Origin of the sequence: Variovorax sp. YR566 (assembly GCF_051992195.1) — a bacterium.
Lineage (GTDB): Bacteria > Pseudomonadota > Gammaproteobacteria > Burkholderiales > Burkholderiaceae_C > Variovorax.
In genome coordinates this window covers 2,282,577-2,508,839 of sequence record NZ_CP197092.1, presented here as the reverse complement: position 1 = coordinate 2,508,839, position 226,263 = coordinate 2,282,577, and the positions used below count along the sequence as shown (strand labels likewise).

General features: G+C 66.8%; 212 protein-coding genes, 1 other RNA gene and 1 pseudogene (2 of these 214 running past the window's edge). 126 read left to right on the top strand and 88 right to left on the bottom strand.

The window, feature by feature from the left end; translation table 11 throughout:
* The 3 genes in view from pabB to ACTG4X_RS11645 are tightly spaced (at most 51 nt apart) and all read left to right on the top strand, a layout consistent with a single transcriptional unit that may run on beyond the window.
* Positions 1-364: the 3' end of an aminodeoxychorismate synthase component I gene (pabB, locus tag ACTG4X_RS11655; RefSeq protein ID WP_440533857.1), read on the top strand. The gene continues 1,424 nt to the left of window position 1, outside the view; only the last 364 of its 1,788 coding nucleotides appear in the window; its start codon lies off the left edge, out of view; it ends in the stop codon at positions 362-364.
* A gap of 51 nt (positions 365-415) precedes the next feature.
* The gene (locus tag ACTG4X_RS11650; RefSeq protein ID WP_093078810.1) at positions 416-913 is read left to right on the top strand and encodes a MerR family transcriptional regulator; all 498 of its coding nucleotides are present in this window, start codon (positions 416-418) and stop codon (positions 911-913) included.
* The gene (locus tag ACTG4X_RS11645) at positions 831-1,283 is read left to right on the top strand and encodes a carboxymuconolactone decarboxylase family protein (RefSeq protein ID WP_440533856.1); all 453 of its coding nucleotides are present in this window, start codon (positions 831-833) and stop codon (positions 1,281-1,283) included. Before ACTG4X_RS11650 ends, ACTG4X_RS11645 begins: the two co-directional genes overlap by 83 nt.
* Positions 1,284-1,373: 90 nt before the next feature.
* Here the strand turns inward: ACTG4X_RS11645 and ettA are convergent, their stop codons facing one another.
* Complete coding sequence (gene ettA / locus ACTG4X_RS11640) at positions 1,374-3,035, bottom strand: energy-dependent translational throttle protein EttA (RefSeq protein WP_093058280.1); 1,662 nt, start codon at positions 3,033-3,035, stop codon at positions 1,374-1,376.
* Positions 3,036-3,323: 288 nt separating this feature from the next.
* Here ettA and ACTG4X_RS11635 point away from each other — a divergent pair, with 288 nt between their 5' ends.
* Positions 3,324-5,138 (top strand): DEAD/DEAH box helicase, encoded by a 1,815-nt coding sequence (locus ACTG4X_RS11635; protein WP_440533855.1) that lies wholly within the window; start codon positions 3,324-3,326, stop codon positions 5,136-5,138.
* Between the two features lie 89 nt (positions 5,139-5,227).
* A complete protein-coding gene (locus ACTG4X_RS11630; RefSeq protein ID WP_440533854.1) occupies positions 5,228-6,268 on the top strand; it encodes an endonuclease/exonuclease/phosphatase family protein in 1,041 nt (346 codons plus the stop codon).
* Between the two features lie 10 nt (positions 6,269-6,278).
* Here the strand turns inward: ACTG4X_RS11630 and ACTG4X_RS11625 are convergent, their stop codons facing one another.
* The 5 genes from ACTG4X_RS11625 to ACTG4X_RS11605 all read right to left on the bottom strand — a co-directional run bounded on the left by ACTG4X_RS11625 (position 6,279) and on the right by ACTG4X_RS11605 (position 11,379).
* The gene (locus ACTG4X_RS11625) at positions 6,279-7,349 is read right to left on the bottom strand and encodes an ABC transporter ATP-binding protein (protein ID WP_093058277.1); all 1,071 of its coding nucleotides are present in this window, start codon (positions 7,347-7,349) and stop codon (positions 6,279-6,281) included.
* Positions 7,350-7,368: 19 nt separating this feature from the next.
* A complete protein-coding gene (locus ACTG4X_RS11620) occupies positions 7,369-8,220 on the bottom strand; it encodes a carbohydrate ABC transporter permease (protein ID WP_093058276.1) in 852 nt (283 codons plus the stop codon).
* Positions 8,217-9,098, bottom strand: coding sequence for a carbohydrate ABC transporter permease (locus ACTG4X_RS11615; RefSeq protein WP_093058275.1), 882 nt, complete (start codon positions 9,096-9,098; stop codon positions 8,217-8,219). Before ACTG4X_RS11615 ends, ACTG4X_RS11620 begins: the two co-directional genes overlap by 4 nt.
* Positions 9,099-9,141: 43 nt before the next feature.
* Complete coding sequence (locus tag ACTG4X_RS11610; protein ID WP_093078812.1) at positions 9,142-10,524, bottom strand: ABC transporter substrate-binding protein; 1,383 nt, start codon at positions 10,522-10,524, stop codon at positions 9,142-9,144.
* A gap of 111 nt (positions 10,525-10,635) precedes the next feature.
* Positions 10,636-11,379 (bottom strand): FadR/GntR family transcriptional regulator, encoded by a 744-nt coding sequence (locus tag ACTG4X_RS11605; protein WP_093058273.1) that lies wholly within the window; start codon positions 11,377-11,379, stop codon positions 10,636-10,638.
* 149 nt (positions 11,380-11,528) lie between these two features.
* Between ACTG4X_RS11605 and ACTG4X_RS11600 the strand changes: the two genes are divergently transcribed.
* The 5 genes from ACTG4X_RS11600 (at position 11,529) to ACTG4X_RS11580 (ending at position 16,111) form a co-directional block, all read left to right on the top strand.
* Entirely contained in the window at positions 11,529-13,265 is a 1,737-nt protein-coding gene (locus ACTG4X_RS11600) for an IlvD/Edd family dehydratase (protein WP_093058272.1), read from the top strand.
* A gap of 1 nt (position 13,266) precedes the next feature.
* Positions 13,267-14,175: a 2-dehydro-3-deoxygalactonokinase gene (locus ACTG4X_RS11595; protein WP_440533853.1), complete on the top strand. Its 909-nt coding sequence runs from the start codon at positions 13,267-13,269 to the stop codon at positions 14,173-14,175.
* Positions 14,172-14,819, top strand: coding sequence for a 2-dehydro-3-deoxy-6-phosphogalactonate aldolase (locus ACTG4X_RS11590; protein WP_093177894.1), 648 nt, complete (start codon positions 14,172-14,174; stop codon positions 14,817-14,819). The genes ACTG4X_RS11595 and ACTG4X_RS11590 overlap by 4 nt, the downstream gene beginning before the upstream one ends.
* A 43-nt stretch (positions 14,820-14,862) precedes the next feature.
* Positions 14,863-15,600 (top strand): aldolase, encoded by a 738-nt coding sequence (locus ACTG4X_RS11585; RefSeq protein WP_256330889.1) that lies wholly within the window; start codon positions 14,863-14,865, stop codon positions 15,598-15,600.
* A gap of 196 nt (positions 15,601-15,796) precedes the next feature.
* Positions 15,797-16,111: a hypothetical protein gene (locus ACTG4X_RS11580; RefSeq protein WP_093078816.1), complete on the top strand. Its 315-nt coding sequence runs from the start codon at positions 15,797-15,799 to the stop codon at positions 16,109-16,111.
* A 33-nt stretch (positions 16,112-16,144) separates the two neighbouring features.
* On the opposite strand, the gene ACTG4X_RS11575 is transcribed toward ACTG4X_RS11580, so the two are convergent.
* From ACTG4X_RS11575 to ACTG4X_RS11560, 4 genes are all read right to left on the bottom strand, one after another.
* Complete coding sequence (locus tag ACTG4X_RS11575; RefSeq protein WP_440533852.1) at positions 16,145-16,852, bottom strand: SDR family oxidoreductase; 708 nt, start codon at positions 16,850-16,852, stop codon at positions 16,145-16,147.
* A 39-nt stretch (positions 16,853-16,891) separates the two neighbouring features.
* Complete coding sequence (locus ACTG4X_RS11570) at positions 16,892-18,313, bottom strand: MATE family efflux transporter (protein ID WP_440533851.1); 1,422 nt, start codon at positions 18,311-18,313, stop codon at positions 16,892-16,894.
* Between the two features lie 19 nt (positions 18,314-18,332).
* The gene (locus ACTG4X_RS11565) at positions 18,333-19,649 is read right to left on the bottom strand and encodes an MFS transporter (RefSeq protein WP_440533850.1); all 1,317 of its coding nucleotides are present in this window, start codon (positions 19,647-19,649) and stop codon (positions 18,333-18,335) included.
* Positions 19,650-19,754: 105 nt separating this feature from the next.
* Positions 19,755-20,210, bottom strand: a complete 456-nt coding sequence (locus ACTG4X_RS11560) for a MarR family winged helix-turn-helix transcriptional regulator (protein ID WP_093058264.1) — start codon at positions 20,208-20,210, stop codon at positions 19,755-19,757.
* Between the two features lie 75 nt (positions 20,211-20,285).
* On the opposite strand from ACTG4X_RS11560, the gene ACTG4X_RS11555 reads away from it, so the two are divergent.
* From ACTG4X_RS11555 to ACTG4X_RS11525, 7 genes are all read left to right on the top strand, one after another.
* The gene (locus ACTG4X_RS11555; protein WP_426392077.1) at positions 20,286-20,834 is read left to right on the top strand and encodes a PaaI family thioesterase; all 549 of its coding nucleotides are present in this window, start codon (positions 20,286-20,288) and stop codon (positions 20,832-20,834) included.
* Positions 20,835-21,066: 232 nt separating this feature from the next.
* On the top strand, positions 21,067-22,131 hold the full coding sequence (locus ACTG4X_RS11550; protein WP_093078822.1) for a Fe(3+) ABC transporter substrate-binding protein: 1,065 nt from the start codon (positions 21,067-21,069) through the stop codon (positions 22,129-22,131).
* A 34-nt stretch (positions 22,132-22,165) separates the two neighbouring features.
* Positions 22,166-23,845 carry an ABC transporter permease gene (locus ACTG4X_RS11545; protein ID WP_440533849.1) on the top strand — a complete coding sequence of 560 codons (1,680 nt, stop codon included), beginning with the start codon at positions 22,166-22,168 and terminating at the stop codon, positions 23,843-23,845.
* The gene (locus ACTG4X_RS11540; protein WP_307617175.1) at positions 23,842-24,525 is read left to right on the top strand and encodes an ABC transporter ATP-binding protein; all 684 of its coding nucleotides are present in this window, start codon (positions 23,842-23,844) and stop codon (positions 24,523-24,525) included. Before ACTG4X_RS11545 ends, ACTG4X_RS11540 begins: the two co-directional genes overlap by 4 nt.
* A gap of 104 nt (positions 24,526-24,629) precedes the next feature.
* Positions 24,630-25,313, top strand: coding sequence for a glutathione S-transferase family protein (locus tag ACTG4X_RS11535; RefSeq protein WP_093058259.1), 684 nt, complete (start codon positions 24,630-24,632; stop codon positions 25,311-25,313).
* A gap of 71 nt (positions 25,314-25,384) precedes the next feature.
* Positions 25,385-25,798, top strand: a complete 414-nt coding sequence (gene gloA / locus ACTG4X_RS11530; RefSeq protein ID WP_081268016.1) for a lactoylglutathione lyase — start codon at positions 25,385-25,387, stop codon at positions 25,796-25,798.
* Positions 25,799-25,816: 18 nt separating this feature from the next.
* Positions 25,817-26,374: a DUF1697 domain-containing protein gene (locus ACTG4X_RS11525; protein ID WP_440533848.1), complete on the top strand. Its 558-nt coding sequence runs from the start codon at positions 25,817-25,819 to the stop codon at positions 26,372-26,374.
* Here ACTG4X_RS11525 and ACTG4X_RS11520 read toward each other — a convergent pair whose 3' ends face one another.
* From ACTG4X_RS11520 to ACTG4X_RS11505, 4 genes are all read right to left on the bottom strand, one after another.
* The gene (locus tag ACTG4X_RS11520; RefSeq protein WP_440533847.1) at positions 26,375-27,106 is read right to left on the bottom strand and encodes a haloacid dehalogenase type II; all 732 of its coding nucleotides are present in this window, start codon (positions 27,104-27,106) and stop codon (positions 26,375-26,377) included.
* Positions 27,107-27,114: 8 nt separating this feature from the next.
* The gene (gene eda, locus ACTG4X_RS11515) at positions 27,115-27,756 is read right to left on the bottom strand and encodes a bifunctional 4-hydroxy-2-oxoglutarate aldolase/2-dehydro-3-deoxy-phosphogluconate aldolase (protein ID WP_093058255.1); all 642 of its coding nucleotides are present in this window, start codon (positions 27,754-27,756) and stop codon (positions 27,115-27,117) included.
* Positions 27,747-29,588, bottom strand: a complete 1,842-nt coding sequence (gene edd, locus ACTG4X_RS11510) for a phosphogluconate dehydratase (RefSeq protein WP_440533846.1) — start codon at positions 29,586-29,588, stop codon at positions 27,747-27,749. Before edd ends, eda begins: the two co-directional genes overlap by 10 nt.
* 203 nt (positions 29,589-29,791) lie before the next feature.
* Positions 29,792-30,340 (bottom strand): OmpA family protein, encoded by a 549-nt coding sequence (locus ACTG4X_RS11505; RefSeq protein WP_093058253.1) that lies wholly within the window; start codon positions 30,338-30,340, stop codon positions 29,792-29,794.
* Positions 30,341-30,475: 135 nt separating this feature from the next.
* On the opposite strand from ACTG4X_RS11505, the gene ACTG4X_RS11500 reads away from it, so the two are divergent.
* Both ACTG4X_RS11500 and ACTG4X_RS11495 read left to right on the top strand, forming a co-directional pair.
* A complete protein-coding gene (locus ACTG4X_RS11500) occupies positions 30,476-31,183 on the top strand; it encodes a gamma-glutamylcyclotransferase (RefSeq protein WP_440533845.1) in 708 nt (235 codons plus the stop codon).
* Complete coding sequence (locus ACTG4X_RS11495) at positions 31,180-31,719, top strand: superoxide dismutase family protein (protein WP_093058251.1); 540 nt, start codon at positions 31,180-31,182, stop codon at positions 31,717-31,719. Before ACTG4X_RS11500 ends, ACTG4X_RS11495 begins: the two co-directional genes overlap by 4 nt.
* Before the next feature lie 16 nt (positions 31,720-31,735).
* Here ACTG4X_RS11495 and ACTG4X_RS11490 read toward each other — a convergent pair whose 3' ends face one another.
* Positions 31,736-32,305: a nucleotidyltransferase family protein gene (locus tag ACTG4X_RS11490; protein WP_093078836.1), complete on the bottom strand. Its 570-nt coding sequence runs from the start codon at positions 32,303-32,305 to the stop codon at positions 31,736-31,738.
* Between the two features lie 29 nt (positions 32,306-32,334).
* Here ACTG4X_RS11490 and pdxH point away from each other — a divergent pair, with 29 nt between their 5' ends.
* On the top strand, positions 32,335-32,988 hold the full coding sequence (gene pdxH, locus ACTG4X_RS11485; protein ID WP_440533844.1) for a pyridoxamine 5'-phosphate oxidase: 654 nt from the start codon (positions 32,335-32,337) through the stop codon (positions 32,986-32,988).
* A gap of 9 nt (positions 32,989-32,997) precedes the next feature.
* Here pdxH and ACTG4X_RS11480 read toward each other — a convergent pair whose 3' ends face one another.
* The 6 genes from ACTG4X_RS11480 to msrA all read right to left on the bottom strand — a co-directional run bounded on the left by ACTG4X_RS11480 (position 32,998) and on the right by msrA (position 38,872).
* A complete protein-coding gene (locus tag ACTG4X_RS11480; protein ID WP_093058249.1) occupies positions 32,998-34,209 on the bottom strand; it encodes an OmpA family protein in 1,212 nt (403 codons plus the stop codon).
* Positions 34,203-34,598 carry a hypothetical protein gene (locus ACTG4X_RS11475; protein ID WP_440533843.1) on the bottom strand — a complete coding sequence of 132 codons (396 nt, stop codon included), beginning with the start codon at positions 34,596-34,598 and terminating at the stop codon, positions 34,203-34,205. Before ACTG4X_RS11475 ends, ACTG4X_RS11480 begins: the two co-directional genes overlap by 7 nt.
* Before the next feature lie 134 nt (positions 34,599-34,732).
* Positions 34,733-35,686, bottom strand: a complete 954-nt coding sequence (locus ACTG4X_RS11470) for an AEC family transporter (protein WP_093058248.1) — start codon at positions 35,684-35,686, stop codon at positions 34,733-34,735.
* Positions 35,687-35,737: 51 nt separating this feature from the next.
* The gene (locus tag ACTG4X_RS11465) at positions 35,738-37,837 is read right to left on the bottom strand and encodes a TonB-dependent receptor (RefSeq protein WP_440533842.1); all 2,100 of its coding nucleotides are present in this window, start codon (positions 37,835-37,837) and stop codon (positions 35,738-35,740) included.
* 79 nt (positions 37,838-37,916) lie between these two features.
* Positions 37,917-38,297 carry a hypothetical protein gene (locus ACTG4X_RS11460; protein WP_097199630.1) on the bottom strand — a complete coding sequence of 127 codons (381 nt, stop codon included), beginning with the start codon at positions 38,295-38,297 and terminating at the stop codon, positions 37,917-37,919.
* A gap of 23 nt (positions 38,298-38,320) precedes the next feature.
* Positions 38,321-38,872, bottom strand: a complete 552-nt coding sequence (msrA, locus tag ACTG4X_RS11455; RefSeq protein ID WP_440533841.1) for a peptide-methionine (S)-S-oxide reductase MsrA — start codon at positions 38,870-38,872, stop codon at positions 38,321-38,323.
* 102 nt (positions 38,873-38,974) lie between these two features.
* Between msrA and ACTG4X_RS11450 the strand changes: the two genes are divergently transcribed.
* Genes ACTG4X_RS11450 through ACTG4X_RS11435 form a run of 4 tightly spaced genes read left to right on the top strand, consistent with a single transcriptional unit; the run spans position 38,975 to position 42,331 of the window.
* Positions 38,975-39,697, top strand: coding sequence for a TetR/AcrR family transcriptional regulator (locus ACTG4X_RS11450; protein WP_440533840.1), 723 nt, complete (start codon positions 38,975-38,977; stop codon positions 39,695-39,697).
* A 21-nt stretch (positions 39,698-39,718) separates the two neighbouring features.
* Positions 39,719-40,396 carry a protein-L-isoaspartate O-methyltransferase family protein gene (locus ACTG4X_RS11445; RefSeq protein WP_093058243.1) on the top strand — a complete coding sequence of 226 codons (678 nt, stop codon included), beginning with the start codon at positions 39,719-39,721 and terminating at the stop codon, positions 40,394-40,396.
* Positions 40,397-40,411: 15 nt separating this feature from the next.
* The gene (locus ACTG4X_RS11440) at positions 40,412-40,756 is read left to right on the top strand and encodes a rhodanese-like domain-containing protein (protein ID WP_093078848.1); all 345 of its coding nucleotides are present in this window, start codon (positions 40,412-40,414) and stop codon (positions 40,754-40,756) included.
* A gap of 21 nt (positions 40,757-40,777) precedes the next feature.
* Entirely contained in the window at positions 40,778-42,331 is a 1,554-nt protein-coding gene (locus tag ACTG4X_RS11435; protein WP_440533839.1) for a TolC family outer membrane protein, read from the top strand.
* 13 nt (positions 42,332-42,344) lie between these two features.
* Here ACTG4X_RS11435 and ACTG4X_RS11430 read toward each other — a convergent pair whose 3' ends face one another.
* Positions 42,345-43,727, bottom strand: coding sequence for a 3-deoxy-D-manno-octulosonic acid transferase (locus ACTG4X_RS11430; protein ID WP_093058240.1), 1,383 nt, complete (start codon positions 43,725-43,727; stop codon positions 42,345-42,347).
* A gap of 9 nt (positions 43,728-43,736) precedes the next feature.
* Entirely contained in the window at positions 43,737-45,119 is a 1,383-nt protein-coding gene (locus ACTG4X_RS11425) for a phosphomannomutase/phosphoglucomutase (RefSeq protein ID WP_440533838.1), read from the bottom strand.
* A 111-nt stretch (positions 45,120-45,230) separates the two neighbouring features.
* Here ACTG4X_RS11425 and ACTG4X_RS11420 point away from each other — a divergent pair, with 111 nt between their 5' ends.
* The 3 genes from ACTG4X_RS11420 to ACTG4X_RS11410 are packed head-to-tail and all read left to right on the top strand — an operon-like array spanning position 45,231 to position 48,322.
* Positions 45,231-46,838, top strand: coding sequence for a DNA-3-methyladenine glycosylase 2 family protein (locus ACTG4X_RS11420; RefSeq protein ID WP_097199634.1), 1,608 nt, complete (start codon positions 45,231-45,233; stop codon positions 46,836-46,838).
* 6 nt (positions 46,839-46,844) lie between these two features.
* The gene (locus ACTG4X_RS11415) at positions 46,845-47,342 is read left to right on the top strand and encodes a methylated-DNA--[protein]-cysteine S-methyltransferase (protein ID WP_097199635.1); all 498 of its coding nucleotides are present in this window, start codon (positions 46,845-46,847) and stop codon (positions 47,340-47,342) included.
* A gap of 38 nt (positions 47,343-47,380) precedes the next feature.
* Positions 47,381-48,322, top strand: coding sequence for a DMT family transporter (locus tag ACTG4X_RS11410; RefSeq protein WP_093058236.1), 942 nt, complete (start codon positions 47,381-47,383; stop codon positions 48,320-48,322).
* A gap of 19 nt (positions 48,323-48,341) precedes the next feature.
* Here ACTG4X_RS11410 and ACTG4X_RS11405 read toward each other — a convergent pair whose 3' ends face one another.
* Complete coding sequence (locus tag ACTG4X_RS11405; RefSeq protein ID WP_440533837.1) at positions 48,342-49,004, bottom strand: DUF1345 domain-containing protein; 663 nt, start codon at positions 49,002-49,004, stop codon at positions 48,342-48,344.
* Between the two features lie 157 nt (positions 49,005-49,161).
* Between ACTG4X_RS11405 and ACTG4X_RS11400 the strand changes: the two genes are divergently transcribed.
* Positions 49,162-49,971, top strand: coding sequence for a hypothetical protein (locus tag ACTG4X_RS11400; protein ID WP_097199637.1), 810 nt, complete (start codon positions 49,162-49,164; stop codon positions 49,969-49,971).
* Here ACTG4X_RS11400 and ACTG4X_RS11395 read toward each other — a convergent pair.
* Genes ACTG4X_RS11395 through ACTG4X_RS11385 form a run of 3 tightly spaced genes read right to left on the bottom strand, consistent with a single transcriptional unit; the run spans position 49,968 to position 53,489 of the window.
* Complete coding sequence (locus ACTG4X_RS11395) at positions 49,968-51,521, bottom strand: AMP-binding protein (RefSeq protein ID WP_440533836.1); 1,554 nt, start codon at positions 51,519-51,521, stop codon at positions 49,968-49,970. The genes ACTG4X_RS11400 and ACTG4X_RS11395 overlap by 4 nt on opposite strands.
* 5 nt (positions 51,522-51,526) lie before the next feature.
* Positions 51,527-52,663 (bottom strand): DUF5938 domain-containing protein, encoded by a 1,137-nt coding sequence (locus tag ACTG4X_RS11390; protein ID WP_093177936.1) that lies wholly within the window; start codon positions 52,661-52,663, stop codon positions 51,527-51,529.
* A gap of 22 nt (positions 52,664-52,685) precedes the next feature.
* Positions 52,686-53,489 (bottom strand): SDR family NAD(P)-dependent oxidoreductase, encoded by an 804-nt coding sequence (locus ACTG4X_RS11385; protein WP_435471060.1) that lies wholly within the window; start codon positions 53,487-53,489, stop codon positions 52,686-52,688.
* Positions 53,490-53,730: 241 nt separating this feature from the next.
* On the opposite strand from ACTG4X_RS11385, the gene ACTG4X_RS11380 reads away from it, so the two are divergent.
* Entirely contained in the window at positions 53,731-54,369 is a 639-nt protein-coding gene (locus tag ACTG4X_RS11380) for a TetR/AcrR family transcriptional regulator (protein ID WP_218840279.1), read from the top strand.
* A gap of 16 nt (positions 54,370-54,385) precedes the next feature.
* Here ACTG4X_RS11380 and ACTG4X_RS11375 read toward each other — a convergent pair whose 3' ends face one another.
* The 3 genes from ACTG4X_RS11375 to ACTG4X_RS11365 form a co-directional block, all read right to left on the bottom strand.
* Positions 54,386-55,348 (bottom strand): LysR substrate-binding domain-containing protein, encoded by a 963-nt coding sequence (locus tag ACTG4X_RS11375; protein WP_093058230.1) that lies wholly within the window; start codon positions 55,346-55,348, stop codon positions 54,386-54,388.
* A gap of 76 nt (positions 55,349-55,424) precedes the next feature.
* Positions 55,425-56,840: an FAD-binding oxidoreductase gene (locus tag ACTG4X_RS11370; RefSeq protein WP_440533835.1), complete on the bottom strand. Its 1,416-nt coding sequence runs from the start codon at positions 56,838-56,840 to the stop codon at positions 55,425-55,427.
* Positions 56,841-56,870: 30 nt separating this feature from the next.
* Positions 56,871-58,175, bottom strand: coding sequence for an MFS transporter (locus ACTG4X_RS11365; protein ID WP_440533834.1), 1,305 nt, complete (start codon positions 58,173-58,175; stop codon positions 56,871-56,873).
* Between the two features lie 256 nt (positions 58,176-58,431).
* On the opposite strand from ACTG4X_RS11365, the gene ACTG4X_RS11360 reads away from it, so the two are divergent.
* Positions 58,432-59,271: a phosphate/phosphite/phosphonate ABC transporter substrate-binding protein gene (locus ACTG4X_RS11360; RefSeq protein ID WP_093078866.1), complete on the top strand. Its 840-nt coding sequence runs from the start codon at positions 58,432-58,434 to the stop codon at positions 59,269-59,271.
* Between the two features lie 96 nt (positions 59,272-59,367).
* Entirely contained in the window at positions 59,368-60,072 is a 705-nt protein-coding gene (locus tag ACTG4X_RS11355) for a glutathione S-transferase N-terminal domain-containing protein (protein ID WP_440533833.1), read from the top strand.
* Between the two features lie 16 nt (positions 60,073-60,088).
* Here the strand turns inward: ACTG4X_RS11355 and ACTG4X_RS11350 are convergent, their stop codons facing one another.
* The 4 genes from ACTG4X_RS11350 to nthA all read right to left on the bottom strand — a co-directional run bounded on the left by ACTG4X_RS11350 (position 60,089) and on the right by nthA (position 63,145).
* Entirely contained in the window at positions 60,089-61,273 is a 1,185-nt protein-coding gene (locus tag ACTG4X_RS11350) for a glutamate carboxypeptidase (protein WP_440534384.1), read from the bottom strand.
* A 218-nt stretch (positions 61,274-61,491) separates the two neighbouring features.
* Positions 61,492-61,845 (bottom strand): nitrile hydratase accessory protein, encoded by a 354-nt coding sequence (locus tag ACTG4X_RS11345; RefSeq protein WP_440534383.1) that lies wholly within the window; start codon positions 61,843-61,845, stop codon positions 61,492-61,494.
* A 5-nt stretch (positions 61,846-61,850) separates the two neighbouring features.
* Positions 61,851-62,519 (bottom strand): nitrile hydratase subunit beta, encoded by a 669-nt coding sequence (nthB, locus tag ACTG4X_RS11340; protein WP_440533832.1) that lies wholly within the window; start codon positions 62,517-62,519, stop codon positions 61,851-61,853.
* A complete protein-coding gene (gene nthA, locus ACTG4X_RS11335) occupies positions 62,516-63,145 on the bottom strand; it encodes a nitrile hydratase subunit alpha (protein ID WP_097199644.1) in 630 nt (209 codons plus the stop codon). The genes nthB and nthA overlap by 4 nt, the downstream gene beginning before the upstream one ends.
* A gap of 36 nt (positions 63,146-63,181) precedes the next feature.
* On the opposite strand from nthA, the gene ACTG4X_RS11330 reads away from it, so the two are divergent.
* The 25 genes from ACTG4X_RS11330 to ACTG4X_RS11210 all read left to right on the top strand — a co-directional run bounded on the left by ACTG4X_RS11330 (position 63,182) and on the right by ACTG4X_RS11210 (position 92,638).
* A complete protein-coding gene (locus ACTG4X_RS11330) occupies positions 63,182-64,021 on the top strand; it encodes a thymidylate synthase (protein ID WP_440533831.1) in 840 nt (279 codons plus the stop codon).
* Between the two features lie 5 nt (positions 64,022-64,026).
* Entirely contained in the window at positions 64,027-64,554 is a 528-nt protein-coding gene (locus tag ACTG4X_RS11325) for a dihydrofolate reductase (RefSeq protein ID WP_097199645.1), read from the top strand.
* Positions 64,551-65,702, top strand: a complete 1,152-nt coding sequence (locus ACTG4X_RS11320) for a phosphatidate phosphatase App1 family protein (RefSeq protein ID WP_440533830.1) — start codon at positions 64,551-64,553, stop codon at positions 65,700-65,702. Before ACTG4X_RS11325 ends, ACTG4X_RS11320 begins: the two co-directional genes overlap by 4 nt.
* A gap of 163 nt (positions 65,703-65,865) precedes the next feature.
* Positions 65,866-66,105, top strand: coding sequence for a hypothetical protein (locus tag ACTG4X_RS11315; protein ID WP_007829428.1), 240 nt, complete (start codon positions 65,866-65,868; stop codon positions 66,103-66,105).
* A gap of 479 nt (positions 66,106-66,584) precedes the next feature.
* On the top strand, positions 66,585-67,178 hold the full coding sequence (gene tssB, locus ACTG4X_RS11310) for a type VI secretion system contractile sheath small subunit (RefSeq protein WP_307617204.1): 594 nt from the start codon (positions 66,585-66,587) through the stop codon (positions 67,176-67,178).
* 60 nt (positions 67,179-67,238) lie between these two features.
* Positions 67,239-68,738, top strand: coding sequence for a type VI secretion system contractile sheath large subunit (gene tssC / locus ACTG4X_RS11305; RefSeq protein ID WP_093058321.1), 1,500 nt, complete (start codon positions 67,239-67,241; stop codon positions 68,736-68,738).
* 62 nt (positions 68,739-68,800) lie between these two features.
* Positions 68,801-69,283, top strand: coding sequence for an Hcp family type VI secretion system effector (locus ACTG4X_RS11300; protein WP_093058217.1), 483 nt, complete (start codon positions 68,801-68,803; stop codon positions 69,281-69,283).
* A gap of 29 nt (positions 69,284-69,312) precedes the next feature.
* Entirely contained in the window at positions 69,313-69,774 is a 462-nt protein-coding gene (gene tssE, locus ACTG4X_RS11295) for a type VI secretion system baseplate subunit TssE (RefSeq protein WP_093078879.1), read from the top strand.
* A 1-nt stretch (position 69,775) separates the two neighbouring features.
* On the top strand, positions 69,776-71,557 hold the full coding sequence (tssF, locus tag ACTG4X_RS11290; protein WP_440533829.1) for a type VI secretion system baseplate subunit TssF: 1,782 nt from the start codon (positions 69,776-69,778) through the stop codon (positions 71,555-71,557).
* On the top strand, positions 71,554-72,558 hold the full coding sequence (gene tssG, locus ACTG4X_RS11285; protein ID WP_256329589.1) for a type VI secretion system baseplate subunit TssG: 1,005 nt from the start codon (positions 71,554-71,556) through the stop codon (positions 72,556-72,558). The genes tssF and tssG overlap by 4 nt, the downstream gene beginning before the upstream one ends.
* 14 nt (positions 72,559-72,572) lie before the next feature.
* Positions 72,573-75,305 (top strand): type VI secretion system ATPase TssH, encoded by a 2,733-nt coding sequence (gene tssH, locus ACTG4X_RS11280; RefSeq protein WP_093177958.1) that lies wholly within the window; start codon positions 72,573-72,575, stop codon positions 75,303-75,305.
* 3 nt (positions 75,306-75,308) lie between these two features.
* Positions 75,309-77,255: a type VI secretion system Vgr family protein gene (locus ACTG4X_RS11275; protein WP_440533828.1), complete on the top strand. Its 1,947-nt coding sequence runs from the start codon at positions 75,309-75,311 to the stop codon at positions 77,253-77,255.
* A gap of 13 nt (positions 77,256-77,268) precedes the next feature.
* Entirely contained in the window at positions 77,269-77,994 is a 726-nt protein-coding gene (locus tag ACTG4X_RS11270) for a toxin-antitoxin system YwqK family antitoxin (protein WP_440533827.1), read from the top strand.
* Positions 77,995-77,997: 3 nt separating this feature from the next.
* A complete protein-coding gene (locus tag ACTG4X_RS11265; RefSeq protein WP_093078883.1) occupies positions 77,998-78,387 on the top strand; it encodes a DUF4280 domain-containing protein in 390 nt (129 codons plus the stop codon).
* Positions 78,388-78,425: 38 nt separating this feature from the next.
* Positions 78,426-78,632, top strand: a complete 207-nt coding sequence (locus ACTG4X_RS11260; RefSeq protein WP_256330894.1) for a hypothetical protein — start codon at positions 78,426-78,428, stop codon at positions 78,630-78,632.
* Positions 78,629-79,663 carry an ABC transporter substrate-binding protein gene (locus tag ACTG4X_RS11255; RefSeq protein ID WP_440533826.1) on the top strand — a complete coding sequence of 345 codons (1,035 nt, stop codon included), beginning with the start codon at positions 78,629-78,631 and terminating at the stop codon, positions 79,661-79,663. Before ACTG4X_RS11260 ends, ACTG4X_RS11255 begins: the two co-directional genes overlap by 4 nt.
* A gap of 23 nt (positions 79,664-79,686) precedes the next feature.
* Complete coding sequence (locus tag ACTG4X_RS11250) at positions 79,687-80,961, top strand: dicarboxylate/amino acid:cation symporter (protein ID WP_093058209.1); 1,275 nt, start codon at positions 79,687-79,689, stop codon at positions 80,959-80,961.
* Between the two features lie 13 nt (positions 80,962-80,974).
* Complete coding sequence (locus tag ACTG4X_RS11245) at positions 80,975-81,709, top strand: aspartate/glutamate racemase family protein (protein ID WP_440533825.1); 735 nt, start codon at positions 80,975-80,977, stop codon at positions 81,707-81,709.
* Positions 81,682-83,163, top strand: coding sequence for a dicarboxylate/amino acid:cation symporter (locus ACTG4X_RS11240; protein ID WP_440533824.1), 1,482 nt, complete (start codon positions 81,682-81,684; stop codon positions 83,161-83,163). The genes ACTG4X_RS11245 and ACTG4X_RS11240 overlap by 28 nt, the downstream gene beginning before the upstream one ends.
* On the top strand, positions 83,160-83,636 hold the full coding sequence (locus ACTG4X_RS11235) for a hypothetical protein (RefSeq protein ID WP_093058207.1): 477 nt from the start codon (positions 83,160-83,162) through the stop codon (positions 83,634-83,636). Before ACTG4X_RS11240 ends, ACTG4X_RS11235 begins: the two co-directional genes overlap by 4 nt.
* Before the next feature lie 65 nt (positions 83,637-83,701).
* On the top strand, positions 83,702-85,042 hold the full coding sequence (tssK, locus tag ACTG4X_RS11230; protein ID WP_440533823.1) for a type VI secretion system baseplate subunit TssK: 1,341 nt from the start codon (positions 83,702-83,704) through the stop codon (positions 85,040-85,042).
* Between the two features lie 9 nt (positions 85,043-85,051).
* Positions 85,052-85,813 (top strand): DotU family type IV/VI secretion system protein, encoded by a 762-nt coding sequence (locus ACTG4X_RS11225; protein WP_093058205.1) that lies wholly within the window; start codon positions 85,052-85,054, stop codon positions 85,811-85,813.
* Positions 85,814-85,856: 43 nt separating this feature from the next.
* A complete protein-coding gene (locus ACTG4X_RS11220) occupies positions 85,857-89,939 on the top strand; it encodes a type VI secretion system protein (protein WP_440533822.1) in 4,083 nt (1,360 codons plus the stop codon).
* Positions 89,924-91,183, top strand: a complete 1,260-nt coding sequence (gene tssA / locus ACTG4X_RS11215) for a type VI secretion system protein TssA (RefSeq protein WP_440533821.1) — start codon at positions 89,924-89,926, stop codon at positions 91,181-91,183. Before ACTG4X_RS11220 ends, tssA begins: the two co-directional genes overlap by 16 nt.
* A gap of 63 nt (positions 91,184-91,246) precedes the next feature.
* On the top strand, positions 91,247-92,638 hold the full coding sequence (locus tag ACTG4X_RS11210; RefSeq protein WP_440533820.1) for a hypothetical protein: 1,392 nt from the start codon (positions 91,247-91,249) through the stop codon (positions 92,636-92,638).
* 75 nt (positions 92,639-92,713) lie between these two features.
* Here the strand turns inward: ACTG4X_RS11210 and ACTG4X_RS11205 are convergent, their stop codons facing one another.
* The 5 genes from ACTG4X_RS11205 to ACTG4X_RS11185 form a co-directional block, all read right to left on the bottom strand.
* Positions 92,714-93,151, bottom strand: coding sequence for a CBS domain-containing protein (locus ACTG4X_RS11205; RefSeq protein ID WP_258350472.1), 438 nt, complete (start codon positions 93,149-93,151; stop codon positions 92,714-92,716).
* Between the two features lie 48 nt (positions 93,152-93,199).
* Positions 93,200-94,255, bottom strand: a complete 1,056-nt coding sequence (locus ACTG4X_RS11200; RefSeq protein ID WP_093058201.1) for a 2-oxoacid:ferredoxin oxidoreductase subunit beta — start codon at positions 94,253-94,255, stop codon at positions 93,200-93,202.
* Positions 94,252-96,099, bottom strand: coding sequence for a 2-oxoacid:acceptor oxidoreductase subunit alpha (locus ACTG4X_RS11195; protein WP_093177974.1), 1,848 nt, complete (start codon positions 96,097-96,099; stop codon positions 94,252-94,254). Before ACTG4X_RS11195 ends, ACTG4X_RS11200 begins: the two co-directional genes overlap by 4 nt.
* Positions 96,096-97,907, bottom strand: a complete 1,812-nt coding sequence (locus ACTG4X_RS11190) for an FAD-dependent oxidoreductase (protein ID WP_440533819.1) — start codon at positions 97,905-97,907, stop codon at positions 96,096-96,098. Before ACTG4X_RS11190 ends, ACTG4X_RS11195 begins: the two co-directional genes overlap by 4 nt.
* Before the next feature lie 105 nt (positions 97,908-98,012).
* Positions 98,013-98,891 carry a LysR substrate-binding domain-containing protein gene (locus tag ACTG4X_RS11185; RefSeq protein WP_093058198.1) on the bottom strand — a complete coding sequence of 293 codons (879 nt, stop codon included), beginning with the start codon at positions 98,889-98,891 and terminating at the stop codon, positions 98,013-98,015.
* A gap of 210 nt (positions 98,892-99,101) precedes the next feature.
* On the opposite strand from ACTG4X_RS11185, the gene psrA reads away from it, so the two are divergent.
* The 8 genes from psrA to ACTG4X_RS11145 all read left to right on the top strand — a co-directional run bounded on the left by psrA (position 99,102) and on the right by ACTG4X_RS11145 (position 110,249).
* The gene (gene psrA, locus ACTG4X_RS11180; RefSeq protein ID WP_440533818.1) at positions 99,102-100,196 is read left to right on the top strand and encodes an iron-containing alcohol dehydrogenase PsrA; all 1,095 of its coding nucleotides are present in this window, start codon (positions 99,102-99,104) and stop codon (positions 100,194-100,196) included.
* A gap of 104 nt (positions 100,197-100,300) precedes the next feature.
* On the top strand, positions 100,301-101,611 hold the full coding sequence (locus ACTG4X_RS11175) for an MFS transporter (protein ID WP_093058196.1): 1,311 nt from the start codon (positions 100,301-100,303) through the stop codon (positions 101,609-101,611).
* 39 nt (positions 101,612-101,650) lie between these two features.
* Positions 101,651-102,877 (top strand): phosphonoacetate hydrolase, encoded by a 1,227-nt coding sequence (gene phnA, locus ACTG4X_RS11170; protein ID WP_097199662.1) that lies wholly within the window; start codon positions 101,651-101,653, stop codon positions 102,875-102,877.
* Positions 102,878-102,900: 23 nt separating this feature from the next.
* Entirely contained in the window at positions 102,901-104,349 is a 1,449-nt protein-coding gene (gene phnY / locus ACTG4X_RS11165; RefSeq protein WP_440533817.1) for a phosphonoacetaldehyde dehydrogenase, read from the top strand.
* A gap of 233 nt (positions 104,350-104,582) precedes the next feature.
* Positions 104,583-106,826 carry a hypothetical protein gene (locus tag ACTG4X_RS11160; protein ID WP_440533816.1) on the top strand — a complete coding sequence of 748 codons (2,244 nt, stop codon included), beginning with the start codon at positions 104,583-104,585 and terminating at the stop codon, positions 106,824-106,826.
* A 13-nt stretch (positions 106,827-106,839) separates the two neighbouring features.
* Positions 106,840-107,082, top strand: a complete 243-nt coding sequence (locus ACTG4X_RS11155) for a hypothetical protein (protein ID WP_440533815.1) — start codon at positions 106,840-106,842, stop codon at positions 107,080-107,082.
* Positions 107,083-107,104: 22 nt separating this feature from the next.
* Entirely contained in the window at positions 107,105-109,255 is a 2,151-nt protein-coding gene (locus ACTG4X_RS11150; protein WP_440533814.1) for a phosphocholine-specific phospholipase C, read from the top strand.
* An 82-nt stretch (positions 109,256-109,337) separates the two neighbouring features.
* Entirely contained in the window at positions 109,338-110,249 is a 912-nt protein-coding gene (locus ACTG4X_RS11145) for a LysR substrate-binding domain-containing protein (protein ID WP_440533813.1), read from the top strand.
* On the opposite strand, the gene ACTG4X_RS11140 is transcribed toward ACTG4X_RS11145, so the two are convergent.
* Entirely contained in the window at positions 110,242-111,129 is an 888-nt protein-coding gene (locus ACTG4X_RS11140; protein WP_093082744.1) for a LysR substrate-binding domain-containing protein, read from the bottom strand. The two genes, ACTG4X_RS11145 and ACTG4X_RS11140, sit on opposite strands and share 8 nt — an antisense overlap.
* A 116-nt stretch (positions 111,130-111,245) precedes the next feature.
* Between ACTG4X_RS11140 and phnD the strand changes: the two genes are divergently transcribed.
* The 4 genes from phnD (at position 111,246) to ACTG4X_RS11120 (ending at position 116,065) form a co-directional block, all read left to right on the top strand.
* Positions 111,246-112,115 (top strand): phosphonate ABC transporter substrate-binding protein, encoded by an 870-nt coding sequence (gene phnD / locus ACTG4X_RS11135; protein ID WP_440533812.1) that lies wholly within the window; start codon positions 111,246-111,248, stop codon positions 112,113-112,115.
* Positions 112,112-112,918: a phosphonate ABC transporter ATP-binding protein gene (gene phnC, locus ACTG4X_RS11130; RefSeq protein WP_440533811.1), complete on the top strand. Its 807-nt coding sequence runs from the start codon at positions 112,112-112,114 to the stop codon at positions 112,916-112,918. The genes phnD and phnC overlap by 4 nt, the downstream gene beginning before the upstream one ends.
* Positions 112,915-113,754 carry a phosphonate ABC transporter, permease protein PhnE gene (phnE, locus tag ACTG4X_RS11125; RefSeq protein WP_440533810.1) on the top strand — a complete coding sequence of 280 codons (840 nt, stop codon included), beginning with the start codon at positions 112,915-112,917 and terminating at the stop codon, positions 113,752-113,754. The genes phnC and phnE overlap by 4 nt, the downstream gene beginning before the upstream one ends.
* A gap of 244 nt (positions 113,755-113,998) precedes the next feature.
* Entirely contained in the window at positions 113,999-116,065 is a 2,067-nt protein-coding gene (locus ACTG4X_RS11120; protein WP_440533809.1) for a histidine-type phosphatase, read from the top strand.
* 26 nt (positions 116,066-116,091) lie between these two features.
* Here ACTG4X_RS11120 and ACTG4X_RS11115 read toward each other — a convergent pair whose 3' ends face one another.
* On the bottom strand, positions 116,092-117,096 hold the full coding sequence (locus tag ACTG4X_RS11115; protein ID WP_093050221.1) for a LysR family transcriptional regulator: 1,005 nt from the start codon (positions 117,094-117,096) through the stop codon (positions 116,092-116,094).
* A 102-nt stretch (positions 117,097-117,198) separates the two neighbouring features.
* On the opposite strand from ACTG4X_RS11115, the gene ACTG4X_RS11110 reads away from it, so the two are divergent.
* The 6 genes from ACTG4X_RS11110 (at position 117,199) to ACTG4X_RS11085 (ending at position 121,999) form a co-directional block, all read left to right on the top strand.
* Positions 117,199-118,428 carry a pyridoxal phosphate-dependent aminotransferase gene (locus ACTG4X_RS11110; RefSeq protein WP_440533808.1) on the top strand — a complete coding sequence of 410 codons (1,230 nt, stop codon included), beginning with the start codon at positions 117,199-117,201 and terminating at the stop codon, positions 118,426-118,428.
* Positions 118,425-119,411, top strand: coding sequence for a Bug family tripartite tricarboxylate transporter substrate binding protein (locus ACTG4X_RS11105; protein WP_440533807.1), 987 nt, complete (start codon positions 118,425-118,427; stop codon positions 119,409-119,411). Before ACTG4X_RS11110 ends, ACTG4X_RS11105 begins: the two co-directional genes overlap by 4 nt.
* A 22-nt stretch (positions 119,412-119,433) precedes the next feature.
* The gene (locus tag ACTG4X_RS11100) at positions 119,434-120,120 is read left to right on the top strand and encodes an RraA family protein (RefSeq protein ID WP_440533806.1); all 687 of its coding nucleotides are present in this window, start codon (positions 119,434-119,436) and stop codon (positions 120,118-120,120) included.
* Positions 120,121-120,270: 150 nt separating this feature from the next.
* Complete coding sequence (locus tag ACTG4X_RS11095) at positions 120,271-120,489, top strand: hypothetical protein (protein WP_440533805.1); 219 nt, start codon at positions 120,271-120,273, stop codon at positions 120,487-120,489.
* Positions 120,490-120,699: 210 nt separating this feature from the next.
* Entirely contained in the window at positions 120,700-121,485 is a 786-nt protein-coding gene (gene xth / locus ACTG4X_RS11090; RefSeq protein WP_093050428.1) for an exodeoxyribonuclease III, read from the top strand.
* Positions 121,486-121,489: 4 nt separating this feature from the next.
* Positions 121,490-121,999: a hypothetical protein gene (locus ACTG4X_RS11085; RefSeq protein ID WP_440533804.1), complete on the top strand. Its 510-nt coding sequence runs from the start codon at positions 121,490-121,492 to the stop codon at positions 121,997-121,999.
* Between the two features lie 27 nt (positions 122,000-122,026).
* Here ACTG4X_RS11085 and ACTG4X_RS11080 read toward each other — a convergent pair whose 3' ends face one another.
* The 13 genes and pseudogenes from ACTG4X_RS11080 to ACTG4X_RS11020 all read right to left on the bottom strand — a co-directional run bounded on the left by ACTG4X_RS11080 (position 122,027) and on the right by ACTG4X_RS11020 (position 136,913).
* Positions 122,027-123,046 carry a patatin-like phospholipase family protein gene (locus ACTG4X_RS11080; RefSeq protein WP_440533803.1) on the bottom strand — a complete coding sequence of 340 codons (1,020 nt, stop codon included), beginning with the start codon at positions 123,044-123,046 and terminating at the stop codon, positions 122,027-122,029.
* A 189-nt stretch (positions 123,047-123,235) separates the two neighbouring features.
* Positions 123,236-124,768 (bottom strand): nitrogen regulation protein NR(I), encoded by a 1,533-nt coding sequence (gene ntrC, locus ACTG4X_RS11075; RefSeq protein ID WP_093050201.1) that lies wholly within the window; start codon positions 124,766-124,768, stop codon positions 123,236-123,238.
* A 27-nt stretch (positions 124,769-124,795) separates the two neighbouring features.
* Complete coding sequence (gene glnL, locus ACTG4X_RS11070; RefSeq protein WP_093050198.1) at positions 124,796-125,875, bottom strand: nitrogen regulation protein NR(II); 1,080 nt, start codon at positions 125,873-125,875, stop codon at positions 124,796-124,798.
* 2 nt (positions 125,876-125,877) lie between these two features.
* Positions 125,878-126,387, bottom strand: a complete 510-nt coding sequence (locus ACTG4X_RS11065) for a hypothetical protein (protein ID WP_093050195.1) — start codon at positions 126,385-126,387, stop codon at positions 125,878-125,880.
* 153 nt (positions 126,388-126,540) lie between these two features.
* Positions 126,541-127,955: pseudogene (gene glnA / locus ACTG4X_RS11060) on the bottom strand (type I glutamate--ammonia ligase).
* 146 nt (positions 127,956-128,101) lie between these two features.
* Positions 128,102-128,902, bottom strand: coding sequence for a competence/damage-inducible protein A (locus tag ACTG4X_RS11055; protein ID WP_440533802.1), 801 nt, complete (start codon positions 128,900-128,902; stop codon positions 128,102-128,104).
* Positions 128,899-129,789: an EI24 domain-containing protein gene (locus tag ACTG4X_RS11050; protein ID WP_440533801.1), complete on the bottom strand. Its 891-nt coding sequence runs from the start codon at positions 129,787-129,789 to the stop codon at positions 128,899-128,901. The genes ACTG4X_RS11055 and ACTG4X_RS11050 overlap by 4 nt, the downstream gene beginning before the upstream one ends.
* Before the next feature lie 50 nt (positions 129,790-129,839).
* Entirely contained in the window at positions 129,840-130,814 is a 975-nt protein-coding gene (locus ACTG4X_RS11045; protein WP_093050184.1) for a sterol desaturase family protein, read from the bottom strand.
* 13 nt (positions 130,815-130,827) lie between these two features.
* Positions 130,828-131,640, bottom strand: a complete 813-nt coding sequence (locus tag ACTG4X_RS11040; RefSeq protein WP_440533800.1) for a polysaccharide deacetylase family protein — start codon at positions 131,638-131,640, stop codon at positions 130,828-130,830.
* Positions 131,624-132,634, bottom strand: coding sequence for a YncE family protein (locus ACTG4X_RS11035; protein WP_093082778.1), 1,011 nt, complete (start codon positions 132,632-132,634; stop codon positions 131,624-131,626). Before ACTG4X_RS11035 ends, ACTG4X_RS11040 begins: the two co-directional genes overlap by 17 nt.
* Before the next feature lie 82 nt (positions 132,635-132,716).
* On the bottom strand, positions 132,717-133,466 hold the full coding sequence (locus ACTG4X_RS11030) for a pseudouridine synthase (protein WP_440533799.1): 750 nt from the start codon (positions 133,464-133,466) through the stop codon (positions 132,717-132,719).
* A 61-nt stretch (positions 133,467-133,527) separates the two neighbouring features.
* Positions 133,528-135,264, bottom strand: coding sequence for a gamma-glutamyltransferase (ggt, locus tag ACTG4X_RS11025; protein ID WP_093050172.1), 1,737 nt, complete (start codon positions 135,262-135,264; stop codon positions 133,528-133,530).
* A 53-nt stretch (positions 135,265-135,317) separates the two neighbouring features.
* Positions 135,318-136,913: a methyltransferase regulatory domain-containing protein gene (locus ACTG4X_RS11020; protein WP_440533798.1), complete on the bottom strand. Its 1,596-nt coding sequence runs from the start codon at positions 136,911-136,913 to the stop codon at positions 135,318-135,320.
* A 320-nt stretch (positions 136,914-137,233) separates the two neighbouring features.
* Here ACTG4X_RS11020 and ACTG4X_RS11015 point away from each other — a divergent pair, with 320 nt between their 5' ends.
* From ACTG4X_RS11015 to ACTG4X_RS11000, 4 genes are all read left to right on the top strand, one after another.
* Positions 137,234-137,515 carry a hypothetical protein gene (locus tag ACTG4X_RS11015; protein WP_097199680.1) on the top strand — a complete coding sequence of 94 codons (282 nt, stop codon included), beginning with the start codon at positions 137,234-137,236 and terminating at the stop codon, positions 137,513-137,515.
* Positions 137,516-137,524: 9 nt separating this feature from the next.
* Positions 137,525-137,728, top strand: coding sequence for a hypothetical protein (locus tag ACTG4X_RS11010; protein ID WP_093050163.1), 204 nt, complete (start codon positions 137,525-137,527; stop codon positions 137,726-137,728).
* A gap of 494 nt (positions 137,729-138,222) precedes the next feature.
* Positions 138,223-138,588, top strand: a complete 366-nt coding sequence (locus tag ACTG4X_RS11005) for a helix-turn-helix domain-containing protein (protein ID WP_218137566.1) — start codon at positions 138,223-138,225, stop codon at positions 138,586-138,588.
* A 67-nt stretch (positions 138,589-138,655) separates the two neighbouring features.
* Positions 138,656-139,390 carry a hypothetical protein gene (locus ACTG4X_RS11000; RefSeq protein WP_440533797.1) on the top strand — a complete coding sequence of 245 codons (735 nt, stop codon included), beginning with the start codon at positions 138,656-138,658 and terminating at the stop codon, positions 139,388-139,390.
* Positions 139,391-139,542: 152 nt separating this feature from the next.
* Here ACTG4X_RS11000 and ACTG4X_RS10995 read toward each other — a convergent pair whose 3' ends face one another.
* On the bottom strand, positions 139,543-139,761 hold the full coding sequence (locus tag ACTG4X_RS10995; RefSeq protein ID WP_440533796.1) for a DUF7336 domain-containing protein: 219 nt from the start codon (positions 139,759-139,761) through the stop codon (positions 139,543-139,545).
* A gap of 385 nt (positions 139,762-140,146) precedes the next feature.
* Between ACTG4X_RS10995 and ACTG4X_RS10990 the strand changes: the two genes are divergently transcribed.
* Positions 140,147-140,626 (top strand): tyrosine-type recombinase/integrase, encoded by a 480-nt coding sequence (locus tag ACTG4X_RS10990; RefSeq protein WP_440533795.1) that lies wholly within the window; start codon positions 140,147-140,149, stop codon positions 140,624-140,626.
* 92 nt (positions 140,627-140,718) lie between these two features.
* Here ACTG4X_RS10990 and ssrA read toward each other — a convergent pair.
* The 4 genes from ssrA to ompA all read right to left on the bottom strand — a co-directional run bounded on the left by ssrA (position 140,719) and on the right by ompA (position 143,294).
* Positions 140,719-141,103: a transfer-messenger RNA gene (ssrA, locus tag ACTG4X_RS10985) on the bottom strand.
* 12 nt (positions 141,104-141,115) lie between these two features.
* Complete coding sequence (locus ACTG4X_RS10980) at positions 141,116-141,784, bottom strand: HAD family hydrolase (protein WP_179830464.1); 669 nt, start codon at positions 141,782-141,784, stop codon at positions 141,116-141,118.
* Entirely contained in the window at positions 141,781-142,515 is a 735-nt protein-coding gene (gene ubiG, locus ACTG4X_RS10975; protein WP_093050125.1) for a bifunctional 2-polyprenyl-6-hydroxyphenol methylase/3-demethylubiquinol 3-O-methyltransferase UbiG, read from the bottom strand. Before ubiG ends, ACTG4X_RS10980 begins: the two co-directional genes overlap by 4 nt.
* A gap of 128 nt (positions 142,516-142,643) precedes the next feature.
* Entirely contained in the window at positions 142,644-143,294 is a 651-nt protein-coding gene (ompA, locus tag ACTG4X_RS10970) for an outer membrane protein OmpA (protein ID WP_093050122.1), read from the bottom strand.
* A 224-nt stretch (positions 143,295-143,518) separates the two neighbouring features.
* On the opposite strand from ompA, the gene gyrA reads away from it, so the two are divergent.
* From gyrA to mnhG, 21 genes are all read left to right on the top strand, one after another.
* Positions 143,519-146,164 carry a DNA gyrase subunit A gene (gene gyrA / locus ACTG4X_RS10965; RefSeq protein WP_093050119.1) on the top strand — a complete coding sequence of 882 codons (2,646 nt, stop codon included), beginning with the start codon at positions 143,519-143,521 and terminating at the stop codon, positions 146,162-146,164.
* Positions 146,161-146,751, top strand: a complete 591-nt coding sequence (locus ACTG4X_RS10960; protein ID WP_093050116.1) for a DUF2059 domain-containing protein — start codon at positions 146,161-146,163, stop codon at positions 146,749-146,751. The genes gyrA and ACTG4X_RS10960 overlap by 4 nt, the downstream gene beginning before the upstream one ends.
* Positions 146,752-146,821: 70 nt before the next feature.
* Positions 146,822-147,889 carry a 3-phosphoserine/phosphohydroxythreonine transaminase gene (serC, locus tag ACTG4X_RS10955; RefSeq protein WP_440534382.1) on the top strand — a complete coding sequence of 356 codons (1,068 nt, stop codon included), beginning with the start codon at positions 146,822-146,824 and terminating at the stop codon, positions 147,887-147,889.
* Between the two features lie 24 nt (positions 147,890-147,913).
* On the top strand, positions 147,914-149,038 hold the full coding sequence (gene pheA, locus ACTG4X_RS10950) for a prephenate dehydratase (RefSeq protein WP_093050110.1): 1,125 nt from the start codon (positions 147,914-147,916) through the stop codon (positions 149,036-149,038).
* Between the two features lie 20 nt (positions 149,039-149,058).
* Positions 149,059-149,949: a prephenate dehydrogenase gene (locus tag ACTG4X_RS10945; protein ID WP_093050107.1), complete on the top strand. Its 891-nt coding sequence runs from the start codon at positions 149,059-149,061 to the stop codon at positions 149,947-149,949.
* A 1-nt stretch (position 149,950) separates the two neighbouring features.
* The gene (locus ACTG4X_RS10940) at positions 149,951-151,963 is read left to right on the top strand and encodes a bifunctional 3-phosphoshikimate 1-carboxyvinyltransferase/cytidylate kinase (protein ID WP_440533794.1); all 2,013 of its coding nucleotides are present in this window, start codon (positions 149,951-149,953) and stop codon (positions 151,961-151,963) included.
* A gap of 215 nt (positions 151,964-152,178) precedes the next feature.
* The gene (rpsA, locus tag ACTG4X_RS10935; protein ID WP_007829366.1) at positions 152,179-153,867 is read left to right on the top strand and encodes a 30S ribosomal protein S1; all 1,689 of its coding nucleotides are present in this window, start codon (positions 152,179-152,181) and stop codon (positions 153,865-153,867) included.
* 79 nt (positions 153,868-153,946) lie between these two features.
* Positions 153,947-154,276 (top strand): integration host factor subunit beta, encoded by a 330-nt coding sequence (locus tag ACTG4X_RS10930; RefSeq protein ID WP_093050102.1) that lies wholly within the window; start codon positions 153,947-153,949, stop codon positions 154,274-154,276.
* A gap of 46 nt (positions 154,277-154,322) precedes the next feature.
* The gene (locus ACTG4X_RS10925) at positions 154,323-154,658 is read left to right on the top strand and encodes a LapA family protein (protein WP_093050099.1); all 336 of its coding nucleotides are present in this window, start codon (positions 154,323-154,325) and stop codon (positions 154,656-154,658) included.
* Positions 154,648-155,817, top strand: a complete 1,170-nt coding sequence (gene lapB / locus ACTG4X_RS10920) for a lipopolysaccharide assembly protein LapB (RefSeq protein ID WP_093050096.1) — start codon at positions 154,648-154,650, stop codon at positions 155,815-155,817. The genes ACTG4X_RS10925 and lapB overlap by 11 nt, the downstream gene beginning before the upstream one ends.
* 137 nt (positions 155,818-155,954) lie before the next feature.
* The gene (locus ACTG4X_RS10915; protein WP_440533793.1) at positions 155,955-156,275 is read left to right on the top strand and encodes a ComEA family DNA-binding protein; all 321 of its coding nucleotides are present in this window, start codon (positions 155,955-155,957) and stop codon (positions 156,273-156,275) included.
* 143 nt (positions 156,276-156,418) lie between these two features.
* Positions 156,419-157,387, top strand: coding sequence for a TRAP transporter substrate-binding protein (locus ACTG4X_RS10910; protein ID WP_093050090.1), 969 nt, complete (start codon positions 156,419-156,421; stop codon positions 157,385-157,387).
* Between the two features lie 3 nt (positions 157,388-157,390).
* Complete coding sequence (locus tag ACTG4X_RS10905) at positions 157,391-157,924, top strand: TRAP transporter small permease (RefSeq protein WP_093075288.1); 534 nt, start codon at positions 157,391-157,393, stop codon at positions 157,922-157,924.
* 5 nt (positions 157,925-157,929) lie between these two features.
* The gene (locus ACTG4X_RS10900; protein ID WP_093050084.1) at positions 157,930-159,243 is read left to right on the top strand and encodes a TRAP transporter large permease; all 1,314 of its coding nucleotides are present in this window, start codon (positions 157,930-157,932) and stop codon (positions 159,241-159,243) included.
* Positions 159,244-159,284: 41 nt separating this feature from the next.
* Positions 159,285-159,662 (top strand): fluoride efflux transporter CrcB, encoded by a 378-nt coding sequence (crcB, locus tag ACTG4X_RS10895; RefSeq protein ID WP_093050081.1) that lies wholly within the window; start codon positions 159,285-159,287, stop codon positions 159,660-159,662.
* 77 nt (positions 159,663-159,739) lie between these two features.
* Entirely contained in the window at positions 159,740-162,688 is a 2,949-nt protein-coding gene (locus ACTG4X_RS10890) for a monovalent cation/H+ antiporter subunit A (RefSeq protein ID WP_440533792.1), read from the top strand.
* Positions 162,688-163,038: a Na+/H+ antiporter subunit C gene (locus tag ACTG4X_RS10885; protein ID WP_093050075.1), complete on the top strand. Its 351-nt coding sequence runs from the start codon at positions 162,688-162,690 to the stop codon at positions 163,036-163,038. Before ACTG4X_RS10890 ends, ACTG4X_RS10885 begins: the two co-directional genes overlap by 1 nt.
* A 41-nt stretch (positions 163,039-163,079) precedes the next feature.
* The gene (locus tag ACTG4X_RS10880; protein ID WP_440534381.1) at positions 163,080-164,747 is read left to right on the top strand and encodes a monovalent cation/H+ antiporter subunit D; all 1,668 of its coding nucleotides are present in this window, start codon (positions 163,080-163,082) and stop codon (positions 164,745-164,747) included.
* Positions 164,744-165,235 carry a Na+/H+ antiporter subunit E gene (locus tag ACTG4X_RS10875; protein ID WP_093075295.1) on the top strand — a complete coding sequence of 164 codons (492 nt, stop codon included), beginning with the start codon at positions 164,744-164,746 and terminating at the stop codon, positions 165,233-165,235. Before ACTG4X_RS10880 ends, ACTG4X_RS10875 begins: the two co-directional genes overlap by 4 nt.
* Complete coding sequence (locus ACTG4X_RS10870) at positions 165,232-165,510, top strand: K+/H+ antiporter subunit F (protein ID WP_093050069.1); 279 nt, start codon at positions 165,232-165,234, stop codon at positions 165,508-165,510. The genes ACTG4X_RS10875 and ACTG4X_RS10870 overlap by 4 nt, the downstream gene beginning before the upstream one ends.
* A complete protein-coding gene (gene mnhG, locus ACTG4X_RS10865) occupies positions 165,507-165,863 on the top strand; it encodes a monovalent cation/H(+) antiporter subunit G (RefSeq protein ID WP_093050066.1) in 357 nt (118 codons plus the stop codon). Before ACTG4X_RS10870 ends, mnhG begins: the two co-directional genes overlap by 4 nt.
* 10 nt (positions 165,864-165,873) lie before the next feature.
* On the opposite strand, the gene ACTG4X_RS10860 is transcribed toward mnhG, so the two are convergent.
* From ACTG4X_RS10860 to nadC, 4 genes are read right to left on the bottom strand one after another with little or no spacing between them, the layout of a single operon-like run.
* The gene (locus tag ACTG4X_RS10860; RefSeq protein WP_440533791.1) at positions 165,874-166,689 is read right to left on the bottom strand and encodes an FRG domain-containing protein; all 816 of its coding nucleotides are present in this window, start codon (positions 166,687-166,689) and stop codon (positions 165,874-165,876) included.
* On the bottom strand, positions 166,686-167,672 hold the full coding sequence (locus ACTG4X_RS10855; RefSeq protein ID WP_440533790.1) for a Bug family tripartite tricarboxylate transporter substrate binding protein: 987 nt from the start codon (positions 167,670-167,672) through the stop codon (positions 166,686-166,688). The genes ACTG4X_RS10860 and ACTG4X_RS10855 overlap by 4 nt, the downstream gene beginning before the upstream one ends.
* 15 nt (positions 167,673-167,687) lie before the next feature.
* On the bottom strand, positions 167,688-169,829 hold the full coding sequence (phnN, locus tag ACTG4X_RS10850; protein ID WP_440533789.1) for a phosphonate metabolism protein/1,5-bisphosphokinase (PRPP-forming) PhnN: 2,142 nt from the start codon (positions 169,827-169,829) through the stop codon (positions 167,688-167,690).
* 8 nt (positions 169,830-169,837) lie between these two features.
* Positions 169,838-170,671, bottom strand: a complete 834-nt coding sequence (gene nadC, locus ACTG4X_RS10845; protein WP_440533788.1) for a carboxylating nicotinate-nucleotide diphosphorylase — start codon at positions 170,669-170,671, stop codon at positions 169,838-169,840.
* Between the two features lie 152 nt (positions 170,672-170,823).
* On the opposite strand from nadC, the gene ACTG4X_RS10840 reads away from it, so the two are divergent.
* Positions 170,824-171,375 (top strand): MarR family winged helix-turn-helix transcriptional regulator, encoded by a 552-nt coding sequence (locus ACTG4X_RS10840; protein ID WP_093050054.1) that lies wholly within the window; start codon positions 170,824-170,826, stop codon positions 171,373-171,375.
* Positions 171,376-171,421: 46 nt separating this feature from the next.
* Here ACTG4X_RS10840 and ACTG4X_RS10835 read toward each other — a convergent pair whose 3' ends face one another.
* The 7 genes from ACTG4X_RS10835 to ACTG4X_RS10805 all read right to left on the bottom strand — a co-directional run bounded on the left by ACTG4X_RS10835 (position 171,422) and on the right by ACTG4X_RS10805 (position 179,046).
* Positions 171,422-172,444: an XdhC family protein gene (locus ACTG4X_RS10835; RefSeq protein ID WP_440533787.1), complete on the bottom strand. Its 1,023-nt coding sequence runs from the start codon at positions 172,442-172,444 to the stop codon at positions 171,422-171,424.
* Positions 172,445-172,458: 14 nt separating this feature from the next.
* Complete coding sequence (locus tag ACTG4X_RS10830; RefSeq protein ID WP_307615750.1) at positions 172,459-173,124, bottom strand: CoxG family protein; 666 nt, start codon at positions 173,122-173,124, stop codon at positions 172,459-172,461.
* 33 nt (positions 173,125-173,157) lie between these two features.
* The gene (locus tag ACTG4X_RS10825; RefSeq protein WP_440533786.1) at positions 173,158-174,384 is read right to left on the bottom strand and encodes a vWA domain-containing protein; all 1,227 of its coding nucleotides are present in this window, start codon (positions 174,382-174,384) and stop codon (positions 173,158-173,160) included.
* Entirely contained in the window at positions 174,381-175,271 is an 891-nt protein-coding gene (locus tag ACTG4X_RS10820) for an AAA family ATPase (RefSeq protein WP_440533785.1), read from the bottom strand. Before ACTG4X_RS10820 ends, ACTG4X_RS10825 begins: the two co-directional genes overlap by 4 nt.
* A gap of 67 nt (positions 175,272-175,338) precedes the next feature.
* Positions 175,339-176,130, bottom strand: coding sequence for an FAD binding domain-containing protein (locus ACTG4X_RS10815; RefSeq protein WP_093050039.1), 792 nt, complete (start codon positions 176,128-176,130; stop codon positions 175,339-175,341).
* 20 nt (positions 176,131-176,150) lie between these two features.
* A complete protein-coding gene (locus ACTG4X_RS10810) occupies positions 176,151-178,535 on the bottom strand; it encodes a xanthine dehydrogenase family protein molybdopterin-binding subunit (RefSeq protein WP_440533784.1) in 2,385 nt (794 codons plus the stop codon).
* 13 nt (positions 178,536-178,548) lie between these two features.
* A complete protein-coding gene (locus ACTG4X_RS10805) occupies positions 178,549-179,046 on the bottom strand; it encodes a (2Fe-2S)-binding protein (RefSeq protein WP_440533783.1) in 498 nt (165 codons plus the stop codon).
* A 178-nt stretch (positions 179,047-179,224) separates the two neighbouring features.
* On the opposite strand from ACTG4X_RS10805, the gene ACTG4X_RS10800 reads away from it, so the two are divergent.
* A complete protein-coding gene (locus ACTG4X_RS10800; protein WP_440533782.1) occupies positions 179,225-180,370 on the top strand; it encodes a helix-turn-helix domain-containing protein in 1,146 nt (381 codons plus the stop codon).
* A gap of 27 nt (positions 180,371-180,397) precedes the next feature.
* Here the strand turns inward: ACTG4X_RS10800 and ACTG4X_RS10795 are convergent, their stop codons facing one another.
* The 9 genes from ACTG4X_RS10795 to ACTG4X_RS10755 form a co-directional block, all read right to left on the bottom strand.
* Positions 180,398-180,775 (bottom strand): nuclear transport factor 2 family protein, encoded by a 378-nt coding sequence (locus tag ACTG4X_RS10795; protein WP_440533781.1) that lies wholly within the window; start codon positions 180,773-180,775, stop codon positions 180,398-180,400.
* A gap of 92 nt (positions 180,776-180,867) precedes the next feature.
* The gene (locus tag ACTG4X_RS10790) at positions 180,868-182,361 is read right to left on the bottom strand and encodes a M81 family metallopeptidase (RefSeq protein WP_440533780.1); all 1,494 of its coding nucleotides are present in this window, start codon (positions 182,359-182,361) and stop codon (positions 180,868-180,870) included.
* Positions 182,358-183,476 (bottom strand): ABC transporter substrate-binding protein, encoded by a 1,119-nt coding sequence (locus ACTG4X_RS10785; protein WP_440533779.1) that lies wholly within the window; start codon positions 183,474-183,476, stop codon positions 182,358-182,360. The genes ACTG4X_RS10790 and ACTG4X_RS10785 overlap by 4 nt, the downstream gene beginning before the upstream one ends.
* Complete coding sequence (locus tag ACTG4X_RS10780) at positions 183,473-184,726, bottom strand: Zn-dependent hydrolase (protein WP_440533778.1); 1,254 nt, start codon at positions 184,724-184,726, stop codon at positions 183,473-183,475. Before ACTG4X_RS10780 ends, ACTG4X_RS10785 begins: the two co-directional genes overlap by 4 nt.
* A gap of 34 nt (positions 184,727-184,760) precedes the next feature.
* Positions 184,761-185,474, bottom strand: a complete 714-nt coding sequence (locus ACTG4X_RS10775; RefSeq protein WP_097199701.1) for an ABC transporter ATP-binding protein — start codon at positions 185,472-185,474, stop codon at positions 184,761-184,763.
* On the bottom strand, positions 185,471-186,238 hold the full coding sequence (locus tag ACTG4X_RS10770) for an ABC transporter ATP-binding protein (protein WP_440533777.1): 768 nt from the start codon (positions 186,236-186,238) through the stop codon (positions 185,471-185,473). Before ACTG4X_RS10770 ends, ACTG4X_RS10775 begins: the two co-directional genes overlap by 4 nt.
* Positions 186,235-187,194 (bottom strand): branched-chain amino acid ABC transporter permease, encoded by a 960-nt coding sequence (locus tag ACTG4X_RS10765; RefSeq protein WP_440533776.1) that lies wholly within the window; start codon positions 187,192-187,194, stop codon positions 186,235-186,237. The genes ACTG4X_RS10770 and ACTG4X_RS10765 overlap by 4 nt, the downstream gene beginning before the upstream one ends.
* 8 nt (positions 187,195-187,202) lie before the next feature.
* The gene (locus ACTG4X_RS10760) at positions 187,203-188,063 is read right to left on the bottom strand and encodes a branched-chain amino acid ABC transporter permease (protein ID WP_093050009.1); all 861 of its coding nucleotides are present in this window, start codon (positions 188,061-188,063) and stop codon (positions 187,203-187,205) included.
* Positions 188,064-188,087: 24 nt separating this feature from the next.
* Complete coding sequence (locus ACTG4X_RS10755; protein ID WP_440533775.1) at positions 188,088-189,293, bottom strand: ABC transporter substrate-binding protein; 1,206 nt, start codon at positions 189,291-189,293, stop codon at positions 188,088-188,090.
* Positions 189,294-189,499: 206 nt separating this feature from the next.
* On the opposite strand from ACTG4X_RS10755, the gene ACTG4X_RS10750 reads away from it, so the two are divergent.
* The gene (locus tag ACTG4X_RS10750) at positions 189,500-190,264 is read left to right on the top strand and encodes a FadR/GntR family transcriptional regulator (protein WP_093075324.1); all 765 of its coding nucleotides are present in this window, start codon (positions 189,500-189,502) and stop codon (positions 190,262-190,264) included.
* A gap of 6 nt (positions 190,265-190,270) precedes the next feature.
* Here the strand turns inward: ACTG4X_RS10750 and ACTG4X_RS10745 are convergent, their stop codons facing one another.
* Positions 190,271-191,230 (bottom strand): LysR family transcriptional regulator, encoded by a 960-nt coding sequence (locus ACTG4X_RS10745; protein WP_093050000.1) that lies wholly within the window; start codon positions 191,228-191,230, stop codon positions 190,271-190,273.
* A gap of 106 nt (positions 191,231-191,336) precedes the next feature.
* On the opposite strand from ACTG4X_RS10745, the gene ACTG4X_RS10740 reads away from it, so the two are divergent.
* Together ACTG4X_RS10740 and ACTG4X_RS10735 are read left to right on the top strand one after the other, a co-directional pair.
* Positions 191,337-192,692, top strand: coding sequence for an aspartate aminotransferase family protein (locus ACTG4X_RS10740; RefSeq protein ID WP_093075329.1), 1,356 nt, complete (start codon positions 191,337-191,339; stop codon positions 192,690-192,692).
* Between the two features lie 77 nt (positions 192,693-192,769).
* The gene (locus tag ACTG4X_RS10735) at positions 192,770-194,212 is read left to right on the top strand and encodes an MFS transporter (protein WP_440533774.1); all 1,443 of its coding nucleotides are present in this window, start codon (positions 192,770-192,772) and stop codon (positions 194,210-194,212) included.
* Positions 194,213-194,218: 6 nt separating this feature from the next.
* Here ACTG4X_RS10735 and ACTG4X_RS10730 read toward each other — a convergent pair whose 3' ends face one another.
* Positions 194,219-195,520, bottom strand: a complete 1,302-nt coding sequence (locus ACTG4X_RS10730; RefSeq protein WP_440533773.1) for an SUMF1/EgtB/PvdO family nonheme iron enzyme — start codon at positions 195,518-195,520, stop codon at positions 194,219-194,221.
* 175 nt (positions 195,521-195,695) lie between these two features.
* On the opposite strand from ACTG4X_RS10730, the gene ACTG4X_RS10725 reads away from it, so the two are divergent.
* The 3 genes from ACTG4X_RS10725 (at position 195,696) to ACTG4X_RS10715 (ending at position 198,330) form a co-directional block, all read left to right on the top strand.
* Positions 195,696-196,235 carry a TRAP transporter small permease subunit gene (locus ACTG4X_RS10725; protein ID WP_093075336.1) on the top strand — a complete coding sequence of 180 codons (540 nt, stop codon included), beginning with the start codon at positions 195,696-195,698 and terminating at the stop codon, positions 196,233-196,235.
* Between the two features lie 68 nt (positions 196,236-196,303).
* Positions 196,304-197,845 (top strand): TRAP transporter large permease, encoded by a 1,542-nt coding sequence (locus tag ACTG4X_RS10720; protein WP_093075339.1) that lies wholly within the window; start codon positions 196,304-196,306, stop codon positions 197,843-197,845.
* Entirely contained in the window at positions 197,842-198,330 is a 489-nt protein-coding gene (locus ACTG4X_RS10715) for a hypothetical protein (protein ID WP_307615761.1), read from the top strand. Before ACTG4X_RS10720 ends, ACTG4X_RS10715 begins: the two co-directional genes overlap by 4 nt.
* 57 nt (positions 198,331-198,387) lie before the next feature.
* On the opposite strand, the gene ACTG4X_RS10710 is transcribed toward ACTG4X_RS10715, so the two are convergent.
* From ACTG4X_RS10710 to xseB, 4 genes are all read right to left on the bottom strand, one after another.
* Positions 198,388-199,467 (bottom strand): TRAP transporter substrate-binding protein, encoded by a 1,080-nt coding sequence (locus tag ACTG4X_RS10710; protein ID WP_093049979.1) that lies wholly within the window; start codon positions 199,465-199,467, stop codon positions 198,388-198,390.
* Positions 199,468-199,578: 111 nt separating this feature from the next.
* Positions 199,579-201,435 (bottom strand): 1-deoxy-D-xylulose-5-phosphate synthase, encoded by a 1,857-nt coding sequence (dxs, locus tag ACTG4X_RS10705; RefSeq protein WP_093049976.1) that lies wholly within the window; start codon positions 201,433-201,435, stop codon positions 199,579-199,581.
* Between the two features lie 181 nt (positions 201,436-201,616).
* Positions 201,617-202,537, bottom strand: a complete 921-nt coding sequence (locus ACTG4X_RS10700) for a polyprenyl synthetase family protein (protein ID WP_440533772.1) — start codon at positions 202,535-202,537, stop codon at positions 201,617-201,619.
* Positions 202,534-202,800: an exodeoxyribonuclease VII small subunit gene (gene xseB, locus ACTG4X_RS10695; protein WP_007829283.1), complete on the bottom strand. Its 267-nt coding sequence runs from the start codon at positions 202,798-202,800 to the stop codon at positions 202,534-202,536. Before xseB ends, ACTG4X_RS10700 begins: the two co-directional genes overlap by 4 nt.
* A gap of 227 nt (positions 202,801-203,027) precedes the next feature.
* Here xseB and ACTG4X_RS10690 point away from each other — a divergent pair, with 227 nt between their 5' ends.
* The 8 genes from ACTG4X_RS10690 (at position 203,028) to ACTG4X_RS10655 (ending at position 211,559) form a co-directional block, all read left to right on the top strand.
* Complete coding sequence (locus ACTG4X_RS10690; RefSeq protein ID WP_093075350.1) at positions 203,028-204,170, top strand: aromatic ring-hydroxylating oxygenase subunit alpha; 1,143 nt, start codon at positions 203,028-203,030, stop codon at positions 204,168-204,170.
* A gap of 58 nt (positions 204,171-204,228) precedes the next feature.
* Complete coding sequence (locus ACTG4X_RS10685) at positions 204,229-205,161, top strand: DMT family transporter (RefSeq protein ID WP_256216693.1); 933 nt, start codon at positions 204,229-204,231, stop codon at positions 205,159-205,161.
* 39 nt (positions 205,162-205,200) lie between these two features.
* A complete protein-coding gene (locus ACTG4X_RS10680) occupies positions 205,201-206,109 on the top strand; it encodes a sulfurtransferase (protein WP_440533771.1) in 909 nt (302 codons plus the stop codon).
* Positions 206,106-206,705 (top strand): DUF2796 domain-containing protein, encoded by a 600-nt coding sequence (locus ACTG4X_RS10675; RefSeq protein ID WP_093049964.1) that lies wholly within the window; start codon positions 206,106-206,108, stop codon positions 206,703-206,705. Before ACTG4X_RS10680 ends, ACTG4X_RS10675 begins: the two co-directional genes overlap by 4 nt.
* Positions 206,706-206,709: 4 nt before the next feature.
* A complete protein-coding gene (locus ACTG4X_RS10670; RefSeq protein ID WP_093075356.1) occupies positions 206,710-207,456 on the top strand; it encodes an ABC transporter ATP-binding protein in 747 nt (248 codons plus the stop codon).
* Positions 207,453-208,715: an ABC transporter permease gene (locus ACTG4X_RS10665; protein ID WP_093049958.1), complete on the top strand. Its 1,263-nt coding sequence runs from the start codon at positions 207,453-207,455 to the stop codon at positions 208,713-208,715. The genes ACTG4X_RS10670 and ACTG4X_RS10665 overlap by 4 nt, the downstream gene beginning before the upstream one ends.
* 3 nt (positions 208,716-208,718) lie before the next feature.
* Complete coding sequence (locus tag ACTG4X_RS10660; RefSeq protein WP_093049955.1) at positions 208,719-209,357, top strand: DUF3299 domain-containing protein; 639 nt, start codon at positions 208,719-208,721, stop codon at positions 209,355-209,357.
* A 180-nt stretch (positions 209,358-209,537) separates the two neighbouring features.
* Entirely contained in the window at positions 209,538-211,559 is a 2,022-nt protein-coding gene (locus tag ACTG4X_RS10655) for a DUF3300 domain-containing protein (RefSeq protein ID WP_440533770.1), read from the top strand.
* 27 nt (positions 211,560-211,586) lie between these two features.
* Here ACTG4X_RS10655 and ACTG4X_RS10650 read toward each other — a convergent pair whose 3' ends face one another.
* Positions 211,587-212,855 carry a M20/M25/M40 family metallo-hydrolase gene (locus tag ACTG4X_RS10650; RefSeq protein WP_440533769.1) on the bottom strand — a complete coding sequence of 423 codons (1,269 nt, stop codon included), beginning with the start codon at positions 212,853-212,855 and terminating at the stop codon, positions 211,587-211,589.
* Positions 212,856-213,089: 234 nt separating this feature from the next.
* On the opposite strand from ACTG4X_RS10650, the gene ACTG4X_RS10645 reads away from it, so the two are divergent.
* Positions 213,090-214,328: an MFS transporter gene (locus ACTG4X_RS10645; RefSeq protein WP_176928698.1), complete on the top strand. Its 1,239-nt coding sequence runs from the start codon at positions 213,090-213,092 to the stop codon at positions 214,326-214,328.
* Positions 214,329-214,338: 10 nt separating this feature from the next.
* Here ACTG4X_RS10645 and ACTG4X_RS10640 read toward each other — a convergent pair whose 3' ends face one another.
* The gene (locus tag ACTG4X_RS10640) at positions 214,339-215,247 is read right to left on the bottom strand and encodes a LysR substrate-binding domain-containing protein (protein ID WP_218132210.1); all 909 of its coding nucleotides are present in this window, start codon (positions 215,245-215,247) and stop codon (positions 214,339-214,341) included.
* A gap of 111 nt (positions 215,248-215,358) precedes the next feature.
* Between ACTG4X_RS10640 and ACTG4X_RS10635 the strand changes: the two genes are divergently transcribed.
* From ACTG4X_RS10635 to ACTG4X_RS10615, 5 genes are read left to right on the top strand one after another with little or no spacing between them, the layout of a single operon-like run.
* Positions 215,359-216,204: an HpcH/HpaI aldolase family protein gene (locus tag ACTG4X_RS10635; RefSeq protein ID WP_093171971.1), complete on the top strand. Its 846-nt coding sequence runs from the start codon at positions 215,359-215,361 to the stop codon at positions 216,202-216,204.
* Complete coding sequence (locus ACTG4X_RS10630) at positions 216,188-217,189, top strand: Bug family tripartite tricarboxylate transporter substrate binding protein (protein ID WP_307615769.1); 1,002 nt, start codon at positions 216,188-216,190, stop codon at positions 217,187-217,189. The genes ACTG4X_RS10635 and ACTG4X_RS10630 overlap by 17 nt, the downstream gene beginning before the upstream one ends.
* A gap of 43 nt (positions 217,190-217,232) precedes the next feature.
* Complete coding sequence (locus tag ACTG4X_RS10625) at positions 217,233-218,126, top strand: amidohydrolase family protein (RefSeq protein WP_440533768.1); 894 nt, start codon at positions 217,233-217,235, stop codon at positions 218,124-218,126.
* A gap of 31 nt (positions 218,127-218,157) precedes the next feature.
* The gene (locus tag ACTG4X_RS10620; protein ID WP_440533767.1) at positions 218,158-219,234 is read left to right on the top strand and encodes a hypothetical protein; all 1,077 of its coding nucleotides are present in this window, start codon (positions 218,158-218,160) and stop codon (positions 219,232-219,234) included.
* A 12-nt stretch (positions 219,235-219,246) separates the two neighbouring features.
* Entirely contained in the window at positions 219,247-220,437 is a 1,191-nt protein-coding gene (locus ACTG4X_RS10615; RefSeq protein WP_440533766.1) for a DUF5624 domain-containing protein, read from the top strand.
* A gap of 4 nt (positions 220,438-220,441) precedes the next feature.
* Here the strand turns inward: ACTG4X_RS10615 and ACTG4X_RS10610 are convergent, their stop codons facing one another.
* Positions 220,442-221,176, bottom strand: a complete 735-nt coding sequence (locus tag ACTG4X_RS10610; protein ID WP_440533765.1) for a helix-turn-helix domain-containing protein — start codon at positions 221,174-221,176, stop codon at positions 220,442-220,444.
* 203 nt (positions 221,177-221,379) lie between these two features.
* On the opposite strand from ACTG4X_RS10610, the gene ACTG4X_RS10605 reads away from it, so the two are divergent.
* The 4 genes in view from ACTG4X_RS10605 to ACTG4X_RS10590 are tightly spaced (at most 45 nt apart) and all read left to right on the top strand, a layout consistent with a single transcriptional unit that may run on beyond the window.
* Positions 221,380-222,537 (top strand): NAD(P)/FAD-dependent oxidoreductase, encoded by a 1,158-nt coding sequence (locus ACTG4X_RS10605; protein ID WP_440533764.1) that lies wholly within the window; start codon positions 221,380-221,382, stop codon positions 222,535-222,537.
* Positions 222,538-222,582: 45 nt separating this feature from the next.
* On the top strand, positions 222,583-224,034 hold the full coding sequence (locus tag ACTG4X_RS10600) for a M81 family metallopeptidase (protein ID WP_440533763.1): 1,452 nt from the start codon (positions 222,583-222,585) through the stop codon (positions 224,032-224,034).
* A gap of 43 nt (positions 224,035-224,077) precedes the next feature.
* A complete protein-coding gene (locus ACTG4X_RS10595; protein ID WP_440533762.1) occupies positions 224,078-225,649 on the top strand; it encodes an ABC transporter substrate-binding protein in 1,572 nt (523 codons plus the stop codon).
* Positions 225,650-225,676: 27 nt separating this feature from the next.
* A protein-coding gene (locus tag ACTG4X_RS10590) for an ABC transporter permease (protein ID WP_440533761.1) crosses the window boundary here: on the top strand, positions 225,677-226,263 show its 5' portion. The gene runs 349 nt beyond the window's last position; the window shows 587 of its 936 coding nt (coding positions 1-587); it begins with the start codon at positions 225,677-225,679; its stop codon lies beyond the right edge, outside the window.

The following is a 226,263-nucleotide window of genomic DNA, read 5'->3' as shown; positions in this document are numbered from 1 at the left end:
CGCGGACCGCGCGTTCAACGAATCGGGCAGCGACTTCACCCGCTTCAAGACCACCCGCCGCGCCCACTACGAAGCCTTCGCGCCCACCGCTGCGGGCGTGTTCGACACCCTGCTGTGGAACCGCGACTGCGAGATCACCGAATGCACGCGCGGCAACATTGCCCTGCTGCTCGACGGCCGCTGGGTCACGCCGCCCTTGCGCTGTGGTTTGCTGAACGGCATCGGCCGCGCCAACCGCGTGCGCAGCGGCCAGCTTGCCGAAGCGGTCGTGCGGGTGGACGATCTGCCCCGGGTGCAGGCGCTGGCCTTCGTGAACAGCCTGCGCGGCTGGCTGGATGCCGATCTGAATGTCCCGCAAAAATAGTTCGACAAAGCGCTTGACTTAGAGCGCGCTCTAATTTTGAGAATCAACGCCATGGAAACCAGTCTGACCATTGCGGAAGTCGCAGAGCGAACCGGCCTGACGGCCTACACGCTGCGCTACTACGAACGCATCGGGCTGATTGCCGCGGTGCCGCGTGCACCGGGCGGTCAGCGGCGCTATGCGAGCGCCGACATGGACTTGCTGGATTTCCTGTTGCGCCTGCGCGAGACCGGCATGTCCATCCAGGGCATGCAGGCCTTCGTCAGGCTTCGAAGCCAGGGGGACGCCAGCGTCGGCGAACGGCGCGAGATGCTCGAACAGCACCTTGCCGAAGTTCAGGCCCGGGTGGCGGCGCTGCAGCAATCCATGCAGGCGCTGTCGCTCAAGATCGACCACTACCGCGAGGTCGAGAAGACGAAGAAGCGTCCTCCTTTATCGGGCAAAGCCCGGGAAGGAAAGACGAGCAATGACGAACACACAGAACCAGGGCCACAACGACAACCTGCGCTACACGCGTGGCCTGGCCAAGCTCCACGAGATCGACGGTGAAGGCGGCGTCAAGGTGGTCGAGAGCCTGGCCGGCATCGCGCCCGACTTTGGCCGTCTGGTGATCGAGTTTCCGTTCGGCGACATCTACTCGCGCCCCGGCCTCGACCTGCGCTCCCGCGAGATCGCGACCGTGGCCGCGCTCACCGCCATGGGCAATGCCGCGCCGCAGTTGAAGGTGCACATCCACGCTGCGCTCAACGTCGGCGTGACGCGCGACGAGGTGGTCGAGGTCATCATGCAGATGGCGGTATACGCGGGCTTTCCGGCGGCACTGAACGGCCTCTTCGCCGCACGCGAGGTGTTTGCGGCGGACGATGAAAAAAGCGCGCAGCCCCTTGCGGAACCGCGCGCTCTTGCTGAAGCAGACTGAGCTTTTTTCAGAGGCCGTCTGCCCCCACCCAACCCTCCCCGGCAGGGGAAGGAGAAGCGACACGAAGTGCGCGCAGCCTGGGGGGGAGCCTTATTTCAGGGCCTTGTAGCGCATGCGCTTGGGCTTGGCGCCTTCTTCGCCGAGGCGCTTCTTCTTGTCGGCTTCGTACTCCTGGTAGTTGCCGTCGAAGAAGGTCCATTGGCTGTCGCCTTCGGCGGCCAGGATGTGCGTGGCAATACGGTCGAGGAACCAGCGGTCATGGCTGATCACCATGACCGTGCCGGCGAACTCGAGCAGCGCGTCTTCGAGCGCGCGCAGCGTTTCCACGTCGAGGTCGTTCGAGGGTTCGTCAAGCAGCAGCACGTTACCGCCCGCGATCAGCGTCTTGGCCAGGTGCAGGCGGCCGCGTTCACCGCCCGAGAGCGTGCCGACCTTCTTCTGCTGGTCGGCGCCGTTGAAGTTGAAGCGGCCCGCATACGCGCGGCTGGCCATCTGGAACTTGCCGACGTTGATGATGTCGAGGCCGTTCGAGATGTCTTCCCACACGGTCTTCTGGTTGGCCAGCTCGTCGCGGTGCTGGTCGACGAAGGCCATCTTCACGGTCTGGCCGATGACGACCTCGCCCGAATCCGGCTTTTCCTTGCCCGCGAGCAGCTTGAACAGCGTCGACTTGCCGGCGCCGTTCGGGCCGATGATGCCGACGATGGCCCCTGGCGGCACGGTGAAGCTCAGGTTGTCGATCAGCATGCGGTCGCCGAAGGACTTGCTGACGCCGTGGAATTCGAACACCTGCTGGCCCAGCCGCTCCGCCACCGGAATGAAGATTTCCTGGGTCTCGTTGCGCTTCTGGTATTCCATGTCGCTCAGCTCTTCGAAGCGGGCCAGGCGGGATTTGCTCTTGGCCTGGCGTGCCTTCGGGTTCTGGCGCGACCACTCCAGCTCCTTCTTCAGCGCCTTGGCGTGGGCTTCTTCGCTCTTCTGCTCCTGCGCCAGGCGTTCGCCCTTCTGCTCGAGCCAGGTGCTGTAGTTGCCCTTCCAGGGGATGCCGCGACCACGGTCCATTTCCAGGATCCACTCGGCCGCGTTGTCGAGGAAGTAGCGATCGTGGGTGATGGCCACCACGGTGCCCGTGAAGCGCTGCAGGAACACTTCGAGCCATTCGACAGATTCGGCGTCCAAATGGTTGGTCGGTTCGTCGAGCAGCAGCATGTCGGGCTTGCTCAGCAGCAGGCGACACAGCGCCACGCGGCGCTTTTCACCGCCCGACAGCACGCCGATCTTGGCGTCCCAGGCCGGCAGGCGCAGGGCGTCGGCGGCAATTTCGAGCTGGTGTTCGGAATCGGTGCCGGCGGTGGCGATGATGGCTTCAAGCTGGGCCTGCTCGGCCGCCAGCGCGTCGAAGTCGGCGTCTTCGGCACCATAGGCGATGTACACCTCTTCGAGGCGCGCCTTGGCCGCAAACACCGCGCCCATGGACTCTTCGACCGACTCGCGCACCGTGTGCTCGGTGTTGAGCTTGGGTTCCTGCTCCAGATAGCCGATCGTCATCCCCGGCATGGGCAGCGCCTCGCCCTCGAATTCCTTGTCCACACCCGCCATGATCTTGAGCAGCGTGGACTTGCCCGAGCCGTTCAGGCCGAGCACGCCGATCTTGGCGCCGGGGAAGAAAGAGAGCGAAATGTCTTTCAAGAGCTGCCGCTTGGGCGGCACGGTCTTGCTGACACGGTTCATCGAATAGACGTATTGAGCCATGTGTGGGTAGTTACCTTGGGTAGCGGGGATTCAGGGAAAGCGCGGCGGCCGGAATGCGGGCATTCAGGCGCGGCAAACCACCGATTATCGACTCATGCGACAATAGGCCCCGTTGCCGGGTCCAGTTGCCCGCAACACCGGCTCTCTGCCGGGGACGAAGAAAGCCTTTTATCACGACGGGTTTTTCGGCTCCCACCCCTGACCTTCATCTGCCTTGACTGGCTCGGCGTCAACAAGACGCCTGGCGGGCCGATGCCACTGCGCCGTGTATGGCGCTTATTGTTTCCAATGAATTTTGACGAACTGAAGCTGGCCCCCGCCATCTTGAAGGCTGTGCACGAGCACGGCTACGACACCCCCACCCCCATCCAGGCGCAAGCCATTCCCGCGGTTCTCGAAGGCCACGACCTGCTGGGCGGCGCCCAGACCGGCACCGGCAAGACGGCCGCCTTCACGCTGCCGATGCTGCACAAGCTCAGCATGAGCCGCAGCGCCACCAACAAGTTCGGCGGCACCGGTATCCGCGCCCTCGTGCTGACCCCCACGCGCGAACTCGCGGCCCAGGTCGAAGAGTCGGTGCGCACCTACGGCAAGTACCTGCAGCTCGACTCCACCGTGATCTTCGGCGGTGTCGGCATGAACCCGCAGATCAGCAAGCTCAAGAAGGGCGTCGACATCCTCGTGGCCACCCCCGGCCGCCTGCTCGACCTGCAGCAGCAAGGCATGCTCGACCTGAGCCAGGTCCAGATGCTGATCCTGGACGAAGCCGACCGCATGCTGGACATGGGCTTTATCCACGACGTGAAGAAGATCCTGGCCCTGGTGCCCAGGGAAAAGCAGAGCCTGCTGTTCTCGGCCACCTTCAGCGACGAGATCCGCGACCTCGCGGCCACGCTGCTGAAGAACCCGCAAAGCATCCAGGTCACGCCGCGCAACACCACCGTGCAGCGCATCACCCAGGTGATCCACCCCGTGGGCCGCGGCAAGAAGAAGGCGCTGCTCGCGCACATCATCAACGAGAACAAGTGGAGCCAGGTGCTCGTGTTCACGCGCACCAAGTTCGGCGCCAACAGCGTGGCCGAATTCCTCACCAAGAACGGCATCGAGGCGATGGCGCTGCACGGCAACAAGAGCCAGAGCGCGCGCACGCAGGCGCTGGCCGGCTTCAAGAGCGGCGACATCCGCGCGCTGGTGGCCACCGACATCGCGGCCCGCGGCATCGACATCGACGAGCTGCCGCACGTCGTGAACTACGAGATCCCGAACGTCAGCGAAGACTACGTTCACCGCATCGGCCGCACCGGCCGTGCCGGTTCGAGCGGCGAGGCCGTGAGCTTCGTGTGCCTGGACGAAGAAGGCTTCATGCAGGAAATCGAACGCTTCACCAAGCAGACGATTCCCGTGCAGATCGTCGACGGCTTCGGTCCTGAAGAAGGCGAACGCGCCGAACCCATCGCCATGGGCCGCCAGACCATCTGGGGCGGCGCTGGTCGTCCCCCGAGCCGCGACGTGATGCAGGCAGCCGCCAAGGCTGCCCGCACCGAGATGCTGCAGCGCATCCGCGAGAACAAGGCCGGCCAGGGTGCTGGCGGTGGCGGTGGTGGCGGCAATGGCGGCGGTCAGCGCCGCGGTGGCGGCCAGGGCGGTGGCGGCCAAGGCCGCAACGCCAACAACGGCGGCGGACAGGGCCAAGGCCAGGGTCCGCGCGGCCAGGGCGCTCGCCCGCCGCAAGGCCGCGGCCCGCAAGGTCCGGCACGCACGCCGCACCATGCCCCGCAGCACCAACAAGGCCATCTGCCGCATGACGAGCGCCAACCGCGCCATCACGGCAACAGCCACAGCCCGACACAAGCCAACCAGGTCGCGCACCTGCGCGCCGAAGCGGTCGCAGGCGGCGCCGGCCAGCCGGATCCGTTGCGCACGAGCGTTGACCACATGGGTGGCGGCCGCGGACGCGGTCGCCCGGGTGGCGGCGGCGGTGGTGGCTACGGCGGCAATCGTTCGGGCGGCGGTGGCCGTTCGGGTGGTGGTGGCGGCTACGGTGGCGGCGGTGGTGGCAACCGCTCGGGTGGCGGTGGCGGCGGACGTTCGTTCGGTCGCTGACATCCACGGGCAGAGCACCTGCCCCGGAACATGAAGAAAGGGCACCTCGGTGCCCTTTTTCTTTGGTGCATCGGCACAATCGTTCCGCCATGCAATACATCCCACCCAACTACGCCACCCTCTTCGTAGCCACCTGCAACCTCCTCAATCTCGCGGCCCCGAACCGCGTGTACTACGAGAACCAGGACGCCCACACCGAGCGCGAGTACGAGCGAAAGATCGACTGGACCGGCGAGCGCTTTCACGCGCTCAACGCCGACGTGCTGGCGGTGCAGGAGGTGTGGGACGAATCGGCGCTGAAGGCGGCCATCGCGCGCAGCGGCCTGCGCTACGACTTTGTCTCGGTGCCCGGCGCCGAAAACACACCACCGCCCGGCAGCCCCGAGGGCACGCCTGCGAGAACTGGCGCACAAGGCACGCCGCGCGTAGGCATCGTCACGCGGCTGATGGTGGACGAGGTCCGCTCCTTCGTCGACTTTCCGCCGGGCTTCGGCGTCGACGTGCCGGGGCTCGGTGCGCACACACGCTTCGAACGGCCGCCCCTGCTGGTCACGGTGCGCATGAAGCACGGCCAGCAGGTGCATGTGCTCACGGTGCACCTGAAGTCCAAGCGCCCGAAGTTCCTGCAGGATGCGCAGGGCAACCACCTCGAGGACCGCGACGACCGCAAGATCGGCGTGATGGCGTCGCTGCGCTCGCTGCTGATGCGCGGCGCGGAGGCCGCGGCCCTGCGCTGCATCGTCATCGATCTGCTGCAGGGCACGAACGTGCCGCTCGTGGTGATGGGCGACTTCAACGACAACCCGCACAGCGTGACGACGCAGCTCGTGGCGGCTACCTCCGAAGTGGCCTACGACAAGGCCGCGCGCGACGTGGCCTTGTTCAACGCCTACGAGATGCAGGGCGAGTCGGCGCTCAAGAAGGACGTGGCGTACTCGCACATCCACCAGGGCTTTCCGGATGTGCTCGACCAGATTCTCGTGAGCGAGGAGTTCGTCGCCAGCAGCCGGCACAGCCTTGGCGACGTGCGGCGTGTCGACTACTTCAACGACCACCTGCACGAAGGGCGCGACCGCTCGCGCTCAGACCACGGCTTCGTGCGCGCCCTGCTGCGGCTGCGCACGGCCTGATCCTGGCGATTCAGCCCATGCGACGGCCGGTCTGCCGGTCGAACATGTGCACGCTCTCGGCCTCGATGGCCAGCCGCACCGTGTCGTCGGGTCCGGCATCGACGCGGCCATGCACTGCGAGCACCAGCTTGGCTTCGCCGACCTGCACCAGCAGTTCGGTCTCCGCGCCCGTGGGCTCGACCACGATCACCCTGGCCTCCACGCCGTGCGAGCCACCGCCGAGCGTCATGTCGCCGGGACGGATGCCGTAGTGCACCGGCTGGCCGTCTGGCGCCGAGGTGCCGATGGGAACCGGCCAGCGCGCACCCTGCGACTCGACCCAGCAGTCGCCACCCGAACGCCGCACCGTGCCTTCGATGACGTTCATCGACGGCGAACCGATGAACTGGGCGACGAACAGGTTGTCGGGCCGGTCGTACAAATCCAGCGGGGTGCCGATCTGCTCGACGATGCCGTCGTGCATCACGACGATGCGGTCGGCCATGGTCATGGCCTCGATCTGGTCGTGCGTCACATAGACGGTGGTGGTCTTCAGCCGCTGGTGCAGCGCCTTGATCTCGGCGCGCATTGCCACACGCAGCTTGGCGTCGAGGTTCGACAGCGGCTCGTCGAACAGGAAAACCTTAGGGTCGCGCACGATGGCGCGGCCCATGGCCACGCGCTGGCGCTGGCCGCCCGAGAGCTCGCGCGGGTAGCGGCCCAGCAGCGCGTCGAGGTTGAGAATTTTTGCGGCCCTGGCCACGCGCTCGTCGGTCACCGACTTCTCGGCGTTGCGCAGACGGAGGCTGAAGCCCATGTTCTCGCCCACCGTCATGTGCGGGTACAGCGCGTAGCTCTGGAACACCATCGCGATGTCACGGTCCTTCGACTCGAGGTCGTTGACCACGCGGCCGTCGATGACGATCTCGCCGCCGCTGATGTCTTCCAGGCCTGCGAGCATGCGCAGCAGCGTCGACTTGCCGCAGCCCGAAGGGCCGACCAGCACGACGAACTCGCCGTCGGTGATGTCGAAGCCCAGGCCCTTGATGATCTGGACCTTGCCGAAGGATTTCTCGATATTGCGAAAGGATACGGATGCCATGTGTTGTCCCTGAAATCGTTCAGCTCTTGACGGCGCCGGCGGTCAGGCCGCCGACCATGTAGCGCTTGAATGCGTAATAGATCGCCGCGGGCGGCAGTGCGTAGATGAGGCCGGTGGCCATCAGCAGTTCCCACGGCGAATCGTCGGCCGACAGGAAGTTGCCCAGCGCCACGGCCAGCGTCACGCTCTTGTCGTTCGACAGCAGCAGGAAGGCATAGAGGTACTCGTTCCAGGCCAGCAGCAGCGAATACGTGCCCACGGCCACCAGAGACGGCACCATCAGCGGCAGGTACACGAGGCGGAACAGCTGCAGCGGCGAGGCGCCGTCCATGCGCGCGGCTTCGTCGAGCTCGTAGGGCAGCTTGTCCGACGCCTGCTTCAGCACCCAGATGCAGTACGGCGAGGCGATGGTCACCATCGCCAGGATGAGCGCCCACTGGCTGTTGAGCAGCCCGTAGTTGCCCATGGTCTTGTACATGGGCACGGCCAGGAACGCCGCCGGAATGAAGTACGTGAACAACGCCAGGTTCATCACCGTGCGCCCGCCGCGCACACGCAGCCGGCTGATCGCGAAGGCTGCCGTGGTTGCCACGAAGAGCGTGATCGCGCCTACCGACACCGCGATCAGCAGCGAGTTCCACAGCTGCAGCCAGAAGTGGTCGAGGTAGAAGTGCTTCTGCTGGAACACGATGCGGAAGTTGTCCAGCGTCGGGTTCTTGGGCCACAGGTGGCCCGAGGTCGCGGAGTCTTTCGACGAGATCGCGAACAGCACCATGTGATAGACCGGGATCAGCGTCCACAGCAGCACCGGAATGCCGATGAGCAGCAGCTTGGCCTCGGTCGCCACGGCCTTGGGGGTCCAGCGCTTCATTTCGAGAGCCTCTTCATCATGAAGTACACGAGCGGCAGCACGAGTGGCAAGGCCACCACGATGGATGCCATCGACAGGTCGACCTGGTCGAGCCGCAGGTAGCGGATGCCCAGCGTGGCGAGCACGTGCGTCAGGTCGGCGGGGCCACCACCGGTGAGCAGATAGACGCTGTTGAAGTCGCCCAGCGTCCAGATCATCGAGAGGATCAGCGAGGTGATGTAGAGCGTCTTGAGCGCAGGCCAGCTCACGAAGCGGAACTTCTGCCACGACGAGGCTCCGTCGACCGAAGCCGCTTCATATTGCTCGGTGGGAATGGCCAGCCGCCCGGCCACGAGGATGAGCGTCCAGAACGGCAGCGACTTCCACACGTGCACCACCATCGCGAAGCTCAGCGCCAGCGCAGGGTCGTTGAGCCAGTTGGGACCATCGGCGCCGGTCAGGCGAAAGATGGTGCTGTTGATCACGCCCCACTCCGGGTTCAGCATGAAGCGGATCGACAGGATGGTCGGAATCGACGGCATCGCCCACGGGAGGATGAAGATCGCCGAGATGATCTTGATCCACCAGCGAGACGTTACGAAGAAGCCCGAGAGCACCAGCGCCACGAGCATCTTGAGGTTGATCGCCACGACCAGAAAGATGGCCGTGTTGATCACGGAGCGGAAGAAGATCGGGTCTTCGACCAGCTTCACGTAGCTTTGCGGGTGGCGGGCGAGCCAAAGCCCGTAGCCCACCGGGTACAGCACGAACACCACGAACACCAGCAGGTAGGGCACGACCATGACCGCGCCCCAGAACTGCCAGCGCGCATGCCGCGCCCCGAGATTGACGACAGGCGCCGGTGTGGTCGACGCGGCGGCGGTGGCAGTGGCGCTCATGGCATGCAGCTGCTGTTGTTGACGGGTGCCGTGCGTGCGCGGCTTACTGCCCCGCCACCGTCTTGATGCGCGCGATCATCTCGTCCACGGCCTTGTCCACCGGCACCTTGTCGGTCACGACGCGGCTCATGGCCTTGGCCCAGACGTTCTCGTTGTTCAGCACGGTGAACTTGTAGTTCTTGGTGAATTCGAAGGTCACGGTGCCGGCGGCGTACTGGTTGTAGACCGAGAGGCGATGCGGGTCGGCCTTCCAGAAGTCACGCTGCTGCGCGGTCTTGGTCACGGGGAACCAGCGGCCCAGCGAACCCTCGACGTACGGCGTCAGGTTTTCTTCCTGCAGCAGGAAGGTGACGAACTCCTTGGCACGGGCCTTGTTCTTCGCGTCCTTGAACACCACGCCGGTCTTCACGGCCGTGCGGTAGACCATCTTGCTGCCGTCGGGCTTGCTCGGAAAGCCTGCCGTGCGGATGCGCTCGGTGTAGTTCTTGCGCGCTTCTTCACGCTGCTCGGGCGTGAGCGAGGCGTTGTTCGAATCGTCGAGCCACTTGGCGGCAATGGAGATGGTCGCGTTGTGCGTCATCACGGTCGTCTTGTTGTGGAAGGCGACGTTGTTGTCCGGGTCCTTCCAGCTGGTGGAAGAAGGCGGCGTGCAACCCTTGGTGTAGGGCGTGGTGTAGTCGGTCATGGCGCCGATCAGGCCGGTGCGCACCTTCGGGTCGTCGACCAGCAGCTTGCCGTTGTCGTCCACCAGTTTGACGTTGTAGGCGTCCATGAAGGTCAGGAAGGAATAGAACGCATCGCTCGAATCAACGCCCATCGGCATGCCGATGCCGAAGTTGCGCTTGCCGCTTTCCTTGCGGCTGGCGGGCTGCACCTTGTCGCACCAGAACGACCAATACTCCTTCCAGGTGGTCGGGATATCCGACTCCTTGAAGCCCGCCTCGGCCAGCATGTCGCGCCAGTACTCGATGTGCATCGTCTGCTGCTTGATCGGGAAGGCGTAGTAGGCCTTGGTCTTGGTCTGGTCGTTGTAGAGGTAGGTGGTCTCCAGCGTGTTGGGCGCGAAGCGGTCCTTCATGGGCGTGAGCACGCTGCTGATGTCTTCGAGCTTGCCGTCGTAGGCCCACTTGCCGGTGACCTGGAAGTCGTACACGTCGGCGTACGCCACATCTGGCGGGCTGCCCGAGTCGAGCGCGGACACGGTCTTGGGGATCATGTCCTGGATCGGGTACTGCGACAGTTCGATCTTCACGTTCTTGTTCTTCTCCTCGAACTTCTTGATGGCGGCGAACAGCGCGTCGTCCTCCGCCTTGTAGAAGCCCTTGACCCACCATACGGTGAGTTTTTCCTGCGCGGCAGCGTGGCCTGCCGACAGCAGGCCCAGCGCGACCAGCGTCGGCGCAATCAGCGACTTGACGAGTTTCATGGTTGGTGTCTCCTTCTTCTCTTGGGTGGAATTTGCTCGGGGCGCGAGCGTAGGGTGAAAGAACCGGATGCGAACTGCGGACAAACGCGTAGACGGCGCCGATGCGGCCAGCTAACTGGCCTTGAGCCTGGGCGGTGGTCTGCTCAGGCGCGGCAATCGTCGGCGCGAGCCCAGCACGTCCTCGATGTCCTGGCGCGCGCCGTCGATGAGACGGATGATCGCGAGCTCCGCCCTGGCCGGGTCGTGCGCGATCACCGCGTCGAGCACCGCGCGATGCAGCGGCAGCGAAAGCGTGGGGCCGTCGGGCTTGGTGGTCGAGATCTCGAAGCTGGTCCGCAGCAGCGCGTTGAGCACCTTGCTCATCTGCGACAGCATGCGGTTGCCCGCGGCACTCAGCAGGCCGTTGTGAAAGCGCAGGTCGAAGGTGACGTAGTCGCCGCCGTTCTCCACGGCTTCCTTCATGCCCGCGAAGGCGCTTTCTATTTCCTCGATGTCGGTGGCCGTGGCCCGTTCGGCCGCGAGCCTTACTGCCGCCGGCTCCACCACGCGGCGCAAGTCCTGCAGGTCGCGCAAGAACTCGGGCGTGAGCCCCGCGCGCGCCTGCCAGGTAATGACGTCAGGATCGAACCAGTTCCACTTGTCCTTGGGCAGCACGCGCGTGCCGACCTTCGGCCCCGTGACGATCAGGCCCTTGGCCGCCAGCGACTTGATGGCCTCGCGCACCACAGTCCGGCTCACGCCGAGTTCCTCGCCGAGCACGGGCTCGGAGGGGATCGACGCGCCGATCGCATAGCGCCCCGCCACCACGGCTTCACCGAGGAGTTCGAGCGTGCGACCGTGGATGTTCTTGATCATGTGCGATGTGAAATCTGGTATCTCGCCGCTCGAAAACACTAAGGCTCCGGCGCATTGTTCACGCTTATCATATGATGATTGAAACGCTGGATCGGCAGGACAAACCCTGAGGGTCGAGCCCACGCATCGACAACAAAGAGAGACATTTCATGAGCACCGCCCCAAAGAAAAAACCCGGTGAACTTCGCAGTCAGCAATGGTTCGGCCGTCATGACCGCGACGGCTTCATCTACCGCAGCTGGATGAAGGGCAAGGGTGTGCCGCACGATCAGTTCGACGGTCGCCCGGTCATCGGCATCTGCAACACCTTCAGCGAACTCACGCCTTGCAATTCGCACTTCCGCACGCTCGCGGAGCAGGTGAAGATCGGCGTGTACGAAGCGGGCGGCTTCCCGCTCGAGTTTCCCGTGATGTCGCTCGGCGAAACGCTGCTGCGCCCCACCGCCATGCTGTATCGCAACCTCGCGAGCATGGACGTGGAAGAAAGCATTCGCGGCAATCCGCTCGACGGCGTGGTGCTGCTCATGGGCTGCGACAAGACCACGCCCGCGCTCATGATGGGCGCGGCCAGCGTCGACCTGCCGACCATCGGCGTGTCGGGCGGCCCGATGCTCTCGGGCAAGTGGCGCGGGCAAGAGCTCGGCTCGGGCACCGGCGTGTGGCAGATGAGCGAGCAGGTGCGCGCCGGCACGCTCAAGCTGCAGGAATTCTTCGAGGCCGAGAGCTGCATGCATCGCAGCCACGGCCACTGCATGACGATGGGCACCGCGAGCACCATGGCCAGCATGGTCGAGTCGCTGGGCATCGGCCTGCCGGGCAACGCGGCCTACCCCGCCGTGGACGGCCGCCGCAACGTGCTGGCACGGCAGGCGGGCAGGCGCATCGTCGACATGGTGCATGAAGACATGAACATGTCGAAGATCCTCACGCGCCAGGCCATCGAGAACGCGATCAAGGTCAACGCGGCCATCGGCGGCTCGACCAACCTCGTGATCCACCTGCTGGCCATTGCGGGCCGCATCGGCGTCGACCTCTCGCTCGACGACTTCGACCGTCTCGCCTCCGATCTGCCCTGCCTCGTGAACCTGCAACCCTCGGGCCAGTACCTGATGGAAGACTTCTGCTACGCAGGCGGCCTGCCGGTAGTCATCAAGGAGATCGCCGAGCACCTGCACAAGGACATCCTCACCGTCACCGGCCAGAGCCTGTGGGAGAACGTGAAAGACGCCGAAAACTACGGCCCGCAAGTCATCCGCACGCTGGCGGAGCCCTTCAAGGAAAAGGCCGGCATCTGCGTGCTGCGCGGCAACCTCGCGCCCAACGGCGCCATCATCAAGCCCAGCGCGGCCACGCCCGAGCTGCTGGTGCACAAGGGCCGCGCGGTGGTGTTCGAAAGCGCCGAAGACCTGCACAAGCGCATCGACGACGAGAACCTCGACATCGACGAGCACTGCATCATGGTGCTCAAGAACTGCGGCCCCAAGGGCTACCCCGGCATGGCCGAAGCGGGCAACATGCCGCTACCGCCGAAGGTGCTGCGCAAGGGCATCACCGACATGGTCCGCATCAGCGATGCACGCATGAGCGGCACGGCCTACGGCACAGTGGTTCTGCACACCGCGCCCGAAGCGGCCGCGGGCGGCCCGCTGGCGCTGGTGCAGGACGGCGACATCGTCGAGCTCGACGTGCCGAACCGCAAATTGCATCTGCATGTGAGCGACGAAGAACTGGCCGAGCGCCGTGCGAAGTGGGTGGCACCGAAGGCGCCGCTCGACTCTGGTTACTGGAAGTTGTACGTCGATACAGTTTTGCAGGCTGACCAAGGGGCTGACCTGGCCTTCCTACGTGGTCGCCGCGGGGCATTCGTGCCGCGCGACAATCACTGAGATGACAAGACTGGTAGCAATCGACTGGGGCACGAGTTCACTGCGCGGCGCACTGCTGGATGCCGGCGGCAAGGTGCTGGAAGAACGCAGCGATGCGCGCGGCATCCTCACGGTGCCCGAAGGCGGTTTCCCCGCCGTCTTCGAGACGCTGTTCGGCGACTGGATGCGCCTTGAGGGCACGCGCTGCCTGATCTCCGGCATGGCCGGCAGCAAGCAGGGCTGGGTGGAAGCGCCCTACTGCGCCTGCCCTGCGGGCCGTGTCGAAGTGGGCCGCAAGATCATCGACATCGATGCCATTCCCGCAGCCCGCATCGCGATCGTGCCGGGCCTGAGCGACGAGCACGCCGGCGTGCCCGACGTGATGCGCGGCGAAGAGGTGCAGATCTTCGGCGCGATGGAGCTCACCGGCCTGAGCGAAGGCGTCTTCGTGCTGCCCGGAACCCACAACAAATGGGCCACGGTAAAAAAGGGCCGTGTCGCGGGCTTTCGCACCTACATGACGGGCGAGTTCTATGCGCTGCTGAGCCAGCACTCGATCCTGGCGCGCACGCTCGATGCCTCGGCGCCGCTCGACGAAGCCTCGTTCCTCGAGGGCGTGACCCGCTCCGAAAACGGACACGGCCTGCTGCACAACGCCTTCGGCACGCGCACGCTCGCGCTGTTCGAGCGCATGCCGAAGGAAGAACTCGCGAGCTACCTCTCGGGCCTGCTGATCGGCGAAGAGTTGCGCACGCAGTCGCTGCAGGCAGCCGGCGAGGTGATCCTGATCGGCTCGTCCGCCCTCACCCAGCGCTACACACTGGCCTTGCGCGCCACCGGCGTTGCCACGCGCACGCTGGGGGCCGAAGCCACCTGGGCCGGGCTGCATGCGCTGTCCGGCTTTCTCGATTCCGACAGAATTCCCGCATGAGCACCCCCACACCCCTCGACAAATTCGGCGCCGCGATGCGCGAGCTGCCACTGGTGGCGATCCTGCGCGGCCTCACGCCCGCCGAGGCAGCCGATGTCGGCGACGCCATCGTCGAGCCCGGCTTCCGGCTGCTCGAAGTGCCGCTCAATTCGCCTCAGCCGCTGGAAAGCATCGCGCTGATGCGCAAGCGCTTTCCGCAGGCGCTGGTCGGCGCCGGCACGGTGCTCGGCGCGCAGCAGGTGCGCGAGGTTCATGCGGCCGGCGGCGAGCTGATCGTTTCGCCCAACTTCAACGCCGAAGTCATCGCCGAAGCCGTGCGGCTCGGCATGGTCTGCCTGCCGGGCGTCATGACGCCGACCGAGGCCTTCGGCGCGCTCGCGGCCGGTGCCACCGGGCTCAAGCTGTTCCCGGCCGAACTGGCTTCGCCCGCCGTGGTGAAGGCGCTGCTGGCCGTGCTGCCGGCCGGCACGCCGGTGATGCCCGTGGGCGGCATCACGCCCGCGAACATGGCCGAATGGCGCGCGGCCGGCGCGGCCGGCTTCGGCATCGGCTCAGCGCTCTACAAGCCCGGCAAGCAAGCCGCGGCAGTGCGCGACGACGCGAAGAAATTCATCGCGGCCTGGACGGGCACAACCCTCGCCTGATCTACGCCCTTCCTCCGCAACAAGAAAAATGGAGAGCCCCTCGATGTCCGCCGATGCCACCTACGCCAGCCCTGCCGTCCGCAAGCTGCGCGAAGACCTCGCCCTGGCCCTGCGCGCCGCCGCCCATCACGGGCTGTCCGAAGGCGTCTGCAACCACTTCAGCGTGATGCTGCCGGGCGCGCAAGACCGCTACCTCATCAACCCGCGCGGGCTGCACTGGAGCGAGATCGGCCCCGACGACATCGTGCTGATCGACGTGCATGGCGAGGTGCTCGCCGGGCGCCATCGCGTGGAGCCCACAGCCCTCTTCATCCACGGCGCGGTGCATCGCATCACCGGTCATGCGGTCGTGCTGCACTGCCACATGCCGTACGCCACGGCGCTCACGATCACGGTCGACCGCGCGCTGGACCCGACCGCGAGCCAGAACGCCATGCGCTACATGAACCGCATCGCCGTCGACGCCGAATACAACGGCCTCGCGCTCGACGACGCGGAGGGTGAACGCATCGCCCGCGCCATGGCGGGCAAGGACGTGGCCTTTCTGGCGAACCACGGCGTGATCGTGGCCGGCGGCAACATCGCCCACGCCTACGACGACCTCTATTACCTGGAGCGCGCCTGCCTGCACCAGGTGATCGCGCAGTCGACCGGGCGCCCGCTGGTGCCGGTCAACGCGAAGCTGGCCGCGCACGTGGCGGCGCAGATCCAGGGCGAGCGCGAGCAGTCGGACCTGTTCTTCGAAGCCCTGCGCCGCATGCTGCCCGCCCCGCGCGGCTGAACTTCCGGCCGATACGGCCAATGGCCTATCCGCGGGACATGTTCCGCGGTGCAAACTCCATTCACAATTGTGTCTTGGCCTTGCTACGTCCTGCGCGCAAGGCGCTTACAGCTCTTCATCCGATTTCGCTCCAGCCTTACACCAACTTCACACAAGGCCGCGAGGATGGGGCTTCCAACCACAACCGGGGGATCACATGAAACAGCTTTCTTTTGCATTCGGCGCCGCGGCCCTTCTGTCGCTGGCCACGCTCACCGTTCCGGCCCAGGCCCATGCGAGCGGAAACTTCATCCAGGCGCAGGTGTATGTCGTGCCCGCACCGCCGCCTCCGCGCCGCTACTACGCACCGCCGCCTCCGCCGCGCCACTATTACGGCCCCGGTTATCGCCGCGACGGCTACTACGACCGCCGCTGGGATGACCGCCGCCACCATGGCGGCCGCCGGGACAACGACGGTGACGGTGTGCCCAACCGTTACGACCGCCGGCCCAACAACCCCTATCGCTATTGATGAAGACCCGGGCCGCTTGCCCGGGTTTTGCGTTCAGGCCGGGGAACCCGCATAGGGCGGCGTCGCGCTCGACAGGGTCTGCTTGAGCTGCCGCGAGACTTCATCCGCCAGCACCTCGGGCCGCCCCGCCTCCACGCCCGCCAGCGCCTGGCGCGCCACGTCGTCCGGCGAGGACTTGTCGCCCTGCACATGCGCGGCCATGTCGGTGTCCATGTAGCCCACGTGCAGGCTCGTGACCTGCGTGCCCTGCCCGGCCAGTTCGTTGCGCAGGCCGTTGCTCAGCGACCATGCAGCCGACTTGGTTGCGCTGTAGGTTGCCACGCTCGGGAAGGTGGTCCAGCTCAGGGCCGACAGCACGTTGATCACACCTCCGCCGCCGTTGGCCGCGAGCACGGGCGCGAAGGCCTGCGTCAGCGCCCAGGGGCCGAAGAAGTTGGTTTCAAATTCGGCGCGAGCGGCAGCCAGCGCATCGGGCGAGCCGAGGAAGCTGGAGCCGCGCGAGATGCCCGCGTTGTTGACGAGCAGCGTGACGTCGCCGCAGGCACGCACGGCCGCTTCGATCTGCGCCGACTGCGTCACATCGAGCGCCACCGGCGTCACGCCGGGCAAGGTGATGCTCTTGGGGTCGCGCGCCGCGCCATAGACCTTGCGTGCGCCTGCTGCCAGCGCTGCCTTCGCAAAGGCGAGACCGAGGCCGCGATTGGCGCCGGTGATGAAGACCACGGAGTCCTTGATTTTCATGATGAGTCTTTCGTTGATGGAAATCGTTGAAAACTGTTCTCAAGCCTGCGCCACGCGCCGTAGCAGGCCGCTGGTGGTGCGCGGCCAGCCCACGCGGCCGAACCAGGCGCCGCCCGCGATGGCCGATGCGATCACGATGCCGTACACCACGAGTGCCACGCCCTGCGCCGCGAACACGCCGGTGAGCCCGCCGCCCCAGCGCAGCGCCAGCCAGCCGCCCGTGCCGGCAACCGCCAGGCGCGCGATGTTGCCCAGCACCGGCCACAACAGCCGCCCCGCGCCCTGCGACGCGAAATACAGCACCAGCCCGACACCGAAGAAGCCATACAGCGGCCCCACCACGCGCAGGTAGTGCGCGCCGGTTTCGAGCATGGCTGGGTCATTGCCGAACAGCAGCAGCCACGGGCGCGGGAACAGTGCGGCCGCAATGCCGATGGTCTCGGTCAGCGCAAAAGCCAGCGCCGCGCCGGCCCAGGTGGCACGCAGCGCACGCTCGCGCTGCCCGGCGCCCATGCAGGTGCCGACCATCGCCACCAGCGGCGCGCCCAGCCCGAACACCAGGGGCACCAGCAGGTATTCGAGCCGCGAGGCCGTGCCGTAGCCAGCCAGCGCGCCCGAGCCGAAGTGCCCCGTCAGCGCAGTGGCAATACCGATCGACAGGTTGGTCGCCACCGTCGACACCGCGCCCACCAGCCCGATGCGCAGGATGTCGCGGAACAGCGGCCAGCGCAGCTTGAGCGCGGCCAGCGTGGGCCGCAGCAAACTGCGCGGCGAGCGCAGGTAGACGATGAGCGCGATGGAGCCCAGCAGGTAGTACAGCAGCAGCGCCATCGCGCCGCCCGCGATGCCCATGCCCGGCAGCGGCCCGACGCCGAAGATCAGCAGCGGCGACGCCGGAATGAGGAACACCACGCCCACCACCGTCACGTTGGCCGGCACAGACATGTTGCCGGTGCCGCGGATGATGGCCGAGAGCGAGTTGAAGAGCCACACCAGCGTCGCGCCCGCGAACACCCAGTTCGAGTACGTGAGCGCCGCGTCGAGCGCGGCCCCGGTGCCGCCCATGATTCCGTACAACCAGCGCCCGCCCAGCAGCAGCGCCAGCGTGAAGCACAGGCCGAAGCCCAGCGCGATGACGATGGCGTGCCACACCAGCGCGTCGGCATCGGCGCGGCGGCGTGCGCCGAGCGCACGGGCGATCGACGAAGCGATGCCGCCCCCCATCGCGCCGCTCGATGTCATCTGCATCAGCATGACGATGGGGAACACCAGTGCCATGCCCGCGAGCGCATTGGTGCCGAGCTTGCCGACGAAGTAGGTTTCGATGAGGCCGACGGAGGCCTGCGCCACCATCACCAGCACGTTGGGCGCGGCGAGGCGCAGCAGCGTGGGAACGATAGGCGCCTCTAGAAGGCGGCGTGTGCGCGGGTCGAGTTCAGTGGCGCTGTTTGGAGCGGTCATGGCGGGAACCTTGGTGCGTTCAGGCACGGGCCGCGGCGGAAGGCGTGACCGGCGAGCCGGCCTTCGCCGCCGGGCGGCGGATCATCATCACGATCAGCGCCGCCACCAGGCAGGCCGCGCCAGCCGCGTAGAGCGCCGGTGTGTAGGTCAGCAGCAGCGTGCGAGCAAAGCCGGCGCCATAGGCAGCCGTGGCGGCGCCCAGCTGGTGCGCGGCAAAGACCCAGCCGAACACCAGGCCCACCTTGGCGGGGCCGAAGGCGGCGCCCGCGAGCTTGACGGTCGGCGGCACGGTGGCGATCCAGTCGAGGCCGTAGAACATCGCGAAGATGCCCAGGCCGTAGATGGTGAATTCCGAATGCGGCAGCCAGAACAGCGACAGCCCGCGCAGGCCGTAGTACCAGAACAGCAGCTTGCGGTTGTCATAGCGGTCCGACAGCCAGCCCGAGAGGATGGTGCCGACGAAGTCGAAGGCGCCCATCATCGCGAGCACCGAGGCAGCGGGCACCGCGCCCATGCCGTTGTCGCCGCACAGCGAGATGAAGTGCGTCTGCACGAGTCCGTTGGTACTCAGGCCGCAGATGAAGAAGGTGCCGGCCAGGATCCAGAAGGTGCGGTTGGTCGACACCTCCTTCAGCACGCGGAACGGCGTGGCGAAATTCATCACTGGCGCTGCTGCGACGGGCGCTGCCGGCTGCGTGCCGGGCAGTTCGCCGTAAGGCAGCAGGCCGATGTCCGAAGGCCGGTTGCGCATGAGGCACAGCGCCAGCACGCCGATGAGGATGCTGCCGATCACGATCGGCACGATGGCCGAGCGCCAGCCCCAGTGTTCGATCATCCAGGCCGCGAACGGCAGGAAGGCCAGCTGCCCGGTCGCAGAACTCGCAGTGAGCATGCCGATCACCAGCCCGCGCCGCGCGACGAACCACCGGTTCGCCACCACCGCGCCGAGCACCAGCGCCGTCATGCCGGTGCCCAGGCCCAGCATCAGGCTCCACAGCACGAACAGCTGCCACAGCTGCGAGGCCATGGTGACCAGCGCCATGCCCATGCCGACGAGCGCCAGGCCGGTGCAGATCACCGCGCGCAGGCCGTAGCGCTCCATCAGCACCGCGGCGAACGGCCCCATGAGGCCGAACAGCGCGAAGCGCAGCGCGAGCGCCGAGGAGATCTGCTCGGTGCTCCAGCCGAACTCCTTGCCCAGCGGCTGCAGCATGGCGCCCGGCAGGCCCAGTGCGGCCGACATGGTCAGCATGGTCAGGAAGGTGATGGCGGCGACGATCCATCCGTAGTGGATGCCGCGGCGCTGGAGCCATGCGGAAACGGGGGTGGCGAACATGGGACCTCTGCTGTTGGAATGAGATGTGGAGGAGAAGAAAAAAACGGGAGCCGCGCGCGACGGAACGCGTGATGGGATGGGGTCGGGAAAGCGGTTGGAGGCGGGTCAGTCGTCGCCGTCGGGCACGTCTTCGGCGCCCAGCAGTTCCATCGACTCGTCGATCAGCAGGTGCAGCGCCAGCACGCGCTCCACACCCAGCAGCGCATTGAGCTTTTGCTGCGCGGTCTTCCAGTGGGCCAGCGCCTCGCGCCGTTTTTCTTCGCCCTCGGGCGTGACATGCACCAGCCGGCTGCGCGCATCGGCGCCGGCGGTCTGCGCGACCAGGCCCGCGACGATCAGCGGCTGCAGGTTGCGGCTCAGGGTCGAGGCGGTCATCTTGAGTTCGCCCGCCAGGTCGACCGGCCGCGAAGGGCCGAGCCGCGCGAGATTCGACAGCAGCGAGTACTGCGTGGTCTTCAAGCCGCTCTTCGACACCTCGGCGTCGTAGAACTGCGAAAGACGGCGCGAAAGCTGGCGCACCTTGAAGCTGGTGCAGCCGCGTGGCTTGGTGGGGGTGTCCATGGGATATTATTGTATGTGCAACTATTGCATATGCAACTACCACCCTACGCCAAAGCCCCCAGAAGGAACACAGGCATGACACAAAACCCCAACCAGCTCGAAGCCTGGATCGCCGAAGAACGCCGCATTGCCGAGCGCCTTGACGCCGGCCCAGGCCCCGGCCTCGCCCGCCCCGAACAAATCGCGGGCAAGACCGGCCTCGAAGTAATGCAGGCGATGCTGAACGGCGACATTCCCTACGCAGCCATCGCCAAGACGCTGGACTTCACGATCCTCGAAGTGCGCCAGGGCGTGGCCATCTTCCAGGGCACGCCGCTGCCGCAACACCTGAACCCGCTGGGCACCATCCATGGCGGCTGGGTCGCGACGATGCTCGATTCGGCCCTGGGCTGCTCCGTGCACACGATGATGCCGCCCGGGCGCGCCTACACCACGGCCGAGCTGAGCGTGAACTACGTGAAGGGCCTCACGCCCAAGGTGCAGCGCGTGCGCGCCGAAGGAAAGGTGATCCATTGCGGCAAGCAGCTTGCCACCGCCGAGGCCCGCCTCTACGGACCCGACGGCACGCTGTTCGCGCACGCCACGACCACCTGCCTGGTGTTCGAGGTGCTGCCAGCACGCTGAGCCCCTGCGCCCGGATTGCCATCGGGTTGGGCGGGAGAGCGTCAGCAGGAGGAAGCGGACGCCATCACATGCTGTTGAGCAGCGCAGGCACCGCACTTTGCGACGAGGCAGTAGGCCTTCGACCTGTAAGTCCAAAGGCGTCGCAACTCACACCTCCAGTGATAATTATTCTCATCCGAGACCTGCAACAGGCCTCGGAGCTTTCCAGAACACCCGCTCCCGGAGGATTCTCATGACCGAACGCTCAAGCGTCCAAGGCCGCGCCGCGCGCGCATTGTTCGCCACCAGCGCCGCCTGGCTTGCCGTCGCCGCCCTGCCCGCACAGGCTGCCGCAGCCGACGAACTCACGCTCTACACGACGCGCGAGCCCGCGCTGATCCAGCCGCTGATCTCGGCCTTCAGTGCGCAGAGCAACATCAAGGTCAACACCGTGTTCGTGAAAGACGGCCTGCTGGAGCGCGTCAAGGCCGAAGGCGCACGCTCGCCGGCCGACGTGCTGATGACGGTGGACATCGGCAACCTCATGGACCTGGTCGACGGCGGCGTGACGCAGCCGGTGAAATCGGCCGCGCTCGAATCGGCCATTCCGGCCAACCTGCGCGGCGCCGACGGCCAGTGGTTCTCGCTCTCGCTGCGCGCGCGTGTGCTGTATGCCGACAAGAGCCTGCCCCTCACGAGCTTCCGCTACGAGGACCTGGCCAACCCGAAGTACAAGGGCAAGGTCTGCATCCGCGCCGGCCAGCACCCCTACAACACCGCGCTGGTCGCCTCGCTGATCGCGCACGACGGCGAAGCCAAGGCCGAGCAGTGGCTGCGCGGCGTCAAGGCCAACCTGGCACGCAAGGCCACGGGCGGCGACCGCGACGTGGCGCGCGACATCCTCGGTGGCATCTGCGACGTGGGCCTGGCCAACTCGTACTACGTCGGCCAGATGAAGAGCGCTAAGGAAGGCACTGACGCGCGCAAGTGGGGCGACGCCATCAAGGTCGTGCGCCCGACCTTCGCCAATGCAAAAAGCGGCGGCACGCACGTCAACATCAGCGGCGCGGCCGTGGCAAAGAACGCGCCGCAGCGCGCCAACGCGGTCAAGCTGCTCGAGTTCCTGGTGTCGGAACCGGCGCAGTCGCTGTATGCGCAGACCAACTATGAATACCCGGTGCGCAAGGGAGTGGCACTCGACCCGATCATCGGCCAGACCATCGGCGAGCTGAAGGTCGATCCGCTGCCGCTGACCGAGATCGCGAAGTACCGCAAGCAGGCCAGCGCCCTGGTGGACAAGGTCGGCTTCGACCAGTGACATGGATGGCCGGGCACGCCTTGCCGGCGACTGAATGCTGACAGCGCGGCGCCAGCCGCTGGGCCTGCGCGCCGCGGGCCCGGCGTGGCGCTGCGCGTCGTTCCTGATCGCCATCGGCGTGCTCGCGCCGGTGCTCACGCTGGCTTGGCTCGCGTTCGGTTCGGGCGTCGGCCACTGGGGTCCGCTGTTCGCACATGTACTACCGCAGGCGGCGCTCAACACGGCCTTGCTGCTTACGGGGGTGGGCGCACTGGTGCTGGTGATCGGCACCGGCTGCGCGTGGCTGGTAACGGCGCACGACTTTCCGGGGCGGGGCGTGCTGCACTGGGCGCTGCTGCTGCCACTGGCCATGCCGACCTACATCGTCGCCTTCGCGTACCTCGATCTGCTGCACCCCATCGGCCCTGTGCAGGGCGCGATCCGCTGGGTGCTCGGCTTCGACAGCCCGCGCCAGTTCCGCCTGCCCGACCTGCGCTCGATGCCCGGCGCGATCTTCGTGCTGGGCTTCGTGCTCTATCCGTACGTCTACATGACGGCGCGCGCGATGTTCATGACGCAACCGGCGCACCTGATGGAAGCGGCGCGCATGCTCGGCGAAAGCCGGCGCGGCGCGTTCTTTCGCGTGGCGCTGCCGCTGGCGCGACCGGCGCTGGCCGTGGGGCTCAGCCTGGCGCTGCTCGAAACGCTCAACGACATCGGCGCTTCTGAATTCCTGGGCGTGAACACCTTGACGGTGGCGGTCTACACCACGTGGATCACGCGCTCCGACCTGGCCGGAGCAGCGCAGATTGCGTGCGCGATGCTGTTCGTGGTGGTGGCGCTGGTCTGGCTCGAACGCAACGGCCGGCAGCACCAGCGCTTCGGTTCGGCACAACGCATGCGCGCGGTGCAGCCACGGCGCCTGCATGGCGGCGCGGCCTGGGCTGCGACTGCGACAGCGGCGACGCCCGTGCTGATCGGCTTCGTGGCCCCTGCGCTCTACCTCGTCTGGGAAAGCGCCAAGCGGCTGCAGCAGGGCGGTGGCGTTTCCCGGGGTCTGATCGCGAGCCTCGGCAACACGCTGGCGCTGGCTTCAGGCGTCACCGTGGTCGCGGTGGCGGCGGGGCTGGTCGTCGCCTGGGCTTCGCGCAGCCAGGGCTCAAGCCTCAACCGTGCGCGCTGGCAGGCGCGTGTAGCAACTCTGGGCTATGCCGTGCCGGGCACAGTGCTGGCCATCGGGCTGCTCACGCCTGCGCTGGCCTTCGATGCCGCTCTGGCCACCGCGCTCGGCTGGCAGGGCCTGCCGCTGATGGGCGCCGGCGTCGTGCTGGTCGTGGCCTGCGCGATCCGATTTCTCGCGATGCCCGTGGGCGGCATCGAGGCCGGCCTCGCGCGCATTCCCCCCGCCATCGAGCAGGCCTCGCGCCTGCTTGGCGAAACCACCGCCGGCACGCTGCGCCGCGTGCACCTGCCGTTGCTGCGCCCCGCCATGGCTGCGGCCGCGCTGCTGGTGTTCGTCGACGCGATGAAGGAGCTGCCGGCCACGCTGCTGCTGCGGCCCGCCAACTTCGACACCCTCGCCACCTGGCTCTATGCCGAGGCCGCGCGCGGCACGTATGAAGAAGGCGCAATTGCCGCGCTCGCGATCGTGCTGGCCGGCCTGCTGCCCGTCGTGCTGCTTGCGCGCAACCAGCTGGGCACGTCCTCGCTCACACCTGGCCCCGACAAGACATGAGTTCTCCCCTGCACATCGATGCGATCCAGCTCGCCTACGACACGCCGCGCGGCCTGCACACGGTCGTCGATGGCTTCTCGCTGGCATTGAACGCGGGCGACATCGGCTGCCTGTTCGGCCCCTCGGGCTGCGGCAAGACGACGGTGCTGCGCGCCATCGCCGGCTTCGAGCCCGTGCGCGCCGGCACCGTCCGACTCGGCGACGTGCTGCTGTCGTCCGCGCAGAAGCACCTGCCGCCCGAGCAGCGGCGCGTGGGCATGATGTTCCAGGAGTACGCGCTGTTTCCGCATCTGTCGGCCGCGAAGAACGTGGCGTTCGGGCTGCGTCGCCTGGACCGTGCGGCGCAGCAATCGCGCGTCGCGGAAATGCTTGCGCTGGTCGGCCTGGCCGACGCGGGCGAACGCTACCCTCACGAACTCTCCGGCGGCCAGCAGCAACGCATTGCGCTGGCCCGCGCGCTCGCGCCCTCGCCCGCGCTGCTACTGCTCGACGAGCCCTTCTCCAACCTCGACGGCGGCACGCGCGAGCGACTGACGGCAGAAGTGCGCGGCATCCTGAAGCAGGCCGGCCAGACCGCGATTCTCGTTACGCACAACGAGGCCGAGGCGCACGCCATGGCCGACCGCATCGGCGTGATGCACGGGGGGCGCATCACGCACTGGCTCGACACGGCGGCCTAGCACACAGGGGCCTTTTCTCGAATGGGCTTATCGGGAAAAGGTTGTTCGGGATCGCAAGAATCGCGGCGTTCCAGACACACCCATCCCAAAGAACGGAAAGCCCCATGACGCGACAAGCCCTCACCCTCGTCAGCCACCTGCTGTGCCCGTACGTGCAGCGCGCCGCGATTGCGCTGAATGAAAAAGACGTGCCCTTCGAGCGCGTCGTGATCGACCTCGCCAACAAGCCCCAGTGGTTCCTCGACATCTCGCCGCTCGGCAAGGTGCCGCTGCTGAAGGTGCAGCGCCCCGATGGCAGCGAGGCCGTGCTGTTCGAAAGCAACGTGATCTGCGAGTACCTCGAAGAAACGCAGCCCGGCGCGCGCCTGCACCCCGAAGACCCGCTCACCCGCGCCGAGCACCGCGCCTGGATGGAGTTCGGCTCGGCCATCCTCGCCGACCTCTGGGGCTACGAGACCACGCAGGACGCAGCCGTGTTCGAGCAGAAGCGCCTCGCGCTCATCGCCAAGTTCGGGCGCGTCGAGGCTGCGCTGGGCGAAGGCCCCTACTTCGCAGGCCGCAGCTTCAGCCTCGTCGATGCGGTCTTCGCGCCGGTGTTCCGCTACTTCGAAGTATTCGACGCAATCAGCGACTCGCACGTCTTCGATGCCCTGCCCAAGGTCGATGCCTGGCGCAAGGCGCTGGCCGCCCGTCCCAGCGTGCGCAACGCCGTGGTGCCTGAGTACCCGCAGCACCTGATGGAATTCCTGCAGCGCCACCAGGCCCACCTGCTGACCCTGGCAGCTTGATCGCCGCGCCGGGAGGCAGACAATAGCGGCCTCCCTTTCCGATCTATCCCATAACTACACGGCACCACGAGATGCGACTCCTTCACACCATGCTGCGCGTTGGCAACCTCCAGCGCTCCATCGACTTCTACACCAAGGTGCTCGGTATGAACCTGCTGCGCACGTCCGAAAACCCCGAGTACAAATACAGCCTCGCCTTCATCGGCTACGGCAAGGGCAACCCCGACCAGGCCGAGATCGAGCTCACCTACAACTGGGGCACCGAAAGCTACGAACTCGGCACCGCCTACGGCCACATCGCGCTGGGCGTGCCCGATGCATACGCGGCCTGCGAGAAGATCAAGGCCGCGGGCGGCAACGTGACGCGCGAGGCGGGGCCGGTCAAGGGTGGCACCACGGTGATCGCGTTCGTCACGGACCCTGATGGCTACAAGATCGAGCTGATCCAGCGCGACGAAGGCGCCGCTGGCGGCGGCCTGCGCTGAACCTCGGCGGGACAGCCCATGGCAAGCACGAAGAAGCAGGCCACGACAACCCGCCATGTCGCGCTGCTGCGCGGCGTGAACGTCAACGGCATCACGATCAAGAGCGCCGATCTGAAGGCGCTCTTCGTCGAACTGGGCTTCGGCGCGGTGCGCACCGTGCTCGCCAGCGGCAACGTGCTGTTCGACACCAGCGAGAGCGACTCCGCCGCGCTGCGCACGCGCATCGAGCAGGCCCTGCGCAAGCGCTTCGGCTACGACGCGTGGATCGTGCTGCTCACGCAGAAGACCGTGGCCGAAATGGCGGCGGGCTACCCCTTCGAGCGCATCGACGAAGAACGCCATCCCTATATCGTGTTCGGCTCCGACGCCTCAATGCTCGATGAAATCGTGGAGAAGGCCGACACCGTCGATGCCGACGTTGAACAGCTGAAGCGCGGCAAGGGCGTGCTGTACTGGCAATGCCCGCGCGGCGAGAGTCTCGATACGCCGGTGGCCAAGCTGCTCGCCAAGACCCGCTACAAGTCGAGCACAACCACGCGCAACCTGCGCACGGTGGAGAAGCTGCTCACCGACTGATCAGCAGCCCAGCAGGTCGGCCAACTCGTTGATGTCGCGCGCATGCAGGTTGTTGTCCACCTGCGGCGACACATCCTTCGGCCTGGCGCGGCCGAATTCATGCGGGCGCTCGATGTAGGCCGTCTTCAGGCCGCACGTGCGCGCGGCGGCCAGGTCGTCGTGGTGCGCGGCGGCCAGCATCACCTGCCCGGGCGTTGCATCGAACACGCCCGCCACGCCGAGGTAGGTGCGCGGATCGGGCTTGTAGGCCTTGAACACCTCGGCCGACAGCACGCAGTCCCAGGGCAGGCCGGCGCGCTTGGCCATTTCGGTGAGCAGGCCGATGTTGCCGTTCGACAGCGTGCAGATGGTGAACTTCTTCTTGAGCCGCGTGAGCCCGGCCACCGAATCGGGCCACGCCGGCAGTCGATGCCAGGCACGGCTCAGGTCGCGCTTGGCGGCTGCGTCGAGGCGGTCGGCCAGGCTGAAGTCGTGCAGCACCTGTTCGAGCATGCTCAGGTGCAGTTCGTCGAGCAGCGTGAAGCCGCCCTCGCCCGCGGCGATGCGCTCCATCACTGCCTTCATCGCGGGCTGGTAGCCGGCACGCCATGCCAACGCGAAGGCTGCGCCGTCCACGCCCGGCAGTGCGCTCTCGGCCTCGGCGGCAATGCCGCTGTGCCAGTCGACCACCGTGCCGAAAACGTCGAACGCGATGACCTTGAGGTCGCTCGCGTCGAAATCAACGCCGCTCATGGCGATGCTCAGCGCGGCAGCTGGCTCGCGGCGCGTGCCAGTTGCTCGATGCGCGCCCAGTCGCCATCGCGGATCGCGTCGGTCGGCACGATCCACGAACCGCCCACGCAGGCCACGTTCGACAGCGCAAGAAACTCGGCTGCGTTGCCCGCATGGATGCCGCCCGTCGGGCAGAAGGTGACGTCGCCGAACGGACCCTGCCAGGCCTTGAGCATCGGCAGGCCGCCGGCCTGCAGCGCGGGGAAGAACTTCAGCTGCGTGTAGCCGTCTTCCTGCGCCGTCATGATTTCGCTGCCGGTGGCCACGCCGGGCAGCAGCGGCAGGCCGAGGTCGTGGCAGGCCTTGCCGACCGCGCGCGTGTAGCCCGGGCTCACGCCGAACTTGGCACCCGCCAGCGCCGAGGCTTGCGCATCGGCTGCGCTGCGGATGGTGCCGGCGCCGGCCACGGCTTCGGGCACGTCCTTGGCGATGGCCTCGATGCATTGCAGCGCCTGCGGCGTGCGCAGCGTGACTTCGAGCATGCGGATACCGCCGGCCACCAGCGCGCGCGCCAGCGGCACGGCGTCTTTCACGTCGTTCAGCACGATGACCGGAATGACCGGGGCGTCGCGCATCACGTCCAGCGCGGTGAGTTTTTCGTTCATAGCCATGAGCAGGCTCCTTCTTCTGCGGTCAATGCATTGCGGCGCATGCCGGCGAACAGTTCACGGCCGAGGCCGTGTCCGTCGGCGATGCGCTGCGCTTCGGGTTGCGTTGCGGTCTCGCGCGCTGCCCATTCGTCTTCGGGCAGCAACACGGCGAGCGTACCCGCGACGGAGTCGAGACGGATCAGGTCGCCGTCGCGCACCTTGGCAAGCGGGCCGCCCGCTGCCGCTTCGGGCGAGACGTGGATCGCGGCCGGAATCTTGCCCGACGCGCCGCTCATGCGGCCATCGGTGACCAGCGCCACGCGGAACCCCTTGCCCTGCAGCACCGACAGCGGCGGCGTGAGCTTGTGCAGCTCGGGCATGCCGTTGGCCTGCGGGCCCTGCCAGCGCACCACGCAGACCACGTCGCGCTCGAGTTCCCCGGCCGTGAATGCCTTCTGCAGCGCGGCCTGCGAGTCGAACACGCGCGCCGGGGCTTCGATGACGTGGCGGTCGTCGGGCACCGAGGACACCTTGATGACGCTGCGGCCGAGGTTGCCACTCAGCAGCTTCAGGCCGCCAGTGGCGCTGAACGGGCTCGCGACGGTGCGCGTGACGGCTTCGTTCTTCAGGGGCGCGGCGGGGGTCCATTGCAGGCGGTGCTCGCCCGCATCGCCTGCCAGCGCCGGAATGTTCGCGAATTCACGGATGCCACCCGAACGCACCGTCAGCACGTCGGCGTGCATGAGGCCGGCATCGACCAGTTCGCCGATCACGAAGCCGGGGCCGCCCGAGGCCTGGAACTCGTTCACGTCGGCGCTGCCGTTGGGGTACACGCGGCTCAGCAGCGGCACCACGTCGGAGAGCTTGGAGAAGTCGTCCCAGTCGATCAGGATGCCGGCGGCGCGCGCCACGGCCACCCAGTGGATCAGGTGGTTGGTGGAGCCGCCCGTGGCGAGCAGGGCGACCATGGCGTTGACGATGCAGCGCTCGTCGACCATCTCGCCGATGGGCGGGCAATTGAATGCTGCCTCGCCCGCCTTGCCCAGCACCGTGCGCACGGCCTCGCGCGTGAGCGTTTCGCGCATCGCGTCGCCGGGCTGGATGAAGGCCGTGCCGGGCACGTGCAGGCCCATGGCTTCGAGCAGCATCTGATTGCTGTTGGCGGTGCCGTAGAAGGTGCAGGTGCCCACCGTGTGATAGGCGGCCATCTCGGCGTCGAGCAGGCCCTGGCGGCCCACGAGGCCCTGCGCCGCCTGTTCGCGCACCTTCGACTTAGCGCCGTTCGACAGGCCCGAGGGCATCGGGCCGGCCGGCACGAACACGGTCGGCAAGTGGCCGAAGTGCAGCGCGCCGATCAGGAGGCCCGGCACGATCTTGTCGCACACGCCGAGCAGCAGTGCCGCATCGAACATGTCGTGCGTGAGCGCGACCGCGGTGCTCATGGCGATCAGGTCGCGGCTGAACAGGCTCAGCTCCATGCCGGGCGTGCCTTGCGTGACGCCGTCGCACATGGCGGGTACGCCGCCGGCCACCTGCGCGGTGGCGCCGAGGCGGCGAGCCTCCTGCTTGATGATGTCCGGGTAGCCCTGGTACGGCGCGTGGGCCGAGAGCATGTCGTTGTAGGCGGTGACGATGCCGATGTTGGGCGCGCGCTCGGTCACCACGCGGAACTTGTCGTTGGCCGGGATGCCGGCCACGGCGTGCGCCACGTTGGCGCAGCCCATGCGGTCGGAGCCGCGGTCGCGGTCGCGGATTTCGGCAAGGCGGGTGAGGTAGGCGCCGCGCAGCCCCTGGCTGCGCTCGCGGATGCGATCGGTAACGTCGCGGACGGTGGGGTTTGTGCTGCTGCTCATGGGGGTACGTGGCTCTTGCTGCATGTCGCCAGGGCGACTGTGGGCCTGGAGGCCCATGGTAACAAGCCGGGCGCGAAAGCCCGATGAAATCCGGGCGCCAGGCAATACGAATTTACCCATTCGCGCCTTGCAGGGAGGCGCACGCAAAAAAGCCCGGCGTTGCCGGGCTTCTTCTCTGATCTGGCAATCGGGGCGCGTGGCGCTCAGTCGACCAGCTTCACCTCGACACGGCGCGCCTCGGCGTTGTTGCCAGTGCCGGCCGTCACGGCGGGCTTCTGCAGGTCGACCTTGGCCGCCGGAACGCCCAGGCCCACGAGCACGTCGCGCACCATCTCGGCGCGCTTCTTCGCGAGCTGTTCGTTGATGGCGGCGTCGCCGGTGGTGTCGTGGAAGCCCGAGATCACCGCCTTGCGGCCGCTTTCGACGCCCTTGATGACCGCGGCCAGTGCTTCGGCGGCGCCCGGTGCGAGATCGGCGCTGCCGGTCGCGAAGTAGAAGCTCACCACGCCATCGACCACGCGGACGCTGGCGCCGTCGGGGATCGTGACCGTCACCGTCTCTGTGACCTCGGCCACCTTGGGCGCCGCTCCGGGTGCGGGCGCCGAGATTGTCACTGCCGCAGCGGGCTTGGCGGCCGCCGGGTTGTGCCCCTTGTGCCAGAGCACGATGCCCACCACGAAGAAGATCACCAGGGCGATCAGCGCCATGACGAATCCGATGATGAAATTCTGCTGGCTGTCGTCGTCGCTCATTGCGGGTCTTGCTCCGTAGGAAAGAGGTCGGTAAATAATGGTGCGGTGAACCATGATCAGGAAATTGTAGGCGTCGGCCCTGACACCCCCGTGTCGGACCCTGCGCCGAACCCCGGTCCGCCGGGACTCGACCCCATGCCCAAGCCCCTGCGCGACCCGCAGCCGATGCTCGAGCGCGCCATCGCCGACTGGGGCGGACATGAGGACCTCTGGCTCTTCGGCTACGGATCGCTGATCTGGCGGCCCGAATTCAGCTTCACTGAACGCCGACCTGCCTGGGTGCACGGCTGGCACCGCGCGCTGAAGATGTGGAGCCGCGTGAACCGCGGCAGCGTGCAGACACCGGGCCTCGTGTTCGGGCTGCTCTCGGGCGGCAGCTGCCGCGGCATGGTGTTCCGCGTGCCGAAGGCCGAGGGCCTCGAAACCCTGGGCCGGCTCTGGCTGCGCGAGATGCCGACCGGCGTGTACGACCCCAGGTGGCTGCAATGCGGCACGGCTGAAGGTTCGGTGCGCGCGCTGGCGTTCACGCTGTCGCGGCGCAGCCCCAACTTCACGGGCGAGCTCAGCGACGATCACTACCGCCACATCTTTACCCACGCCGTCGGCCGCTACGGCAGCTCGCTCGACTACGCGCAGCAGACGCTGCTGGAGCTGCAGCGGCATTCGATCCACGACGCGGCGCTGGCACGGCTGGTGGCGCTGGCCGCTGCAAAGGAACAGGAGCAGCGCCAGTCAGGGAACGCTGCTGATTGCGATGCACCGCAGGCTCCGGTATATGTTCCGGGGTCTCCAGACAAATCCGAATCCTCCCAACCTTCCGGACCCTCCAAGGAAAACACATGAACCAACGTCGTCTCATCGCCACCGGCGCCGCCCTCCTCGCCTCGGCCCTCCTGGCCGCCTGCGGCAGCATGGGCGGCAAGCCGAGCACGGCCGTCGAACTGGTGCCGACCGCCGCGATCACGCCCAACCCGACGCGTGGCACGGTGACCTTCACCGCCCTCGAGCACGGCGTGCGCGTGTCGGGCGAGGTGCGCGGCCTGGTGCCAGGCAGCGAGCACGGCTTCCACATCCACGAAAAGGGCGACTGCGGCGACAACGGCAATGCCTCGGGCGGCCACTTCAACCCGACCGGCGGCACGCACGGCAAGTTCGCCGCGCCAGGCAGCCATGCCGGCGAACTGCCGAGCCTGCGGGCCGACGCCAATGGCATGGCGCGCTTCAGCGTGGAAGACCACGCGATCTCGCTGACGCCGGGCGCTGCCAACAGCGTGGTCGGCCGCGCGCTGGTGGTGCACCGCGACCCCGACGACTTCACGACGCAGCCGGCAGGCAACTCGGGTCCGCGCATCGCCTGCGCCGTGATCGCAAAGCCCTGAGATCGAATAGAAAAGGCTAGGCGTTCACGCGCGCCAGCCACAGCGCCTCGGCCTGCGCCAGCGCCTCGGGCGTGTCGATGTCGGTGACCACGCCGACATCGTCCACCGCCAGGTCGGCGACCGAATCGATGGCGCGCATCGACCGCAGGATGGACGATGCGCCGAGGCCTCCCTCCAAGGTAGCGAGCTGCGCGCCGCACCCGGCGGCAAAGCCCACCGGATGCCCGCGCTCTCCCCGGTACTGCGGCTGCACGGCATTCACCCGGCCGCCAAGGGCAGCAGCCACGGCCTGCAGCGTCGCGGGCAGCACCAGCGGCAGGTCGCCCGGCAGGATCAGCCAGCCCTGCGCGTCGGACGTGGCACGCACGGCAGCCGCGATCGAGTCGCCCATGCCGGGGTGCCCCGCGTCTTCCACATGCCACGGCAGGCCGCTGGCGCGCACCGCGTCGAGCGTGCGCTCCAGCACCGGCTTGCCGGCGAGCAGAGCCTTCAGCTTCGATCCCGTGCCGCCGGCCGCGATGAAGCGCTCGCCGCGGCCCGAGGCCAGCACGATCACTACCGGGGAATTCGCCTTCTGTGTCGTCATGGGCCGAGTATGTGCGCAACAATCCCGGCATGACTTCTCCTCTCTCCAATGACGCACTGGCGGCACTGCGCAAGAGCTACGAGCGCGCAGAACTCGGCGAGGCCCACAGCGCCGGCGATCCGCTGAAGCAGTTCGAACGCTGGCTCACCGAAGCCATCGACGCGCAGGTGCCCGAGCCCAACGCGATGACGCTGTGCACCGTGGGCAGCGACCTGCGGCCGTCGAGCCGCATCGTTCTCATCAAGGGCTACGACGCGCGCGGCATCGTCTGGTACACCAACTACGAAAGCCGCAAGGGCCGCGAGCTGTCGGGCAATCCGTATGCGTCGCTGCAGTTCCACTGGGTCGAGCTGGAGCGCGTGGTGCGCATCGAGGGCCGCGTCGAGAAGGCGGGCGCCGAAGAGAGCGACGCCTACTTCGCAAGCCGACCGCTCGACTCGCGCATCGGCGCCTGGGCCAGCCCGCAGAGCGAAGTGATCAGCGGACGCGACGTGCTGGTGAAGAACGCGGCCGTGTTCGCCGCCAAGCACCTGCTCTCGCCGCCGCGGCCACCGCACTGGGGCGGCTATCGGCTGGTGCCCGACCGCTGGGAATTCTGGCAAGGCCGCAAGAGCCGGCTGCACGACCGGCTGCGCTACCGGCTCGAAGGCGGCGACTGGGTGCGCGAGCGCCTCGCCCCCTGAGCCGCGTTGTCAGGCCTCGCAGCCGACCACCTTGAATTCGACGCGCCGGTCCAGCGCGTCGCTCGCATCGTCGGCCCCTGTGCCGACGATGTTCTCGCGAAAGCCCATGCCCGATTCGCGCAGCTTCTTCGACAGCGGCGGCGCCTCACCCACCAGCCGGGCCTTCACGCTCACCGCGCGCTGCAGCGACAGCCGCTCGTTCACCGCCTCCGAGCCCGTGCGGCTCGTGTGGCCCGTGACCACCACGCACGAATCGATCTGCGCCGCCTGCCGCGCGATCTGGCGCAGCCACATCGGATAGGCGGTGCTGATCTTCGGATCGGAGAGGAAATCGGTCGAGCCCGGCTTGAACAGGAACTTCACGCTCAGGTTGTTGGTTTCGAGCCCCAGGCGCGCGATGGTGCCGAAGGTCTTCTCGGCATCGGCAGTGCGGCCGAGCTGCGATTGCGTGAGGTACAGCCCGCTGTAGATGCGCAGCTGCTGGCCGTCGGGCCGTTTCGACGCGGCCTCGTAGCGGCTCAGCGCCTCGCTCATGCGGCCGGCCTCGTAGGCAGCGGTGGCTTCCTGCAGCACGGTCGAGGTTGGCAGGCGCTCCAGGTACAGCGCGTCGGCGGCCTGGCCGGGTTGGGTTTCGGCGGTGCGGATGTAGCCCTCCACGCCGCGGTCCTTGCCGTTCACTGGACTGTCGCGGAAGAAGGCGGTGGGCCGCGTGTCGAGCGTGGCATCGCTGATGCGCGTGACCGACTGCGCGATCACCACGCCGCTCTTGATCTCGGTCAGCGCAAGGTTCAGCCGGTACGGCCCGCCAGAGGCGTCCTTGTCGCGCACCAGCGTGCCGTTCAGCACGTACTGTGCGTTGCCGATCTCGCTGGCATTGAACGGCGTAACGGTGAACTGCTTGAACTGCGCCTGCATGCGCTGGACGATGCGCTGCTCGGCCACGCGCGTCACCTCGGTCTGCTGGCCGCTCGCGCCTTCGAGCAGCGGGTCGATCACGATGCGGCGCTGCGTGAGCGTCGACTCCACCTTGGCCAGGAAGGCCGGCAGCTTCTGCGTCTGCACCATCAGGTCGTCCACTGCCTGGTTCACGGCCTGGTCGAAAGGCATGGCGTTGCCGGGCGCGGGGCGGTGCGCGCAGGCGGCGGCAAGCACGGCGGCAGCGCACAGCGCGAACACGCGCAGTGCCACGCGGACTCGTTGGGTGGTGGTCGTCATCAGCATTGGCTCCTCAATGTCTTCATGTCCTGGTCCGACAGCGGCTCGCCGACGGCGGCGCGCATGTTGATTTCGCTGCAGCGCTTCGATGGCGTGGGGCGCGGCGCGGCGGCTTCCCGTTGCACCGGCGGCGGTAGCGGCGGCGCGGCTGGCTGCTGTGCGCGCGTCCTGATCACCGGCTTCGGCTTCAGCGGCGTCTCGTCGGTCTTTTCAGACTTCTCGGCGGGCGACGGCTCGGCCGGCTCGCGCGGCACGTTCGCCGACAGGCACGGCGTGCGGCACGGCTTGGCCGCGCCAGCGGGCTCCGCGGCCTGCGCGGGACGGCCGTGCAGCGCGATCACCGTCGCGACCACCGCCATAGCAAGAAGGGGCGAAGAGCGCGCCGGGTGAATCATCAGCCGGCAAATGTAGGGTGCCGGCGGCCCCGCGCCATCTCGCCAAACGGCCACCCTGCCAAACGGCATAGGCGCGCGGCGAAGCGTTCTAAGGCGAAAGTCCGCTCAACGCCAAGGAGAAGAGACCGAAGGACTCAGGGCAGCCACTGCACACACATCATCACGAGCGTGAGCGTGACGAGCCCCAGCACCGTCGACACCGCGACGCTGGCCGTCACCAGGTCTTCGGACGTGCGGTAGCGCTGCGAGAACAGGAACACGTTGGCGCCAATGGGCAGCGCCGCTGCCACAACCATCACCGTGAGCGGAATGCCGCGCACGCCCAGCAGCCAGCCGATGACAGCCACCAGCAGCGGATGCAGCAGGTTCTTCACCAGCGCCTGCACCAGCGCGCCGCGCCAGTGCCGGCCGATGGGCGTGAGCGCGAGCGTGATGCCCACCATCACCAGCGCGATCGGCCCGAAAGCCTGGCCCAGCAGCTGGATCGGCTTGTCGATGACCTCGGGCATGACCAGCCCGGTCTGCGCGAACAACAGGCCCGCGATGATCGGCATCGGCACGGGGTGAATGATGGCGTTGCGCAGCGCGCGCATCACGGTGCGCGCCATCGACGGCCGCTTGTCTGCGCCAGCGGCGCCGGCCTGCTCGCGCGCGACGGCCAGCTCCAGCACCACCGTGGCGCTCGTCAGCAGCACCAGCGAATGCAGCGAAATCAACGTGAGCAGCACCACCATGCCCTCCTCGCCGTATGCGAGGCCGATCAGCGCGATGCCGATCATCACGGTGTTGCTGTAGGTGTTGGCCAGCGCGAGCACGGCCGCCGTGCGGTTGAACCCGCGCAGCGCCAGCGTGCCCGCGAACAGCAGGCCCGAGGCGATGAAGTACGCCGCCACGGGCTTGAGGCTCAACTGCTCGACGTGCACCGTGCTCATCGCGCGGAACAGCAGCGCAGGCGCGAGCAGCAGGAAGATGAGGTGCGACAGGTCTTTCACCGCATTGCCGCCGATCCAGCGGCGCTTGCCTGCCAGATAGCCGACAGCAATGAGCAGGACGACGGGGAGGAGCGAGGAGATGACGATGGAATTCACTCGGCGAGGATAGCCGAGGGACTCTTTCGTCTTCGCCCGCCCCTTGCGCCCTTAGAACGTCACGCGCAGGCCGACCTTCAGCGTCCGCCCCGGCAACGGCGCGTTCGGATACACCGTCGTCGTCAGGATCGAGGTCGCGCTGTAGGCCAGCTTGTTCGTGATGTTGTCCATGCGCGCATACCAGGTCAGGTTGGCGCGCTGCACCTTCATGCGGTATGTGATGGCCGCATTCCACAGCGTGTATGCATCGGTTTCGCGCGCGCCCACCGACGGAATGCGGTGCTGCGCTGCGTTGTAGTCGAAGCCGAAGCGCGCGCCCCACGGGCCGTTGGCATAGGCCAGCGTTGCGCCCAGGCGCAGCGGCGCGATGCGCGGCAGCGGCTCGCCGGTGTCGAGGTTCTTCGCGCGCACGATGTCGCCGCGCCACTCGAGGTCGAGCGTGCCCGCGTCGCCCATGCGCGCGAAGCCGTCGGTGCCCAGCAGGCGCAGGTTGCCGTTGGCCTCGATGCCGGTGAAGCGCGCGCGCACGCCGCTGTAGACGTACTCAGCCAGCGTGTCGGTGGCGCCGGGCTCGGCCACGTTGCCCTCTTCATCGAGGTTGCGCCCCGATGCCGTCAGGCCGATGTAGTTGCTGAAGCGCGTGACATACGCGTTGACGCGGGCCGTGTTGGGCCCCGACTTCCATTGAGCGCCCAGGTCGAGGCCGGTGGACTTTTCCTTCTTCAGGTTCGGGTCGCCCACTTCCCATGCGGCCGTTGCCACGTGGGGGCCGTTGGCCAGCAGCTCGTAGTCTTTCGGCGCGCGCTCGGTATAGGCGAGGTTCGAAGTCAGCTGCCACTGCGGCGCGAGGTTGACCAGCGCACCGAAGGCCGCACTGTGCGGATTGAAGGTGCGCTCGCCAACAGCAAAGCGCGTGACCGTCGGATCGTCCGGGTAGCCCAGCGAGCGGATGCGGACCTGCTCGGTGCGCGCACCGAAGCTCAGGCGGCCCCATGAAGTGCCGTACTCCTCGTACATGAACAGCGCGTTGGAGCGCGTGCGGCTGTGCGGCGCAAAGGCCTCCTCGCCGTCGGCGGCGAAGCGGTTGGTTTCGCTGCTGAAGCCGACCAGGCCTTCGAAGTTGCCGATCTTCTGGTGGCGCGCCTCGATGCGCAGGTCGTTGCTCATGTTCGAGAACGTGGTGCCGGCTTCGCCGCCCTCGAACTCGGTGTGGCGGTAGTCCGTGTGACTCAACTTCGCGTGGATGCTGCTGATGAAGCCGCCCGGGCGCCACTCGCCTTCGATCGCATAGCGGTCGGACTTCATGCCGATGGTCACGTCGTCTTCAGCCACGGTGCCGTACTTGCTGCGATAGGTGCTGACCGAGGCGCCGATGTAGCCCTGGTCGAAGAACATCGTGCCGCCGACGGCGCCGCCGTGCGCTTCGTTGGCTGAGTTGCAGATCTTGCGCGCAGTCCACGGCGAGCCGGGCTTGCTGCATTCGAGGGTGATCGGCACCGACACGTCCTTCGAGTCGCGGTTGAAGGCGTCGACGTGGATCGCCAGGCGGTCGTTGCCGCCTTCGAGCACCACGCCGCCGTTCTTCTCCTTGTTGCCGGTGGAGTAACCCAGGTCGGCGCGGCCGCCGAAGCCGTTGATCGGTTCCGTCGGAATGCGGTTGTCGATCACGTTGACCACGCCGCCGACGGCGCTGCCGCCGTACTGCAGCGCCGACGGGCCGCGCAGCACCTCGATGCGGTCGGTCACCAGTGCATCGACCGGCACGGCGTGGTCGTAGCTCAGCGCCGAGGCGTCGGGCGCGCCGCCGCCGTTCTGCAGGATGCGGATGCGGTCACCGTCCTGGCCGCGAATGATCGGGCGGCTGGCGTTGGGGCCGAAGTAGCTGCTGCTCACGCCGGGCACGTTGTCGAGCGTTTCGCCGAGCGTCGATTGGGAGCGCAGCAGCAGCTTGTCGCCCGACAGGGTGGTGGTCGGCGCGATCAGGTCGCTGGCGCCAAGCGGGTTGCCGGTGACGGTGACTTCGCGCAGGCTGGTGGCGTCGGCGGGTTGGGCCTGGGCAGCATCAGGAGTCTGCGTCTGGGCCTGGCTCGCGAAAGCGGCGAACGAAAGAACGGCAACGCCAATGGCGTTGCGACGGAAGTTATGGGACATGAATGGACACTCGTTGAATCAAGGGACGACCAGCCGCCACCGCGCAAGAAGCGGGTGCAGCAGTCGGAACACAGGGGATTCAGCGAGTGGAAGGCGGGCCGCGCGCGTCGAACAGCGCGACCCAGCGGGCGATGACCTCGCCCTGCAGGAAAGCAAAGGTGGCCGACGGCAGCAGCATCGGCAGCACCACCAGCGGCACGCCGGGCACGCTGGAGCCGTGCGAGAGCTGGTCGTACAGGCGGCACTCGGCGTCGGTGTGCTCGCCGAACAGCCCGGCCAGGTGGTGGCCCGCATGCTTGTGGGCAACCTGCGCGGCCTGCTCCGCAGCGGCCGGCAGGCCCGGCACATGCAGCGAGCGGTGCATCAGCCCCAGCGTGCCCGCGAACCACACCGCGACCATCAGCGCGATGACGAGCGCGCAGGTCGAACGGGTCCGGGGTTGATGGATGGCGAGGTGCACAGGGCGCGAGTCTTGATGGCCGGTCAGGCCTTCAGGCGCGAGGCGAAGGTCTTCTGGAACTTCTCGACCTTCGGGCCCACGACGAATGCGCAGTAGCCCTGGTTCGGGTTGTTCAGGAAGTAGTCCTGGTGGTAGGCCTCGGCCGTCGAGTAGTTGGCGAGCTTTGCCACTTCGGTGACAACGGGCGAGTGATAGGTCTTGCTGGCCTCGATCTCGCGGATGACCCCTTCGGCCACCTCTTTCTGGGCGTCGCTGGTGTAGTAGATGCCGCTGCGGTACTGGGTGCCGACGTCGTTGCCCTGGCGGTTGAGCGTGGTCGGGTCGTGCACGACGAAGAAGATTTCGAGGATTTCGCGCAGGCTGATCTGCGCCGGGTCGAAATCGAGCTTCACCACCTCGGCATGGCCGGTGCGGCCGGTGCAGACCTGCTCATAGGTCGGGTTGACGGTCTGGCCGTTGCAATAGCCCGATTCCACGTCCAGCACGCCCTGCACCCGGTCGAACACCGCCTCGGTGCACCAGAAGCAGCCACCGCCCAGCACGATGGTTTCGGTCGGCGACGGTGAAGTGGACATGGTGCTGCTCCGGCAGGTTGGAAAAAGACGAACCCGATATTGTCGCGGCTTGACGTGACGGATGCCGGTCACTACATTACTAACCCGCGAGTCATTAACACCATGCCCACGCCCCGCTCCTTCGTCGAAAAGATCTGCCCGGTGCACGCCAAGCGCGAGCGCCGGAAAGAGGCGCGTCCGGGCGAACTGCTGGCCGCCGCGCTCGATCTGTTCGTCGAAAAGGGCTTTGCCGCCACCCGTTCCGAGGAAGTGGCGGCGCGTGCCGGCGTCTCCAAGGGCACCCTCTTTCTTTACTTTCCGAGCAAGGAAGAGCTGTTCAAGGCCGTGGTCATGGAAAACCTCGGCGGCCGTTTCACGGAGTGGAATGCCGAGTTCGAGGCCTTCGAAGGCACCACGGCCGAGATGCTGCGCTACTGCATGAGCGTGTGGTGGGAGCGCGTCGGCAAGACCCAGGCCTCGGGCCTGACCAAGCTCATGATGAGCGAGGGCGCCAACTTTCCCGAACTGGCGGAGTTCTACCGCCGCGAGGTGGTCCGGCCCGGCCACGAGCTGCTGCGGCGCATTTTCAAGCGCGGCATCGACAGCGGCGAGTTCGCGCCGATGGACATCGACCACGCGATCTATTCGGTGGTGGCGCCCATGGTCTTCCTCATGCTCTGGAAGCATTCGGCCATGGTCTGCGTCGACGGCGCATCGGCGCTCGACCCCGAAAAGTACCTCGCCGTGCAGGCCGACGTGGTGATCAACGGGCTCAGCGCGCACCCCGGAAGGCCGAGCGTGCCGCCGGTGTCACCGCCGGCACCTAAAATTGAAGGTTTGTCCTGAGCCCACTAGGAAAACCACGCCATGAACCCCACCCCCACCCTCGAGCGCTTGCGCTTCAACATGATCGAACAGCAGATCCGCCCCTGGGATGTGCTGGAAACGGACATCCTCGAACTGCTGGCCGAAATCCACCGCGAAGACTACGTGCCGGAAGAACACCGCACGCTGTCCTTCTTCGACATGGAGCTGCCCCTGCTCGACGGCTCCGTGCCCGGCGAATTCATGCTGTCGCCCAAGGTCGAGGCCCGCACGCTGCAAGACCTGCACATCCAGAAGCACGAATCGGTGCTCGAAATCGGCACCGGCTCCGGCTTCATGGCCGCCCTGCTGGGTGCCCGCGCCGCCCAGGTGCTGTCGCTTGAAATCAACCCCGTGCTGGCCGCCCGCGCCGCCGAGACGCTGCGCCGCAACGGCGTGACCAACGTCGAAGTGCGCAATGCCGACGGCGCCGTGCCCCTGGCCAGCGGCCCGAGCTTCGACGTGATCGTGCTCAGCGGCTCGGTCGCCCGCATTCCGCAGAACCTGCTGGGTTCGCTCAAGGTCGGCGGCCGCCTCTCGGCCATCGTGGGCGAAGAGCCGATGATGCGCGCCCACTTCGTCACCCGCTCGAGCGAGAGCAAGTGGGACACCATCCAGCCCTGGGACATCGTGGCCCCGCGCCTGCTGAACTTCCCCGAGCCCTCGCGCTTCTCGTTCTGAGCCGCGGTTGACCGAATGATCGACCAAGTCCGCCCCGCCGACCTTGCCGCCTGGTTCGCCCAGAACGCCGATGCCACCCCCGTGCTGCTCGACGTGCGCGAGCCCTGGGAACTGCAGACGGCGAGCGTCGCGCCCCAGGGCTTCACCCTGGTGGCGATTCCGATGAACGAGATTCCCGGGCGGCTGGCCGAACTGAATGGCGGCCAGCCCGAACTTCGAATTGCATGCCTGTGCCATCACGGCGCGCGCAGCCAGCGCGTGGCCGCCTTTTTGAACCAGAACGGCTTTGACCAGCTCGCCAACGTGGCGGGCGGCATCGACGCCTGGTCTTCGCACGACCCCTCGGTCCCGCGCTACTGATTCTTTCTTCAAGGACGTTCAATGCCTTCCAGGCCCCGGCTTTCGCCTCTTTCCGCAGCGCTCGCAAGCATCTTCGCAGCCCTGCTCGCAACGCCGGCCCTGACCCAGGCCCAGACACTGAACGAACTCTATGACGCCGCCCGCGGCTACGACGCCACCTACCAGGGCGCACGGGCCCAGTACGAGGCCAACGTCGCGCGTGCCGCGCAGGCCAAGGCCGGCATCCTTCCCGCCGTGGGGCTCACGGCCGGCGTGACGCGCAGCGACCTCGACATCGACACCCTCACGGGCAGCGGCCGCGGTACCACCACGCCGCGCGACTTCAACACGCAGAACGTCGGCATCAACGCCACGCAGCCGCTGTACCGGCCGGCCAACTGGGCCACGTACGAGCAGGGCAAGCGCCAGGCCGACATCGCTCAGGCGGTGCTCACCATTGCCGAGCAAGACCTGATCGTGCGCGTGAGCCAGGCGTATTTCGACGTGCTCGCAAGCCAGGACAGCCTGGCGCTCGTGCGCGCGCAGAAGGTCGCCGTGGCCGAGCAGCTGGCGTCGGCCAAGCGCAACTTCGAGGTCGGCACCTCCACCATCACCGACTCGCGCGAGGCGCAGGCCCGCTACGACCTCGTGATCGCGCAGGAGATTGCGGCCGAGAACGACCTGCAGGTGAAGAAGATCGTGCTCGACCAGTTGGTCGGCCGCCCCGGCAGCGTGCCGGTGCCGCTGCGGGTGCCGGTAGTGCTGCCCGCCGCCGTGCCCGCGGACATCAACGCATGGGTCGCGCAGGCTGACGAGGTGCATCCCTCGATCCAGCAGGCCCGCCTGGGCCTCGACGTGGCCGGGCTCGAAGTGGACAAGGCCAAGGCCGGCCACAAGCCCACGCTCGACGCCAACCTGGGCTACAACGTCACGCGCAACCCGACGGGCACCAGTACCAGCACCGTGGGCACCCGCGTCAACGCGACCACGGTCGGCGTGACCTTCAACCTGCCGCTGTTCGCCGGCTTCGCCACCGAAAACCGCATCAAGGAAACGCTGGCGCTCGAAGACCAGTCGCGCAGCGTGCTCGACGGCACCCGCCGCAGCGTGGCGCAGGCCACCCGCGCGGCCTACCTCGGGCTCGTCTCCGGCGCGGGACAGGTGAAGGCGCTGGAAGCGGCCGAGGCGTCGAGCCAGAGCGCGCTCGACGCCAACCGGCTCGGCTACCAGGTGGGCGTGCGCATCAACATCGACGTGCTGAACTCGCAGAGCCAGCTGTACCAGACCAAACGCGACCTGGCGCAGGCGCGCTACAACGTGCTGCTTGGCAACCTGAAGCTGCGCCAGGCCAACGGCACGCTGACGACCGACGACATGAATGCGATCAACGCGACGCTGGCGAGCAACGGCAGCGTGCCGGCCGTGCCTTCGGCCACCGGGCCTGATCGCAGCACCTCGGTGCCGCCTGCGACAACCGTGACGCCGCCGAGCATTCCGGTGATCCCGCCGGTGCCGGTGCAGCCGTTCAATCCGCCGGCGCCGACGATGCCGACAGCACCCGTGCCGCCGGTGATCCTGAACCCGCCGGTGCGCTGAACGCGCGCCGCAGTCAGTCCAGCGTGGGCTCGGCCCGCGTTGGCTCTTCGTCCAGCGGCTCGCCTGCCGCCGTCACCGGCTCCGCCGCCTGTGCAATCGCCAGCACAGCGGCCGCGGTGCGCTCGGCAGCCCCGCGGTTCGATGAAGAGAACGCCAGCGCGGCCTGCGCCATCGTGGCGCGGCGCTCTGGGTTCTCGACCAGCTTCAGCGCGGCCGTCACGGCCTGCTCCATGCCCTCGACCCGCAGCGACGCACCGGCTGCCAGCGACAACTGCGCCGCCTCGGCGAAGTTGAAGGTCGACGGGCCCATGATCACCGGGCAACCGCAGGCCGCCGGCTCGATCAGGTTCTGGCCGCCCAGCGGCTCGAAGCTGCCGCCCAGCAGCGCCACGTCGGCAAGGCCGTAGTACAGCGCCATTTCGCCCAGCGAATCGCCGAGCCAGATCTCTGCGTCGGAGGGCTGGCCCGCCGCGCTGCGGCGCGCGACGGCAAAGCCCTCGGCCTCGATCAGCGCTGCCACTTCGTCGAAGCGCTGCGGATGGCGCGGCACGATCATCCATTGCACGTCGTGCACGCGCTTGGCGATCGAGCGGATCGCGCCCTGCTCGGGCGGCACGGGCGAGGTTGCGCCGAAGCGCTTGAGCACCTCGAGCAACAGTCGCTCTTCGCCGTCGCGCGAGCTTGCGAGCACGACCATCGGCTTGGGCAGGCGCTCGCGCAGCGACACCGCCGCGTTCAGCTGGCGCGCATCGGGCGTGGCGTCGAACTTGAGGTTGCCGTAGATGCCGGCCACCTTGGCGCCGAGCGACACCAGGCGGTGCGCATCGGCCTCGGTCTGCGCCCACACGGCCGTCAGGGCCGAGTACGCGGGCCGCGCCAGCCATGCAAGCCGTTCGGCCGAGGCCAGCGATTTCTCGTTGAGCCGCGCGTTGGCCAGCACCAGCGGAATATGGCGCTCGGCGCAGGCAGCGGCCATCTCGGGCCAGACCTCGGTTTCCATCAGCACGCCGATGCGGGGCTGGAACTTGTCAAGAAAACGCGCCACCGCACCCGGCGTGTCCCACGGCTGCCAGACCTGCGTGTCGCCGGGTTCGAGCAGCTTGGCGCCTTCTTCGCGGCCGGTGGCTGTGCCGTGCGTGAGCAGGATCGGAATGCCCGGGTACTGCCGCCGCAGCTCGGCAATCAGGATGGCGGCCGCGCGCGTCTCGCCGAGCGAAACCGCATGCACCCAGCACTGGGCCTGGCCGGTGGTGGCTTCGTCGTAGTGGCCGAAGCGCTCTTCCACAGCCACGCCATAGCCCGGCTCGGCCTCGGCGCGGCGCCGCAGCTTGCGACGCACGAGCGGTTGCACGACGGTGGTGAAGACGCCGTAGAGGCGAAGCAGCAGGGAACGCACGGGCTCAGTTCAATGAGAGGCTTCAGCCAGTTTGGCGTCAGGCTTGACGGTTCTCAACAAAGCCAGCATCTCGGCTTCGATGCGCTTCAATGCGACATCGGTCTGGCCTTCGAAGCGCAGCACCAGCACGGGGGTGGTGTTCGAGGCGCGGATCAGGCCGAAGCCATCGGGCCAGTCGACGCGCAAGCCGTCGATGGTCGAAACCTTGGCGGGGGCCGCGAAGCTCGCGCCCTTCACGAGCTTGTCGACCACCACATGCGGCTCGCCTTCGGCGCAGGCGACGTTGAGTTCGGGCGTCGAGAAGCTGGTGGGCAGCGCGTTGAGCACGTCGCTCGCGTTCGGGCTCTTGCTCAGGATCTCGAGCAGCCGGCAGCCCGCATAGGTGCCGTCGTCGAAGCCGAACCAGCGCTCCTTGAAGAAGATGTGGCCGCTCATCTCGCCGCCCAGCGGCGAATCGATTTCCTTCATCTTCGCCTTGATGAGCGAATGGCCGGTCTTGAAGATCATCGGCACGCCGCCCGCTGCCTCGATGGCCGGTGCCAGGCGCTGCGAGCACTTCACGTCGTAGATGATGGTGCCGCCGGGCACGCGCGACAGCACGTCCTGTGCAAAGAGTTGCATCTGGCGGTCGGGGAAGATGTTCTGGCCGTCCTTGGTGACGATGCCCAGGCGGTCGCCGTCGCCGTCGAAGGCCAGGCCCAGTTCGGCGTCGCCGGTGGCCAGCGCGGCCATCAGGTCCCTGAGGTTCTCGGGCTTGCTGGGGTCCGGGTGATGGTTGGGGAAGTCGCCGTCGACTTCGCTGAACAGCTCGGTCACTTCGCAGCCGATGGCGCGGAAGATGACAGGGGCCGACGCGCCCGCAATGCCGTTGCCCGAATCGACCACGATCTTCATCGGCCGCGCCAGCTTGATGTCGCCGGCAATGCGCTTGACGTAGGCCTCGGTCACGTCGACCTTGCGCACGCTACCGCCCGGGGCGAGCTGAGCGGTGCCAGCTTCCATGGTCTTGCGCAGGCCCTGGATCTCGTCGCCGTAGATCGCGCGGCCGGCCAGCACCATCTTGAAGCCGTTGTAGTCCTTGGGGTTGTGGCTGCCGGTGACCTGGATGCCGCTCTTGCACAGCGTGTGGGCCGCGAAGTACAGCATCGGGGTGGTGACGGCGCCCACGTCGATCACTTCGACGCCGGTGGCCACCAGGCCCCTGATCAGCGCCTCTGCCAGCGCGGGGCCCGACAAGCGGCCATCGCGACCTACGGCCACCGACTTCTCACCGGCGGCGCGGGCTGCGCTGCCGAAGGCCCTGCCGAGCGCTTCCGCCACCTCCGTATCGAGAGTGACGGGCACGACGCCGCGAATGTCATAGGCCTTGAAGATCGACGCGCTGAGCTGCATGAAAGGCGTTTCCCTGTTGGTTTTGTAAACGGGGCATTGTAGGCAAGGCTCCAGATGCCCACATGTCCGAAAACGGCCAGTTGAAACGAGTCGAAACCGTATCATTTCCCCATGCCTACCAGCCACACCCCCACCGAAGCGCTCGAGAGCGACGCCTGCTACCTGGCGATGAAGACGCATGATGCGCGCTTCGACGGGTCGTTCTTCACCGCCGTGACCTCCACCGGCATCTATTGCCGCCCGGTCTGCCGCGTGAAGCTGCCTCGGCGCGAGAACTGCCGGTTCTTCCGCCACGCGGCACAGGCCGAGGCCGCGGGCTTTCGCCCCTGCCTGCGCTGCCGGCCCGAGCTGGCCCCTCGTGCTTCAGGCGCAGCCAGCTGGTCGACCGAAGACGCCTCGCGCATCCTCGCGCTGCAGGCGGCACGGCTGATCGACGAGCCCGACGCCTGGTCGGAAGACGGCCCGGGCGCAGCGCAGATCGCGGCGCGGCTCGGCGTGAGCGACCGCCACCTGCGGCGCATCTTCGAGGTGCAGTTCGGCGTCTCGCCCCTTCAATATCTGCAGACGCGCCGCCTGCTGGCCGCCAAGCAGCTCATCGCCGACACCCGCCTGCCGATGACGCAGGTGGCGCTGGCCAGCGGCTTCGCCAGCGTGCGGCGCTTCAATGCGGCCTTTCTGGAGCACTACGGCCTGAACCCGAGCGCCCTGCGGCGCGCCGGTGGCGCCACCGTCGAAGGTGGCGAAGGCAAGGCCATCGAGGTGCGGCTGGGCTTTCGCCCGCCCTACGACGCCAACGCGATGCTGGGCTTCTTCGCGCGCCGTGCGCTGCGCGGCGTCGAAGTCGTATCCACGGCGGACGGCAAGGAGCCCGCCAAGGGCAGCACGCCCACCTATGTAAAGCTGACCCGCACGCTGCGCGTCCAGCAAGGCGGACAGGCGCATGCGGGCTGGCTGCAACTGCGCTTCGACCTCGAACGCGAGCAACTGCTGCTGTCGGTCAGCGATTCACTGGCCGCGGTGCTGCCCATCGTCATCAGCCGCGCACGCGCCCTGTTCGACCTCGACGCCGAGCCGATGGCCATCAATGCAGCGCTGCATGCGGCCTTTCCGCACGGCGACGGGCTGCGCGTGCCGGGCACGGTCGACGGCTTCGAGCTGGCGGTGCGCGCGGTGCTGGGCCAGCAGATCACGGTGGCCGCGGCGCGCACGCTGGGCTCGCGGCTGGTCGAGGCCTTCGGCGAGCCACTGGCTACGCCCATCGAGGGGCTGAACCGCCTGTTTCCCACGCCCGCGGCCATTGCCGCCGCGAGCGGCGATGCGCTGGGCCAGCTCGGCATCGTGCGGCAGCGGCAGACGGCCCTGCACGCCATCGCCCGCGAAGTCGCGTCCGGCAAGCTGGCGCTGCATGCGGGAGCCGACGTGCCTTCGACCATCGCGGCGCTGCAGGAGCTGCCCGGCATCGGCGCCTGGACCGCGCAGTACATCGCGATGCGCGCGCTGCGTTGGCCCGATGCATTTCCGGCCGGCGACGTGGCACTGCAGAAGGCGCTGGGCGTGACCACAGCGCGCGCAGCCGGCGAGGCCTCGCAAGCCTGGCGGCCATGGCGCAGCTATGCGGTGCTGCGGGCCTGGCACGCGCCCTCCTCCACTCCTGCGAACGCCACCGAAACGGTGGCTGCGGAACTCCCTCTCATCACTACGGCAGGCCTCGCCGCCTGAAACGTCATGAAATTCAAGAGCAAAGTCATCTACACCTCGCACATCGACACGCCGCTCGGCGGCATCACGATGGCGGCCACAGACCAGGGCCTGGCCGGCGTCTGGTTCGACCAGCAGCGCCACTGGCCCGACACCAGCGGCTGGATCACGAAGGACGACCACCCCGCGCTGGTCGAGGCGGCCGCGCAGCTGCACGACTACTTCGCCGGCAAGCGCGACAACTTCGACATGAAGCTCGACCTGTCGCACGGCACCGCGTTCCAGCAGAGCGTGTGGCAGCAACTGCTGGCCATTCCGGCGGGCGCCACCACGAGCTATGGCGCGCTCAGCGTCAACGTGGGCAACCCGGCCGCCGTGCGCGCCGTTGGCGCGGCCGTGGGGCGCAACCCGATCAGCGTGATCGTGCCCTGCCACCGCGTGCTGGGCGCCGACGGCTCACTGACCGGTTACGCTGGCGGGCTCGAACGCAAGACAGCCCTGCTGGAACTGGAAGGCGCGCTGTAAGAACATCCAACGAAGAAGAGACAGAGAGCGAAAGACGCATGACCACAACGAACAACAACATCGCAGCCGCCAAGCCCCTCGCACCAACCGCCTGGCTCATCGACCTGGTGCTGCTGGGCGCGCTCTGGGGCGCGTCTTTCCTCTTCATGCGCATCGGCGCGGCGGAGTTCGGCGCGCTGCCGACGGCCGCGGTGCGGGTGGCCATTGCCGCGCTGTTCCTGCTGCCCATCGCGCTGCTGCGCGGCCAGGGACCGTCTCTCGCCAAGCACTGGAAGGCCAGCTTCGCGGTCGGCGTCTTCAACTCGGGCATGCCGTTCGCGCTGTTCTGTTTCGCGCTGCTGACCATCAACACCGGCCTGGCCGCCGTGCTCAATGCCACGACACCGATGTTCGGCGCGCTCGTGGCCTGGGCCTGGTTCCGCGAGCGGCCTGCGGGTTCGCGCATCGTCGGGCTGGTGATCGGCTTTGCCGGCGTGGCAATGCTCGCCAGCCGCAGCGCCGGCCTGCATGCGGGCGCCAGCGGCAATGCCGCGCTCTTCGCGGTGCTGGCCTGCCTGGGTGCGTGCCTTTGCTACGGCATCTCGGCCAGCGCCACGCGGGCCCACCTGGGCGGCGTGCCCGCGCTGACCACAGCCACCGGCAGCCAGATCGGCGCCACGCTGTTCCTCGCCCTGCCCGCCTTCTGGCTCTGGCCCGCGCAGATGCCCAGCCTGCGCGCGTGGCTCGCGCTGCTGGCGCTCGGCATCGCCTGCACGGGCGTCGCCTACATCCTGTTCTTCCGGCTGATCGAACGCGCCGGCCCGGCGCGCGCGCTGACGGTGACCTTCCTGGTGCCGGTGTTCGCGCTGTTCTACGGCGCGGTGTTCCTCGGCGAGAACATCACGCAGTGGATGCTGATCTGCGCGGCCGTCATCGTCTGCGGCGTGGCGCTGTCGACGGGCATCGTCAAGCTGGGCTCGCCCCGCAAGGCCTCGGCCTGAGCGCGCTTCGGCGGGGCGCCTACACGGCGCCCGCGACGACGTTCACCGAGAGTGCGAGCACCAGCATGTTGAACGCGAAGGCCAGCACGCTGTGCAGCAACGTGATGCGCCGCATCTCCTTCGACGTCGCCTGCACATCGGACACCTGCGAGGTCATGCCGATCACGTACGAGTAGTAGAGAAAGTCGAAGTAGTCGGGGGCGTCGTCCTTGCCCGGAAAGTCGAGCCCGCCGTCGGGCGTGCCGCTCTTCTGGTCGATGTAGTAGCGGTGCGCGTAATGAAAGGCATAGATCGTGTGCATCATCAGCCACGAGCCCGCCAGCGCCACCAGCCCGAGCGCCACATGCGCCGCGCGCTCCCAGCCGCTCAGCGCCTTCACCTGCTGCAGCAGCATGGCGATGGCCACCACGCTGGCGCCAACCACCACCAGCATCGAGACCAGGATCACCACGTTGGGCTGGTCCAGCGACTGTGCCCGTTCGCGCGTACGCTTCGCATCGAAAGTGTCGGCCAGCCACCACGACAGCACCTGGTAGACCACCACGGCCATGCACCACCCGGCCAGCGCGCGCGCCATGCCGCTCATGGGCACCGGCATCAACGCCGCGGCAGTGGCGCAGCCTGAGACAGCGCCGTAGAAAAGACGTTGGGGACCGGTGGTGGTGGAAAGGTGTTTGCGCATGGCGGCACTGTAGCGCCGCGCCGTCGAGAAAGTCCTACACGCACAGCGGCATTCCGCGCATCCGAAAGTCGCGCGGGCGCGACTACCTTCGTCGGCGTTCAAGGGAGTCATGCCCGGAAACATTCCTTTTTACCCCGGGCCACCAAGGATTTCTTCCATGCCGCTCCGCCACTCTGGTGCGCTGCTGGGCGCCGGGCTCCTGCTCGCCGCCTCGCCCGCCTTCGCCGATCCTTCGCCCGCGCTCGACCGGTTCAGCTTCTCGGTTGGCGCTTTCAACTCCGACCCGAAGCTCAACGCCTCGTTCGGTACGGCATATGGCACGCTGCAAACGGGCGATATCAAGCCGGGCCGCTTCACCATGCCGCGCATCACGGCCGACGTGCTGCTCGGCGACAGCCAGGGCATCTCGTTCGACTACTACCAGTACAAGCGCGACTATTCGGGCGGCATTGCGAACAACACGTCCTTCGGCAGTTTCGGCACGCTGAGCACCTTCGGCAGCGCCAACGTCAACACCAAGCTCGACTTCGCCAGGCTCTCGTACAAGTGGTGGCTCGGTTCGGGCAACACCGTGTTCGGCCTGGGCGCCGGCGCGGCCTACTACCGCGCGACGCTCGGCGTGACCGCCCTCGCTGCGGTGAACGGGCAGGTCGGCACGTTGAGTGAAAGCTCCAGCGGCAGCGCCGTGGCGCCCATGCTCGAATTGGGCGTGCGCCATGCCATCACGCCCGACCTGCGGCTGTTCGCCGACGCCTCGGGCGTATGGAAGAGCAGCGGCCGCTTCCACGGAAACATCTACAACGCCTCCGCCGGCGTGGAGTGGTTTCCGATAAAGAACGTGGGCGTGGTGCTAGCCTACGGCGTGACCAACATCGACCTGACGCGCGAGAACAATAGCTTTGTCGATTCTTCGCGTTTGAAGGTCCGTCTGCAGGGGCCTTCGGCTTTCCTCAAGGCGCGCTTCTAGGGCCGTCTCTGCCCTTCTCCGTCCGACAGCAACGCTGCGCGCACTTCCTTCTTCAGCACCTTGCCCACCTTGGAGCGCGGCAGGTCGAGCCACACCTCGATCTGCTTGGGTGCCTTCACGCTGCCGATGCGCGACTTGACGAAGGCCTTGATCTCCTCCACGTCCAGTTGCCGCCCGGCATGCGGTTGCAGCACTGCCACCACGCGCTCGCCCCACTTCTCGTCGGGCAGGCCGACGACGGCGCTGTCCTGCACGTCGGGGTGCTGCATCAGCACCTGCTCGACCTCGGCAGAGTAGACGTTGAAGCCGCCCGAAATGATCATGTCCTTGGCGCGGTCCACGATGTAGAGAAAGCCGTCGGCGTCGAGGTAGCCGATGTCGCCGGTGTGGTGCCAGCCGTGGCGCGAGGCCTCTTCGGTGGCGCGCGCGTCCTTGTAGTAGCCGAGCATCACGAGCGAGCCGCGCACCACGATCTCGCCGCTCTCGCCCGTGGGCAGCAGCGCGCCGTCGCCGTTCATCACGCCCACCTGCACGAGCGGCCCGGGCCGGCCGGCCGATGACAGGCGTTGGTGTGCGATGGCGCCGTCATTGTTGAAGTGGTCGCGCGGCGACATCATCGAGATCATCATCGGCGCCTCTGTCTGGCCGAAGAGCTGGGCCATGACGGGGCCGATCTTCTGCAGCGCCTCTTCGAGCCGCGCGGCCGACATGGGCGCCGCGCCGTACCAGAAGCATTGCAGCGAATCGAGCTTCGCATCTGTCAGCTGCGAGTGCTGCAGCAGCATGTAGATCAGCGTGGGTGGCAGGAAGGTGTGGGTGACGCCGTGTTCTTCGATGAGGCCGAGGAACTCGCCCAAGTCGGGCTTGGGCATGATCACGACCTGCCCGCCGAGCGCCATCACAGGCAGGCACAGCACGCCGGCCGCGTGCGTGAGCGGCGCAAGCGCAAGGTAGACGGGCCGGCCCTCGAAGGGGTAGCCCATCAGCGTCAGCGCCGACATCGCCTCGAGGTTGCGCCCCGACAGCATCACGCCCTTGGGCTGGCCGGTGGTGCCGCCGGTGCCGGCGATCATCGCAACGTCGTCGACCACCGGCACATCGATGGGCGCATCGCCGGCATCCCCCAGCCATTGGTCGAGCGATGGCGCGAAGGGCTGCGCCTTGTCGAGGCAGACCAGCGTCGTCACCTTGGGCAGGTCGGCCCGCATCTGCTCGACCAGCGGTGCGTAGTCGCTGTGGAAGATCAGGCAGCTGCAGTCGAAGGCGTCGAGCACATAGCGGTTCTCGGCAGCCTCGTTGCGCGGGTTGATCGGACACCACACGGCCGCGGCGCGCGACAGCCCGAAGACGCATGCAAAGGCGACCGGGTCGTTACCCGACAGCACCGCCACCTTGCTGCCCGAGGCGATGCCGCTGCGCTGCAGCGCCCGCGCCACGCGGTAGCTGAAGCGCTGCACGTCGCCGTACGACAGCAGCACGGCCCCCATGCGCAGGCAGGGCGCCGCGGCTCCCAGCGAAGCGCCCTTGTCCAGGTAGTCGATCAGGCGCATGGGAGTCAGCCCAGCCGGGTGAGCACGGGCTCCTGCACCAGTCCGAAGCTGCGCAGCGCGCCCAGCAACTCGCGATGCCCGAAGGCCTGGCAACCCGAGGCGAAGCCGGCGCGCCGCGGTGCCTGCTGCAGCAGCGAGGCCGCCGCATAGGCCTGCAACAAGCCGGTCTGCTTGTAGTTGCAATTCCCGAAGATCACGCAGTGCATGCGGCCCAGCGGACCGGAGGCATGCACCGAATCGACGGACTTGTTGATGCGCGGGTTCTCGCGCGGGGGCATGGTGTTCATCACGCCTGCCGCCGTCTGGGCCAGTGCGGCGTAGCGATCCTCGTCGTTCATGCCTTCCGTGGCCTTGAGCGCGGCGGCCACGATGTGCGGCACGCCCTGCATCAGCGCCTTGTTGAAGACCCCGCCGAGCACCTTCACATTGGCCACGCGCGGATCGCGCTTGAACCATACCGGGTGCGAGGTGCCGCCCCAGGGCAGCGCCAGCGCCGCCTCATGCTGGCCGGGAATCGACAGGTGGTACAGGCCCGCGTCGGGTTGCCACTCCACGTACTCGTTCTGCTCCAGGTAGTAGGCCTTGGACGTGGCTGCGTTGACCAGGATGGTCTGAGTGGACGCGATGGTCGGGCTGCCGCCCCAGAACACGGCAATGTCCAGCGTGTCGAGCCCGGGCGTCTCCAGGCACAGCTGCGCCGCGATCTCGCCGGTGGTGTACATCTGCGCCAGGCCGGGCGAGAGCAGCAGCCCCGCGGCGGCGAACTTGGCGCCGTACTTCTGTTCGAGCGTGATGAGCCAGTCCTGCTCGCCGGTGGTGTCGGTGTAGTGGCATCCGGCGGCCAGGCAGGCCTCGACCACCTCGGGGCCGAACTTGGCGAAAGGCCCCACCGTGTTGAGCACCACCGAGGCACCGGTGAAGAGCTCGGTGAGCGCCGCCACCGAATGCTTCACCTCCACTACCTCGTAGCTCGCGGTCTCGATGCCGGGCACGTTGGACTTCATCGCCGCTTCCAGCTTCTGCGCGCTGCGGCCCGCGGCAACGAAGGGGATGTTGTACTCGCGCAGGTATTCGCACACCAGTCGGCCGGTGTAGCCTGAGGCGCCGTAGACGACGACGGGCTTCTTCTTGCTGCTGCTCATGTTGTGTTTCCTTTTTGTGCGCTCACATGCCCATGCCGCCGTCCACCGCGATGCCGGCGCCGGTGATGAACCGGGCTGCGTCGGAGCAGAGGAAGACCACCACGTCGGCCATGTCGCCGACTTCGCCGAGACGGCCCAATGGCGTCTGGCCGATCACGTCGCCCACTGCCGCCTCGACACTGGGCGCGAGCCCCGCAGCGACGATGTCGCTGGCGAGCTTCATGCCCATGTCGGTGGGCACCAGTCCCGGGTAGATGCAGTTCACGCGAACGCCGTAGCCCAGCTTGCCGGACTCCATGGCCGCGACACGCGTGGCGCGATCGACTGCGGACTTGGTCGCCGAGTAGCCCGCAATGGCCGGGAAAGCGATGGTCGCCGCGACCGATGCGATGTTGACCACCGCCCCGCCGCCACCCGCGCCGCCACCGGGACGCATCGCACGGAACGCGTGCTTCATTCCGAGCAGCGTGCCGGCCACGTTCACGTCGAGCATGCGGCGCAGGTCGTCGCCGTCGACGTCGATCACCAGCGAGGTGATCTCGATGCCGGCGTTGTTGACGAGGATGTCGAAGCCGCCGAGCTCCTTGACGGTGGTCTCGGTGGCCGAGGCCCAGTCGCCGTCTTTCGTGACGTCGAGCGGCACGAAGCCCACCTTCGCTCCAGATGCAGACAACCTGGAAGCGGTTTCGCGCCCCAGGTCGGCGAGCACGTCGCCAATCATCACGGAGGCGCCGGCCGCCGCCAGCGCTTCGGCAATGCCCGCGCCGATGCCACGCGCACCGCCCGTCACCAGGGCCTTGCGCCCTTTCAAGTCGAACTTGGCCATCACTTGTCTCCTGTAGATGTGTTGTGAGATGGAGCGGTCATCGTAGAAATCGACTTTACGGGTGTCAAGTTTTTCTTTGACGATTGTCAAAACTTCGTAAAATGACATGCGTGGCGCGCCGGATGCGGGTTCTTCCGCTTGCGTGCTATGGTTTGGAATCACGAAGAACACAGGGGCCGGCATGCGTGCGGTCCGGCTTTCAATGACGACACATCAACGGCTGAAGAAACACGCTGAACGAGTGCCCAAGACGCGGGTCGACAAATTCTCGGAACGGCGCGCCGAACTGGGCGAAGCCGCGCTGACAACGCTGGCAGCACTGGGCTATGCACGCACCAGCCTGCGCGAGATCGCCCAGAACTCGGAGTTCTCGCACGGCGTTCTGCACTACTACTTCAGCGACAAGGTCGACCTGATCATCTGCAGCGTCAAGCAGTACAAGGCGCGCTGCGTCACGCGCTACGACCACGCGGTGGAAAGCGCCACCACCTACGACGAGCTGATGGAGGGCTTCCTGCAGAGCCTTGGAGACACGCTGCGCGACGAAGGCCACGTGCATCGCCTCTGGTACGACCTGCGTTCGCAGGCGCTGTTCGAAGAAGCCTTCCGCGCCGATGTCGTGCAGATCGACAAGAGCCTCGAAGACATGATCTGGCGCATCATGAGCCGCTTTGCCGAGCTCTCGGGCGAAGCGCCCGGCATGCCGCCCTCGGCCACCTATGCGCTGTTCGACGGACTGTTCCAGCAGGCGCTGCTGAAGCACCTGTCGGGCGATGCGAAGGCCATCGACAACATGCAGGCCGATGTGCGCCAGGCCATCTCGCACCTGTTCGCGGCCCCTGCCAAAGCCGCAGCGCCGGCCCGCAAGCGCCGCGCCTGAAACGAAGGGCCGGGCGTCAGGGCCTTGGCCCTTTCGCCGGCGCGACGGCACGCGCGCCCGCCCACTGCCCGCTCTCGCACAGATCGCGCACCACGTCGCCGATCAGCGTGCACACGGCGCGCTTCGCGTTCGTGGTCGGCAGATGCACCGACACGCACAGCCCGAGCGTGCGAAACATCGATGGCGAGTCGATGCGATGCGCGACAAGCCGGCCTTCCTGCACTTCGCGCTGCGCGAGCCCGAACGGCATGATGGTCGGCCCGAGCCCCGCCTCCACGGCCGCCTTCAGCGTGTAGACCGAATTGATCTCCGCGGCCACCTGCGCCGTGGAATGCCCCTCGCGCTCCAGCACCGCATCGACCAGCCAACGCGTGCAGTGGCCGTGCGCATTGGCGGGCCACACCAGCGGCCGCGCAGTAGCCTGCGCAATGCTCACGTCGCCGGGCGGCAGCGCATGCGGGCTCTGCGGCGATTCGAGGAACACGAAGTCTTCCTCCACCAGCGGGACGAACCGGATGTCTTCCGCCGGCATGGCAGGCGAGAACACCGCCACGTCGACCCGGCCGCGCAGCAGCTGGTCGGCCATGTTGCCGGTGAGTTCCTCGTTCAGATGCAGCACCACGTCGGGATAGCGCCGGGCCGCTGCGCGCATCAGCGGTAGCGCGATCATGGGCGACACGCTTTGCGGCAGCGCCGCCACCACCGAGCCCGCCACCGAATCGGCCGCGACATGCACGGCGGCCTTGGCGTCGCTCACCTGCTTGGTGATGCCCTGCGCGTACTCGTAGAAGACCTTGCCTGCCTCGGTCATCGCCACGCCGTTGCGGCTGCGAAGCAGCAGCTGGGTGCCGAGCTCGGCTTCGAGCTCGGCCATCTGCTTGCTCAATGCCGACTGTGCAATGAAGAGTTGCTGCGCGGCGCGCGACAGGCTGCCGCAATCCACGATGGCAACGAAGTACTTGAACTGACGCAGCTCCATCGAAGGGCCTCCGGCCGCGCGCTGCGGGGTGCAGGCGAGGCCGGGGATTCTAGGCCGCACATCTCCGCTCGGGCACTCAGGCTCCGGCCGGAGCAACGACCTTTCCCGGGTTGAAGATGTTGTACGGGTCCAGCGCCTGCTTCACGGCACGCATCAGCGCCACCGTGTGCTCTCCGTGCTCCTCGACCAGGTACTTCATCTTGTGCATCCCCACGCCATGCTCGCCGGTCGAAGTGCCGCCATGGCGCAGCGCGCGCTGCACAAGCCGGTGGCTGAAGGCCTCGGCGGCTTCGTTCTCCGCCGCGCTGTTCGGGTCCACCAGCACCAGGCAATGGAAGTTGCCGTCGCCGACGTGGCCGAACACCGGCACCAGCAGGCCGTGTTCGGCGATGTCGGCCTGCGTCTCCTCGATGCACTGCGCGAGCGCGGACAGCGGCACGCACGCGTCGGTGGTCAGGCTACGGCTGCCCGCCTTCAGCTGCAGGCAGGCGAAGTAGGCGTGATGGCGCGGCGTCCACAGGCGCGAGCGCTCCTCTGGCCGGTTGGCCCATTGAAAGGCGCCACCGCCGTGGTTGCCCGCAATCTCCCGCACGATGCCGGCCTGCTCGTCGATCTGCGCCTGGCTCGCGCCGAACTCCAGGAACAGCGTCGGGTTCTCGCCCAGGCTGGTGTGGCTGTGCGCGTTCACGGCGCGGATGGTCAATGCATCCAGCATCTCGGCGCGCGCCAGGGGAACGCCCATCTGGATCGACTCGATCACGCAGTCGACCGCCGCGCGCACCGACGGAAAGTGCACCACCGCTGCCGCGTAGGCCTCGGGGTGCGGATGCAACCGCACGGTGGCCTCGGTGATCAGCCCCAGCGTGCCTTCGGAGCCGCAGTACAGCTGCGTGAGGTTGTAGCCCGCCGAGCTCTTGCGTGCCCGCGAAGCGGTGTGCGTGATGTCTCCGTTGGCCGTGACCACCGTCAGGCTCACGAGGTTGTCGCGCATGGTGCCGTAGCGAACGGTGTTGGTGCCCGATGCGGCCGTGGCGATCATGCCGCCGATGGACGCATTGGCACCGGGGTCGACCGAGAAGAAAAAGCCGGTGCCCATCAACTCCGCGTTCAGCTGCCCGCGCGTCACGCCGGCCTCGACCGTGGCCGTGAGGTCACCGGGGCGAATTGCCAGCACCTTGTTCATCTGCGAGAAGTCGATGCACACGCCACCCTCGACGGCCAGCAGGTGCCCTTCCACCGACGAGCCCACGCCGAAGCCGATGACCGGCACGCGCTCGCGTGCGCAGGCCCGCACCACGAACGCCGTCTCTTCGGTGCTGCGCACGAACACCACCGCATCGGGCGGCTGCGGCAGATAGGTCGACTCGTCGGTGCCGTGCTGCAGCAGCACGGCCGGGTTGGTGGAAAAGCGCTCGGCAAACTTGCGCTGCAGCAGCGCAACCAGCTCAGGCGACGGGGAACGCCGCGTGTTCGAACTCACGACCGTGTCCATGGGGTTCCTTCAAGGAGGCAGATAAACGGATCAGCGCTTCGGCTTGACGAACAGCACCAGCACCGCGCCAGTCACCAGCAGCCCTGCAAGCATGTGCAGGCCGGCATCGGTGCTCTGCGTCGCATCCTTGATGAGCCCGATGAGAAATGGCGCGCTGAAGCCCGAGAGGTTGCCGAAGGAGTTGATGAGCGCAATGCCCGCGGCCGCCGCGGCACCGCCGAGAAAGGCCGTTGGCATGCCCCAGAAGACCGGAAAGGTCGACATGATGCCCATCGTGGCCAGCGTGAGGCCGGCCATCGCGAGCGTCGCATTGCCGTGGAAGGCCACGCTCAGCACCAGGCCGATGGCGCCGACGATGGCGGCCAGCGCGCTGTGCCAGCGGTACTCGAGCCGGCGGTCGGCGCTGCGGGCCACGAAGTACATCGCGACCACGCCGAAGGTCCACGGAATGGCGCTGAGCAGGCCGATGTCGAGCGCGCCCTTCACGCCGATCGCCTTGATGATGCTCGGCAGCCAGAACGAGATGCCGTACAGCCCCGAGGTGTACGCAAAGTACACCAGCGCCAGCAGCCACACGCGACCATTGCCCAGCACGCTGAGGATGCGCGGCTCGGCCTTGCCGGCGTCTTCGGCGGCGATGTCACGGGCGATGAGTTCGTGCTCGGCGGGCGTGAGCCACTGCACGTCCTTCACGCGGTCATCGAGGTAGCGCCACACCACCAGCCCCAGCGCCACGGTCGGCAGGCCCTGCAACAGAAACAGCCACTGCCAGCCGGCCCATCCGTTGACACCGCTCATGCCCTGCAGGATCCAGCCCGAGATCGGGCCGCCGAGGATGCCCGCGAACGGAATCGCCGCGAGGAACAGCGACGTGGCCTTGCCGCGCCGCGCGGCCGGATACCAGTAGGTGAGGTACAGGATGATGCCGGGGAAGAAGCCCGCCTCGGCCGCGCCGAGCAGGAAGCGGATCACGTAGAACGACATCGGCGAACTCACGAACATGGTGGCCGCCGAGAGCAGGCCCCAGGTGATCATGATCCGCGCGATCCAGCGGCGCGCCCCCACGCGGTGCAGCACGACGTTGCTCGGCACCTCGAACAGGAAATAGCCGATGAAGAAGATGCCCGCGCCCAGCCCGTAGACCGCGTCGCTGAACTGCAGGTCGCCCTGCATCTGCAGCTTGGCGAAGCCGACGTTCACGCGGTCGAGGTACGCCACGATGTAGCAAACGAATAGCAGCGGGATCAGCCGCCATCCGACCTTGCGGTAGACGGCGTCGGAGGTGCTGTCGAAGCGGCCGCTGTAGGGCGGCGTTGCGATGGTGCTGGTGCTCATGGGTGCGTCGCTTTCGTTCGTTCTGGCCCGGTTGCAGCCAATAGTCTCGTTCGCACCCCGCCGCGCCGGTGCGGGTTTCTACGCAAGATTCATATGGATTGAAGATCCGCGTATCTCCGAACGAGATGCGCACGCCGCCGGTTCGCCGAAGTGTTGTTTCATCAGGGCTAACCCTGCGGTCAAGGCCCTGTTCCTTCGCCCCGATGAATGTAATAATTTAGTTACAACATTACCCATCAACTGGAAGAAGGCCTCCATGAATCACCGCACTCTTCGTCCTTCGCTTCGCACCGTCGCTCGCGGTACAGCGGGGTTGCTTCTGGCAGTTGGCGCCTCGGCGCATGCCTTCGTGATCGGTGTCAGCGAAGGCGTGAGCTACAACGTGTCCGACGCGCAGGTCAGCGCCCGCTTCGAGCCCATCGCCGAAGTGCTGTCCAAGGCGCTCAAGCAGCCAGTGACGGTCAAGGTGCTCAACTCGTACAACGGCGCGCGCGACGCGCTGAAGCAGCAGCAGGTCGACTTCGCCTTCGTGCATCCGTCGCACGTGGCGCTCGCCGCCATCAAGAGCGGGCAGTACAGCGCCTTCGCCTGGACCACCGGCTACACCGACTACAAGGTGTCGTTCCTGTGCAAGGAGCAGCAGCCGATCTCCGACTGGAAAAGCGTGGCGGGCAAGCAGCTGGTCATGCCTGATGCCGACTCGATCACCGCGGTGATCACCCGCGCGATGCTGCGCGAGCAGGGCCTGCAGGGGCCGACGGCGGTCAAGGTCACCAACACGCGCTTCCAGGAGGCCGTGCCCTTCTACGTGCAGAACGGCTTCGCGGCCTATGGCGCAACGGCAGCCTCCAGCGTGGTCAAGACCTGGAAGGACGGCGGGGGCAAGGTATGCGCGGAATCGCGCGCGGTGCCAATCAAGCAATGGCTCGCGTCGCGCAAGCTCGACGCGGCCACGGTGAGCGCGGCGCGCGATGCCCTGCTGAGCCTGGGGCAGACCGACGCAGGCAAGCGCGCGCTCGCGGCATCCAGCTATGTTGGCTTCGTCGCGCCTTCGGCCGACGTCGAGGCCTCGCTGATGAGTTGGCTGGGAATCTGAGGGCCAGGCAGAGGGTAAAGCCGCACGCGCACGCCATCTGCCCGACGCGGGCAGAATCCGGCGCTTGCAGTTTCCTCCCTCTCAAGGACTCCCTCCATGACCGATCTCTCGAGCTTCCCCATCACGAAGAAATGGCCCACGCAGCACCCTGACCGGCTGCAGCTGTACTCGCTGCCCACGCCCAACGGCGTGAAGGTGTCGATCATGCTGGAGGAGACCGGCCTGCCCTACGAGCCGCACCTCGTGAGCTTCGAGACCAGTGACCAGATGTCGCCGGAGTTCTTGTCGCTCAACCCGAACAACAAGATCCCGGCCATCATCGACCCCAACGGCCCGGGCGGCAAACCGCTGGCGCTGTTCGAGTCAGGCGCCATCCTCATGTACCTCGCCGAGAAAACCGGCAAGTTCATTCCGCAGGATGCCGCCGGCCGCTATGAAACCCTGCAGTGGGTGATGTTCCAGATGGGCGGCGTCGGCCCGATGTTCGGCCAGCTCGGCTTCTTCAACAAGTTCGCCGGCAAGGACTACGAAGACAAGCGCCCGCGCGACCGCTATGTGGGCGAATCGAAGCGCCTGCTCGGCGTGCTCGACAAGCACCTGGCAGACCGCGCATGGATCATGGGCGACAGCTACACCATCGCCGACATCGCCACCTTCCCGTGGATCCGCAACCTGATCGGCTTCTACGAGGCTGCGGATCTGGTGGGCTTCAAGGATTTCAAGAACGTGGCGCGCGCGCTCGAAGCCTTCGTGGCGCGCCCCGCCGTGGTGGCGGGGCTGGGCATTCCGAAGCGCGGCTGATCCGGTCAGTTCGCGATTAGTTCGCGGACAGGTCCATCAGCATGCGCGAGAGCAGATAAAGCCGCGGCACCACGCTCTCGACCTCCGCGTATTCCTCCGGCGTGTGGATGCCGCCACCCACGATGCCGAAGCCGTCGAGCACCGGCACGCCGACGCCTGCCACAAGGCTTGCGTCGGCCGCGCCGCCGCTACTCTCGATGGTGAGCTTCTTGCCGATCTCGCCGTAGATGCCTTCGGCCATGCGCACCAGCTTGTCTGATGCTGGCAAACGCGGCATCGGCGGCAGGCCGCGAATCAGGCGCACGCGCACTTCGGTCTCGGGAATGAGCTTGTTCTGCGAGATGCGGATCAGGTCTTTCTCGACACGATCGAACTCTTCAGGCGTGGCCACGCGCACGTCGCCCTTGGCGCTGGCCGTCGCGGGAATCACGTTGGTCGGGCCGTTGGCCGTGAGCACCGTGAAGTTGACCGTGGTCTTCTTCGCCGCATCCGCCGTCTTCGACAGTTGCAGCACCTGGTGCGCCACCTCCATCGCCGCGTTGCGGCCCGCCTCGGGCGCCACGCCCGCGTGAGCGGCCACGCCCTTCACCTCGATGAGTGCGGTGGCCGAGCCCTTGCGCTCGACCACGAGGCCGTCGGCCGGTCGGCCCGGCTCCAGGTTCAGCGCCACGTCATGCTGCTTGGCAATGCGCTCGATGAGCGCGCTGGTGCCGACGGAGCCGACCTCTTCGTTGGTGTCGAGCAGGAAGGTGATCTGCCCATAGTCCTTGAAGCCGATCTGCTTCAGGATCTTCAGCGCATACAGGCCGGCCACCACGCCGCCCTTGTCGTCCATCACGCCGGGGCCGTAGGCGCGGCCGTCCTTGATGTAGAAGGGCTTGGCTGCAGCCGTGCCTTCCTTGAAGACGGTGTCCATGTGCGCGAGGATCAGGATCTTCTTCTTGCCCTGGCCGGTCAGCGTCGCGACCACGTTGGTGCCGGGGTGCGGATCGGCCGGAAAGGTCTCGATGCGCGCGCCGAGCTTGCGCAGTTCGTCCACGGCTATCTCGCGGACCTTTTCCAGGCCAGCGGTGTCGGCCGAGCCCGAGTCGATGTTGACCATGCGCTCCAGCATCTTGACCGCCTCGTCCTTGCTTTGCGTAGCTGCGTCGAGCACGCCCTGATGCGGCTTCTGGGCCGCGGCGTTGCCGGCAAGCAGCATGGCGCACGCGAGCACGGCGCCGTGGCAGGCGGTGCGCGCCCAGCGGCGGGTTGATGTGGATGCCGAAGGAACCGGGAAGAGATGGCGCGAATGAATCGTCATGTTGTGCGTTCTGTGCTTTCTGTGGAGGGACGGGGGAAGCGGCGGCAGGCTATCACCCGCTTCGAGAACGGGTCAAGCACGATGCGGGCCGCGGCACACCGCACCGGCACGCACCTCTAGCCGGGGAAATCCTCGCCGCGCAACTCGATCGGCTGGCCATGCGGCGTGCGGTCGGCCGCGTGGTCCCAGGCGTGGCGGTAGCGGGCCAGTTCGTCGTCGGAGCTGGCGCCCTTGCGGGCCACGAGACCTTCGAGCGCGGCGAGCCAGTGGCGGTAGTAGGTCTCGCCGGTGTCGGGGTCGCCTGCGGCCTGTGCAGCGGCGATCTGCCAGGCCAGCGCCTCGGCCCATTCCGGCCAGGTGAACAGGCCGCGTTCATGCAGCACCAGCGTCATCGCGAAGGCCTGCGCCTCCCATGGTGCATTGAACACGGGCCCATCGGCATCGCGCGGCATGCCGGGCGACAGGGGCATGTCGCTCACGACGTGGCCTCCAGATAGCTTTCCCACGCATCGACCGACACCGACAGGTTCTGGCGCGGCGCTTCGTCGCCCCAAAGCTCGGCTTCATCGAACTCCACCGTGTAGAGCCACTGCGGCTGCTCGCCGAGCCCCTGCGCATGACTGTCGGCGAACACATGTGCGCCATGTACGTGCACAATGGTGCCGCGCTTGCCCTGCACATAGCCCGGTAGCCGCGTGTGATGGTCGACCTTGCCGAGGTGGTGCATGCGCACCGGCTGGCCCATGGCGAAGCGCGCCGGGGCCGATGCCGGCCGCTCGGTCGGCGAGCCCTTGGCGAGAACGGCTGGCACGTTGGCCACCTGCAGCACGCGGGCCATGGGCGTGGGCGCGTGGCGCATTTCTCCGCTCGTGAGCTCGTCGGGAAAGACCTGCCCGCGCTGCAGCATCAGTTGCTCCAGTGCACTGAGCCAGATCTGGTAGTAGCTCAGGTCGCGATAGTCCGGCAGCGTCTCACGCACGGCGCGGCTCGCATCGATGTTCCATGAACCGGTCGCACCCATGGCCAGCACGAGTGCCAGGGCGCGTGGCTCCCAGGCCGCATGAAAGAGTTCGCCCTCGGACTCCGGCACCACCTTGCCGAAACCCGGCTGGCCGCCGAGGTCGGCTTTCGTGACGTAGCTCATGCGGCGCTCCCCTCGTCGGCAGGCACCTCGACCAGCCGCGTGCCGATCATCGAATCGCGCGAGACCAGCGCGGCGAGTTCGTCTTCGCCCAGGCTTTCGGTTCCGGCGGGGCGCTGCGGAATCACGAGGTAGCGCACCTCGGCGGTCGAGTCCCACACGCGGATGCGCGTGGCCTCGGGCAGCGTCGTGCCGAAATCGGCAAGCACGCCGCGCGGGTCTTTCACCACGCGCGAGCGGTACGGCGCGCTCTTGTACCAGGTGGGCGGCAGGCCCAGCACTGGCCACGGGTAGCAGCTGCACAGCGTGCAGACCACCATGTGGTGCAGCTCGTCTGTGTTCTCCACCGCCACCATGTGCTCGCCCTGCCGGCCCGTGTAGCCCAGCGAGGCGATCGCCGCCGTGGCATCGGCCAGCAGCCACTGCCGAAAGGCCGGATCGACCCAGGCCCGCGCCACCACGCGTGCGCCGTTGCGCGGGCCGACGCGGGTCTGGTAGGTGTCGATCAGCACATCGAGTGCGGCGGGGTCGATGTAGCCTTTTTGCGTGAGCACGCTTTCGAGGGCGCGGACGCGCAGGTCCATCTCGCCGAGTTCGCTGTGTCCGTGGGAGTGGTCATGGCCGGTCATCGGCCAATGCTAGCGCCGCCCCGTAAAATTCCCAACATGACCTCGCCCACCCGCCCCATCCGCTCCCAGTACGAAGATTTCATGCGCCATGTCGACACTCATGGTGTCTTCAAGAGCGACCGCACGGGTACCGGCACCAAGAGCGTGTTCGGTCACCAGATGCGCTTCGACCTGAACGAGGGCTTCCCGCTGGTCACCACGAAGAAGGTGCACCTGAAGTCCATCATCCAGGAACTGCTGTGGTTCCTGACCGGCTCGAGCAACAACAACTGGCTCAAGGAGCGCGGCGTCACCATCTGGGACGAATGGGCGCGCGAAGACGGCGACCTGGGCCCGGTGTACGGCGTGCAATGGCGCAGCTGGCCCACGCCCGATGGCGGCCACATCGACCAGATTTCCGACGTCATCAAGACCCTCAAGACCAACCCCGATTCGCGCCGCATCATCGTGAGCGCGTGGAACGTGGCCGAGCTGTCGAAGATGGCGCTGATGCCTTGCCATGCCTTCTTCCAGTTCTACGTGGCACCGCCGCAGGCCGAAGGCGAACGCGGCAAGCTCAGCTGCCAGCTCTACCAGCGCAGCGCCGACATCTTCCTGGGCGTGCCCTTCAACATCGCAAGCTACGCGCTGCTCACGCACATGGTGGCGCAGCAGTGCGACCTCGACGTGGGCGACTTCATCTGGACCGGCGGCGACTGCCACATCTACAGCAACCACGCCGACCAGGTCGCGCTGCAACTGAGCCGCACGCCGTACCCGTACCCGACGCTGAACATCAAGCGCAAGCCGGACTCGATCTTCGACTACCAGTACGAAGACTTCGAAGTGCTGGACTACCGGCACGGCGATCCGATCAAGGCGCCCGTGGCGGTGTGAGCGGGATGAACAAGCCCAGCATCAACATCATCTTCGCCCGCGCCGCCAACGGCGTGATCGGCGCGAACAACACGATCCCCTGGCACATCCCGGAGGACATGGCGCACTTCAAGCAGCAGACCGCGGGCGCGCCGGTGATCATGGGCCGCAAGACCTGGGACTCGCTGCCGCCGCGCTTCCGGCCGCTGCCAGGCCGGCAGAACATCGTGGTGACGCGGCAGGCCGATTGGCAGGCCGAAGGCGCACTCCGCGCCAGCAGCCTGCAAGAGGCGCTGTCGCTTTGCGAATCGACTTCATCGAAGCCCGAGGCCGTGTGGGTCATCGGCGGCGCGCAAATCTACGCCGAGGCCGAGCCGCTTGCGCAACGCGCAGTGGTGACCGAGGTTGCGCGCGACTACGAAGGCGATGCCTACGCTCCTGAACTCGACGCCGCCGCGTGGCGCGAGACACAACGGGAATCGCATGTCTCCGCCAAGGAAGGCCTGGGCTTCAGCTTCGTGACTTACGAGCGCGTCGCCCCCACGAAGAAATGAGCGACAGCGCCCCGCACCGCTCGCCCGTGCCGGACTTGCGGCGCCGGTCGCTGGTGGCGGGCGCAGCGCTGCTCGCGGGCCTTGCGCCGCTGCAGGCGGTGCAGGCGGTGCAGGCAGCAGAGCCGCTCGAGCCCGACGAAGAAGCGCTCTTCATGACCGGCACGGCGCGCCCCACCGTCGACGGCAGGCTCGAAGTCGATATCCACGCGTGGATCTTCGAGCGCGAGCATCGCTGGGGGCTCAACACTGCCCTCGCACGCTACCTCGGCCTGAGCCTGAAGAAGCTCTCGCCCGCCGCACGCCTGCGCTTCAACCAGCGCACCGCGCTGTTCCATGCGGAGTCGGAAGAAGACAAGGTGATCGACGTCGACTTCGACGGCAGCCCCGCACGCGTGACGATGCCGCCATCGGGCAAGGACGGCCGCAGCAATCTGCGCATCGTGATCGACGCACCGCGCACGCCACTGCTGCCAACCTCGCCATCACCGCAGGAGTGGGTGCAGTTCCATGGCGTAACCGGCCCGGGTGAGCTGCTGCATCGCTTCAGGGGCCATGCGCTGGTCGTGCCCGCGCAGGGCGTGTCGGTCATCTCGGACATCGACGACACCATCAAGCGCACGCAGGTGCGCGACCGGCGCGAGATGCTGCTCAACACTTTCGCGCGCCGCTTCGAGGCCGCGCCGCGCATGGCGGCCTGGTATCGCGCGCTGGCGAAGACGCCCGACACGCGCTTCCACTACCTTTCGGCGAGTCCGATCCAGCTCTACCCGGCGCTCTCGGATTTCATCCGCAACGCCGACTTTCCCGCGGGCAGCATGCATCTGCGCGAAAGCACCACGTGGCGCACGCTGATTCCCGGCGAGCAGGATTCGCGCGAGCACAAGCTCGGCGTGATCAACCGGCTGCTCACCGAATTTCCGCAGCGCCGCTTCGTGCTGGTGGGTGACTCGGGCGAAGCCGATCCCGAGATCTACGCGCAAACGTTTCACTCGCATCCGCAGCGCATCGACAGCATCGTGATCCGCGACGTGACGGGCGAAGGCCGCACCTCCGATCGCTATCGCGCGACCTTCGAGGGCATCGATCCGGTGCGATGGCACATCGTGATGCCGGACACCACGGCGTGGCCCGTGCAAACGCTCAACTAGCCGCCGAGTTACCGGAAACAAACTGGCGCCTTCGTGGCTCCAGCAGCGCGAAAGGAACACTTCGGTACACCCGAGGAAAGGCATGCGCGGCGCAGGGTTTAGACAGCGCTAATTGTTTGTGCGCACAATGCCGTAAACGCCCTCAACCAAAAGGAGACGGCTCATGTCCATGGAATTTCTACGGGTTATCGCCGAGCAGAAATTGCCATACGTTATTCACACGCCGGCTGACATCGACAGGCTGCGCGTGCTGCGTGCGGCAGAGTTGGTGACTGCATTCATTCCGCCTTCGGACCGCGCCCCTGATGCGCGCGCGATCCGCCAGTTGGCCCAGGTCGAATCGATCACCGCCAAGGGCAAGCTGGCACTCAACAAAGCCACTTCGGCATTCATCGAGCTCTAGCAAGGCGCCCCCGCGGCTTCGCACGAGGCCCGCGACGTTCGCGCCATTGACGCGGCCCCGCGCTGCGCCCACCCGGGTTCCCCGGGTCCTCCATTCCGGTTACACATCGCGCCATCCCGCGCACGCGGGAGCACGCGCGCGATAGCACCGCCCCCGCCTTCCTGTCATTGAACTTTGGTCCGATGCGCCGGCGGGCGCTCTGCCTAGCATTCGGCTGCCTATTTGCGTGACAAAACCCTCATTTATGTAACTTTACAAAGCTCAGGCACTTGTTTTTGTTGAGGTTTGTCCAGCGCATGTGGGACCCCTCCCCAATTCTGGGGATTGTTAGCAAATATCTCGATTTGTATCTTCCATCCGTCTTTGATGCATGCCGGGACTGCAACGGCAACGGACCGCGCACCGCCCCAACCAGGCGACGAGCGTCGAGAAATTTCAACGTGTGTTCTTGTCAATTCAACCTTTTCTGAGAGCGAAAAATGTCGAATAGCCTGCAAAACTGGGTAGGACGCAATCGTCCGCCGCGCGTCCAGATCACCTATGACGTGGAGATCGGCGACGCCGTCGAAAAGAAAGAGCTGCCGCTGGTCGTGGGCCTGCTGGCCGACCTGTCGGGCCAGCCCGCACAGCCGCTGCCGAAGCTCAAGGAGCGCCGCTTCGTCGAGATCGACCGCGACAACTTCGATGAAGTTCTCGGCAACATCACCCCCCGCCTCGACCTCTCGGTGCCCGACACCATGAAGGGCGAAGGCAACCTGAAGATCGAACTGAACTTCAAGGAGTTCAGCGACTTCCACCCCGAAGCCATCGTGGACCAGGTGCCCCGCCTGGCCAAGCTGCTCGAAGCCCGCCAGCAACTGCGCGACCTGCTCGCCAAGCTCGACGGCAACGACGAACTCGACGACCTGCTCGAGCGCGTGCTGCTGAACACCGAAGACCTGAAGACGGTCCAGAGCCAGGCCAGGGCCGAAGCCGGCAGCGCACCAGCGCAAGCCGCCCCGGCCGCAGCCGCAGCCCCGCAAGCGGCTGCGGAAACCCAATCGTCCCCCGAAGCCGAAGCACCGGCAGCGTGATCAACCACGCCGGCCGCAGCCCTTCGGGCGCGACCCGGCAACTTTTGAATGGTGATAGAGATGGCCAACAAATCCAAAGCCGCTGAAGCCGGCAGCGCAGCAACCACCGTCACGACCAGTGACCTCGGTCTGCTCGACAAGATCGTCCTCGAAGGCAACATGACGACCGAGCCTTCGCAGGGCGCCTACGCGAAGAAGCTGATCGGTCAGCTGGCTTCGCAGATCCTCGACGAAGGCATGAAGACCAGCCCCGACAAGGGCGTGGTCACGCTGATCAACGAGCGCGTCGCCGAAATCGACCGCCTGCTGACCGACCAGCTCAACGCGATCCTGCACGCCCCCGAGTTCCAGGCCCTCGAAGCCTCCTGGCGCGGCCTGCACGACCTGGTGACCGGCACCGAGACCGGCAGCAACCTGAAGCTGCGCCTGCTCAACGTGAGCAAGAAGGACCTGCTGAAGGACCTGGAGACCGCCGTCGACCACGACACCAGCGTGCTCTTCAAGAAGATCTACGAAGAGGAATACGGCACCTACGGCGGCCACCCCTATTCGCTGCTGATCGGCGACTACTACTTCGGCCGCCACCCGCAGGACATCGCCCTGCTGGAGCGCATCTCCCGCGTGGCCGCCGCCGCGCACGCGCCTTTCATCGCAGCAGCCGCGCCCGCGCTGTTCGACTTCAAGTCGTTCACCGAACTCGGCATTCCGCGCGACCTGTCCAAGACCTTCGAAAGCGCCGAGCTCGCCTCGTGGCGCGGCTTCCGCGAATCGGAAGACTCGCGCTACGTCTCGCTGGTGCTGCCGAGCTACGCGGCTCGCCTGCCCTACGGTGCCAAGACCATTCCCGTCGAGAACTTCAACTACGAAGAAGACGTGGACGGCACCGACCACGGCAAGTACCTGTGGGCCAACGCGGCCTACCAGCTGGGCCTTCGCATCACGCAGGCTCACTCGCTGTACGGCTGGACCACGGCCATCCGCGGCGTCGAAGGCGGCGGCAAGGTCGACGGCATGGTGGCTCACGCCTACAAGACGGACGAAGGCGACATCGCCCTGAAGCCGCCGACGGAAGTGACCATCACCGACCGCCGCGAAAAGGAACTGAGCGACCTCGGCTTCATCGCCATCGTCAACTCCAAGGGCTCGAACACCGCGGCCTTCTTCGGCGGCCAGACCGTGAACAAGCCCAAGGTGTACGACAAGGATTCGGCCAACGCCAACGCGGCAGTCTCGGCTCGCCTGCCCTACATCCTGGCGGCCTCGCGTTTCGCGCATTACCTGAAGGTGATCGTGCGCGACAAGATCGGCAGCTTCCAGACGCAGGCCGACATGCAGAAGCACCTGAACAACTGGGTTGCCAACTACGTGCTGGTGAGCCCCTCGGCGCCGCAGGCCATGAAGGCCAAGTACCCGCTGAGCCAGGCCCGCGTGGACGTGACCGAAGTTCCGGGCAAGCCGGGCTCGTACCGCGCCATCGCCTTCCTGAAGCCGCACTTCCAGCTCGAGGAACTCTCGGCCTCGATCCGCCTGGTGGCCGACCTGCCGGCTGCCGCCGCCTGATCGCCCCCTTCATTCATCTGCATCGACAGACGAACCAACAGATTTACTGAAAGAACATTCACATGCCTATCTATCTCAAGATCCCAGGTGTCACCGGCCAAACCCAGATCGAGGGCCACAAGGACGAACTGGAAGTCCAGAGCTTCCAGTTCGGCGCCGGCCTCGCCGTGACGGCGGGCACCTCCAACCAGGAACGCACCGCGGGCAAGCCCAGCTTCTCCGAAATCACCGTGACCCGCACCAGCGACTCGGCCACGCCCCAGCTGCTGCAGAAGCTCGCCGGTGGCGAGGTGTTCGCGGGCGACACCATCATCACCTTCCCGCGCGAAGACAAGAGCGGCCTGCTGCCCTTGATGGTCGTGACCCTGACCGACGTCATCCTCAGCGGCCTCTCCGTTTCCAGCGGCGGTGACCTGCCGCAGGAAAGCGTCTCCCTGAACTACGCGGCCATCAAGGTCGAGTACACGAAGCAGAAGGAAGAAGGCGGCCAGGAAGGCATCGCACCGTTCGGCTGGGATCTCTCGAAGAACGTCGCGGTCGCATGACGGCTCGACGCTGACACCCGGCGCCTACCGTGTCCGAACTCATCAAAGGGGGCGTCGCGCCCCTGTTCGACCGGCTGGCGTCGGCGCCGTCCGAGCACGCCCGCGGCGCTGCTCATCTCGAAACGATGGAGTCCTTGCAGGACTCCATTGGTCGTGAGCTGCGCCGTCTGTTCAACACGCGCTCGCCGCTGTCGGCCGCCGACTATGCGCAGGGCAGCGGCACGGTGCTGGAGTACGGCATTCCGGATTTCTCCGCGCTCAGCGCGCAGAACGCCGCCGACTTGCAGCAGCTGGCTGCCACGCTGCGCCAGGCGGTGCAGCGCTACGAGCCGCGCCTGACGGACGTGAGCGTGCAAGTGAGCGCCACGCCCAACCGGCATGAAGTGGCACTGGTGCGCATCGGCGCGCAGGCGCGGGCCGGGCTCGCGCTGCGCCACGTGGATTTCGAAATGCTGCTCGGCACGCCCGACAGCCTGATGAAGGTCGCCTGACGTGTCCGACATCCAGCACAGCGACCTGCTGCAGTACTACAAGCGCGAACTGTCCTACCTGCGAGGACAGGGGTCGGACTTCGCCCAGCGCTATCCCAAGGTCGCCTCGCGCCTCTCGCTGCACGGCGGCGAGTCACTCGACCCGCACACCGAACGACTGATCGAGTCGGTGGCCTTCCTGTCGGCGCGCGTGCATCGCGACCTCGACCAGGAATTTCCCGACGTCGCCTACGCGCTGCTCGACAACCTCTGCCCGTCGCTGGTGCAGCCGCTGCCCTCGATGTCGGTGGCGCAGTTCGGGCTCGATCCGGCGCAGGGCAAGGTCACGGCGGGCTTTCGCGTGCCGCGCCACACCATGCTGCATGCGAGGACGCAAGCCACGCAGTCGCAGGAGTGCCGCTTCCGCACCGCATGGGACACCGTGCTGTGGCCACTGCGCATCGCGCACGCCGCCATCGACGCCGACGCCGTGCTTCGGCTCAGGCTCGAATGCAATACCGAAGCCGACTTCTCCGAGCTGGAGATCGACAGCCTGCGCATCCACCTGCAAGGCGACTGGATGACCACGATGCCGCTGTACGACGCGCTGGTGTCGGGCGTGAAGTCGGTAGGCATCACCCCCGAAGGCGGCACACTGCAGATGCTGCCGGCCGACGCATGGCGCGAGGTCGGCTTTGCCGAAGGCGAAGAAGTGCTGCCGCAGCCCGCCAACGCACAGCCCGCCTACGGCCTGCTGCAGGAGTACTTCGCGTTTCCGCGCAAGTTTCATTTCTTCGACCTGCATCACCTGCGCTCGCGCCTGGGCCGCGGACGCAGCTGCGAGCTGGTGTTCCAGCTCGATCGCACCACCAGGGTGCTGCGGCACATCGACGCCGACAACTTCCAGCTCGGCTGCACGCCCATCGTCAATCTGTTCCCGCGCGTGAGCGAGCCGCTGGTGATGGACCAGCGCCACTACGAATACATGCTGGTGCCCGACCGCCAGCGCGATGCCACCACCGAAGTGCATTCGATCGTCTCGGTGATCGCCTCCGACCCGGACGCCGACAAGCCCGTCGACGTGCCGGGCTTCGCCGCACTGGGCCATGTGGACGGTGCACAGGGCGCGCAGGGCGGCGCGGTGTTCTGGGCCGCGCGGCGCGAGCCCTGCCTGCGCCAGAACATTCCCGGCACCGACGTGTTCCTGTCCTTCGTCGACCAGGGCAAGACGCACAGCCGGCCCGCGCAACCGGTGGTCTACGCGCACCTGCTGTGCACCAACCGGCGGCTGGCCGAGCAGGTGCCCGTGGGCGCGCGCCTTGTGGCCGAAGGCCCGTCGCAGCCCACGCACGTGCGCTGCCTGTACGAGCCCACCGCGCAGCGCGATCCGCCGCTGGGCAGCGAAACGCTGTGGCGACTGGTGTCGCTGCTCACGCTCAACCACCAGTCGCTGGTGGACGGCTCCACCGGCCGCGAGCAACTGCGCGAGATGCTGCTGCTGTTCGCTTCCGACAGCCGGCGCGACCATGCGCAGATCCGCGGCATCGCCGGGCTCTCGGCGCGCGGCGTCACCGCCCACGTGGGCACCGAAGCCTGGCGCGGCTACTGCCGCGGCACGCAGGTCACGCTCGAATTCGAGGACGACGCCTTCGTCGGCGGCTCGCCTCTGATGATGTCGGCCGTGCTCGCGCGCTTCTTCGCGATGTACACCTCGGTGAACTCCTTCGTTCGCCTCGTGGTGCGCAACGGCGAAGAGGTCAGAAAACAGTGGGCTCCGATGACGGGCCGGCAGGTGGTTCTGTGATCGAACAACTCACCGCCCGCCCGCAGGACTTCAACCTGTTCCAGGCCATCAGCCTGCTCGAGCGCGCCGCGCCCGAGGCGGTGCCCGTGGGCCGTTCGCAAGGCCCGCGCGAACGAGAGGCCGTGCGGCTGCATGCCTTCGTCACGCTGGCGTTCGAGGCCAGCGACGTGCGCGAAGTCGGCACTGACGCATCGACCGGCGAGCCCTTCGAGCTCACCACGCCCGCCCTTTCGCTGGGCGGCAGCGGCGGCCCGCTGCCGATGCCCTTCACCGAGATGCTGCTGGAGCGCCGGCAGCAGCGCGACCACGCGACGGGGGACTTCCTCGACATCTTCAACCACCGCTTCCTGGCCTTCCTGTACCGCAGCCGCCGCAAGCACCACGTTGCGCTCAACCCGCAGTCGCCTTCGAGCTCCACGCTGGCGTCCACGCTCGATGCAGCCAGCGCACTGGGCCTGCGCGCCGGCGTGCGCGCACCCGACGGCTCCGCCCTGTGGCTGCGCCATGCCGGTCTGCTCGGCGGCGCGCCGCGCGGCATGACCGCGCTGCTGGCCCTGCTGCGCGACCGGCTCGGCGTGCAGGTGCACGGCACGCAGTTCCGCGGCCGCTGGCTCGCACTGGAACCCGATGCCTCGGCGCGGCTGGACATGCGCACGCCGCTGGGCGGCGGCGCCGTGCTCGGCAAGCGCGTGTGGGACCAGGGCGCCGGCATCCGCCTCACCTTCAGCAACCTGAGCCAGCAGCGCCTGCGCGCCCTGCTGCCGCGCGGCGCAGACCATGCGCTCGCCAAATGGCTGGTGCGCCGCTTCATCCCGCAAGACCTGAAGGTCGAGATGGAGCTGAGCCTCGCTCCCACCGAATTGCGCAGCAGCGTGCTCGGCGCCGCGAACCCGATGCGACTGGGCTGGACTTCATGGGTCGCGGGCCCGACCTTCCGCGGCGCACTGCCGCCCGTTCACCACACCTTGACCAGCGACGGCGGCGACGCGCCCGGCGCCTGACCCGAACACGCCTTATGGACATCGACATCCGCACCCTGCTCGGCCGGCTCAACCCGGAATGCAAGCGCGCCATGGAACAGGCCGCCGAGCTGTGCGTGCAGCAGACGCACTACAACGTCGACCTCGAACACCTGCTGCTGAAGCTGGTGGACAACGACGCCCCCGACCTGCGGCTGGTGTTCGGCCGCTTCGGCCTGCGTCCCGACACCGTGCAGGCGCAGTTGCAGAAGTCGCTCGACACCTTCAAGCGCGGCAACGGCCGCACGCCGAGCCTGACGCCCGACTTCGCGCCGCTGTTCCAGGAAGCGTGGCTCATGAGCTCGATGCTGCTGGGCCAGCAGCACATCCGCTCGGGCACGCTGATGCTGGCGCTGCTCGATGTGGACCGCCTGCGCGGCCGCCTGGTCGATGCCGCGCCCGCGCTGCTGCAGATTCCGCGCGGCACGCTGCGCGACGAACTCGCCGGCCTGCTGCAGTCCTCGCCCGAGGATGCGGCCGCTTCGGCACTGTCCGCCGCGCCGATAGCCTCGGCGCCTGCCGCGAACCAGTCGGCTGCGCCATCGGCGCCAGACGCCGGTGCGCCGCCGCTGCAGATGCCCACCGCGCGCCGCAACAACTCGGCCACGCCCTCGCTCGACCAGTACACGGTCGACATGACGCAGCTCGCGCGCGACGGCGCGATCGACCCCATCCGCGGTCGCGACGGCGAGATCCGCCAGATCATCGACGTGCTGTTGCGCCGCCGCCAGAACAACCCCATCCTCACCGGCGAGGCCGGTGTCGGCAAGACGGCCGTGGTCGAAGGCTTCGCGCAACGCGTGGTGCAGGGCGACGTGCCGCCCGCGCTGCGCCAGGTGTCGGTGCGCTCGCTCGACCTGGCGCTGTTGCAGGCGGGCGCCGGCGTGAAGGGCGAGTTCGAGAACCGGCTCAAGTCGGTCATTGCCGAAGTCAAGGCCTCGCCCACGCCGGTGATTTTGTTCATCGACGAGGCGCACCAGCTCATCGGCGCGGGCGGCGCCGAGGGCCAGGGCGACGCGGCCAACCTGCTCAAGCCTGCGCTGGCGCGCGGCGAGCTGCGCACCATCGCGGCCACCACCTGGGCCGAGTACAAGAAATACGTCGAGCGCGACCCTGCACTGGCACGGCGCTTCCAGGTCGTGAAGGTCGAGGAGCCGAGCGAAGAAGTCGCCATCGACATGCTGCGCGGCATGGTCGAGACGCTGGAGAAGCACCACGGCGTGGAGATCGTCGACGACGCCGTGCGCGAGGCCGTCAAGCTCTCGCACCGCTACATCACCGGCCGCCAGCTGCCCGACAAGGCCATCAGCGTGCTCGACACCGCCTGCGCGCGCGTGGCCATCGGGCAGAACGGGCTGCCTGCCGAGCTCGAATCGGCCGCGCGCGACATCTCCACGGGCGAGAGCGAGCTGCGCGTGCTGCGCCACGAGGCCGCCACCGGTGGCGACCACCAGGACGCCATCGCCGCGCTCACCTCGCGGCTCGACGTGCTGCGCCAGAAGCACAAGCGCCTGTCCGACAAGGTCGACGAAGAGAAGCACGCGGTGATGGAAATCGTCGCGCTGCGCCGCAAGATTTCTGACAGCCTGCGCGACAACGCACCGCCGCCCGACGAGGAGAACGACCCCGCGCTGCTCACCGCCGCGTTGCGCCGCCTCGAGAAGGGCCTGGAGGCATTGCAGAGCGACGAGCCCATGGTGCCCGTGTGCGTCGACGGCGTGATGGTGGCCGAAGTCATCTCCGGCTGGACCGGCATCCCGGTCGGCAAGATGATGACCGACGAGCTGCACACGGTGCTCAACCTGAAGGAGAAGCTCGCCGAGCGCGTGGTCGGGCAGGACGATGCACTCGACGCCATCGCGCGGCGCGTGCGCACCTTCCGCGCCGACCTCGACGACCCCGGCAAGCCCGTGGGCGTGTTCATGCTGGTGGGGCCCAGCGGCGTGGGCAAGACCGAGACGGCCTTCGCGCTGGCCGACCTGCTGTACGGCGGCGAGCGCAACGTCATCACCGTGAACATGTCGGAGTTCCAGGAGGCCCACACCGTCTCCAGCCTCAAGGGCGCGCCGCCCGGCTACGTGGGCTACGGGCGCGGCGGCGTGCTGACCGAGGCCGTGCGCCGCCGCCCCTACAGCGTGGTGCTGCTCGACGAAATGGAGAAGGCCCACCCCGACGTGCTGGAGTTGTTCTTCCAGGTGTTCGACAAGGGCACGATGGAAGACGGCGAAGGCGTGCAGATCGACTTCAAGAACACGCTGATCCTGCTCACCTCCAACGCCGCGCAAGACGTGATCACGCAGGCCTCGCAAGGCGGGCGCAGGCCCGACCCTGAAGAACTTGTGGAGCGGCTGCGCCCCGAGTTGCTCAAGCAGTTCAGCCCCGCCTTCCTGGGCCGGCTGGCGCTGGTGCCTTATCACCACCTGGGCGACGAGCAGATCCGCTCGATCGTGAACCTCAAGCTCGGCAAGCTGGCGCGGCGCTTCGCGCTGAACCACCACGCGACCTTCACGTGGGACGTGCAGGTGGAAGACGCCATTACCGCGCGCTGCACCGAGGTGGACAGCGGCGCGCGCAACATCGACCACATCCTGGCTCATGCGGTGCTGCCCGAGCTTTCGCGCCAGGTGCTGGAGCGCATCTCGATGGCCGCCGCGTTCACCGCGGTGCACATGGGCATGGACGGCGACGGTGCGTTCGCCTTCAGCTTCGAACCGGCAACGCTGAGCTGATAGATGAACATGCGCGAAGGCTTCACCCAGCACGCCGCCTTCCTGGCGGTGAAGACCGTGCTCGGGCCGGACGAACTGCTGCTCGACGCCTTCCAGGCCGCCGAGGGGTTGTCGCAGCTGTTCGCGTGCTCGCTCACCATGCGTTCCCCTTCGAGCGCGCTGAAAGCCGACGACCTGATCGGCACCTCGGCCACGGTTGTGCTGCAGCGGCCCGAGAAGGAAACCCGCTTCTTCAACGGCATCGTCTCGCGCTTCACCTACCTGGGCAGCAACCGGGACTTCGCGACCTACTCGCTCGAACTGGTGCCGCGCATGTGGCTGCTCACGCTGGGGCGCGACCGCGTGATCTACCAGAGCATGAGCACGCCCGACATCCTGCAGAAGGTGCTCGGCGAATTCGGCGTGGCCTTCAGCACGCAGCTGCAGGGCACCTACGCACCTCGCGAATACTGCGTGCGCTACGACGAGACAGCCTTCGACTTCATCTCGCGCCTGATGGAGGAGGAAGGCATCTTCTATTTCTTCACCTTCGCGGACGGCGCGCACACGCTGGTGCTGGCCGACAGCAACTCGGCGTGCATGCCCTGCCCCCACGCGGAAAAGCTCGTCATGCGCAGCAGCGAGGAAGGCTACGCGCACACCCATGCCGTCACCCGCTTCGAGTCGGACGCCCGGCTGGTGACCAAGGACCAGGCGGTGGACGACTACGACTTCCTCACGCCCGACACCGATCTGCGGGAGCAGCACGAGGGAAAGATCGGGCGCGGCCTCGACTACGAATATCCCTCGCGCGTGCCTGCGGCGGCCGGCGCGGCGCGCGCGCGCATCCGCCTGGAAATGCACCAGGCCGGCAGCCAGTCGGGCCGCGGCGACAGCCATTGCCACTACCTGACGCCGGGCACCACCTTCACGCTGGAAGAGCATTCCCGCGAGGATCTCAACGTGAAGCACGTGGTGCACAGCGTGCGGCACCACGCCGAGCGCGAGCACTACAGCAACAGCTTCGAGACCCTGCCTCCCGACCTGCCCTTTCGCCCGCAACGCCTCACGCCGCGACCGGTGGTGGCCGGCAACCATACGGCGCAGGTGGTGGGCCCGGCCGGCGAAGAAATCTGGACCGACGAGCACGGGCGCATCAAGGTGCAGTTTCCGTGGGACCAGCTGGGCAAGAAGAACGACAAGAGTTCGTGCTGGATCCGCGTCTCGCAGATGTGGGCCGGCAAGGGCTGGGGCGCCCTCTTCCTGCCGCGCATCGGGCAGGAGGTGGTCGTGAGCTATGTCGATGGCGATCCCGACCGGCCGCTGGTCTCGGGCAGCGTCTACAACGGGACGAACCCCACGCCGGTCACCCTGCCGGGCATGTCGTCGCAAAGCACGATCCGATCGCGCTCGACCAAGACCGGCGACGCGGGCAACGAGATGCGCTTCGAGGACAAGAAGGGCTCCGAAGAGTTCTACCTGCACGCCCAGAAAGACATGCGCGTGGAAATCGAGAACGACCTGACCACCACGGTGATGGCCGGTAATGAACTACATACCGTCACCAAGGGCAACCGCACGGTCAAGGTCGACACAGGCAACGAAACCCACTCGGTGAAGGGCACGCGGGCGCTGGACGTCACGGGCAACGAGACGCACGACAACAAGGCCAACTTCACACAGACGGTCACCGGCAACTACGAGCTCAAGGTCACGGGCAACCTGGTGATCGACGTGACAGGCACCCTGCTCATCAAGTCGGCCCAGACGCTGGACCTGAAGGCCGGCACCGACCTGGGCGCCAACGCCGGCGTCAACTTCAAGGCCGAGGCCGGCGTGGCGCTGTCGGCCAAGGGCGGCGCCTCGCTGTCGAACGAGGCGCCTTCGATCAGCAGCAAGGCTTCGGGCATGAACGCCGTCGAAGGCGGCGGCATGGTCACGCTCAAGGGCGGGCTGGTGAAGATCAATTGAACGATTGAACGCCATGGCACTTCCTTCCCTCCCAACAAAAGACCTGGCCTCGGTGCCCGAGGCCGTGGTGCGCGAAGCCCTCGACGGCGCCGGCCAGACGGTGGTGCGCGCGTCTTTCCTGGGCGATGTTCCGCACGGGCCGATGCAGGTGTTCTCGGCCGCGGGCAAGCCGGCGATGGAGGCCTCCTACCAGGCCGGCGTGCCGCACGGCGCCATGCGCCTGTTCGACGAACGCGGCCAACTGCTGCAGGAAACGCAGCGCTTCGGCGGCGTGGCCGAAGGCACCACGCGCAGCTACTACCCCAGCGGCAAGCTGATGCAGACACACCAGCACGTGCGCGGCACGCTGCACGGCGATGCCGTGGCGTATGCCGAGTCAGGCGACGTCACGGCACGGTTGCGCTACGTGGCCGGCCGCCTCGAAGGCGAAGCCACCTACTACAACGAAGGCCGCATGGTGCGGCGCGAGCAATACCGCGCCGGCCTGCTCGACGGCGAAGTGCTCGACTACCTGGCAAGCGGCGGCGTGGCGCAGTCGTCCACCTACGTGGCCAGCGTGCTGCACGGCCCGCTGCGGCGCTTCTGGCCCAACGGCCAGCTGATGGAAGAAATCGCGTACCGCCAGGGCAAGCCGCACGGCAACCCGCGCCGCTTCGACCAGACCGGCCACGAGGTCGTGGAGACAGCCGCATCGCCGGGCTTCATGAAGAGCCTGGAAAAACTCGTGAGGGGAGGCTGAGCCATGGGCATGCACGTCTGCATGGGGGCCACGCTGCAGTGCAGCTTCGGCGCCGCGCCTTCCAACCTCGTGGTGCTGCCCGTGAACGCGGTGGTCACCAGTGGCGTGCCGGCGGCCACCATCATGGACAACAAGCCGATCGCCAACATCCTGCCCTTCGGCACCTGCAACAGCATGTCGAACCCGATGGTGGCCGCGGCCACCGCCGCCGCGCTCGGCGCCTTCACGCCGATGCCCTGCATTCCGGTAACGGCCGCGCCCTGGGCGCCCGGCTCGCCCACGGTGCTGGTCGGCAGCATGCCCGCCCTGCAGGACAGCTCGAAGCTCGCATGCAACTGGGGTGGCGTGATCCAGGTCGTCGTGCCGGGGCAGTTCACTTCAATGGTTCCCTGACCGATCCCTACTAACTCATGTCGCAATACGTTTTCACGATGAGCTCCCGCATGGTCGCCATCACGGTGACCTGCCTGGTGCTGCTGTGCGTCCTCCTGTTCCTGATGGGCGTGGAGATCGGCAAGCTGCTGGCACCTGCGCCCATCCCTTCGGCTCCCGCCGCCGTGGCGCCTGCGCCGCTGCAGTCGCCCTCCCCCGCACCTGCCCCCACAGCCGCGCCGGCTCCCGCCGCCTCCACCCAATGACCAAAGTAGATCAAAGCATGTCGAACAACACACGACACCTCACGGGCATGCACAGCGCGCTGCGTCGCCTCGCCCTTCCAACATTGCTGGCGCTGGCCGGCCTCTGCGCGGGTGGCCCCGCTGGCGCGGCAGGCGAACGGCCCGTGGCGCAGGGCGTGATCGCCGTGCCAGCCGCACTCGCTGCGCCCGCCGCTGCGGTGCCTGCGCCCACGTTTCCGGTCGAGCCGGCAGCCCCTGTCGCGCCACCGGCACCCGTGCTCACCAACGGCCTCGTGCGCGTGCCCGACGGCCGCCTGCTCGCGCCCGACATCGCGCGCATCGTGACGCGCGGCGAGCTCGTGGTGGCCATGCTCAAGGTCGACACGCCGCCGTTCTTCTTCTTCGACGACGCCGGCCAGTGGACCGGGCTCGAGGTCGGCCTGGCGCAGTCGCTCGCCAAGGAGCTGGGCGTCAAGCTGCGCTTCAACCGCGAGGCCGGCACTTTCAACGCGGTGGTCGACCTGCTGGCCAACGGCCAGGCCGACCTGGCCATCAGCAAGCTGTCACGCACGCTGGCACGCACGCAGACCATCGCGTTCAGCGACGCCTACCTCACGCTGAACCACTCGCTGATCCTGAACCGCGTGAAGTTCGCGCAGCTCTCGCACGGGCGCCCGCTGCCGGAGGTCATCCGCAACTTCAACGGCAGCATCGGCGTGATCGCCAAATCTTCTTTCGCGGACTACGCGCGCACCAACTTCCCGCACGCCAAGGTGCAGGAGTTTCCGACCTGGAACGAGGTGCTGGTGGCCCTGCACAAGGGCGAGATCGTGAGCGCCTATCGCGACGAGTTCGAGGTCAAGCGCGTGCTCAAGGCCGACCCGACCGTATCGCTCGTGCTGCGCACCGTGACGCTGAAGGACCTGGAAGACACCCTCGGCATCGGCGTTGCCGTGACCGACACCACGCTGCTGGCCTACGTCAACCAGTTCCTCGCCCAGCGCACCGAGAAGCTGGACATCCAGAAGGTGCTGCAGGCACTCGATCGCTGAGCCGCAAAGAACACGCACCCATCATGAATTCCTCCAAGCTCTACGCCTTCGTCCTCAACCCCTGGGTCGTGATCATCAGCCTCGGGGCCGGCGTGGCCTTCGGCATGCTCGCACCCCCGCTCGCGACCACCCTCAGCTTCGTGGGCGACATCTACGTCGACCTGCTGAAGATGATCACGCTGCCCTTCATGGTCTCGGCCGTGATCTTCAGCCTGCAGCGGCTGTTTCGCGACGGCGGCACGGCCAGCCTGCTGGGCCGCGTGGCGCTGGTGTTCCTCGCGTTCTCGGCCTTCGTGGCCATTGCCGGCGCGGCCACGCTGCTGCTGCTTCGCCCCGGCGAGAACCTGCCGGCCAGCACCATGCAGACCTTCGGCCAGATCGTCGGCGGCGACCTGAGCGCCAGCGACACGGCCATGAGCCTGCGCGGCACCGACGAAGTGAAGAAAACCGCCAGCTTCGCCGACATGCTGGTGAGCCTGGTGCCCGCCAACATCTTCACGGCACTGGCCAACGGCGACACGCTGAAGACGCTGGTGTTCGCGCTGCTGTTCGGCCTGGCGGTGGGGCACGTGCCCACGCGCATTTCCGACGGCCTCACGCAGGCGCTCGAAACCGTCTATCACGCCTGCCAGACGCTGATGCGCTGGCTGAGCTTTCCGCTGCCGGTGGTGCTGTTCTGCATGAGCGCGGCACAACTGGGCAAGACGGGCATCGAGCCGCTGCGCGCGATGGGCGCCTTCGTGCTGGCCTTCCTGGTGGTGTCGACGGTGCTGCTGGCGGTGGCGTGCGTGATCATCTGGAAGCGCTCCAACGGCACGCTGGGGCAGACGCTCAACGCCATGCGCGGCCCCTTCGCATTGGCGCTGGCCACGCGCAGCAGCGCCACCTGCATGCCGATCATGATCGAGAGCCTGGTCACGCGGCTGGGCTTCGCGCGCTCGCGGGTTGAATTGCTGGTGCCGCTCACGGTGTCGCTGCTGCGCATCGGGCCCGTCGTGTACTACGTGTGCGCCACGCTCTTCATCGCGCAGATCTACGGGCGCTCACTGTCGCCGGTGGAAATCGGCATCGTGCTCACATCATCGGTGCTCGCGGGCTTTGCCTCTGCGGGCATGACGGGGCTGGTGACGGTGTCGCTGATCGGCATGACCTGCACCTACCTGGGCCTGCCCTTCGAGGCGGCGTTCATCCTGTTCCTGGCGGTAGACCCGGTGTGCGACATGCTGCGCACGCTGGTGCTAGTCATTGGCAACACCGCGGCCGTCGCTGTCGTGTGCCCCCGGCCACTGAAGATCTAGAGGGCACGCACTCATGTCACGCATCGGCGTTCTCGGCGGCATGGGCCCATCGGCAACGGTGGACTTCATGGAAAAGATCATCCAGCTCACTCCCGCCACGCGCGACCAGGAGCACTTGCCGGTGATCGTGGCAAACCTGCCGCACGTGCCGGACCGCTCCAGCGCCATCCTGGGCACGGGGCCCGACCCGCTGGGCGCGCTGCTCGCGGGCATCGACGTGCTCAATGACATCGGCGTGGGCGTGATCGCGATTCCCTGCAACTCGTCGCACCACTGGTATGCGCAGATGGTCGAGCACAGCCGGGCCCCGGTGATCCACATCGCGCAGTCATGCGTGGCCGCCATAGCCACGACACCGGGCGAACGGCCGGTGCGGGTGGCGGTGCTCGCCACGCGCGGCGCGCTGGCCTCTGGCTTCTACCAGCAGGCGCTGCGCGAACGCGGCATCGACTTTCTGGTGCCCGACGCCACGAACGGCCAGGACCATGTAGACGCCTGCATCCGCGCCGTGAAGGGTGGTGACGTGCAGGCCGGCGCGGCAGCCTTCGAGCTTGCGCTGGAAGCGCTGTCCGCCACCGGCGCCACCGTGGTGATCATGGGCTGCACCGAATTGCCGATCGCCGCGAAGGCAGCGAACGCCGCCGGGCACAGCACGCTGATGCTGATCGACAGCTCGCTGGAGCTGGCCCGCGCCACCGTCGCCTTCGCACTCGACAAAGGATGGAACAAGCCGACATGGGTTTCCTGACGCGCATGTCCCACAGCCTGCTCGCCCTGCTTCTGTGCATGGCGGCAGGCGGAGTCGTGGGCGTCTATGCGCCCGTGGTGGGCGACGTGGGGTACACGGCAGCGCAGGTCTACCTGGCCATCGTGAGCATGGCAGCCATTCCGCTGCTGGTGGTCGCCACTTTCTTCGGCCTGCGCCAGACCATGGGGCTGCCCTTTCCGGGACGGCGCATCGCGATGATCGCGGGCCTTGCGCTGCTGCTGGTGATGAGCTGCGCGGGCACCGGGCTGGCACTGGGCTGGGTGAACGCACCGGGCGCGCACCTGGACGCCGAATCGCGCGAGCACCTGGGCGAACTGGTGCAGCAGGCCGGCGACGGCGGCGACCTCGAAATGCGCCTGCACGACAGCAGCACGCAGGCAACGGCCATCGAGCGCCCCCGCGTCACGCTGGTGCCCGACAACTTCTTCCGCGTGCTGGTGGAGGGGCGCTCTCTGGGCATCCTGTCGTGCGCGCTGCTGTTCGGCCTGGCCTTTGCCGCGCTGGCGCGCACGCAGCACGCCGCGCTCAACCACATGTTCGAGGGCATCTACCGCACGCTCGAACTCATCATCGCGCGCGCCAACATCCTGCTGCCGGTGGTGGCCTTCGGTATGTCGGCGCACGTGTTCGCGCAGACCGACGCGGTGACGATCCGCGCCATGAGCGGCTTCCTGCTGCACTTCGTGGCGCTGGTGGCGCTGCTGGCCGCAGGCGCCATCGCGGTGATCCACCAGCGCGGCAACCAGCCGCTGGCCGATGTGCTGCAGCACCTGAAGACGCCGATGCTGGTAAGCCTGATGTCGTCGAGCACCACGGCCAGCATTCCGCACACCATCGAGGCGATGAGCGCGCGCCTGGGCTTCAGCCGCGGCATCGTCGAGCTGGTGGTGCCCACCGCCTCGGTGTTCCTGCGCGCGGGCTCGGCGCTGTACTACGTGCTGCTGGCGCTGTTCGTGGCCAACCTCTACGACCGCACGCTCAGCGCGGCCGACATCGGAATGATCGGCATGGGCGCGACGGTTGCGGCCTTCGCCTCGGCCGGCAACAACAGCCTGACCAACGTGGGCTACGCGGGCATCGTGCTGGCGATGCTGCAGCTGCCCATCGAGGCCGCGCTGGCGCTGTTCCTGGCCATCGACCTGATCTGCGAGGGGCCGCGCAACCTGCTGACGCTGCTGGCCACCTGCGTGCTGATTTCCGTCGTGTCGGCGGGCCTGCCGTCGGAGCGCGTGACGGCGCCCGCCGCCGACGCGGCACCCGCGAAGCCGCTGCGCTTCGTGCTCACGCGCGGCAACGTCATGCTGCTGGCGGGCTGCAGCGTGCTGGCCTCCCTGCTGATTTTGCTGATGGGCATTGCCGTGGGCGCGCGGCAGGCACAGCCCTCCGCCGCGTATGCGACTTCGGCCGCGGCGAACCCTGGAATATCGCGATGAACCGCACAAAGACTCTTCTCTTCAGATGGATCGCCGCCCTGCTGCTGCTCTCGCAGCTGGCCGCATGCGGCAGCCTGTTTCCCAAGGGCACGCGCGTGAACTGGAGCGAGCTCACGCTGTCGGCCTCGCCCGACGCCAACCAGAACAGCCCGGTGGCGGTCGACGTGGTGATGGTGCTCGACGACACCATGCTCGCCCGCATCACCGAGCTCACCGCAGCCAAGTGGTTCGGTGCGCGCGCCGACCTGCAGAAGACCTTTCCGCAGAGCCTGTCTTACCTCTCGTGGGAGCTGGTGCCGGGCCAGACGATTCGCGTGCCCTCCAGCGCCTTCGGCTCGCAGCGCGTGGCGGCCGTGCTCGTCTTCGCGAACTACACCACGCCCGGCGCCAATCGCGTGCGGGTGGAAGACCTCAAGGGCGCCGTTGTCGCCCGCTTCGACGTTCAAAGCTTCGACGTGTCGACCACACGCTGAACAACCCGGACCCTCGCCAGTGAACACCGCATTCCATCTTTCTTCTTCCTGCGCAGGAGCCCGCCATGTCTGACGTGCACAGCGCCGCCCCCATCACCGACCGCATCGAGTGGCATGAAGGCATGCTGCTGTCGCCGCAGCACTTCCAGCAACTCTCGGCGCGCACCGATTCCCTCGTGGCCTGGCAGACGCTGGCCGCCGCGCCCTTCAGCTGGGGCGTGCGCCGCCTGGTGTTCGACCAGGGCCTGCTGCCCGCCGGCCTGCTGCGCGTGCTGGCGCTCGACGCCATCCTGCCGGACGGCACCGCCGTGCAGTACTCGGCCGCCGAGGCCGCGCACGGTGCGCTCGAACTCTCGCTCGCGCCGCATAAAGACCAGCTTGCCGTCGAGCCGCTCGACATCTACCTCACGCTGCCGGTCGCCGGTCCCGCGCGGCATCGCGGCGCGACTGTGCGCTTTCGCTCGGTGTCGGGCGCGCCGGTGGAAGACGCCGTGTCGGACGCCGAGCCCGCGAACATCCCCCGCATGCTGCCGCGCCTGGCACTCAGCGCGGGCGCGGTGCCGCCCGGCACGCACGTGCATCTGCGCCTGGGCCAGGTGTTCAAGGACAACGAAGTCGTGAAGCTCGGCGAGGCGCAACCGCCGCTGCTCGAAGTAGCGCGCGACAACCCGCTGTGGACTGCGGCCGCCGGCCTGCTGGGCCAGCTGCGCGGCAAGGCGGCCTTCGTCGCGAAGCAGACGGCTGTGCCCTCTTCACGCGTGGACGACCGCCTCGCGCACCTCGAACTGAAGGACCGGCTGCGCAGCCTGCTGTCGGGCCTGCCGCATGCCGAGGCCGTGCTGCGCACGCCGCATCTGCATCCGCTGCCGATGTACTGGTCGCTGTGCGCGCTGCTGGCATCGCTGAGCCTGCTGCGGCCCGGCGGCCTGCCGCCGGTGCCGATGGACTATGACCATGCGAACCCCTCGCGCGTGTTCCAGCCGCTGCTGCTGGCGCTGCGCGACGCGGTGTCCGAAGTGAGCCAGGAGTACCGCGAGCACAAGTTCGAGTTTCGCCAGGGCGCATTCGAGACCACGCTGCAGCCGCAGTGGCTGGCCGGCACGCGCATCGTGGTCGGCCTGCGCGGCCAGTCCGACAAGGATCTGCTCGCCTGGATGGACAGCGCCATCGTCGGCGCGCAGTCGGCCTACCCCTCGTTGCGCGAACGCCGCGTGCTGGGCGCGGTGCGCCGCCCCATCGAGTCGGCCGACGAACTCGGCCTGCGTCCCGGCTCGGGCTACCTGCTCTACGCCATCCAGACCAGCACCGCGCTGACAGTAGCCGGCGAACTGCTCGTGATCGCCAACGCGAACGAAGGCGCCACCGCGCAGCCGCCGCAGGAAATCGTGCTGTTCATCAAAGACTGATCGACCCCCATGGCACGCACCCTTCCCGACCTTGCGGTCGACGACCACATCACCAAGCAGTTCCGCGCGTTCTACGACGAGATCGTGAAAGCGCGCGACCGCACCGCCGAATCGCGCGAGACCGACATCGACATGGTGGCGCAGGCGCTGGCCCGCCACCTGGAGAACCTGCTCGAGCTGCAGTCGCTCGAATCGCGCCGCGAGAGCACGCGCTTCGAGCTGGAGAACGTGGCCGACGCGCGCTACCTCAAGGCCGCGCTGGCCGACGAGATCCTGCTGCACACGCCGTGGATCGGCCGCGAGCGCTGGACCGCCCACCTGCTGGAGTCTTCGCTGTTCCGCACCAACATCGCCGGCGACCTGGTGTTCAGCCGCATCGAAGAGTTGCTGTCGGGCCGCGAGCCTTCGCGCCGCGACATCGCGCGGCTGTATCTCTTTGCACTGGCACTGGGCTTCCAGGGCAAGTACCGCGGCGGCGGCGAAGAAGCGCGCCTGCTGGGCTACCGCGAAGAGCTGTTCCAGTTCGTCTACCAGCGGCAGGCCGACTTCTCGGGCCGCGACCGCGTGGTGTCGGAGCGCGCCTATGCGAGCACGCTCTCGCACATCGCTCCGCGCAAGCTGCCCACGCTGAGCCGCTGGACGGTGCTGTTCTTGCTGTGTACCGCCTCGCTGCTGGCGGTGTCGGAGCTGTTGTGGCTGTGGCAGTCGTGGCCGGTGCGGCAGGTGCTGCAGCCGGGTGCGGTCGATGCATCGGGGGCATACCAGCGATGAACGACATGCCGCGCCATTCAAAGAGCCCCAGGAGGTCGTCACCGTGCTGACAGACCAGCTCTTCCTCATTTCCATCGCGGTGCTCACGCTGGTGGTGCTGCTCGTGCTCGGCATGGTGCTGTACTTTGCGGCACGGCGTTCGCACGCCAAGCCGTCGAGCGACCCGAAGGTCGCGCGCATCCGCTTCGACTCGCTGCGCAGTTCGTTCCGCCAGGCCGTGGAGCTGATCGAAGGCAACATCGCCTCGCGCGCCGACCGCTACGGCATTCCGTGGATCATGCTGCTCAACGAGGGCGACGACCATCGCCAGTTGCCCATCGAGCAGTCGGGCGTGGCGAGCGCACTGAGCACCGAGTCGGCTTCTGCCGCGACCACGCAGGGCATCTCGTGGCACTTCTTCGACCGCGGCGTGGTCATCGACATCCAGGGCGCCTATCTCGGCTCGCCCGATGACGACGACGCCTCCGAGAAGCCATGGGACGAGTTCCTTGGCATGTGCCGGGCCTACCGGCCGCAGCGGCCGTTCGACTCGGTGGTCATCACCATTCCTGCGGCGCTGCTGCTCGACGACGGCACCGACGGCCGGCTCGAACTCTCCAAGCGCGCCAAGCTCGCGCACCGCCGCCTGTGGCTCGCGCAGAACCGCTTTGCGATGCGCTTCGCCGTGTATGTGCTGGTCACCGGCGCGGAACACCTCGAAGGCTTCAGCGCCTTCGCGAGCGCCCTGCCCGAGCCGCTGCGCGCGAGCATGCTGGGCTGGTCGTCGCCTTATGACCTGTCGACCACCTACCAGCCGGGCTGGGTCGACGAGGCGGTGGGCACCGTGGTGCGTTCGGTGTCCGACGTGTCGGCCGAGCTCTTCGCCACAGACACCGCGCCGCAGGGCGCCGGCCCGCAACTGCTGCTGCCTTCGCGCATCGAGGCGCTGCGCGGCCAGCTGCAGCTGTATGTCGATGAGCTGATGCGCCCGAGCGCGTACCACGAGCCCTTCTTCTTCCGCGGCATCTACCTGACGGGCGACAGCGGCGAATCGGCACAGGCAGTTGCCGCCATCGACGCCGAGCACGACAGCTACGGCCAGAAGGACCTCGAGCCCATCGGCGGCGACCTGATCGCGCAGCTGATGCGCCAGCCGGCGTTCTTGCGTGACCTGTTCGAGAAGAAGATCTTCCTCGAGTACGGCCTCACGCGGCCGTCGCGCACGCAGACACTGGCGCGCCCGGTGCTGCACCGCGCGCTGCGCTGGACGGCCATCTTGTTCCTCAGCGGCTGGGGCATTGGCCTGGTTGTGGCCACATGGCAGCTGCACCGGCACAACAGCACGCTGGTTTCGGCGCTCTCGCAGCTGCAGCACGATGCGCAATACCGCATGCGCGCACTGCAGCGCGGCGAGACCATTCCGACCGCGTGGTACCGCAACAAGGCGCTGTCGCTGCTGGCCATGAACGAGCGGCTGCGCACCGACGGCACGTACTCCTTCTTCATGCCCGGCTCGTGGCGGCCCTTCGACGACCTGAACGAACGCGTGATAGAGCGCATCGAGCGCGAGTTCGGCGACATCGCCGTGAGCACGCTGCGCCGCGAGCTGATGGCCCGCGTGAGCCAGCTGAGCGGCGTGGAGCAGGACGAGGCTAACGGCGAATTCATCGTCGGCGCCAATTGCAGCCTGCCGCCGAGCTTCAAGACCATCGGCGATGCGCCGCGCAAGAACGGCCTGCTGGTGGAAGACCAGCCCGAGTTCGGCGCCCTGCAACGCTACCTGGGTTCAGCCGAGCAGCTCGACACCGCCCTGCAGGCGGTGGAGCGCCTGCGCCAGCCTTCCACCGGCAATGCGGAAGACCTGCGCGTGGCCGTGCGCTACGCGCTGGGCGCCGAGCTGCCCGCCGACCTGAGCCGCAACCTGCGCTACTTCCGCCAGGCGGCCGAGGGCAATGCACTGGCGATTCCGCTGGCGCCGGTGCAGTCGGCGCTGCGCTGCGCGCTCGACAAGGGCACTGCGCAGCTCGACACGCGGCTGTTCGTCAACAACGAACTGCTGGTGTCCGAGCAGTCGCTGGGGCGGCTGCTGCCATCGCTCGCCAGCGCAGGCACTTTCGCGCGCACCACGGCCAGTTATCGCGAAGTGATCGCCGCCATCAAGGACCAGGAAGACCTGGTCGCCTCGGGCAAAGGCGGCTGGATGCGCCAGCCGGTGCTGGTGCTGGGCGCCTCGTACGACCGCACGATCGCGCGCATCGAACAGAACCGCCTGCTGGGGCAGGAGCCGGCCGATGCGGTGCGCGGCCGCGCGCAAGATGCCTTCCAGAAATTCCGCGCCGAGTTCAACCTGCGCTTCGGTGGCGCGCAGCCCGGCCTCGTGTGGCAGGACAAGGAAGGCCGCTTCGCGCTGGCGCCCGAACGCATCGCGCTGCGCGACGCGCTCACCGCGCTGCTGGCACAGCCCTTCATGGCCGCCGCGCGCGACCGCGAGCTGCCGGGCGCGGGCCTGCGCTCGACGGCCACATGGGACCTCATGCGGCTCGACCAGGCACTGGCCGTCGGCGACATCCGCAAGCGCTACATGACCGACGGCATGACGGCCTTTCCGGCCATGGTTCGCCCGGGCATCGAAAGCGCGCTGAATGCGCACTTCGCGCAGCTCGTGGTCGACCAGGTGGCCGAGGCTGCGACCGGTGCGAACGATGGCATGCGCCCCACGTCGGGCGCGCTCATGGCCACCGACACGCAGGCCGCAGCCTACGAAGCCTCGCGCCAGCGCCTGGCCAAGATACAGGCGCTGCTGTACGAGATGGGCGCCGGTCCGCGCGCCGAAGACCTGCGCGCAATGATGTCGCGCGACGCGCTGCAACGCCTGGAAGGCGTGGACGAAGCCTTCAACCAGTCGGAGCTGTACGCCATGCGCGGGCGCGACTTCCAGGGCTGGCGCGGCGAGCGCGGGCCGATGCTGGTCGCCTTCGGCGTGCCGGACACGGGCTCGCTCGCGGCCTACCTGGGGCAGCAGTTCAACCGCACCGAAACGCTGGGCAAGCTGGCCGACAGCTACATCGCGGCGCTCGACGGCGCGGGTGCGGGCTCGGTGCTCGCGCAGCGCTGGCAGGCCATCAACCGCGACCTGGAGCGCTACCGGCTGAAGAACCCGAACAGCAGCCTGCTGCTGCTCGAACAGTTCCTTGGCACGACCGGCGCCGAGATCGACCGCGAGACCTGCGCCGCCAAGCTGGCCGGCAAGGCGCCGGCGGCGCGCATCGGCGACTACTTTGCCGACCGCCACCAGCAGATCTACAGCGCCCTGCTCGCGCGCTGCTACGAGCTGCAGTTCGGCGACCAGCAGGAGCTGTGGACGCAGTTCTCCACGCGCTTCAACCGCTCGCTGGCGGGCCGGCATCCGTTCGGCGCGGCGACGGGCCGCGCCTTCGACCTGGCCGACCCGGCGGACGTGAACGACCTCGCGCGAGCCTTCGACCCGCTGTCGCGCGCGCTGAAGGACAACCGCACCGACGGCGCCGTGCGCACCTCGGCCATGCCGGGGACGGCCGCGCGCCGCTTCGCGGAGCAGTTCGGCCGCGCACGCGACTTCATGCTGCCGCTGTTCCCGACGGAGGAAGGCGCCGCGCCGGGCTACGACCTGAGCGTGGACTTCCGCGTGAACACCGGCGCCGAGATCGAGGGCAACAAGATCATCGACTGGTCCTTCGAAGTCGGCGACCAGGTGCTCAAGCAGCGCGACCCGCCGCGCACGCTGCGCTGGGAATACGGCATGCCGGTGGCGCTGGTGCTGCGCATCGCGAAAGACTCGCCACTGGTGGCGCGCGCCGACCCGCAACAGCACGCGCTGCTGACCGACGGCCAGACCGTGAGCTTCCGCTTCGCCGACCCGTGGGCGCTGTTCACGCTGGCGCAGCGCCAGCGTGAAGCCGACACGGTGCAACGGCCGGACGGCCGCTCGCAGTTGCTGAAGTTCGAGTTTCCGCTGGTGGCCCAGTCGGCTGGCGACACCGCCCAGTCGCCTGCGGGAGGACGCGCGCGCGTGTTCCTGCGCGTTGCCGCAAGCCCCGCCGGCAAGAAGACCGCCCTGATCTGGCCCGCCGCGTTCCCGATGCGCGCCCCTGAATGGAACACGCCCTGATGGCCGCCGTGCTCGCCCCCCTGAACACCGAGGCCGCCAACGGCTTCGCACCCGACCTCGCGGCCTTCCTCGCGCCGCTGGAAATAGAAGGCGAAGGCCCCGCCGGGCCGCCGCTGCGCTACGACCCGGTGTACTCCCGCATCCGCGATGCGCGCATGGAGGAAGACGCCAGCCTGCCGATGGGCGAATGGACCCGTCCGCTCAAGAAGGCCGACTGGCGCGCCACCGAAATGTTGTGCGCCGAGGTGCTGCAACGGCGCAGCAAGGACCTGCAGGTGGCCGCATGGCTCACCGAAGCGTGGGTGCATCGCCATGCGATCGACGGGCTGATCGCCGGCACGCGGCTGCTCGAAGGGCTGGCGCGCGACTTCTGGCAAGACGTGCATCCATGCATCGGAGAAGACGGCGACGCCGACATGCGCACGGCCACCTTCGTGTGGCTCAACGACACCCTCGCGCAGACCCTGCTGATGCGCGTGCCGCTGCTCGCATGGCCGGATTTCTCCCCGCCCTTCATCAACCTTGGCGACTGGCAGCGCGCGCTGACCACCGAGTTCGGCGCCGGTGCGGCCGCCGCCGCAGGCAACGCCAAGTCGAAGGCAAAGGACGTGGCCGAGGAGCCGAACGCGCAGACGGTATCGCGCCAGGACATCCTGGACCACGCAGCGCGCGACCTGCATGCGCTTGCCGCGCTCGACGACCGGGTGGCGCTGGCCGCCGACATCTGGCAGGAGCTGACAGCCCTGCTCGACGAACGCTTTGGCGCCGATGCGCCCAGCCTTTCGAAGGTGGCGGAGATGCTGGCGCGCATGCGGCAAGCGCTGCGCAGCCTGCTGCAGGAGCGCGACCCGCGCGACGAAGAAGAGCCAGAAGAGCCGGCCATGCCGGTGGAGCCGTCCGCCAGCTGGGCGGCATATGCATCAACTCCCGCTGCGACCTCGATGGACGACAACGACATGAGCGAAGCCCCTCTTTCTCCTTCTCCCATCTCTCCTCCTTCCGGGCCGCTGCCACAAGCCGCGGCGAGCGGGCGCATCGGCAGCCGCGCCGAGGCCTACCAGCTGCTGGAGCTGGCCGCCGCCTACCTGATGCGCGAGGAGCCGCACAGCCCGACGCCCTACCTCGTCAACCGCGCGGTGGCCTGGGGGCGCATGCCATTGCCTCAACTGATGCAGGAGGTGTTGCGCGAGGACGGTGACCTGAACCGCTTCTTTTCGATCATCGGCGTCAGGCCCGATGCATAGAGACGAGGCGGCGATCTTGTTTTTCTGAAATGGGGAAACCCCCTTCTCCACGAAAGGTATCGCATGCCGTTCAAGAGCGCTGACGTCGAAGAGGTCCTGGTCCAGGGTGCCCACATGAGTGGAGACCGCAACTCCATCGCTACGGCCCTCAAGCTGAAGGCGAAGCTGGGGGTGCTGATCATCTACAGCCCGTCCTTGCGCGTCCAGGGACTGGAGCTGGAGAACTTCTACAAATCCATCGTAGATGCGAGCCGCGTGGCCTCTATTCAGATCATTCATTCGTCCGATCCGTCTCTCGCGGCGGGCGAAAAGTGCATGAAGGATGTCTACCGGCTGGTAAGCAGCAGGGATTTCAAGAATCTTCCCGGCTTCATGAAGACGATGATTCCATTCCCTATCCGCATGTGCTCCGCGACCTTCGGCACGGGCGTCATTGCGGATGCCTTCCAGAAAGATGCAGGGAGCACACGAAACAGTACGCGGGCCCTCTGGCGACTGGACAAGGTCCCGAAGAAAACGGGTCCCGGCGTCATCGACAAGCGCCCGGACGTCCGCAAGTTCCTGACGGATCGAGGCTTTCTCCAGAAACGCGCCTATGTCTTCCTGTTCGCGAAGGAGGGCCCGAGAAGGGCCGAGAAGGCGCATCACTTCACGTCGATCCTGACGTGGCGCATGCTGCATGAGGAGATCGGCCGCTCGTCTTCCGTCATTCCCGTGGCCGCAGGCGACTACATCGGCCTGCGTACGCTGCCCACCCTGGCAGAGTTCTGGAAAGACACCGACTGGACCCAGCTGTGGACCGATGTCACGGTCGATCCGCGCTCCGCGCAACTGGGCCTGTGGTGCCTGCTGGCCGAGGAATACACGGGCGTGTCGATCATCGGCATGCGCAGCGGGATGATCGAAGTCCCCGCGCTGCTCGGCATCCGCACGCTCTACCTCGAGGAAAGATTCAACCAGCAGGCGGAACGCATGGCCAAGTGGATCGGCAAGGTGCCCGGATTCGAGCGCCAGGTCGTGGACAAACCGGCCGGCATCAAGCAGCAGCTTTACTGGCGCAACGAGAGCGCAAAGCGCTACCAGCCAAGCGCCGTCTCCAGCCACGCCGCGAGCAACAGCGCACATCTGGCCGGCATGGTGCAGGGCTTCCGGCTGGGAAGGCCATTCAGGGGACAGACGAGGTTTACGCCCGCGCCCGTTCTGAACGAGCCTCAGCGCAAGCCGACAGAGGCACGCACGCGGCCCCAGCCGACCTTGCTGGCAAACACGCGCCTGCCCGCCCCGATAGATGCCGCGAACCTGCAACTCGCCAAGTCGGAGTTCGACAGGATCGTGACTTGGGCCAAGGCCACACCGGTGCCCACCGGCGCGACCACGAGCGTGCACGGTTCGGTCGCCAGAGTGGTCGAGGTCCAGGAGCCGCAAGAAGCGCCAAAGTCAGCCACAAATCTCTAGGAGCCAAGGTCTCGCGAGACCGCGCACCGGGTCCCTTTAGGCAGCGGCGGTCGCCGCGGGACCGAACGCCGTGCCTCAACCCAGCACGTCGTTCACCTGCTCGCGGAACTCGGTCAGGCTCACGGCCGCGCCGATCTCCCTTGGCAGCGCATCGCGCACCGAGAACACGCCGAGGATCTTCGCCCCTGCCGCCAGCGGCAGGTGGCGAAAGCCCCGTTCGAGCATGAGCACCACCGCATCGGACACCAGCGTCTCTGGCGGCACGCAGATCGGGTTGGGCGTCATCACGTCGCGCACCGCCGTGCGATCAGGGTCCAGCCCCTTGGCCAGCACCCGGGTCATCAGGTCGCGCTCGGTCAGAATGCCCAGCAGCGTGTCGGGCAGGTCCATGATGAGCACGCTGCCGCAGTTGGCACGCGTCATCACGCATGCGGCGTCGCGCACGTTCGCCTGCGGACCCAGGCTGATCACGTGCTTGCGCGAGATGGACTGGAAAACAGTGCGCTCGGTCATGATGCACCCTCCGGAAGTGGCGTCGTGGATGGTGCCGCCGACAGCGGCTCAGCGCAAGGAGGCGTTGAGCCGCTCCAGCGCCGTGGCGCCGGGGCAAAGCTGGTCAGGCCCCATCGCGTTGAGCGACTGGTCGCTGGTGTTGAGCGCCGTGTGCAGGTCGGTGGCCAGCGGGTCGACATAGAGCAGGCCGGTCACCACCTCGCCCATCTCGTGGTGCCGCTGCATGTAGGCCATGGCGGCATAGCGGTCGCCAGGGTTGTAGTCGGGGTGCAGGCTGCGCAGGCGCAGCAGCGTGCCGTCGTGCTGGCGCACGTCCATCACCTCGCCCGGTTCGATATCGGCGACGATTTCGTCCCGCCCGCTGATGAAGTCGATGCGGCTCACCGCCTCGTTGTGCTCTCGCACGTAGTCGTAGCTCTTGGTGCTGCCGGGGTGGTTGTTGAAGGCAACGCAGGGGCTGATGACGTCGATGAAGGCGGAGCCACCATGGCTGATCGCCCCTTTTATCAGTGGCACAAGTTGCGCCTTGTTACCCGAAAAACCCCGCCCCACGTAGCTGGCGCCCAACTGCAGCGCCATGGCCACGAGGTCCACCGGGCTGTCTGTGTTGACGACGCCCTTCTTGCTTTTCGAGCCCTGGTCGGCGGTGGCGGAGAACTGGCCCTTGGTGAGGCCATAGACGCCGTTGTTCTCCACGATGTAGGCCATGCGCACGCCGCGCCGCATGGCGTGGGCAAACTGGCCCAGACCGATGGAAGCCGAATCGCCGTCGCCCGAAACGCCCAGGTACAGCAGGTCGCGGTTGGCGAGGTTGGCGCCGGTCAGCACGCTGGGCATGCGGCCGTGCACGGTGTTGAAGCCGTGCGATGCGCCCAGAAAGTAATCCGGCGTCTTCGAGCTGCAGCCAATGCCCGAGAGCTTGGCCACGCGATGCGGTTCGATGTCCAGCTCCCAGCAGGCCTCGATGATGGCGGCGGAGATGGAGTCGTGGCCGCAGCCGGCGCACAGCGTGGAGATCTTTCCCTCGTAGTCGCGTCGCGTGTAGCCGACCTTGTTGGTGGCCAGCGTCGGGTGACGCAACCGGGGCTTGGCAAGGTAGGTCATGCAGGCTCTTTCTTATCGGTGCTGCCGGAGGCTTGCGTCTGTTGTTGCACATGCGCGCTGATCGACTGCACGATGAAGCGCGCGGTGATGGGCGTGCCGTCGAAATGCAGCACCCGTATCAACCGCGCCGGATCGGCGTCCAGTTCGTTCACCAGCAGGCTGCGCATCTGTGCGTCGCGGTTCTGCTCGACCACGAACACCTTTTCATGCTGCGCCAGGAACTGCACCACGCTGTCCGGGAAGGGAAAGGCGCGCAGCCGCAGTGCATCGAGATGGATGCCGCGCTCTTCCAGTGCTTGCAGCGCCTCGTGCATCGACGGGCTGGTCGAACCGAAATAGATCACGCCCAGCTTGGTCTTTTCGGCGGCGGGCCGAAGCACAGGCTGCGGCACCAGCGTGGCCGCTGTCGCGAACTTCTTCAGCAGCCGCTCCATGTTGTAGATGTAGTCCGGCCCGCGCTCCGAGTAGCGGGCGTAGGCGTCGCGCGTCGTGCCGCGCGTGAAGTAGCTGCCCTTGGTCGGGTGCGTGCCCGGCAGCGTGCGCCAGGGAATGCCGTCACCGTCCACGTCCTTGTAGCGGCCGAAGTCGCGGCCCGCCTCGAGCTCTTCGGCGCTCATGACCTTGCCGCGGTCGTAGGCCTTGCTGTCGTCCCAGGCAAAGGGCTCGCACAGGCGCTGGTTCATGCCGATGTCCAGGTCCGTCATCACGAACACCGGCGTCTGCAGCCGGTCGGCCAGGTCCAGCGCCGCCGCCGCATGCTCGAAGCACTCGTGCGGGTCCTCGGGAAACAGCAGCACGTGCTTGGTATCGCCGTGCGAGGCATACGCGCACGAGAGGATGTCCGCCTGCTGCGTGCGCGTCGGCATACCGGTGGAAGGGCCGCCGCGCTGCACGTTGATGAGCGTGACGGGGATCTCCGCAAAGTAGGCCAGCCCGATGAACTCGCTCATCAGCGAAATGCCCGGCCCCGAGGTCGCGGTGAAGGCCCGTGCACCGTTCCATCCAGCGCCGACCACCACGCCAATCGATGCGAGCTCGTCTTCCGCCTGCACGATGGCAAAGCGGTGCTGGCCGGTGGCCGGGTCCACGCGGAACTTGGTGCAGTACTTCTGGAAGGCCTCGGCCACCGAGGACGACGGCGTGATCGGATACCAGGCCGCGACCGTGGCACCGCCATACACGCAGCCCAGCGCGGCGGCGCTGTTGCCATCGACGAAGATCCGGTTGCCAACCCCGTCGGCACGCCGCACCCGCAGCCCCAATGGCTCGTGCAGGTTCTCCCGCGCGAAATCGCAGCCCAGGTGCAGCGCCTGCACATTGGAGGCCAACAGCTTTTCCTTGCCCTTGTACTGTTCGCCGAACAGCTTCTCGACCACCTCCGGCTCTATGCCAAGCAGGATGGCCAGGGCGCCCACGTAGACGATGTTCTTGAACAGCTGGCGCTGCCGCGGGTCCTGATAAACGGCGTTGCAGATTTCGGTGAGCGGCATGCCGATCACGCGAACGTCGCTGCGGAACTTCGATGGCGGCAACGGCCGCGTGCTGTCGTAGAAGAGATAGCCGCCGGGCTCCAGTTCGGCCAGGTCGGCCTCCCAGGTCTGCGGATTCATCGCCACCATCATGTCGGTGCCGCCGCGCCGCCCGAGATGGCCCTGCTCGGTCACGCGCACCTCGTACCAGGTCGGCAGGCCCTGGATGTTGCTGGGAAAGATGTTGCGCGGACTCACCGGCACGCCCATGCGCAGGATGGCCTTGGCGAACAGTTCGTTGGCAGAGGCCGAACCCGAGCCGTTGACGTTGGCGAACTTGATGACGAAGTCGTTGACCGCCTCGATCTGTTTCATGCGGTCACCTCCTGCGCATGCCCTTGCCCGGCGGGCGTCATCTTCAACAAGAACTTCTGCATGTCCCACGCGCCCGTGGGGCAGCGCTCGGCGCACAGGCCGCAGTGCAGACAGACGTCTTCATCCTTGACCATCACCCGGCCCGTCTTGAGCCCGCCGGATACATACAGGTCTTGCGCCAGGTTCAGCGCCGGCGCCTTGAGCCGTGATCGCAACTCGACTTCTTCGCCGTTGTCGATGAAGTTGATGCAGTCCATCGGGCAGATGTCCACGCAGGCATCGCATTCGATGCAGGCAGCTTCGGTGAACACGGTCTGCACATCGCAGTTCAGGCAGCGCTCGGCCTCCTTGAAGGCGGTGGCTGCGTCGAAGCCCAGTTCCACTTCCACGCGGATGCTGGCCAGTGCGGTCTCTGCCTTGGCCCACGGCACCTTGTAGCGCAGGTCGTTGGAGGTGTCGTTGTCGTAGCTCCACTCGTGGATGCCCATCTTCTGCGAGACCAGGTTGGTCATCGGCGCCGGGCGAACGTAGACCGGCTCGGCACGCAGCAGCTTGTCGATCGACACCGCAGCCTCGTGGCCATGGGCCACGGCCGTGATGATGTTCTTGGGGCCGAAGGCCGCATCGCCGCCGAAGAACACGTTGGGCACCGTCGACTGGAAGGTGTTCTCGTCCAGCTTCGGCAGGCCCGACTTGTCGAAGGCGATGCCGCAATCGCGCTCGATCCACGGGAATGCGTTTTCCTGGCCCACCGCGACCAGCACTTCGTCGCATTCGAAATACGCGTCCGGCTCGCCGGTGGGCACCAGCGTACGGCGGCCCTTGTCGTCGTACTCGGCGCGGACGATCTCGAAGCGCATGCCCAAGAGCTTGCCGTCTTCGTGGACGAAGGCCTTGGGCACGTGGAAGTCGATGATCGGAATGCCTTCGTGCTGGGCGTCTTCCTTTTCCCAGGGCGAGGCCTTCATCTCCGCGAAGCCGCTGCGCACGATGACTTTCACGTCGGTGCCGCCCAGGCGGCGGGCCGAGCGGCAGCAGTCCATTGCCGTGTTGCCACCGCCCAGCACGATCACGCGCTTGCCGATGCTGCTGACGTGGCCGAAAGAAACCGAGTTGAGCCAGTCGATGCCGATGTGGATGCTGGCCGCCGCTTCCTGTCGGCCAGGCACATCCAGGTCGCGCCCGCGCGGTGCGCCGCAGCCAACGAAGATCGCGTCCCACTCTTGCGCCATCAGAGCCGTCATCGAGTCGATGCGCTCGCCGCTGCGGAACTCGACGCCCAGGTCGAGGATGTAGCCCGTCTCCTCGTCGATCACCGACTCCGGCAGGCGAAAGCGCGGTATCTGCGTGCGGATGAAGCCGCCGGCCTTGGCTTCGCCGTCGAACACCGTCACTTCGTAGCCCAAAGGCGCCAGGTCGCGTGCGACGGTGAGCGAGGCCGGCCCCGCACCGACGCAGGCAACACGCTTGCCGTTCTTCGGCTCCAGCTTGGGCATGCGCGCGCGCACATCGTCCTTCATGTCGGCTGCCACGCGCTTGAGCCTGCAGATGGCCACCGGCTCGGGCTCCCCCGTGTTGCCCTCTTCCACCCGCCCTCGCCTGCAGGCCGGCTCGCAGGGCCGGTCGCAGGTGCGCCCCAGGATGCCGGGGAAGACGTTGGACACCCAGTTGATCATGTAGGCGTCGCTGTAGCGGCGCTGCGCGATCATGCGGATGTATTCAGGGACGGGGGTGTGCGCCGGGCAGGCGTACTGGCAATCGACGACCTTGTGGAAATAGGCCGGGTTGGCAATGTTCGTTCGCTGCAATGCGTGTCTCCTGCCAGCCGCCAGGGACCCCGGAGGGGCCGACGCGCGGCTCTGGCGCAGTATGCGCCGCACAGGCGGGAGCGCAACCTTGGTGAAATCCCGCAGCTAGCCGGCCTGCCCCTCCAGGGCAACGGCAAAGAGGGCATCGATCAGCGGCCGCTCCCTGCGGATGGAAAGGCAACACAGCGAATAGCTGATCGACAGCTGCTCATCGTCGATTGCCACGGCCGCCAGGCCCGGCAGCGGAATGAACTCCACCTGCGTGACGAAGCCGACGCCCATTCCGTTGGCCACCGCGTGCAGGATGGCCTCGCGGCTGTTGATTTCCATGGCGCAGTGCAGGTTGACTTTCTGCTGCAGGCAGGCGCGCTCGACGCGATGCCGGGTCTTGGAACCGGGCTCGCGCAGGATGACCGTTTCGTGTTCGATGTCGCGGGTGGTGATCGATGCGCGCTTCGTCCACGCATGGCCTTCGGGCACTACCGCGACGATGCGCTCAGCGCGGTAGGGCGCGATGTGCAGGCCCTCGGCCGCCGCGGGTTCGGCGACGATGCCCACGTCGATGGAGAAGTCCTGCAGCCCCCGGAGGGTGGACTCCTCCGACCCGATCGACACCGTCAGGTCCAGCGACGGATGCGCCTCCTTGAAGTTGCGCGCCAGCTCCAGCGCAATGGGCGGCGAGACCGCGCCGACGCGCACCAGCCCCACCTTGAGCTTGCGCGCGCTCTCCAGGAAGAGCATCGCCTCCTCCTCCTGCCCGAACAGGCCCTGCGTGATGGCATAGAGCCGCTCGCCGGCCGCGGTGAGCCGCACGCCGCGCCCGCTGCGCAGGAACAGTTCCACGTTGAAGCGGGCCTCCAGGGCCTTGACCTGGTCGGTCACCGTCGGCTGCCCGATGTGCAGGTACTGCGCCGCCGAGGTGAAGCCGCCCGTCTTCGCCACGGCATGGAAGCATCTGATCGATTTGTAGTACTGGTGGAACATGCATTCGGGCCCCGGCGAAGCCGGCGGCTCCTTCAGGAAGAAAGCCTCTCACAAGCACGCCCGGGCGCGAATGAGCGCTTTCCCGGTCGCGATGCCCGCACGGGCGATCCATCGATTTTCGACCATGCGGACACCGGAAATGCGATTGGACGCGATGGCGGGCCGCTTCGACACTGGCCGCCATACGAGACAACCGAAGCGAAAGACCCGATGCCCCACGCGTACCACAACCCCGTTTCCATCCACTGCGGCCGAGGCAGTCTGGAGCGGCTGCCCACGATCCTCGCCGGCCGCCGCGTCGTCGTCGTCACCTTTCCCGAAGCCCGCGAGCTCGGACTGGTCTCCCGCCTCCGCGAGCTCCTGAAAGACTCGCTGCTCGGGGTGATCGACGACGTGCGCCCCAATCCCGACGTGGCGCACTTGAGCGCCCTCTACAACCGCTTCTGGCAATCGCCCGAAGCATGCGATGCCATCGTCGCCGTGGGCGGCGGCAGCGCCATCGACACGGCCAAGGCGCTGATGGTGGGCACGGCAAGCGGCCAGTTCGACGAACTCGTCGGCCTGCTCGCGACTGGCAAGCCCTTTGCACCCACCAGCGTCAAGCCGCTGATCGCGGTGCCGACGACCGCGGGCACCGGCAGCGAAGTGACGCCCTGGGCCACGATCTGGGATGCCGCCCGGCAGAAGAAGTACTCGCTGCACCTGGACGCCACCTGGCCCGAGGCCGCCATCGTCGATCCCGAGCTGATGCTTTCGGTGCCGGCGGGCACCACCGTGTCGACGGGGCTCGATGCGCTTTCCCACGCGCTGGAGTCGGTGTGGAACGTGAACGCGAACCCCATCTCCGACACCTTCGCCATCTCCGCCGTGCAGGACATCTTCGAATGCCTGCCGGCGCTGCGGGCCGATCTCGGCAACATCGAACTGCGCGAGCGCATGGCGCTGGCCGCGCTCAAGGCCGGCCTTGCGTTCTCCAACACGAAGACGGCCCTGGCCCATTCGATCTCGTACGAGATGACGCTGCGCTACGGCCTGGCACATGGAATCGCCTGCTCGTTCACCCTGCCGATCGTTCTTGAAAAGGCATGGGCCCGCTCTCCCGATCGGGACCGCACGCTGCAGCGCCTGTTCGGGCCGGACCTGGCCGCCGGTGCCCGGCGCTTGCGCGACTTTCTCCAGGGACTCGGCGTGAAGACCGAGTTCGCGGACTACGGCGTGGCGGACAGCGAAGCCGCGGCCATGATCGCGCGCGCCATGGATGGAGCGCGCGGCAAGAACTTCATAGGGGCGGTGTCCGCCCAGTAGTCGGTTAGTCGGTTAGTCGGTTGAATCTGTAGAACGTCGAAAAAAATGCCGGCATTCGAGCCGGTCCCACGGACCCACGTCCGTCAAGAACAGGAGACAAAGACATGCAATTGGCAAATCAAGGCCTGCAGGCCGGGGCGTACGCGCCGCCTCTCGAACATTCATTCCGGCGCGCGCAGTGGCGAATGCTGCTGGCCGCGATGTTCTGCTACCTCTTCTTCTATACCGGCCGGCAGACCTTCGGCTTCGCCATCCCGGGGCTGCAGAAGGAATTCGGATTGTCGAAGGAGGTCTTGGGTTGGGCCTCGGCCAGCCTGCTGTGGTGCTACGCCATCGGCCAGGCGATCAATGGCAACCTCGCCGACAAGTTCGGCGGCCGGCGCGTGATGACCGCGGGCGCCATCCTGTCCTGCGCGGCCAACTGGGTCGTGAGCTTCGCCGTCGGGTTCAAGACGCTCGCGATTCCATGGGGCGTCAACGGCTACTTCCAGGCGCTCGGCTGGGCGCCGGGCAGCCGCCTGCTGTCGAACTGGTGGGGCACCGGGGAGCGCGGCAAGGTCTTCGGCTTCTATACCTTCGCTGCCGGATGCGCGTCGGTCCTGTCGTTCGTCACGTCCATCGTGGTGGTCAACGTGCTGCACCTGGACTGGCGCTGGATCTTCAGGCTGCCCGTGCTGCTGATGCTGGTGGGCGGCATCGCGTTCTACCTGATCGCCCGGGAGCGCCCCGAAGACCTCGGGTTCAAGTCGCCCGACACCGGCATCGCCAACGCGGAAGACGCGAAGGCCGCGTCCCTGCAGCACACCACGCCCGACGAAAGCTCGTGGACGCGCTACAAGGCCGTGCTCTGCAACCCGAAGCTGCTCATCGCGGCACTCGCCATCGGTTTCCAGAATGCCGCGCGCTACGGGCTGATCGTCTGGGTGCCGGTGCATTTTCTCGGCAAGGACTGGAGCAAGATGGCCGACGGCATGATCGATCCCGCATGGATCTCGGTCGCACTGCCGGTGGGCATGGCCTTCGGCGCACTCACCAACGGCTGGATCTCCGACCGCGTCTTCGGCTCGAAGCGCTACAAGGCCATCGTGCTGTACATGCTGCTGGGTGCGGCAGCCTCGGTCGGCATGTACCTGCTGCCCACGAGCATCGGCGGGCTGGCGCTTCTGTTCCTCGCAGGCTTCTTCGTCTACGGCCCCGCCTCTTCGTTCTGGGCGCTGTGCCCCGACCTCGTGGGCGCCAAGCGCTCGGGCACCGCCACCGGCGTCATGAACTTCTTCTCGTACCTGCTGGCGGGCCTCGGCGAACCGCTGATCGGCCGCCTGCTGGACCACTCGGGCAACACCTCGATGGTCTTTCCGATCGTGGCCGCCAGCTGCCTCATCAGCGCCTTCATCGCGGTCTTCATCCGTCGCTGAAAGAGCCCTTTTCTCTTCACCTCCAAGGAATCCCTTCTCATGAAACCCGACTCGCTCGAAGTCAATGCCCGCAGCTACCGCTGGATGAGCCGCCCCGTCGTGGTGGTGTGCGTCGATGGCTGCGAGCCTGCGTACCTGGACGCGGCCATCGCAGCCGGCGTGGCCCCGTACATCGAGCGCATGCGCAAGACCGGAGCAGACCTGCTGGCCGACTGCGTGGTGCCCTCCTTCACCAACCCGAACAACCTGTCCATCGTCACCGGCGCCCCACCGGCCGTGCACGGCATCTGCGGCAACTACTTCTTCGACCGCGAACTCGGCCAGGAAGTCATGATGAACGACCCCAAGTACCTGCGCGCCGGCACCGTGCTCGCAGCCTTCGCCGATGCGGGCGCCTCGCTCGCGGTGGTCACCGCCAAGGACAAGCTGCGCAAGCTGCTGGGCCACCGCATGAAGGGCATCTGCTTCTCGTCCGAGAAGGCCGACCAGGCCACCATCGAGGAGAACGGCATCGACGGCGTGGTCGAGATGGTCGGCATGCCCGTGCCCTCGGTGTACAGCGCGGAGCTGTCGGAGTTCGTCTTCGCCGCAGGCGTGAAGCTCATGGAATCGCGCCGCCCCGACCTGATGTACCTGTCGACCACCGACTACGTGCAGCACAAGGCCGCCCCCGGCAGCCCCGCGGCCAACGCCTTCTACGCCATGATGGACGGCTACCTCGCGCAGCTCGATGCGCTGGGCGCCACCATCGTGCTCACGGCCGACCACGGCATGAACGACAAGCACGACGCCGATGGCGCCCCCAAGGTCATCTACCTGCAGGACGTGCTCGACGACTGGTATGGCAAGGACCAGGCCCGCGTGATCCTGCCGATCACCGACCCGTACGTGGTGCACCACGGCGCGCTGGGCTCGTTTGCCACCGTGTACGCCCCCGACGAGGCCCGCGTGCCGGGCTGGATCGAGCGCATCCAGCGCCTGCCGGGCATGGAGCTGGTGCTCTCGCGCAAGGACGCGGCCGCGCGCTTCGAGCTGCCGCCCGACCGCATCGGCGACATCGTGGTGGTCAGCGAGCAGAGCACGGTCATCGGCACCTCGGCCAGCCGGCATGACCTGTCGGCGCTGGAGGTGCCGCTGCGCTCGCACGGCGGGGTGTCGGAGCAGCGCGTGCCGCTGATCTGCAACCGGCCGGTCACCGGTATCGCCGCCAGCCGCCGGCTGCGCAACTTCGATGCGCTGGACCTTGCGCTGAACCACGCCCAGTAAACCGTCGCCCGGAGCACTCCCCCATGAGCCAAGCCACCCTGAAGCCAGGCACCATTCACCGCGAAGCCCTGCGCATTGCCGGCGAGCGGATTCACCGCGACCGCACGATCGACGTCACCTACCCCTACACCGGCGAAGTGATCGCCACCGTGCCCAAGGCCACGCTCGAAGATGTTCGGGTTGCCTACAAGATCGCACGCGACTACAAGCCCACCCTCACGCGCTACGAGCGCTACAAGATCCTGATGCGCGCGGGCGAGATCATCGCCTCGCGCCTGGACGAGATCTCGCGCGTGATCACGATGGAGTCGGGCCTGTGCCGCAAGGACTCGCTGTACGAGGTGGGCCGCGCCTCCGACGTGCTGCTGTTCGCGGCCAACCAGGCGCTGGTGGACGACGGCCAGGTGTTCTCCTGCGACCTCACGCACCACGGCAAGAGCCGCAAGGTCTACACGCTGCGCGAGCCGCTGCAGGGTGCGATCACGGCCATCACGCCGTTCAACCATCCGCTGAACCAGGTGATCCACAAGGTGGCGCCCTCCATTGCCACCAACAACCGCATGGTGCTCAAGCCCAGCGAGAAGACGCCGCTGACGGCCTTCATCCTGGCCGACATCCTGTACGAGGCGGGCCTGCCGCCGCCGATGCTGTCGGTGATCACGGGGGACCCGCGCGAGATTGCCGACGAGATGCTCACCAGCGCTGACGTGGACCTGGTCACCTTCACGGGGGGCGTGGCCATCGGCAAGTACATCGCGGGCAAGGCGGTGTACAAGCGCCAGATCCTGGAGCTGGGGGGCAATGACCCGATCATCGTGATGGAGGATGCGGACGTCGAGGAGGCGGCCACGCTGGCGGCCAGCGGCTCGTACAAGAACTCGGGCCAGCGCTGCACGGCGATCAAGCGCATGCTGGTGCACGAGGCGGTGGCGGACCGGTTCGTGGAGCTGCTGCTGGCCAAGACGCGGGCGCTGAAGTACGGCGACCCGATGGACCCGGCCACGGACATGGGCACGGTGATCGACGAGGCGGCTGCGATCCAGTTCGAGGCGGTGGTCAACGAGGCGATCAAGGCGGGTGCGAAGCTGCTGTACGGCAATGAGCGCAGCGGCGCGCTGTATTCGCCCACGGTGCTCGACCATGTGGACCCCGGGATGACGGTGGCCAGGCACGAGACCTTCGGGCCGGTCTCGCCGGTGATCCGCTTCAGGACGATCGAGGAGGCGATCCGCATCTCCAACGGCACGGCCTACGGGCTGTCTTCGGCGGTGTGCACGAACCGCATGGACTACATCACGCGCTTCATCCGCGAGCTGAACGTGGGCAGCGTCAACGTGCGCGAGGTGCCGGGCTACCGCCTGGAGCTCACGCCCTTCGGCGGCATCAAGGACTCGGGCCTCGGATACAAGGAAGGCGTGCTCGAGGCCATGAAGAGCTTTACCAATACCAAGACCTACTCGTTGCCCTGGTGAGCTCGAGGCCTGCTCCCGGATACACCGGGAGCCAGGCCCTGGCCGCCCACCGCATCGCGTTCTCCATCGTCTTGCGTCCCTTGCCGGGACGCCGAAGTCGCGCGCGTGGATGCGCCTCGATCTGACGAAAAAGCCGACAGAACTATCGAAATATCCATGGGCTTTCGTCGCTGGCACGTCACCCCGCTCTTCTGTAATTCGACCACTCCCCCCACCAGAGGCAGCCGAAAAAAATGTCAGTCGAGCACTTCATTCCCCAAGCCATTCCCCCAGGCGCCGCCATGCGGGCGCGCAAGGCACCAGACCCGACCGGCACGCGGCAGCGCGCTGCAGGATGGACGCGCGCCTTCGCGCTCACGACCGCGCTCGTTGCCGCACTGAGCGGCTGCGGCGGCGGCAGCGGTTCAGGCGGCGCGGCGCTTGCATTGCCGGCCCCGTCATCACCCGCCCCCACGTCGCCCGAAGCACCATCGACGCCGCTCGCCAACCGCACGCTGGTCATCGACCTCGACGGCGCCACCTACGCCGCAGTGCAAAGCGGCATCGCCGGCGGCACGCTCCCGAACCTCGCCAAGCTCGAAGTGAGGCTGGCCTACAGCGGCGGCATGGCCGGCACGCCCAGCCAGCAACCCACGCTGGACACGCCCGGCTGGGCGACGCTGCTCACCGGCACCTGGGCCAGCCGCCACCAGGTGATGTCGGAAGCACCGAAGCAGGCGGTGCGCGGCGCTACCGTGTTCCAGTTGACCAAGGGCAAGAACACGGGGCCGAACGGCGCGGCCGTCGCTTCGTCGGGGCTGGCCCAATTGCTGTCTTCCGACCACGACAGCGGCTACCTCGACTCGCTCACCGATTGCTCCGGCAATGCGACTGCCACCGACTGCGTGACCACGCAAGCCACGCAACTGATCGGTGGCGACTACGCCACGGTGCTCGCGCAGTACCGCGCGATGAAGGACGCCGCGCTCGACTTCGGACTCGGCTCCACGCAGTACGCGGGCACGCTGGCCAAGCTCGACAAGGCCGTCGGCACTCTCGTCGATGCCACGTCGAAACGCCCGAACACGCGGTGGCTCGTCGTCGTGACCGGCAACCACGGACTCAGCGCCAACAGCCAGGACGACGGCCTTCCGCTGGTGCCCGAGTCGAGCACCTTCATCGGCCTGAGCCAGCCTGCGAACATGGGAACGCAAGGCGTCGGCGCTGCACTGCCGCAGAAGCTGACCGACCTGTATGCGAACGCCGGCATCGCCGACGTTGCGCCGACCGTGCTCGGCTACCTTGGCGCACTGCCGGACGCGAAGACCTACGCGCTGGACGGCAGCCCGCTGACCGGCGCGCAGGCCGTGTCGCAGCTGACCGCATCGGTGGCCGACAACAACTCCTCCAGCGCGAGCGTGGTGCTGAACTGGACGGCTCCGGCCAAGGGCGCGATCACGGTCATGCGCGACGGACAGGTCATCGCTTCGAACCTGCCTGCGGGCACCGCCACGTACACCGACAACCAGCTCTCGCAAGTGCTGAGCGCCAAGGGCACGTACCAGCTCAGCTACACGGTGCAGGCCGGCGACGGCGCGGACGCCGCGTCGAGGGCAGTGCTCTCACCACTCGTGTCCTACGTTCCGCCGGTTCCGCTGGCGCCGACGCTGAAGAACGGACTGGTCTCCTACTACCCGTTCAGCGCCACGCTGCCGCCGGTCGATGCGATGGCGCACAGCACGATGGGGCCCGCCGCGAGCGACCTTCCGCCCGCAGCCGGCCTCGTGGTACCGGGTCCGTTCGCAGGCACCAACGGCCTGCTGGTGGACACGAACTTCGTCAACACCAACGGCGTCGAGGGCTACCGTCTCACGCCGGCCGATGGCTTCGACATCTCCAAGGGCACGGCACCGCAATTCACCATCGGGCTCTGGTTCAAGACGCCATCGTGCGTTGCCACCAACAACGTGACCATCGTCTCCAACAAGAGCTATGTGAGCGGTGGCAATGCCGGCGTTGCCATCGGCCTGTTCGCCAGCTCGGGCAACCAGTGCGGCGTGGCATTCAACATCGGCTCCGGCGGGGGCGTGCGCGCGGACGGGCCGACCAGCCCCTACACGCAGATCACCGTCAACCGCTGGGTGTACATCGCCTTCTCGGTCGACGGCGTGGCCAAGACCATGAACATGTACGTGTTCGATCCGGTGACAAGCACCACCAACCGCGTGGCCGTGGGCAAGTCGACGGGGTCGGTGGACCTTTCCAAGCTCTCGCCGTTTCCGCAGTGGGGCATCGGCGACGACGGCACCGGCACCTTCCTGATGAACAAGTGCAACGGCTCCGTCACGCCGCCGTACTTCGCCGGCAAGTGCGCAACCGCGCCCACGTACCAGCACCACTTCGGCGACCTGGCGATGTGGAACCGCGTGCTGACCGATGCCGAGCTGCAATCGATCTTCCTGTCGAACAAGCCGTTGTCGACGCTGCAGGTCAACTGAGGAGGCACCCATCATGAAATCCAGCTTCTGCCTCTTCCTTGCAGCAGGTATCGCGTGCCTGTTCATCGCCGGGTGCGGTGGCGGCGGCAACAGCGGCGGGGCCAGCCTGCAGTTGCCCATCGCTGCTGCGGCAACCGGCGACGGCGCGGCGCCTGCCGAGATTCCGATCGTGGCGGCGCCATGCGCAAGCTGCGCAGCCGCCGGCACCGACCTGCCGCCAACGCTCCCGAACTCGAAGCTCAACTGCGCGCCCTGAGGGCACGTCGATCGCAACAACCATGACTCCATTCAACCGCCGCTCCTTCCTTCGCGCCGCCGCGGCCGGCGCCGCGCTCGGCCCGTTTCCGCCCGCCATCCAGCGCGCGCTTGCCATTCCGGCGAACAACGCGACGGGCACCATCAACGACGTGGAGCACGTCATCATCCTGATGCAGGAGAACCGCTCCTTCGACCACTACTACGGCACCATGCCCGGCGTACGCGGCTTCAGCGACCGCTTCACCATTCCGATGGCTTCGGGCAACCCCGTGTGGCTGCAGCAGGGCACCGCCGACGCAGTGCAGCCGTTCTATCTCGATGCGACCAAGGGCAACGCGCTGCGCGTCGGTGGCGCGCACGACTGGGGCGACCAGCAGTCTGCGTGGGACGGCGGGCGCATGGCGGCATGGCCGAAAGCCAAGAACACCAAGATCTCGATGGGCTACCTGCAGCAGTCCGACCTGCCGTTCCACTGGGCGCTGGCCAATGCCTTCACCATCTGCGACGCGTATCACACGTCGATCCACACGGGCACCTTCACCAACCGCATGTTCCTGTGGAGCGGCACGAACGGCGCGAACGTGGCCGGCCAGGCCTGCGTGACCAACGCCAACTGGGGCGGCCTGGGGCCCTCCACCGATGGCCTGACCTGGACCACCTACCCCGAGCGGCTGCAGGCTGCCGGCGTGCGCTGGAAGGTCTACAACAGGCCGGGCAACAACAGCAACAACAACCAGCTGGTGGCGTTCGCTTCCTATCGCGCCGTCGACGAGCAGCTGCGGTCGCAGGGCTCGCCGAATGTGGCGTACTCGCCTGCGATCGAAGCGCAGTCGCCGCTGTACAAGGGCTTCGGCAACACCATGCCCGACGGCGGCTACCTGCAGGCGGTGGCCGACGACATCGCCGCGGGCACGCTGCCGCAGGTGAGCTGGATCGTTGCGCCGGGGCCCTACAGCGAGCACCCGAGCATGTCGGTTCCGCAGCAGGGCGCGTGGTACATCCAGACGCTGCTCGACATGCTCACCGCCAATCCGGAGGTGTGGAGCAAGACCGTGCTCATCATCAACTTCGACGAGAACGACTGCTTCTTCGACCACATGCCGCCGCCGGCCCCGCCGTGGCGCAACGCGGACGGCACCTATGCCGGCAAGTCGACGGCGGACATCACCAACGAGTACTACACGATGCCGCCGCCGCCCGGCGACTCGAGCAAGCGCACGCCCGACGGCAAACCCTTCGGCGCCGGCGTGCGGCTGCCGATGCTGGTGATTTCTCCGTGGAGCATCGGCGGCTGGGTCAACTCGCAGGTGTTCGACCACACCTCGACGCTGCGCTTCCTGGAGCAGCGCTTCGGCGTGCGCGAAACCAACATCAGCCCGTGGCGCCGCACGGTGTTCGGCGACCTGATGTCGTGCTTCGACTTCCGCAACCCGAACGCGGCCAAGCCCGCGCTGGTGACGGCGCCGACCAAGGCGCAGGCCGATGCCACGCTGTCGCAGCAGGTGGCCGCGCCCGGCGTGCCGGTGCCCGCGGCGGGTTCGGTGCCGCTGCCTTCGCAGGCGCTCGCCCTGCGGCCTTCGCGTGCGCTTCCGTATCACCTGCACACCAGCGCCAACGTCGACCTGCCCAACGGCCAGGTGTGGCTCACGTTCAGCAACACGGGCACGCAAGGCGCCGTGTTCCATGTGTACGACGAGCTGAACCTGTCGCGCTACCCCAGGCGCTTCACCGTGGAGCCCGGCAAGATGATTTCCGACGCCTGGGCGGCGGTGGCCGACAACACGGGCAAGTACAGCCTGTGGGTGCTCGGGCCCAACGGCTATCACCGGCGCTTCAAGGGCGACATGGGCGCGCTGGCCAGCGGGCCGAACCCGGAAGTTCGCGTGTGCTACGACAGCAGCGGCAACTCGGTGTACCTGACGATCATGAACATGGGCAACGCCCCAGCGACCGTGACGGTCGGCGCCAACGCGTACCGCACAGACGGCCCCTGGACCTACACCGTGGCGCCCGGCATGCAGGTGGAGCCGTCATGGTCGCTCGCAGGAACCAACAGCTGGTACGACTTCACGCTGACCATGGGCACCAGCTTCGAACGGCGCTTCGCGGGGCGGCTGGAGACCGGCAAGGACGGCGTGAGCGATCCGGCCATGGGGGTCGCGGCCACGTAGCCAGCGGCTTACACGCGGCCATCATGATCGCCCGGCATCATGGCGCCCTTTCAGACGACCCAGTGGCCCGGGAGACCCTGCAGTGACGCTCAACCAGATTCGCGCATTCATCGCCGTCGCGCAAGAGGGCGGCTTCACAGCCGCCGCGCGCACGCTGGGCATGAGCCACAGCACACTCAATTCGCAGATCCAGATGATGGAGCGCGAATACGGTGCCGAGCTGTTCCACCGCCGCGGCCGGCGCGTGGAACTATCGGCGCTGGGGCTGGAGATGCTGCCCCTGGCCCGACGCATGATCGCGCTCGAAGGCGACATGAGCTCGCTGCTGGACGACAGTGGCAAGCTGCGGCACGGATCGCTGAAGGTCGGCGCGGTCGGGCCCTTTCACGTCACCGAGATGATCGAGGCGTACCACGCGGTCCACCCTCGCATCAAGATCTCCATCACGCTGGGCAATTCCGAAGTGATCCTCGACGCGCTCGACAAATACGTGAGCGACGTGGGCGTGCTGGCAAGCCGGTTTCCCGACGAGCGCTACTACACGCAGCTCTACGCGCAGTACCCGGTGATCGTGTTCGTGCACGTCGATCATCCGTTCGCCAAGCGCAAGTCGATCGCGCTGAAGGAGTTGTCGGGACAACCGCTGCTGATGCGCGAACCCGCCTCCACGACCCGCAAGGCGCTGGAGGACGCGTTGATCGCGCAGGGCGTGACCGTGCAGGTCGCGATGGAAATCGGAAGCCGCGAGGCGCTGCGCGAAGCCGTGGCCAGGGGGCTTGGCATCGGCACCGTCTCGCAGTCCGAATACGTGCCCGATCCGCGCCTGAGGCCGGTGCGCATCGAAGGCGATGTCGTCTCCACGCACATTCACGTGTGCTGCCTGCGCGAGCGTCGGGAGAGTCGGCTGATCTCGTCGTTCTTCGATGCGATCGACGCCCGCCTGCAGGCTCGCGGAGGATCGATACCGTCGCTTGCCTCCTCAGCGCTCAGGTAGCCGCAGGCTGCAGCCCCTTGCGCAGCTTCAGCGCCACGTCGAAGAAAGATGCGAGCACGCGGCTCTCGCGCCTGATCTGGAGGCAATAGAGGTAGGTGTGCGTCACGGCGGGGTCGCCCTCTATGCGAACGGTGCGCAGGCGCTCGTCCGGAATGAACTCCGCCTCCGAGACGGCACCGATGCCGATGCCGCGCGCGGCCGCTTCACGGATGGCCTCGCGGCTTCCGATTTCCATGGCGAGCTTCGGACGGACGCCCGCGCGCTGGAAAGCCTCGTCGAGCGCGCGCCGCGTGCTCGAGCCGCTTTCCCGCTGGAGCATCGGCTGTCCGTGCAACTCGTCCAGCCGGATCTGGCCGCGGCTCGCGAAGGGGTGGTCGCGATGCACGAACAGGATGAGTGCGTGCCGCGCATACGGCGTGGCACTGAAGCCGGGCGCCTCATGGAAGCGCGCCAGCACGCCGATGTCGACGGCGTATTCCTCCAGGTCCTTGAACACCGAGGACGAATTGCCCATGCGGATAGAGACGTCGAGGCGCGGGTAGCGCTTGCGATAGGCATCGACCATCTCGATGACGTGGAAGGGGCCAACCGCCCCGAGCTTGAGTTCGCCGGACTGGAGGTCGCCGCTGTCGTGAAGGAGGTTGTACGAGTCCTGCTCCAGCGACGCGATCTGCCGCGCGATGGGTAGAAGGCGCTCGCCCACGCTGGTGAGTTCGATGCGGTGACCCTGGCGATGGAAGAGCACGACGTTGTGCTGGCGCTCAAGGGCCTGGACCTGGGTGGTGAGCGTCGGCTGGCTCAGGCCCACGGCACGCGCGGCTGCGCTGAAGCTGCCGTGCTGGGCCACGGCGAGAAAAGCACGGAGTCTGGCTGCTGACATCCATAGATTGTCTCAATAGATACGTGACAAATACGTGATCGATTTGATATTTCGTTGTCACATGGCGTTCTTAGTCTTGCGCTAATTCCCAACCTTCACCCCACCGAGCACCACCCATGAGCCCCCTCTTTCGCCTGCGCCGAAGCCTGATCGCCCTCGCCCTGTCCACCGTCGCCGCCATGCCGGCGCTGGCCGCGCCACCGCTCACCATCGGCCTGATTCCGGCCGAGGACTCGCAGGCCATGATCGAGAGCAGCCGCCAGGTGCTCGACAGCCTGCAGCAGCAACTGGGCATGCCGGTCAAGCCCTTCGTTGCCACCGACTACAACGGCGTCATCGAAGCCCTGCGCTCCAAGAAGCTCGACGTGGCCTACCTCGGCCCGTTCTCGTACGTGCTTGCCAACCAGATCGCCGATGTAGAAGCCTTCGCGGTGGCCGTCACGAAGAAGACTGGCCAGAGCTCCTACAAGAGCGTGATCATTGCGCGCAAGGAAAGCGGCCTCGCCAAGACCGCCGACCTGAAGGGCCGCACCTTCGCCTTCGTAGACCCAACCTCCGCGTCCGGCCACCTGTTCCCCAAGGCGGGCCTGCTGCAGGCCGGCTACGACCCCGAGACCTTCTTCAGCCGCGTCATCTTCTCGGGCTCGCACGACGCCAGCATCCTCGCCGTGGCCAACAAGAAGGTCGATGCCGCAGCCGTGGCGGACCGCATCCTCGCGAGCGCCATCGCCAAGGGCCAGGTGAAAGCGGACGAGCTCGAGATCGTCTGGTCGTCTAACCCGATTCCCGAATCGCCGATGGTCTGGCGCAAGGACCTCGATCCGGCGCTGAAGGCAAAGATCGCGAAGGCCCTGGCCAACGTCAAGGACCTGCCGTGGGGCGACCAGGGCGTGCTGAACGGCTTCCAGCCCACGAACGACGCGGCCTACAACGTCGTGCGCGACACCGCCAAGGTGCTCAAGCTCGATCTGCGGAGCATGAAGTGATCCGCATCCGGCGGCTCACCAAGCAGTACGGCGACAACGCCGTGCTGCGCGGCGTTGACCTGGACGCGGCTGCGGGAGAGTTCGTGGTGGTGCTCGGCGAGTCGGGTGCCGGCAAATCGACCCTGCTGCGATGCGTGAACCGCCTGGCCGTGGCGGACGGCGGCGAACTGAAGGTCGACGGCATGGATGCCGTGCAGTGCGCCGATACGCGCGCGCTGCGCCAGCGTGTCGCGATGATCTTCCAGCACCACAACGTGGTGCCGCGGCTGAGCGCGTTGAAGAACGTGCTGACCGGCCGCCTGGGTGCAGTGTCGACGCTCGCTTCGGTCATGCACTTCTTCAGCCGCGAAGACATCGCGCTGGCGCACGAGTGCCTGGGCCGCGTGGGCCTTGCGCACAAGGCGCATGAACGCACCGATTCGCTGTCGGGCGGCCAGATGCAGCGCGTGGGCATCGCCCGTGCGCTTGCGCAGCGACCGAGGCTGATCCTCGCGGACGAACCGGTTGCCAGTCTCGACCCGCAGACCTCGCGCAAGGTGCTGCAGTACCTGCACGATGCCTCGCGCGACCTGGGGATCACCGTGCTGTGCAACCTGCATCAGGTCGACTACGCGCGCGAGTTTGCCGACCGCATCGTTGGGCTCGCGCAAGGCCGCGTCGTGTTCGATGGCGTGCCGCAGGCCATGGGGCAGGACGACATCGATCGCATCTACAACATGCCGCAACCGGCCGTCGACCGGAAGGACGCAGCCAGCAACCCGGCCGCACTGGCCATGCCCTCGATGGCCGGCACGCAAGGATGAACATGACGAACACGAAACCCGCATCGACCAGATACGCCTGGACCGGCCCGCTGCCCGAAGGCCGCAAGGGCTGGTTCAGCCTGCTCATCGGAATCTGCATCGTGGCCTGGGCGCTGCAGTGGAGCGCCGCCGGAGCCCAGCTCAGCTGGACGGAACTCGCGGCCGGCCTGCCGCAGATCCTGGACTTTCTCGGCCGCACCCTGCCGCCCGACCTGAACATCCTGAGCCGCCTCGTCGCGCCTGCGCTCGAGACCGTGCAGATCGCGGTGTGGGGAACGCTGCTGGCCGTGCTGCCCGCCATTCCCCTTTCGTTCCTGGCCGCGCGCAACCTGCAGAGCAACCGGTGGATCTACCAGAGCACGCGGCAGGCATTGAACGTGGTGCGCAGCATCAACGAACTGATCCTGGCACTGGTGTTCGTCTCGGCTGTTGGCCTGGGGCCGTTTCCCGGTGTGCTGGCGCTGGCGCTCCATGGCGCGGGCATGCTGGGCAAGTTCTTCGCGGATGCCATCGAGGAAATCGACCAGGGCCCGCTCGAAGCCTTGCGCGCGACCGGCGCGCGGCCGTTGCAGGTCATCGTGTTCGGCGTGCTGCCGCAAGTCGTCACTGCGTGGATCGCCGTGGTTCTCTACCGCTTCGAGGTGAACCTGCGCTCGGCGACGGTGCTGGGCATGGTCGGCGCCGGCGGACTCGGCTTCGAGCTGGTGAGCAGCCTCAAGCTCTTTCGCTATCCGGAGACAGCCACCTGCATCATCGTCATCACCGTGATGGTGATTGTTGCGGACACGCTTTCCAGTCAACTGCGCCACCGCATCCAGCGCAGCGGACGGCACTGATCGCGCGTAGTCAGTGCCAGCCTGGCCAGCTGACCAGGACCTGACCACCTTCTGCTGCGCTCTGTCAGTCACCGCCATGTCACGCACGCGCTGAAAGCTCCACCCCTTTCGCTCGTCCGTGACTCTCATGCAGCCTACTTCTCCGCTTCGCCGCGCCCTGGCCCTCGTGCCGGTTTCTTGTCTCAGTCTCTCGGCGCTCCTGCTGGTTGCATGCGGAGGGGGAGACAGCGGTTCTTCTTTCGTCTTGCCTCCGGCCGCCGGGGTTTCCACAACGCCGGGCAGCACAACGACCACCAGCACCAGCGGGGTCGTGGTCGGCAGCTACTTCGTCAACGCCAAGGTCTGCCTGGACCTCAACTCCAACGGCCGCTGCGATGCGGGCGAACCGGCCACCCGATCGGACAAGCAGGGCGGCTTCACGCTTGCCGGCTCGGGCGCGGGCATCGTGGCCGAGATCGGCACCGATGCCACCGAGCTCGATCCGTCCATCCCCTCATCCAAGCCGGTGACTTCAGCGCTCGTGCTGCGTGCGCCGAAGGAAGCGCCGAGCGTTGTCGACTTCGAATCGACCGCGGTGGTCGCGGAGATGGAAGCCAACGGGCTCGACTTCAAGACCGCTGCGGGCAAGGTGGCAATCTCTGTCGGCGTGGTCGCGTCGAAGCTGCTCGGTGACATCAACACCGAGAGCGACCCTGTTGCAAAGGCCGCGCTCAAGGCCGCTTCCGACGAAGGCCTGCAGCGCATCCGCGATGCCCTCGCATCGGCCGCGAACACTGACGACGTCAAGGCGGTGGTAACGGCCGCCGCCCTGACCGACCGCTACTACCAGACCAAGGCGCCGTACCGCCCGCAGCAGGATGTCAGCACCTACGAGGCGGCGCCCGCGGGCTTCTCGCCGGTCTACACCGAGGTGGTTGCGCGCCACGGCTCGCGCGGGCTCTCGGGCCTCAAGTACGACCTTGCGGTCTACAACATGTGGAAGAAGGCACAAGACGACGGCGCCCTCACGCCACTGGGCGAGAAGCTCGGGCCCGACGTGCTGAAGATCATGAAGGCCAACTTCCTGCTCGGCTATGGCGTGGCCGGCATCAGCACGCCCGGCTACGGCAACGAGACGCAGGTTGGCATCAACGAGCACACGCAGCTTGCGGCAAGGCTGGTTCAGCGCCTGCCGGCCTACTGGAAGCAGATCGGCGACAACGCCGGCTCCGCCCCACGCCAGATCGTGACAGTGACCTCCGGCGTCGATCGCGCAGTCGACAGCGGCAACTTCTTCGTGCAGTCGCTCAAGGCGGTGCAGCCTGCGCTGGCGCCGCTGCTGACCTATCCGCCGGCACCGGCGCCCTACCCCGACAACGGCACGGCCGTGAGCCAGCCGGTGGGCACCAACCGCTTCCTGCTGTACTTCCACAAGCTCGTGAAGGCGACCGACCTGGTAACGAACACCACCGATCCGCTCTACACGACCTACCAGGCCAGCCTGGCCTACCAGAACTACAAGAGCAACGATGCCGACCTGCTCGCCAAGCAGAGCGGCCTCACGGTCACGCCCGAGGCCGCGGCCGCCGGCCGCTTGCTGCTGGAGCGCCTGTTCGCCAGGAGCTTCGTCGACAAGATCGCCAACGGCACGTACAGCTTTTCCAACAGCGGCAGCTTCAGCTACACGAGCGACGACGGCAAGTTCGCGCCCAGCCTGAGCGGCGACGGCAAGACATCGATCAAGTCGCCCGGCGACGCAGGCGCGCTACTGTACGAGCTGTATGTGATCGCACCCGCGATGCGCAGCGAGGCCGGCGTCGATTTCACGGCCTACATGCCGGCAGCGCAGGCGAAGTTCTTCGCCGCGCTCAACGACGGCTCCGATTTCTACGACAAGGGCCCCGGCATGACGGAGAAGGGCGACATCACTTCGCGCATGTCGCAGATCCTGGTCGACGACATGTTCAACGAAGTCGATGCAATCGCCAGGGGCGACCGCTCGCACGCGGCCAAGCTGCGCTTCACGCACGCGGAAATCATGATGCCCTTCGCGGTGCGCATGGGCCTGAAGGGCGAGGACCAGAGCGTGCCCAAGGCCTCCAGCTTCAGCTACGACAGCAACACGTGGCGCGGCGACTACGTCTCGCCGATGGCGGCCAACATGCAGTGGGACGTGTTCGCCGACGGCGGCGGAAAACTGCTCGTGCGCATGCTCTACAACGAGAAGGAAACCGACTTCAAGGCGGCCTGCGATGGCGCCAAGGCTGCGGGCACGGCGCACTACTACGACTACACGGGCCTGAAGGCCTGCTACGGGCACGTGGCCCAGTAGCCCAGTAGCCCCGCATCTCCCCGCATCTATTTCCTGGTCTTCCTGGCAGGCGTCTTCACGCCCTGGCGCAGCGAGCGCTGCCTCAGCGTCGCACCCGAGCCCCGCGGTGGGCGCGCCGGGGCCACGTCGTGCTGGCTCGCCCGCAAGGTGAAATCGCATGTCTTCACGGCCAGCTCGACGATGCGCGCCAGCGCGGGGCTGGAGTTGTCGCGCCGGTAGACCGCGCTGTAGACCAGCGGCGGCGGCATGGGGTCGCTCTTCACCACACGTAGCAGGCCACTCTTGATGTCCGGGCGCACATAGTCGAGCGCCTGCTGGCTGATGCCGAAGCCGCTGATCGTCAGTTCGCGCAGAACAGTCGTGCTGTTCGTCAGCATGACCTTGCCGAAGCGGAAGCCGTGCTCCGCGCGCCAGGCTTCGTAGAACCTGTTCTTCGAGGCACCGGCAGGCTGCTCGATCACGGGGTAGTCGGCAAACTCGTGCGGCTTCAATGCCCGCGCGGGAATGTCGAGCCGCGGGCTCGCGATCCAGGCCTGGTCGACCTGCCCCACCTTGATAGATTCGAAGGCCTGGCCCCAGAAGATGCCGGGCATGATGGTCAGGTCGAGCTTGTTGGCTTCGAGGCGCTCGAAGAGCGTGAGCCCCGCGTCCACCACCGGCTCCAGCGTGACCTGGGGGTGCAGCTTCTGCAGCAGCTGGATCAGGCGTGTGAGCCAGGTCATCGCAATCAGCTCCGTCACGCCCACACGGAAGGTGCCGCGCAGCGTCTTGTCGAGGCTGATGTCGTGCTCGATGCGCTGCCAGAGCCGTTGCGCTTCTTCCGCGAGCGGCAGCAGCTCCCGGCCGGCCTGGGCCAGCTCCAGGCCGTGGGAGGTGCGATGCAGCAAGGGGCCGCCGAGCGACTCCTCTAGTTCCGCCAGGCGCTTGGAGATGGCCGACTGCGTGGTATGCAGCTTCACCGCCGCGGCACTGAAGCTCTGGAGCTTGGCGCTGAAGAGGAAGGCCTCCAGCTGCTTGAAAGTGAAGTTCATGCCAGCGGAATGTACGCCCATGGCTCTGCAGGAAAAAAAGGAATACCGCGCTCCTCCGATTTCTCGTTTGTCCTGCGACAGCCGGACTTTGATACTGCGTGCATGCTTCACATCGCACCACGCCTGAATCGAATCAAACCATCCCCCAGTTCCATGGCCGGCCAGAGGGCGCGCGAGTTGCGCGCGATGGGCCGGGACATCCTCGGCCTGACCGCGGGCGAGCCCGACTTCGAGACACCCGGGCACATCAAGGAAGCGGCAATCCGAGCCATGACCGACGGCCAGACCCGCTACACGGACGTGGGCGGCACGCCGGTGCTGAAGGAAGCCATTGCCGGCAAGTTCCTGAACGAGAACGGGCTGGCCTACACACCGGGCGAGATCATCGTGGGCACCGGCGCCAAGCAGGTGATCTTCAACGCGCTCATGTGCACGGTCGCGGCGGGTGACGAGGTGATCGTGCCGGCGCCCTACTGGGTGTCTTACCCGGACATCGCCCTGCTGGCCGGCGGCGTTCCGGTCTTCGTCGACTGCCCGGCGGCATCGGGCTTCAAGCTGCAGCCTGCCGACCTAGAACGCGCCATCACCCGCAAGACACGCTGGCTGATGCTGAACTCGCCGAACAACCCGAGCGGGGTGACCTACACGCGTGCCGAGCTCCAGGCACTGGCCGAGGTGCTGCGGCGCCACCCCCACGTCTGGGTGCTGACCGACGACATCTACGAGCACCTGATCTATGGCGACGTCGAGTTCGCCACCATGGCCCAGGTGGCGCCCGACCTCAAGGACCGCACGCTGACAGTGAACGGTGTTTCCAAGGCCTACGCGATGACGGGCTGGCGCATCGGCTATGGCGCGGGGCCTTCGGCGCTGGTCAAGGCGATGGTCAAGCTCCAGTCGCAGAGCACCTCCGGGCCGAACTCGATCGCACAGGCTGCAGCCGTCGCCGCGCTCACGGGACCGCAGGGCACCATTGCCTCTAACCGGCGCGAATACGAGAAGCGGCGCGACATGGTGGTTGCCTCGCTCAATGCCATCGACGGCATCCATTGCGCAGCGCCCGACGGTGCGTTCTACATCTTCGCGTCATGCAGCGCGCTGTTCGGTCTTCGCACACGCACGGGCGTCGCAATCGAAAGCAGCGACGACTGGGTGATGCACCTGCTCGATTCGCAGGACCTGGCGGCGCTGCAAGGCAGTGCCTACGGCGTGCCGACACATTTCCGCATTTCGTTCGCCGCCAGCACAGAGCAGCTGCTGGAAGGGTGCCGCCGCATTGCGCGGGCGCGCGACGAACTCTCGGGCCAAGCCATCAACCAGGAACTGCAATGAAACTCCAACCTCTTCTGAAGCTGCTGCCGGCCCTTGCCGCGGGCACCGTCTGGCTTGGCGCAACCCATGCGTGGGCTGCAGATGCCTTTCCGTCGAAACCGGTGAAGATCCTCGTCGGCTTTTCGCCCGGCGGTTCCAACGACGTCGTGGCGCGCCTGATTGCGCCGAAGCTGGCGGAAGGGCTCGGGCAGCAGGTGCTGGTCGAAAACCGTCCCGGCGCCGGCGGCAACATCGCGGCATCGGCGATGCTCGGCGCGCCTGCGGACGGGCACACGCTGCTGATGTGCACCACGGGAACCCTGTCGATCCAGCCGTACATCCTGAAGAGCATGCCCTTCGATCCCGAGAAGGACATCGCACCGGTCACGCAAGTCGTCAACGCGCCCTACATGCTGCTGGTCAATTCGACCCTGCCGGTGAAGAGCGTCAAGGAGCTCGTTGCATACGCCAAGCAGAAGCCCGGCGAGATCAACTTCGCTTCTTCGGGCACGGGCACCGGCGGGCATCTTGCGGGCGAGATGCTGAAGAGCCGAGCGGGCATCGACATCGTTCACGTGGCCTACAAAGGCACTGGCCAGGCCATGACGGACCTCATTGCAGGCCAGGTCTCGATGATCTTCGACCAGCCCGTCAGCTCGATGCAGTACGCACGCGCCGGCAAGCTCCGCGCGCTGGCTGTGGCCAGCCCGCGCCGGCTGGCGGCCTTTCCGGACATTCCGACCGTGACGGAGGCCGGCGTTCCCGACTTCGACCCCGTGACCTGGGCAGGCATCTGCGCGGCGAAGAACACGCCACCGGCCGTCGTCGAGCGCGTCCAGCGCGAGGTTGCCAAGGTGCTGGCGATGCCCGAGATCTCCAAGCGACTCGCTGCCGACGGCCTGGAGCCCGTAGGGAGCACCCCCGAGCAGTTCCGCGCCTTCCTGGCTGCCGACAAGCGCAAGTGGGGCCGCGTGGTGAAGGACGCCGACGTCAAGGCCGAGTAAGAAAGAGAACGAGAGACAGACGATGAACCAGCTACCCGACATCATTCGCGACTTCGAGCGCGTTCCCTCCGATCTGGTCCGGCAGGCCTCGGCGTTCCAGCCGGCCATCCTTGCCGACGTGGCAGGCCGCCGGGGCGCCCTGCACGGCCGCATCCAGGCCTTGCGCCACCGGATGACGCTCGTCGGCAGTGCGCTCACGGTCGAAGTGCGGCCGGGCGACAACCTGATGATCCACGCCGCCATCGCGCTGGCAAAGCCCGGCGACGTGCTGGTGATCGACGGCAAGGGCGACCGGAGCGCCGCCCTGATGGGCACGATCATGATGAACGCCTGCCGGCAGGTCGGCATCGCCGGCGTGGTGATCGACGGCGCGGTGCGCGACAGCGTCGAGATCGACGAGATGGATTTTCCCGTCTTCTCGGTCGGCACCAATCCCAACGGCCCGACGAAGCTGGCCTCGGGCCGCATCGGGCATCCGGTGTCCGTGGGCGGCGTGGCCGTGCGTGCAGGCGACCTGGTCGTGGCCGATGCCGACGGCGTGGTGGTGGTCGAGCGGGAAAGAGTCGAGGTGCTTCTTCAGGCCGCAAAGCAGAAGGTCGAGGACGAAGCCGCACGCATCGAGGCCATCAGGAAAGGCGACACGGCGGCCAAGTGGCTGGACTCCGCCCTGCGCAAGGCGGGCGTGCTCAAGGAAAACGAGACGCTGTAGGCAGCATTCGACCGATGGCATCTGCGCCGGGAGGGCGATTGCGCACAGCGGAAATCAGGCGCTCATAATGTCCGCCGGCCACGCCAGAGGCCGCCGTCCCCTCCTCTTTCAGATCCGAGCTTTCTTTTCTGGCGTTCACTGGACGACACCATGAGCTCATTGCACATGTTTCTACCGGTATGCGAACCAGCGCGCAGCGAGGCGCTGGCGCAGTTGATAAGGACACACCACGTGCCCCGCCACCTCGTCAAGGGCGTCGCGATCAGGAACCGCAGTGCATGCGGGCCGACCGCTCCGGTCGGCGCACCGCAGCAACAAAGCCTGCAGCAGGCGCAGGAATCCCAGGCACCCGCTGCTGCGCCGGAGTAGCCGCATCGCATTCGCCGTCCGGGCGCCTATGGCCGAAGAAACCGGAGCACTCCCCGGCGTGCCCGCCTGCCTGCCCCGAACTACTGTTGCGCCCACTTACCTGCCTTGCACTCGGAGAGGTCGAGTGCTTTTGCTAAGCTGACCGGCCAAATGCAGCGCTGCGCCGCGCGCGACGCAAAGATCATTGGCAATCAACAAGTCAGCAAACCCATGAAAATAGCCACCTGGAACGTCAATTCCCTCACTGCGCGCCTGCAGCACGTGCTCGACTGGCTCATCGCCAACCCGGTCGACGTGCTGTGCTTGCAGGAGCTCAAGATGACCGACGACAAGTTCCCGCTCGAGGTGCTGAAGTCGGCCGGCTACGAGGCCGCGGTGTTCGGCCAGAAGACCTACAACGGCGTGGCGATTCTCAGCCTTGCACCGGTGCGCGACGTGGTGAAGAACATCACCGACTTCAGCGACGACCAGTCGCGCGTGATCGCGGCCACGGTCGAGACGCCTTCGGGTCCGCTGCGTGTGGTCAACGGCTACTTCGTGAACGGCCAGGAGCCGGGCAGCGAGAAGTTCGCATACAAGATGAAGTGGCTCGACGCACTGCGCGACTCGCTGCGCCAGGAGCTGGCGGCCAACCCGAACCTGGTGCTGCTGGGCGACTTCAACATCACGCCGGAAGACCGCGACAGCTTCGACCCGGTGGGCCTGAAGGAAACGATCCATCACACGACGGAAGAGCGCAACCACTTCAAGGCGCTGCTCGACCTGGGCCTGACGGATAGCTTTCGCATGTTCGAGCAGCCCGAGAAGAGCTACTCATGGTGGGACTACCGCATGCTGGGCTACCAGAAGAACCGCGGGCTGCGCATCGACCACATCCTGGTGAGCCAACCGCTGGTGCCGCGCGTGAAGGGCTGCATCATCGACCGCGTGCCGCGCAAATGGGAAAAGCCGAGCGACCATGCGCCGGTGGTGCTCGATCTCGAGCAGGGTGCCTGAGCCCATGACCATACGCAACCTCGCAATCGCGGCCATCGCGCTGACGCTCACGGCCTGCTCGCTGCTGAAACCCGGCGACAAGGCGGAAGAAGGCGGCAAGAGCGCTGCAACCTCGCCTGCGGACGAGACCGCGTCCGGACGCGACGTGCCGACGGTGCGGCTGATAACCGCGCAGACGCCGGCCGTGCGGACCTACCGCAAGATCGGCGCGCGCCACATCTACAACAAGTACGCGAGCCGCATCTACAAGGGCAAGATTCCGCCGCTGGTGTATGCGGTGGTGGTGGTCGAAACCGACATCGACGCCACGGGCAAGGTGATCAGGGTCGATTTCAGCCGCACGCCGAGCCACGCGCCCGAAGTGCCGCCGATGATTGCGGAGCTGATCAAGGCAACATCGCCTTTGCCGAACCCCGGCAAGCTCGGCGCCCATACGTACGTGGATACCTGGCTCTGGGACAAGAGCGGAAATTTCCAGATCGATTCGCTGACCCTGGGCCAGCGAAGCCGATAGTCACGCCGCCGGCGTCGCTCGCCTCGCTCAAGTCCAGTTCTGCTGGACCCAGCTGCGCACCGCCGCCCACTCGGGCGAGCTCTCGATGTATTTCTGCGTCGCGCTCACCAGCTCGCCCACGTTCTTGTAGTCGTCCAGGCCGAACGGCTGGGCCAGCGGCACGTTGCCGCGCATGTAGTTGCTGCCGAGCAGCTGGCCGGCCTGGGTCGCCGCCAGCTCCGCGGTGGCATCCATGGTGAGGTTGAGCAGCGCAGTAGCCGGCACCACGCCGTCGCTGAACGGCCACAGCCAATGCGTGACGCCCCAGTCCAGCGGGTTGGACACGGAACTGGGCGGCACACCCACCGGATTGACGCCGGTGCCCAGCGACAGCATCACGATGTCCGACGGGGCGGTGGCGCAGCCCTGGTAGATCGCTTCCACGATCGCCGTCATCGAGGGGTTGTTGGCGAAGGTGCCGCCGTCGGCGAAGTAGCCGAAGTCGCCCATCTGGTACGGCGGGAAGTACGTTGGCGCGGCCGAGGTGGCCAGCGCGGCGTCCACCATGCTGATGCCGCGGTAGGCGTTGCTCTGGCCGTTGGAGATGGTGCACGGCGCCCAGCTGTTCTGGTTCGCATCCCACAGCCGCGCGGAGTTGACGGCCACGAAGCGGCTCGCCGAGGACAGCGCACCGCCGCTACCCACCAGCTGCTGGGCGACTGATTGCAAGCCGGTGTTGACGTACTGGCACTTGAAGATGCCCGGACCGCTGCCCAGCAGGTCTTCTGTCGACTGCGCCGGTGCCCGGTCCTGCTGCTTGGCTTGCGCGTCCAGCAGCCAGCCGTTGGGCTTGAAGATGGTGGAGCCATCGTTCTGGTAGACGCTGACGATCTTGTCGATGCTCACGTTGTTCACCAGGCCCAGCGAGATCAGGCCGCCGGTGGACGTGCCGGCGAAACCATTCGCACTTGCGACGATGCCGAAACTCTTGTCCAGGTCCTGGATCAGCATCGCCGTGATGACGCCGCGGATGCCGCCGCCGTCGCAGCAGAGAATCTTGAAAGACATGGCTACGTTCCTTGCTTGAGTGGACGGTACCCGCGGCGCGCGGGCCCGGATGCCCCTTGGTCTCAGGCCGGAATGTGAGTCAATTGGTGAAGCAGCGCATCACTTGAACGAGGGATGGGCGATCTTCTGCACTGGTACGGCCAGCTGGATAAGTCCGGCCGGTAATAAAAAAGGCCCCAAGGGGCCTTTTCATTCGATGCCGAGTTCCTGGATCTTCCGGGTGATGGTGTTGCGCCCGATGCCCAGTTTCTGCGCGGCCTCGATACGGCGGCCGCGCGTGTTGGCCAGGGCTGTAAGGATCAGCCTCGACTCGAAGCGGCGCGAGAGCACGTCCCACACATCGGTGCGGCCGGCCGCGAGCAAGGCCTGGGCTTCGTGCTCCAGGCCGCTTTCCCAACTACTCACGCCCGCATGGGCTTCAGCGGGCTCGGAGACGGCGTGCGCGGGCGCCGATTCGCTGCCTGCAACTGGCAGCGACGCCACGGGCTGGGCCGCTGCGGTCGGCGCGACGGTCGCGGCTTCGGGCACGTGGAGAGTCTCAGCGCCGGCACCGACGGCCATCACCTCGGGCGGCAGGTCCTTCGCTTCGATCAGCTGGGCCGGCGCCATCACGGTCAGCCAGTGGCAGATGTTCTCGAGCTGGCGCACGTTGCCCGGGAAGCCGAAGGCCGCGAGCTTGGCCAGCGCCGCATCGGAAATGCGCTTGGGCTCGACGCCCAGCTGACGCGCGCTCACCTGCAGGAAGTGGCGCGTGAGCGCGGGCACGTCTTCACCGCGTTCGCGCAGTGCCGGCAGGCGCAGGCGAATCACGTTGAGGCGGTGGAACAAGTCTTCGCGGAAGCCGCCGAGCTTGACGCGCTGCTCCAGGTCCTGGTGGGTGGCTGCGATGACGCGCACGTTGGCCTTGACCGAGTTGTGGCCGCCCACGCGGTAGAAATGGCCGTCGCTCAGCACGCGCAGCAGGCGCGTCTGCAGGTCGAAGGGCATGTCGCCGATTTCGTCGAGGAAGAGCGTGCCGCCCTCGGCCTGCTCGAAGCGGCCGCGGCGCATGGTTTGCGCACCGGTGAAGGCGCCGCGCTCGTGGCCGAAGAGTTCGCTCTCCAGCAGGTCCTTGGGAATGGCCGCAGTGTTGATCGCAACGAAGGGGCCGTTGGCGCGCGGCGAGTGCTTGTGCAGCGCACGCGCCACCAGTTCCTTGCCCGAGCCCGATTCGCCGGTGATGAGCACCGTGACGTTGCTTTGCGAAAGCCGGCCGATGGCGCGGAACACGTCCTGCATCGCAGGAGCCTGGCCGAGCATTTCGGGCGCCGCGACCATGCGTTCTTCGGCGACTTCCTCGCGCTGGCTTTCATCGACGGCACGGCGGATGAGTTCGACCGCACGCGGCAGGTCGAAGGGCTTGGGCAGGTATTCGAAGGCGCCGCCCTGGAAGGCCGAAACGGCGCTGTCGAGGTCGGAGAAGGCCGTCATGATGATGACGGGCAGGCCGGGGTGCTTGGCCTTGATCTTGTCGAGCAGGTCGAGCCCGGAACCGCCGGGCATGCGGATGTCGCTCACCAGAACCTGGGGACCTTGCTGATCGTCGTCGGCGGCCTGTTCGAGTGCTGCCAGCACCTCGCGCGTGTTCGTGAAACTGCGCGTGGGCAGGTCTTCGCGCAATAGAGCCTTCTCGAGCACGAAGCGAATCGATTGGTCGTCATCAACTATCCAGATCGGCTTCATGCATCTCCTCTGTTGCCGGTGGCTGCGCTAGGGCAGCGGTATCAATATCTTGAAATCGGTTCGGCCCGGGACGCTGTCGCACTCGATCACGCCGTGATGCTGTTGCACAAAAGTTTGCGCGAGCGTCAATCCCAGCCCTGTCCCGCCTTCCCTGCCCGATACCAGCGGATAGAAGATGCGGTCCTTGATCGTGTCCGGCACACCCGGTCCATTGTCGATTACATGCAATTCCAGTGCCAGTCGATACCACTGCTTGTTGAAGATCACCTGACGGGCTATGCGCGTCTTGAAAGTGATCTGCGCGTCGCCTGCCGCGCGGCGCTCGGTCAGCGCCTGCGCCGCGTTGTGCGTGATGTTGAGCGTGGCCTGGATGAGCTGCTCGCGGTCGCCGCGGAACTCGGGAATGGACACGTCGAAATCGCGCTCGATGTGCAGGTCGCGCGGAAACTCCGCGAGGATGACCGAGCGCACGCGTTCGCACACCTCGTGGATGTTGACGTCACCCACCACGTGCGGACGGCGGTGCGGCGCCAACAGCCGGTCGACCAGCGTCTGCAGCCGGTCGGCCTCGTGGATGATGACCTGGGTGTATTCGATGAGGTCGCGCGATTCGACCTCCATCTGCAGCAGCTGCGCCGCGCCGCGGATGCCGCCGAGCGGGTTCTTGATCTCGTGCGCGAGGTTGCGGATGAGTTCCTTGTTGGCCTGCGCCTGGTCGATGAGGCGCTCTTCGCGGTCTTGCCGCACCTGCTGCTCGAGCGGCGACATCTCGATGATGAGCTCGCCCTTCTTGTCGCCCTGCGCAAGCGTGACCTGCACGGGCATCAGCTCGTGGTTGACGCGGCGCAGGAAGGCCTCATAGCGCAGCGTTGCAAAGTCGTTGCTGCTCGCACCGTCGATGGCCGTACGCAGCACCTGCGGCTCATGAAAACACGCGCCGAACTGCGAGCCTTCGAGCGTGCGGCGCGAGGTGCCCAGTGCGTCTTCGAGGCCTGCGTTGGCGAACAGCACGGAGCCGTTGCTGTTGACCACCGCGATCAGCGTGGACAGCAGGTCGAAGGACTGGAAGCGCGGATTGGCGCCGGTCGCCTTCTTCCCGAACACCATGACTACTGCGGCTGCTGCTTGTTCGGCAGGCGGCCGATTTCGCGGCGGATGCCGGCGATGTCGCTCTCGTTGCGCGCCAGCTCAGCCTTCATTTCGGCGACGCGATCCAGGTACTTCTGGTAATTGCGGCCTTCGCTGCCCTGCTTCTCGGGCTCGCCGTTGTTGTATTCCTTCTGCAGCTCGGCCTGGCGCGCCTCGGCCTTCTTGAGCTCAGACTCGAGCACCGAACGAGCCTCGCCGTCACGGGCACGCTGGTCGACGCCTTCGACACGCGGGCTGCCCGCCGGCGCACGCGCCGCGGAAGAGCCACCGGACGACGCAGAGCCACCGCCCGAAGACTTGGTGCCTTGCACGACCGTGACGTTGCCGCCTTCCATGACCTTGCAGCCCTTCTGCTGGGCGATGGTGGCGTTGTTGGTGTACTCGTTGCCGCAACGCCAGACGCGTTCCTGCGCGAGCGCCGGCAGCGCGATCAATGAACCGGCCAGGAAAATGAGAGAAGCAGTCTTCATGTGTATCGGTGGAGGGCGGCGACAAAGGTGCATTTTCGTGCAATTCGATGCCACCAGTGACAAGATGTTCCACTCCATTGAAAAAGGACGGCCACGGCCGTCCTTTTTCATTACATCCCCGCCAACGGATTGGTGAGGTTGTACTTCGCGCGATTACAGCGAGTAGTACATGTCGAACTCGACCGGATGGGTCGCCATGCGGAAGCGCGTGACTTCCTGCATCTTCAGATCGATGTACGCATCGATGTACGCATCGGTGAACACGCCGCCCTTGGTCAGGAACGCGCGGTCCTTGTCCAGGTATTCCAGGGCTTGGTCGAGGCTGTGGCAGACGGTCGGGATCAGCGCGTCTTCTTCCGGCGGCAGGTGGTACAGGTCCTTGCTGGCGGCTTCGCCCGGATGGATCTTGTTTTCCACGCCGTCGAGACCGGCCATCAGCAGCGCAGCGAAGCCGAGGTACGGGTTCATCAGCGGATCGGGGAAGCGCGCTTCGACGCGGCGGCCCTTCGGGTTGGCCACGAACGGGATGCGGATCGAGGCCGAGCGGTTCTTGGCCGAGTAGGCCAGCTTCACCGGGGCTTCGAAGCCGGGCACCAGGCGCTTGTAGCTGTTGGTGCCGGGGTTCGTGATGGCGTTCAGGGCACGGGCGTGCTTGATGATGCCGCCGATGTAGTGCAGGGCGAAGTCCGAGAGACCTGCATAGCCGTCGCCGGCGAACAGGTTCTTGCCGTCCTTCCAGACCGACTGGTGCACGTGCATGCCGGAGCCGTTGTCGCCGACGATGGGCTTGGGCATGAAGGTGGCGGTCTTGCCGTAGGCGTGGGCCACGTTGTGAATCACGTACTTCTGCAGTTGGACCCAGTCGGCGCGCTGGACCAGCGTGCTGAACTTGGTGCCGAGTTCCATCTGGCCGGCGTTGGCCACTTCATGGTGATGCACTTCGACCGGGATGCCGAGCGATTCGAGCACCAGGCACATTTCCGAGCGCATGTCCTGGAAACTGTCGACCGGGGGAACCGGGAAATAGCCGCCCTTGACTGCCGGACGATGGCCGGTGTTGCCGTGCTCGTATTCCTTGTCGGTGTTCCACGAGGCTTCTTCGGAGTCGATCTTCACGAAGCAGCCCGACATGTCGTTCTTCCAGCGGACGCCGTCGAACACGAAGAATTCGGGTTCCGGACCGAAGAAGGCGGTGTCACCCAGGCCCGAAGCCTTCATGTATGCCTCGGCGCGCTTGGCGAGCGAACGCGGATCGCGCTCGTAGGCCTTGCCGTCGGCGGGGTCGATCACGTCGCAGGTCAGGATCAGCGTCGTTTCTTCGAAGAAGGGGTCGATGTTGGCGGTGTTCGGGTCGGGCATGACTGCATGTCCGAAGCTTCGATCCCCTTCCAGCCAGCGATGGACGAGCCGTCGAATGCGTGGCCCGAGGTGAATTTGTCTTCATCGAAAGCCGAGACCGGCACGGTCACGTGCTGCTCTTTGCCACGGGTGTCGGTGAAGCGGAAGTCGACGAACTTGACCTCGTTTTCCTTGACGAGCTTGAGTACATCGGCGACGGTCTTTGCCATCAGTTTCTCCTGAGTTGGATGGTGGTTAGGAATACAGGGACGAGGGATGCAGTTTCTGTGCCATTGTCACCTCACTCGATGAGGCTTTAGTGGCCGCCGCAAACCCCAAATGAAGGCGGAATTTCACCAAAATGGTGCTCTCAGCATTAACGCACCAATTCTGGACCAAGCTTGGCATCAAAGGTGTGCAACCCTTCGATCAGCTGGACATAGGCGGCATCGAGCCGGCCGGGGTCACCCTTGACGCCCAGCTCGATGTGGCGGCCGTATTCGGGGTGATCGACGCTCGGCAGGCTGAACACCTTGATGCCGGCGTGGGTGGCCTCGATGGCCTGCATGAGCGGCGTCAGCGTGGCTTCCATGGCACCGAAAACGATCACCGACTTCTCGGCGACGGCATTGCGGGTAAACAGTTCGGCGTAACGGCCGTCGAGCACGGACTCGATCATCGGCCAGGCCATGACGGGAAAGCCCGGCACGAAGTGCACGTCGCCGACGCTGAAGCCAGGGATCTTGTTATACGGGTTGTAGATGAGCGCGGCGCCCTGCGGAAACACGCCCATGTTGAGCCGGTGCACGTTGTCGGAGCGGTTGGGCTCGTAGGGCACGCCCTGCTCACGCGCGGTGTCCTGCATGCGCTCGCGGATCAGCAGTTCGGCCTCGGGGTGCAGCGCCAGCGGCACGCCCAGCGCCTTGGCGGCGCACTGGCGGGTGTGGTCGTCGGGCGTGGCGCCGATGCCACCGGTCGAGAAGACGATGTCGCCCGAGGCGAAGGCGCGCGCCAGCGCGGCCGTGATGCGCGCGGGCTCGTCGCCCACGTATTCGGCCCAGCTCAGTTGCAGGCCGCGCGCGGCGAGCAGCTCGATGACCTTGGCCATGTGCTTGTCGGCCCGCTTGCCGGAAAGGATCTCGTCGCCGACGACGATGAGACCGAATGCGCGTGTCATGGTGAACCCCATTGGGAAAGAGCGGCCTTGCTGGCCTCTTCGGCTTCGAGGGCCGGTGTTGTGCCATTGGTGGCCGATGCCTCGGCCACCGCGCGCTGGGCACGCAGCCGCGCGAGCGCGTCGAGGCAGTAGTGAGCGAACCAGAGCGCCGAGAAGGCGAAGACCAGTGTGTAGATCCAGATGGCGATCGGCACCAGCACGAAGAAGGCGGCGGCGAACAGCAGGCCCGATGCCCAGACGATGCTGGGCGCCGCGCCCAGGTAGCCGCACAGCACGCCGATGCACAGCAGCGGCAGCCGGTGCGCGCGCAGCAGCGCGGCGCGCTCCTCGGGGCTGGCGTGCTCGGCCAGCGCATCGAAGCTCATCACGCGGTAGGTGAGCCAGCCCCAGATCAGCGGCGGCAGGATCAGCACCAGCGGCGGAATGAGCCACAGCGGCATCGACACCACGAGGGCGATCAGCGCCAGGATGGTGACGCCGAGCGAACGCGCGACGCTGCCGAAGAACGAAGCGCCCTTTTTCTGCTCGAGCGAGGGAAAGCGCCGCTCGCCCACGAGCTTGGTCAGCGCAGGCGCCATGAAGCCGGCCACGATCAGCAGGCAGACCACCACGATCAGCGGCGTGGCGGCGAACACCACGACCAGGGACGCCAGCGCGAAAGTGACGTCACCCGAAAAAAGACGGCCGATCCAGGCCCAGAAGCTCGACAGCAGCGGCCAGGCATCGAGCGCGCCGCGTGTCCAGGTCACGGCGGAGTCCCAGTAGAAATAACCGAGCCCCGCGGCCAGCACCACCATCAACCCCAAAGGAAGCAGCGACAGCACGATCACGCGCGGCAGCATGCAATAGGCGACCGCGCGCCAGAAGGAGTCGAGGAGCAGGCGCATTGAGCAGCGAGGATAACGCCTCGGACGAGCCGTTCAGGGGCCGGAGCCCCTCAACCGCGACCGACCATTCGCTTCAGGCCGAGCCACTGCTGGGCCCAGAAACCGCGCCCGTATTCGCGCACGCGGCCGTCGGCGCTGGGTTCGACCTGGTCGCGGATGCCGGTCGGGTCGTAGCGGTTCTCGAAGTTGGCGGTGCGAAACAGCATGTCCCACCAAGGCAGCAGCACGCCGAAGTTGTGGCCGCCGAGCGTGCTCCTGCCGTTCGATTCGTGCCCCAGCCCGATGCTGTGGTGCAGCCGGTGGAAACGCGGGCTGATCCACAGCCGCTCGCCGATGGCGCCGAAGCTCAGCCGCAGGTTGGCGTGCTGCAGGCTTTCGCTGAGCTGCGTGAAGGCGACAAAGGCAATGAACTGCCCCGGCGCGACGCCGATCAGCTGCGCCACGATGACGATCAGCGTGTCGTGGACGATGTCGTCGAGCAGGTGGTTGCGGTCGTCGCTCCACATCGTCATCTGGCGCTGCGAGTGGTGCAGCGAGTGCAGGCCCCACCACCAGTTGAACTGGTGCTGGCCGCGGTGGATCCAGTAACCGACGAAGTCGAGCACCACGAGATAGATGGCGAAGGCGACCACCGGCACGTCGGTCACGCCGGGCCACACTTCGTCGAGGTGGAAGGTGCCCCACCCCGCCGTGCGCAGGCTGCCCATCGCATCGTCGAAGAAGGGCTGCAGCGTGAAGAAGATCGCCAGCCGGAACAGGCCGAGCCGGTGAATCAGCGTGTAGAGCATGTCGATGCGGATCGCGTGGCGGTCGACCACCGGCTCCACCGATCGCCAGCGCTGCAGCGGCCCGATGATCGCCAGCAGCACCAGGATCTGGATGACGCCGACCAGCAGCCAGCCGGTCGCATCGAAGGCATCCTCGGTCCAGCCGCCGAGGCCGACGGCGTAGACCAGCGGCTGCACGGCGGCCTCGAAGAACCAGCCCTGCATGGCGGAAAAAGCGTCTGTCAGCCAATCGATCACGGCGAAAACTCGTTCAGGGGTGAGATGCAATCCAGGCGCGGAAGTCCGGGTGCTGGCGCAGTGTCTGGAAGCAGAAGCCCTTGGCCTTGAGCCCGACGATCAGCGGCTCGAGGTTGGCCGGAGCCCATGGGTCCTTGCGCGACCAGATACCCAGGTGCGCGAGCAGGATGTCGCCGGGGCGAATGGTGTCGAGCGCCTGCGTCAGCAGCTTGGCGTTGCTGAATTTCTCGCTCGGCAGCTCGTCGCCGAGGAAGCCGGCGGGCGCCCAGCCGACGTACTTGTAGCCACAGCCTTCGGCGGCGGCCAGCAGCGCGGGCGAGGTCTTGCCGCCCGGCGCGCGGTACAGCGGGAGCGGCTTCTTGCCGGTGATGGCGGCCAGCCGGTCGGACGACTTGCGGATGTTGGCGCAGTACTCGGCCGCGCTCCAGGTCGATTCCTTGCCGTCCTGCGGGCCGGCCGAGGGCTTGATGCGGAAGCTCGGCGGCGTGCCCTTGACGTCGGCGCGCCAGTACGCGTGGTCGTAGGTGTGCGATCCGAACTCGTTGCCTTCGGCCGCCCTCGCCTTCCACCAGGACGCCCAGTGGTCGTCGAGGCTGTCGCCGTCGGTCTGGGTGCGCTCGGCGGCGGCGAAGAAGGTGACGCGCACGTCCTGCCGCTTGAGCACGTCGGCCACCAGCGGGGCGATGCCCATGTGGCCGGTGTCGAAGGTCAGGTAGACAGGCTTTTCGCAGGTGGCGCCCGGTGTCGCCCCCCAGGCGACGGGAGCCACGACTCCGGCCAGCGACAGCGCGAGGGCCGCGCCGATGCGGCTAGATGCGCTTGGCATGATCGAGCGTCCAGACGCCATGCGGCGAACGGCCGACATTCACCTGCCGCACGACCTTGTTGCTGGCCAGGTCGACCACGCTGAGCTTCTTGATCCAGCGCGAGGTCACGTACAGGGTCTTGCCGTCGGCCGACAGGTCCATGCAGTCGGGACCGCCGGGCACGGGATAGGTCGCGATGACCTTCAGCGTCGCCAGGTCGATGCGGCTGATGGTGTTGGCCACGCGGTTGCTCACGAACACGCTCTTGCCGTCGCCGGCCGAACGGAAGGCGTGGGCGCCCTTGCCGGTGGGGATCTTGCCGACCAGCTTGGGCTCGGCGCCGGCCACGTCGAACACCTGCACGCCGTCGCTGCCGGTCAGGCCCACCAGCAGGGTCTTGTCGTTGTGCACGCCGAAGATGTCGGCAGGCATGGTGCCCGTGGCAACGCGCCACTTGACTGTTTGCGTGGGCAGGTCGACGGCGATCATCTCGTCGCTGTCCTGCATCGTCACGTAGGCGATGGTGCTGGTGTTGTCGATCCAGATGTGGCTGGGCGTCTTGCCGCTGGCGATGCGCTTGGCCAGCTTCAGGTCTTTGCCGTCCCAGCGGTAGATGTCGACGTGGTTCAGGCGGTTGCCGGCCGTGACAAACCACTTCATGTCGCGCGAGAACTGCAGCTGGTACGGATCGATGATGCCGTAGACCACGCGCTGCACTTCCGCCGTGCGGGGGTTCAGGAAAGTCAGCGAATCGCCCGCCGAATTGGCCACGATGACCGACTTTTCGTCCGGCGTCATGTAGATGTGGTGCGGCTCCTTGCCGGTGGCAATGCGCTGTTTTTCCGTCCAGTCGACGGGATTGATCACGCTCACGCTGGCGTCCAGCGAGTTGAGCACGAAGATCGGGGGAAGTTCGGCCGGCGCGGCGGCGGCGGCGGGGAATGCCGCCATGGCCGTCAGACAGGAAAACAGGAAAGCCGCGATGCGGCCGTTCGGTCGAGCAGGGAGTCGCAAGGGAAGGTTCCGGGAGAGAGCTTGGCGAGATTAACGGTCGAGCCTTAGGACTGGCTGACCGTCAGGGGGCGCTTTGTTCCGCTTATTTCGGCGGTTTGGCCGGTTTGGCCGGCGCGCGCAGGGCGGCAACCTGGTCGGCGGTCAGCCAGCGCCACTGCCCCGGCGCAAGGTCGTCGGGCAGCGCCAGGTCGCCGATGCGCGAGCGGTGCAGCCCCTCAACCCGGTTGCCGACCGCGGCCAGCATGCGCTTGACCTGGTGGTACTTGCCCTCGGTGAGCGTGAGCCGCAGGTGCAAAGGGCTGTCGGACTCGCAGGCGGCGGCGCGCACGGGCTTCGGGTCGTCGTCGAGCACCACGCCGGCCAGCAGCTTGGCGATCTGCGCCTCGTCCACCGGATGCTTGGCCGTTACCTCGTAGACCTTGGGCACGTGGTGCTTGGGGGAGCCCATCTTGTGGATGAACTGGCCGTCGTCGGTCAGCAGCAGCAGGCCGGTGGTGTCCTGGTCGAGCCGGCCAATGGCCTGCACGCCCTGCACCGCGCCCTTGTTGGGCCGCAGGCGCAGCGGCGACGGCAGCAGCGTATAGATGCTCGGATAGGTCGAGGGCTTCTGCGAGCACTCGGCGCCGGCCGGCTTGTGCAGCATCAGGTAGGCCTTCTCGTGGTACGCCCACGCGGTGCCCTGGACTGTGTAGTGAAGGCCCTCGGGGTCGAGATCGGCGAAGGGGTCGGTCACCGCCTGGCCCTCGATGGTCACGTGGCCTTGCTGGACGAGGCCCGCGCACACGCGCCGCGTGCCGAAGCCCTGGGTATAGAGGATGTCTTGCAGATGCATGAAAAATGAAAAAAGCGGCCGCGCCGACAAGGGCACGACCGCCTTCTAGTTTGCCGCAGGATCAGTAGCCTGCCGCCAGGCCCGTGTTGCGGCGCGGATCGTTGGCACCGTAGAAGCGGTTGTTGCCGACCGGCTTGCCGCCCAGCGACGGCGCGCCGACGATGATGGCCGCGAGGTGGTTGGCCGGCTGCGGCACACCCAGGTTGTGGCCCATGTCGGTCAGGATCTTGCGCGTGTCAGGGCTCAGCGCGAAGGTCTCGACGTTGGTGACGTCGGGCAGCCATTGCTGGTGGAAGCGCGGAGCGTCCACCGCTTCCTGTACGTTCATGCCGTAGTCGACCACGTTCAGGATGGTGTGCAGCACCGCCGTGATGATGCGGCTGCCGCCGGGCGTGCCGACCACGAACACCGGCTTGCCGTCCTTCGACACGATGGTCGGGCTCATCGAGCTCAGCGGACGCTTGCCCGGGGCGATGGCGTTGGCCTCGCCCTGCACCAGGCCGTACATGTTGGGCACGCCGATCTTCGAGGTGAAGTCGTCCATCTCGTTGTTCAGCAGCACGCCCGTCTTGGCGGCCGTGACCTTGGCGCCGAACCAGTCGTTCAGCGTGTAGGTCACGGAGACAGCATTGCCCCACTGGTCGGTGATCGAATAGTGGGTGGTGTTGCTGCCTTCATGCGGCGCGACACCAGGCTTGATGTCCTTGGAGACGCCGGCCTTCTTCGGATCGATGACGGCGCGGATCTTCTCGGCGTAGCCCTTGTCGAGCAGACGGTCGAGCGGGTTCTTCACGAAGTCGGGGTCGCCCAGGTAGCTGTTGCGGTCCACGTAGGCGTGGCGCATGGCTTCGATCTGGTAGTGCACCGACTGGGCCGAGCGGAAGCCCAGGTCCTTGAGCGGATAGCCCTCGAGGATGTTGAGCATCTCGCAGATGATCACGCCGCCCGAGCTGGGAGGCGGCGCCGACACCACGCGGTAGCCGCGGTAGTCGCACTCGACGGGCGCGAGTTCGCGCGTCTTGTACTGGTCGAGGTCGGCCTGGGTGATGATGCCCTTGCCGGCCTGGCTCGACGCCACGATGGCGTTGCCGACCCAGCCCTTGTAGAAGCCGTCGGGGCCCTTCGCGCTGATTTCCCTCAGCGTCTTCGCCAGGTCTTTCTGCACCAGCTTCTGGCCGACCTGGAAGGGCTGGCCCTTGTTCAGGAAGATCGCGCCGGAGACCGGGTCTTTCTGGAAATCGGCGGTGGAGGTCCACAGCATGTCGATGTCACCCTGCTCCAGCGCGAAGCCCTTGTCGGCCAGCTGGATCGAGGGAGCGATGAGGTCGGCGCGCTTCATGGTGCCGTACTTCTCGCGCGCGTACTCCATGCCCGACACGGAACCGGGCACGCCCACGGCGAGGTGGCCATTGGTGCTCAGGCCCTTGATGACGTTGCCGTCCTTGTCGAGGTACATGTTGGCCGTGGCGGCCAGCGGGGCCTTCTCGCGGAAGTCGAGGAAGGTCTTGCGACCGTCGGCCAGCTGCACGGTCATGAAACCGCCGCCGCCGAGGTTACCCGCAGCGGGATACACCACCGCCAGCGCGTAGCCCACGGCCACAGCCGCGTCGACGGCATTGCCGCCGCGCTTGAGCACGTCGACGCCGACCTTGCTCGCCAGGTGCTGCGCGCTCACGACCATGCCGTGCTCGGCCGCGACGGGCGCCACCGATGCGGCATTCGACGCGCCGGCGGCCGCCAGCGCGAGCACCGCCACCACGGCAGCGCGCAGCTTCGGGGTCCAGTGAATTTGTTGCATGCAGGTATCTCCTCTTTGAGTGTGTTGAAGAAAAACGGTGATGTACGTACGGGTCAGCCCGTGAGCAGCGCCTTGCGGCGCAGGCCGTCGAGCGCCAGCGAGACTTGCTGGCGGGCGAATTCCCTGACTGCCGACGGGTCAGTCAGCGGCTTGTCGTCCTTGACGAAACGCAGGCGATCGCTTCGAACCTCCGCTTCGAGGTGCTCGGCCAGCGCGTCGTGCGAGTGCGTGCCGTCGAGCAGCGGCAGCAGGCTTTGTTCGAGCAGCGTCAGCACCACGGGCTCGTGCCACTGGTTACAGGTGTTGGCGGTGGCGCCGACGCCCGACACAAGACCCGAAGCGCCTCGCACCACGGGCAGCGCTTGCGGCAAACCGGAGACCACGTCGGCCGCGAACACCGGCGTGCGCCGGATGCGCAGGGCGCCGAGGATCAGCAGCTCCTCGAGCATCGCCATCGCGGCAGATTCGATGGCGGCCTGCGGCTGACCCGTGAGCCCGGAGGCGGCCTCGATGAGGGCCGACGCAGAGATCGATGCCGGATAACGCGTATCGAGCAGCTGCGCCACCGCCTTGTGCACCGGCAACCGCAGCGTGACCTTCAGGCCTCGCATGGCGCTGCACGGCTGCTCGCGAGCATCGAGCGTGAGCGCCCCACCGTCGTCGGCCCTGAAGATGCCGGCGAATTCGAGCGAGCGGATGCGCGCGGGGTCCAGCTTGTAGCGGATGTGCGCCGCTTGCGTCTGCTTGACCAGAAGGGTCTGGCGGAAGGTGCGGTTGACCAGGAAATCGAGGTACTGCTCCATCATGATCTGGCTGCCACCGCATTCGCGCAGCAGCGGATCGCGCACCTTGTCGCCGTAGTTCTGCACGAACATCGTGGACGGCTCCGCGTCGCACAGGTAGGCAAGGCCGTGGGCATCCGCTCGCGCCACGAACTCCTTGAAATAGCACGGCGCGTTGCAGGGCTCGAGAAACTCGTGCAGCAGGTACGAGCTGTTGGCGTTGCGCACGATCGGCATCGCCTCTTCGAGCGTCTTCTTGAGCACGCTGTCGGCACGGGCCGACTGCTCGAGAAAGTCGAGCATGCCGCGCGCGTAGGACAGCTTTTCTTCCGGCGTGTCGCGCGGACCGCCGCGCAGGATCATCGCGTCGCGCACGATCTCGCGCGCCTTCCAGCCCGGGTACACGTTGTAGCTCACGTAGGCCACGCCGGTGGGTGCGAGATTTTCGGAGCAGATGCGCAGGATTGCGTCCTGCACCGGACCCGGCACCCAGCTGTAGACGCCGTGGCAGACGATGTAGTCGAACTGGCCGAACGAAGCGTCGATGTCCGCAAGGTTGAAGGCCTTGAGTTCGATGTTCGACAGCCCGGCGCGCCCGATGGCCGCCGTACCTTGCGCCACCTGCACCGGCGACAGATCGATGCCGATTGCATGCGCCTCGGGGTGGCGTGCCGCGAAGGGAATCAGGTTGCCGCCGGCCGCGCAGCCGAGCTCCAGCACACGGGCCTTCGCGGGAGGCGGAGCATCGAGCCCGAAGAGAAATGCCAGGGCTTCCAGATGCTCCATCGCTGACTGTGGGAACGGGTGCGAGTCATAGGGCACCGTGTCGTAATAGCTGGTCAACTCGGAAGTCAGGGAATCCGGCACGGGCGTCCTTATCGGGATCTGGGCAGGCAGCTGGAAACTGCAGTGACTGCAATGTGACAGTGCTGGCCGACTATAGCCCCGCGTTCCGGCGAAAAAAAGCGGGCTTGCACAGGGCCTCGCGAACCGCGCATAAAAAAAGCCCAGCTGTGAGGCTGGGCTTGAAAGCCTATCTGCTTGGCATGCATCAAGGCCCCCGCACAGGTTGACCAGCGGGGGACGGTTTACCCGTCAAGGAGAAATTCGGATGGGTGGAAAAAACGATGTCTTCATGGGCATAGTCTACTGTATATTTGTACAGTCTTTTAACAAAGGATGCCGCCATGTCTCTTACCGAGGAAACAACCACCCCGCCCAATCATGCGCTCAAGGAAGCGCTGGCCTGGATCTCGAAGTTCGCACATGCATGGAAGGCCATCGAGCCTTCCCCGAGGAGCCTCAGCATTGACGGCTTCATCATCTGGGGGCCCGTGCTCTACGAAAAGCACAAGGGCGAAGATCCGGTGCAACTGGCGCGGCAATTGTTCGGCCAGTCCGGTAAGTACTTCAAGTATCTCTATCCCGACCGCGGGCGGAGTTCGAACGATCCCGGTGGTCTTACTTAGAATGCCCCGATGAATTGGCGCACACTGCTTCCGCTTGCCCTGGTCCTCACCGGCTGCTCGACCCCACCCAACGAGGTGACGCAAGTTCGCGAAGGCGTGCTGCGTGCCATGACCTACGTTCAAGCCTCGGACTATTGCGACGCGCGAAGCAAGACGCCGCGTTGGCTTGGCAAGGCGCCTGCGGAGCAAGGTGTTTTGTTTCAGTGCTACTGAGTCCCGGAGCCTGATAACGCAGGGAACGTCTCAGCAGGGATCGCCTTGAAGAATACGGTGAAGCTGAGGGGATTTGAACCCTCGAAGAATCGCCCGCCAGGCCTTTATCCATGCGGGTTTCGGATTCAGGGCCTCGATTCGTGTGAGAAGTGAGTGAAACCTGCGTCGCACCAAAATGCGGCGAGGGCACCAAGGATGTGGCCCGGGCCGGAATTAATACAATAGAATTCACTCCGGTAGCCCGCTGTTTTCTTCCTCCTCCCTCCTTAGGGCTACCCTTGCCCGCCTCGTGCGGGCTTTTTCATGGCTCTCATCCATGGTCGCCAGACTCGGCCCCGAGACGTGGCAGAGCGGCTCAAGGTGAGAGGCATCCCAAGGCCTCTCCTCCCGCTCGCCCCTCGTTCGGGCCCAGTTGGTCTACCTGCGCCGGCCGCCCACGTAGTGGCTGCCCTTGCCGCCACTGCTGCGTCCACCGACGCGCAGGCTGGAGCCAGGTGCAACTGGCAGAAGAAGTGGGCGTGTCCCAAAGCTCGATCAGGAACATCGAATCGGGCTTCAGGCAACGGCCGCGGGAACTCGTATCCATAGCCAGGGCGCTACGCGTCTCCCCGGAATGGCTGGAGACCGGCAAGGGGCCGAAGACCGAGCGGTCGCCGCTCAAGCTCGTCGGAGCTGATGCCGAGCCGTCAGTGCGGGCGCTGGTGGAGTACTTGGCCGAGATCGCCGCTCAGCAGCGGCCGACTCTTCGAAAGAATTTGGCCAACCTGCTGGTCGATCTGGTCGAGCATCCGGAGGACACAGCGCTCATCGAGCAGACCATCGCGGACATCGAGCGGTTCTTCTCTCCTCCCCACAAGTAGCAGGGTTCTTGCTCAAGCAGGCGCTGTAACGAAAAGTTATAGTCAGCAGCCTGAGAGGAGAGAGGAAATGAAGGCATTTGGAATCTTGGCCGCGGTCGTGGCCTTGACAGCATGTACTGCGCCGTTGCGACCCGAGGGGGTGCGGCACCTGGGCAATCAACACGTGCTGAAGAGCAACTACGAGGTTGGCAAACCGCTCACCGTGAATGTCGGCGACCCCATGGTGAAGGTCCAGGACTATTGGGAGGACTCTTTCGAAGAGCCATCCGCCACGCCCAACAAGTCATTCACGATGACCGGCGGCCCGGTGAACCTTGCTTTCCTAGAAGGGCAGAGCTACCAAGTAAAGGGGCGCATGGCTGTTGAGGGGAAAGACTACCAAGTAGTCGCGAATCAATCCAATCCCATCCAATACCAAGCGGCCCTTCTCGGCGATGATGGGAAGCTCCTTCCGCGAGTTGTTGCCACCAATCCCGGTATGAACGGCGATCACGTCATGGTGATCTACACACTGCAGATCTCCCCACCGGATGGCACACTCATTCGCCAGCCCAAGACGAGGGTGAACACCAACAAGGGATTCGTTAACTACGAAATATTGTTCACCGGCATCACGGACAGCGCGATCAACCTTACCTATCGCGAGTTCAGCCCTGAAGGCTTGGCGCGCGTGGCGTTCTTTCAGAACCTCACTTATCCACGCAACGCCTCAACCATCACGTTCCGGAACCTGAAGATGTCGATTGAGCAGGTGTCGGGCGACAACATCACCTTTCGAGTTCTAGAGGACAGGCGCACGTAGCACAAGGGACACCGAGCCCGAAGAATTCTTTACGTCGAGTCCGGCATTGGGTGAGGCCCATAGACCTGCATCCATTTGCCGAAGGAAGGCCGCCTGCGGGCGGCTTTTTTGTCACCGCCCATCCGAGACGATGTTCAAAGCTAGCGACTGGCTCATTGCATCGTGATGAATCCCTCTGTCCACGTTCTCTTGTCAACCTGATACTTGTCGATACTGAAGCCATCAGGCGCTTCCGAGAAACCTGGCAGCTTGCGGGCACTATCGATTGCGAGCGCCGCTTTCTCTTCTGACGAAAAAACTCCAAGCAACTTGACGTCCTCTTCGCCATCAGAAAGTTGATGCACGTGGTGGACAAGAAAAACATCAGTCATTTGCTTCATCCTTTTTCGGCGGATCGATAAATGTGCGGTCGCCCCATTTTCTGATCTTGTTGTGCTCAGATTTTGGACCTGTCTCATACGAGTCCCCGTACTTCCCGCCCAGCAAACGGTCAGCGAAGTCGAGGGGAAGAGGACGTCTTGCCCGCCGGGGTTCGGTCCTACCAGGGATAACCAACGCCCCTGAGCAGTACGCCTCTAGACGCGGTGCGACCAACGTTCGGACGACAGCGCGACATCGAACGACTACCACCGCCCGTCTAGCACGATCCTCGACACCTCCAGTCGCTGCGGCGCCGGGCAGCCATTCAAACTGCACACCGAGCGCTCGAGCCAACTTCGCGACGACTGGGCCGACATCGATCTGCAGGCCGGGACTGTGCGCGTCCACAGGGCAGTCGTCGAGGGCGAGGAAAAAGGCACGAAGACACGTGCCGGCGTGCGCACCATCCCGCTGCTTCTTGCCGCCCGCCAGGCGCTTGAGGACCAACGGCAACGCACTGAGAAAGCCGGTGGCCGGGTCTTCATGAACCCGCGCAACGACAAGGAATGGACGGACCAGTCGCTGCTGCGGCTGTGGCAGCGCACCTGCAAGAAGGCCATGGCCAGCTATCGCAATCCGTACCAGATGCGGCACACGTTCGCGAGCCAACTGCTGAGCCAGGGCGAGAACCCGGCGTACATCGCCAAGCTGCTCGGCCACAAGACGACGGAGATGGTGATCCGGAACTACGGCCGGTGGGTCGAGCAAGGCGCCACTCTGGGCTTCGACCGACCGCAGGTAAAGTACGGTCGGGAGCATCTGCCTGGTCTGCCGGAGGTCGGCGACGCGAGCGATTCAGGTGCGAATCGCGTGTGAGAAGTGTGTGAATCCCGAGACGGTGAGTGACGGTCCGAGACGGAGAGCCTTTTCGTAAGTCCTTGATTTAATTGGACTTGGCTCTAGAAATTTGGTGGAGCTGGGGGGATTTGAACCCCCGTCCGCAAGCCTTCATCGCGCAGTTCTACATGTTTAGTGATCTGATTTAAGTCTCGCTTCCGGAGTCGCGCAGTCACACGCTAAACCGGACGCCAGCACCCTATTTTCTCGCCCCGACCCAAGGTACCCGGATCGGAGCCAGCCCATGTAATTATCCTTGCAGCCGGGAGGTCAGGATTGCTCCAGACCCCCTTGCCCAGCCCATCGGCCAACTGTTGCAAGGCTCACTGGCAATTAAGCAGCGAGTGCGAAACGTTCGTCGTTTGCAGTTAGTTTGTTTGAATCTGTTTTACGAGCGCATTCAGCTCGACATGCCCCGCTGCGACTCCGAACCCACGTCGAAACCAGTGCAGCCCCAAGCAACCCATTTTAGGCGCTATTGAGTAACTTCAAGAGCTCAAGGGGCGAAGAGATTGAAGCATCGGCCTGCCAGAGTGCCGAATCGGCCTGTGTCCCCATGTAGCCGTAGGTGGCTGCGACCGTGCGCATGCCTGCAGCGCGGCCCGCGATGATGTCGCGCTCGTCGTCGCCGACGTAGATGCATGCCCGCGATGCCACGCCAAGCCGGCGCGCAGCTTCATGCAAGGGCTCGGGATGCGGCTTGGCAAACGGCGTGGTGTCGCCGCTCACAACCGCGCCCGCACTCGCGAAAAGCGGAATGGCGCGCGTCAGCGGATCGGTGAAGCGCATCGACTTGTTGGTGACGACACCCCACAAGAGGCCGCGCTCGCGCAGCGCCTCGATGAGCGCTTGGACGCCATCGAACACCTGCGTGTTGAGCAGCATGCGGCGCTCGTAGGTCACGAAGAACTCTTCGCGCAGCTCAGGAAACTCCGGCGATTCTGGCGTGATGCCGAACGCCACGCCAAGCATGCCGCGCGCGCCCGCACCAGCCATGGGACGGTAACGCTCCAGCGGGTACGAATCGAGGCCGCGCTCAGTGCGCATCTTGTCGGCTGCGGCGCCCAGATCGGGCGCGCTGTCGATCAGCGTGCCGTCGAGGTCGAACAGCACGGCTTTCGTCTCGATGCCCATCATCCTTGCGATTCCGACTTCAGTTCGGCCGGCTTCTGCGTGGCGAACATATAGTTGACGCTGGTGTCGCCGCTGAGCCAATAGCGCCGGGTCAGGGGGTTGTGCTCCATGCCGCGGGTGTGCCGCAGGTCCAGACCCGCTGCGCGGCAGTATCCAGCCAACTCGCTGGGCCGGATCAGCTTCGCATATTCATGAGTCCCACGCGGCAGCATGCCGAGAACATACTCGGCGCCCACGATCGCCAGCATGAAGGACTTCAAGCTGCGGTTTATCGTCGAGAAGAACACCCAGCCACCCGGCTTGACCAGCGTAGCGCAGGCCTGGATCACCGAGGCTGGCTGCGGCACATGCTCGAGCATCTCCATGCAGGTGACGACGTCGAAGCTGCCCGGCTGCTCGGCTGCCAGCGCCTCCGCGCTGATCTCACGGTACTTCACGCCGCGGGTACCGGCCTCGAGCGCATGCAGCTGCGCGACCTTGAGCGCCTTGCCCGCGAGGTCGATACCCAGCACGTCGGCCCCCTTGCGCGCCATCGAATCAGCCAGGATGCCGCCGCCGCAACCGATATCGAGTACGCGGCGCTGCGAAATAGGTGCAATACCGTCAATCCATTCCAGGCGCAATGGATTGATTTCATGCAGCGGGCGGAATTCGCTTTCCAAATCCCACCAGCGATGCGCGAGCTCTGAAAACTTGGCCAGTTCGGCCGGATCCGCATTCACGTTTTCTGTCATGCAGCGATTATGAAACGAGCAATGTCCAATAAACACCGCGCGGGCTTTGCCAAAGATCAATCACGAATTCGACAGCCATAAAAAAACCCCGCCGAGGCGGGGTTTTCATGATCGATGGAATCGATTGATTAGTTGGCGCGGGTGCCGACCACTTCGATTTCCACGCGACGGTTCTTGGCGCGGCCTTCCTTGGTGCGGTTGTCAGCCACAGGCTGCTTCTCGCCCTTGCCTTCGGTGTAGACGCGGTTGCGTTCGATGCCCTTCGAGACCAGGAAGGCCTTGACGGCTTCGGCGCGACGCACCGACAGACGCTGGTTGTAGGCGTCCGTACCGATCGAGTCGGTGTGGCCCACAGCGATGATGACTTCGAGGTTGACGCCACGGATCTTCTCGACCAGATCGGTCAGCTTGGCGCGACCTTCAGGCTTCAGAACCGACTTGTCGAAGTCGAAGAATGCGTCGGCAGCGAAGGTCACCTTGTTGGCAGCGACTTGCGGTGCGGCCGGGGCAGCCGGGGCAGCAGCAGCCGGAGCAGCAGCAGCCGGAGCAGCAGGAACCAGAGCACCGTCGCAACCAGCGGCAGCCGTAGCCGGCGTCCAGTTGGCATCGCGCCAGCACAGTTCATTCGTGCCGTTCTTCCAGACCAGTTCGCCGGTGCCGTTTTGCCAGTTGTCGATCGTAGGACCGCCGTCCGCAGCGGTGACACGGGTCTGCGCGCCGGCGGCAGTGGCGAGCGCAGCGACTGCAAACATCATCGCCACTTTATTCAGTTTCTTCATGGTTCTCCTCTTGGGGAAAAAGCCGCAGCCGCGCTGCGAATCAAGGACGCTTTAAGTGACCACCACCCAAAACGTTGAGGCGATTGTGCCATAGGGTCTTTGGCAAACAGGCCGCTGGACGGCCCCGAAGCGTAGGACGGAGGCGGAATAGGCACCTTGTGTTGCGGCGGTGCGACACCCCTCACAGCGTAAAATTTCGCCTTCCTGCCGCCAGCCCCTCGCTCATGACCTCCTTCGCAAAAGAAACCCTGCCCATCAGTCTCGAAGAGGAAATGCGCAGCAGCTATCTCGACTACGCCATGAGCGTGATCGTGGGCCGAGCGCTTCCCGATGCCCGCGACGGCCTCAAGCCTGTGCACCGCCGCGTGCTGTACGCGATGCACGAGCTCAACAACGACTGGAACCGGCCATACAAGAAGTCGGCCCGTATCGTCGGCGACGTGATCGGTAAGTACCACCCGCACGGAGACCAGTCGGTCTACGACACCATCGTGCGCCTGGCCCAGGACTTCTCGATGCGCCATATGCTGGTCGACGGCCAGGGCAACTTCGGGTCGGTCGATGGAGACAACGCGGCCGCAATGCGGTATACGGAAATCCGGCTGGCCAAAATTGCGCACGAAATGCTGGCCGATATCGACAAGGAAACTGTCGACTTTCAGGACAATTACGACGGCTCCGAAAAAGAGCCGAAAGTGCTGCCAAGCCAGCTCCCGAATTTGCTGGTCAATGGCTCCGGCGGTATTGCGGTCGGCATGGCCACCAATATTCCGCCGCACAACCTGAATGAGGTTGTCGACGCCTGCCTGCACCTGCTGCGCAACCCCGAAGCCAGCATCGACGAGCTGATGGAAATCGTGCCCGCGCCCGACTTCCCCACCGCCGGCATCATCTATGGCATCAACGGCGTGAAGGACGGCTACCGCACCGGCCGCGGCAAGGTCGTGATGCGCGCCAAGTGCCACTTCGAGGACATCGACCGCGGCCAGCGCCAGGCGATCATCGTCGACGAGCTCCCCTACCAGGTCAACAAGAAGACGCTGCAGGAGCGCATGGCCGAGCTGGTGCACGAGAAGAAGATCGAAGGCATCAGCCACATCCAGGACGAGTCCGACAAGTCGGGCATGCGCCTGGTGATCGAGCTCAAGCGCGGCGAAGTGCCCGAGGTGGTGCTCAACAACCTCTACAAGCAGACGCAGCTGCAGGACACCTTCGGCATCAACATGGTGGCGCTGGTCGATGGCCAGCCCAAGCTGTGCAACCTGAAGGATCTGATCCAGGTCTTCCTGCAGCACCGCCGCGAAGTGGTCACGCGCCGCACCGTCTTCACGCTGCGCAAGGCCCGCGAACGCGGCCACGTGCTCGAAGGCCTCGCGGTGGCGCTGGCCAACATCGACGAGTTCATCCGCATCATCCGCGAATCGCCGACGCCGCCTGTCGCCAAGGCCGAGCTGATGACCCGCAGCTGGGACAGCAAGCTGGTGCGCGAAATGCTCACGCGCACGCGCGCCGACGGCGGCGTGATCAACGCCGACGACTACCGCCCCGAAGGCCTCGAGCGCAATTTCGGCATGGGCGGCGACGGCCTCTATCGACTGTCGGAAACGCAAGCCCAGGAAATCCTGCAGATGCGCCTGCAGCGCCTGACCGGCCTCGAGCAGGACAAGATCGTGGCCGAGTACAAGGACGTGATGGCCGAGATCGACGACCTGCTCGACATCCTGGCCAAGCCCGAGCGCGTCTCGACCATCATTGGCGACGAACTCGGCACCATCAAGCAGGAGTTCGGCCAGTCGAAGGTCGGCGCGCGCCGCAGCCTGGTGGAGCACAGCGCCTACGACCTATCGACCGAAGACCTGATCACGCCGACCGACATGGTGGTGACGCTCTCGCACAGCGGCTACATCAAGAGCCAGCCGCTGGGCGAATACCGCGCGCAGAAACGCGGCGGCCGCGGCAAGCAGGCTACCGCCACCAAGGACGACGACTGGATCGACCAGCTCTTCATCGCCAACACGCACGACTACATCCTGTGCTTCTCCAACCGCGGCCGGCTGTACTGGCTCAAGGTGTGGGAAGTGCCGGCGGGTTCGCGTGGCTCGCGCGGGCGCCCCATCGTCAACATGTTCCCACTGCAGGAAGGCGAAAAGATCAACGTCGCGCTCGCGCTGACGGGTGAAAAGCGCAACTTCCCGGCCGACCAGTACGTGTTCATGGCGACCTCGATGGGCACGGTCAAGAAGACGGCGCTCGACGAGTTCAACAACCCGCGCAAGGGCGGCATCATTGCCGTGAACCTCGATGAGGGCGACTACCTGATCGGCGCGGCACTGACCGACGGCAAGCACGACGTGATGCTCTTCAGCGACGGCGGCAAGGCCGTGCGCTTCGACGAGGAAGACGTCCGCCCGCTTGGCCGCAATGCCCGCGGCGTGCGCGGCATGTCGCTCGACCCCGGACAGGGCGTGATTGCCATGCTGGTTGCCGAAGATGAGCAGCAAAGCGTGCTCACGGCCACGGAAAATGGTTACGGAAAGCGAACAAGCATTACGGAATACACCCGCCACGGCCGGGGAACCAAAGGCATGATCGCCATTCAACAGAGTGAGCGCAACGGCAAGGTCGTTGCTGCCACTCTCGTGCATGCGGATGATGAGATCATGCTCATCACCGACAAGGGCGTGCTGGTGCGCACCCGGGTTGCCGAAATTCGTGAACTTGGTCGCGCGACGCAAGGCGTTACGCTGATCGGACTCGACGAAGGCGCCAAACTCAGCGGGCTACAACGTATCGTCGAAAACGACGCGAACGGCGAAAGCGAGCCTGACGCGGACGATACTTCCTCATCTTCAACGGAGAATCCTCAGTGAAAAAAATCAAACTCGCACTTCTGACGGTCGCCCTGGCAAGCAGTTCGATGGCCGCCATGGCCCAGGACAAGGCCACGCTCATCAAGCAGTTCATCGACATCCAGCGCCCCGGTATCGAATCGCTGGCACGCGGCTTGGTCGAGCAATCGAGCGCTCCGATCGCGCAAGCGGGTTCGCAATACCTGCAGACGCAAGTGCCTGAAGCCAAGCGCGAAGCTGCCGCCAAGGCTGCCGACGCCGAGCTGAAGAAGTACTTCGACGAGACCTACCCCATCGTTCGCGACAAGGCCGTTCAACTGGCCCCGGGCGCCCTCACCCCGCTGATGGAGCAGAACTTCAACGAAGACGAACTCAAGCAGCTGCTGGCCTGGATCAACTCGCCCCTGAGCAAGAAGTACCAGGACCTGAACCCGAAGATGCAGACCGCACTGACGGAAAAGCTCGTGGCCGACACGCGCACCACGGTCGAACCCAAGATGCGCGCGCTCGACACCGCAGTCGCCAAGGCACTCGGCGCACCGACCGATGGCGCTGCCCAAGGCTCCGCTCCCGCCAAGGCACCTGCCAAGGCCCCAGCCAAGAAGTAAAAGCAACGTGACCCAGCAGCAGACGCCGGCCGGCAAGCGCCCCTACAACTTCTCGGCCGGTCCGGCTGCCATGCCGGAGGCGGTGCTGCAACGCGCCGCCGCCGAAATGCTCGACTGGCAGGGCAGCGGCATGAGCGTGATGGAAATGAGCCATCGCGGCAAGGAATTCGGTGCGATCTGCACCCAGGCCGAAGCCGACATCCGCACGCTGCTGGCCATTCCCTCGCACTTCCAGGTCCTGTTCATGCAGGGCGGCGGACTGGGCGAGAACGCCATCGTGCCGTTGAACCTGTCGCGCGGCAAAACCGCCGACTTCGTCATCACCGGCAGCTGGAGCATCAAGTCGCACAAGGAAGCGCAGCGCTACTGCACAGCGCGCGTTGTCGCGAGCAATGCCGACGACCAGCACACGAAGCTGCCCGACCCTGCGACCTGGCAGCTCTCCAAGGATGCCTCGTACGTGCACGTGTGCTCGAACGAGACCATCAACGGCATCGAGTTCCAGCAGTTGCCCGATCTGGCCGCGCTCGGCAGCAACGCCCCGCTGGTCATCGATTTCTCCTCGCACGTTGCCTCGCGCAGCGTCGACTGGAGCCGCGTGGGCCTGGCCTTCGGCGGCGCACAAAAGAACCTCGGCCCTGCCGGCCTGACCATCGTGGTCGTGCGCGACGACCTGCTGGGCCACGCGCTCGAGATCTGCCCGAGCGCGTTCAACTACAAGACCGTGGCCGACAACCACTCCATGTACAACACCCCGCCGACCTGGGGCATCTACATGGCGGGGCTCACGTTCCAATGGCTGTTGCAGCAGACCGAAGGCTCGCACACCGGCGTGGCCGCCATGGAGCAGCGCAACATCGCGAAGGCAAAGCTGCTGTACGACTTCATCGACGGCTCCGACTTCTACGCCAACCGGATCGACCCGGGCTGCCGCTCGCGCATGAACGTGCCGTTCTTCCTGGCCGACGAAGGCCGCAACGAGGCTTTCCTGGCCGGCGCGCGCGAAGCCGGGCTGCTGCAGCTCAAGGGCCACAAGTCGGTCGGCGGCATGCGCGCGAGCATTTACAACGCCATGCCGCTGGCAGGGGTGCAGGCACTTGTGGCCTACATGCGAGAATTCGAGCGATCGCATGCCTAGGCGCATGCCCAGCTGCTCGCACCGATGACCGCCTCCGCACCCACACCGCCCTCTTCTCCCTCCGACAACTCCGAAAGCCTGGCCGATCTGCGCGTGCAGATCGACTCGCTCGACCAGCGACTGCTCAGCCTGCTCAACGAGCGGGCCCATGTGGCCGAGCTGGTCGGCGAGGTCAAGAAGCGCGAGGGCACCCCGTTCTTCCGCCCCGACCGCGTGGCGCAGGTCATCGACAAGATGCAGAAGAGCAATGGCGGTCCGCTCAAGGACCTCCACGTGGCGGCCATCTGGCGCGAGATCATGTCGGCCTGCCTGGCGCTCGAGTCGCCACAACGCGTGGCCGTGCTGGGCCCCGAAGGCACCTTCTGCGAGCAAGCCGCCATCGAATACTTCGGCGGCGCCGCCGACCTGATCTATTGCGCCAGCTTCGACGAGGTGTTCCACGCCACCGCCGCTGGCAGCGCCCAGTACGGCGTGGTCGGCGTCGAAAACTCGACCGAAGGCGTGGTCACGCGCTCGCTCGACCTGTTCCTGCACTCGCCGACCCATGTCGTCGGCGAAGTCAGCCTGCTGGTGCGCCACCACCTCCTGCGCAGCAGCAATTCGCTCGAAGGCGTGGAGGCCGTGCTGGCCCATCCGCAGGCGCTGGCACAGTGCCAGACTTGGCTGTCCAAGCACCTGCCGAACGCCGAGCGCCGTGCCGTATCGAGCAATGCCGAAGGCGCACGCCTCGCGGCCACCAACCCGGCCTGGGCCGCATTGGCCGGCGAACGCGCTGCCACCCGCTTCGGCCTGCACATCGTGGCGCACGCCATCCAGGACGACTCGTACAACCGCACCCGCTTCTCGGTGATCTGCCTGCCGCAGACGCTGGCCATGCCGCCAGCCTCGGGCCGCGACTGCACGAGCCTGATCGTCTCGGTGCCGAACCGGCCCGGCGCGGTGCACGACCTGCTGGTGCCGCTGAAGGCCAACAACGTATCGATGACCCGCTTCGAGTCGCGCCCCGCTCGCACCGGCCAGTGGGAGTACTACTTCTACATCGACCTCGACGGCCATCCCTCGCAGCCCAACGTGGCCGCGGCGCTGGCCGAGCTGCGCGGTCTCTGCGCGTTCTACAAGGTGCTGGGCGCCTACCCCGTCAAGGCCTGAGCGGCAGGCAGCCCCACAACATGTTCGAACAACTGGGACTGATCGGCTGCGGCCTGATGGGCGGCTCTTTCGCGCTCGCACTCAAGCGCGCGAAGCTGGTGAAACGCGTGGTGGGCTACAGCAAGTCGCCCTCCACCACCGAGCGGGCACGCCAGCTCGGCGTAATCGACGTGGTAGCACCTTCCGCACTGCTCGCGGTGTCGGGCTCCGACATCGTGCTGCTGGCGGTGCCGGTGGCCGCATCGGAAGCCACATTCAAGGCCATCCGCCACGGCATCTCGAACGAGACGCTGGTGATGGACGTCGGCTCGACCAAAGGCGACGTGATCGAAGCCGCGCGCAACGGCCTGCAGCGCCAGTTCGCGAACTTCGTGCCGGCACACCCGATCGCCGGCAAGGAGCTCTCGGGTATCGAGCACGCAGAGGCTTCGCTGTTCACCGGCCGGCAGGTCGTGCTGACGCCCGTGAAGACCACGCTGCGCTCGAACGTGCAGCGGGCCTCGCAGGTGTGGAGCGGCATCGGCGCGCACGTCGTCACCATGACGCACGAAGAGCACGACGCCGCTTTTGCCGCCGTGAGCCACCTGCCGCACCTGCTGGCCTTCGCGTACACCAACGCCATCGCCAGCCAGCCGCAGGGCGACCGCTTCCTGAGCCTCGGGGGACCGGGCTTTCGCGATTTCTCGCGCATCGCCGCGAGCGACCCAGTCATGTGGCGCGACGTGCTGCTGGCCAACCGCGAACAGGTGCTGCAACAGTCGCAGGCCTTCCGCAAGGCGCTGGACGATCTCGAAGCGCTGATGGCTGCGGGCGACCTGCAGGCGCTGGAGCAATCCATTGCCGCCGCCAGCAAGGCCCGCGCGGCCTGGAAACCGGCCACCGACACCTCGTCGCAGCAGCAGGACAACTGAAATGTTCTCGACGACCTTCCTCGATCTCCCGCCCCTCGCGGGCGCGGCCGGTACGGTCCGGCTGCCGGGCTCCAAGAGCATCTCCAACCGCGTGCTGCTGCTCGCCGCGCTCGCGAGCGGCACCACCACCATCCACGACCTGCTCGATTCGGACGACACGCGCGTGATGCTCGACGCCCTGCGCGCGCTCGGCTGCGGCATCGACCCGGACGGAAACACGCTGCGCATCACCGGCCTCGGCGGCCAGCTGAAGCCCAGCGAAACGCTGCTGCCGCTGTTCCTCGGCAACGCCGGCACCGCGATGCGCCCGCTCACCGCGGCGCTGTCGCTGCTGGGCGGCGAGTTCGAGCTGAGCGGCGTGCCGCGCATGCACGAGCGCCCCATCGGCGATCTCGTCGACGCGCTGACCCAACTCGGCTGCCGCATCGACTACCTCGGCAACCCCGGCTATCCACCGCTGCGCATCCATCCGGTGCCACACGGTGATTTGGCGCTCGACGCGCCGATCCGCGTGCGCGGCGACGTGTCGAGCCAGTTCCTCACCGCCCTGCTGCTGGCGTTGCCGCTCGCGGCGGCCGGCGACATCGTGATCGAAGTGGTCGGCGAGCTGATCTCCAAGCCCTACATCGAGATCACGTTGAACCTGCTCGCGCGCTTCGGCATCCAGGTGCGGCGCGACGGCTGGGAGCGCTTCACCATTCCGGCGGGCAGCAGCTACAGCTCGCCCGGCGATATCCACGTCGAGGCCGATGCCTCGTCTGCTAGCTATTTCATAGCATTGGGCGCGATAGCGACAGGTGTTTCCGGCAAGGACGGCATCCGCATCGAAGGCGTGGGCGCCGATTCGATCCAGGGCGACATCCGCTTCATCGACGCCGCCCGCCAGATGGGCGCGCAGGTCGACAGCGGTCCGAACTGGCTCGAAGTGCGCCGCGGCGCCTGGCCGCTCAAGGCCATCGACCTCGACGCCAATCACATTCCCGACGCCGCGATGACGCTGGCTGTGATGGCGCTGTACGCCGACGGCCCGAGCACGCTGCGCAACATCGCGAGCTGGCGCGTGAAGGAAACCGACCGCATCGACGCCATGGCCAACGAGCTGAAGAAGCTCGGCGCCGCTGTCGAGGCCGGCCCCGACTTCATCCGCGTGCACCCGCTGGCGCAGGCCGGCTGGCGCCCGGCGAGCATCCACACCTACGACGACCACCGCGTGGCCATGTGCTTCTCGCTCGCGGCATTCAACCCGGCGGGGGTGCCGGTGCGCATTCTCGATCCGCACTGCGTCGCCAAGACCTTTCCCGATTACTTCGAGACCCTGTTCTCGGTGGCAGAGGCCGCCGAGGTGCCGGTGATCTGCATCGACGGCCCGACCGCTTCCGGCAAGGGCACGCTCGCGGCCGAAGTAGCGCGCCTGCTCGGCTACCACTACCTCGATTCGGGCTCCCTCTACCGCGTGACCGGCCTGGCCATGCGCCGTGCAGGCCTGAGCGCTGACGCCCAGCACGAAACGCAGATCGCTGCACTCGCGGCCGCCCTGCCCCTGCAGTTCACCGAAGGAAAGGTGCTGCTGGCCGGCGAAGACGTCAGCGACGACATCCGCACCGAAGCCGCCGGCATGGACGCCTCCCGCGTCTCCACCCTGCCGGCCGTGCGCGAGGCGCTGCTGGCCCTGCAGCAGCGCTTTCGCCAGCTGCCCGGCCTGGTGGCCGACGGGCGCGACATGGGCACCGTGATCTTCCCTGACGCGACGCTCAAGGTCTTCCTCACGGCCAGCGCCGCCCAGCGCGCCGAGCGGCGGCATAAGCAGTTGATTTCAAAGGGTATTTCGACTACACTCGACAGTCTTCGCTCCGACTTGGAAGCACGTGACGCCCGGGACTCGTCCCGCAGCGTCGCCCCTCTGAAGCCGGCGCAGGACGCTCGCCACCTCGACAACTCCCAGCTGTCCATCGAGCAATCGATCGATCGGGTCTTGGACTGGTGGCAGCAAGTACAGCCTTTCAAGCCCGCTTGAAAAGCTGGCGCCCGACGGAATATCCCGAAATATTCATAAGGCGCATACCGCTCCAGCAGGCTCCTTCCGCGCGACAGCGCACTGGCCTGCTGGTTGTTCAACCAACCCGGGTTTATATCCAAAAAGCCCACAAAACCGCCGTCTACAGACCCACAGCAGCCGCACGCAATTTCGCAAGAGCGCCTGCCAACCCTGCCTGACGGAAGGAACCATAAATGTCTGAATCTTTTGCCGACCTATTCGAAGAGTCCCTGAAGCGTTCCGAAATGCGCACCGGCGAGGTCATCACGGCCGAAGTCGTGCGTGTCGAACACAACCACGTCGTCGTCAACGCCGGTCTGAAGTCCGAAGCGTATGTGCCGATCGAAGAGTTCAAGAACGACAAGGGCGAACTCGAAGTTCAGGCCGGCGATTTCGTTTCCGTTGCCATCGGCAGCGTTGAAAACGGCTACGGCGACACCATCCTCTCGCGCGACACCGCCAAGCGTCTGGCTTCGTGGCTCGCCCTCGAGAAGGCACTGGAATCGGGCGACTTCGTCACCGGCACCACCAGCGGCAAGGTCAAGGGCGGCCTCACGGTCCTGGTCAACGGCATCCGCGCATTCCTGCCGGGCTCGCTGATCGACACGCGTCCGATCAAGGACCTGACCCCGTACGAGAACAAGACCCTCGAGTTCAAGGTCATCAAGCTCGACCGCAAGCGCAACAACGTCGTGCTGTCGCGCCGTGCCGTGGTCGAAGCCAGCATGGGCGAAGAACGCGCCAAGCTGATGGAAACGCTGAAGGAAGGCGCAGTCGTGCGCGGCGTGGTCAAGAACATCACCGAATACGGTGCGTTCGTGGACCTCGGCGGCATCGACGGCCTGCTGCACATCACCGACATGGCATGGCGCCGTGTTCGCCACCCGAGCGAAGTCGTTCAGGCCGGCCAGGAAATCACCGCCAAGATCCTCAAGTTCGACACCGAGAAGAACCGTGTCTCGCTGGGTCTCAAGCAAATGGGTGACGACCCGTGGATGGGCGTTTCGCGCCGCTACCCGCAATCGACCCGCCTGTTCGGCAAGGTCACGAACATTGCCGACTACGGCGCGTTCGTCGAACTCGAACCCGGCATCGAAGGCCTGGTGCACGTCTCCGAAATGGACTGGACCAACAAGAACATCGCTCCGAACAAGATCGTCTCGCTGGGCGACGAAGTCGAAGTCATGGTCCTGGAAATCGACGAAGACAAGCGCCGCATCAGCCTGGGCATGAAGCAATGCAAGGCCAACCCGTGGCAAGAGTTCGCGCAAAACACCAAGCGCGGCGACCGCGTCAAGGGCCCGATCAAGTCGATTACCGACTTCGGCGTGTTCGTGGGTCTGGCTGCCGGCATCGACGGCCTGGTTCACCTCTCGGACCTCTCGTGGAACGAAGCCGGCGAAACCGCCGTTCGCAACTACAAGAAGGGCCAGGAAGTCGAAGCGATCGTGCTGGCTGTGGACGTCGACCGCGAGCGCATCAGCCTCGGTATCAAGCAGCTCGACAGCGACCCGTTCACCACGTTCACCACCGTGAACGACAAGGGCCAGATCGTGACCGGCAAGGTCAAGACCGTGGACGCCCGCGGCGCTGAAATCGACCTCGGCGAAGACATCATCGGCTACCTCCGTGCTTCGGAAATCTCGCGCGACCGCGTCGAAGATGCCCGCAACGTGCTGAAGGAAGGCGACGAAGTCACCGCCATCGTCGTGAATGTGGATCGCAAGACCCGCAACATCCAGCTGTCGATCAAGCAGAAGGACATGGTCGACGAACAAGGCGCCATGGCCAGCCTGAGCCAGCAGTCGGCACGCGAAAACGCGGGCACGACCAGCCTGGGCGCCCTGCTGCGCGCCAAGCTCGACAACAACGACAGCAAGTAAGCTGAGTCGGAAGACAGAGCAGGCCCTGGGGCCGCTCTGTCTTTTTTTTTCGTCCACGTTTTTCGTTTATGTTCGGCCTATGACCCGCTCAGACCTCGTCGAAGAACTCGCAGCGCGCTTTGCACAGCTCACGCACCGCGATGCCGAATACGCCGTCAAGACCATCCTCGATGCCATGAGCGACGCGCTGGTGCGCGGACACCGCATCGAGATCCGTGGCTTCGGCAGCTTCTCGGTCAACCGTCGTCCGCCGCGCATCGGCCGCAACCCGCGTTCGGGCGAGAGCGTGCAGATTCCCGAGAAGCGGGTGCCGCACTTCAAGCCCGGCAAGGCGCTGCGCGAAGCCGTCGATGCACGCACCGCGGAGCTCGACGCCGGCGGCAAGGAAGCCAAGGGCCGCAAGGCCTGACGCACGTGGATGCAAACGTAGAATGCTCCCGGCAACGGGAACGGCTATGAAATACCTCCTGTGGCTGCTCAAGGCAGCCATTTTTTTTACGCTCTTCGCTTTCGCGCTGAACAACCAGCACGACGCGACCGTCTATTTCTTCTTCGGCACCTACTGGCGTGCGCCGCTGGTGCTCGTCGTGCTCGCGGCCTTTGCCGGCGGGCTCGTGGTGGGTGCACTGGGCATGCTGCCGGGCTGGTGGAAGCACCGCACCGCCGCGGCGCAAGTGCCTGCCGCTGCCGAAACCCAGGCTTCCGCACCATCGACCGCCACGACCGCGCCCGCAGCGGCTCCGACCATCTCCGCCACCGACCTCCCCGCCGTACGTCAACATGGACTTTGATCCCAGCTGGCTGCTGATCAGCCTGCCCGTCGCCTTCGTGCTCGGCTGGCTCGCATCGCGCTTCGACATCCGGCAACTCAAGCTCGAGAACCGCCAGGCCCCAAAGGCCTACTTTCGCGGCCTCAACTTCCTGCTCAACGAGCAACAGGACCAGGCAATCGACGCCTTCATCGAAGCCGTTCAGAACGACCCCGACACGCAAGAGCTTCATTTCGCACTCGGCAATCTCTTCCGCCGTCGCGGCGAGTACCAGCGCGCAGTGCGCGTGCACGAGCACCTGCTGGGCCGCGGCGACCTGAGCCGCAGCGACCGCGAACGCGCACAGCACGCACTGGCGCAAGACTTCCTGCGCGCCGGCCTGCTCGATCGCGCCGAAGCCGCGCTGCAGAAGCTCGAAGGCACGCGCTACGAGAACGAGGCGCGGCTGTCGCTGCTGGCCATCTACGAGCGCTCGCGCGAATGGGCACAGGCCGCCGACGTGGCGCAGAAGCTCGATGAATCAGACCAGGCCAGCTACAGCACGCGCCGCGCGCATCACCTCTGCGAGCAGGCGACTGAACGCGTTGCGGCGGGCGACCTGCCCGGCGCCGCAAAGCTGCTCGCGCAGGCCGTCGAACTCGCGCCGCAGGCACCGCGCCCCGCCATCGACACAGCCAACCTGCAGTTGCGCAACGGCGAGGCGGCCGCGGCCTTCGACACGCTCGTGGCCCTGAGCGAGACCGCACCGCTGGCGCTGCCGCTCTACGCAGCCGCGCTGCAGCAGGCTGCCGTGGCCGCGCACCGCGAAGGCGAAGCGCTCGCGCTGCTGCAACGCCGCTATGTGGAGTCGCCGTCGATCGACGTGCTCGAGGCGCTGATGGCGCTCGGCGGCACACCGACCGCCACCGCAGAAGAACCCAACCCCACGCCGCGCGACGGCTACATCGCGCATCTTGCGCAGCAACCCTCGCTGGTTGCGGCCTCGCGCTGGCTCGCAGGCGAACACTTCGAGCACCAGCAGTTCCATCCGCAGGTGCAGCGCGCGCTCGACCAGGCCACCCGGCCGCTCATGCGCTACCGCTGCGCAGCCTGCGGTTTCGAGGCGCACCAGTACTTCTGGCACTGCCCTGGCTGCCAGGCCTGGGACAGCTATCCGCCGCGCCGCGTCGAAGAACTCTGATCACATTTCTGAACAATGGTCACGTAGCAGCCGGCACGGCTTTTACGCGTCAACGCCGTTCTTTCCCTCCTCGTTGAGCCTGGGCCGACGCTTCTGTCGGCTGTCACTCATCAACAAAAAAGAGGGAGTTTTTCATCATGTTCAAGAAGATCCTGGCCACCACGGCCATGCTGTTCGCGGCCGTTTCGTTCGCCGCCGTCGACGTCAACAAAGGCACCGAGGCCGACCTCGATGGCGTCAAGGGCGTTGGCCCGTCGATGTCCAAGCGCATTCTCGAAGCACGCAAGGAAGGCGAGTTCAAGGACTGGCCCGACCTCATGCAGCGCGTCAAGGGCGTGAAGGAGAAGAAGGCGGCCAAGCTGTCGGCCGAGGGCCTGACGGTCAATGGCAAGAGCTTCGGTGGCGCGGCGCCATCCGCATCGAAGGAAGCGAAAGCTCCCAAGGCCGCCAAGCCCTGATTCCGCTCCGGTAGAAATATGCAAAGCCGCCTTCGGGCGGCTTTTTCATGCGCGCCATGGCAGGGAAATGCCTCAGGAAGTGGTCCGGAATTTGCACGTAAGCTTCCTTTCGTTTTGCTTTCAATCCATTCCGGAGTGCGTACATGAATCACAAGTTCGGCATTGCCCTCGCGGGCCTCACCCTCGGCGCCGCAGCCTTCGCGCAGACCAAGTGGGACCTCCCCACGGCCTACCCCGCCACCAACTACCACACGGAAAACATCACGCAGTTCGCGAAGGACGTCGACGCCGCCACGGGCGGCAAGGTGAAGATCACGGTGCATGCCAACGCCTCGCTGTTCAAGGCACCCGAGATCAAGCGCGCCGTGCAGAGCGGCCAGGCGCAAGCCGGCGAGATCCTGCTGGCCAACTACGCGAACGAGAACCCGATCTACGCGCTCGACGGCGTGCCCTTCCTCGCCACCACCTACCCCGAGGCAAGGAAGCTCTACGACGCATCGAAGCCCGCCATGGACAAGTTGCTCGCGGCCCAGGGCATCAAGGTGCTGTTCATGGTGCCGTGGGCGCCGCAGGGCATCTACACAAAGAAGGAAATCGGCTCGGTGGCCGACCTGCGCGGCATCAAGTGGCGCGCCTACAGCCCGGCCACCGCCAAGATCGCCGAACTCATCGGCGCGCAGCCCGTGCAGATCCAGCAGGCCGAGCTCAGCGCAGCGATGGCCACGGGCGTGATCGAGAGCTACATGAGCTCGGGCTCCACCGGCTACGACACCAAGACCTACGAGCACATCAAGAACTTCTACGACACGCAGGCCTGGATTCCGAAGAACGCGATCCTCGTGAACGCCAAGGCCTTCGACGCGCTCGACGCCACCACCAAGGCCGCCGTCACCAAGGCTGCGGCCGACGCCGAGGTGCGCGGCTGGAAGGTCGCGCAGGAGAAGAACGACGAATACAAGCGCCTGCTCGCCGAGCGCGGCATGAAGGTGCACAAGCCCTCGCCCAAGCTCGACGCCGACATGCGCCAGGTCGGCGGCATCATGCAGACCGACTGGCTCAAGGCAGCCGGGGCCGATGGCGCCGCCATCGTCGACGCTTATAAAAAGAAGTAAGCCGTGCGCCGCTTTCTCGACCGCCTGTACGACGGTGCAGGCGCGCTCGGCGCGTTCTGCGTGTTCCTGATCTTCGTGCTGATGATCCTGGCCGGCGTGGGCCGGCAGATGAACTGGCACGTGAGCGGGCTCAACGACGTGGTGGCCTGGCTGTGCGCCGCCGCCGCGTTCTTCGCGATGGCGCATGCATTCCGTCACGGCGACTTCGTGCGCGTGACGCTGCTGCTCGAAGCCGTGCCGCCGAAGGTGCGGCGCATCCTTGACGTGACATGCCTGCTGATCGCGTCGGTGTCCGTGGCCTACCTGACCTACTGGGCCACCAGCTTCACTTATGAGAGCTACGAGTTCGCCGAGATGGCGACCGGCCTCGTCGTCATTCCGATCTGGATTCCGCAATCGACCTTCGTCATCGGCTGCTGGCTGCTGCTGATTGCCATGGTCGACGAGCTGGTGGGCGTGGTGCGCGGCGAGAAGCCCAGCTACCAGCGCGCCATCGAAGAGCGGCATGCTGCCGGCGATTTCTCCTCCGACGTCTGACGCCCATGCTTGAAACCCTGCTCATGGGCGCGCTGCTGCTCGCCATCATGCTGCTCCTGCTCGCGGGCGGCGTCTGGATCGCGATGACGCTGGCCATCGTCGGCTGGGTCGGCCAGGCCTTCTTCACCAACACGCTGCCGGGCAAGAACCTGTTCTCGGCCTTCTGGGAAAGCAACGCCAGCTGGGAGCTCGCGGCGCTGCCGCTCTTCATCTGGATGGGCGAGATCCTCTTCAGAACCAAGCTGAGCGAGGAGATGTTCGAGGGCCTGCGCCCCTGGCTCAACCGCGTGCCCGGCCGGCTGATGCACACCACCATCCTCGGCTGCGGCGTGTTCGGATCGGTCTCGGGCTCGTCGGCGGCCACCTGCGCGACCATCGCCAAGGTGGCGCTGCCCGAACTCAAGCGCCGCGGCTACAACGAGAAGCTGGCCATCGGCTCGCTCGCCACCGCGGGCACGCTGGGCATCCTGATCCCGCCATCGATCACGATGGTGGTGTACGCCGTGGCCGCCGACGCGTCGATCATCCGCATCTTCCTGGCAGGCTTTCTTCCGGGCTTTCTGCTGATGCTGCTGTTCTCGGGCTACATCGGCTGGTGGAGCCTGCGCAATCCCGACCAGGTGCCGCCGGCCGATCCGCCGACCACCTTCATGGAGAAGATCCGGCTCTCGGGCAACCTGATTCCCTGCGCGCTGCTGATCGTCTTCATCGTCTGGGTGCTGGTGGCGGGCTGGGCCACGGCCACCGAGTGCGCGGCCTTCGGCGTGCTGGGCTCGCTGGCCATCGCGGCCTGGGGCCGTAGCCTCACCTGGAAGAACTTCAAGGACGGCATCATGGGCGCCACCCGCACCAGCTGCATGATCATGTTCATCCTGGCTGGTGCCGCCTTCCTCACCAAGACCATGGCTTTCACCGGCATTCCGCGCGAGCTGGCCGAGTGGGTCGACAGCATGCACCTGTCGCCCTATGCGCTGATCGGCGCGCTGGTCGTCGTGTACCTGGTGCTGGGCACGGCGCTCGACGGCATCTCGATGATCGTGCTGACCAGCGCGGTGGTGCTGCCGATGATCCAGAAGGCCGGCTTCGACCTGATCTGGTTCGGCATCTTCATCGTGCTGCTGGTCGAGATCGCCGAGGTCACGCCGCCGGTGGGCTTCAACCTCTTCGTGCTGCAGAACATGACCGGGAAAGACAGCAACGTGATCGCCAAGGCTGCCATTCCGTTCTTCTTCTGCCTGGTGCTGTGCATCGTGCTGATCACGCTGTTCCCGAGCATCGTGACGATCCTGCCCGATGTGGTGATGGGCAAGGAGAAGTAGAAAGAGAAGGGCCGTCCGGCAGCTTGCGGATAATCGCCGGCATGCTGCTGAACGTCCTCGTCATCTGCCTCGCCGCGTGTGTCGGCGCCCTCATGCGCTGGGGCTTTGCCCTGTGGCTCAACCCCGGCGGCATCCTGCCCTGGGGCACGCTGGCGGTGAACCTCATCGGCGGCTACCTGATCGGCGTGGCCATCGGTGTGTTCAACGGGCTACCCCACATCGACCCCGCGTGGCGGCTCATGGTCATCACCGGCTTCCTGGGCACGCTCACCACCTTCTCCAGCTTCTCCGCGGAAGTGGTCGGCATGCTCATGGGCGGCAGGCTCGGCCTCGCGATGGGCACGATCGCGTTGCACCTTGGCGGCTCGCTGTGCATGACCTGGCTCGGGTTGCGCACGGTGCAGGCTTTCTCCTCCTGAATCGAGCGAAAAACTGCCTTATGTCTTGCGGTTATAGATAGGGCCTTCCATAGGGTCGGTCGATAGAATTGCCCGCAATGCCCCTGGTCTTTCTCATCGCCCTCCCCTTCATTGCCAGCGTGCTGGCCGCGTTGATGCCTTCCAACGCACGCAACAGGGAGTCGACGCTGGCGGGGCTGGTCGCGCTGGGCTGCGCCATCCAGGTCGCATGGTTCTTCCCGCAGATCGCGCACGGCAATGTGCTGCGGCAAGAAATCGAATGGCTGCCGGCCCTCGGCCTGAACCTCGTGTCCCGCCTGGATGGCTTCGCATGGCTGTTCTGCATGCTGGTGCTGGGCATCGGCGCGCTGGTGGTGCTCTATGCGCGCTACTACATGTCGGCCTCCGATCCGGTGCCGCGCTTCTTCTCGTTCTTCCTCGCGTTCATGGGCGCGATGATGGGCGTGGTGCTCTCGGGCAACCTCATTCAGATGGTGCTGTTCTGGGAGCTCACCAGCCTCTTCTCCTTCCTTCTCATCGGCTACTGGCACCACCGGCGCGACGCTCGGCGCGGCGCGCGCATGGCGCTCACCGTCACCGGCGCTGGCGGGCTGTGCCTGCTGGCCGGCGTGCTGGTGCTCGGCCGCATCGTCGGCAGCTACGAGCTCGACGTGGTGCTGGCTTCGGGCGACCTCATCCGAGCGCACGCGCTGTACCCGGTCGCACTGGTGCTGGTGCTGCTCGGCGCCTTCACCAAGAGCGCGCAGTTCCCGTTCCACTTCTGGCTGCCGCGCGCCATGGCCGCGCCCACGCCGGTGTCGGCCTACCTGCACTCGGCCACGATGGTGAAGCTCGGCGTGTTCCTGATGGCGCGGCTGTGGCCCGTGCTCTCGGGCACCGAGCAGTGGTTCTGGATGGTGGGCGGCGCGGGTGCCGTCACGCTGCTGCTCGGCGGCTTCATCGCCATGTTCCAGCGCGACCTGAAGGCGCTGCTGGCCTACTCGACCATCTCGCACCTCGGGCTCATCACGCTGCTGCTGGGCCTGAACAGCCCGCTCGCGGCCGTGGCGGCGGTGTTCCATGTGATGAACCACGCGACCTTCAAGGCGTCGCTGTTCATGGCGGCCGGCATCATCGACCACGAGACCGGCACGCGCGACATCCGCAAGCTCAGCGGGCTGATGCGGCTCATGCCCATCACGGGCACGCTGGCCATCATCGCCAGCGCCTCGATGGCCGGCGTGCCGCTGCTCAACGGCTTTCTCTCGAAGGAAATGTTCTTCGCCGAGACGGTGTTCATCCAGTCGACGCCTTGGGTCGACTTCAGCCTGCCTGTCATCGCCACCATCGCGGGCATCTTCAGCGTGGCGTATTCGGCGCGCTTCGTGTTCGACGTGTTCTTCGGCCCGCCCTGCGGCGACGAGGTGCCCAAGCACCCGCACGAGCCGCCGCACTGGATGCGCGTGCCGGTCGAACTGCTGGTGCTTCTGTGCCTGGTGGTGGGCGTAATGCCGGCGTGGTCGGTCGGCCCGATGCTGGCGGCGGCCGCCACGCCGGTCGTCGGCGGCGCGCTGCCCGAATACAGCCTGGCGGTGTGGCACGGCTTCAACCTGCCGCTGCTGATGAGCTTCGTCGCGCTGGTGGGCGGCGCCGCGCTGTACCTGCTGCAGCGCCGTCGTCGCGCACGCGGCGGCCTGGAGCACACGCCGCTGCTGCATCGCTTCGACGGCCAGGTCATCTTCGAGCACCTGCTCGCGCTGCTCAGCGAAGCGGGCCGGCGCAGCCGTCGCCTGTTCGGCACGCGCCGGCTGCAGTGGCAATTGCTGCTGCTGGTGGTCGCGGCCGTGGCGGGCGCCGCGGCTTCCCTGTGGGTCACCCCCGCAGCACCCGGCACGCGCGAACTACTGCCCTTCTCGCCGATGTTCGCCATGACCTGGATCATCGGCGGCACCTGCGCGCTGGCCGCCGCATGGCAGGCCAAGTTCCACCGGCTGGCGGCGCTGATGCTGGCCTCGGGCGCGGGGCTGGTCTCTTGCGTGACCTACATCTGGTTCTCGGCACCCGACCTCGCGTTGACCCAGCTGGTGGTCGAGGCCGTGACCACGGTGCTGATCCTGCTCGGCCTGCGCTGGCTGCCGATGCGCAGCAAGGACGTCATTCAACCTGCACGCGCACGGCTGCGACCGTGGGGCCGGCGCGGGCGCGACCTGCTGGTGGCCACCGTCGCCGGCGGCGGCATGGCGGCGCTGGCGTGGGCCATGATGACGCGCAACTTCCCGCAGAGCATCTCGCCCTTCTTCCTCGAACACGCGCTCACCGAGGGTGGCGGCACCAACGTGGTCAACGTGATGCTGGTCGACTTCCGCGGCTTCGACACCTTCGGCGAGATCACCGTGCTCGGCGTGGTCGCGCTCACGGTGTATGCGCTGCTGCGGCGCTTCCGCCCCGCGATCGAATCGATGGCCCTGCCGGTCCAGCAGCGCCTGCAGGTCGACGACGGCAGCAGCGACCTGCTGAACCCGCGCCGCGCCAAGGACACCGCCGTGGGCTACCTCATGGTGCCGGCCGTGCTGGTGCGGCTGGTGCTGCCGCTGGCGGCGCTGGTGTCGGTCTACTTCTTCATGCGCGGCCACAACGCGCCGGGCGGCGGCTTCGTCGCGGGGCTGGTGATGTCGGTCGCGCTGGTGCTGCAGTTCATCGTCTCGGGCACCGAATGGGTGGAAGAGCATCTGCGCATCTACCCGCGCCGCTGGATCGCCATCGGCCTGCTGCTGGCGCTGGCCACCGGCGGCGGCGCGGTGTTCTTCGGCTATCCCTTCCTGACCACGCACACCGCGCACCTGCATCTGCCGCTGCTGGGCGAAGTGCACGTGCCCAGCGCCCTCTTCTTCGACATCGGCGTGTTCGCGCTGGTGCTCGGCGCCACCATGCTGATCCTGACCGCGCTGGCCCACCAGTCGATACGAAGCCACCGCTGGGCCGACGAGCAGGCCGAGAAAGAAGCCGAAGCCGCCGCAGCTGCCGTCGCCGCCGGGGGAGCCAGCTGATGGAAATCGTGCTCGCACTCGCCATCGGCGTGCTCACCGGCTCCGGCGTGTACATGCTGCTGCGCCCTCGCACCTTCCAGGTCATCATGGGCCTGACGCTGATCTCTTACGCGGTCAACCTCTTCATCTTCAGCATGGGCCGGCTCAAGGTCGACAGCGAGCCGGTGCTCATCAAGGGCCTCACCTCCACGCTGGCCAATACGGCCGACCCGATGCCTCAAGCCCTCGTGCTGACTGCCATCGTGATCGGCTTTGCGATGACGGCGCTCTTCCTCGTGGTGATGCTCGCCTCGCGCGGCCTCACCGGCACCGACCACGTGGACGGTGAAGAGCGGCAGGAGGCAGAGTGAAAGAGATCTTCCACCTGCTCGACGAACTGCTCGAGTTCAGCATGCCGCACCTGGTGGCGGTGCCGATCCTCGTGCCCATGCTCACGGCCGCGCTCATGCTGCTGCTGGGCGAGAACCGGCGGCGCACCAAGTCGGCCCTGAGCGTGGTCTCGGGCCTCGTCGGCCTGCTTGCCGCGCTCGCGCTGCTGCGCTGGGTGAACGCTGCCGACACCGGCGGCGGCCCCGGCTCCATCGGCGTCTACCTGCCGGGCAACTGGCGTGCACCCTTCGGCATCGTGCTGGTGGCCGACCGGCTCTCGACCATGATGGTCGCGCTCACGGGGGTGATCGCCTTCGCCGCGTCGATCTACTCCACCTCGCGCTGGGACCGCGCGGGCGTGCATTTCCATCCGCTGCTGCAACTGCAGCTCATGGGCCTGAACGGCGCCTTCCTCACGGGCGACCTGTTCAACCTGTTCGTCTTCTTCGAGGTGATGCTCGCGGCCTCCTACGGCCTGCTGCTGCACGGCTCGGGCCGGCTGCGCGTGCAGGCGGGGCTGCACTACATCGCGATCAACCTCGCTGCGTCGTCGCTGTTCCTGATTGGCGCGGCCATCCTGTACGGCGTGACCGGCACGCTCAACATGGCCGATCTCGGCGTGCGCATCGCCGAACTCGCGCCGGGCGATCGCGGCCTGGTGCATGCGGCGGCGGCCATCCTCGCGACCGCATTCTTCGCCAAGGCCGGCGCGTGGCCGCTCAACTTCTGGCTGGTGCCGGCCTACAGCGCATCGGTGTCGCCGGTGGGCGCGGTGTTTGCGCTGCTGACCAAGCTCGGCGTCTACACGATCCTGCGGCTGTGGACCGTGCTGTTCGCGCCCGACACCGGCGACTCGGCCGCCTTCGGGCAAGCGGCGCTGGTTGGCGTGGGCCTTGCCACGCTCTTCGTCGGTGCGCTCGGCATCGTCGGCACGCAGCGGCTATCGAATCTCGCGGGCTTCAGCGTGCTGATATCTGCGGGCACCCTGCTCGCGGCGGTCGGGCTCGGCCAGCCGGCCGTGTGGGCCGGCGCGCTGTACTACCTGCTGAGTTCCACGCTCGCGGTCAGCGCCTTCTTCCTGCTGACCGACATGATCGAGCGCTGGCGCAACGCGGGCATGAGCGTGGCGCCGCACGAGGCGGCCGGCAACGCGCCCTTTCTTGCCGAAGACCTGCGCGCACTCGACGACGTGAACCTCGACGACGAGGCGCAGGCACTCTACGGCCGCGCGATTCCCGCCGGCGTGGCCTTCCTGGGCCTGAGCTTCATGGGCTGCACATTGCTGCTCGCGGGCCTGCCGCCGCTATCGGGCTTCATCGGCAAGTTCGCGATGCTCTCGGGCATGCTCGGCGCCAAGGCGATCGGCACCGCCGGCTGGATCTTTCTTGCGCTGCTGATCGCCTCGGGCTTTCTCTCGCTGATTGCATTGAGCCGCACCGGCATCCGCCACTTCTGGACGCAACTCCACCCCACCATGCCCTCGCTGCCCGCACTCGAAGTGCTGCCGGTGGCCGGGCTGCTCGCGGCCAGCGTGGCGCTGACTGTGTGGGCCGGGCCTGTCATGCAGCACGCCAGGGCCACCGCTGAAGGACTGAAGACACCCACGCCCTACCGCAACGCGGTGCTGGGCGCGCGGCAGATTCCGAATCCGGTGAAAAAGGAAGAAGCAAAGGAAGGCACGGCCCCATGAAGCGCCTGATCCCTTCTCCGTCGCTGTCCTTCGCGCTGTTCATCGTCTGGCTGCTGCTCAACCAGTCGCTCGACGCCGCCACGCTGCTGGCGGCCCTGATCCTCGCCATCGCGGTGCCGCTGCTCACCGAGGGCCTGCGCCCGGCGGCGGTACGCATGCGCAGGCCCGGCGTCGCGCTGCGGCTGTCCTTCGTCGTGACCTTCGACATGCTGAAGTCGGCGTACGACGTGGCCCGGCTGCTGCTCACGCGGCGCACCTCGCGGATCGCCTCGAAGTTCGTGCAGATTCCGCTCGACATGCGCGACCCCAACGGGCTCGCGGTGCTGGCCATGGTGATGTGCCTCACGCCCGGCACCGCCTGGGGCGAAGTGTCGTTCGACCGCAGCACGCTGCTGATCCACGTGTTCGACGTGGACGACGAGGCAGCCTTCGTCGCACTGATCAAGCAGCGCTACGAGCGCCCCCTGATGGAGATTTTCGAGTCATGACACCCATCCTCTTCTGGGCCCTGAAGTTCGCGCTCTTCCTGCTGGCCGTGGCCATGCTGTGCGCGCTCTCGCGATTGCTGATCGGCCCGAGCGCACAAGACCGCGTGATGGCGCTCGACTGCCTCTACATCAACGGCATGCTGATGATGCTGGTGCTCGGCATCATCTACGCGAGCAACGTCTACTTCGAGGCGGCGCTGCTGATCGCGCTGTTCGGCTTCGTCGGCTCGACGGCCATGGCCAAGTTCTTGCTGCGCGGGGAGGTGATCGAATGACGGACTTCATCGTGGGCCCGCTGCCGCTGTGGGCCGAGATCATCACCGCCGTGTTCGCGGTGCTGGGCGCGGCCTTCGCAGCCATAGGTTCTTTCGGCCTGGTTCGGCTGCCCACCTTCTTCCGCCGCATCCATGCGCCCACGCTGGGCGCGACGGTCGGCGTGTGGTGCATGACGGTCGCCACCATCGTCTATTTTTCGGTGCAGGGCTTCAGCCTGTTCCTGCATGCGGTGCTGATCGTGCTGTTCATTGCGCTCACTGCGCCGATCACCACTATCTTTTTGATGCGCGCGGCGCTGTTCCGCGAGCGGCAGAAGGGTGGCGACGTGCCGCCCGAGGCGAAGTCGGGCTGACGACGACGAATCAGTCGCTGCCGGGTGCCGGCCGCTGCCAGATTTCCTCGAGTTCGTAGGCAATGGACCGGGCCAGCCCTTCCAGGTCCGGGAACAGCGTGGCCTGCGTGATGTTCATGCGGTACAGCGCATGCATCGCCTCGGCGCGGAGCTCGCCGCCCAGCACCACCTTCTCGATCAGCGGCTGCGCGCTGCGATAGCTGCGCAGCACCTCGTCCAGCGGCATCTCCAGCGTGCCGGGCATGACCAGCAGGCCCGATTGCGCGACCAGCCGCCGGTCCATCTCCGACGGTTCGCCAAACCAGACCATCGGATGCCTGTTGTCGGCGAAATAGCGCTCGAAATTCCCCTGCACGCGGGGATCGATCTCATCGCGCGTCAGCGTCGCATCGTGGCTCGGCGCAGCCGACCACAGCCACGGCGTGTTCAGGGCATACACGGCGGCATCGCCCGCCGCCTGCTCGACCGCGAAGAAAGCGGCCACGAAAGGCGACTTCGTGAAATCGAGCAGCCGCGTCGGCGCCCCGTGATGCTGCATCAGGGCCAGGCAGCGCAGCTCGTCCTGCAGCACCGAGCGGTCGGGAAGATAGACATGCGCCTTGCGGCGAAAGATGCGGATCGCCCGCTCTTCGCGCAGCCGCCATTCCTGGCGGCTCAAGGAGTCGCGCAAGAGGCGCCGGGAAAGCGAACTGAACAGGGCCCACCCCGGATCAGCCTGCCCGCGGAAGGCCCAGCCGTCGCGCCGGTCGCAATGGTCGACGAACTCGGCCCATGACCGCACGCGGATTTCCTGCATGGGAGACGGCACGAGGGAGCGCGTGTTCATTCTGCGGTGAGTCCGATTTTCTTCGACAGGATGGCAAACCGGTCGATGTCGCCATCGACGATCTTCTGGAATGCCTCGGGCCCGTCGTTGGCCGGCGTATAGCCCAGGCTTGCCAGTGTGCTCTTCACGTCGTCACGCGCCATGATCTTTGCAAAGCCCTCATAGAGCCGGTTCTTCACCGCCGGTGGCATGCCCTTGGGTGCCAGCAGGCCGTGCCACTGGCTCAGCTCGTACCCCGGCAGGCCCTGCTCCGCCACTGTAGGCACATCCGGCAGTTGTGCAAACCGCTCCCTGGAGGTGACCGCGAGCGCCCGGAGCCTGCCGGCCTTGATGAACGGCAGGGCGCTGGACATCGTGATGACACCCACCGCCACCTGCCCGCCAATGATGTCGTTCAGCGCGGGGCCGCAACCCTTGTAGGGCACGTGCAGCATGTGGACCTTGGCCTGGATGTTGATGAGCTCCCCCGCCAGGTGCTGGGGCGTGCCGGCGCCGCAGGACCCGTAGGACAACGTGTTCTTCTGCGGAGCGGCGCCCGCCATGACCTCGGCGAATGTCTTGTACGGCGAAGCCACGGGCACGACGATCACGGAGGCGATGTAGGCCACGTTGATGATGGCCGTGAAATCGGACTTGGGGTCGAAAGGCAGTGCCTTGAAAACACCCGGGTTGACGGCGAAGGAGCTGTTCACCATCAGCAGCGAACTTCCATCGGCCGGCCGCCCCGCGACATAGCGCGCGCCGAGATTCCCGCTGGCGCCCGGCCGGTTTTCGACGACGGTCGTCCTGCCCAGGCCTTCGGCAGCGTGGCTTCCGATCAGCCGCGCCAGCATGTCGGTGCCGCCGCCCGGCGGAAAGGTCACCGTGATCTCAAGCGGCGCGCCCGGCCCTGCGGCCTTGTCACCGCCCACGGCCGACGGCCCGGCGAAGACGAGTGCCGCGGCAAGCATGGCGATCCGGACCGTTGGGCTGCAGCGATTCATGCGCGACTCCTTCGTTCATCTCACGGCCGCTTCGTCGGTCGGGTGGAGGGTGGCAGCGGTGTGCCATGGCAATGGAACGGGTGGCGGCTCGAGACGGATGCCCGTGGCGCATTCGGCCTCGCCGCCGCGAAAGTGTCCGGCATGCAGGCGCTCCAGGCAGGCGGCAAGGTCTTGGGCCGAGGCCGCATGAATCCGGTACAGCGGATCGCCGACCCGGACCGTGTCCTCGACCTTGCAGAGCAGGTCGATGCCGGCCCCCTTGTCGTGCGGAGCGCCGGCCCGCCGTGCGATGCCGGCAATCGCCCATCCATCGATGGCGGCCACCCGGCCGTCGCGCGGCGCGACCACGAGGTGCGTGAACGCACCGGGCGCTGCAAGAGGTTCATCGCGGCGCCCCTGCGCGTCGACGATGCGGTCGAACGCCCGCCTCGCCGCGCCCGATTGCAGAAGCTCCAGCGCACGCTTGCGGCCCGCCTCCACCGACCCCACCGCGGGGTCCCAGGAAAGGATGAGCCCGGCGAACAGCAGCGCCTTCTCGCGCAGGTCGGCCGGTGCACGCGCATCGTTGTCGAGCACGCGCTGCGTATCGCGCAGCTCCAGCGCGGGGCCGATGCCGCAGCCGATCGGCTGGCTGCCATCGGTGGCCAGCGCGCGCACCTGCAGGCCGAGCCCGCGGCCGGTGGCCTCGAACAGCGCCGCCAGTTCCAGGGCGGCCTGCTTCGTGCGGATCTTGGCGTGCGGGCCATAGGGCAGGTCGACGATCACATGGGTCGCGCCCGCCGCCTTCTTCTTCGACAGGATGGACGCGACCGACCAGCGGTTCGAATCCATCGCGAGCGGCCGGGTGATGGCGTTCATCACCTCGTCGAGCACCGAGTGGCTGAGCCGGCCGTTCCAGGCAATGCAGGCGCGCGCCTGTGCAACGCAGCGCCGCACGTCCTGCGCGCCGAGGTCCACGCGGGCCACGACTTCCATCACGTCCGCCGTTCCCGCTGCGGAGGTGATCGCGCGCGAAGAGGTCTTGGGCATTGCGAGCCCGTGCGCCGCCACTAGCGGCACGACGATGGGGCTGAGCCGGTTGCCGGGCACGCCGCCCATCGAGTGCTTGTCGACGACGATGCGCTCGTCCCAGTCGATCTGGCGCGCCAGGCTGGCACGCACGCGGGCCAGGCCCAGGACTTCGGCATCCGAAAGATGCTGCGTCGCGGCGACCAGGAACGCCGTCAGGTCGCGGTCGTTGTAGCGGCCTTCGACCACGTCGCGCAGCACCCGGCGGTACTGTGCCTCGTCGAGGGCTTCGCCGCGAATCTTGCGCGTGAGGAGTTCGCGGCTGCGTGGCGGCGGAATCGCGCGCACCATCACCTGGCTGCCCTGCGGCGCGCCCAGCGCATCGAAGGTCTCGCTCGAAAGCCCGATCTCGCCGGCCCGCAGCGCACCGTCAATTGCGCAGACATGGACGCGGGCTTTCAGGCGCGAGACGGCGCCCTCCCCGAGGCTGGCCAGCAGTTCCACGTGGCCGGCCGCGCCCGTCAATGCGTCGGCGGATGGCAGGTAGGCCATGCGGTCCGCGCCGCCATGCATCGCAAGACGGCGAACGGTCCGCCGCCCTCGAAACGATTCGATGGCCTCGACGAAGCGGTCGATGCCTTCGGCCAGCGTCGCATCGTTGTCCACGGTCAGCGACGCCACCGAATCCGGGACCGGTTCGCCGCGCCGCGCCAGGCGTTGCAGCAGCTCGTCGCCGCTTTCGCGCCCGCGGCCTGCGATGCGCGCCGCGAGCATTTCCGGCGGCGCCCCCACCTCGATCACGCACAGGCCCGGCAGCCGGGCAGCCAGCGCGCCAACGATGCGGCGGGAGCCGTTGGCAATGACGTGTTGCCCGTTGTCGAGCGCTCGCAGCAGCGACGACGCCAGGCCATAGCGCAAGCCATGTGCCTGCCATGTCGCCAGGAATTCGCCGGCCGCCTCGCGCTGGCCGAATTCGGTTTCGGACACGCTGTCGTGGTCTTCGCCGGGCGATGCCGCGGGCCGCGTGATGGTGCGCCTGGCAAACACATGCCGGCCCGCGGCCGACAGGCGCTCCCTGGCACCGTCGATCAGCGCGTCTTTCCCCGCACCGCTCGGGCCGACGACCAGAAAGAAAAGGCCGGCATCCATGACGGCGCTCAAGCCTCGTCGAGGCCGATGTCGACGGCCGCCGCGGCCTGCGTGATCTTGCTTGTCGAGATGTAGTCGACGCCGGTTTCCGCAATGGGCCGGATCGTCTCCAGGCGAATGCCGCCCGAGGCTTCGATCCTGGTGCGCCCGTTGACCAGCTCCACCGCCTTCTTCATGTCGGCGACCGACATGTTGTCCAGCATGATCACGTCGACGCCGGCTTTCAGCGCTTCGCCGACCTGGTCCAGGCGGTCGCACTCCACCTCCAGCTTGGTCAGCACCGGCAGCGTCTTGCGAGCCCGCTCGACCGCGGCCGTGATGCCGCCGCAGACGGCGATGTGGTTGTCCTTGATCATCACGCCGTTGTCGAGGCCGAGCCGGTGGTTCAGGCCGCCGCCGCAGCTCACGGCGTGCTTTTCGAGCATGCGCAGGCCGGGCGTGGTCTTGCGGCTGTCGATCAGCCTTGCAGAGGTGCCTGCAATGGCATTCACGTACTTCGCCGTCTCGCCGGCGATACCGCACAGGCGCTGCATGATGTTCAGTGCCGTGCGCTCGGCCGTGAGAATGCTGCGCGCCGCGCCGCGCACCTCGAGCAGGATGGCACCCTTTTCCACGCGATCGCCGTCGGCCACCTTCACCTTGATTTCGAGCGACGGGTCGTAGCGCTGGAACACCCGCGCCGCCACGTCAACGCCCGCAATGATCATCGGCTCGCGCGCATTCATCTGGAACGCGCCGGTCTCGTGCTTGCCGATCATGGCCTGGACCGTGAGGTCGCAGCCTCCGATGTCTTCCATGAGCCATTGGTCGATCAGGCGATCGGTCGAAAACGTGTCGTACATCTTTCGCTCCATTGATTAGCTATCGAAACTTATCGCCAGTCTACGATCGCTGCGCCTGATGTCAATAATAATTTTATATCTAAGTTAAATCAAGGTACCCCGGGAAGAAGCGCACCACCTGCGTGCATCGATGCATTTATCATCGGTTCGCCATGAGAGACCGACCACAAACCCCGCCCGCCGACGCGCCCGAGCCCAGCCAGGAACGGCTGGCGCACATCGTCAAGGACGCGGCACGCGCCTACGTTCGCGCATTGCAGATGCGGCTGGTGTCCCATTCGGTGTCGTATGGCCACTGGTCGATCCTTCGTGTGCTGTGGGACCGCGACGGCCTGACGCAGCGCGAACTCAGCGAGCAGGCCGGCATCGCCGAGCCGACCACGTTCACGGCCGTGAAGGCACTGGAAACGCTGGGCTACATCGAGCGCATGCACCTGCCGGGCAACAACAAGAACGTGCACGTCTACCTGACGAAGTCAGGCAAGCAGCTCAAGCGCAAGCTCGTGCCGCTGGCCGAGGAGGTCAACGAAGTCAGCGTGCGCGGCGTGTCCGCCGAAGATGTGGAGACCACGCGGCGAGTCTTGCTCGCCATCCTCGCGGCGCTGGCCGAAGACGAGGCTGCGGCCGAGGGCACGAAGCGGCGGATGCCCTCGACGCGGGAACTGGGCAAGCGGCTCGCCGATATCGGCATTGCCACGTCCTGAGGCGGCGGCTCAGGGCCTCAAGCCCTGTCTGTGCCCTGAGCGCAGATCAGCTCGGCAGCAGCTGCTGCATCTCCTTGGCCCGCGCCACCTCGACCTCACGCGGCAACGTCACCGCATTCTTCACAGCCAGTATCTCGGCCATCACGCTGACCGCGATCTCCGGCGGCGTCTTGCTGCCGATGTAGATGCCGATGGGCCCGCGCAGCCGCGCGAGCGATTCTTCGGTCTGGTCGAAGTGCTCGATCATGCGGTCGCGCCGCGCGTCGGCATTGCGACGCGAGCCGATGGCGCCGACGTAGAAGGCTTCGCTCTGCAGTGCTTCGAGCAGCGCGAGGTCGTCGAGCTTGGGATCGTGCGTGAGCGCGACCACGCAGCTGCGGCGGTCGGGCTTGAAGGCCAACACCGCGTCGTCGGGCATCTCGGTCGTGATGTGCACGCCGGGCAGCGACCACGCGGTGCGGTACTCGGCGCGCGGGTCGCACAGCGTCACGGCAAAGCCGCTGAACTTGGCCATCGTCGCGAGGTACTCGGCCAGCTGGCCGGCGCCGATCAGCAGCATGCGGTACTCGGGGCCGAAGGTGTTGGTGAGCTCGGTGTCGTTCACGGTGAGCTCGTCGGGGGCTTTCGCCTCGGCGAGCCGCACCGCGCCGGTGGCGAGCGTCACCGTGCGCTGCATGAGCTTGCCTTGTTCCAGCTGCTCGACCAGCAGGTCGAGCGAGCTGGCATCGGGCGCGTATTCGAGCAGCAGCTCCAGCGTGCCGCCGCAGGGCAGTCCGAAACGATGCGCCTCGTCGGCGGTAATGCCGTACTTCACGAGCGCGGGTGGCGCACCCAGCGGCACGTCTTCGCCCTTGCCATGCGCGTGGCTGTAGCGCGCGATCAGGTCGTCCTCGATGCAGCCGCCCGAGACCGAGCCGACCACCGCGCCGTCTTCGGCCAGGGCCATGATCGAACCCACGGGCCGGGGCGACGAGCCCCAGGTGCGCACGACTGTCGTCAGCAGCGCGCGCTTGCCGGCACGCCGCCAATCACGCAGCGTGCGCAGCACCATGACGTCGAGGTTTTCCATGGCGCGGCCGATTCCTAGCTGCTGGCGTCGCCCGGTGCGGGCGCGTCCTTGTTGTCGCTGTTGTCGTCCTTCTTGCCGAGGCCGATCTTCTTCATGAGGCCGGACATCATGCCGGCCTTCTCTGCAGGCGCGTCGGCGGTGGCTTCCACGACGGGCGCGGGCGGCGGGCCGTAGCGGCTCTGCATCTCGGCCTCGAAGCGCTTGAAGAAATCGTCAGCAGTCGACTTGGCGGCGCCGTCGATCAGACGCTGGCCGAGCTGGGCGATCTTGCCGCCGACCTGGGCCTGCACGGTGTAGTCGAGCTCGCAGCCGGGAACGGCAGGAGGCGATGCGGCCTCGGCTTCATGCGCGACGGCAGCCTCGGCCGGTGCAGCTTCGGCCGTCACCGGCTTGAGCGAGACACTCGACGAGCCCTTGGCGAACCCTGCCACGCCGCCCTGCCCTTCGAAGCTCAGCTTGTAGCCATCGGGCGCCACGATGTCCGACAGCATCACCTTGCCGTTGAACTTGGCCGACACCGGGCCGATCTTGACGGCGAGCGCGACGCTGTACTGGTTGTCACCCGTGAGCTCGAACTTGTCGCAACCGGGAATGCACTTCTTCAGCGTCTCGGGGTCGTTGAGCGCTTCCCAGGCCTGTTGTTGGGTGATGCCGAGGCGGCGGTTTCCGAGCATTTCCATGGTGGGTTCCTTTGTCTTCCTTCCCGGGCGACGCTAGCGGCCGGACCGCATCAGGGCGGCCAGGCTCGCTGCGAGCTGTTCGAGTGCGCTGAGATTGTGAACCGCCAGCATCGCGTCTGCTTGCCGGTGCAGAACACTGGCCCCACGCGCCAGAGGGGCGTAGCCCTCGAAGCGCAGCAAGGGGTTGAGCCACAGCAGGCGGCGCGAATGGCGCTTGAGCCACCGCAGCTCCTGCTCCAGCAGCGACGGCTCGCCGGTGTCGAGACCATCGCTGATCACCAGCACCAGGGTGCGGCGGCCGGTCAGGCGGCGGGTGTGGGCTCGACGCAATTCGGTCAAAGAGCTGCCGAGCCGCGTGCCGCCCGCGAAGTCGTCGATGGCGAGGCTGGCGGCGCCGAGCATGGCGTCGGTGTCGGCGAGCCGGAAGGCGGGGGTCAGGTCGGTCAGGCGGGTGCCGAAGGCGAACACGTCGCGCCGGCCCGCGCGGCGAGTGGCGGCGTGCAGGAAAGCCAGCAGCAAGCGCGCATAGCGCTCCATCGAGCCCGACACATCGACCAGCACCAGCAGCGGCAAGGGCTGCTGGCGCCGGGCCAGTTTGGGCAGACGCAGGATTTCACCGCCCGTACGCGCCGCCTCGTGCAGCACGCCCGGCCAGTGCATGCGCGCGTGCTGCCGGCCCGCGTCGCCAGCCACGCGCAGACGGCGCGACGGCAGCTCAGGAATCGGCAGCCTGATGTCGCGCGCAAGCCGCTCGACCAGGCGGTATTCGGAAGCGCCGAGCGCGTTGAAGTCCGCATGCTGCAGGCGCTGGCGGTCGCTCGACGTCATGGCAGCGTCGAACTCGAACTCGATCTCGCGGTCGGGCTTGGCCAGCTCGGCTGGCTTGGCAGGGTTGCGCGGTGCGGTGAGCGCCTCGCGTACGCGAGGCCGGCGCTTCGATGGCTCGGCCTTGCCTTCGGCGCTCGGCAGCATCTGTGCGAGCAGCTTGTTGGCCAGCTCCGGATCGCGGAACCAGGCGTCGAAGAGTTCGCGGAACACCATGCGGTCCTGCTCGCGGCTCACCATCACGGCTTCCATCGCGGCGCTCAGGTCGAGCCTGTCTTCCACGCCCACCAGCGTGACCGCTTCGGCGGCCAGCGCGATGCGCATGGCGTCGGTGCGCACTCCGGCGCGGCGCAGCGCACGGCCGAAGGCGGTGATGTTGCCGGCGAGCTTGCCGCTGCGAACGTCGCCGAGTTGCTGGATACCGGTGGTCGTCATGCCTCGGGCTTGAGCAGGTCCGACGCCAGCTCCCGCGTCAGCGCGGCCACGTCGTCGCGCTGCTTGAACAGGATGCCGGCGGTGTCGACCACCACCTCGGGGTCGAGTTCGACGGTGTCGAGCGCAATCAGCGCCCTCGCCCATTCGACGCTCTCGGCGATGCCGGGTGCGCGCTGGAAGGCGTTGACGAACGGCGCCTCGCGCAGCCGCGCGACGAATGCCGACACCTGCGCCGACAGCTTCTCGCCGGCCTGCGGCACCTGTGCGCGCACGATGGCCAGTTCGCGCTCTCGCTCGGGATAGTCGAGCCAGTGATAAAGACAGCGACGCTTGACCGCATCGTTGAGTTCGCGCGTGCGGTTGCTCGTGAGGATGGTGACGGGCGGCACCACGGCGCGCACCGTACCCAGCTCGGGAATGCTCACCTGGTACTCGCCCAGGTATTCGAGCAGGAAGGCCTCGAAGGGCTCGTCGGCGCGGTCCACCTCGTCAATGAGCAGCACGGCGCCGGGCAGCGGCGTCTGCAGCGCCTGCAGCAGCGGGCGGCGGATCAGGTAGTGCGGCTGGTAGACCTCGGCTTCCACGTCGCGCGCCGCGCCCGTGGCTTCAGCCGCGCGCATGTGCAGCAACTGCGCCGCGTAGTTCCATTCGTAGAGCGCTTCGCGCTGCTCCAGGCCGTCGTAACACTGCAGGCGCAGCAGCTCGCGGCTAAGAGCGGTCGACAGCGCTTTGGCCAGCTCAGTCTTGCCGACGCCGGGCTCGCCTTCGAGCAGCAGCGGGCGCTGCAGCTTGAGCGCGAGGAACACAGCCGTCGCCAGCCGCCGGTCGGCGAAGTAGCCGGCGTGTACCAAAGCTTCGGAGAGGGAATCGATGGTCGGAAAGATCATGGCGAAGCGTAGCGGAAGACGCGAGGGTATCGCGCCTTCCGGTGGGCAATCGGCAGCCCCGGCCTCTTCAGCCCAGGGCCTTGGTGACGGCGCGTTGGGTCAGCACGCTGATCAGGTTCGCGCGGTACGCAGCCGACGCATGCAGGTCGCTGTTGAGATCGCTCGCGTCGATCTTCACCGCTGCAGCGGCGGCTGCGGTGAAGCTCTTGTTGAGCGCGTCTTCCAGCCCGGCATGGCGGAACACGCCGTTGCCCGCGCCGGTGATCGCCACGCGCACGCCGCTGTCGTATTGCGCAAGGAACACGCCGACCAGCGGAAAGTTGGACGCCTTCTGGCGCAGCTTTTCGTAGACGGCGCGCTTCGGAATGGGAAAGCGGATCGCGGTGATCAGCTCGTCTTCTTCCAGCGCCGTGGTGAACAGGCCCAGGAAGAAATCGTCCGCCGCAATCTCGCGTTTCGACGTGACCACGGTCGCGCCCGAGGCGAGCACCGCGCTGGGGTAGCACGCCGCCGGGTCGTTGTTGGCCACCGAACCGCCGATGGTGCCCATCGCGCGCACCTGCCGGTCGCCGATGCGCGAAGCCAGGTCGGCCAGCGCCGGGTAGGCGGCCTTCACGTCGGCGTTGTTCGCCACGTCGAGATGGCGCGACATGGCGCCGATGGTGATGGCGTTGCCGTTTTTCGTGATGCCGGTGAGCTCCTTGATGCCGCTGAGGTCCACCAGCTGTTCGGGCGCCGAGAGCCGCAGCTTCATTGAAGCCAGCAGGGTCTGCCCGCCCGCCAGCGGCTTGGCGCCGGCGGCAACGAGTTTGGCCGCATCGGCCACGGTGGCGGGCCGTTCGAGTGTGAAGGCATACATGGTGTGATTCCTTCTTTGTTCTAGTGTTGGGCCACGGCCTGCATCGCTTCCCAGACGCGGCTGGGAGAGGCAGGCATATCGAAATCCTTGACGCCCAATGGCGCCAGCGCGTCGAGCACCGCATTGATCACGGCCGGCGGCGAGCCGATGGCCCCCGCCTCGCCGCAGCCCTTGGTGCCGAGCGGGTTGTGTGTGCACGGGGTGCACACGGTGTCGAGCTTGAATTGCGGAAAGTCGCCTGCTCGTGGCATGGCGTAGTCCATGAAGCTGCCGGTGAGCAGCTGGCCTGTCTCGTTGTCGTAGACACAGTTTTCGAGCAGCGCCTGGCCGATGCCCTGCACCAGCCCGCCGTGCACCTGACCCTCGACGATCATCGGGTTGATGATGGTGCCGAAGTCGTCCACTGCAGTGAAGCGGTCGACCTTGACTTCGCCGGTCTGCTTGTCGACTTCGACCTCGCAGATGTAGGTGCCGCCCGGGAAGGTGAAGTTGGTCGGATCGTAGAAGGCGGTTTCGTTCAGGCCCGGCTCCAGCTTGTCGAGCGGGTAGTTGTGCGGCACGTAGGCCGTGAGCGCCACCTGGCCGAAGGGGATCTTCTTGTCGGTGCCCTTGACCGTGAACTCGCCGTTGGCGAACTCGATGTCGGCGTCGCTCGCCTCCATCAGGTGCGCGGCGATTTTCTTGGCCTTGGTCTCGATCTTGTCGAGCGCCTTCATGATGGCCGCGCCGCCCACCGAGATGGAGCGCGAACCGTAGGTGCCCATGCCGAAGGGCACGCGGCCGGTGTCGCCATGCACCACGTCGACGTTCTCGACCGGAATGCCCAGCCGCGCCGCGACGACCTGCGCGAAGGTGGTTTCGTGGCCCTGCCCGTGACTGTGCGAGCCGGTGAACACTGTCACGCTGCCGGTTGGGTGCACGCGGATCTCGCCGCATTCGAACAGGCCCGCCCGCGCGCCAAGCGCCCCGGCAATGTTCGACGGCGCAATGCCGCAGGCCTCGATGTAGCTCGAGTAACCGATGCCGCGCAGCTTGCCCTTGGCCTCGGTGGCCGACTTGCGCGCCGCGAAGCCATCGACCTCGGCCAGCACGCGGGCCTTGTCCATGCAGGCGTGGAAGTCGCCCGTGTCGTACTGCAACGCCACCGGCGTCTGGTACGGGAAGGTGCTGATGAAGTTGCGCTCGCGGATCTCGTCCTGCCCCAGCTTCATTTCCCAGGCGCAGCGCGACACCAGCCGCTCCAGCAGGTAGGTAGCCTCGGGCCGCCCCGCTCCGCGGTAGGCATCGACCGGCGCGGTGTTGGTGAACCAGGCGTCGACCTCCACGTAGATCTGCGGCGTGGTGTACTGGCCCGCCAGCAGCGTGGCGTAGAGGATGGTCGGCACCGCGGTCGAGAAGGTCGACAGGTAGGCGCCGAGGTTGGCGTCTGTATGCACGCGCAGCGCGAGGAACTTGCCGTCTTTGTCCATCGCCATTTCGGCGTGGCTCACATGGTCGCGGCCATGCGCGTCAGACAGGAAGCACTCCGAGCGTTCCGCCGTCCACTTGATGTTGCGGTTGAGCTGCTTGGCGGCCCAGGTCAGGCACACGTCTTCTGCATACAGGAAGATCTTGGAACCGAAGCCGCCGCCCACGTCGGGCGCTATCACCCGCACCTTGTGCTCTGGCAGGCCCAGCACGAAGGCCGTCATCAGCAGGCGCTCGACGTGCGGGTTCTGGTTGGACACGTAGAGCGTGTAGTCGTCGGTGCCCCGGCTGTAGCTGCCGATGGCCACGCGCGGCTCGATGGGGTTGGGAATCAGCCGGTTGTTGACCAGGTCTAGCTTGGTGACGTGCGCGGCATTGGCAAACACCGCATCGACCGCCGCCTTGTCGCCCAGCGCCCACTTGTAGCACTGGTTGTCGGGCGCCTCGTCGTGCAGCACCGCGCCGCCGGCCTTCTTCGCCGCGTCGGCCACGCTCACGAGCGCGGGCAGCACGTCGTAGTCGACCACCACCGCCTCGGCCGCGTTCTTGGCCTGCTCGACCGTCTCGGCCACGACCATCGCGACATGGTCGCCCACGTAGCGCACCTTCTTGATCGCGAGGATCGGGTGCATCGGCTCCTTCATGGGGGTGCCGTCGGGGTTGTTGATGAGCCAGCCGCAAGGCAGGCCGCCCATCTTTCCTTCGATGTCCTTGCCGCTGAAGATACCGACCACACCGGGCATCTTCAGTGCCTCGGCAATGTCGATCGACTTGATGGCGGCGTGGGCGTGCGGCGAGCGCACGAAGACCGCATGGCTCTGGTTGGCCAGCGTGATGTCGTCGGTGTAGTTGCCGGCGCCGGTCAGGAAGCGGTAGTCTTCCTTGCGCCGTAGCGCCTCGCCGATGTGCGGCAGGTTCGAGAAGTCGGAAGCACCCATGATGTCGCTCCCTTCATGCCGTTACGGTTGTCTTGACGAGAGTGCCCGAGGCCATTGCCTCGCCGCCCATCTTCACTGCCTTCACGATGTTCTGATAGCCCGTGCAGCGGCACAGGTTGCCGTCGAGCAGTTCGCGGATTTCCGACTCGCTCGACTTGGGGTGGTGGGTGCACAGGTCGATTGCGCTCATGACCATGCCGGGAGTGCAGAAACCGCACTGCAGGCCGTGGCATTCCTTGAAGGCCGCCTGCATGGGGTGCATGGTGCCGTCAGCCTCGGCAATGCCCTCGATGGTGGTGATGTCCGCGCCGGCAGCCTGGGCTACCAGCACATTGCAAGATTTGACGGCCCGGCCATTCACGTGGACGGTGCAGGCACCGCACTGGGCGGTGTCGCAGCCAACGTGGGTACCGGTGAGATGGAGGTGCTCCCGGATGGCATGGACGAGGAAGGTGTTGGGAGGAGCGTCGACCGTGACCTGACGGCCGTTGACCTTGAAAGCGACCTGCATTTGGCTGTCTCCGTTAAAGGTGATGGCTGTTTCAGCAAAAGCATCTTGGATGCCGACCTTTCGCACTATCCTAGGCAAAACCCTTGACACTTGCACAGACCGCGCGAAATTCTCAAAATGAAACAGCTTGCCGTCCGGCGAGCCAGGAAAAGCCGCCCCACACGCGCGAAAAACCACGATGCCCGTCTCTATCGTTTCGCCATCGCCTGAGCGTTCCCTGGCCATTGCCCAAGCCCGCCGCGAAGTGATCGAGGGCGAGTCGGCCGCCCGGGCGCGCGGCGCCGCCTGCGTCGATTCGTGGATCACCCGTTCCTGGCAGCGCTGCATCGAGGCCGGTCGCCGGCCCCAGCAGCGAGTCAGCTTCGACCCGGTGAGCCGCTCGGCCAGCCGCGACGTCGCCGAGCGCAACCGGGCGCTGGTCTCGGCGGCCCGCCCGGTGATAGAGCGGCTGTCGCGCGCCATTGCCGACACCCGTTATTTCGCCGTACTGACCGATGCCGACGGCATCGTCATCGACGTGGGCAACCTGCCTGACGGCGCCGACGCCGCCAGCCGGTATGCACGCGACATCGGACGCGTCGGCGTCGACCTGTCTGAGCGCGCCATCGGCACCAGCGCCATCGGCACCGCACTGGCCGAGCAGGAATCGGTGTGGCTGCACCGTGGCGAGCATTTCTTCGACGACACCGGCGTCTACAGCTGCGCCGGCGCCCCGCTCTTCGGCCCCCGTGGCGACTGCATCGGCATGCTCGACCTGACCGGCGTGCAGGTGGTCGAACGACCCGAGCTGCGCCACCTGGCCACCCTGTCGGCGCGCAGCATCGAGAACATGCTGGTGATGCGCGAGCCCTGCGAACTGCTGCTGCACCTGGCGTGGCCCGGCAGCACGAACAGCGAGGCCACCGAGGGTCTGCTGTGCATCGACGCCACCGGCAGCGTCACGGGCGCCAACGCAGCGGCCCGGCAGATGCTGCACCAGCCGCTGCCGCGCAGCGAGCATGCATTGCACTTCAACGACCTGTTCGCGCTGCCGCTGCACATGATGTTCGACGCGGCCCGACGCGCCGACGCGGTGCTCGAAGTGCCGCTCTGGTCGGGCCTGCGGGTGCAGGTGCGACCCCAGCGCAGCAGCACCAGCGGCACGGCGGGCGCGCTTGCTCCCGACACCCGCCCGCGGCTGCGCGATGTGGAAACCGCGCTGATCCGCAAGGCAGTGGCCGATGCGCGCGGCAATGTGGCGGAAGCGGCGCGGGCCCTGGGCATCAGTCGGGCAACCGTCTACCGCAAACTCTGGCGTGGACGGCCGGCCGGCGCGCCGGATTGAGCGCCGGCGTTCAGCTTTCGTTCAGGCTCAGGCGCCGACCGGCACCTTGTCCAGAAAGCCCGTCACCGAACTGAGCTTGCCTGCATCGAGCCGCACGAAGTCGGTGCCCTGGATCAGGTCTTCCGCCCCGCTCGGCCCCAGCGTCCATGAGAAGCGCAGGTGGTCGCCATGCGCATCGGCCTTGCCCAGCAGGCTGAAGCGAAAGCCTGGGTAGCGCTGGTGCACCACGCCGACCAGCGCACTGATCTGCTCGTGCCCGCTGGCCTGCGCCATAGGGTCCACGTAGCGGGCGTTGGCGGTCCACCCGGCTTCGATCAGCGCGGCGCGGCGCGCGGCGTCGGTTTCGTTCCAGACGGCGATGTAGCGTTGGGCGATCGCGGTGGCATCGTGTGCGGCGGTGTTCATGATGACGATTCCTTTCGAGGGTTTCGACCCGCAACATCGCGGGGTGAAGGAATGGTCGCGTCGCACGCGATTCGCGTCGATGACGTCTCAGGTCATGCTGCAGCGTCCATCGAGGCGTTCGCATCCAGCGGAAACACCGGCCGACGCACCTTGCTGAACGGGAACAGGCTGTAGTCCGAGCTCGTGACGCCCGGGCTGTCGCACTCCACCAGCGCGGCCGACAGCGGCTCGAACACCGGCCGGCAATACATGCGCGACTTGAGCAGCAGAAAGCGCTCCTTGCGCGGATCGAGCCCCGCGCATTCGAAGACGCCGATGTCCCAAGGCTCCTGCGTGCGCTCGGTCACCACGATGCGCGCCGTGTCGATGTCGAACAGCACCGTGCGCCCCATGCTGCTGCGCTGGCCGGTGTAGGTGGGACCGGTAATGACGTACTCGCCGTCGCTGATGGTTCGCACGGTGCCCGTCAGGCGCACCGGCGTCTTCGAGAGGCCGATGCCTTCGAGCGAGACCTTGTTGCCGAGCGCCACCGTCACCTGCGCGCCCTCGCCCGCCGCGACCAGTTGCGCCACCGCTTCGGGGTCGCACAGCGGCCCGACGCCGATGCCGTGCAGCCCCTGCGCCAGCGCCTCCTGCAGAACGTCCATGGTGTCGCAGCTGCCGCCGGACATGCAGTTGTCGCCATGGTCGAGCAGCAGCACCGGGCGCGTCGCGCCCTCGGCAATCAGCTTCGCGCGCCCGATCGACTGCGCCAGCGGTTCGCTGCGGTAGATGAAGGCCTCGCGCTCGCTCCACATCTGCGCGGCGATGCGGTCGGCCGTGGCCTGTGCGCGCTCGGGCGACTGCGCATCGACGACGATCACACTCATGCACGGCGACTCGATGTCCGACAGCGAGAAGCCCGCGAGGATCGACACCGCGAGCGACTCCGACTTCTCGGCCTCGCGCGCCGCCTCGATGGCGCGCTGCATCGCGCCGGTGAACGACGCGCTGCGCAGCGTGTGCGCCATCAACGGCAGCCGGTGCCAGCGCATCGCCGGCTTGCTGCGCCCGGCCAGCAGGTCGAGCAGCAGGCGGCCGGCGTGCTCGCCGGTTTCGTACATGTCGATGTGCGGATAGGTCTTGAAGCCGACGATCACGTCCGCGTTTTCCACCATCTCGGGCGTGACGTTGGCATGCAGGTCGAGCGCCACGCCGATGGGCACGCCCGGCGCCGCCGCGCGCAGGCGCACCAGCAGGTCGCCTTCGCCGTCGGCGCTGTTCTGCGCCACCATCGCGCCGTGCAGGTCGAGCAGGATGGCATCGCAGCCCGCAGCCGCATCGACGATGCGTTGCGTCAGCAGCGTGTAGGCCTGCGCATCGACCGGCCCGCTCGGGTTGGCCGAGGCCGACACCGGCGTGACGAGTTCGGCGCCGGCCGCTTCGACCAGGTCGATGAAGGCCGACATCGCCGTGCGCATGCCCTTGTTGTCACGGTAGGCCTGCTCGCCGAAGGTCGGCCCGTCGGGCCCGAAGGCCGCGAGCGGCGTGGGCACGGGCGAGAAGGTGTTGGTCTCGTGGTTGAGGCGCGCTATCAAGACTTTCATTGAGCAAACTTCCCGCCGCTTGCCAGCATCGTGATGTCGCCGAAATTCGAACCATTGCGGTTGTCGGCCTTGAACGTCAGCATGTAGCCACCCAGGTTCATGGGCGGCGAAGTCTCGATGGTTCGCCTGAGCGATTCGGTGGTGATCGGCCCCTTGACACGCTGCAGCGCTTCCGCAAACGCCTTGGCCGTGATGTAGCCCTCCAGGCCCAGATAGGAGCCCTCGCCCTCGCTGCCCGCGCTCTTGCGCGCGCGCTGGTACTCGTCGACGATCGGGAAGCGGGTCTTCCAGAACGGCGGCATCACCTGCGACAGCACGATGCCGCGGCTCTTCTCGCCGAGCTCCTTATAGAGCAGGAAAGAGCTGGCCACCGAATTCGTGTAGATCTGCGGATGAATCGGCGCGGCGACCAGCGCCCGGATCATGTTGATCGCCGGCATGCCCGCCGCAATGACGTATACGGCCTGCGCGCCGCTGGCAATGACCTGCTGCGCGGCGCGCGTCGGTTCCTTTTCCTGCGGGTCGAAGCGCAGCGCCAGCACCTGGGACAGCCCGTTCTTCTGGAGCGCGTCTATCGCGTCCTTCTCGATGCCCTTGCCGTAGGCGTCGTCGCTGGAGACGATGGCGATACGCGTCAGGCCCACCGTCGCCAGGTGGGTCATCACGCGGCGCACTTCGTCGGCGTACGACTCGCGCACGTGATAGATCGGCACCTTCGGCCCGCGCAGCACCGCGGCACCGGTCAGCCCGCCGAAGATGAAGCTGTCGTACTTCGCCGCCACGGGCGCCATGGCCGCGCCGATGCCCGTGCCCATGGTGCCGAAGAGGCAGACCACGCGGTCGGTGCCCAGCAGCTTCTCGGCGTTGGCCGCGGCCTTGTCGGCCGCATAGACATCGTCGTACGTGATCATCTTGACGGGCCGCCCGCCGATGCCACCGGCCTTGTTCAGCTGGTCGAACAACAGCGTCTGGCCTTCCATGAACGCGAGGCTGTTGGGTGCCAGCGGCCCCGTCAGTACCGCGGACTGGCCCACCAGGATGGGTTCGGCAGCGCCTGCCGGCACCACGGACCATGCGAGGGCAAGCGCCATCAGGGCGCGGCTCCACGCCTTCACGACACGACTCCCGCGCTTTGCAGCATGGCTTGCAGCAGCACGTTGCAGCCGGCTTCGAGATGGTCGGGCTGTGCGTCCTCGATCTCGTTGTGGCTGATGCCGTCGAGACAAGGCACGAAGATCATGGCCGTGGGGCACACGCGTGCGAGGTACACCGCGTCGTGGCCCGCGCCGCTGATCACGTTCATCCAGGTCATGCCCTGCGTCTGCGCAGCTTCGCGCACGGCAGACACGAGCTTGGGAGTGAAGGGCTGCGGCTGGAAGTACACGACCTGCTCCACCGACATCTCGACCTTGCCCTTCGTGGCAATGCGCTGCACGGCTTCTTTCAGTTCGGCGTCCATGGCCGACAGCACCACGTCGTCGGCCGCGCGCAGGTCGACGCTGAGCTTCACGCGGCCCGGGATCACGTTGCGCGAGTTCGGGTAGTTGTCGATCCAGCCGACCGTGCCGCGCCCATGCGGCGCGTGGGCGAGCGCAATGCGGTTGACCTCGATCACGAGTTCGGAGGCGGCCAGCAGCGCGTCCTTGCGCAGCTCCATCGGCGTGGGGCCGGCATGGGCTTCCATGCCTTGCACCACCACGTCGTACCAGCGCTGGCCTAGCGCTCCTTCGACCACGCCGATCACGCGCTCGTTGGCTTCGAGCACCGGGCCCTGCTCGATGTGCGCCTCGAAGTACGCGCCCACCGGCGATGTTGTTGCCGACGCGGGCGTGCTGCCCGCGTAGCCAATGGAGGCAAGCGCGTCGGACACGCTGACGCCGTCGTTGTCGCACTGCGCCAGTGCATGCTCGAGCGTGAATGCACCGGCGAACACGCCGGAGCCCATCATCACGGGCACGAAGCGCGAGCCCTCCTCGTTGGTCCACACCGCCACTTCGAGCGGCGCCTCGGTTTCGATCTTCGCGTCGTTCAGGCTTCGGATCACCTCGAGCCCCGCGAGCACGCCGTAGTTGCCATCGAACTTGCCACCGGTGGGTTGCGTGTCGATGTGGCTGCCGGTGGTGACGGGCGGCAGCGCGTTGTTGCGGCCGGCGCGGCGCGCGAAGATGTTGCCGATGGCGTCCACGCGGACTTCGCAGCCCGCCTCGCGCACCCAGCGCACGAACAGGTCGCGGCCCTGGCGGTCGAGGTCGGTCAGCGCGATGCGGCAGACGCCGCCTTTCTCGGTGGCGCCGAGTTGCGCCAGTTCCATCAGCGAGTTCCAGAGCCGCTGGCCGTCGATGCGGAGTTCAGTGTGTGAGTTCATGGCTTTGCGATAAAGATGAGTGTTGCGGGAAGCCTCAAGCAAGGCCCACGCCCAGATAGCGGTCTTTCACTTCATGGTCGGCCATGAAGGCTGCGTTGCCGGCCTCGTGCACGATCACGCCCTGCTCCACGATGTAGTGGCGGTCAGCCAGCTGCACGCAGACTTCGAGGTTCTGCTCGACCAGCAGGATGGCCACGCCGGCCGCCTTGATGGTCTTCAGCTGCGCGACGATCTCCTCGACGATCACCGGCGCCAGGCCCTCGACGGGCTCGTCGAGGATCAGCAGGCGCGGGTGGTTCATGAGCGCGCGGCCAATGGCCAGCATCTGCTGCTCGCCACCCGAGAGCTGCCCACCGCCGTTGCGCCGCCGCTCCTTCAGGCGCGGAAAGATGCGGTAGATGTCGGCCAGCTGCCAGGGCGATTCGCGCCGCAGGCCGAGCAGCAGGTTTTCTTCTACCGTCAGCAGCTTGAAGACGCCTCGGTGCTCCGGCACCAGGCACACGCCGCGCGTGGCGATGCGGTGCGGCGGCATGCCCGCGATGTCGGCGCCCTGGAAGCGCACACGCCCGCTCGTGGGGGTGACCGCACCAGCAATGCTCTTGAGCGTGGTCGACTTCCCCGCGCCGTTGCGGCCCAGCAGCGTGACGAGCTCGGCCTCGCCCACGCGCATCGAGATTCCCTGCAGCACGTGGCTCTTGCCGTAGTGCGCATGGAGTTTTTCGACTTCGAGGATGTTTTGGGCGCTCATGCCTTGCCTCCGGTGATCATGTTGCCCAGATAGGCCGTGCGCACGCGCGCATCGGCACGGATGTCGCCCGGCAGTCCCTCGGCGAGCACGCGGCCCAGTTGCATCACGGTCACGGTGTCGGAAATGTCCATCACGATGTTCATGTTGTGCTCGATCAGCACCACGGTGTGCCGGTCACGCAGGCTGCGAATGAGCTGCTTCATGTCGTCGAGGTCGTCGATGCCCATGCCCGAGGTCGGCTCGTCGAGGAAGATGGCCTTCGGCCTGGCGGCCAGCGCCATGCCCACTTCGAGGCGGCGCTGCTGGCCATGCGAAAGCTCGCTGGCCGGCGTGTTCGCCAGCCGTTCGAGCCCGACGCGCTGCAGCACCTCGTCCACCGTCTGCGTGCAGGCCAGTTCGCCGACTGGCGCGCGCCAGCAGTTCATGGCCTGGCGCGGCGAAACGCCCTGCGCCGCCACGCGCAGGTTCTCGCGCACCGACAGGCTCAGGAACAGCGCCGTGACCTGGAACGAACGCGCCATGCCGCGCTGCACGCGCCGGTGGTCGGGCTCGCGCGTGACGTCGTGGCCGTTGAACAGGATGCGGCCGCCAGTGGTCGTGCCGGTGCCCGTGAGCATGTGGAACAGCGTGGTCTTGCCCGCGCCGTTGGGACCGATCACCGAATGCACGGTGTTGCGCCTGATCTTCAGGTCGACCCCGCCGAGCGCGGCGAACTTGCCGTAGTGCTTGGTGACGCCAATGGCTTCGATGAGAACGTCGCTCATGCCTTCTCCCCTTGCGCGGCAGGCGCGTTTGGAGCCGGTGGCGCCCGCCGGAAGATGCGTTTCCAGATGCCCTCGCCCAGCCCCCAGAGCCCGCGCTGCATGCCGATGCTCACACCGATCAGCAGCAGGCCCAGCAGCAGCAGCCAGCGCGGCCACAGCGTGGAGAGCCAGTCGGCCAGCAGCACATAGAAGGCCGAGCCCAGCACCGAGGCAAACAGGTTGCCGGTGCCGCCGATCACGGTGATGACCAGGATCATCTCGCTCGTGTGGTACTCGGCGTTCGACAGCGGCGCGATGCCGGTCATCATGGCGTGCAGCCCGCCCGCCAGGCCGGTGACGGCACCCGAGATCATGAAGGCCAGCAGCTTGAAGCGCTTGAGGTCGTAGCCCACGGCGGCGGCCCGGTCCTCGTTGTCGCGGATGGCGAGCAGCGTGCGGCCGAAGATCGAATCGGTCACGCGCAGCAGGAGGCCGAAGGCGATCAGGAAGATCACCGCGACGAAGGCGTAGTACTTCCACGGCGTGTCCATGAAGCCGGGGCGCGGCACGTCGAGCAGGCCGTTGTCGCCGCCCGTGAGGTCGGTCGCGGTGTAGGCAATGAAATAGAACATCTGCGCGAAGGCCAGCGTGAGCATCACGAAGTAGGTGCCGCGCTGGCGGATGGCAACCCAGCCGACCACCGCCGCGCCGATCGCACCCATGGCCATGGCCGCGAGCAATGCGAGCGGCATGGGCAAGTGCAGGCGCGTGAGCAGAATCGCGATGGTGTAGCTGCCCAGCCCGAAGAAGATGCCCTGCCCGAAGGACAGCAGCCCCGTGTAGCCCAGCAGCAGGTTGCAGCCCAGCGCTGCCAGCGCGTAGATGAGCACTTCGCTCGCGAGCGAGCCCGAGCTCAGCACCAGCGGCAGGCCCAGCGCGGCGATCAGCGCCAGGAGGAATGTGATTTTTCTCGGCATGGCGTCGTTCATCCTTTGCGGCCGAGCAGGCCATGCGGGCGCAGCAGCAGCACGGCTGCCATCGCGATGTAGATCATCAGACTCGCTCCCGGCGGCCAGATGGTGCTCATGAGGCTTTGAACTATGCCGATCACCAGCCCGCCCACGAGCGCGCCGCCGAAGCTGCCGAGCCCGCCGATCACCACCACCACGAAGGCCACGCTCAGCGCCTCGACGCCCATGAAAGGCTCCGCACCCCGAATCGGCGCTGCCAGCACCCCGGCCAGCGCAGCAGTGGCCGCACCGAGCGCGAACACCAGGCTGAACACGCGGAACACGTTGATGCCGAGCAGCGACACCATCTCGGTCGATTCGCTGCCCGCGCGCACCGCGCTGCCCAGGCGCGTGCCTTCGAGCACCCACCACAGCAGCACCGCGAGCACGGCGGTGAAGCCGATCACGAACAGCCGGTACTTGGGATAGACAAAGGCGCCCCACATGACCACGCCCTGCAGCAGGTCGGGCGTGGCCACGCTGTTGCCCAGCGGGCCCCAGAACACGATCACGATCTCCTGCACCGCGAGCGCGAGGCCCACCGTCACGAGGATGTGGAATTCGTGCGCCTTGGCATACACGCGGCGCAGCAGCAGCTTCTCGGCCAGCCAGCCCAGCGCGCCGACGGCTAGCGGCACCACGAGCAGTGCGACCCAGAAGTTCAGGCCCCACTGCATGGCCTGGTAGCACAGGTAGGCACCCAGCAGATAGAAAGCCCCGTGCGCGAAGTTCACGAAGCGCAGCAGGCCGAACACGATGGACAAGCCAACGGCCAGCAGGAAATACAGCATGCCGATGCCGATTCCGTTGATGGTCTGGAGCAGGTAGACGGACATGGGCGCGTCGGTGTCCTTGCGTGCTCAGGCCAGCTTGCAGCCGGTCTTGTCGACGGGCAGGAAGGACTTGCCCGAGCTCACCACATCGACGTAGTCGGCAGCGTCCTTCATCTTCGACTTCGCCTTGCCCTTGAGCAGGTAGTAGTCCTTGATGACCTGGTGGTCGGCCTTGCGGATTTCCTCGGTGCCGGTGAGGCCGTCGAACTTCATGCCTTCGAGCGCGGCAATCACCGCCTTCTGGTCCACGGTGCCGGCCTTCACGATGCCATCGATCAGGATCTTGGTGCACACGTACGAGCCCGCGAGGCTGTAGTTGGGCACGATCTTGAGCTTGTCGGCGGTGCGCTTCACCAGGTCCTTGTTGAGCGTGGTGTCGGCCGTGTGCCAGTACTGCGCGCCGAAGTAGACGCCGTCGCACAGGTCGGCGCCCAGCTCGTCGAACTGCTCCAGCCCCGAGGCCCAGGCCATGAGGATCGTCATGTTCTTGTGCATGCCGAAGCTCACCGCCTGGCGCAGCGCGGCCGAAGACTGCGCGCCGAAGTTCAGCAGCAGCAGCACGTCGGGCTTGGCGGCCATGGCGTTGGTGAGGTAGCCGCTGAATTCCTTCTCGTTGAGCGAGTGGTAGCTGTTGCCCACGTGCTCGATGCCCTTCTCCTGGAAGATGTTCTTGGCCGCGCTCAGCAGGCCGTCGCCGAACACGTACTGCGGCGTGATCGTGTACCAGCGCTTGGCCTTCGGCATCGAGGCGATCAGCGGGCGCACCGTCTGCTCGATGGCGCCGAAGGTGGGCACCGACCAGCGGAAGGTGGCGGGGTTGCAGTCCTTGCCAGTGATTTCATCGGCGCCGGCGGTGGTGATGAACAGGCCGCCGGCCTTCTCGGCCTCCTTGCCCATGGCCAGCGCTTCCGACGAGAGGATGCCGCCCGCGAAGAACTTCACGCCCTGCTGCTGCGAGGCTTCCTGCACCTTGCGCACCGCGGTGGCCGGCTTGCCTTCGGTGTCGAGCACCGTGTAGGCCAGCGGACGCTTCAGCACGCTGCCGTACTGCTCGATGGCCAGCTTCATGCCCAGGTCGGCGAACTTGCCATTGGCTGCGAAGGCACCCGACATCGGGACCGGGCAGCCGAAGCGGATCGCGTCCGCCGACTGGGCAAAGGCGGCGCGGCCGCCCAGGAGCGAAGCGGGGGCAGCCGACAGGGCGGCCAGCTGAAGAAGATGTCTGCGTTGCATGAGTTCTCCGGTCGTGGTGGGAAGTAAGGGAAAGGTGGTGCCTGCGATCGCTGGCGAATTTAAGCGGATAAATCGGATTAATATGCTGGTAAAAACCCGCTAGCAATCCTTGTGCCCAAAACCAGACCGCCCCGTCGCACGACGCCGTTTAAGATCGCCCGCTGTTGCGCATCCCGCGCATCTCCCGATGGGCATGGAGCGTGTGAATGAGAGTGGGGCAGAACCGCCCGAAGCGGCAAAAGCTCTCGGACGTCATCGTCGAAGACGTCAAGCGCTGGATCGTGGCGGAGCGCAAGCAGCCCGGCGACCGGCTGCCGAACGAGAAAGAACTGATCGAGCTTTTCGGCTATTCGAAGAGCACGGTGCGCGAGGCCTTGAAGGCGCTGGAAGTGCGCGGCCTGGTCTCCATCCGCACCGGCCCCGGCGGCGGGGCGTATCTGCAGCAGGTGTCGGTGGACCATGCATCGGAGCCGCTGCGCAACTTCCTGCACTTTCACCATCTCGACGGCCATCACATCTACCAGTTGCGCAAGGCGCTGGAGCCCGAGCTGGCCGTGAGCGTGGTGGGCCGACTGACACCCGAGCAGTTCGAGCAGCTGGAAGAAAACGTCCGGCTGTGCACGATCGAGCCGACCAACGAAGACGAACTGCGCACGCAACGCGAGGCCGAACTCGGCTTTCACACGATGCTGGCCGAGAGCTGCCCCAATCCGGTGCTCTCCTTCATGTGCCGTTTTCTCAACGACCTGCTGCGCGACCTCGTGGTCTACAAGAAGGCGCTGGACCACCACCACTTCGGCGAAGCCAACGTCGACTATCACACGCAGCTGCTGGCCGCCTACCGCAAGGAAGACGCCGAAGAAGTGCGCCGGCTGATGTCCGAGCACATGATCGATGCCGAGCAGCACATGCACGAGATGGAGGCGCATATCGGCGCCAAGCATCTGTTGCTGCCGAGCGGGCAGCGCTGACCTGCGTTACCGGTGCGCCTTCTCCAGGCATTCCTGAAACGCCAGCACCGCGCGTGACGGCTTCGGCGAACGCCGCAGCAGGCTGACGAAGCGGCACGCATAGTTGAAGCGCGCCGGCAGCACCGCCTTCATGAGCCCGCGCTGCTCGAACACCTGCGCGTAGTGGTCGGGCAGAAAGCCCAGGAAGCGCCCCGAAAGAATCAGCGTTGCAATCGCCTCCTGGTCGAAGCCGGTGGCCTTGCGCGACAGCTTCGCGCGGTGGCTCAGCTCCATGTTCGGCGAGTGGTAGCCGAGCCCCGCGAAATGATGCTCGCGCAGTTTGGCCCAGGTGAGCCTGGCGTGATCGGCGCCGAACAGCGGGTGCTTCGCGCCGCAATACAGCAGCATCGTCTCGTCGAACAGGTCGGCGTACACAAGGCTCTTGGAGCTGCGGTGCGCCGGGATGATGCCGATCTGGAAATTGCCCTCCAGCACGCCCTGCTCGATGGCGTTGATCGAGCCCACGTGCAGCGCCAGAGTCACCTCGGGTGCGATCTCGGTGAAACGCGCGATGGCCTCGCCGATACGCGCCTTCGGGTTGGTCGCCGTCTTGTCGAACAGCGCCACGTCCAGCTGCCCGCCCATGCGGTTGTGGATGTCGTCGATGCTGCCGCGGAAGGCGTCGACCGAGGCCAGCAGGCGCAGCGTCTCGTCGTACACGCGCTGCCCCTCGGCGGTGAGCGCAAAACCCGCCCGCCCGCGCCGGCACAGCACGAGGCCGAGCCGCGTCTCCAGGTCTTTCACGTGGCGGCTCACGGTGGAGGTGCCGATGTTCAGCTCCAGCTCGGCGGCCGCCATGCCGCCGCAGTCGACCACGCTCTTGAACACCTTGAGCAGGCGCAGGTCCATGTCGCTGAGCTGCCCCAATACGGCGCGGTTGCGGGCACTGTTTTGGGTACCGCTTCGGGCTTTGGCCTTTACTTGCATGAAGTGTCAAGTGAACATTGATATTGCGCCATTCTCCACACTGAAGGCTCTGCCAACAATCGGCACATCCCATCACCCCCGGAGCCCGCCCCGTGCGGGAAGCGCCATGACCCTCGCAACGCCCGCCATCGAACCGACGCCCACCGCGCGCACCGACGCCGCCTGGCTCGACGCGCACTGGATGCCCTACACCGGCAACCGCAACTTCAAGGCCGATCCGCGGATCATCGTGGAGGCCAAGGGCGCCTACTTCACCGACATCGACGGGCGCAAGATCTTCGACGGCCTCTCGGGCCTGTGGTGCTCGGGCCTGGGCCATGGCCGCCCCGAAATCACCGAGGCGGTGAGCCGCCAGATCGCCAAGCTCGACTACTCGCCCGCCTTCCAGTTCGGCCACCCGCTCTCCTTCGAGCTGGCCAACAAGATCAAGGAAATGACGCCCGCAGGCCTCGACTACGTGTTCTTCACCGGCTCGGGCTCCGAAGCCGCCGACACCTCGCTGAAGATGGCGCGCGCCTACTGGCGCACCAAGGGCCAGGCGAGCAAGACGCGCCTGATCGGCCGCGAGAAGGGCTACCACGGCGTCAACTACGGCGGCATCTCGGTCGGCGGCATCGCGGCCAACCGCAAGCTCTTTGGCCAGGGCGTCGAAGCCGACCACCTGCCGCACACGCAGCTCGCATCGAATGCCTTCACGCGCGGCATGGCCGAGAACGGCGCCGAGCTGGCCGACCGCCTGCTCGACCTGATCGCGCTGCACGACGCATCGAACATCGCGGCCGTCATCGTCGAACCCTTCGCGGGCTCGGCCGGCGTGGTGATTCCACCGAAGGGCTACCTGAAGCGCCTGCGCGACATCTGCACGGCCAACAACATCCTGCTGATCTTCGACGAAGTGATCACCGGTTTCGGCCGCTGCGGCGCGCTCACCGGCGCGGAAGCCTTCGGTGTGACGCCCGACATCATGAACATCGCCAAGCAGGTGACCAACGGCGCGCAGCCGATGGGCGCCGTGGTCGCCAGCAAGGAGATCTACGACACCTTCATGGCCGCAGGCGGCCCCGACTACATGCTCGAGTTCCCGCACGGCTACACCTACGGCGCACACCCCGTGGCCTGCGCCGCCGGCATCGCCGCACTCGACGTGCTGCAGAAGGAAGACATGATCGGCCGCGTGCAGGCGCTGGCGCCGCATTTCGAGAACGCCGTGCACAGCCTGAAGGGCAGCAAGCACGTGGCCGACATCCGCAACTACGGCCTCGCCGCCGGCATCACGATCGCCGCGCTGCCGGGCGAGCCTGCACGCCGTCCGTACGAGATCGCGATGAACTGCTGGAAGAAGGGCTTCTACGTGCGCTACGGCGGCGACACCATCCAGCTCGCCCCGCCCTTCATCGCGGAGAAGGCCGAGATCGACCGCATGGTCAACGCACTGGCGGACGCGCTGGCCGAGACGGCCTGAGCCTGCTTCGGCTCCCGGCCTGATCGGAGGCCGGGTCCTACAGGCGGCGCGCCGGCCGCCTCCCAATAATCGGCGGCATGACGGTACTGAGCAGCGACATCCCCGCCCGCCTGGACCGCCTGCCGTGGTCGCGCTGGCACTGGCGCGTAGTGATCGCGCTGGGCGTGGCCTGGGTGCTCGACGGGCTCGAAGTCACGCTGGTGGGTTCCATCGGCGCAGTGCTGGAGCGGCCCGACGCGCTGGGGCTCACGGCCGGCGAGATCGGGCTGTCGGGCTCGGTGTACGTGGCGGGCGCGGTGCTCGGCGCGCTGCTCTTCGGCCGGCTCACCGACCGGCTCGGGCGCAAGAAGCTCTTTCTCATCACGCTGGTGGTCTACACGGTCGGCACGCTGGCCACGGCGTTTTCTCCCAACTTTGCTTTCTTCGCGCTGTGCCGCTTCGTCACGGGGCTTGGCATCGGCGGCGAGTACGCGGCCATCAACTCGGCCATCGACGAACTGATCCCGGCGCGCGTGCGCGGGCGCGTCAACCTCGCGATCAACGGCAGCTTCTGGATTGGCGCGGCGCTGGGCGCGGCGCTCAGCCTGGTGCTGCTCGACGCGCGCGTGATCGGCCCGGTGTGGGGCTGGCGCGCGGGCTTTGCGCTGGGCGCGGTGCTGGCGGTGGCCATCCTGCTGGTGCGGCGCGACGTGCCCGAGAGCCCGCGCTGGCTCATTGCACACGGACGCGCCGACGAGGCCAAACGCATCGTCGACCAGATCGAAGCGGAGATCGAGGCGCAGCACGGTCCGCTGCCCGCACCGCAAGGCTCTGTCGTGAACTACACGGCCGCGCGCGCCAACAGCCCGTCGATGCGCGAAGTGGCGCGCGTGCTGCTCAGGCGCTACCCGCAGCGCAGCATGGTCGCGCTGGCGCTGATGATCTCGCAGGCCTTCTTCTACAACGCGATCTTCTTCACCTATGCGCTGGTGCTCACCCGCTTCTATGGCGTGCCCGAAGGCGACGTGGCGCTCTACATCTTTCCGTTCGCGCTGGGCAATGTGCTCGGGCCGCTGCTGCTGGGCCCGCTGTTCGACAGCGTGGGCCGGCGCCGGATGATCGCGCTGACGTACGTACTCGCGGGCGTCGGCCTCGCGCTCACGGGTTGGGCTTTCATGATGGGCTGGCTCGATGCGCGCGGCCAGGCGCTGTGTTGGTCGGCAGTGTTCTTCCTGGCGTCGGCGGCGGCGAGCTCGGCGTACCTCACGGTGAGCGAGGTGTTTCCGCTCGAGATGCGTGCCATGGCCATCGCGATCTTCTATGCAGTCGGCATGGGCGCGGGCGGCTTCGCTGCGCCGCTGCTGTTCGGCCTGCTGATCGAAACCGGCAGCCGGGGCGCGGTGATGGTGGGCTATGGCATCGGCGCGGCGCTGGTCATCGTCGCGGGGCTGCTGGCCTTGCGCTATGCGGCCGATGCTGAGCGCAAGCCGCTGGAGGAAGTGGCGCCGCCGCTGTCTTCGGAAGCCGGCGGCGAGCGCTGACTGTCTCTACAGCGCGCAGGTTCTGAAGCCGAAAAAGCCGTCATCGCGCTCGGGCAGCGCAAAGGCACGGCGGCGCGGAGAACGCAGGCGCGCACGCGTCGCGAACGAAGCCCCGCGCAGCACGCGGGCCCGGCCGAAAGCAGCCGCAGGATCGAACTCTCCCCCCGCGCTCCACGGGTCGGCCCGATACCCCGGCCACGGCTGCAGCGTGCCCGCCGTCCACTCGTGAACGTCGGCCCACCGGAAGCCACGCCGCCCGGCCGTGTGCGCGGCTATCTCCCATTCGACTTCGGTCGCGATGCGCCGCCCGGCCCAGCGCGCCCAGGCGTCGGCCTCCCACCAGCTCAGGTGCACGGCGCTGTGGTGGCCTGCCGCACGCACTGTCACGCCAAAGCGCTGCTGCAGCACCGAACCGCCCGTGCCGTTGCGCGCCGCGCCAATCTGCTCGACATGGCGCGGCCCGCGCCGGCCCTCGATCTGCGCCCCGAGCCAGCGCCAGCCTTCGCCATGCCACAGCTCCTCGCGGTCGTAGCCGCCGTCGTCAACGAATTCGATGTACTGGTTCCAGGTGACGGGCTGCGCGTCGATCTCGAACTCGGGCACGTCGACCCGATGCGCGCTGCGCTCCTGTGCAAAGGCGAAACCGCCCTCGGGCATGCCCAGCTCCCATCGCGTGGCAGGCAGCAACAGCGGCTCGCGCGTGACGGCGATGGGCGCCTGCTCGACGCCCAGGGGCAGCCCCAGCGTCTGCGCCATCACCACGAACTGCTCGCCGCGCAGGTCTTCATGGAACAGCGCGAGGCGGTAGAAGTACAGGCCGGCATCGGTCTCGGCCGCGTTCTCGAGTAGCTCGAGCGTGCTCTCCAGCGTTTCGAGCAGGTAGGCCTTGGTCTGGGCGAGGTCGGGCAGGTCGGGCGACCAGCGGCGGCCCGGCGTGCTCTGCGACGGGTTCCACCAGTCGTCGGCGCCGGGGTCGATGGGCGCCAGGCGCGTGGGCCGCACCGGGCAGTCGACGCCGAAGGCGCGCTGGGTGTTGCGCCCGATCCACCATTCGGCGAACCAGCCGATGTGGCCGGCCAGCCAGACCGGCGGCACCACGCCCTCCTCCTCGGGCACGGGCGGCACGGCAAGCGCTTCGGCGCCCAGGGCCTCCTCGTAGAGCGACAGCAGGTGCAGCGTGTGGTTGCGCGCGTCGATCAGCGCCAGAGACAACAGCTCGCGGCCCGCGCGGCACATGTCGGGCGAATCGATCGAATGGGGCAGGCCCATGGCGCCCGAAGGCGTCGAAGGCGGCAGGCGCGAAGACATGGACGATTATGGCGACCAGGGCCGCCTCCCACGCCCCGGACAAGACCCGGATTCCGGGTAAACCCCGCCCCTCATGCCAAGTAGATACAAAGGTTCAACGGGGTAACATCTCGGGCTTTGCGCAGCTCCCACCAGGGGCCGGCGTTTCACCTTGGGCTTCGCGGGAGACACCCCCTTGTCTGCATTCCTCAAATTCGCGACCGGCATGGACTGGATCAGCGAAAAACTCGGCAAGATCGCCGGCTACGCCGTGCTGGCGGCCTCGCTCATTTCGGCGGCCAACGCCCTCGTCCGCTACGGCTTCGACTTCAGCAACAACGCGTTCCTCGAGATCCAGTGGTACCTGTTCGCCGCCACCGTGATGCTCGGCGCGCCCGTGGTGCTTCGCTTCAACGAGCATGTGCGCGTGGACATCATCTACGGCAAGCTCAAGGGCTATGGGCCGGTGTACGTCGACCTGTTCGGCCTGATCTTCTTCCTGCTGCCGGTGATGGCCCTCTTCACCTACGTCACCTGGCCCATGTTCTGGAACATGTGGGTCACGGGCGAGATGTCCGGCAACATCGGCGGCCTGATCCGCTGGCCCGCCGCGCTGCTGATGCCCGTGGGCTTCGCCGCGATGTTCCTGCAGGGCGTTTCGGAAATCATCAAGCGCATTGCCTACCTGCGCGGCCTGATCGAGATGGACACGCACTACGAGAAGCCGGTGCAGTGACGGGCGCTTTTCGCATCCCTCGCGCCCCTTCTGGTCTAGCCCTCTCCCGCACCGCAGGATAAGTAGAAATGCACATGGAAAATTTCGCCCCGATCATGTTCGCGGGGCTCGTGGTGATCATGCTGATCGGCTTCCCGGTCGCGTTCTCGCTCTCCGCCCTCGGCCTGATCTGCGGCTTCTTCGCCATCGAGATGGGCTGGTTCCCGGCCGGCTTCATGGCCAACCTGCCGCTGAACGTGTTCGGCATCCTGTCGAACGAGACGCTGCTCGCGATCCCGTTCTTCACGTTGATGGGAGCCGTACTGGAGAAATGCGGATTGGCGGAGGACATGCTCGACTCGATGGGCCAGCTCTTCGGTCCCATCCGCGGCGGCCTCGGCTACTCGGTGATCATCGTGGGCTTCATCCTCGGCGCCATCACCGGCACGGTGGCCGGCCAGGTGATCGCAATGGCGATGATCTCGCTGCCGATCATGATGCGCTACGGCTACGACATGCGCTATTCGACCGGCGTGCTCGCCGCGTCGGGCACCATCACGCAGCTGGTGCCGCCTTCGCTGGTGCTGATCGTCATGGCCGACCAGCTCGGCACCGACGTGGGCCAGATGTACAAGGGCGCCTGGGGTCCGTCGATCCTGCAGGTCATCATCTTCGCGATCTACACCTTCATGGTCGGGCGGCTGCGCCCGCACTACGTGCCGGGCCTGCCGGCCAGCGCACGTACGCTGAACGGCTGGGCGCTGTGGGGCAAGTGCCTGCGCGGCATCATCCCATCGGCCATCCTGATCTTCGCGGTGCTCGGCTCGATGGGCGGCCTGCCCTTCATGGACAAGGCCATCGCCACGCCGACCGAAGCCGGTGCGATGGGCGCGGTGGGCTCGCTCATCCTCGCGCTGATCCATCGCCGCCTGAACTGGCAGCTGATGAAGGACGCGATGGAAGGCACCATGCGCCTCACTGCGATGGTGGTGTTCATCCTCATCGGCTCGCGCGTGTTCTCGCTGGTGTTCCAGGGCGTCGACGGCGCCAAGTGGATCGAGCACATGCTCTCGGGCCTGCCGGGCGGCCAGGTGGGCTTCCTGATCGCGGTGAACATCTTCGTGTTCTTCCTCGCGTTCTTCCTCGACTTCTTCGAGATCGCGTTCATCATCCTGCCGCTGCTGGGCCCCGTGGCCCACAAGCTGGGCATCGACATGGTGTGGTTCGGCGTGCTGCTGTGCGTGAACATGCAGACCTCGTTCATGCACCCGCCCTTCGGCTTCGCGCTGTTCTACTTGCGAGGCATTGCCGACACCCTCTTCAAGAACGGGGCGCTACCCAAGAAGGTGGAGTCGCGCGACATCTACCTCGGCGCCGTGCCGTGGGTGCTGATGCAGCTGCTGCTGGTGGCCATCGTGATCTTCTTCCCGCAGACGGTCACCGTGTTCCTCGAGAAGGAAAAGGTCGTCGACATCGACAAGGTCAACCTCGACATGCCTGCCGACGCAGAGCCGCCGCCCGCGCCCGACAGCAACGGCGTGAACATGGAAGACCCGTTCGGCAACGAGAAGAAGACACCGGAAGAAACACCGGCGACGCCGCCGGCTTCCGGCGAAGCCACCAAGCCGTGAGCGACGACGGCGGCAGCACCCCCTCGCTCGAAAGCCCCGCCTTCCCTGCGCTGCTGCGCACGCTGGCGGTGGTGCTGGTGGTCGATCTCTTCGCCTTCGCGATCTGGAGCCTGCCCTCGCTGCGCAGCACCGCGTGGTCCACGAGCGCCCTCGTGGTGTTCGGCATCGCGGCGCTGTGCGTGGTGTGGGTCGGCTACTGGATCGTCTACAGCCGCACGCGGCTCGAAGGCGACGTACTGATCCAGACCTGGCTCTGGAACAAGCGCGTGAGCGCGCAGGAAGTGGCGCAGCTCAAGCTCGTGCACATCCGCATGCTCGAACGCGTGATCGCGCCGCGGCTGCTGGTGCGACGGCGCTACGGCGGCATGACGTGGTTCCACTCGGCCGATGCGAGCGTGCTCGTGGCCTTTGGCGAACAGGTGGCGAAGCGCTCCATTCCACCGAAGCCGGATACTCCCGAACCCGAGACCGGGTCGACGAAATAAAAAAAGCCCCGCTGGTTCCAGCGGGGCTTTTTTGCATGCAGCGCGCGAGGCGCCTGCTTACAGCTTCTGCTGCTGCATGAAGCGGTCGAAGGTGCCTTCCGTGTAGCGGAACCAGGCGTTCTGGTCGGCCAGGAATTTCGACCAGTCGCCGTAGATCTTCTTCCACTCGGGGTTGGTGTTGTTCAGGTCCGAGTAGATCTGCTGGGCCGACTTGAAGGCGGCGTTCATCACGTCCTGCGAGAACGGACGCAGCTTGGTGCCCGAACCCACGAGCTGCTTCAGCGCGATCGGGTTCTTGGAGTCGTACTTGGCCGTCATCGTGATGTTGGCGTGTGCGGCAGCCGCCTCGACGATGGCCTTGTACTCGGCCGACAGGCCTTCCCATGCCTTGGTGTTGATGTAGAAGTCGAGCTCGGGGCCGCCTTCCCACCAGCCGGGGTAGTAGTAGAACGGCGCGATCTTGTTGAAGCCCAGCTTCTGGTCGTCGTACGGGCCGACCCATTCGAGGCCGTCCAGCGTGCCCTTTTCGAGCGCCGGGTACAGGTCGGCACCGGGAATCGATTGCGGGATCACGCCGAAAGGCTCGAGCACCTTGCCCGCGAAGGGGTTGGTGCGGAACTTCAGGCCCTTCAGGTCGGCGACCGACTTGATTTCCTTGCGGAACCAGCCGCCCATCTGCGCGCCGGTGTTGCCGCCCGGCAGGTTGATGATGTTGTACTTGGCGTAGAACGCGCGCATCAGCTTCAGGCCGTTGCCTTCGTACATCCAGGCGTTCTGCTGGCGGGTGTTCATGCCGAAGGGCACTGCGCAGCCCAGGCAGAAGGTCGGGTCCTTGCCGTAGAAGTAGTACGGGGCCGTGTGGGCCATTTCGACCGAGGCGTTCTGCACGCCGTCGACCACGCCGAATGCGGGCATCAGCTCGCCGCCGGCATGAACGGAAATCTGGAACTTGCCGCCCGTCATGTCGCTGACGCTCTTCGAGAACACCTCGGCGGTGCCGAAGATGGTGTCCAGCGACTTGGGAAAACTCGACGCCAGGCGCCAGCGAACGGTGGCCTGCGCGTGAACCGCGGGTGCGATGCCGGCAGCCAGAACGCCCGCGATGCCGGCGTTTTTGATGAGGGAACGACGATCCATTGATAGCTCTCCGAGTTCTTGGAAAAACAAAACGCGGCTTGTGACCGCGTTGGGGACTTTTGTCTAAGTCCGGACGATTGTAAAAACGCGCTTACAGCCGCCGGCAGGGGTTTACCCTGCGCTCGAAACGAAGCGCTCGCGGATCGATGCCTCGATGCCGATGGCATCCAGTCCGATCGACGCCAGCAGCTTGGCCGGATCGCCGTGTTCGATGAAGCGATCGGGCAAGCCGAGTTGCAGCACCGGCTTCTGCACGTTCGCGGCTTGCAGTGCTTCGAGCACCGCACTGCCCGCGCCGCCCATGATGGCGCCCTCTTCCAGCGTGACGATGGCATCGTGCGTGCCTGCGACCTTCAGCAGCAGCTCGACGTCGAGCGGCTTGGCCCAGCGCATGTTGACCACCGTGGCGTCGAGCGACTCGGCGGCGGTGAGCGCGGGGTACAGCAGCGTGCCGAACGCGAGGATGGCAATGCGCTTGCCTTCGCGGCGAATCTCGCCCTTGCCGAAGGGCAGTGATTCGAGCGTGAGGTGCGGCGTGACGCCTGCGCCGGAACCGCGCGGGTAGCGCACGGCCACCGGGTGGTTCTGCTCGTAGGCACTCGACAGCAGTTGGCGGCACTCGCGCTCGTCGGCCGGGCAGGCCACGCTCATGTTCGGAATGCAGCGCAGGAACGGAATGTCGTACGCGCCCGCATGCGTGGCGCCGTCTGCGCCCACGAGGCCCGCGCGGTCGAGCGCGAACACCACCGGCAGGTTCTGGATCGCCACGTCGTGGATCAGCTGGTCGTACGCGCGCTGCAGGAAGGTCGAGTAGATCGCGACCACCGGCTTCAGCCCCTCGCATGCCAGGCCGGCCGCGAAGGTCACGGCGTGCTGCTCGGCAATGCCGACGTCGTAGTAGCGATCGGGAAAGCGCTTCTCGAATTCGACGAGGCCCGAGCCTTCGCGCATCGCGGGCGTGATGCCCACGAGGCGGCCGTCGTGCGCGGCCGTGTCGCACAGCCACTGGCCGAACACCTGCGTGAAGGTCTGCTTGGCCACCGCGGCGGACTTGACCAGCCCCACCTGCGGATCGAACTTGCCGGGGCCGTGATAGGCCACAGGGTCGGCCTCGGCCAGCTTGTAGCCCTGCCCCTTCTTCGTGACCACGTGCAGGAACTGCGGGCCTTCGAGGTGCTTGAGGTTCTCGAGCGTGGGCACCAGCGAGTCGATGTCGTGGCCGTCGATCGGGCCCACGTAGTTGAAGCCGAACTGCTCGAACAGCGTGGCCGGCACGACCATGCCCTTGGCATGCTGCTCCAGGCGCTTGGCCAGCTCGAACAGCGGCGGTGCGTTGCGCAGCATGCTCTTGCCGACGTTCTTGGCGGCGGCGTAGAAGTTGCCGCTCATAAGTTGCGCGAGGTAGCGGTTGAGCGCGCCCACCGGCGGGCTGATCGACATGTCGTTGTCGTTCAGGATCACGAGCAGCTTGCAGTCGCACACGCCCGCATTGTTCAGCGCCTCGAAGGCCATGCCCGCCGTGAGCGCGCCGTCGCCGATGATGGCCACGGTGTGGCGGTCTTCACCCTTCTGCTTGGCAGCCATGGCCATGCCGAGCGCGGCCGAGATGCTGGTCGACGAGTGGGCAGTGCCGAAGGTGTCGTACTCGCTCTCGCTGCGCTGCGGAAAGCCCGAGATGCCGCCGATCTGCCGCAGCGTGGGCATGCGCTCGCGCCGGCCCGTGAGGATCTTGTGCGGGTAGGTCTGGTGGCCCACGTCCCACACCAGCCGGTCGTGCGGCGTGTTGAACACGTGGTGCAGCGCGACCGTGAGTTCGACCGTGCCGAGGTTGGAGCTCAGGTGGCCGCCGGTGCGCGAGACGTTGTCGAGCACGCTGGCGCGCACCTCGTCGGACAGCTGGCGCAGTTGCGCCCGGTCGTATTTGCGGATCGGCGAGGGGTCGTGAAGTGTGGGAAGCAGCGGAGCCATGGGGAGGTATTTTCTTTTCTCAGTGTTCCATCACGCTTCGTAGGGCCCGCAACGCATGAAACTGCCGCGATTCAGTCGGGAGACACCGCGGAACCGGCTTTGCCGGGCTGCTGGTGTCGCCCCCTGAAAGGGGATTGGCGAAGCGACACGAAGTGCGCGAAGACTGGGGGTAAGTTTCATCCTAGCGGTCGCGGTCGACCACCATGTGGGCCAGCGCGCGCAGGGCTGCGGTGTCGGCCAGGCCGCTCTTCTCCAGGGCGGCGAGCGCATCGGCCAGCAGCTGGCGGGCCTGGGCGCGCGCGCCGTCGAGGCCGAGCAGCGACACGTAGGTTGGCTTGTCGGCCGCGGCGTCCTTGCCGGCGGTCTTGCCCAGGGTCTGCGAGTCGGCCGTGACGTCGAGGATGTCGTCGACCACCTGGAACGCGAGGCCGATGGCGGCGCCGTAGTCGCGCAGCGCGGCCAGTGCCGCGGGAGTGACCGAACCGCAGGCGGCGCCCATCTCGACGCTGCCCTGAAGCAGCGCGCCGGTCTTCAGGCGATGCATTTCGCGCAGCTGCGTTTCGTCGAGCGCAATGCCGACGCTGGCCAGGTCGATGGCCTGGCCGCCGGCCATGCCCTGGCTGCCCGCGGCGCGCGCGAGCAGGCGGCACAGCAGGGCCTGGGTGGAGGCGGGAATCTCGTCGCCATCGGGCGTGAGCAGTTCGAAGGCCAGGGCCTGCAGCGCGTCGCCGGCCAGCAAGGCGTCGGCCTCGCCGAATTTCACGTGCACGGTGGGCTTGCCGCGGCGCAGGACGTCGTTGTCCATGCACGGCAGGTCGTCGTGCACCAGCGAATAGGCGTGAATCAGTTCGGTGGCGCAGGCCGCGCGCAGGGCGGCGGCGCGGTTGCCGCCGACGGCCTCGCTGGCGGCCAGCACCAACAGGGGTCGCAGCCGCTTGCCGCCGTCGAGCACGGCATAGCGCATGGCGTCACCCAACAGCACGGGGGCGTCGACGCCGACCCAGCGCGACAGCGCCGCTTCGACATTCGCCAGACGGGGGTCGCTCCAGCCGGCTAGCGTGCGGGCGTCCCAATGGCTGGAATTCAGCGCGGCGGCGCTCATTCGGGCGTCCAGACCTTCAGGCTGCCCGAATCGAGCACCTTGATCTGGTCTTCGACCGCCTGCAACTTGTCGCGGCAGAAGGCGAGCAGCGCCGCGCCGCGCTGGTAGCTGACTAGCAGCTGGTCGAGGGGCAACTGGCCCGATTCGAGTTCCGCCACCAGTTGCTCCAGTTCCTGGAGCCCGGCTTCGTAACTGGCAGGCAGCGGGCCCGTATCGGGCGTTGCCGCCGGGCTGGACGAGGAAGGGGGGGGCACCTTGGGCATGCAAGCGAAACGTGGGTGAAATCGGGCATTTTAGGACTGGGATCGAAACAACTGGCGACCGCCGCCGGACCGGGTGAAAAGCCGGGGGCACAAAAATGCCCCCCGGGTACAATGCGAACTTCTCTCGTTGACGACGTCAACACATTCTTCGGGCCGCCGACCCTTCCTGGCGGCGCCTTCCGTTCTTTTCTCTTTTTCTCCCTGTGGGGAGCTTGGTCAGGTCCTCCATGTCTGATTTAAGTCTTCAACTGCAGCAGGCCGCGAGCCAACTTCCAGTTTCCGCGTATTTCGACGAGGCGCTCTATGCCCGCGAAATGCAAAACCTTTTCGCGCGAGGGCCCCGCTATGTCGGCCATCGCCTGGCCGTGCCCGAAATGGGCGACTTCCACACCCTGCCGCAGGAGCATCAGGGCCGGGCGCTGGTCCATACGCCCAAGGGCGTAGAGCTGATTTCCAACGTCTGCCGCCACCGCCAGGCACTGATCCTGCAGGGCCGGGGCCAGCTCGACAACCAGGCCGGCGGCAACATCGTGTGTCCGCTGCACCGCTGGACCTACGCCGCGAGCGATTCGCGCACCACCGGCACGCTGATCGGCGCCCCGCATTTCGAGCAGGACCCCTGCCTGAACCTGCACAACTACCCGCTCACCGAGTGGAACGGCCTTCTTTTCGAGAAGAACGCCGACGGCTCGGGCCCCGACGTGGCGGCCGACATGGCCGGCCTCGGCCCGCAGGCCGACCTGGACTTCAGCGGCTACGCGCTCGACCGCGTCGAGCTGCACGAGTGCAACTACAACTGGAAGACCTTCATCGAGGTCTACCTCGAGGACTACCACGTCGGCCCGTTCCACCCGGGCCTGGGCAGCTTCGTCACCTGCGACGACCTGCGCTGGGAGTTCAAGCCCCGCTACTCGGTGCAGACGGTGGGCGTGGCCAACCGCCTGGGCCGCGCCGGCAGCCCGGTCTACCAGAAGTGGCAGGAGCAGCTGCTCAAGTACCGCGACGGCAAGCCGCCGAAGTACGGCGCCATCTGGCTCACCTACTACCCGCACGTGATGGTCGAGTGGTATCCGCACGTGCTTACGGTGTCGACCCTGCACCCTGTGAGCCCGACGAAGACGCTCAACATGGTCGAGTTCTTCTACCCCGAGGAAATCGTCGCCTTCGAGCGCGAGTTCGTCGAGGCACAGCAGGCCGCCTACATGGAAACCTGCGTGGAAGACGACGAGATCGCCGAGCGCATGGACGCCGGACGCCGCGCGCTGATGCTGCGCGGCGACAACGAGACCGGCCCCTACCAGAGCCCGATGGAAGACGGCATGCAGCAGTTCCACGAGTGGTACAAGGCCGCGATGCAGAAACCAGCCTGAGACCGGCCCGCCCCGCACTCGCCGGGGCACTCTTTTTTCTTACCTTAGAGTCGAAACGATGCAAGCGCTGTGGATGGTGCTGGGGGCCTTTTTGTTCGCCACGATGAGCGTGGTCGTGAAAGTCGCCTCGGAGTGGTTCAACAGCGGTGAGATGGTCCTGGGCCGTGGCCTGATCGGCATCGTCTTCCTCTGGCTGCTGGCCCGCAATCGCGGCGTCTCGCTGGCCACCCGATACCCCGGCATGCACGCGTGGCGCAGCACCATCGGCGTGCTGTCGCTGGGCGCCTGGTTCTATGCCATCGCCCACCTGCCGCTGGCCACGGCCGTCACCCTCAACTACATGAGCAGCGTGTGGGTCGCAGCCTTCCTGGTCGGCGGCTCGCTGCTGGCCTGGGTGCCGGTGCCCGGGCGCGACGGCCGCGTGGAGCGCCCGCCGCTGCAGGGCACGCTGGTGCTGACCGTGCTCGCCGGCTTCGTGGGCGTGGTGCTGATGCTCAAGCCCAGCGTCAACGGCAGCGAGGGCTTCGCGGGCATGCTGGGTTTGCTGTCGGGCCTGACGGCCGCGTTTGCCTATATGCAGGTGATGGCGCTGTCGCGCATCGGCGAACCCGAGCTGCGCACGGTGTTCTATTTCGCGGTCGGCTCGGCAGTGGCCGGAGCCTTCGCCACGGCGGCCACCGGGTTTTCGGGCGGTGGCGCCTGGACCTGGCAGCATGCGCTGTGGCTGCTGCCCATCGGATTGCTGGCCGCCCTCGGACAACTCTGCATGACCCGCGCCTACGCCACCGCCAAGACCCAGGCCGGCACACTGGTGGTGGCCAACCTGCAGTATTCGGGCATCGTCTTCGCGGCGTTCTACAGCGTGGTGCTGTTCAACGACCGTATCGATGCCACCGGCTGGGCGGGCATGGCCCTTATCATCGCCAGCGGCATTGCTGCAACCGTGTTGCGACAACGGGCGGTGCCCAAGGCGCCGGCCGAGGAACATTGACTCTTTCTGCATTGACCTGACCAGAGAAGGACACACACCATGTACACCACCCTCATCAGCGTCGAACAACTCCGCAAGCTGCAATCGACGGATACGCCTCTCATGGTGTTCGACTGCACCTTCGACCTCATGAAGCCCGAGAGCGGCGCGCAGCAATACGCGGCCGCGCACATTCCGGGCGCGCTGTACGCCAACCTCGACACCGACCTCAGCGCGAAGCACGGCGCCCCCGGCGCGCACGGCGAGGTGGTCGTGGCGCAGGAAGACGGTCTGCCCGCCTCGGGTGGACGCCACCCGCTGCCCAGCCGCGAGAAGTTCGCGGCCTGGCTCTCGAGCATCGGCTTCGCCAACGGCATGCAGGCCGTGGTGTACGACCGCAACGGCGCCAATTACTGCGGCCGCCTGTGGTGGATGCTCAAGTGGATGGGCCACGACGCAGTGGCCGTGCTCGACGGCGGCCTGCAGGCCTGGCAGGCCGCTGGCGGCGAAGTCACGAGTAGCGAGGAGCCCGCGCGCTTCCAGTCGAACTTCGTCATGGGCGAGCCGATTGCGAAGCTCGTCACCACCGACACCGTGGTGCGCCGGCTCGGCCAGCCTGACCAGAACCTGATCGACGCACGCGCCGGTGCACGTTACCGCGGCGAGGTGGAACCTCTGGACCCGATTGCCGGTCACATCCCCGGGGCCTTCAACCGGCCTTTCGCCGACAACCTCGGCCCCGACGGCAAATTCAAGCCGGCATCGCAATTGCGTGCCGAGTTCGAAGCGCTGCTCGCGGGACGCGACGCGGCGACAGTCGTCCACCAGTGCGGCAGCGGCGTGAGCGCCGTGCCGAATCTGCTCGCCATGCAGATCGCGGGATTCGGGACGACCGCGCTCTATGCCGGCAGCTGGAGCGAATGGAGCAACACGCCGGGGCTGCCGACCCGGCAAGGCGCTGAACCATGACATTGACGACGACGAATCGACGTTCCCGAAGCCTTGGCCGCACCACCGGCCTCGCCATCGCCGCCGCCCTCCTCGCGGCCGCCCCGTTCCTCACCGCACAGGCCCAGCAGCAGCACGCCCACGTGCACGGCCAGCTCAAGCTCGACGTGGCCGTCGACGGCCCCACGGTGGTGATCGACATGGAGTCGCCGCTCGACAACATCGTCGGCTTCGAACGCGCACCCAAGACCGACGCCGAGAAGAAGCTCGTCGAGGAAGCAGTTGCGCAGCTGCGCGCGGCCGACAAGCTCTTCATCGTCGATCCGGCCGCCAACTGCAAGCTCGGCCCGGTCGACCTGCGCTCCGGCGCACTGGGCCTGGGCAACCCCGATCCGAGCGAGCCCGTCGGCCATGCCGACCTCGACGCCACCTTCTCCTTCAATTGCACCAACGCGGCCGCCGCGAAGTTCATCGACCTGAACCTGTTCAGCGTGTTCAAGGGCCTGCGCCAGATCGACTCGCAGATTGCCACGGCGCAGGGCCAGTTCAAGCGCCAGCTCAAGCGCCCGGCCGGCGCGCAGGCAAGCCAGCCCGCCCGGCTCAGCTGGGGCAAGTAACGCTGTGAGTACCCATCCCGAGGCAGAGTCGTCGCCCTTGCGCGTCGTGCTCGCAGCCGAAGCGCTGCGCTTCGCATGGCCCGGCGTGAAAACGCCGTGCATCGACATCGAGGCCTTTCGTATCACCGCAGGCGAATCGGTGTTCCTGCATGGCCCGAGCGGCTGTGGCAAGAGCACGCTGCTGTCATTGCTGGCCGGCGTGCTGGTGGCAGACGAAGGCCGCGTCACGCTGCTGGGACACGACTGGTCCAAGCTCTCGGGCGCAGCGCGCGACCGCAGCCGCGTGGCGCACGTGGGCTACATCTTCCAGCAGTTCAACCTGCTTCCGTACCTGAGCGTGATCGACAACGTACTGCTGCCCTGCCGCTTCTCGCAGCGGCGCGAAGCAAATGCCGCACGCAACGGCAGTTCGCGCGACGAGGCCGAGCACCTGCTCCACCAGATGGGCCTCGACCGCAACCTGTGGAAGCGCCAGGCGCTGCAGTTGTCGGTCGGCCAGCAGCAGCGCGTGGCCGCGGCGCGCGCGCTCATCGGCCAGCCCGAAGTGGTGATTGCCGACGAGCCCACTTCGGCACTCGACGAAGACCGGCGCGAAGCCTTTCTCGACGTGCTGCTGACGGCCTGCGCCGAGAACCACAGCGCGCTCGTGTTCGTGAGCCATGACCAGCGCATCGCGCAGCGCTTTGTGCGACACGTGCTGCTGCCCGAGATCAATCGCGCCGCCACCAGCGCAATGGCGGTGGACGCATGAAAGCACTTTTCTCGATTGCCTGGCGCAGCGCCTGGAACCGCCGCTTCACGCTGGCACTCACGGTGTTCTCGATCGCGCTGTCGACCTTTCTTCTTCTGGGTGTCGAACGCATCCGCACCGAGCTGCGCGAGAACTTCGCATCCTCCGTCTCGGGCACCGACCTGATCGTGGGCGCGCGCACCGGCTCCACGCAGCTGCTGCTGTACTCGGTGTTCCGCATCGGCGCGGCCACCAACAACATCTCGTGGAAGAGCGTGCAGGCGCTGTCGGAGCACCCGGGCGTCGACTGGGTGGTGCCGCTGTCGCTCGGCGATTCGCATCGCGGCTTCGCAGTGCTGGCCACTTCCACCGACTACTTCACGCACTTCCGCTACGGCGACAAGCAGACGCTGAAGCTGCGCGAGGGCAAGCCCTTCAGCGAACTGTTCGATGCTGTAGTTGGCGCCGAAGTGGCCGACAAGCTCGGCTACCACGTGGGCCAGAAGATCACGCTCGCGCACGGCAGCGGCGAGCTCAACGTGGCCGAGCATGCGGACAAGCCTTTCACCGTGGTCGGCGTGCTCGCGCGCACCGGCACGCCGGTCGACCGCACGGTGCACATCGGCCTCGCGGCCATGGAAGCCATCCACCTCGAATGGGTGGGCGGCGCGCCGATGCCGGGCGTGCACATTCCGGCCGAGCAGGTGCGCAAGTTCGACCTCACGCCCAAGAACGTGACGGCCGCGCTGGTGGGCCTGAAGAACCGGGCTGCCGTGTTCGGCGTGCAGCGCTGGATCTCGACCTACACCGGCGAGCCGCTGATGGCCATCCTGCCCGGTGTGGCACTCGACGAACTGTGGAGCGTGATCGGCATCGGCGAGAACGCGCTGCTGCTGATGTCGGCGCTGGTCGCACTGGTAAGCCTTGCGGGGCTGGTGTCTGTGGTGATGGCCGGCCTCAACGAACGCCGCCGCGAACTCGCCGTGCTGCGCGCCGTGGGCGCAGGCCTGCGCCACGTGCTGGCGCTGCTCGCACTCGAAGGCGCAATGGTCACCGTGCTGGGCGTGGCCTTCGGCGTGGTGATGGCGGTGCTCGGCATCGCCCTGCTCTCGCCATGGCTGCAGGCACAGTTCGGGCTGACATTGAGCCTTTCAGAACCTACACTGAACGAATGGTTGCTCATGGCAAGCCTGCTGGTCGCTGGATGGCTGGCAAGCCTCTTGCCTGGCATCCGCGCCTACCGACTCTCCCTTGCCGATGGCCTCTCACCGAGGATTTGAACCATGCCCATTGCACACACGACGTCCAAGAGCAAAGCTTTCATCCGGCTTTCAATGCTGATCGCCGGTGCCGGCCTCACAGCCGCCGCCTGGGCCGCCGAGCCCGCGCCCAAGGACACCACCGCCACCAACCCATTGGGTGGCAAGGCTGCAGCACCCGCCGCCGCCAAGGCCGCACCGGGCCAGCCTCGCCAGATCACCTGGGAAGAACTGGTGCCCAAGGACTGGGACCCGGCCAAGGAGTTCAAGGGCATGGACCTGAGCGCACTCGACGATGGCGACCCGCGCGCCAACGAGCTGCTCATGAAGATGCAGGAGGTGTCGAACAACGCGCCGACCAACCCCGCGATGAATGGCACCGAAGTCAAGATTCCGGGCTTCATCGTGCCGCTCGAAGAGGCCAAGGGCGAAGTCACCGAGTTCCTGCTGGTGCCCTACTTCGGCGCCTGCATCCACACGCCGCCGCCGCCCGCCAACCAGATCCTGCACGTGGTGCCGCAGAAGGGCGCCAAGTTCCGCGCCATGGACACCGTGTGGGTCACCGGCAAGCTGCAGACCCTGCGCAACGACTCGATGATGGGCGTGAGCGGCTACCACGTGAGCGCCGCCAGCGTCACCAAGTACACGGGCGGCGCCAAGTAGCAGCAACGCAGCAGCGCGGGAGGCAGCGGCCTCCCTGCCGTGTGGTTCTGCGCCGACAGGTTTGACGGCGCACCACCGACACAGACCGTTGCATCCACGGCGCAGGCTTTGTCATCGCCTGCTGCCGCGCACCGTTGAAAGAGTTCCGGGCACGACGCCGGCGTCCTCATGGAACTCCAGATGACAAAAAATCTCCCCCTCGCTCCACGACTGCTGACGATCTCGCTGTGCATCGGCGCCCTCGTCCTCGCAGGCTGCGACAAGACCCCCAGTACGCCGGCTGCCGCGCCCATTGCCGCCGCCACCGACCCGGCAACCACCATTCCCGCGCCCTCGGTGCCGCAGACACCGGCCCCTGCCGCAGCTCCGGTGCAGGCTGCCTACACGCCGCCCGCCGCCGAGCAGCTCTACCAGATGGTCGCGCCCATCGCGCTCTACCCCGACAAGCTGGTAGCCCAGATCCTGGCCGGTGCCACCTACCCCGAGCAGATCACCGCCGCGCACGAATGGCTTGCGCAGAACCGCAACCTCAAGGCCGGTCCGCTGTCCGATGCAGCCAACCAGCAGCCTTGGGACCCGAGCGTGAAGTCGCTCACCGCATTCCGCCCAGTCATCGACCAGATGGCCGGCAACATCCCGTGGACCGAGGCGCTCGGGCAGGCCTACTACAACGACCCGGCCGATGTGATGAACGCGATCCAGGTCATGCGCCAGCGCGCATCGAAGGCGGGCCGCCTCAAGAACAACGACAAGCTGCGCGTGGCCAGCGCCGCGCCGCCGCAGAACTACGCGCCCTCGCCGGACATGCAACCCATGTACGCAGGCCCCGCGGTGATCGAGCCGCCGCCGCAGTTCATCACCATCGAGCCCGTGCAGCCTGACGTGGTGTACGTGCCGGCCTATGACCCGCAGGTCATCTATGGCGATCCGCAGCCGATCTATCCCGGCTATGCCTATGCACCGCCGGTCGAGGTGGTGTCGCGGGGCTACAGCGGCGGCCAGGTGGCGGCTGCGGGTGCGCTCGCGTTCGGAGCCGGCGTGATCGTGGGCGCCGCACTGGAGCGGCACGACTGGGGCTGGCACTCATGGAACATGAACTGGGGCGCGCCGCGCGGGCGTGACCGCGATCGTGGCCCCGCCGTGCAGCCAGCCTTCGCCCGGCCGGCCGTGGTCTACAACAACAGTACCTACATCTCGCGCTCGACCACGGTGGTCAACAACAACGTGCGCAATGTCTACAACAACAATGGCGGACCGCGCGGCGCGCTGCCGCCGGGGGCACCGCCACCCAACTTCGCGGCCGGCCCGGGCCCTGCGCAACAGCAGCAAGCCCTGCTCGCGCAGCAACAGCAACAGCAACAGCAACAACAACGCCAGCAGCAACAGCAGCAGGCGGCGCTTGCGCAACAACAGCAGCAACAACAAGTCCGTCAGCAGCAAGCCCTGATGCATCAGCAGCAGGCGCAGCAACAAGCCCAGCAACGTTCGCAGCAGCAGACCCAGCAGTTGCAGGCACAACAGCAACAACAGCAAGCGCGCGAGCAACAGCAGCAGGCACGCCAGGCCCGGCTCCAGCAGCAGCAAGACCCTGCGCGCCGCCAGCAAGCCCAACCAGCGCAACAACAACAGCTGGCCCAACAGCAGGCGCAGCAACAGCAGCGCCAACAGCAGCAGGCGGTACAGGAACAGCAACGCCAGCAACAACAGCGCCAGCAACAGGCCCAGCAAGAGCAGTCGCGCCGCCAGCAGATGCAGCAGCAACAGCAGGCGCAGCAACAGGCCCGTGCGCAGCAGCAGGCCCAACAACAGCAACAGCAGGTCCAGCGCCAACAGGCGCAACAGCAGCAGGCCCAGAACCAGGCCCGGCAGCAGCAGCAAGCCCAGCAGGAGCAGCTACGCCGCCAGCAGCAGGCGCAACAACAGGCACAGCAGCAAGCCGCGCGCGCTCAACAGCAACAGGCGATGCAGCAACAGGCGATGCAGCAACAGCAGCAGCAACGTCAGCAGCAGATGCAGCAACAGCAGGCCCGTGCCCAGCAACAGGCGCAGCAGCAACAACAGCAGATCCAGCGCCAGCAGCAACAGCAGCAGCACCAACAACAGCAGGCCCAGCAGCAGCAACAGCGCGCGGCCGCAGCGGCTGCGGTCGCGGCGCGGCGCCCACCGGGACGGCCCGGCGAGCCCGGACAGCAACAGCAGTAGCGCGCCCGCGCCGCCGGGCGGCGTCTATCAGTTCTTGCCGATCTCGGTCAGCAGCCGCGTGACGAGGTAGAGGCGCGGCACGATCGAGTCGACTTCGATGTACTCGTCGCGCGCGTGGTAGCCGAAGCCCGCGAGACCGAAGCTCTCGACCACCGTCGCCTTGCCCGAACGACCCGCATAGCCCGCGTCGGTGCCGCCGCCGGTCATCGGCGTCAGCGCAAGGTCGCGGTCGATTTCCTTGTAGATGGCCTGCGCCTTCTCGGCCAGCGCGCGGCCCTTGTCGCCCGCGATGAAGGCCGGGCGACCCACTTCCACCTTCACCGTGATCTCGGTGTCGGGAATCAGCTTGCCGGCCGCGATCTTCGCCTGCAGCGCCTCGTTGAGCTTCTTCTCGGCGCCGGGCTGCGTGATGCGGATGTCGCCCAGCGCCTGCGCCTTCTCGGTGATCTGGTTGATCGGGCCCGTGGCGCGCGCCACGGTCCAGTTGAGCGTAACGCCGGGGATGTCCTTGGCGAGATCCTTGGTCTGCAGCATCTGGTACGACAGCTCGTACAGCGCGTTGCGGCCCAGTTCGGGCGCCGCGCCGGCGTGTGCTGCGCGGCCTTTCACTTCCATCGTGGCCTGCGCGATGCCGGCCGCGCCCAGCAGCAGCGACTCGCCCTTGACCACCGACTTCGCCACCGTCGGCTCGAACGACAGCACCGTGTCGTGCTGGTCGGCCATCGTGGCGATCAGCTCGCCGGAGCCGACCGAGCCCACTTCCTCGTCGGGGTTCATCACCACAGTGAGCGTGTCGTAGTCGCGCCAGCCGGCATCGGCCAGGATCTTGAGCGAGGCCATCATCACGGCCAGGCCGCCCTTGTCGTCGGCTATGCCGGGGCCGTAGATACGGTTGCCGTCGACCTTGTAGGGCTGGCTGCTCAGGATGCCCGGTGAATACACCGTGTCCATATGGCCCTGCAGCATGATCTTGCGCTTGCCCGTGCCCTTGATGGTGCCGATCACGAGGTCGGCGCCCGCGCCGGCCGTGGCCTTGCGGCGCTCGGTCTTGAAGCCGGCGGCCTTCAGGCGCCCTTCCACCACGTCGGCCATCTTGAGCAGGCCGTCGACGTTGAGGCTGCCCGATTCGATCAGCACCATCTCCTTGAGGTTGTCGATCACCGCGGGCTGCGCCTTCTCGGCGGCGGCGAGCAGCTTCGCATCGGGCGCGGCGTGCGCGCCGGCGACAGCGCCGAGCGCGAGGCCGCAGGCCAGGGCCATGGAGCGAAGCGGGAAGGAGGACAAACGCAAAGTCATGGTGTTTTTCTCGGGAGTGAATGACGGCACACAGCATAGCCACGCGCTCGTGCCGGGCGAGCAAATCGGAGACACGGCAACGACAGGGTTTGCCCGACTGGTCCGCCGCAGGGCTCCATACGCAAAAGCTACCGCAATGCATTCCGGAAAATGTATTTGTGGATATGCATGGCGGCTCCTAGCATCGGCCGCATCAGCGCCAAAGAGCAGCTGCATCCATCAGGAGACAAGAACATGTCATCGCTTCCACTCGCCGGGGCCAGCCGCCCGCCACGCGCCCTCCCCTACGCCAGCCGCTTCTCGATCGTCGTCTGCTTCCTGATCGCATTGATCGACGGCTACGACACGCTGATGCTGTCCTTCGTCGCACCGCTCATCTCCAGGGAATGGGGCATGCCGCCTGGCGCCTTCGGCAAGGTGTTCGCCGTGAGCTTCGCGGGCGCTGTGGTGGGCGCACTCACCGTGGGTGCGGCGGCCGACCGCTTCGGCAGGCGCCGGCTGCTGCTTGCTTCGATCCTGGTGGCAGGCGGCTTCATCCTGCTGAGCGCGACATCGGCCAGCCCGGAGCAGCTGATGCTGTGGCGCTTTCTCTCGGGCATCGGCCTCGGCGGCGCGATTCCCACCATCTCGGCGCTGGCGGCCGAGCATGCGCATCCGGACCAACGCAGCGCGACGGTCTCGCGCATGTTCCTGGGCTTTCCCATCGGGGCCGTGGCCGGTGGCGCCATCACGGCGGCGCTGATGCAGTCGGTGGGCTGGCGCGGCATCTTCATCGGCGGCGGCACACTGGCGCTGGCGCTGCTGCCGCTGGTGTTCGCAATATCCGAGTCGGGGCGCACGAGCACCACGGCAGCGGACGCAAGCCCCGCCCATGCCAGGCGCCCACTGGCCGAACTCGTCGCCGAAGGACGCGGCCCCGGCACGGTGCTGATCGCCACCGCCGCCTTCATGATCCTGCTGGTCAGCTACTTCCTGCTGAGCTGGACGCCCAGCGTGCTCGCCATGAACGGCATGAGCCCGCAGCGCTCCGCGCTCGCCGGCGTGATGCTCAACGTGGGCGGCGTGGCTGGGGCTTTCGCCATGTCCTTCGTGGTGGCGCGGCGCAGCCCCTTTGGACCGGTGGCGCTATGCCTGGCGCTGGGCGCCGCGCTCGTGCCTTTCTTCGGCTTTCACATCGTCGGCAGCGAGGTCGCCGCCTTCTGCCTGGTATTCGCCATCGGCCTGCTGGTGATCGGCGGGCAGATGAACATCCCCGCGCTGTGCGTGCACTACTACCCGGCGAGCGTGCGCGCAACCGGGGTGGGGCTGTCGATGTCCGTCGGCCGCATCGGCTCCATCGTGGGGCCGCTGGTCGGCGGCCTTCTGGTGGGTGCGAAGTTGCCGTGGGGGCAGCTGTTCTTGCTCGCCGCGATCCCGGCCTTCATCGCGGCGGCCGCCCTGGGCTGGATCGCGTACCGCAAGCCGCGCGGCTGACAGATCGTCATCAGCGCTTGCGGCTCGACGCGACCTGCGTGCCGCGCAACAGCCGCAACAGGCTCTCCAGGTGCGGATTGGCGTCCGCATCGCGGTAGCCCAGGTACAGGCTCGACACCGCGTCCTTGTCGAGGATGCGGCTGTACAGCACCCCCTCGAGCTGGATGCACTGCGTGTCGGCCGGCACGATGGCCACGCCGAAACCCGCCGCCACCAGCCCGACCATGGTCGAGGCCTCGCGCGTCTCGTGCATCACCGCCGGGCGGAAGCCGGCCCTGGCGCACAGCTCCTGCACCTTCCAGTACAGGCCGATGCCCGCGTCGCGCGGATAGACGATCAGCGGCACGTCCTTCAGTTCGCGGATGTGGATGCCCTTGCCGCGCGTGAGCACGTGCTGCTGCGGCATCGCCGCGACCAGCGGCGCCGAGTACCACTCCTCGATGGTCACGCCCACCGGAATGCTCACGTTGGGCTTGCGCAGCACGCCAAGGTCTAGCTCGCGGGCATTGATGGCGTCGAGCTGATGCATCGACGCCATTTCCCGCAACTGCAGCTCGACCGCCGGAAAGCTCGCGCGGTACTGGCGAATGCCCGATGGCAGCGCCGTCGTGAGCATCGACGAAGCGGTGAAGCCCACGTTGAGCTTGCCGACCTCGCCCGCTGCGGCGCTCTGCACTTCGTCTTTCGCGCTCTGCACCGAGGCAAGGATGGTGCGCGCCCGGTCGAGAAAGTGCCTCCCGGCCTGCGTGAGATACACGCGGCGCTTGTCGCGCTCGAAAAGCTGCACCCCCAGCTCTTCTTCGAGCCCCCGAATCTGCGTGCTCAGGGGCGGCTGTGCCATGTAGAGGCGTTCCGCGGCGCGGGTGAAGTTGAGTTCTTCCGCCACGGCAACGAAGTAGCGCAGGTGTCGAAGTTCCACGATATCTCCAGCGTATCGAATGCAATCCGAATCCGGTATTTCCGGATATGACACCCATTCTCTAGCATCCCTTCACACCTTTACAACCACAGAGACAAAGGAAGAACCCGCATGGTGCAAGACAGCGCAACGGCGTCCGCCGACGCCGCATCGACCAACCTCGTCGTGAGCCGCCTGCGCCAGCGCCTGCCGGTGGCGGCACTGGGCATCCGCGCTTCGCGCACGCCCGACATCGCACGCATCGCCAAGGCCAGCGGCCACCACGCGATCTGGGTGGACCTGGAGCACAGCAGCATCGCCATCGACGCGGCCGTGCAGATCTGTGCCGCCGCAATGGACATCGGCCTCATGCCCTTCGTGCGTGTGCCGGAGCGCGAGTACGGCGTGATCGGCCGGCTGCTCGACGGCGGCGCGGGCGGCATCATCGCGCCGCGCATCGAGACCGTGGCACAGGCCGAAGACCTCGTGGCCGCCTGCCGCTTTCCGCCGCTGGGCCACCGCTCGGCCATCGGCACGCTGCCGCACGTGGGCTACCGCAAGATGGCCGCGGCGGATTTCAACGTCGCCATGAACCGGGCCACCGCGCTGAAGGTGCTGATCGAAAGCCCGCTGGGCATCGAGAACATCGAGCGCATCGCCGCGGTGCCGGGCATCGACATCGTGGGCATCGGCACCAACGACCTGAGCGCCGAGCTGGGCGTGGCCGGTGACTTCAAGCACCCGCTGGTACGCGCCGCGCACGAGACTGCGCTGGCCGCCTGCCTGCGCGTGGGAAAGCCGCTCGCCATCGGCGGCATCGCCGACGCGGCCTACTCGGCCGAGCTGGTACATCGTGGTGCAGCACCTTTCCTCATGACCGGCATCGACACCGACATGCTGCTGGCCGCCGCACACGAGCGCGTCGCGAAGGCGTTGAGTTCGGTCGGTGTGGAGAACGGCGATGCGGTCGTGCGCTGAAGCAGTCCTGCGCCGCACAGGCGCCGTGCTCGCGCTGCTGCTCGGAACGCTGGCCTTGCCCGGCCCTGTGCTCGCCCAGGTTGCACAAGGAGCGACGACCCTCGTCGTGCCGACGCCGCCGGGTGGACCCATCGACCGCGTCGCCCGCATCGTGGCGCAGGGCCTGTCTTCCGTGCTGGGGGAACCGGTGGTGGTCGAGAACAAGGGCGGGGCCGCCGGCAAGATCGGCGTGCAGGCGGCTCTGCGGGCCGCACGCGACGGCCACACGCTGATTGCGGTCTCGCCTTCCATCGCATCGGTCAATCCGGTGGTCGACAAGGCGGCGGGCTATGACCCGCTCAAGGACTTCGATCCGCTCGGCATCGTCGCCTTCAACGACGGCGTGCTGGCGGTGCGCGCCGACCTGCCCGTGACCGACATGCCAGGGCTCGTGGCCTATGCGAAAGCACACCCCGGCGCGCTGACATACGGCTCCTTCGGCGTCGGCACCAGCCTGCACCTGCAGACCGAGGAGTTGCTGCACACGCTCGGCATCACGGCGCGGCACGTGCCCTACAAGGGCGAGGCGCAGGCGATGAATGCGCTGATCGCAGGCGAAGTCGACATGATGGCCTACGTCACTTCGCCCATCGTGCCCTTCGTGGCAAACGGCCGCGCGCGGGCGCTCGCCGCCACGGCATCGACCCGCTGGGCTGCGCTGCCCGCGGTGCCGAGCTTTGCGGAGACCGGCATCGACGCGCTGCGCAACTACACCTACCGCTCGTGGGTCGGCATCGTGCTGCCGGCAGGCGTGCCGGCGGCTGCGCGGCAGCGTGCCACTGCGGCGCTGCGCGAGGTGCTGGCCCGGCCCGAGACGCTCAAGGCACTCGAGGCGCAGGGCTTCGCGCCGGTCACGCCCGACGCCGAGACGATGCGCCGCACCGTCGCCGCCGAACTCGAGCGCAACCGCCGGCTGATTGCCGCCGGCGGTATCTCGCTCGAATGAGCCTTCATCGATTTTTTCCTTTCATCTTTTTTCCTTCGAAACCATGAGTTCCCAGATCCTCACTTCCACGCCCATGCGCGCGCCCGAAACGCTGGCGCGCCCCGCCTTCACCGTGCCTGCCGGCGCCTGCGACTCGCACGTGCACGTGTTCGAAAGCGAAGACCGCTATCCGCACGTCGACCAGCCGCACTACACGCTGCCCGACGGCCCGCTCACCAAGCTCGACGCCATGTGCGAGTCGCTGGGCCTGGCGCGCTATGTGATCGTGCAGCCCAGCTTCTACGGCACCGACAACCGCTGCATGCTCGACGCCCTGGACATCGCCGGCGAGCGCGCGCGCGGCGTGGCCATGGTGGACGACAGCGTCACCGAAGACACGCTGCACGACATGCACCGCCGCGGCGTGCGCGCCCTGCGGCTCGACCTGTTCCTGCGCTCGGGCCTGCCGACCGCCGAGCTGGTGCAGTACATCCAGCGCAGCGTGCGCATGACGAAGACTCTGGGCTGGCACCTGCAGTTCTACACGCCGGGCTGGGTGGTGCGCGACCTCATTCCGTACCTGGGCGACATCGATGCCGACTTCGTCATCGACCACATGGGCTACATGCTCGAGAGCGACGGTCTCACGCGGCAGGACTTCGACCGCCTGCTGCGGGTGCTGGCCGACGGGCGCGGCTGGATGAAGCTCTCCGGCCCCTACCGCGTGGCCAAGGACGGCAACTTCGAGAAGCTGCGCCCGCTGGCGCACGCCATCGTCGAGGCGCTGCCCGAACGCACCATCTGGGGCAGCGACTGGCCGCACATTCCCAACGGCGCGCGCGACACCGGCGAGCTGCTGAACCTGCTCGCGCCGTGGGCGCCCGACGCACCGGCGCGCCAGCGCATCCTGGTGGACAACCCGGCGCGGCTGTTCGGCTTTGCGCCGATTCCGCAGTAAGGTGCGCATGCCGAACGAAAGAACGACCGCGATGAAAAACATCCAGGACCTCGACACCTCCGGCGCGCGCGCAGCGGAGACCTTCATTCACGGCGGCACGCGCTACCTCGTGGTGCCGCAGCTCGCAGTCGACGTGCCGGGGCAGCCCGCGATGATCACCGTGGGCAACAGCGATATCGATGCGCTGGTGTACCGCTGGCAGGACGAAACCTTCGTGCCGCACACGCGACTGCCCGTGCCAGGTGGAGAAGACGCGGAGTTCTTCGAGATCGGCGGCCGCGCCTTCCTGGCCACTGCCAGCCTCAAGTCGGGTGCCGGCCCATACGAGCTCAATGTCGACTCGGTCATCTTCGAACTGAAGGACGGCGCATTCACCGAGTTCCAGCGCGTGCCCACTTTCGCGGCCAAGCAATGGACGCACTTCACCATCGGCGAACGCCACTTTCTGGCGCTCGCACAAGGCGTGGCGATGGAAGGCACCGAGGCCCGGAATCCGTCGAAGTCGGCCATCTACGAATGGAACGGCGAGTGCTTCGCCGAGTTCCAGGTCATCGACTCGACCTGGGGCTACAACTTCGCGTCCTTCGAGATCGGCGGGCAGCGCTTCCTGGCCTATGCCGACCACGTGGCGCGCTCGCGCGTCATGCTGTGGAGCGGCACGCGCTTCGAAGACTTCCAGCTGCTCGACGGCAAGACCGGCCGCGCCTTCCAGTTCTTCGAGGCACAGGGCGAGGCCTGGCTGGCCTTCGCCTGCCTGCACGACGACACCGTGCTTCTGCGCTGGAACGGCACAGGCTTCGTCGCGCACCAGACGCTGAGCGGCCCCGGCGGGCGCGAGTTTGTCTGGCGCGAAGATGCGCAGGGTGGCGAGCTGGTGCAGATCAACTTTCTGCTCGGCAGCCGCGAGGCACCCATTACCTCGCTGACCTCGGTTGGCTACCGCTTCGCCGACGGCAAGCTGGTGCCGCAGCGCGAGTTTCCGACCTCCGGCGGCACCGACGCCTGCGCCTTCGAGGACAACGGCCACGCCTACCTGGTGGTGACCAACAGCCTCGGCGCCGACATCCGCTTTCGCACGCCGAGCAAGGTGTACCGGCTCGGCGCATAGACAGGAGCCACCATGACGGCAAACCCGAATTTCCAGAGCCCCGAGTTCCTGCGCCTCTTCGAGACCTACACCGCGAGCGCCGACAGCATCGGCGCGAAGATGACGCACGCCACCGCCGAGGCCGCGCCCGACGCGGCGCTGATCGTTGCCACGGCGGCCGACTTCATCCTGTTTCCCGGCAGGGGCAGGCCGCCTGAGGTCGAGGGCTACCGGCTCACGACGCGCGGCTTCAAGGAGCTGGCAGCGGTGTCGCACCTTGGCCCCGCGCTGGCCTCGCTGGTGCGACTGCGTGAGCTCGACCCCGAAGGCACGCTGTGGCGCGGCGAAACCGAACGCCTGCTCGCCGCCACCGTGGCCGCGCGCGAAGCCAACAGCGTGGCGCTCTGGCGCGACGACATCGCAGTGCCCGCCTATCGGGGCCGCGAGACGGCCATCGCGAACATGGTGCACTACGCCTGCGAAGTCACAGAGCGCTACATCGCGCGTGCCCTCGCCCACCCCGAGACCCTCACTGCCGCCGACCTGCGCACGCACTACCTCGAAGCCACGGGCGATGCCATCGGCGCGAGCGTGCCGATGAACAAGGTGATGATCGCCACCTTCTTCCTTGTCGGCCTGGACACCGGGCACCGCGTGATCGCATGGTTCGAGCGCCACCGCATCGACTGGGCGAACGCAATGGTGCTGATCGTGGGCAGGCAGGGCCGCCCCACCGCGGGCGTTACCTGGAGCACCAACGCCGTGTGCTCGATGATCCTCGCCTCGTCGCACCATGCGCTGCCGCTGGAGCGCGTGTACATCGCACCGCATGCACCGGCGCCCACCTTCACCTACCCCGTCGACCTGGCGGCCGTGTCTGCCCACGAGGCGCCGATGCGCAAGCTCTGGTGGGCCACGCGGGCCATGAGCGACCTGGGGCCGATGATGTACGAGGGCTACCCGCGCTTCGCCCCCGGGCGCGGCGGCCGGCCGGTGCTGCAGCCCGACACCACCGAAGTCAGCGAGATGCCCGCCATCGGCGGACCGGAGGACTGGCATGCGCTCAACACCCGCATGCGCGTGATCCTCGAAGACCCGCGGCAGTTGCTGGCAGGGTGCGTCACCGACTACGCGGCGGACCAGCTGCAGGGCAATGGCAACGACCCGCTGAAGGCGGTAGTGCCGGGCCTGGACGGCACGGACTACCCCGCGTATTTCTCCTGAGGGGCTAGGTGCCCTTTCTGCTTGCTGGCGCCTTGGCCTTCACGGTCTTGGGTGCCGCAGGCTTGGCCGGCGCCGGCGCCTTGCGCGCCTCGCCCTCGCGCGCGGACTGCATGTGCCGGCTCTCGCCGATGGTCATGCCCACGATCCGCGCGAGCTGCCGGCTCACGCTGATGTACGCATGGCCGAGGCGGCTGTCGAAGTACAGCGAATCGCCGCGCGCCATGTGCAGCACTTCGCCGTTGTCGAAGTGCACCTCGATCTCGCCCGACAGCACATAGGCGAACTCTTCGCCCGCATGCCGCACGAAGTCTTCCGGCCCGTGGATGCGCCGCGCATGCACTGTGCCGACGATGGGGCTCATCTGCTTGCCCGCCGCCGTGGTGCCGAGGAACTCGTAGGCAATCGACAGCCCCCGGTACACCACGCCCTTGCCCGCGCGCGTGACCACCGGCCCGTCGAGCTGCGCGGGCTTGACGCCTGCGCCCGCGAACATCGCGTTCATGTCCATCTCGAGCGCACGGCCCAACGCGGTGAAGTTTTCATAACCCAACGCGAGCTGCCCGCGCTCGGCGCGCGAGATGGTGGTGATCGACACGCCCGAGCGCTCGGCCAGCTGTGCCAGCGTCCAGCCGAAACGCTTGCGCGCGCTGCGCAGGCGATGACCGAAAGTGGTGCGGTCCAGCGTGGGCGGCTCGTCCTTCGGCTTCGTTGCCGTCCTAGTCCCTGTGTGTGGATTCACGCTTGGCTTTCTCTTGTGATGCAAGTGGATTCTGCCAGCCGGGCGGTGCGCCATCCATGCCAAACCGCGTGACGCAGGCGCGGAAGTTGCGTATACGCAAATTGCGTTGACGCAAATTTCACCGAAGCGGTGCACCATGGTTTCCCCTTGGTGCCACCAAATCAATTTGCGTATCCGCAAATTTCTACCTACACTTTTTGCCGATGACTTCCAGCACCCCAACGCCCGTCGTGGCAGATTTCCTCGTGATCGGCGGCGGCATCGCCGGGGCTTCGGTGGCCCATTGGCTCGCACCGCATGCCAGCGTGATCCTTCTCGAACGCGAGTCGCAGCCGGGCTACCACTCCACCGGCCGCTCGGCCGCCCTCTTCATGGAAAGCTACGGCACGCCGCAGGTGCGCGCCCTCACCATGGCGAGCCGCGCCTTCCTCGAACATCCGCCCGAAGGCTTCTCGGAGCACCCGCTGCTCACGCCGCGCGGCGCGATGATGGTCGCGGGCGCCGGGCATATGGCCGAGCTCGAAGCCCACTGGGAGGTGCTGCGCGCCATGGACACCGGCGCCTCGCGCCTGAGCGGCGAGCAGGCCCGCGAGATGGTGCCGGCGCTGCGCCCCGAGCAGGTGATGGGCGCGGTGTACGAACCCGATGCGTCCGACATGGACGTGCACGCCATCCACCAGGGCTACCTGCGCGGCATGCGGCGCGCCGGCGGCAAGCTGGTGTGCGATGCCGGTGTCACGGCCATCGAACGCGTGGGCGAACGCTGGCGCGTGGAGGCCGGCGGCACCGTGTACGAGGCGTCCGTGGTGCTCAACGCGGCGGGCGCATGGGTCGACACCGTCGCACGCATGGCGGGCGTGCCGCCGCTGGGTATCGAGCCGCGCCGGCGCTCGGCCTTCATCTTCGCGCCGCCCGAAGGCCAGAGCGTCGCGCACTGGCCCATGGTGTTCGGCGCAGACGAGGGCTGGTACATCAAGCCCGACGCCGGCATGCTGCTCGGCTCGCCGGCCAATGCCGACCCGGTCGAGCCGCAGGACATACAGCCCGAGGAGATGGACATCGCCATCGCCATGCACCGCATCGAGGAAGCGACCACGCTCGCCATCCGCCGCCCCACGCGCACCTGGGCCGGCCTGCGATCCTTCGTGGCCGACGGCGACCTGGTAGGCGGCTTCGAGCCCGGCGTGCCCGGCTTCTTCTGGGTGGCGGCGCAAGGCGGCTACGGCATCCAGACCTCGGCCGCCATGGGCGAGGCCTGCGCCGCGCTGGCACGCGGACTGCCGCTGCCGGAGCGCATCGCCTCCTTCGGGCTCACGGCCGAGATGCTGGGCCCGCAGCGGCTGCGCACGGCCACGGCCTGAGCGCAGCCACACACAGAAAAACATCCCACTCCACGAGACATCACCATGCGCGTTTTCAGTGCCTCCCTCGCCACCGAAACCAACACCTTCGGCCCGATGCCAACCGGCCTCGCCTCCTTCAAGGACCGCGGCTACTTCCCCGCCGGCAAGCACCCCGAAGCGATGACGCTGTTCTCGGGCCCGCTGTGGGCCGCACGCATGCGCGGCGCCGACAAGGGCTGGACGCTCTTCGAAGGCATGGTGGCCGGCGCACAGCCCAGCGGCACCACCACGCGCCACGCCTACGAGACGCTGCGCGACGAACTGCTGGCCGACCTGCGCGCGGTGCTGCCGGTCGACATGGTGCTGCTCGGCCTGCATGGCGCGATGGTGGCCGACGGCTACGACGACTGCGAAGGTGACCTGCTGGCGCGCGTGCGGCAGATCGTCGGGCCCGGCGTGGTGATCGGCGCGGAGCTCGACCCGCACAACCACCTCACGCCCGCGATGGTCCAGAACTCCGACCTGATGATCTCGTTCAAGGAGTACCCGCACACCGACGTGCTCGAGCGCGGGCTGGAGCTGGTGGACATCTGCGCCGCCATGGTCGAAGGCAAGGTCAAGCCGGTGGCCGCGGTGGTCGACTGCGACATGATCGTCACGGTCCACACCTCGCGCCAGCCGGCGCGCGGCTTCGTCGAGCGCATGCAGTCGCTCGAAGGCGAGAACGGCGTGCTGTCGGTCTCGCTCACGCATGGCTTCTCTTGGGGCGACGTGCCCGAGATGGGCACCAAGGTGCTGGTCTACACAGACGGCAACCAGGCCCAGGCCGACGCTCTTGCGCGCCAGCTCGCCGACGAAGTCATCGCCATGCGCGACGGCCTCACGGTGAACTACCCGAGCATCGATGCCTCGCTCGACGAAGCACTGGCCTTCGACGGCGGCCCGGTGGTGCTGTCCGACGGTGCGGACAACCCCGGCGGCGGCGCGGCAAGCGACTCCACCTTCATCCTGCGCCGCATGGTCGAGCGCGGCATCACCAACGCGGCGCTGGGCCCGCTGTGGGACCCGATCGCGGTGCGCATCGCATTCGACGCAGGCGTGGGCGCCAGGCTGCAGATGCGCATCGGCGGCAAGATCAGCCCGCTCTCTGGCGATCCGCTGGACCTCGACTGCACCGTGAAGGCGCTGAAGCACGACCTGGTGATGACGGGCCTGGCCGGCACGCCCACACTGATGGGCGACAGCGCGCTGATCGAGGCGAACGGCATCGAGATCGTGCTGATCACGCTGCGCAACCAGGCAATGGGCACCGACCTGTTCACGCAGCTGGGCTGCGACCTCGCCGCGAAGAAGATCATCGTCGTGAAGTCGTCGCAGCACTTCTACGCGTCGTACTCCAAGGTGGCGAAGCACGTCATCTACGCGGGCGCACCGGGCGCCGTGACGCTCGACCTGAACACGCTGCCGTACCGCAAGGCCCGCCTGCCCAAGTGGCCGATCGGTGTTGCCGCCTGACCTCCTCTTTTTCTTTCCTTCGCCCTCGACCGGAGAACCGACGATGAAACGACGAACGCTTGCCGCCCTCGCTGCCCTGGTGCTTTCTCTCCCGGCGTTCGCCCAGACGCCGCCTCCCAAGACACTGAAGGTGGTGGCGCACGCCGACCTGAAGATCCTCGACCCGACCTTCACCACGGCGTACATCTCGCGCAACTTCGGCTACATGGTCTACGACACGCTGTTCGCGCAGGATTCGAGCGGCAAGCCCCAGCCGCAGATGGTCGACAAGTACACGACCTCGAAAGACGGCAAGCAGTGGAGCTTCACGCTGCGCCCGGGCCTCAAGTTCTCCGACGGCAGCGCCGTCACCTCGGCTGACGCCATCGCCTCGCTGCAGCGCTGGGCCGCACGCGACAGCCTGGGCCGCGCAATGGTGGCGAGCGGCGCCGAGTGGAAGGCAACCGATGCGCGCAGCTTCACGCTCACGCTCAACGAGCCCTTCGGCATGGTGCTTGAGGCACTGGCCAAGCCCTCGGGTTTTCCGCCGGTGATCCTGCCCGAGCGGCTGGCCAAGATGCCGGCCACCGCGCCGCTGACCGAGGTGCTTGGTTCAGGCCCCTTCATCTTCAAGCGCGACGAGTGGGTGCCGGGCAACAAGACGGTGTTCGTGCGCAACCCCAACTATGTGGCGCGCAGCGAACCGCCGAGCGGCCTGTCGGGCAGCAAGAAGAGCAACTTCGACCGCGTCGAATGGCTCTACCTGCCCGACGCCAACAGCGCGGTGGCCGCCCTGAAGCGCGGCGAGGTCGACCTCATCGAACAACTGCCTCCCGACTACATCGCGCCGCTGCGCACCGACACCAGCGTGAAGATCGGCGCCTTCGGCACCTACCAGGGCTTCCTGGTGATGAACCAGCTGCATCCGCCCTTCGACAACCCGAAGGTGCGCCAGGCACTGCTGCAGGCCGTGAGCCAGGAACGCTTCGTGGCGGCCATGGGCTTCCCGCTGGACATGCGCATGGCCTACTGCGCCACCTACTTCATCTGCGGCAGCCCCAACGACACGGCCGCCGGCGCCGACCCCTACCGCAAGGCCGACGTGGCCAAGGCCAAGCAGCTGCTCGCAGCCTCCGGCTACAAGGGCGAAAAGGTGGTGCTGATGGTGCCCAGCGACGTGCCCTACCTCAACGCAGAGGCACTTATGGCCGCGCAGACCATGAAGAGCATCGGCCTGAACGTCGATGCGCAGAGCATGGACTGGGCCTCCATCGGCGCGCGCCGTGCCAAGCGCGACGCGGCCGACGCGGGCGGCTGGAACATGTACGTGACCGTGGCCGGCGAGTTCGACGCCAACTCGCCCATCGCCAACGCCTACCTGGGCGCGGCGTGCGGCAACACGCTGCCCGGCTGGCCCTGCGACAAGCCGCTCGACGAGCTGCGCACCGCATGGCTGAAAGAGACTGTGCCGGCCAAGCGCAAGGAGCTGCTCGACGCCTTCCAGCGCCGCGCCTACGAAGCCGTGCCGTACATCAACGCGGGCCAGTACTCGGCCGCGTTCGCCGCGCGCGCCAGCCTCAAGGGGCTGGACAAACTCTGGGCCGGCCTGCCGACGGTCTGGGTACTCGACAAGTAAGACGAAGCGCAAGCACAAGGCATCGCCATGGGCTACATCGTTCGACGCTTTCTCTCGACGCTCCCCGTCATGGCGGTGGTGGCCGTGGTGGTGTTCCTGCTGATCCACCTGTCGCCCGGCGACCCGGCCGCGCTCATCGCGGGCGACCTTGCAACCACCGAGGACATCGAGAAGCTGCGCACCGCGCTCGGCCTGAACCTGCCGCTGTGGCAGCAGTTCGCGCTGTGGGTCGGCAAGCTCTTCACCGGCGACCTCGGCACCTCGATATTCACGCAGATGCCGGTGGCGCAGCTGCTGGGGCAGCGGCTGGAGCCGACGGTGTCGATCGCCGCGCTGACCATGCTCATCACGCTGGTGGTGTCGGTGCCGCTGGGCACGCTCGCGGCGCATCGCGCGGGCAGCTGGATCGACCGGCTGGTGATGCTGTTCGCGGTGCTGGCCTTCTCGGTGCCGGTGTTCCTCGTCGGCTACCTGCTGGTCTACAGCTTCGCGGTCCAGCTGCCGTGGTTTCCGGTGCAGGGCTATGTGCACTTTGCCGAGGGCCCGGGCGAGTGGTTGCGGTCGCTGGTGCTGCCCTGCGTGAACCTGGCGCTGGTGTACATCGCTCTGGTGAC

Bases quoted from the DNA above. Each gene is read 5' to 3' on its own strand.
- ACTG4X_RS11650 (WP_093078810.1), top strand. From the start codon at position 416: ATGGAAACCAGTCTGACCATTGCGGAAGTCGCAGAGCGAACCGGCCTG.
- ACTG4X_RS11645 (WP_440533856.1), top strand. From the start codon at position 831: ATGACGAACACACAGAACCAGGGCCACAACGACAACCTGCGCTACACG.
- ettA (WP_093058280.1), bottom strand. From the start codon at position 3,035: ATGGCTCAATACGTCTATTCGATGAACCGTGTCAGCAAGACCGTGCCG.
- ACTG4X_RS11635 (WP_440533855.1), top strand. From the start codon at position 3,324: ATGAATTTTGACGAACTGAAGCTGGCCCCCGCCATCTTGAAGGCTGTG.
- ACTG4X_RS11630 (WP_440533854.1), top strand. From the start codon at position 5,228: ATGCAATACATCCCACCCAACTACGCCACCCTCTTCGTAGCCACCTGC.
- ACTG4X_RS11625 (WP_093058277.1), bottom strand. From the start codon at position 7,349: ATGGCATCCGTATCCTTTCGCAATATCGAGAAATCCTTCGGCAAGGTC.
- ACTG4X_RS11620 (WP_093058276.1), bottom strand. From the start codon at position 8,220: ATGAAGCGCTGGACCCCCAAGGCCGTGGCGACCGAGGCCAAGCTGCTG.
- ACTG4X_RS11615 (WP_093058275.1), bottom strand. From the start codon at position 9,098: ATGAGCGCCACTGCCACCGCCGCCGCGTCGACCACACCGGCGCCTGTC.
- ACTG4X_RS11610 (WP_093078812.1), bottom strand. From the start codon at position 10,524: ATGAAACTCGTCAAGTCGCTGATTGCGCCGACGCTGGTCGCGCTGGGC.
- ACTG4X_RS11605 (WP_093058273.1), bottom strand. From the start codon at position 11,379: ATGATCAAGAACATCCACGGTCGCACGCTCGAACTCCTCGGTGAAGCC.
- ACTG4X_RS11600 (WP_093058272.1), top strand. From the start codon at position 11,529: ATGAGCACCGCCCCAAAGAAAAAACCCGGTGAACTTCGCAGTCAGCAA.
- ACTG4X_RS11595 (WP_440533853.1), top strand. From the start codon at position 13,267: ATGACAAGACTGGTAGCAATCGACTGGGGCACGAGTTCACTGCGCGGC.
- ACTG4X_RS11590 (WP_093177894.1), top strand. From the start codon at position 14,172: ATGAGCACCCCCACACCCCTCGACAAATTCGGCGCCGCGATGCGCGAG.
- ACTG4X_RS11585 (WP_256330889.1), top strand. From the start codon at position 14,863: ATGTCCGCCGATGCCACCTACGCCAGCCCTGCCGTCCGCAAGCTGCGC.
- ACTG4X_RS11580 (WP_093078816.1), top strand. From the start codon at position 15,797: ATGAAACAGCTTTCTTTTGCATTCGGCGCCGCGGCCCTTCTGTCGCTG.
- ACTG4X_RS11575 (WP_440533852.1), bottom strand. From the start codon at position 16,852: ATGAAAATCAAGGACTCCGTGGTCTTCATCACCGGCGCCAATCGCGGC.
- ACTG4X_RS11570 (WP_440533851.1), bottom strand. From the start codon at position 18,313: ATGACCGCTCCAAACAGCGCCACTGAACTCGACCCGCGCACACGCCGC.
- ACTG4X_RS11565 (WP_440533850.1), bottom strand. From the start codon at position 19,649: ATGTTCGCCACCCCCGTTTCCGCATGGCTCCAGCGCCGCGGCATCCAC.
- ACTG4X_RS11560 (WP_093058264.1), bottom strand. From the start codon at position 20,210: ATGGACACCCCCACCAAGCCACGCGGCTGCACCAGCTTCAAGGTGCGC.
- ACTG4X_RS11555 (WP_426392077.1), top strand. From the start codon at position 20,286: ATGACACAAAACCCCAACCAGCTCGAAGCCTGGATCGCCGAAGAACGC.
- ACTG4X_RS11550 (WP_093078822.1), top strand. From the start codon at position 21,067: ATGACCGAACGCTCAAGCGTCCAAGGCCGCGCCGCGCGCGCATTGTTC.
- ACTG4X_RS11545 (WP_440533849.1), top strand. From the start codon at position 22,166: ATGCTGACAGCGCGGCGCCAGCCGCTGGGCCTGCGCGCCGCGGGCCCG.
- ACTG4X_RS11540 (WP_307617175.1), top strand. From the start codon at position 23,842: ATGAGTTCTCCCCTGCACATCGATGCGATCCAGCTCGCCTACGACACG.
- ACTG4X_RS11535 (WP_093058259.1), top strand. From the start codon at position 24,630: ATGACGCGACAAGCCCTCACCCTCGTCAGCCACCTGCTGTGCCCGTAC.
- gloA (WP_081268016.1), top strand. From the start codon at position 25,385: ATGCGACTCCTTCACACCATGCTGCGCGTTGGCAACCTCCAGCGCTCC.
- ACTG4X_RS11525 (WP_440533848.1), top strand. From the start codon at position 25,817: ATGGCAAGCACGAAGAAGCAGGCCACGACAACCCGCCATGTCGCGCTG.
- ACTG4X_RS11520 (WP_440533847.1), bottom strand. From the start codon at position 27,106: ATGAGCGGCGTTGATTTCGACGCGAGCGACCTCAAGGTCATCGCGTTC.
- eda (WP_093058255.1), bottom strand. From the start codon at position 27,756: ATGGCTATGAACGAAAAACTCACCGCGCTGGACGTGATGCGCGACGCC.
- edd (WP_440533846.1), bottom strand. From the start codon at position 29,588: ATGAGCAGCAGCACAAACCCCACCGTCCGCGACGTTACCGATCGCATC.
- ACTG4X_RS11505 (WP_093058253.1), bottom strand. From the start codon at position 30,340: ATGAGCGACGACGACAGCCAGCAGAATTTCATCATCGGATTCGTCATG.
- ACTG4X_RS11500 (WP_440533845.1), top strand. From the start codon at position 30,476: ATGCCCAAGCCCCTGCGCGACCCGCAGCCGATGCTCGAGCGCGCCATC.
- ACTG4X_RS11495 (WP_093058251.1), top strand. From the start codon at position 31,180: ATGAACCAACGTCGTCTCATCGCCACCGGCGCCGCCCTCCTCGCCTCG.
- ACTG4X_RS11490 (WP_093078836.1), bottom strand. From the start codon at position 32,305: ATGACGACACAGAAGGCGAATTCCCCGGTAGTGATCGTGCTGGCCTCG.
- pdxH (WP_440533844.1), top strand. From the start codon at position 32,335: ATGACTTCTCCTCTCTCCAATGACGCACTGGCGGCACTGCGCAAGAGC.
- ACTG4X_RS11480 (WP_093058249.1), bottom strand. From the start codon at position 34,209: ATGCTGATGACGACCACCACCCAACGAGTCCGCGTGGCACTGCGCGTG.
- ACTG4X_RS11475 (WP_440533843.1), bottom strand. From the start codon at position 34,598: ATGATTCACCCGGCGCGCTCTTCGCCCCTTCTTGCTATGGCGGTGGTC.
- ACTG4X_RS11465 (WP_440533842.1), bottom strand. From the start codon at position 37,837: ATGTCCCATAACTTCCGTCGCAACGCCATTGGCGTTGCCGTTCTTTCG.
- msrA (WP_440533841.1), bottom strand. From the start codon at position 38,872: ATGTCCACTTCACCGTCGCCGACCGAAACCATCGTGCTGGGCGGTGGC.
- ACTG4X_RS11450 (WP_440533840.1), top strand. From the start codon at position 38,975: ATGCCCACGCCCCGCTCCTTCGTCGAAAAGATCTGCCCGGTGCACGCC.
- ACTG4X_RS11445 (WP_093058243.1), top strand. From the start codon at position 39,719: ATGAACCCCACCCCCACCCTCGAGCGCTTGCGCTTCAACATGATCGAA.
- ACTG4X_RS11440 (WP_093078848.1), top strand. From the start codon at position 40,412: ATGATCGACCAAGTCCGCCCCGCCGACCTTGCCGCCTGGTTCGCCCAG.
- ACTG4X_RS11435 (WP_440533839.1), top strand. From the start codon at position 40,778: ATGCCTTCCAGGCCCCGGCTTTCGCCTCTTTCCGCAGCGCTCGCAAGC.
- ACTG4X_RS11425 (WP_440533838.1), bottom strand. From the start codon at position 45,119: ATGCAGCTCAGCGCGTCGATCTTCAAGGCCTATGACATTCGCGGCGTC.
- ACTG4X_RS11420 (WP_097199634.1), top strand. From the start codon at position 45,231: ATGCCTACCAGCCACACCCCCACCGAAGCGCTCGAGAGCGACGCCTGC.
- ACTG4X_RS11415 (WP_097199635.1), top strand. From the start codon at position 46,845: ATGAAATTCAAGAGCAAAGTCATCTACACCTCGCACATCGACACGCCG.
- ACTG4X_RS11410 (WP_093058236.1), top strand. From the start codon at position 47,381: ATGACCACAACGAACAACAACATCGCAGCCGCCAAGCCCCTCGCACCA.
- ACTG4X_RS11405 (WP_440533837.1), bottom strand. From the start codon at position 49,004: ATGCGCAAACACCTTTCCACCACCACCGGTCCCCAACGTCTTTTCTAC.
- ACTG4X_RS11400 (WP_097199637.1), top strand. From the start codon at position 49,162: ATGCCGCTCCGCCACTCTGGTGCGCTGCTGGGCGCCGGGCTCCTGCTC.
- ACTG4X_RS11395 (WP_440533836.1), bottom strand. From the start codon at position 51,521: ATGCGCCTGATCGACTACCTGGACAAGGGCGCTTCGCTGGGAGCCGCG.
- ACTG4X_RS11390 (WP_093177936.1), bottom strand. From the start codon at position 52,663: ATGAGCAGCAGCAAGAAGAAGCCCGTCGTCGTCTACGGCGCCTCAGGC.
- ACTG4X_RS11385 (WP_435471060.1), bottom strand. From the start codon at position 53,489: ATGGCCAAGTTCGACTTGAAAGGGCGCAAGGCCCTGGTGACGGGCGGT.
- ACTG4X_RS11375 (WP_093058230.1), bottom strand. From the start codon at position 55,348: ATGGAGCTGCGTCAGTTCAAGTACTTCGTTGCCATCGTGGATTGCGGC.
- ACTG4X_RS11370 (WP_440533835.1), bottom strand. From the start codon at position 56,840: ATGGACACGGTCGTGAGTTCGAACACGCGGCGTTCCCCGTCGCCTGAG.
- ACTG4X_RS11365 (WP_440533834.1), bottom strand. From the start codon at position 58,175: ATGAGCACCAGCACCATCGCAACGCCGCCCTACAGCGGCCGCTTCGAC.
- ACTG4X_RS11360 (WP_093078866.1), top strand. From the start codon at position 58,432: ATGAATCACCGCACTCTTCGTCCTTCGCTTCGCACCGTCGCTCGCGGT.
- ACTG4X_RS11355 (WP_440533833.1), top strand. From the start codon at position 59,368: ATGACCGATCTCTCGAGCTTCCCCATCACGAAGAAATGGCCCACGCAG.
- ACTG4X_RS11350 (WP_440534384.1), bottom strand. From the start codon at position 61,273: ATGCTGCTTGCCGGCAACGCCGCGGCCCAGAAGCCGCATCAGGGCGTG.
- ACTG4X_RS11345 (WP_440534383.1), bottom strand. From the start codon at position 61,845: ATGCCCCTGTCGCCCGGCATGCCGCGCGATGCCGATGGGCCCGTGTTC.
- nthB (WP_440533832.1), bottom strand. From the start codon at position 62,519: ATGAGCTACGTCACGAAAGCCGACCTCGGCGGCCAGCCGGGTTTCGGC.
- nthA (WP_097199644.1), bottom strand. From the start codon at position 63,145: ATGACCGGCCATGACCACTCCCACGGACACAGCGAACTCGGCGAGATG.
- ACTG4X_RS11330 (WP_440533831.1), top strand. From the start codon at position 63,182: ATGACCTCGCCCACCCGCCCCATCCGCTCCCAGTACGAAGATTTCATG.
- ACTG4X_RS11325 (WP_097199645.1), top strand. From the start codon at position 64,027: ATGAACAAGCCCAGCATCAACATCATCTTCGCCCGCGCCGCCAACGGC.
- ACTG4X_RS11320 (WP_440533830.1), top strand. From the start codon at position 64,551: ATGAGCGACAGCGCCCCGCACCGCTCGCCCGTGCCGGACTTGCGGCGC.
- ACTG4X_RS11315 (WP_007829428.1), top strand. From the start codon at position 65,866: ATGTCCATGGAATTTCTACGGGTTATCGCCGAGCAGAAATTGCCATAC.
- tssB (WP_307617204.1), top strand. From the start codon at position 66,585: ATGTCGAATAGCCTGCAAAACTGGGTAGGACGCAATCGTCCGCCGCGC.
- tssC (WP_093058321.1), top strand. From the start codon at position 67,239: ATGGCCAACAAATCCAAAGCCGCTGAAGCCGGCAGCGCAGCAACCACC.
- ACTG4X_RS11300 (WP_093058217.1), top strand. From the start codon at position 68,801: ATGCCTATCTATCTCAAGATCCCAGGTGTCACCGGCCAAACCCAGATC.
- tssH (WP_093177958.1), top strand. From the start codon at position 72,573: ATGGACATCGACATCCGCACCCTGCTCGGCCGGCTCAACCCGGAATGC.
- ACTG4X_RS11275 (WP_440533828.1), top strand. From the start codon at position 75,309: ATGAACATGCGCGAAGGCTTCACCCAGCACGCCGCCTTCCTGGCGGTG.
- ACTG4X_RS11270 (WP_440533827.1), top strand. From the start codon at position 77,269: ATGGCACTTCCTTCCCTCCCAACAAAAGACCTGGCCTCGGTGCCCGAG.
- ACTG4X_RS11265 (WP_093078883.1), top strand. From the start codon at position 77,998: ATGGGCATGCACGTCTGCATGGGGGCCACGCTGCAGTGCAGCTTCGGC.
- ACTG4X_RS11260 (WP_256330894.1), top strand. From the start codon at position 78,426: ATGAGCTCCCGCATGGTCGCCATCACGGTGACCTGCCTGGTGCTGCTG.
- ACTG4X_RS11255 (WP_440533826.1), top strand. From the start codon at position 78,629: ATGACCAAAGTAGATCAAAGCATGTCGAACAACACACGACACCTCACG.
- ACTG4X_RS11250 (WP_093058209.1), top strand. From the start codon at position 79,687: ATGAATTCCTCCAAGCTCTACGCCTTCGTCCTCAACCCCTGGGTCGTG.
- ACTG4X_RS11245 (WP_440533825.1), top strand. From the start codon at position 80,975: ATGTCACGCATCGGCGTTCTCGGCGGCATGGGCCCATCGGCAACGGTG.
- ACTG4X_RS11240 (WP_440533824.1), top strand. From the start codon at position 81,682: ATGGAACAAGCCGACATGGGTTTCCTGACGCGCATGTCCCACAGCCTG.
- ACTG4X_RS11235 (WP_093058207.1), top strand. From the start codon at position 83,160: ATGAACCGCACAAAGACTCTTCTCTTCAGATGGATCGCCGCCCTGCTG.
- tssK (WP_440533823.1), top strand. From the start codon at position 83,702: ATGTCTGACGTGCACAGCGCCGCCCCCATCACCGACCGCATCGAGTGG.
- ACTG4X_RS11225 (WP_093058205.1), top strand. From the start codon at position 85,052: ATGGCACGCACCCTTCCCGACCTTGCGGTCGACGACCACATCACCAAG.
- tssA (WP_440533821.1), top strand. From the start codon at position 89,924: ATGGAACACGCCCTGATGGCCGCCGTGCTCGCCCCCCTGAACACCGAG.
- ACTG4X_RS11210 (WP_440533820.1), top strand. From the start codon at position 91,247: ATGCCGTTCAAGAGCGCTGACGTCGAAGAGGTCCTGGTCCAGGGTGCC.
- ACTG4X_RS11205 (WP_258350472.1), bottom strand. From the start codon at position 93,151: ATGACCGAGCGCACTGTTTTCCAGTCCATCTCGCGCAAGCACGTGATC.
- ACTG4X_RS11200 (WP_093058201.1), bottom strand. From the start codon at position 94,255: ATGACCTACCTTGCCAAGCCCCGGTTGCGTCACCCGACGCTGGCCACC.
- ACTG4X_RS11195 (WP_093177974.1), bottom strand. From the start codon at position 96,099: ATGAAACAGATCGAGGCGGTCAACGACTTCGTCATCAAGTTCGCCAAC.
- ACTG4X_RS11185 (WP_093058198.1), bottom strand. From the start codon at position 98,891: ATGTTCCACCAGTACTACAAATCGATCAGATGCTTCCATGCCGTGGCG.
- psrA (WP_440533818.1), top strand. From the start codon at position 99,102: ATGCCCCACGCGTACCACAACCCCGTTTCCATCCACTGCGGCCGAGGC.
- ACTG4X_RS11175 (WP_093058196.1), top strand. From the start codon at position 100,301: ATGCAATTGGCAAATCAAGGCCTGCAGGCCGGGGCGTACGCGCCGCCT.
- phnA (WP_097199662.1), top strand. From the start codon at position 101,651: ATGAAACCCGACTCGCTCGAAGTCAATGCCCGCAGCTACCGCTGGATG.
- phnY (WP_440533817.1), top strand. From the start codon at position 102,901: ATGAGCCAAGCCACCCTGAAGCCAGGCACCATTCACCGCGAAGCCCTG.
- ACTG4X_RS11160 (WP_440533816.1), top strand. From the start codon at position 104,583: ATGTCAGTCGAGCACTTCATTCCCCAAGCCATTCCCCCAGGCGCCGCC.
- ACTG4X_RS11155 (WP_440533815.1), top strand. From the start codon at position 106,840: ATGAAATCCAGCTTCTGCCTCTTCCTTGCAGCAGGTATCGCGTGCCTG.
- ACTG4X_RS11150 (WP_440533814.1), top strand. From the start codon at position 107,105: ATGACTCCATTCAACCGCCGCTCCTTCCTTCGCGCCGCCGCGGCCGGC.
- ACTG4X_RS11140 (WP_093082744.1), bottom strand. From the start codon at position 111,129: ATGTCAGCAGCCAGACTCCGTGCTTTTCTCGCCGTGGCCCAGCACGGC.
- phnD (WP_440533812.1), top strand. From the start codon at position 111,246: ATGAGCCCCCTCTTTCGCCTGCGCCGAAGCCTGATCGCCCTCGCCCTG.
- phnE (WP_440533810.1), top strand. From the start codon at position 112,915: ATGAACATGACGAACACGAAACCCGCATCGACCAGATACGCCTGGACC.
- ACTG4X_RS11115 (WP_093050221.1), bottom strand. From the start codon at position 117,096: ATGAACTTCACTTTCAAGCAGCTGGAGGCCTTCCTCTTCAGCGCCAAG.
- ACTG4X_RS11110 (WP_440533808.1), top strand. From the start codon at position 117,199: ATGCTTCACATCGCACCACGCCTGAATCGAATCAAACCATCCCCCAGT.
- ACTG4X_RS11105 (WP_440533807.1), top strand. From the start codon at position 118,425: ATGAAACTCCAACCTCTTCTGAAGCTGCTGCCGGCCCTTGCCGCGGGC.
- ACTG4X_RS11100 (WP_440533806.1), top strand. From the start codon at position 119,434: ATGAACCAGCTACCCGACATCATTCGCGACTTCGAGCGCGTTCCCTCC.
- ACTG4X_RS11095 (WP_440533805.1), top strand. From the start codon at position 120,271: ATGAGCTCATTGCACATGTTTCTACCGGTATGCGAACCAGCGCGCAGC.
- xth (WP_093050428.1), top strand. From the start codon at position 120,700: ATGAAAATAGCCACCTGGAACGTCAATTCCCTCACTGCGCGCCTGCAG.
- ACTG4X_RS11085 (WP_440533804.1), top strand. From the start codon at position 121,490: ATGACCATACGCAACCTCGCAATCGCGGCCATCGCGCTGACGCTCACG.
- ACTG4X_RS11080 (WP_440533803.1), bottom strand. From the start codon at position 123,046: ATGTCTTTCAAGATTCTCTGCTGCGACGGCGGCGGCATCCGCGGCGTC.
- ntrC (WP_093050201.1), bottom strand. From the start codon at position 124,768: ATGAAGCCGATCTGGATAGTTGATGACGACCAATCGATTCGCTTCGTG.
- glnL (WP_093050198.1), bottom strand. From the start codon at position 125,875: ATGGTGTTCGGGAAGAAGGCGACCGGCGCCAATCCGCGCTTCCAGTCC.
- ACTG4X_RS11065 (WP_093050195.1), bottom strand. From the start codon at position 126,387: ATGAAGACTGCTTCTCTCATTTTCCTGGCCGGTTCATTGATCGCGCTG.
- ACTG4X_RS11055 (WP_440533802.1), bottom strand. From the start codon at position 128,902: ATGACACGCGCATTCGGTCTCATCGTCGTCGGCGACGAGATCCTTTCC.
- ACTG4X_RS11050 (WP_440533801.1), bottom strand. From the start codon at position 129,789: ATGCGCCTGCTCCTCGACTCCTTCTGGCGCGCGGTCGCCTATTGCATG.
- ACTG4X_RS11040 (WP_440533800.1), bottom strand. From the start codon at position 131,640: ATGCCAAGCGCATCTAGCCGCATCGGCGCGGCCCTCGCGCTGTCGCTG.
- ACTG4X_RS11030 (WP_440533799.1), bottom strand. From the start codon at position 133,466: ATGCATCTGCAAGACATCCTCTATACCCAGGGCTTCGGCACGCGGCGC.
- ggt (WP_093050172.1), bottom strand. From the start codon at position 135,264: ATGCAACAAATTCACTGGACCCCGAAGCTGCGCGCTGCCGTGGTGGCG.
- ACTG4X_RS11015 (WP_097199680.1), top strand. From the start codon at position 137,234: ATGTCTCTTACCGAGGAAACAACCACCCCGCCCAATCATGCGCTCAAG.
- ACTG4X_RS11010 (WP_093050163.1), top strand. From the start codon at position 137,525: ATGAATTGGCGCACACTGCTTCCGCTTGCCCTGGTCCTCACCGGCTGC.
- ACTG4X_RS11000 (WP_440533797.1), top strand. From the start codon at position 138,656: ATGAAGGCATTTGGAATCTTGGCCGCGGTCGTGGCCTTGACAGCATGT.
- ACTG4X_RS10995 (WP_440533796.1), bottom strand. From the start codon at position 139,761: ATGACTGATGTTTTTCTTGTCCACCACGTGCATCAACTTTCTGATGGC.
- ACTG4X_RS10980 (WP_179830464.1), bottom strand. From the start codon at position 141,784: ATGATGGGCATCGAGACGAAAGCCGTGCTGTTCGACCTCGACGGCACG.
- ubiG (WP_093050125.1), bottom strand. From the start codon at position 142,515: ATGACAGAAAACGTGAATGCGGATCCGGCCGAACTGGCCAAGTTTTCA.
- ompA (WP_093050122.1), bottom strand. From the start codon at position 143,294: ATGAAGAAACTGAATAAAGTGGCGATGATGTTTGCAGTCGCTGCGCTC.
- gyrA (WP_093050119.1), top strand. From the start codon at position 143,519: ATGACCTCCTTCGCAAAAGAAACCCTGCCCATCAGTCTCGAAGAGGAA.
- serC (WP_440534382.1), top strand. From the start codon at position 146,822: ATGCCGGAGGCGGTGCTGCAACGCGCCGCCGCCGAAATGCTCGACTGG.
- pheA (WP_093050110.1), top strand. From the start codon at position 147,914: ATGACCGCCTCCGCACCCACACCGCCCTCTTCTCCCTCCGACAACTCC.
- ACTG4X_RS10945 (WP_093050107.1), top strand. From the start codon at position 149,059: ATGTTCGAACAACTGGGACTGATCGGCTGCGGCCTGATGGGCGGCTCT.
- ACTG4X_RS10940 (WP_440533794.1), top strand. From the start codon at position 149,951: ATGTTCTCGACGACCTTCCTCGATCTCCCGCCCCTCGCGGGCGCGGCC.
- rpsA (WP_007829366.1), top strand. From the start codon at position 152,179: ATGTCTGAATCTTTTGCCGACCTATTCGAAGAGTCCCTGAAGCGTTCC.
- ACTG4X_RS10930 (WP_093050102.1), top strand. From the start codon at position 153,947: ATGACCCGCTCAGACCTCGTCGAAGAACTCGCAGCGCGCTTTGCACAG.
- ACTG4X_RS10925 (WP_093050099.1), top strand. From the start codon at position 154,323: ATGAAATACCTCCTGTGGCTGCTCAAGGCAGCCATTTTTTTTACGCTC.
- lapB (WP_093050096.1), top strand. From the start codon at position 154,648: ATGGACTTTGATCCCAGCTGGCTGCTGATCAGCCTGCCCGTCGCCTTC.
- ACTG4X_RS10915 (WP_440533793.1), top strand. From the start codon at position 155,955: ATGTTCAAGAAGATCCTGGCCACCACGGCCATGCTGTTCGCGGCCGTT.
- ACTG4X_RS10910 (WP_093050090.1), top strand. From the start codon at position 156,419: ATGAATCACAAGTTCGGCATTGCCCTCGCGGGCCTCACCCTCGGCGCC.
- ACTG4X_RS10900 (WP_093050084.1), top strand. From the start codon at position 157,930: ATGCTTGAAACCCTGCTCATGGGCGCGCTGCTGCTCGCCATCATGCTG.
- crcB (WP_093050081.1), top strand. From the start codon at position 159,285: ATGCTGCTGAACGTCCTCGTCATCTGCCTCGCCGCGTGTGTCGGCGCC.
- ACTG4X_RS10890 (WP_440533792.1), top strand. From the start codon at position 159,740: ATGCCCCTGGTCTTTCTCATCGCCCTCCCCTTCATTGCCAGCGTGCTG.
- ACTG4X_RS10885 (WP_093050075.1), top strand. From the start codon at position 162,688: ATGGAAATCGTGCTCGCACTCGCCATCGGCGTGCTCACCGGCTCCGGC.
- ACTG4X_RS10880 (WP_440534381.1), top strand. From the start codon at position 163,080: ATGCCGCACCTGGTGGCGGTGCCGATCCTCGTGCCCATGCTCACGGCC.
- ACTG4X_RS10875 (WP_093075295.1), top strand. From the start codon at position 164,744: ATGAAGCGCCTGATCCCTTCTCCGTCGCTGTCCTTCGCGCTGTTCATC.
- ACTG4X_RS10870 (WP_093050069.1), top strand. From the start codon at position 165,232: ATGACACCCATCCTCTTCTGGGCCCTGAAGTTCGCGCTCTTCCTGCTG.
- mnhG (WP_093050066.1), top strand. From the start codon at position 165,507: ATGACGGACTTCATCGTGGGCCCGCTGCCGCTGTGGGCCGAGATCATC.
- ACTG4X_RS10860 (WP_440533791.1), bottom strand. From the start codon at position 166,689: ATGAACACGCGCTCCCTCGTGCCGTCTCCCATGCAGGAAATCCGCGTG.
- ACTG4X_RS10855 (WP_440533790.1), bottom strand. From the start codon at position 167,672: ATGAATCGCTGCAGCCCAACGGTCCGGATCGCCATGCTTGCCGCGGCA.
- phnN (WP_440533789.1), bottom strand. From the start codon at position 169,829: ATGGATGCCGGCCTTTTCTTTCTGGTCGTCGGCCCGAGCGGTGCGGGG.
- nadC (WP_440533788.1), bottom strand. From the start codon at position 170,671: ATGTACGACACGTTTTCGACCGATCGCCTGATCGACCAATGGCTCATG.
- ACTG4X_RS10840 (WP_093050054.1), top strand. From the start codon at position 170,824: ATGAGAGACCGACCACAAACCCCGCCCGCCGACGCGCCCGAGCCCAGC.
- ACTG4X_RS10835 (WP_440533787.1), bottom strand. From the start codon at position 172,444: ATGGAAAACCTCGACGTCATGGTGCTGCGCACGCTGCGTGATTGGCGG.
- ACTG4X_RS10830 (WP_307615750.1), bottom strand. From the start codon at position 173,124: ATGGAAATGCTCGGAAACCGCCGCCTCGGCATCACCCAACAACAGGCC.
- ACTG4X_RS10825 (WP_440533786.1), bottom strand. From the start codon at position 174,384: ATGACGACCACCGGTATCCAGCAACTCGGCGACGTTCGCAGCGGCAAG.
- ACTG4X_RS10820 (WP_440533785.1), bottom strand. From the start codon at position 175,271: ATGATCTTTCCGACCATCGATTCCCTCTCCGAAGCTTTGGTACACGCC.
- ACTG4X_RS10815 (WP_093050039.1), bottom strand. From the start codon at position 176,130: ATGTATGCCTTCACACTCGAACGGCCCGCCACCGTGGCCGATGCGGCC.
- ACTG4X_RS10810 (WP_440533784.1), bottom strand. From the start codon at position 178,535: ATGGGTGCTTCCGACTTCTCGAACCTGCCGCACATCGGCGAGGCGCTA.
- ACTG4X_RS10805 (WP_440533783.1), bottom strand. From the start codon at position 179,046: ATGCAGGTCGCTTTCAAGGTCAACGGCCGTCAGGTCACGGTCGACGCT.
- ACTG4X_RS10800 (WP_440533782.1), top strand. From the start codon at position 179,225: ATGCCCGTCTCTATCGTTTCGCCATCGCCTGAGCGTTCCCTGGCCATT.
- ACTG4X_RS10795 (WP_440533781.1), bottom strand. From the start codon at position 180,775: ATGAACACCGCCGCACACGATGCCACCGCGATCGCCCAACGCTACATC.
- ACTG4X_RS10790 (WP_440533780.1), bottom strand. From the start codon at position 182,361: ATGAAAGTCTTGATAGCGCGCCTCAACCACGAGACCAACACCTTCTCG.
- ACTG4X_RS10780 (WP_440533778.1), bottom strand. From the start codon at position 184,726: ATGAACTCACACACTGAACTCCGCATCGACGGCCAGCGGCTCTGGAAC.
- ACTG4X_RS10775 (WP_097199701.1), bottom strand. From the start codon at position 185,474: ATGAGCGCCCAAAACATCCTCGAAGTCGAAAAACTCCATGCGCACTAC.
- ACTG4X_RS10770 (WP_440533777.1), bottom strand. From the start codon at position 186,238: ATGAGCGACGTTCTCATCGAAGCCATTGGCGTCACCAAGCACTACGGC.
- ACTG4X_RS10765 (WP_440533776.1), bottom strand. From the start codon at position 187,194: ATGCCGAGAAAAATCACATTCCTCCTGGCGCTGATCGCCGCGCTGGGC.
- ACTG4X_RS10760 (WP_093050009.1), bottom strand. From the start codon at position 188,063: ATGTCCGTCTACCTGCTCCAGACCATCAACGGAATCGGCATCGGCATG.
- ACTG4X_RS10755 (WP_440533775.1), bottom strand. From the start codon at position 189,293: ATGCAACGCAGACATCTTCTTCAGCTGGCCGCCCTGTCGGCTGCCCCC.
- ACTG4X_RS10750 (WP_093075324.1), top strand. From the start codon at position 189,500: ATGAGAGTGGGGCAGAACCGCCCGAAGCGGCAAAAGCTCTCGGACGTC.
- ACTG4X_RS10745 (WP_093050000.1), bottom strand. From the start codon at position 191,230: ATGCAAGTAAAGGCCAAAGCCCGAAGCGGTACCCAAAACAGTGCCCGC.
- ACTG4X_RS10740 (WP_093075329.1), top strand. From the start codon at position 191,337: ATGACCCTCGCAACGCCCGCCATCGAACCGACGCCCACCGCGCGCACC.
- ACTG4X_RS10735 (WP_440533774.1), top strand. From the start codon at position 192,770: ATGACGGTACTGAGCAGCGACATCCCCGCCCGCCTGGACCGCCTGCCG.
- ACTG4X_RS10730 (WP_440533773.1), bottom strand. From the start codon at position 195,520: ATGTCTTCGCGCCTGCCGCCTTCGACGCCTTCGGGCGCCATGGGCCTG.
- ACTG4X_RS10720 (WP_093075339.1), top strand. From the start codon at position 196,304: ATGCACATGGAAAATTTCGCCCCGATCATGTTCGCGGGGCTCGTGGTG.
- ACTG4X_RS10710 (WP_093049979.1), bottom strand. From the start codon at position 199,467: ATGGATCGTCGTTCCCTCATCAAAAACGCCGGCATCGCGGGCGTTCTG.
- dxs (WP_093049976.1), bottom strand. From the start codon at position 201,435: ATGGCTCCGCTGCTTCCCACACTTCACGACCCCTCGCCGATCCGCAAA.
- ACTG4X_RS10700 (WP_440533772.1), bottom strand. From the start codon at position 202,537: ATGAGCGCCGCCGCGCTGAATTCCAGCCATTGGGACGCCCGCACGCTA.
- xseB (WP_007829283.1), bottom strand. From the start codon at position 202,800: ATGCCCAAGGTGCCCCCCCCTTCCTCGTCCAGCCCGGCGGCAACGCCC.
- ACTG4X_RS10690 (WP_093075350.1), top strand. From the start codon at position 203,028: ATGTCTGATTTAAGTCTTCAACTGCAGCAGGCCGCGAGCCAACTTCCA.
- ACTG4X_RS10685 (WP_256216693.1), top strand. From the start codon at position 204,229: ATGCAAGCGCTGTGGATGGTGCTGGGGGCCTTTTTGTTCGCCACGATG.
- ACTG4X_RS10680 (WP_440533771.1), top strand. From the start codon at position 205,201: ATGTACACCACCCTCATCAGCGTCGAACAACTCCGCAAGCTGCAATCG.
- ACTG4X_RS10675 (WP_093049964.1), top strand. From the start codon at position 206,106: ATGACATTGACGACGACGAATCGACGTTCCCGAAGCCTTGGCCGCACC.
- ACTG4X_RS10665 (WP_093049958.1), top strand. From the start codon at position 207,453: ATGAAAGCACTTTTCTCGATTGCCTGGCGCAGCGCCTGGAACCGCCGC.
- ACTG4X_RS10660 (WP_093049955.1), top strand. From the start codon at position 208,719: ATGCCCATTGCACACACGACGTCCAAGAGCAAAGCTTTCATCCGGCTT.
- ACTG4X_RS10655 (WP_440533770.1), top strand. From the start codon at position 209,538: ATGACAAAAAATCTCCCCCTCGCTCCACGACTGCTGACGATCTCGCTG.
- ACTG4X_RS10650 (WP_440533769.1), bottom strand. From the start codon at position 212,855: ATGACTTTGCGTTTGTCCTCCTTCCCGCTTCGCTCCATGGCCCTGGCC.
- ACTG4X_RS10645 (WP_176928698.1), top strand. From the start codon at position 213,090: ATGTCATCGCTTCCACTCGCCGGGGCCAGCCGCCCGCCACGCGCCCTC.
- ACTG4X_RS10635 (WP_093171971.1), top strand. From the start codon at position 215,359: ATGGTGCAAGACAGCGCAACGGCGTCCGCCGACGCCGCATCGACCAAC.
- ACTG4X_RS10630 (WP_307615769.1), top strand. From the start codon at position 216,188: ATGCGGTCGTGCGCTGAAGCAGTCCTGCGCCGCACAGGCGCCGTGCTC.
- ACTG4X_RS10625 (WP_440533768.1), top strand. From the start codon at position 217,233: ATGAGTTCCCAGATCCTCACTTCCACGCCCATGCGCGCGCCCGAAACG.
- ACTG4X_RS10620 (WP_440533767.1), top strand. From the start codon at position 218,158: ATGAAAAACATCCAGGACCTCGACACCTCCGGCGCGCGCGCAGCGGAG.
- ACTG4X_RS10615 (WP_440533766.1), top strand. From the start codon at position 219,247: ATGACGGCAAACCCGAATTTCCAGAGCCCCGAGTTCCTGCGCCTCTTC.
- ACTG4X_RS10605 (WP_440533764.1), top strand. From the start codon at position 221,380: ATGACTTCCAGCACCCCAACGCCCGTCGTGGCAGATTTCCTCGTGATC.
- ACTG4X_RS10600 (WP_440533763.1), top strand. From the start codon at position 222,583: ATGCGCGTTTTCAGTGCCTCCCTCGCCACCGAAACCAACACCTTCGGC.
- ACTG4X_RS10595 (WP_440533762.1), top strand. From the start codon at position 224,078: ATGAAACGACGAACGCTTGCCGCCCTCGCTGCCCTGGTGCTTTCTCTC.